Origin of the sequence: Streptomyces goshikiensis, assembly GCF_014650555.1 — a bacterium.
GTDB lineage: Bacteria > Actinomycetota > Actinomycetes > Streptomycetales > Streptomycetaceae > Streptomyces > Streptomyces goshikiensis.
Map to the genome: position 1 here is coordinate 1 of NZ_BMVE01000014.1, position 204,477 is coordinate 204,477.

Annotated in this window: 204 protein-coding genes and 15 pseudogenes; 107 read left to right on the forward strand and 112 right to left on the reverse strand. The window is 69.3% G+C overall.

The genetic code is table 11. From position 1 onward, the window contains the following. Positions 1 to 775: 775 nt before the first annotated feature. Genes IE248_RS30155 through IE248_RS30165 form a run of 3 tightly spaced genes read right to left on the reverse strand, consistent with a single transcriptional unit; the run spans position 776 to position 2,250 of the window. Complete coding sequence (locus tag IE248_RS30155; RefSeq protein ID WP_373301672.1) at positions 776 to 1,522, reverse strand: SPDY domain-containing protein; 747 nt, start codon at positions 1,520 to 1,522, stop codon at positions 776 to 778. Positions 1,523 to 1,538: 16 nt separating this feature from the next. Further along, positions 1,539 to 1,838, reverse strand: coding sequence for a hypothetical protein (locus IE248_RS30160; protein WP_190032234.1), 300 nt, complete (start codon positions 1,836 to 1,838; stop codon positions 1,539 to 1,541). 49 nt (positions 1,839 to 1,887) lie between these two features. Further along, positions 1,888 to 2,250: an SPDY domain-containing protein gene (locus IE248_RS30165; RefSeq protein ID WP_229895618.1), complete on the reverse strand. Its 363-nt coding sequence runs from the start codon at positions 2,248 to 2,250 to the stop codon at positions 1,888 to 1,890. Between the two features lie 327 nt (positions 2,251 to 2,577). On the opposite strand from IE248_RS30165, the gene IE248_RS30170 reads away from it, so the two are divergent. Next, a complete protein-coding gene (locus IE248_RS30170) occupies positions 2,578 to 3,558 on the forward strand; it encodes an HNH endonuclease signature motif containing protein (RefSeq protein ID WP_190032235.1) in 981 nt (326 codons plus the stop codon). Between the two features lie 432 nt (positions 3,559 to 3,990). Here the strand turns inward: IE248_RS30170 and IE248_RS38615 are convergent. The 21 genes and pseudogenes from IE248_RS38615 to IE248_RS30260 all read right to left on the reverse strand — a co-directional run bounded on the left by IE248_RS38615 (position 3,991) and on the right by IE248_RS30260 (position 17,401). Further along, a pseudogene (locus IE248_RS38615) lies at positions 3,991 to 4,309 on the reverse strand (DUF6087 family protein). A gap of 104 nt (positions 4,310 to 4,413) precedes the next feature. Next, the gene (locus IE248_RS30175; RefSeq protein WP_190032236.1) at positions 4,414 to 5,055 is read right to left on the reverse strand and encodes a restriction endonuclease; all 642 of its coding nucleotides are present in this window, start codon (positions 5,053 to 5,055) and stop codon (positions 4,414 to 4,416) included. A 259-nt stretch (positions 5,056 to 5,314) separates the two neighbouring features. After that, the gene (locus tag IE248_RS37720; RefSeq protein ID WP_229895619.1) at positions 5,315 to 5,692 is read right to left on the reverse strand and encodes an LPXTG cell wall anchor domain-containing protein; all 378 of its coding nucleotides are present in this window, start codon (positions 5,690 to 5,692) and stop codon (positions 5,315 to 5,317) included. Between the two features lie 115 nt (positions 5,693 to 5,807). Then, positions 5,808 to 5,939, reverse strand: coding sequence for a hypothetical protein (locus IE248_RS38295; RefSeq protein ID WP_268254109.1), 132 nt, complete (start codon positions 5,937 to 5,939; stop codon positions 5,808 to 5,810). A gap of 140 nt (positions 5,940 to 6,079) precedes the next feature. After that, positions 6,080 to 6,295: a hypothetical protein gene (locus IE248_RS37725; RefSeq protein WP_229895620.1), complete on the reverse strand. Its 216-nt coding sequence runs from the start codon at positions 6,293 to 6,295 to the stop codon at positions 6,080 to 6,082. Positions 6,296 to 6,354: 59 nt separating this feature from the next. Further along, positions 6,355 to 6,606, reverse strand: coding sequence for a hypothetical protein (locus IE248_RS37730; protein WP_229895621.1), 252 nt, complete (start codon positions 6,604 to 6,606; stop codon positions 6,355 to 6,357). A gap of 228 nt (positions 6,607 to 6,834) precedes the next feature. Next, on the reverse strand, positions 6,835 to 7,677 hold the full coding sequence (locus IE248_RS30190) for an SPDY domain-containing protein (RefSeq protein WP_190032237.1): 843 nt from the start codon (positions 7,675 to 7,677) through the stop codon (positions 6,835 to 6,837). Positions 7,678 to 8,180: 503 nt separating this feature from the next. After that, positions 8,181 to 9,455, reverse strand: coding sequence for an MFS transporter (locus tag IE248_RS30195; protein ID WP_190032238.1), 1,275 nt, complete (start codon positions 9,453 to 9,455; stop codon positions 8,181 to 8,183). A 52-nt stretch (positions 9,456 to 9,507) separates the two neighbouring features. Continuing rightward, on the reverse strand, positions 9,508 to 9,966 hold the full coding sequence (locus IE248_RS30200; RefSeq protein WP_190032239.1) for a hypothetical protein: 459 nt from the start codon (positions 9,964 to 9,966) through the stop codon (positions 9,508 to 9,510). Then, positions 9,963 to 10,448: a regulator gene (locus IE248_RS30205; protein WP_190032240.1), complete on the reverse strand. Its 486-nt coding sequence runs from the start codon at positions 10,446 to 10,448 to the stop codon at positions 9,963 to 9,965. Before IE248_RS30205 ends, IE248_RS30200 begins: the two co-directional genes overlap by 4 nt. Further along, positions 10,445 to 11,311 (reverse strand): winged helix-turn-helix transcriptional regulator, encoded by an 867-nt coding sequence (locus tag IE248_RS30210; protein WP_190032241.1) that lies wholly within the window; start codon positions 11,309 to 11,311, stop codon positions 10,445 to 10,447. The genes IE248_RS30205 and IE248_RS30210 overlap by 4 nt, the downstream gene beginning before the upstream one ends. Positions 11,312 to 11,341: 30 nt before the next feature. After that, positions 11,342 to 11,752, reverse strand: coding sequence for a hypothetical protein (locus IE248_RS30215; protein ID WP_190032242.1), 411 nt, complete (start codon positions 11,750 to 11,752; stop codon positions 11,342 to 11,344). Continuing rightward, on the reverse strand, positions 11,753 to 12,202 hold the full coding sequence (locus tag IE248_RS30220; protein ID WP_229895622.1) for a malonyl-ACP O-methyltransferase BioC: 450 nt from the start codon (positions 12,200 to 12,202) through the stop codon (positions 11,753 to 11,755). Then, the gene (locus tag IE248_RS30225; RefSeq protein WP_190032243.1) at positions 12,199 to 12,651 is read right to left on the reverse strand and encodes a hypothetical protein; all 453 of its coding nucleotides are present in this window, start codon (positions 12,649 to 12,651) and stop codon (positions 12,199 to 12,201) included. The genes IE248_RS30220 and IE248_RS30225 overlap by 4 nt, the downstream gene beginning before the upstream one ends. 16 nt (positions 12,652 to 12,667) lie before the next feature. Beyond that, positions 12,668 to 13,453, reverse strand: coding sequence for a hypothetical protein (locus IE248_RS30230; protein ID WP_190032244.1), 786 nt, complete (start codon positions 13,451 to 13,453; stop codon positions 12,668 to 12,670). A gap of 108 nt (positions 13,454 to 13,561) precedes the next feature. Further along, complete coding sequence (locus IE248_RS30235; RefSeq protein WP_229895623.1) at positions 13,562 to 14,194, reverse strand: hypothetical protein; 633 nt, start codon at positions 14,192 to 14,194, stop codon at positions 13,562 to 13,564. 13 nt (positions 14,195 to 14,207) lie between these two features. Further along, positions 14,208 to 14,765 (reverse strand): GNAT family N-acetyltransferase, encoded by a 558-nt coding sequence (locus tag IE248_RS30240; RefSeq protein WP_229895624.1) that lies wholly within the window; start codon positions 14,763 to 14,765, stop codon positions 14,208 to 14,210. Further along, positions 14,750 to 15,373, reverse strand: coding sequence for a DUF3631 domain-containing protein (locus IE248_RS30245; protein WP_190032245.1), 624 nt, complete (start codon positions 15,371 to 15,373; stop codon positions 14,750 to 14,752). Before IE248_RS30245 ends, IE248_RS30240 begins: the two co-directional genes overlap by 16 nt. Further along, positions 15,370 to 15,846 (reverse strand): type II toxin-antitoxin system RelE family toxin, encoded by a 477-nt coding sequence (locus IE248_RS30250; protein WP_190032246.1) that lies wholly within the window; start codon positions 15,844 to 15,846, stop codon positions 15,370 to 15,372. Before IE248_RS30250 ends, IE248_RS30245 begins: the two co-directional genes overlap by 4 nt. Beyond that, positions 15,843 to 16,445, reverse strand: a complete 603-nt coding sequence (locus tag IE248_RS30255) for a DUF4913 domain-containing protein (RefSeq protein ID WP_190032376.1) — start codon at positions 16,443 to 16,445, stop codon at positions 15,843 to 15,845. The genes IE248_RS30250 and IE248_RS30255 overlap by 4 nt, the downstream gene beginning before the upstream one ends. A gap of 200 nt (positions 16,446 to 16,645) precedes the next feature. Beyond that, positions 16,646 to 17,401, reverse strand: coding sequence for a DNA-methyltransferase (locus tag IE248_RS30260; RefSeq protein ID WP_190032247.1), 756 nt, complete (start codon positions 17,399 to 17,401; stop codon positions 16,646 to 16,648). A gap of 530 nt (positions 17,402 to 17,931) precedes the next feature. Between IE248_RS30260 and IE248_RS30265 the strand changes: the two genes are divergently transcribed. The 35 genes and pseudogenes from IE248_RS30265 (at position 17,932) to IE248_RS30430 (ending at position 48,831) form a co-directional block, all read left to right on the forward strand. Beyond that, positions 17,932 to 19,071, forward strand: coding sequence for a C40 family peptidase (locus tag IE248_RS30265; RefSeq protein ID WP_190032248.1), 1,140 nt, complete (start codon positions 17,932 to 17,934; stop codon positions 19,069 to 19,071). A gap of 155 nt (positions 19,072 to 19,226) precedes the next feature. After that, the gene (locus IE248_RS30270; RefSeq protein ID WP_190032377.1) at positions 19,227 to 19,541 is read left to right on the forward strand and encodes a DUF6112 family protein; all 315 of its coding nucleotides are present in this window, start codon (positions 19,227 to 19,229) and stop codon (positions 19,539 to 19,541) included. Continuing rightward, on the forward strand, positions 19,541 to 20,224 hold the full coding sequence (locus IE248_RS30275; RefSeq protein ID WP_190032249.1) for a hypothetical protein: 684 nt from the start codon (positions 19,541 to 19,543) through the stop codon (positions 20,222 to 20,224). Before IE248_RS30270 ends, IE248_RS30275 begins: the two co-directional genes overlap by 1 nt. 32 nt (positions 20,225 to 20,256) lie before the next feature. Further along, a complete protein-coding gene (locus IE248_RS30280) occupies positions 20,257 to 21,603 on the forward strand; it encodes an SCO6881 family protein (protein WP_190032250.1) in 1,347 nt (448 codons plus the stop codon). 90 nt (positions 21,604 to 21,693) lie between these two features. Then, positions 21,694 to 23,157 carry an SCO6880 family protein gene (locus IE248_RS30285; RefSeq protein WP_190032251.1) on the forward strand — a complete coding sequence of 488 codons (1,464 nt, stop codon included), beginning with the start codon at positions 21,694 to 21,696 and terminating at the stop codon, positions 23,155 to 23,157. A 43-nt stretch (positions 23,158 to 23,200) separates the two neighbouring features. Next, positions 23,201 to 23,650 (forward strand): DUF6238 family protein, encoded by a 450-nt coding sequence (locus IE248_RS30290; protein ID WP_190032252.1) that lies wholly within the window; start codon positions 23,201 to 23,203, stop codon positions 23,648 to 23,650. A 30-nt stretch (positions 23,651 to 23,680) separates the two neighbouring features. Next, positions 23,681 to 25,222: a VirB4 family type IV secretion system protein gene (locus IE248_RS30295; protein WP_190032253.1), complete on the forward strand. Its 1,542-nt coding sequence runs from the start codon at positions 23,681 to 23,683 to the stop codon at positions 25,220 to 25,222. Between the two features lie 44 nt (positions 25,223 to 25,266). Beyond that, a complete protein-coding gene (locus IE248_RS30300) occupies positions 25,267 to 25,737 on the forward strand; it encodes a hypothetical protein (protein ID WP_190032254.1) in 471 nt (156 codons plus the stop codon). Positions 25,738 to 25,863: 126 nt separating this feature from the next. Then, on the forward strand, positions 25,864 to 26,331 hold the full coding sequence (locus IE248_RS30305) for a hypothetical protein (RefSeq protein WP_190032255.1): 468 nt from the start codon (positions 25,864 to 25,866) through the stop codon (positions 26,329 to 26,331). Between the two features lie 72 nt (positions 26,332 to 26,403). Further along, a complete protein-coding gene (locus tag IE248_RS30310) occupies positions 26,404 to 26,979 on the forward strand; it encodes a hypothetical protein (RefSeq protein ID WP_190032256.1) in 576 nt (191 codons plus the stop codon). Between the two features lie 151 nt (positions 26,980 to 27,130). Continuing rightward, positions 27,131 to 27,433: a hypothetical protein gene (locus IE248_RS30315; protein ID WP_190032257.1), complete on the forward strand. Its 303-nt coding sequence runs from the start codon at positions 27,131 to 27,133 to the stop codon at positions 27,431 to 27,433. A gap of 23 nt (positions 27,434 to 27,456) precedes the next feature. Then, positions 27,457 to 27,825: a hypothetical protein gene (locus IE248_RS30320; RefSeq protein ID WP_190032258.1), complete on the forward strand. Its 369-nt coding sequence runs from the start codon at positions 27,457 to 27,459 to the stop codon at positions 27,823 to 27,825. Between the two features lie 149 nt (positions 27,826 to 27,974). Beyond that, complete coding sequence (locus IE248_RS30325; protein WP_190032259.1) at positions 27,975 to 28,865, forward strand: hypothetical protein; 891 nt, start codon at positions 27,975 to 27,977, stop codon at positions 28,863 to 28,865. 148 nt (positions 28,866 to 29,013) lie between these two features. Continuing rightward, positions 29,014 to 30,069: a hypothetical protein gene (locus IE248_RS30330; RefSeq protein ID WP_190032260.1), complete on the forward strand. Its 1,056-nt coding sequence runs from the start codon at positions 29,014 to 29,016 to the stop codon at positions 30,067 to 30,069. Positions 30,070 to 30,122: 53 nt separating this feature from the next. Then, positions 30,123 to 31,907, forward strand: coding sequence for an MFS transporter (locus tag IE248_RS38445; RefSeq protein WP_190032261.1), 1,785 nt, complete (start codon positions 30,123 to 30,125; stop codon positions 31,905 to 31,907). 119 nt (positions 31,908 to 32,026) lie between these two features. After that, positions 32,027 to 32,443, forward strand: a complete 417-nt coding sequence (locus IE248_RS30340) for a hypothetical protein (RefSeq protein ID WP_190032262.1) — start codon at positions 32,027 to 32,029, stop codon at positions 32,441 to 32,443. Next, a complete protein-coding gene (locus tag IE248_RS30345) occupies positions 32,440 to 33,339 on the forward strand; it encodes a relaxase/mobilization nuclease (protein ID WP_190032263.1) in 900 nt (299 codons plus the stop codon). Before IE248_RS30340 ends, IE248_RS30345 begins: the two co-directional genes overlap by 4 nt. Before the next feature lie 24 nt (positions 33,340 to 33,363). Beyond that, a complete protein-coding gene (locus tag IE248_RS30350; RefSeq protein ID WP_190032264.1) occupies positions 33,364 to 34,068 on the forward strand; it encodes a hypothetical protein in 705 nt (234 codons plus the stop codon). A gap of 28 nt (positions 34,069 to 34,096) precedes the next feature. Next, positions 34,097 to 34,846: a hypothetical protein gene (locus tag IE248_RS30355; RefSeq protein WP_190032265.1), complete on the forward strand. Its 750-nt coding sequence runs from the start codon at positions 34,097 to 34,099 to the stop codon at positions 34,844 to 34,846. 131 nt (positions 34,847 to 34,977) lie between these two features. Continuing rightward, a complete protein-coding gene (locus tag IE248_RS30360; RefSeq protein ID WP_190032266.1) occupies positions 34,978 to 35,736 on the forward strand; it encodes a hypothetical protein in 759 nt (252 codons plus the stop codon). 30 nt (positions 35,737 to 35,766) lie between these two features. Continuing rightward, complete coding sequence (locus IE248_RS30365) at positions 35,767 to 36,177, forward strand: hypothetical protein (RefSeq protein ID WP_190032267.1); 411 nt, start codon at positions 35,767 to 35,769, stop codon at positions 36,175 to 36,177. 259 nt (positions 36,178 to 36,436) lie between these two features. After that, complete coding sequence (locus tag IE248_RS30370) at positions 36,437 to 36,811, forward strand: hypothetical protein (RefSeq protein ID WP_190032268.1); 375 nt, start codon at positions 36,437 to 36,439, stop codon at positions 36,809 to 36,811. Beyond that, positions 36,808 to 37,602 carry an SPDY domain-containing protein gene (locus IE248_RS30375; RefSeq protein ID WP_190032269.1) on the forward strand — a complete coding sequence of 265 codons (795 nt, stop codon included), beginning with the start codon at positions 36,808 to 36,810 and terminating at the stop codon, positions 37,600 to 37,602. Before IE248_RS30370 ends, IE248_RS30375 begins: the two co-directional genes overlap by 4 nt. Positions 37,603 to 37,782: 180 nt before the next feature. Continuing rightward, entirely contained in the window at positions 37,783 to 38,370 is a 588-nt protein-coding gene (locus IE248_RS30380) for a hypothetical protein (RefSeq protein ID WP_190032270.1), read from the forward strand. 52 nt (positions 38,371 to 38,422) lie between these two features. Beyond that, positions 38,423 to 40,217: pseudogene (locus IE248_RS30385) on the forward strand (type IV secretory system conjugative DNA transfer family protein). Next, a complete protein-coding gene (locus tag IE248_RS30390; protein WP_190032271.1) occupies positions 40,214 to 40,675 on the forward strand; it encodes an XF1762 family protein in 462 nt (153 codons plus the stop codon). The pseudogene IE248_RS30385 and the gene IE248_RS30390 overlap by 4 nt, the downstream one beginning before the upstream one ends. Before the next feature lie 1,028 nt (positions 40,676 to 41,703). Beyond that, positions 41,704 to 41,796 (forward strand): annotated as a pseudogene (locus tag IE248_RS37745) (DUF317 domain-containing protein); the annotation flags it as partial. A 239-nt stretch (positions 41,797 to 42,035) separates the two neighbouring features. Beyond that, on the forward strand, positions 42,036 to 42,281 hold the full coding sequence (locus IE248_RS37750; RefSeq protein ID WP_229895650.1) for an SPDY domain-containing protein: 246 nt from the start codon (positions 42,036 to 42,038) through the stop codon (positions 42,279 to 42,281). A 215-nt stretch (positions 42,282 to 42,496) separates the two neighbouring features. Further along, the gene (locus IE248_RS30400; RefSeq protein ID WP_190032272.1) at positions 42,497 to 43,564 is read left to right on the forward strand and encodes a hypothetical protein; all 1,068 of its coding nucleotides are present in this window, start codon (positions 42,497 to 42,499) and stop codon (positions 43,562 to 43,564) included. A gap of 12 nt (positions 43,565 to 43,576) precedes the next feature. Beyond that, a pseudogene (locus IE248_RS30405) lies at positions 43,577 to 43,807 on the forward strand (hypothetical protein); the annotation flags it as partial. A 58-nt stretch (positions 43,808 to 43,865) separates the two neighbouring features. Beyond that, positions 43,866 to 44,420 carry a hypothetical protein gene (locus tag IE248_RS30410; RefSeq protein ID WP_190032274.1) on the forward strand — a complete coding sequence of 185 codons (555 nt, stop codon included), beginning with the start codon at positions 43,866 to 43,868 and terminating at the stop codon, positions 44,418 to 44,420. A 78-nt stretch (positions 44,421 to 44,498) separates the two neighbouring features. Further along, entirely contained in the window at positions 44,499 to 45,455 is a 957-nt protein-coding gene (locus tag IE248_RS30415) for a hypothetical protein (RefSeq protein WP_190032275.1), read from the forward strand. A gap of 183 nt (positions 45,456 to 45,638) precedes the next feature. Beyond that, positions 45,639 to 46,508 (forward strand): adenine nucleotide alpha hydrolase family protein, encoded by an 870-nt coding sequence (locus IE248_RS30420; protein ID WP_190032378.1) that lies wholly within the window; start codon positions 45,639 to 45,641, stop codon positions 46,506 to 46,508. After that, positions 46,505 to 47,701 carry a DNA cytosine methyltransferase gene (locus IE248_RS30425; protein WP_190032276.1) on the forward strand — a complete coding sequence of 399 codons (1,197 nt, stop codon included), beginning with the start codon at positions 46,505 to 46,507 and terminating at the stop codon, positions 47,699 to 47,701. The genes IE248_RS30420 and IE248_RS30425 overlap by 4 nt, the downstream gene beginning before the upstream one ends. Further along, positions 47,701 to 48,831 (forward strand): DnaB-like helicase N-terminal domain-containing protein, encoded by a 1,131-nt coding sequence (locus tag IE248_RS30430; RefSeq protein ID WP_190032379.1) that lies wholly within the window; start codon positions 47,701 to 47,703, stop codon positions 48,829 to 48,831. Before IE248_RS30425 ends, IE248_RS30430 begins: the two co-directional genes overlap by 1 nt. Before the next feature lie 682 nt (positions 48,832 to 49,513). Here the strand turns inward: IE248_RS30430 and IE248_RS30435 are convergent. After that, a pseudogene (locus IE248_RS30435) lies at positions 49,514 to 49,963 on the reverse strand (SRPBCC family protein). A gap of 185 nt (positions 49,964 to 50,148) precedes the next feature. After that, entirely contained in the window at positions 50,149 to 50,745 is a 597-nt protein-coding gene (locus IE248_RS30440; RefSeq protein ID WP_190032277.1) for a hypothetical protein, read from the reverse strand. 402 nt (positions 50,746 to 51,147) lie between these two features. Between IE248_RS30440 and IE248_RS30445 the strand changes: the two genes are divergently transcribed. From IE248_RS30445 to IE248_RS30455, 4 genes and pseudogenes are all read left to right on the forward strand, one after another. Then, a complete protein-coding gene (locus IE248_RS30445; protein ID WP_190032278.1) occupies positions 51,148 to 51,576 on the forward strand; it encodes a hypothetical protein in 429 nt (142 codons plus the stop codon). A 1,066-nt stretch (positions 51,577 to 52,642) separates the two neighbouring features. After that, positions 52,643 to 52,972, forward strand: a pseudogene (locus tag IE248_RS38450) (DUF4394 domain-containing protein); the annotation flags it as partial. Positions 52,973 to 53,051: 79 nt separating this feature from the next. Further along, positions 53,052 to 53,222 carry a hypothetical protein gene (locus IE248_RS38620; RefSeq protein ID WP_373301673.1) on the forward strand — a complete coding sequence of 57 codons (171 nt, stop codon included), beginning with the start codon at positions 53,052 to 53,054 and terminating at the stop codon, positions 53,220 to 53,222. Positions 53,223 to 53,381: 159 nt separating this feature from the next. Continuing rightward, on the forward strand, positions 53,382 to 53,720 hold the full coding sequence (locus tag IE248_RS30455; protein ID WP_373301674.1) for a PRC-barrel domain-containing protein: 339 nt from the start codon (positions 53,382 to 53,384) through the stop codon (positions 53,718 to 53,720). Between the two features lie 300 nt (positions 53,721 to 54,020). Here IE248_RS30455 and IE248_RS30460 read toward each other — a convergent pair. Continuing rightward, positions 54,021 to 54,813: pseudogene (locus IE248_RS30460) on the reverse strand (DUF5655 domain-containing protein). 1,077 nt (positions 54,814 to 55,890) lie between these two features. Here IE248_RS30460 and IE248_RS30465 point away from each other — a divergent pair. Then, on the forward strand, positions 55,891 to 57,381 hold the full coding sequence (locus IE248_RS30465) for a CDP-glycerol glycerophosphotransferase family protein (RefSeq protein WP_229895625.1): 1,491 nt from the start codon (positions 55,891 to 55,893) through the stop codon (positions 57,379 to 57,381). Here the strand turns inward: IE248_RS30465 and IE248_RS30470 are convergent. After that, positions 57,369 to 59,462 (reverse strand): NB-ARC domain-containing protein, encoded by a 2,094-nt coding sequence (locus IE248_RS30470; RefSeq protein ID WP_190032281.1) that lies wholly within the window; start codon positions 59,460 to 59,462, stop codon positions 57,369 to 57,371. The genes IE248_RS30465 and IE248_RS30470 overlap by 13 nt on opposite strands. A gap of 158 nt (positions 59,463 to 59,620) precedes the next feature. On the opposite strand from IE248_RS30470, the gene IE248_RS30475 reads away from it, so the two are divergent. After that, positions 59,621 to 60,052, forward strand: a complete 432-nt coding sequence (locus IE248_RS30475) for a hypothetical protein (RefSeq protein WP_190032282.1) — start codon at positions 59,621 to 59,623, stop codon at positions 60,050 to 60,052. Positions 60,053 to 60,805: 753 nt separating this feature from the next. Here IE248_RS30475 and IE248_RS30480 read toward each other — a convergent pair. Further along, complete coding sequence (locus IE248_RS30480) at positions 60,806 to 61,159, reverse strand: PRC-barrel domain-containing protein (protein WP_190032283.1); 354 nt, start codon at positions 61,157 to 61,159, stop codon at positions 60,806 to 60,808. A 364-nt stretch (positions 61,160 to 61,523) separates the two neighbouring features. Continuing rightward, positions 61,524 to 61,685 (reverse strand): hydrophobic protein, encoded by a 162-nt coding sequence (locus IE248_RS37755; protein ID WP_229895626.1) that lies wholly within the window; start codon positions 61,683 to 61,685, stop codon positions 61,524 to 61,526. A gap of 464 nt (positions 61,686 to 62,149) precedes the next feature. Between IE248_RS37755 and IE248_RS30485 the strand changes: the two genes are divergently transcribed. Next, complete coding sequence (locus tag IE248_RS30485; protein ID WP_190032284.1) at positions 62,150 to 62,482, forward strand: hypothetical protein; 333 nt, start codon at positions 62,150 to 62,152, stop codon at positions 62,480 to 62,482. A 139-nt stretch (positions 62,483 to 62,621) separates the two neighbouring features. On the opposite strand, the gene IE248_RS30490 is transcribed toward IE248_RS30485, so the two are convergent. Continuing rightward, positions 62,622 to 63,056: a hypothetical protein gene (locus IE248_RS30490; protein ID WP_229895627.1), complete on the reverse strand. Its 435-nt coding sequence runs from the start codon at positions 63,054 to 63,056 to the stop codon at positions 62,622 to 62,624. Between the two features lie 226 nt (positions 63,057 to 63,282). Between IE248_RS30490 and IE248_RS30495 the strand changes: the two genes are divergently transcribed. From IE248_RS30495 to IE248_RS30515, 5 genes are all read left to right on the forward strand, one after another. After that, positions 63,283 to 63,897 carry a flavodoxin family protein gene (locus tag IE248_RS30495; RefSeq protein WP_190032285.1) on the forward strand — a complete coding sequence of 205 codons (615 nt, stop codon included), beginning with the start codon at positions 63,283 to 63,285 and terminating at the stop codon, positions 63,895 to 63,897. Positions 63,898 to 64,115: 218 nt separating this feature from the next. Continuing rightward, positions 64,116 to 65,306: a cytochrome P450 gene (locus IE248_RS30500; protein WP_308438190.1), complete on the forward strand. Its 1,191-nt coding sequence runs from the start codon at positions 64,116 to 64,118 to the stop codon at positions 65,304 to 65,306. Positions 65,307 to 65,444: 138 nt separating this feature from the next. Further along, entirely contained in the window at positions 65,445 to 65,651 is a 207-nt protein-coding gene (locus IE248_RS30505; RefSeq protein WP_190032287.1) for a hypothetical protein, read from the forward strand. Between the two features lie 109 nt (positions 65,652 to 65,760). Continuing rightward, positions 65,761 to 66,717, forward strand: coding sequence for a TIGR03557 family F420-dependent LLM class oxidoreductase (locus tag IE248_RS30510; protein WP_190032288.1), 957 nt, complete (start codon positions 65,761 to 65,763; stop codon positions 66,715 to 66,717). A 370-nt stretch (positions 66,718 to 67,087) separates the two neighbouring features. Next, positions 67,088 to 67,453, forward strand: coding sequence for an STAS domain-containing protein (locus IE248_RS30515; protein ID WP_190032289.1), 366 nt, complete (start codon positions 67,088 to 67,090; stop codon positions 67,451 to 67,453). 112 nt (positions 67,454 to 67,565) lie between these two features. On the opposite strand, the gene IE248_RS30520 is transcribed toward IE248_RS30515, so the two are convergent. The 4 genes from IE248_RS30520 to IE248_RS30535 form a co-directional block, all read right to left on the reverse strand. Next, the gene (locus IE248_RS30520) at positions 67,566 to 67,778 is read right to left on the reverse strand and encodes a hypothetical protein (protein WP_190032290.1); all 213 of its coding nucleotides are present in this window, start codon (positions 67,776 to 67,778) and stop codon (positions 67,566 to 67,568) included. Positions 67,779 to 68,267: 489 nt separating this feature from the next. Continuing rightward, positions 68,268 to 68,492, reverse strand: a complete 225-nt coding sequence (locus IE248_RS30525) for a DUF5133 domain-containing protein (protein WP_373301664.1) — start codon at positions 68,490 to 68,492, stop codon at positions 68,268 to 68,270. A gap of 263 nt (positions 68,493 to 68,755) precedes the next feature. Further along, on the reverse strand, positions 68,756 to 69,466 hold the full coding sequence (locus IE248_RS30530; RefSeq protein WP_190032292.1) for a hypothetical protein: 711 nt from the start codon (positions 69,464 to 69,466) through the stop codon (positions 68,756 to 68,758). A gap of 65 nt (positions 69,467 to 69,531) precedes the next feature. After that, positions 69,532 to 70,340 (reverse strand): IS5 family transposase gene (locus tag IE248_RS30535; RefSeq protein ID WP_229895628.1). Its coding sequence is split into 2 segments (ribosomal slippage): positions 69,532 to 69,990 and positions 69,993 to 70,340, totalling 807 coding nucleotides; the frame shifts between segments, so codons are not numbered across the junction. 169 nt (positions 70,341 to 70,509) lie between these two features. Here IE248_RS30535 and IE248_RS30540 point away from each other — a divergent pair. Continuing rightward, the gene (locus IE248_RS30540; RefSeq protein ID WP_190032294.1) at positions 70,510 to 70,800 is read left to right on the forward strand and encodes a hypothetical protein; all 291 of its coding nucleotides are present in this window, start codon (positions 70,510 to 70,512) and stop codon (positions 70,798 to 70,800) included. A 9-nt stretch (positions 70,801 to 70,809) separates the two neighbouring features. Here IE248_RS30540 and IE248_RS30545 read toward each other — a convergent pair whose 3' ends face one another. Both IE248_RS30545 and IE248_RS30550 read right to left on the reverse strand, forming a co-directional pair. Next, entirely contained in the window at positions 70,810 to 71,580 is a 771-nt protein-coding gene (locus IE248_RS30545; RefSeq protein ID WP_190032295.1) for a transposase, read from the reverse strand. Positions 71,581 to 71,763: 183 nt separating this feature from the next. Next, positions 71,764 to 72,690 carry a GntR family transcriptional regulator gene (locus IE248_RS30550; protein WP_190032296.1) on the reverse strand — a complete coding sequence of 309 codons (927 nt, stop codon included), beginning with the start codon at positions 72,688 to 72,690 and terminating at the stop codon, positions 71,764 to 71,766. A 127-nt stretch (positions 72,691 to 72,817) separates the two neighbouring features. Here IE248_RS30550 and IE248_RS30555 point away from each other — a divergent pair, with 127 nt between their 5' ends. The 4 genes from IE248_RS30555 (at position 72,818) to IE248_RS30570 (ending at position 77,980) form a co-directional block, all read left to right on the forward strand. Then, a complete protein-coding gene (locus IE248_RS30555) occupies positions 72,818 to 74,017 on the forward strand; it encodes an FAD-dependent monooxygenase (protein WP_190032297.1) in 1,200 nt (399 codons plus the stop codon). Positions 74,018 to 74,970: 953 nt separating this feature from the next. Then, positions 74,971 to 75,141 (forward strand): hypothetical protein, encoded by a 171-nt coding sequence (locus tag IE248_RS30560; RefSeq protein ID WP_086025356.1) that lies wholly within the window; start codon positions 74,971 to 74,973, stop codon positions 75,139 to 75,141. A gap of 667 nt (positions 75,142 to 75,808) precedes the next feature. Beyond that, on the forward strand, positions 75,809 to 77,284 hold the full coding sequence (locus IE248_RS30565) for a hypothetical protein (RefSeq protein ID WP_190032298.1): 1,476 nt from the start codon (positions 75,809 to 75,811) through the stop codon (positions 77,282 to 77,284). 249 nt (positions 77,285 to 77,533) lie between these two features. Continuing rightward, on the forward strand, positions 77,534 to 77,980 hold the full coding sequence (locus tag IE248_RS30570; protein ID WP_100583966.1) for a hypothetical protein: 447 nt from the start codon (positions 77,534 to 77,536) through the stop codon (positions 77,978 to 77,980). Between the two features lie 232 nt (positions 77,981 to 78,212). Here IE248_RS30570 and IE248_RS30575 read toward each other — a convergent pair whose 3' ends face one another. After that, positions 78,213 to 78,623 carry a hypothetical protein gene (locus tag IE248_RS30575; protein ID WP_190032299.1) on the reverse strand — a complete coding sequence of 137 codons (411 nt, stop codon included), beginning with the start codon at positions 78,621 to 78,623 and terminating at the stop codon, positions 78,213 to 78,215. Positions 78,624 to 78,790: 167 nt separating this feature from the next. Here IE248_RS30575 and sigJ point away from each other — a divergent pair, with 167 nt between their 5' ends. From sigJ to IE248_RS30590, 3 genes are all read left to right on the forward strand, one after another. Further along, positions 78,791 to 79,753 carry an RNA polymerase sigma factor SigJ gene (gene sigJ, locus IE248_RS30580; protein WP_190032300.1) on the forward strand — a complete coding sequence of 321 codons (963 nt, stop codon included), beginning with the start codon at positions 78,791 to 78,793 and terminating at the stop codon, positions 79,751 to 79,753. Positions 79,754 to 80,103: 350 nt separating this feature from the next. After that, entirely contained in the window at positions 80,104 to 80,664 is a 561-nt protein-coding gene (locus tag IE248_RS30585) for an RNA polymerase sigma factor (protein ID WP_190032301.1), read from the forward strand. Then, entirely contained in the window at positions 80,664 to 81,032 is a 369-nt protein-coding gene (locus IE248_RS30590; protein WP_190032302.1) for a hypothetical protein, read from the forward strand. The genes IE248_RS30585 and IE248_RS30590 overlap by 1 nt, the downstream gene beginning before the upstream one ends. 647 nt (positions 81,033 to 81,679) lie before the next feature. Here the strand turns inward: IE248_RS30590 and IE248_RS30595 are convergent. Then, the gene (locus tag IE248_RS30595; protein ID WP_190032303.1) at positions 81,680 to 82,045 is read right to left on the reverse strand and encodes a DoxX family protein; all 366 of its coding nucleotides are present in this window, start codon (positions 82,043 to 82,045) and stop codon (positions 81,680 to 81,682) included. Between the two features lie 60 nt (positions 82,046 to 82,105). Here IE248_RS30595 and IE248_RS30600 point away from each other — a divergent pair, with 60 nt between their 5' ends. Then, positions 82,106 to 82,987, forward strand: a complete 882-nt coding sequence (locus IE248_RS30600) for a LysR family transcriptional regulator (RefSeq protein WP_190032304.1) — start codon at positions 82,106 to 82,108, stop codon at positions 82,985 to 82,987. A gap of 251 nt (positions 82,988 to 83,238) precedes the next feature. Further along, positions 83,239 to 83,814, forward strand: coding sequence for a hypothetical protein (locus tag IE248_RS30605; RefSeq protein WP_190032305.1), 576 nt, complete (start codon positions 83,239 to 83,241; stop codon positions 83,812 to 83,814). Positions 83,815 to 84,304: 490 nt separating this feature from the next. On the opposite strand, the gene lipP1 is transcribed toward IE248_RS30605, so the two are convergent. Further along, positions 84,305 to 85,246, reverse strand: a complete 942-nt coding sequence (gene lipP1, locus IE248_RS30610) for a LipP1 family hormone-sensitive lipase (RefSeq protein WP_190032306.1) — start codon at positions 85,244 to 85,246, stop codon at positions 84,305 to 84,307. 111 nt (positions 85,247 to 85,357) lie between these two features. On the opposite strand from lipP1, the gene IE248_RS30615 reads away from it, so the two are divergent. Further along, the gene (locus IE248_RS30615) at positions 85,358 to 85,993 is read left to right on the forward strand and encodes a TetR/AcrR family transcriptional regulator (RefSeq protein WP_190032307.1); all 636 of its coding nucleotides are present in this window, start codon (positions 85,358 to 85,360) and stop codon (positions 85,991 to 85,993) included. Between the two features lie 308 nt (positions 85,994 to 86,301). After that, positions 86,302 to 86,673, forward strand: a complete 372-nt coding sequence (locus IE248_RS30620; protein ID WP_229895629.1) for a hypothetical protein — start codon at positions 86,302 to 86,304, stop codon at positions 86,671 to 86,673. A gap of 170 nt (positions 86,674 to 86,843) precedes the next feature. Here IE248_RS30620 and IE248_RS30625 read toward each other — a convergent pair whose 3' ends face one another. The 4 genes and pseudogenes from IE248_RS30625 to IE248_RS37765 all read right to left on the reverse strand — a co-directional run bounded on the left by IE248_RS30625 (position 86,844) and on the right by IE248_RS37765 (position 88,765). Further along, on the reverse strand, positions 86,844 to 87,509 hold the full coding sequence (locus IE248_RS30625; protein WP_373301665.1) for a VOC family protein: 666 nt from the start codon (positions 87,507 to 87,509) through the stop codon (positions 86,844 to 86,846). A 318-nt stretch (positions 87,510 to 87,827) separates the two neighbouring features. Next, positions 87,828 to 87,986, reverse strand: a pseudogene (locus IE248_RS37760) (helix-turn-helix domain-containing protein); the annotation flags it as partial. A gap of 14 nt (positions 87,987 to 88,000) precedes the next feature. After that, complete coding sequence (locus IE248_RS30630; protein WP_190032309.1) at positions 88,001 to 88,528, reverse strand: DUF6879 family protein; 528 nt, start codon at positions 88,526 to 88,528, stop codon at positions 88,001 to 88,003. Next, positions 88,509 to 88,765 (reverse strand): annotated as a pseudogene (locus tag IE248_RS37765) (hypothetical protein). Before IE248_RS37765 ends, IE248_RS30630 begins: the two are co-directional and overlap by 20 nt. A gap of 195 nt (positions 88,766 to 88,960) precedes the next feature. Between IE248_RS37765 and IE248_RS30635 the strand changes: the two are divergent. The 3 genes from IE248_RS30635 (at position 88,961) to IE248_RS30640 (ending at position 90,464) form a co-directional block, all read left to right on the forward strand. Further along, positions 88,961 to 89,188, forward strand: a complete 228-nt coding sequence (locus IE248_RS30635; RefSeq protein WP_190032310.1) for a hypothetical protein — start codon at positions 88,961 to 88,963, stop codon at positions 89,186 to 89,188. Positions 89,189 to 89,460: 272 nt separating this feature from the next. Continuing rightward, positions 89,461 to 89,595 carry a hypothetical protein gene (locus IE248_RS38300; protein ID WP_268254110.1) on the forward strand — a complete coding sequence of 45 codons (135 nt, stop codon included), beginning with the start codon at positions 89,461 to 89,463 and terminating at the stop codon, positions 89,593 to 89,595. Between the two features lie 140 nt (positions 89,596 to 89,735). Continuing rightward, the gene (locus IE248_RS30640) at positions 89,736 to 90,464 is read left to right on the forward strand and encodes a hypothetical protein (protein ID WP_190032311.1); all 729 of its coding nucleotides are present in this window, start codon (positions 89,736 to 89,738) and stop codon (positions 90,462 to 90,464) included. Between the two features lie 38 nt (positions 90,465 to 90,502). On the opposite strand, the gene IE248_RS30645 is transcribed toward IE248_RS30640, so the two are convergent. After that, positions 90,503 to 90,835, reverse strand: coding sequence for an STAS domain-containing protein (locus IE248_RS30645; RefSeq protein ID WP_100584012.1), 333 nt, complete (start codon positions 90,833 to 90,835; stop codon positions 90,503 to 90,505). 959 nt (positions 90,836 to 91,794) lie between these two features. Between IE248_RS30645 and lepB the strand changes: the two genes are divergently transcribed. Beyond that, entirely contained in the window at positions 91,795 to 92,406 is a 612-nt protein-coding gene (gene lepB, locus IE248_RS30650) for a signal peptidase I (RefSeq protein ID WP_159032180.1), read from the forward strand. A gap of 734 nt (positions 92,407 to 93,140) precedes the next feature. Here lepB and IE248_RS30655 read toward each other — a convergent pair. Together IE248_RS30655 and IE248_RS30660 are read right to left on the reverse strand one after the other, a co-directional pair. Further along, positions 93,141 to 93,749: an ester cyclase gene (locus IE248_RS30655; protein WP_073799199.1), complete on the reverse strand. Its 609-nt coding sequence runs from the start codon at positions 93,747 to 93,749 to the stop codon at positions 93,141 to 93,143. Positions 93,750 to 93,796: 47 nt separating this feature from the next. Then, positions 93,797 to 94,171 carry a DoxX family protein gene (locus IE248_RS30660; protein ID WP_190032312.1) on the reverse strand — a complete coding sequence of 125 codons (375 nt, stop codon included), beginning with the start codon at positions 94,169 to 94,171 and terminating at the stop codon, positions 93,797 to 93,799. 117 nt (positions 94,172 to 94,288) lie between these two features. On the opposite strand from IE248_RS30660, the gene IE248_RS30665 reads away from it, so the two are divergent. From IE248_RS30665 to IE248_RS30675, 3 genes and pseudogenes are all read left to right on the forward strand, one after another. Further along, entirely contained in the window at positions 94,289 to 94,768 is a 480-nt protein-coding gene (locus IE248_RS30665) for a MarR family winged helix-turn-helix transcriptional regulator (protein WP_190032313.1), read from the forward strand. A gap of 1,282 nt (positions 94,769 to 96,050) precedes the next feature. Further along, positions 96,051 to 97,076: a hypothetical protein gene (locus IE248_RS30670; RefSeq protein WP_229895630.1), complete on the forward strand. Its 1,026-nt coding sequence runs from the start codon at positions 96,051 to 96,053 to the stop codon at positions 97,074 to 97,076. 164 nt (positions 97,077 to 97,240) lie between these two features. Continuing rightward, a pseudogene (locus IE248_RS30675) lies at positions 97,241 to 97,929 on the forward strand (transposase). 67 nt (positions 97,930 to 97,996) lie between these two features. Here the strand turns inward: IE248_RS30675 and IE248_RS30680 are convergent. After that, positions 97,997 to 98,758, reverse strand: coding sequence for an SMI1/KNR4 family protein (locus IE248_RS30680; protein WP_229895651.1), 762 nt, complete (start codon positions 98,756 to 98,758; stop codon positions 97,997 to 97,999). Between the two features lie 462 nt (positions 98,759 to 99,220). Between IE248_RS30680 and IE248_RS30685 the strand changes: the two genes are divergently transcribed. The 5 genes from IE248_RS30685 to IE248_RS30700 all read left to right on the forward strand — a co-directional run bounded on the left by IE248_RS30685 (position 99,221) and on the right by IE248_RS30700 (position 103,303). Beyond that, positions 99,221 to 99,391, forward strand: coding sequence for a hypothetical protein (locus IE248_RS30685; protein ID WP_190032314.1), 171 nt, complete (start codon positions 99,221 to 99,223; stop codon positions 99,389 to 99,391). 377 nt (positions 99,392 to 99,768) lie between these two features. After that, positions 99,769 to 99,957, forward strand: coding sequence for a zinc finger domain-containing protein (locus IE248_RS38715; protein ID WP_434093870.1), 189 nt, complete (start codon positions 99,769 to 99,771; stop codon positions 99,955 to 99,957). A 280-nt stretch (positions 99,958 to 100,237) separates the two neighbouring features. Continuing rightward, positions 100,238 to 100,489 (forward strand): SpoIIE family protein phosphatase, encoded by a 252-nt coding sequence (locus IE248_RS30690; protein ID WP_229895631.1) that lies wholly within the window; start codon positions 100,238 to 100,240, stop codon positions 100,487 to 100,489. 776 nt (positions 100,490 to 101,265) lie between these two features. After that, positions 101,266 to 102,714 carry a helix-turn-helix domain-containing protein gene (locus IE248_RS38750; RefSeq protein ID WP_506417321.1) on the forward strand — a complete coding sequence of 483 codons (1,449 nt, stop codon included), beginning with the start codon at positions 101,266 to 101,268 and terminating at the stop codon, positions 102,712 to 102,714. Positions 102,715 to 102,856: 142 nt separating this feature from the next. Next, a complete protein-coding gene (locus tag IE248_RS30700) occupies positions 102,857 to 103,303 on the forward strand; it encodes a hypothetical protein (RefSeq protein ID WP_190032316.1) in 447 nt (148 codons plus the stop codon). A gap of 77 nt (positions 103,304 to 103,380) precedes the next feature. On the opposite strand, the gene IE248_RS30705 is transcribed toward IE248_RS30700, so the two are convergent. The 21 genes from IE248_RS30705 to IE248_RS30805 form a co-directional block, all read right to left on the reverse strand. Continuing rightward, on the reverse strand, positions 103,381 to 106,671 hold the full coding sequence (locus tag IE248_RS30705) for a LysM peptidoglycan-binding domain-containing protein (protein WP_190032317.1): 3,291 nt from the start codon (positions 106,669 to 106,671) through the stop codon (positions 103,381 to 103,383). Between the two features lie 23 nt (positions 106,672 to 106,694). Continuing rightward, positions 106,695 to 107,141, reverse strand: a complete 447-nt coding sequence (locus IE248_RS30710; protein ID WP_190032318.1) for a hypothetical protein — start codon at positions 107,139 to 107,141, stop codon at positions 106,695 to 106,697. Positions 107,142 to 107,144: 3 nt separating this feature from the next. After that, a complete protein-coding gene (locus IE248_RS30715) occupies positions 107,145 to 107,588 on the reverse strand; it encodes a TadE/TadG family type IV pilus assembly protein (protein ID WP_190032319.1) in 444 nt (147 codons plus the stop codon). A 17-nt stretch (positions 107,589 to 107,605) separates the two neighbouring features. Then, positions 107,606 to 108,073: a TadE family protein gene (locus tag IE248_RS30720; protein ID WP_308438191.1), complete on the reverse strand. Its 468-nt coding sequence runs from the start codon at positions 108,071 to 108,073 to the stop codon at positions 107,606 to 107,608. Positions 108,074 to 108,112: 39 nt separating this feature from the next. Next, a complete protein-coding gene (locus tag IE248_RS30725; RefSeq protein ID WP_229895632.1) occupies positions 108,113 to 108,328 on the reverse strand; it encodes a hypothetical protein in 216 nt (71 codons plus the stop codon). Between the two features lie 12 nt (positions 108,329 to 108,340). Next, positions 108,341 to 109,222, reverse strand: a complete 882-nt coding sequence (locus IE248_RS30730) for a type II secretion system F family protein (RefSeq protein WP_190032321.1) — start codon at positions 109,220 to 109,222, stop codon at positions 108,341 to 108,343. Further along, entirely contained in the window at positions 109,219 to 110,136 is a 918-nt protein-coding gene (locus IE248_RS30735; RefSeq protein ID WP_190032385.1) for a type II secretion system F family protein, read from the reverse strand. Before IE248_RS30735 ends, IE248_RS30730 begins: the two co-directional genes overlap by 4 nt. 11 nt (positions 110,137 to 110,147) lie before the next feature. Further along, positions 110,148 to 111,701, reverse strand: a complete 1,554-nt coding sequence (locus IE248_RS30740) for a TadA family conjugal transfer-associated ATPase (protein WP_229895633.1) — start codon at positions 111,699 to 111,701, stop codon at positions 110,148 to 110,150. Then, positions 111,691 to 112,512, reverse strand: coding sequence for a CpaE/TadZ family protein (locus IE248_RS30745; protein WP_190032322.1), 822 nt, complete (start codon positions 112,510 to 112,512; stop codon positions 111,691 to 111,693). The genes IE248_RS30740 and IE248_RS30745 overlap by 11 nt, the downstream gene beginning before the upstream one ends. Next, positions 112,512 to 113,228, reverse strand: a complete 717-nt coding sequence (locus tag IE248_RS30750; protein ID WP_229895634.1) for an SAF domain-containing protein — start codon at positions 113,226 to 113,228, stop codon at positions 112,512 to 112,514. Before IE248_RS30750 ends, IE248_RS30745 begins: the two co-directional genes overlap by 1 nt. A 52-nt stretch (positions 113,229 to 113,280) precedes the next feature. Next, positions 113,281 to 114,168 (reverse strand): ATP/GTP-binding protein, encoded by an 888-nt coding sequence (locus IE248_RS30755; RefSeq protein WP_190032323.1) that lies wholly within the window; start codon positions 114,166 to 114,168, stop codon positions 113,281 to 113,283. Beyond that, positions 114,162 to 114,755 (reverse strand): hypothetical protein, encoded by a 594-nt coding sequence (locus IE248_RS30760; protein ID WP_143196386.1) that lies wholly within the window; start codon positions 114,753 to 114,755, stop codon positions 114,162 to 114,164. Before IE248_RS30760 ends, IE248_RS30755 begins: the two co-directional genes overlap by 7 nt. A gap of 611 nt (positions 114,756 to 115,366) precedes the next feature. Then, positions 115,367 to 116,284, reverse strand: coding sequence for a replication-relaxation family protein (locus IE248_RS30765; protein WP_073799217.1), 918 nt, complete (start codon positions 116,282 to 116,284; stop codon positions 115,367 to 115,369). Continuing rightward, a complete protein-coding gene (locus tag IE248_RS30770; protein WP_190032324.1) occupies positions 116,281 to 118,944 on the reverse strand; it encodes an ATP/GTP-binding protein in 2,664 nt (887 codons plus the stop codon). Before IE248_RS30770 ends, IE248_RS30765 begins: the two co-directional genes overlap by 4 nt. Beyond that, on the reverse strand, positions 118,926 to 119,207 hold the full coding sequence (locus tag IE248_RS30775) for a hypothetical protein (protein ID WP_229895635.1): 282 nt from the start codon (positions 119,205 to 119,207) through the stop codon (positions 118,926 to 118,928). Before IE248_RS30775 ends, IE248_RS30770 begins: the two co-directional genes overlap by 19 nt. A 359-nt stretch (positions 119,208 to 119,566) precedes the next feature. Continuing rightward, a complete protein-coding gene (locus IE248_RS30780; protein ID WP_190032325.1) occupies positions 119,567 to 120,664 on the reverse strand; it encodes a C40 family peptidase in 1,098 nt (365 codons plus the stop codon). Positions 120,665 to 120,675: 11 nt separating this feature from the next. Then, positions 120,676 to 123,168: a hypothetical protein gene (locus tag IE248_RS30785; protein ID WP_190032326.1), complete on the reverse strand. Its 2,493-nt coding sequence runs from the start codon at positions 123,166 to 123,168 to the stop codon at positions 120,676 to 120,678. Beyond that, positions 123,165 to 125,738, reverse strand: coding sequence for an ATP-binding protein (locus tag IE248_RS30790; protein ID WP_229895653.1), 2,574 nt, complete (start codon positions 125,736 to 125,738; stop codon positions 123,165 to 123,167). The genes IE248_RS30785 and IE248_RS30790 overlap by 4 nt, the downstream gene beginning before the upstream one ends. Further along, positions 125,738 to 126,274 (reverse strand): hypothetical protein, encoded by a 537-nt coding sequence (locus tag IE248_RS30795; protein ID WP_190032328.1) that lies wholly within the window; start codon positions 126,272 to 126,274, stop codon positions 125,738 to 125,740. Before IE248_RS30795 ends, IE248_RS30790 begins: the two co-directional genes overlap by 1 nt. Then, positions 126,271 to 126,576 (reverse strand): hypothetical protein, encoded by a 306-nt coding sequence (locus IE248_RS30800; RefSeq protein WP_073799222.1) that lies wholly within the window; start codon positions 126,574 to 126,576, stop codon positions 126,271 to 126,273. Before IE248_RS30800 ends, IE248_RS30795 begins: the two co-directional genes overlap by 4 nt. Continuing rightward, a complete protein-coding gene (locus tag IE248_RS30805; protein WP_190032329.1) occupies positions 126,573 to 127,532 on the reverse strand; it encodes a conjugal transfer protein in 960 nt (319 codons plus the stop codon). The genes IE248_RS30800 and IE248_RS30805 overlap by 4 nt, the downstream gene beginning before the upstream one ends. Before the next feature lie 959 nt (positions 127,533 to 128,491). Here IE248_RS30805 and IE248_RS30810 point away from each other — a divergent pair. After that, positions 128,492 to 129,148 (forward strand): hypothetical protein, encoded by a 657-nt coding sequence (locus IE248_RS30810; protein ID WP_190032330.1) that lies wholly within the window; start codon positions 128,492 to 128,494, stop codon positions 129,146 to 129,148. Positions 129,149 to 129,583: 435 nt separating this feature from the next. On the opposite strand, the gene IE248_RS30815 is transcribed toward IE248_RS30810, so the two are convergent. From IE248_RS30815 to IE248_RS30825, 3 genes and pseudogenes are all read right to left on the reverse strand, one after another. Further along, positions 129,584 to 130,393: a hypothetical protein gene (locus tag IE248_RS30815; protein WP_229895636.1), complete on the reverse strand. Its 810-nt coding sequence runs from the start codon at positions 130,391 to 130,393 to the stop codon at positions 129,584 to 129,586. Between the two features lie 134 nt (positions 130,394 to 130,527). Further along, a pseudogene (locus IE248_RS30820) lies at positions 130,528 to 130,794 on the reverse strand (glycosyltransferase); the annotation flags it as partial. A gap of 65 nt (positions 130,795 to 130,859) precedes the next feature. Further along, positions 130,860 to 132,194, reverse strand: coding sequence for a helix-turn-helix domain-containing protein (locus IE248_RS30825; RefSeq protein ID WP_229895637.1), 1,335 nt, complete (start codon positions 132,192 to 132,194; stop codon positions 130,860 to 130,862). A 183-nt stretch (positions 132,195 to 132,377) separates the two neighbouring features. Here IE248_RS30825 and IE248_RS30830 point away from each other — a divergent pair, with 183 nt between their 5' ends. The 8 genes from IE248_RS30830 (at position 132,378) to IE248_RS30865 (ending at position 138,711) form a co-directional block, all read left to right on the forward strand. Then, complete coding sequence (locus IE248_RS30830; RefSeq protein WP_008736253.1) at positions 132,378 to 132,935, forward strand: hypothetical protein; 558 nt, start codon at positions 132,378 to 132,380, stop codon at positions 132,933 to 132,935. Next, complete coding sequence (locus IE248_RS30835; protein WP_190032333.1) at positions 132,932 to 133,486, forward strand: dCTP deaminase; 555 nt, start codon at positions 132,932 to 132,934, stop codon at positions 133,484 to 133,486. The genes IE248_RS30830 and IE248_RS30835 overlap by 4 nt, the downstream gene beginning before the upstream one ends. Beyond that, entirely contained in the window at positions 133,483 to 134,016 is a 534-nt protein-coding gene (locus IE248_RS30840; protein ID WP_073799235.1) for a dCTP deaminase, read from the forward strand. Before IE248_RS30835 ends, IE248_RS30840 begins: the two co-directional genes overlap by 4 nt. Further along, entirely contained in the window at positions 134,013 to 134,489 is a 477-nt protein-coding gene (locus IE248_RS30845) for a cytidine/deoxycytidylate deaminase family protein (protein ID WP_143196388.1), read from the forward strand. The genes IE248_RS30840 and IE248_RS30845 overlap by 4 nt, the downstream gene beginning before the upstream one ends. Positions 134,490 to 134,509: 20 nt before the next feature. Further along, entirely contained in the window at positions 134,510 to 135,421 is a 912-nt protein-coding gene (locus IE248_RS30850) for a class I SAM-dependent methyltransferase (RefSeq protein WP_229895638.1), read from the forward strand. Between the two features lie 114 nt (positions 135,422 to 135,535). Next, positions 135,536 to 136,447 carry a UTP--glucose-1-phosphate uridylyltransferase gene (locus IE248_RS30855; protein ID WP_190032334.1) on the forward strand — a complete coding sequence of 304 codons (912 nt, stop codon included), beginning with the start codon at positions 135,536 to 135,538 and terminating at the stop codon, positions 136,445 to 136,447. A 55-nt stretch (positions 136,448 to 136,502) separates the two neighbouring features. Then, positions 136,503 to 138,065 carry a glycosyltransferase family 4 protein gene (locus tag IE248_RS30860; RefSeq protein ID WP_190032335.1) on the forward strand — a complete coding sequence of 521 codons (1,563 nt, stop codon included), beginning with the start codon at positions 136,503 to 136,505 and terminating at the stop codon, positions 138,063 to 138,065. 31 nt (positions 138,066 to 138,096) lie between these two features. After that, on the forward strand, positions 138,097 to 138,711 hold the full coding sequence (locus tag IE248_RS30865) for an HAD family hydrolase (RefSeq protein ID WP_073799239.1): 615 nt from the start codon (positions 138,097 to 138,099) through the stop codon (positions 138,709 to 138,711). Positions 138,712 to 139,235: 524 nt separating this feature from the next. Here IE248_RS30865 and IE248_RS30875 read toward each other — a convergent pair. The 8 genes and pseudogenes from IE248_RS30875 to IE248_RS30910 all read right to left on the reverse strand — a co-directional run. Beyond that, positions 139,236 to 139,982, reverse strand: a pseudogene (locus IE248_RS30875) (PIG-L deacetylase family protein); the annotation flags it as partial. A 43-nt stretch (positions 139,983 to 140,025) separates the two neighbouring features. Then, entirely contained in the window at positions 140,026 to 140,619 is a 594-nt protein-coding gene (locus tag IE248_RS30880) for an NUDIX domain-containing protein (protein ID WP_079196392.1), read from the reverse strand. Positions 140,620 to 140,820: 201 nt separating this feature from the next. Then, positions 140,821 to 141,981: a bifunctional class I SAM-dependent methyltransferase/NUDIX hydrolase gene (locus IE248_RS38455; protein WP_274536182.1), complete on the reverse strand. Its 1,161-nt coding sequence runs from the start codon at positions 141,979 to 141,981 to the stop codon at positions 140,821 to 140,823. Between the two features lie 30 nt (positions 141,982 to 142,011). Continuing rightward, positions 142,012 to 142,590, reverse strand: a complete 579-nt coding sequence (locus tag IE248_RS30890; protein ID WP_229895639.1) for a class I SAM-dependent methyltransferase — start codon at positions 142,588 to 142,590, stop codon at positions 142,012 to 142,014. Next, the gene (locus IE248_RS30895; RefSeq protein WP_190032337.1) at positions 142,587 to 143,882 is read right to left on the reverse strand and encodes an MFS transporter; all 1,296 of its coding nucleotides are present in this window, start codon (positions 143,880 to 143,882) and stop codon (positions 142,587 to 142,589) included. Before IE248_RS30895 ends, IE248_RS30890 begins: the two co-directional genes overlap by 4 nt. After that, on the reverse strand, positions 143,879 to 144,352 hold the full coding sequence (locus IE248_RS30900) for an NUDIX domain-containing protein (protein WP_229895640.1): 474 nt from the start codon (positions 144,350 to 144,352) through the stop codon (positions 143,879 to 143,881). Before IE248_RS30900 ends, IE248_RS30895 begins: the two co-directional genes overlap by 4 nt. After that, on the reverse strand, positions 144,349 to 145,236 hold the full coding sequence (locus IE248_RS30905; RefSeq protein ID WP_073799243.1) for a phosphotransferase: 888 nt from the start codon (positions 145,234 to 145,236) through the stop codon (positions 144,349 to 144,351). Before IE248_RS30905 ends, IE248_RS30900 begins: the two co-directional genes overlap by 4 nt. A 140-nt stretch (positions 145,237 to 145,376) precedes the next feature. Continuing rightward, entirely contained in the window at positions 145,377 to 147,266 is a 1,890-nt protein-coding gene (locus tag IE248_RS30910; RefSeq protein WP_190032338.1) for an ATP-binding cassette domain-containing protein, read from the reverse strand. Between the two features lie 507 nt (positions 147,267 to 147,773). Between IE248_RS30910 and IE248_RS38460 the strand changes: the two genes are divergently transcribed. Further along, complete coding sequence (locus tag IE248_RS38460) at positions 147,774 to 148,307, forward strand: NUDIX domain-containing protein (RefSeq protein ID WP_308438197.1); 534 nt, start codon at positions 147,774 to 147,776, stop codon at positions 148,305 to 148,307. A 103-nt stretch (positions 148,308 to 148,410) separates the two neighbouring features. Here the strand turns inward: IE248_RS38460 and IE248_RS30920 are convergent, their stop codons facing one another. Further along, the gene (locus IE248_RS30920; RefSeq protein ID WP_073799245.1) at positions 148,411 to 149,538 is read right to left on the reverse strand and encodes a YhaZ family DNA alkylation repair protein; all 1,128 of its coding nucleotides are present in this window, start codon (positions 149,536 to 149,538) and stop codon (positions 148,411 to 148,413) included. Positions 149,539 to 149,618: 80 nt separating this feature from the next. Next, complete coding sequence (locus IE248_RS30925; RefSeq protein WP_229895641.1) at positions 149,619 to 149,918, reverse strand: TauD/TfdA dioxygenase family protein; 300 nt, start codon at positions 149,916 to 149,918, stop codon at positions 149,619 to 149,621. An 11-nt stretch (positions 149,919 to 149,929) separates the two neighbouring features. On the opposite strand from IE248_RS30925, the gene IE248_RS30930 reads away from it, so the two are divergent. Beyond that, positions 149,930 to 150,804, forward strand: a protein-coding gene (locus tag IE248_RS30930; RefSeq protein WP_373301668.1) for an IS5 family transposase whose coding sequence is annotated in 2 segments (ribosomal slippage) — positions 149,930 to 150,317 and positions 150,317 to 150,804 — 876 coding nt in all. Because the reading frame shifts where the segments join, the coding sequence is not laid out codon by codon here. Here IE248_RS30930 and IE248_RS30935 read toward each other — a convergent pair. Beyond that, a complete protein-coding gene (locus IE248_RS30935; protein WP_229895643.1) occupies positions 150,788 to 151,399 on the reverse strand; it encodes a TauD/TfdA dioxygenase family protein in 612 nt (203 codons plus the stop codon). The genes IE248_RS30930 and IE248_RS30935 overlap by 17 nt on opposite strands. 418 nt (positions 151,400 to 151,817) lie before the next feature. After that, entirely contained in the window at positions 151,818 to 152,639 is an 822-nt protein-coding gene (locus IE248_RS30940) for a protein kinase family protein (protein ID WP_373301675.1), read from the reverse strand. Positions 152,640 to 152,968: 329 nt separating this feature from the next. Here IE248_RS30940 and IE248_RS30945 point away from each other — a divergent pair, with 329 nt between their 5' ends. Continuing rightward, positions 152,969 to 153,304, forward strand: coding sequence for a helix-turn-helix domain-containing protein (locus tag IE248_RS30945; RefSeq protein WP_073799248.1), 336 nt, complete (start codon positions 152,969 to 152,971; stop codon positions 153,302 to 153,304). A gap of 208 nt (positions 153,305 to 153,512) precedes the next feature. Here IE248_RS30945 and IE248_RS30950 read toward each other — a convergent pair whose 3' ends face one another. The 3 genes from IE248_RS30950 to IE248_RS38470 all read right to left on the reverse strand — a co-directional run bounded on the left by IE248_RS30950 (position 153,513) and on the right by IE248_RS38470 (position 154,846). After that, entirely contained in the window at positions 153,513 to 153,848 is a 336-nt protein-coding gene (locus IE248_RS30950) for a hypothetical protein (protein ID WP_229895645.1), read from the reverse strand. Between the two features lie 291 nt (positions 153,849 to 154,139). After that, a complete protein-coding gene (locus tag IE248_RS38465) occupies positions 154,140 to 154,433 on the reverse strand; it encodes an Imm21 family immunity protein (RefSeq protein WP_308438194.1) in 294 nt (97 codons plus the stop codon). Next, the gene (locus IE248_RS38470; RefSeq protein ID WP_308438195.1) at positions 154,406 to 154,846 is read right to left on the reverse strand and encodes an Imm21 family immunity protein; all 441 of its coding nucleotides are present in this window, start codon (positions 154,844 to 154,846) and stop codon (positions 154,406 to 154,408) included. Before IE248_RS38470 ends, IE248_RS38465 begins: the two co-directional genes overlap by 28 nt. 304 nt (positions 154,847 to 155,150) lie before the next feature. Here IE248_RS38470 and IE248_RS30960 point away from each other — a divergent pair, with 304 nt between their 5' ends. Further along, positions 155,151 to 155,540, forward strand: coding sequence for a hypothetical protein (locus IE248_RS30960; RefSeq protein ID WP_073797238.1), 390 nt, complete (start codon positions 155,151 to 155,153; stop codon positions 155,538 to 155,540). A gap of 1,615 nt (positions 155,541 to 157,155) precedes the next feature. On the opposite strand, the gene IE248_RS30965 is transcribed toward IE248_RS30960, so the two are convergent. Both IE248_RS30965 and IE248_RS38475 read right to left on the reverse strand, forming a co-directional pair. Then, positions 157,156 to 158,040 carry an SAM-dependent methyltransferase gene (locus IE248_RS30965; protein WP_158074339.1) on the reverse strand — a complete coding sequence of 295 codons (885 nt, stop codon included), beginning with the start codon at positions 158,038 to 158,040 and terminating at the stop codon, positions 157,156 to 157,158. Positions 158,041 to 158,788: 748 nt separating this feature from the next. Further along, positions 158,789 to 159,481 (reverse strand): annotated as a pseudogene (locus IE248_RS38475) (ATP-binding protein); the annotation flags it as partial. Positions 159,482 to 159,538: 57 nt separating this feature from the next. On the opposite strand from IE248_RS38475, the gene IE248_RS30975 reads away from it, so the two are divergent. Continuing rightward, complete coding sequence (locus IE248_RS30975; RefSeq protein ID WP_073799252.1) at positions 159,539 to 160,936, forward strand: helix-turn-helix domain-containing protein; 1,398 nt, start codon at positions 159,539 to 159,541, stop codon at positions 160,934 to 160,936. Between the two features lie 32 nt (positions 160,937 to 160,968). Next, the gene (locus IE248_RS30980; protein ID WP_008736371.1) at positions 160,969 to 161,874 is read left to right on the forward strand and encodes a phosphotransferase family protein; all 906 of its coding nucleotides are present in this window, start codon (positions 160,969 to 160,971) and stop codon (positions 161,872 to 161,874) included. A gap of 1,492 nt (positions 161,875 to 163,366) precedes the next feature. Here the strand turns inward: IE248_RS30980 and IE248_RS30985 are convergent. From IE248_RS30985 to IE248_RS30995, 3 genes are all read right to left on the reverse strand, one after another. Then, positions 163,367 to 164,182: an ExeA family protein gene (locus IE248_RS30985; protein ID WP_190032340.1), complete on the reverse strand. Its 816-nt coding sequence runs from the start codon at positions 164,180 to 164,182 to the stop codon at positions 163,367 to 163,369. After that, the gene (locus IE248_RS30990; protein WP_190032341.1) at positions 164,179 to 165,537 is read right to left on the reverse strand and encodes a DDE-type integrase/transposase/recombinase; all 1,359 of its coding nucleotides are present in this window, start codon (positions 165,535 to 165,537) and stop codon (positions 164,179 to 164,181) included. The genes IE248_RS30985 and IE248_RS30990 overlap by 4 nt, the downstream gene beginning before the upstream one ends. 102 nt (positions 165,538 to 165,639) lie before the next feature. Beyond that, positions 165,640 to 166,278 carry a DUF6431 domain-containing protein gene (locus tag IE248_RS30995; RefSeq protein WP_308438196.1) on the reverse strand — a complete coding sequence of 213 codons (639 nt, stop codon included), beginning with the start codon at positions 166,276 to 166,278 and terminating at the stop codon, positions 165,640 to 165,642. Between the two features lie 179 nt (positions 166,279 to 166,457). Between IE248_RS30995 and IE248_RS31000 the strand changes: the two genes are divergently transcribed. Next, the gene (locus IE248_RS31000; protein WP_229895646.1) at positions 166,458 to 166,877 is read left to right on the forward strand and encodes a hypothetical protein; all 420 of its coding nucleotides are present in this window, start codon (positions 166,458 to 166,460) and stop codon (positions 166,875 to 166,877) included. Positions 166,878 to 167,418: 541 nt separating this feature from the next. Continuing rightward, entirely contained in the window at positions 167,419 to 167,901 is a 483-nt protein-coding gene (locus IE248_RS31005; protein WP_008736377.1) for an NUDIX hydrolase, read from the forward strand. 45 nt (positions 167,902 to 167,946) lie between these two features. Here IE248_RS31005 and IE248_RS31010 read toward each other — a convergent pair whose 3' ends face one another. Then, complete coding sequence (locus IE248_RS31010; protein ID WP_229895647.1) at positions 167,947 to 169,230, reverse strand: helix-turn-helix domain-containing protein; 1,284 nt, start codon at positions 169,228 to 169,230, stop codon at positions 167,947 to 167,949. Positions 169,231 to 169,445: 215 nt separating this feature from the next. Here IE248_RS31010 and IE248_RS31015 point away from each other — a divergent pair, with 215 nt between their 5' ends. The 4 genes and pseudogenes from IE248_RS31015 to IE248_RS31025 all read left to right on the forward strand — a co-directional run bounded on the left by IE248_RS31015 (position 169,446) and on the right by IE248_RS31025 (position 173,622). Next, positions 169,446 to 170,357, forward strand: coding sequence for an NAD-dependent epimerase/dehydratase family protein (locus tag IE248_RS31015; protein ID WP_190032343.1), 912 nt, complete (start codon positions 169,446 to 169,448; stop codon positions 170,355 to 170,357). A gap of 121 nt (positions 170,358 to 170,478) precedes the next feature. Beyond that, positions 170,479 to 171,783, forward strand: coding sequence for a UDP-N-acetylglucosamine 1-carboxyvinyltransferase (locus tag IE248_RS31020; protein ID WP_190032344.1), 1,305 nt, complete (start codon positions 170,479 to 170,481; stop codon positions 171,781 to 171,783). A 178-nt stretch (positions 171,784 to 171,961) separates the two neighbouring features. Beyond that, positions 171,962 to 172,384 (forward strand): annotated as a pseudogene (locus IE248_RS37785) (NAD-dependent epimerase/dehydratase family protein); the annotation flags it as partial. An 863-nt stretch (positions 172,385 to 173,247) separates the two neighbouring features. Further along, on the forward strand, positions 173,248 to 173,622 hold the full coding sequence (locus tag IE248_RS31025) for a hypothetical protein (RefSeq protein WP_073799255.1): 375 nt from the start codon (positions 173,248 to 173,250) through the stop codon (positions 173,620 to 173,622). A 79-nt stretch (positions 173,623 to 173,701) separates the two neighbouring features. On the opposite strand, the gene IE248_RS31030 is transcribed toward IE248_RS31025, so the two are convergent. From IE248_RS31030 to IE248_RS31045, 4 genes are all read right to left on the reverse strand, one after another. Then, complete coding sequence (locus IE248_RS31030) at positions 173,702 to 173,932, reverse strand: hypothetical protein (protein WP_073799256.1); 231 nt, start codon at positions 173,930 to 173,932, stop codon at positions 173,702 to 173,704. A gap of 23 nt (positions 173,933 to 173,955) precedes the next feature. Beyond that, entirely contained in the window at positions 173,956 to 174,312 is a 357-nt protein-coding gene (locus IE248_RS31035; protein WP_190032345.1) for a DUF6233 domain-containing protein, read from the reverse strand. Between the two features lie 526 nt (positions 174,313 to 174,838). Next, positions 174,839 to 175,009 (reverse strand): hypothetical protein, encoded by a 171-nt coding sequence (locus tag IE248_RS31040; RefSeq protein WP_190032346.1) that lies wholly within the window; start codon positions 175,007 to 175,009, stop codon positions 174,839 to 174,841. Between the two features lie 92 nt (positions 175,010 to 175,101). Further along, positions 175,102 to 175,260 carry a hypothetical protein gene (locus IE248_RS31045; protein WP_158512282.1) on the reverse strand — a complete coding sequence of 53 codons (159 nt, stop codon included), beginning with the start codon at positions 175,258 to 175,260 and terminating at the stop codon, positions 175,102 to 175,104. Between the two features lie 165 nt (positions 175,261 to 175,425). On the opposite strand from IE248_RS31045, the gene IE248_RS31050 reads away from it, so the two are divergent. After that, the gene (locus tag IE248_RS31050) at positions 175,426 to 176,091 is read left to right on the forward strand and encodes a helix-turn-helix transcriptional regulator (protein ID WP_190032347.1); all 666 of its coding nucleotides are present in this window, start codon (positions 175,426 to 175,428) and stop codon (positions 176,089 to 176,091) included. A gap of 228 nt (positions 176,092 to 176,319) precedes the next feature. Continuing rightward, positions 176,320 to 176,748 (forward strand): DUF6086 family protein, encoded by a 429-nt coding sequence (locus IE248_RS31055; protein WP_164496392.1) that lies wholly within the window; start codon positions 176,320 to 176,322, stop codon positions 176,746 to 176,748. A gap of 295 nt (positions 176,749 to 177,043) precedes the next feature. Here IE248_RS31055 and IE248_RS31060 read toward each other — a convergent pair whose 3' ends face one another. The 3 genes from IE248_RS31060 to IE248_RS31070 form a co-directional block, all read right to left on the reverse strand. Next, positions 177,044 to 177,493 carry a lamin tail domain-containing protein gene (locus IE248_RS31060; RefSeq protein ID WP_190032348.1) on the reverse strand — a complete coding sequence of 150 codons (450 nt, stop codon included), beginning with the start codon at positions 177,491 to 177,493 and terminating at the stop codon, positions 177,044 to 177,046. A gap of 603 nt (positions 177,494 to 178,096) precedes the next feature. Continuing rightward, positions 178,097 to 179,644, reverse strand: coding sequence for a phosphatidylinositol-specific phospholipase C domain-containing protein (locus tag IE248_RS31065; RefSeq protein ID WP_190032349.1), 1,548 nt, complete (start codon positions 179,642 to 179,644; stop codon positions 178,097 to 178,099). Positions 179,645 to 179,822: 178 nt separating this feature from the next. Further along, positions 179,823 to 180,527: an HNH endonuclease family protein gene (locus IE248_RS31070; RefSeq protein ID WP_190032391.1), complete on the reverse strand. Its 705-nt coding sequence runs from the start codon at positions 180,525 to 180,527 to the stop codon at positions 179,823 to 179,825. Between the two features lie 1,122 nt (positions 180,528 to 181,649). Here IE248_RS31070 and IE248_RS31075 point away from each other — a divergent pair. The 5 genes from IE248_RS31075 to IE248_RS31095 all read left to right on the forward strand — a co-directional run bounded on the left by IE248_RS31075 (position 181,650) and on the right by IE248_RS31095 (position 187,878). Further along, entirely contained in the window at positions 181,650 to 182,024 is a 375-nt protein-coding gene (locus tag IE248_RS31075; RefSeq protein WP_190032350.1) for a hypothetical protein, read from the forward strand. A gap of 320 nt (positions 182,025 to 182,344) precedes the next feature. Further along, positions 182,345 to 183,376 (forward strand): terpene synthase family protein, encoded by a 1,032-nt coding sequence (locus IE248_RS31080; RefSeq protein ID WP_190032351.1) that lies wholly within the window; start codon positions 182,345 to 182,347, stop codon positions 183,374 to 183,376. A gap of 27 nt (positions 183,377 to 183,403) precedes the next feature. After that, entirely contained in the window at positions 183,404 to 183,562 is a 159-nt protein-coding gene (locus IE248_RS31085) for a hypothetical protein (RefSeq protein WP_190032352.1), read from the forward strand. Between the two features lie 275 nt (positions 183,563 to 183,837). Continuing rightward, complete coding sequence (locus tag IE248_RS31090; protein WP_190032353.1) at positions 183,838 to 185,247, forward strand: flagellin N-terminal helical domain-containing protein; 1,410 nt, start codon at positions 183,838 to 183,840, stop codon at positions 185,245 to 185,247. Positions 185,248 to 185,919: 672 nt separating this feature from the next. After that, entirely contained in the window at positions 185,920 to 187,878 is a 1,959-nt protein-coding gene (locus IE248_RS31095; protein WP_190032354.1) for a hypothetical protein, read from the forward strand. A 785-nt stretch (positions 187,879 to 188,663) separates the two neighbouring features. Here IE248_RS31095 and IE248_RS31100 read toward each other — a convergent pair. The 3 genes from IE248_RS31100 to IE248_RS31110 form a co-directional block, all read right to left on the reverse strand. Next, positions 188,664 to 188,972, reverse strand: coding sequence for a hypothetical protein (locus IE248_RS31100; RefSeq protein ID WP_190032355.1), 309 nt, complete (start codon positions 188,970 to 188,972; stop codon positions 188,664 to 188,666). Positions 188,973 to 189,722: 750 nt separating this feature from the next. Beyond that, on the reverse strand, positions 189,723 to 190,070 hold the full coding sequence (locus tag IE248_RS31105; RefSeq protein WP_190032356.1) for a hypothetical protein: 348 nt from the start codon (positions 190,068 to 190,070) through the stop codon (positions 189,723 to 189,725). Positions 190,071 to 190,427: 357 nt separating this feature from the next. Next, a complete protein-coding gene (locus tag IE248_RS31110; protein WP_190032357.1) occupies positions 190,428 to 190,859 on the reverse strand; it encodes a YidB family protein in 432 nt (143 codons plus the stop codon). Positions 190,860 to 191,987: 1,128 nt separating this feature from the next. Between IE248_RS31110 and IE248_RS37790 the strand changes: the two genes are divergently transcribed. After that, on the forward strand, positions 191,988 to 192,680 hold the full coding sequence (locus IE248_RS37790; RefSeq protein ID WP_229895648.1) for a hypothetical protein: 693 nt from the start codon (positions 191,988 to 191,990) through the stop codon (positions 192,678 to 192,680). Here the strand turns inward: IE248_RS37790 and IE248_RS31120 are convergent. From IE248_RS31120 to IE248_RS38480, 5 genes and pseudogenes are all read right to left on the reverse strand, one after another. Continuing rightward, positions 192,658 to 194,424, reverse strand: a complete 1,767-nt coding sequence (locus IE248_RS31120) for an ABC-three component system protein (protein ID WP_190032358.1) — start codon at positions 194,422 to 194,424, stop codon at positions 192,658 to 192,660. The two genes, IE248_RS37790 and IE248_RS31120, sit on opposite strands and share 23 nt — an antisense overlap. After that, positions 194,402 to 194,668 carry an ABC-three component system middle component 6 gene (locus IE248_RS31125; protein ID WP_190032359.1) on the reverse strand — a complete coding sequence of 89 codons (267 nt, stop codon included), beginning with the start codon at positions 194,666 to 194,668 and terminating at the stop codon, positions 194,402 to 194,404. Before IE248_RS31125 ends, IE248_RS31120 begins: the two co-directional genes overlap by 23 nt. After that, a complete protein-coding gene (locus tag IE248_RS31130) occupies positions 194,665 to 195,600 on the reverse strand; it encodes an ABC-three component system protein (protein ID WP_190032360.1) in 936 nt (311 codons plus the stop codon). Before IE248_RS31130 ends, IE248_RS31125 begins: the two co-directional genes overlap by 4 nt. Positions 195,601 to 195,680: 80 nt before the next feature. Further along, positions 195,681 to 196,034 (reverse strand): annotated as a pseudogene (locus IE248_RS31135) (helicase associated domain-containing protein); the annotation flags it as partial. A 25-nt stretch (positions 196,035 to 196,059) separates the two neighbouring features. After that, positions 196,060 to 196,308 (reverse strand): DUF6233 domain-containing protein, encoded by a 249-nt coding sequence (locus IE248_RS38480; RefSeq protein WP_308438198.1) that lies wholly within the window; start codon positions 196,306 to 196,308, stop codon positions 196,060 to 196,062. Positions 196,309 to 196,485: 177 nt separating this feature from the next. On the opposite strand from IE248_RS38480, the gene IE248_RS31140 reads away from it, so the two are divergent. Continuing rightward, positions 196,486 to 196,878, forward strand: coding sequence for a YidB family protein (locus IE248_RS31140; protein WP_190032362.1), 393 nt, complete (start codon positions 196,486 to 196,488; stop codon positions 196,876 to 196,878). A gap of 6 nt (positions 196,879 to 196,884) precedes the next feature. Here the strand turns inward: IE248_RS31140 and IE248_RS31145 are convergent, their stop codons facing one another. Further along, entirely contained in the window at positions 196,885 to 197,196 is a 312-nt protein-coding gene (locus tag IE248_RS31145; RefSeq protein ID WP_190032363.1) for a hypothetical protein, read from the reverse strand. Between the two features lie 277 nt (positions 197,197 to 197,473). Between IE248_RS31145 and IE248_RS31150 the strand changes: the two genes are divergently transcribed. The 3 genes from IE248_RS31150 (at position 197,474) to IE248_RS31160 (ending at position 200,819) form a co-directional block, all read left to right on the forward strand. Next, the gene (locus tag IE248_RS31150; RefSeq protein WP_190032364.1) at positions 197,474 to 197,833 is read left to right on the forward strand and encodes a hypothetical protein; all 360 of its coding nucleotides are present in this window, start codon (positions 197,474 to 197,476) and stop codon (positions 197,831 to 197,833) included. A 36-nt stretch (positions 197,834 to 197,869) separates the two neighbouring features. Continuing rightward, positions 197,870 to 198,115, forward strand: coding sequence for a hypothetical protein (locus IE248_RS31155; RefSeq protein WP_190032365.1), 246 nt, complete (start codon positions 197,870 to 197,872; stop codon positions 198,113 to 198,115). A gap of 667 nt (positions 198,116 to 198,782) precedes the next feature. Continuing rightward, positions 198,783 to 200,819, forward strand: coding sequence for a hypothetical protein (locus tag IE248_RS31160; protein ID WP_190032366.1), 2,037 nt, complete (start codon positions 198,783 to 198,785; stop codon positions 200,817 to 200,819). Between the two features lie 248 nt (positions 200,820 to 201,067). Here the strand turns inward: IE248_RS31160 and IE248_RS31165 are convergent, their stop codons facing one another. From IE248_RS31165 to IE248_RS31175, 3 genes are all read right to left on the reverse strand, one after another. Further along, the gene (locus tag IE248_RS31165) at positions 201,068 to 201,373 is read right to left on the reverse strand and encodes a hypothetical protein (protein WP_190032367.1); all 306 of its coding nucleotides are present in this window, start codon (positions 201,371 to 201,373) and stop codon (positions 201,068 to 201,070) included. Positions 201,374 to 201,982: 609 nt separating this feature from the next. Then, positions 201,983 to 202,177: a hypothetical protein gene (locus IE248_RS31170; protein ID WP_190032368.1), complete on the reverse strand. Its 195-nt coding sequence runs from the start codon at positions 202,175 to 202,177 to the stop codon at positions 201,983 to 201,985. Positions 202,178 to 202,227: 50 nt separating this feature from the next. Next, positions 202,228 to 202,863, reverse strand: coding sequence for a hypothetical protein (locus IE248_RS31175; RefSeq protein ID WP_190032369.1), 636 nt, complete (start codon positions 202,861 to 202,863; stop codon positions 202,228 to 202,230). A gap of 372 nt (positions 202,864 to 203,235) precedes the next feature. Between IE248_RS31175 and IE248_RS31180 the strand changes: the two genes are divergently transcribed. Both IE248_RS31180 and IE248_RS31185 read left to right on the forward strand, forming a co-directional pair. After that, positions 203,236 to 203,649, forward strand: a complete 414-nt coding sequence (locus tag IE248_RS31180) for a hypothetical protein (RefSeq protein WP_190032370.1) — start codon at positions 203,236 to 203,238, stop codon at positions 203,647 to 203,649. Positions 203,650 to 203,993: 344 nt separating this feature from the next. Beyond that, a complete protein-coding gene (locus tag IE248_RS31185; protein WP_190032371.1) occupies positions 203,994 to 204,209 on the forward strand; it encodes a hypothetical protein in 216 nt (71 codons plus the stop codon). Positions 204,210 to 204,477 lie beyond the last annotated feature (268 nt).

A 204,477-nucleotide genomic window follows, 5' to 3' on the forward strand; every position in this document is an offset into this window, starting at 1 on the left:
GGTGCCGAGTGGGAAGTTCGGCCGAGCGGCGTAGCGGCTGTCGAGCCAGGGTGTAACGGTCGTATCGAAGCTGGCAGCCTTCGGAACAGAGGCCGCGGTCAAGGGTGGGACGCACCGCCATCGCAGTGCGACCCCGTCGATCGACTGTTCCTCGGTCGGCCGCTGCGCCCCGAGGACATCGACGGATGTATGGGCCCGACCACACCACGTTCGGGTCACGCCCCTTCACCCAGAGCGGAGCGCCCCTCAAGCATCTCCTCGCCCGTGATCCCCGCGAACGCGCCGCCGACGCCCAGACCAGCTTCATCGCCGCGCACGGGACAAAGGCCAGCGTCCCTGTCCAGGCGGCGCGCTGGACGAACCGCGGTGCATCGGACGGCTCGCGTACGGCAGTCCCGCCGGGCCAGCGCTCGGAGCGGCCCGTGGCCGCGAGCAGGACCCCGCCCAGAGCAGCACCCGTAGCGCTGGCCGCAGCCCCGCACCGGCTGCGGGGCGGTCCTCAGGCTCGCCGGGGTGGGACGAAGTCGTCAGCACTAGGAGGGCCCGCGAACAGCTCTGGCAGGTCTGGTGGGCTGTACCGTCGCCGATCTGCGCGAGGTCGCAGGAGTGTGTGGCGTATACCGTCAAGGGCTCGTCGCTCCCGAGCATCACACCAGAGGGGGCCTCTTGGCGGCCAGAGAAGTGGACATGCCGACGGGAATGCCGTCGGCTGGAGGAGGACAGCCGGCATCCCGTGCGGTGCAGGGTGCAGGGTGCAGGGTGCAGGCCGGCAGATTCAGCCAGAGATACTGAAGGTGAGACGTCCCGCGGCGAGTTCCGGCAGGATGCGGCGCCGCACCGGGGCGGGTGAAGCGACCGAGGCGGCAAAGGCTGCGACCAGGTCGTGAGGGGTGCTGGCGCTGAAGGTCGCACACCAGAGGTAGGGAGCGCCGAGGACCGGTTCGACCCACGCCTGCCAGCCCGTAAGGTCCGGGCGCGGGTCTCCGTCCTGGATCCCCGCCGGCAACGGTCCCCAGGTGAAGCCCGCCGACATCCCCGCGTCCCAGGCGGTGGTCTCCGGGTGGTCGAAGTCGCGGAGCCAACCCAAGGCCGTCAACGCCGACATCACGGCATCGGCGCCGCTGTAGTTGACGGCGGGATCGGTGCGGGCCTCGACGGCAAGGAGGAAGTCCGCGACGGCCTCGTGCGGGGTGCCCGGGGTGAAGTACGCGTTCCACTCGGGCAGAGCGCTGTCGCGGTGGGGGCGGGCGGAGATCTGCCAGGCCATAGGCAGCTCGCCCAGCAGGAAGGCGTGGTCGGTGCGGATCCACTCGGCGCCGCATAGCCCGTTCGGGCTCAGGAAGAGCATCGTGCTGCGGGCGGTCGTCCAGCTCGTCCAGCCCGTCTCGGCGAGCGTGTCGCAGATCCGGTCGGCGAGGACACCGTCATCGCCGGCGAGGTGGCGGGGAGTGACCCAGTAGAACGGGCCGGGGTCGGGGGCGGACGGGTAGCGGGAAGAGCGGGGATTCAGGGGCGCCTCCAGGCAGTACGGGAACGGGTCACTGGTCGCCGGCAGCAGGTTGGCGGCGCCGGAGTGGGGCATCGACCGGCTCTTGCCAGCCCAGGTCAACTGCTACTTGCTTGGGCAGGGGGCCGAGCTGCTCTCCGCGTTCGGCCAGGTAGACCACGGGTCGGCCCTGAGGGTTCACGGTGGCGACGATGACGCCCACCGTGTGCTCCAGAGGGAAGAGCGGGTTGATGGCGAACCGCAGGACGGCGTCGCGGTCGAGAGCAGAGAGACGGTCGACGATTTCGCCGACGGTGAGTTCCGGGTCCAAGGTGTTCTCCTTGATCGTCATCGGGTCGCGTGCGGGGACGACGCGGCGCCCCGGTGCAGGCGGGAAGGGTTCAGGGCGAGCGTACGGGCGCAGAGGTGGCGATGACCTCGGCCACCACGGCGGCTACGAGCTGGGCGGGGGTCTCTGTGTCGAAGGTGATGCGATACCCGGGGGTTGTGGCCGTACCCGTGACGGCCAGCACCCAGCCGTCGTCTTCAGTTCCGGGACGCCCGGTGGGGAACCATCCGAGATAGAAGCGGCCGTCGCGGGAGTTGACGTGCACGTCTGCCCGGTCATCCACGACGAGCTTGAAGTCCTTGTCGGTGAACTGGTCGATAACCCTGGCAGACTGTCCGGGGCCGAGGCACCAGGATCGCAGCCGAAGGGCCTCGACCGTCGTGGAGAATCCGGGTTGCGTTGTGTCCACAGTCAAGGGCAGACACCTCTCTGACCTGGGGTTTCTTGGGAAGGTGTCTACGTTGACATCGGTTTCAGCGTTGCACCAGTCCTTTGGGGTTCTTTCCTGTCTGCCGTGGGCGGACTGTCTCTTCGCGAGGTTGAGGGATCTCAGATCCCGTCCATGGCCTCCGAGGCATCTGCACACCATCAGCACTTGTGCGGTGATGCTGAGACTCGCTGATCAAGTCCTAGCCCCAGGCGGTGCCACCCCAGATCACGTGACGCAGCTTGCCGGATCCGGCGGAGGGGTAGGCGCCATAAAGCTTGATCCCGAAGCAGGAGATTCGTCTAGCCTGTACTCATGGGGCGCAGCTACTCGGAAAAGACGATCAAGTTACTGTTCGGCTCGGCTTCGCGCTGCGCCTACCCTGAGTGCCTCGAACCGCTGGTGTTCAAGGATCGAGGGCGCCTGACCGTGGTTGCGCAAGTCGCTCACATTCGCTCAGAGAAGCTCAACGGGCCCCGACATGAAGCGGATTACGATGAGGCCCTACTAGACAGCTTCGAAAACCTTCTGCTGCTCTGCGGCAAGCATCACCCGCCGGTCGATCAGCACGAATCCGTTTACTCTGTCCAAGAACTAGAGGACTGGAAACTCGCGCAGACTTCGCAAACCGGGCGCCTTTTGCCTGTCGGTGAGGTGACCGAGATCATCGCAGGTCTGGAGAGGGTGGCTCAGGCCCAAGCCCGGCGCGCCAGCCTCCGCTCAACTTGGCAGGCACTCACTGCAGCGGCCCTTCCCTTCTGTGATCACACCCAGGGCGCTAACAGTCGCAATGCTGAGCATCTGTCTGAACAACTAGTCGCGGACCAGCGGATCTTTAAAATGGCTATGGCTGCAGTTCTGCGCGAGGGCCCCGATGACATGATCGAGCACGCCGTCGCCGTCCGTGATGGCTGTGACGCTCTAGCTCGCCACGCCAAAATCTACGGTCCAGGATGGATCGCCTGGCGAGCACTGGATGAGGCCAGAACACAACCCACTCCCGGCTACATCGCTGATCTCCCAGCAAGTTGGGCGCAATACAACCTGGGCGTCCTAGCCCAAGCGGCCACTAGCGGTGGATCTGTTCCCGAGCGGGTCTACGCCGATGCCGCAGCTGCTCTTCGGGCCGTCGCGGGGCTATCCCCGGCCCATATTCGTGACCTTTTGGAAGACGCCAGTAGGCCAGAGTCACGCCGTACGGCAGTGGCCGACCTCACCGCAATACGCGAGAACTTCTACGAGTCTCTCGAGAAATTCGAAAGAGGGGCCATGGCACATCTCGCTGTTGCCCCCTAAGAGGTCGTCTCGTTCGGTGCGCCCGAAATGCCTCTCCGAGTTGAAGGCCATGAGCTGAAGGAACAGGCCTCTAGTTCGAGAAGTCTGGGCCGCTGCCCGCCATCCGATCGTAGCCCGGCCCAACAGACTCCCTAGGTGGGCATGAAATATTGCCGCCCATCCAGAGACAAGAGCGCCTGGCCACCACGTGAGATAGACCGATAAGCAACCGGTCATCGCAAAGATGCCACCGAGTTACGAGACTCGACAGAGGTTCTCCGCGCCCATCCCTGGTCCGCCGAACGCCAACCTCGCTGGCTGACCTGACGATGGCGCCGACGGGTCGCCTACGATCAGCCTTCACGCGGGAGCAGCCAGTCGGTGGGCGCCCGTACTCTCCTCATACTGGAGCTGCCTCTACCCGGGATCGACGGCGGCCGGGAACCGGCGGCTTCAAGGCCTGGGCTTGCGGTTGCGCCCAGCACCCGGAGCCAGAGGGTTACGTCCCACGACCGGGCCGGTCGCCTCGGCCTGGTCGGCGGGCGCGCGTTCGGGTGGCGGATAGAGGACGACGCGGGCCGCAGCATAGTTCTCCACGGTCATGATCGGCTGCCAGGCGAATCCGTCCCAATCCAAGATCATGCGCGGGGTCGGGGCCGACGTGGGAGACGCGGTGCGGGCTGACGCCGAGGGTGATGACCTTCAGTTCGCCGGGCTTGCGCAGGCGCCCTTGACGGCGGGCGGCCCAACGTTCGAGGGGTTCGTCAGTCATTGTCGCACCTCCGTGAAGGGCAGCGCCCTACCGAAGCCGTACAGCACGCCGCCCCCTTCTCCCAGAGGGTGGGAGGAGGGGGCGGAGAGGTGTACGACTCTTGGCTACGGCTGGTAGAGGAATGCCTGGCCAAGCAGGAAGGTCCTGTAGCTCGTGGTGGTGGGCACCGAAGGCTCGTACGGCTCTTCCCGCCCGATCGCTGATTCCCTGACCAGTCGGTCCAGCGAGTCCTCGTACCGGCGTGACTCGAGTCGGGCGTACTCGTGGGCGGTCGGAGGGCGGCGGTCGAAGCGGGGGTCCGGCCCGCAAAAGGGCACCTCGGGCTCAGCACCGTCAGGAACCGGCGGGGCCAGGTGCTCCAGCCCGACCCGCGGGTTCAGAGCACGTTCCGCCCGCCTCACCGCTCCTTCGGTGAAGCCGCCGGCCGCGTAGAGGATGCCCCGCTCTGCGCCCAGATCGAGCAATTTGCCGATGAACTCATCGACCGTTCCGATCGAGACGCGGCGGCCATAGCACTTGGCTTCGAAGACGACGTGGAGCGTCTGGCCGGCGATCGAGCCCACTGCCAGCGCGTCGATCTGGCGGGGGACGCCGCTCAGCTCGCCTATCCGCGACTCGTTGTGTGTGATGGAGGCATTGGCATCCAGGGCCTGGACGAGCGCGGCGACCCGCATCTCATACGCCAGCCAGAAGGCGGCATCAGCGGGCTTTCTCGTCTTGGTTCGCAGGTTTGGAGCAGTGGTCATCGCAGGACTCTAACGGACCCGGCCGCAGCCGGCTGAAGGACGGCCGCAGGGGGGCAGTGTCCCTCCTGAGGACCCCGCCGTGCACGCGAGGGCATTTCACGGAGACGTGGCCTGCCGAAGGTGGGCGCGCATGTCGGTCCTGACTGCGCCGTAAACGCCCCGCCGCCGAACGCCGCGTTGACGCATACAGGCCCCAGGAACCCGTGTTGCTCGGGCTCCTGGGGCCTGCTGGGGTCCAGGTTCGGTTATGGGCTTCCGGTCAGCTGGTGGGCTGGTCGTCCTCGGCCGTGTTTCGGCGCCGGCGTACGGCGAACAGTGCGCAGCCGCCTACGGCGAGGAGTACACCGGCTCTGGCCAGCAGCCATCCGGTGGAATCCGCGCCGGTCTGGGCGAGGGAGCCCGTGGGAGCGGGCGAGGGGGTGCTGGAGGTGATCTGCGCCAGCACCGGGGTGGCGGAAACGGGGAGCTGGGAGGTCTCCGGCGTGCTCGGGGTCGGCGTGCCGCCCGACGGGGTCGCTGGCGTGGTGGGGGTCGTCGGGTTCGGCGTCGGTGTGGTGGGCGGCTGGGTCGGCTGCGCCTTCTTGGTGTTGGTGAAGGCAGCGGTGACCGGGGTGCCGGGCCTGGCGGTGATCTTCACTGGGGTGGAGTCCAGCTGGTAGCCGTCGGGGCCCGGGGCTCGGTGGCGGTGTAGAGGGTGCCTGCGCGGGTGGTGACCGGGAGCTTGACGGTGGCGGTGCCGTCCTTGCCCGTGGTCAGGGTGACGGGCTTGCCGTCGGTGGGGTGATGTTGATGACGGCGCCGGCAAGCGGCTTGCCGCTGGTCTTGTCGGTCTTGGTGACCGTCAGGTCGGCGGGCTTGAAGGGGTCGACGATGGTGAGCTTCACCGTCTGACCGGGCGTGATGAAGACGTCCTGGTCCGGGGCCAGGTCGTGGATCAGGCTGCCGGTGGCGGTCTCCTTGAGCCGCCAGACCCCTGGGGCGACGACTTCGAACCGCAGGATGCCTTCCGCGTTGGTCTTGCCTCTCAGGGCCTTGGTCCCGTTGAGGGTGCGAGCAGGGAGAACTCCGTGCCCGTGAGGAAGGCTCCGCCCGCGTCCTTCTTGGTGATCTCGACCGTTCCGGGCTGGGGATCGAGGGCTTCGGCCCAGGCGGTCGGGGCAGTGAGCAGGATTCCTGCCACGACTGCGGCTGCGACTCCGACGGCTGCGGGCGCGAGCCGGTCGGTGGTGCTGGGGCGCATAGAGAGAGCGGTCTCCTTGATCATGAGGGTGGTGCGGGGGTGGTCTCGCAGGTCGGCCGTCAGTGGGAGCGGCTGGGCTGGGTGAGGGGGCGGCTCGGCAGCGCTCGCCGGGCGGGCATGGGTGGCGGGACTGGGCGCCAGAGCTGGGCGTATTGCTCGATGGCGTGCCGGAGTGCGGTCACGTCGGCGCCGGTCCAGGGCGGGGGTCCGTCGGCGTGCCAGTCGCGGATGCGGCCGTAGCCGTCCCATCCGGGGCCCGTGCCGCGGTCGTTGTCACGGCGGGCGAAGGTGCCGTGGTCGGCAAAGGTCAAGATGGCGGTGTCCACGACTGCCTGATCGCGGTGGCGGGCCGTCAGGCGCAGGCCGTCGTACTCGCGGTGGCGGATCGTCTCCTGGAAGTCGATGCGGATCCGCGCCGGGGAGTCGGCTTCGAACGCTCCGTAGTAGGTGTTCCCGACGACTACGCCGAAGGGGAAGGGCGGCTGGAGCTCGGCGAAGAACTCCGAAGCGTGGAGGGGCAGGGGGGCTCCGGACCGTGGTCAGCGGCGGGCGGGAGCCGGGCGGGAGCTGGTGCTCCAGCGCGGCACGCTGGTGGTGGTGAGCGCCGGACGCGGCCGGGCGCCCACGCGGCGGTGCACGTCGAGCGGAGTGGGGGCGGGCGGCGGGGCTGGGACGACGGGGGTGAGCTGGATGTGCGGGCGCAGGGAGGAGAGGATCCCTTCCTGCCAGCGGGGGACGGGGGTGGGGTCGGCCAGGGCGGTGGTGATCGCGGCGACCAGGTGAAGCGGAGTGCCGGTGGAGGCGGTGGCGTACCAGCGAGGTCCCTTCGGGCCGCCCCACATGTACCAGCGCGCCTCCAGGGTGGTCAGTTCCTTCGTCTCGTCGAGCCGGCCGGTGGCGTACTCCAGGCCGGCCAGGCCATCGGTGCTCCGGAGTTCCACGGCGCCCCAGCGGGGGTGTTGGAGCTTCCAGCCTTCCTTCATGAGCGGGACCACGGCGTCGAAGCGCTCCTGGCCCTCGTCCCCGTGCAGGTAGGCGTCGGGGCCGTGGGTGTACGCGGCGGCAAGGGTGGTGGTGAAGGCGGTGACCAGTTCGGTGGGGGTCATGTCGTTGAAGCACACGCCCCAGGCGGGAGCGGCGAAGGGGTCGCGGTAGGCAGTGATGCGCCAGAGGCCGTCGTCGTCGCCTTCGGGGAGGAATCCGAGTCGGATCTCGCGGTTCGGGGAAGCGACGTAGAGGTTGCCGAGCTCGTCGTGGCGGCGGTCCCAGCCGAGTTCGAACAGTGGCTGGAGGGCGTCGTCGGCCTTCCAGGAGCTGCCGGCCAGGTATCGGGGGGTGACGTAGACGTCGCCCTCGATCGGTTCAGGTGCGGTGTTGGTCAAAGAGCAGTCCAGAGGGCAGGGGTGGGCGGCACGCGGTTGGCGTGGCGTGGGTCAGCGGCGGCGGCCGGTGCCTTCTGCAGGGGCTGTGCGCATGCAGGGAGGTGCGGTGGGGGCAGCTGTCGGGTCTCGCGTGCGGCTGGGCGCGGGGGACGTCATCTCGGTGGCGATGACAGCTAGCGGGGTCAGGGCCGCGGCTGCCTGGCCGAGGGTGTCCTGGAGTTCGAAGGGAAGCTGGCCGTCGTAGAGGGAGGGGCCCGTAGTACCCGCCCACACCGACACGGCGTGCAGCAAGTTCTGGATGTCGGCGGCGAGTCCCGTGCGAGAAGGGCCTGGGCAAGGCCGTTGGTCTCGTCGGCGGACAGCGTGTCAAAGCGTCGGCCAGCAGGCGGACGAGACTTCCCGCTGCCGCCGCCTGGTCGGCGTTCAGCGCCGAGATGGCCGAGGGGCTCACGAACATGTGGGTGTCTCCCGGGTCAGGGTGAGCAGGGTGGGCGCGAGGCTGGTCAGGGAGTTCTGGGTGCGGCGTCGGTGGTGGCGCTGTGACGCATGGCGGGTTCGTGGCGCAGGCGCCAGAAGGCGGCGATGAGGCCTATGGCCTGGAGGGCGGCGCAGCCGGTCAGGACGTGGCCGAGCGCTGTTGCGGGGGTGAGGGCGACGAGGACTCCGGCGAGAGGGAACGGCACGAGCATGAGCAAGATCGTGATGCTGAGGGTGGCGCCGAAGACGCGTTCGGGGATGAGGTGGGAGCGCAGGGTGCGCAGGACGACGGTCATGCCGCCCTCGCCGGCCATCAACACGGCGGCCAGGACGAGGAACTGGGTGTAGGCCCCGACCTGGGAGACGGCGAGGCCGGCCAGCGCGGCGACCACCGCGCTGGCGGCTCCGGCGGGCCACAGGCCGACGCGTTCGATGGCGTAGCGGCAGCAGGCGACCGCGATGAGGGAGGCTGCGGCGGCGGCAGACCAGATCACGCCGACGGCGGCACTGGAGTAGCCGAGGTGCTGGACGATGATGATCGGGGCGGCGGCCTGGAGCATGCCGGTGGCGAGGCTGGAGACGGTGAGTCCGGCGATCAGCCACGCGAGGGCCGGCAGGGAGGCAAGGGTCTGCCATCCAGTGCGCAGTCCGGTGAGCGCGGACCCGGCGGCGGGTACGAGGCGGGTCTCGCGATGCCAGGGGGCGAGGGCGGCGCCCACGAGTGAACAGGCGGCGATGGCGATCAGGGTGCCGGTGACGCCGACCCAGTGCAGAAGGAATCCGGCGGCTGCGGGCCCGGCGAGGGTGGCGGTCTGGTCGATGCCTAGGAGGGCCGACTGCACCCGGTGGGCCCGCTCCCCCGCGTCCTTGCTGGCCGCTGCCCCGGCCGTCTCGGCCGCGATGTAACTGAACTCGGTGGCCACGCCGGTGAGGGCAGCGAGAGTCATCACCGTGATCGTCGCCCCCAGGCCACCGGCCTGGGTGGGCAGGATGACTGCCGCGGCCAGGACCACCAGGGCCCGCAGCACGGAGGCGAGGCGGAAGACCCGCTTGGTGCCGTGCCGGTCGACCGTCGATCCGGCCAGGGAGAACGCCGCGAGGCGGGGGATCCACTCCAACGCGAAGGCCAGTCCGGTGAGGGTGGCGGAGCGGGTGGTGGCGAGCACGATGAGCGGGATGCCGTACGTGGTCATCGCGAAGGCACCGGCGTCGGCGGACCGGGGAAGGTAGATGCGGCGCAGCAGGGACAGCTGCGGGAGGAGGGCGTGCCGGGGGCCGGCGATCACGAGATCGGAGGTCATCGTCGCTTTCACGCAAAGAGGCGCCCACCGTGGCGAGCAGAACAGACGGGGGTCAGCGGCGCGGCGTGCGCGCCTTCGGCGGGGTGTGTGCCGGATCCGTCGGGCTGAGGGCCGTCGACGGTGTGGCTGAGGGGCTCGGCTCGGCGGCGGCCTGGCGGTAGACGGCCAGGTGGGTGTCGAGCTGGCGGAGGAGGTAGCCGCGCTTGATCGCCAGGTGTTCGATGCGAGTGCTGCGGTCACCGAGGAGGCCCTCACTCCAACGGGGGGCGTCCTGGCCGGTCAGAGTCTTGGACAGTTCCTCAATGACACGAGCCGCCTCGGCGAGGAGCTGCCGCTGCATGCGATCGACGTCCAGGGCCGCATTCATCACGGCCACCACCGTTGTCCGCACGTACTCGGGGGCGTTCTGCATCGCGTTGAAGGCCCAGACGTTGGGGTCCATGCCGACGGCACGGGCGACTTCGCTGGTCCCCAGTGCAGGCACGGCGCCCTCGTAGGGTGGAGTGCTCACGCGGCCAGCTCTATCTCGTCCTGGTTCGTGCCGGTCAGCTGCGAGGCCAGGGCCGCCCCGTGGTCGCGAACCCAGGAGGCGAGTGCGGCCCGCGGTGCCGGTGGTACGTCGGTGCTGGGCTTGCCGAGGAGGGCGAGGGTGGCTTGCACGCGGGTGACGAAGTCGCTGACGTCACAGGGGTACTGGTGTGTACGTGCCCAGCGTGCCGCCGTGTCGTAGACATCGGCGAGTTCCCTTCCGGGGGATGTGAGGACGAAAGCCGGGTTCCCGGCGTGCTTCCCTGTCCGCAGGAGTCCCAATGCGCGCCCGGCTGCCGTGGCGTGGCGGAGTTGCTGGCGGGACAGTCCGGTGAGGGTCCGGCTGAGGAGGTGGCGTGGCAGGGGGCCGTGGTCGTCGATGTCGCTGACGATCCGGACGAGACCCGGGTGGGACAGGGCTGCCGCGGCCTGCGCGAGCGCGATGGTGTCGGGGGACGTGTTCATCGGGTACGTCCTGCGGTCGGGGCTGCGCCGGCAGGGCGGGCGGGGGTGGTGTGGGAGAAGAGATCTCCCGGCTTCCACGTCGCCGCACGGACCGGGGTCGTGGACACGGCCGGGGTGCGCGGCTGCGTGGTGGCCCACATGGCGGGGCTGGCCAGCGGCCGGGCGGCCTGCGGGGCCCATACCGGGTGGCGGGTGGCCTGTGTCAGAGGGCGGCCGGCAGCCCAGGCGGACAGGGCCTGGTAGACGGGAGCCAGGTCCCGCCCGGCGGCGGTGAGCTCGGCGTTGCCCTGGCGGTCCTTGGTGACGAGGAAGTCCTCGGCCAGTCGGTTCAGCGGCGGGTAGACGTTGGTCAGGTGCCGCTCGGGCATGGCGGTGGCGGCCAGGGCCTTGGCGCTGGATACTCCGCGGATGCGCAGCGCCCACAGGATTGGGGTGGCCTGTCGAGGCGCGATGAGAGCGATCGTGTCCTCGATGTCCTGGGCACGGGGAACCGCCTTGGGGACGCGGTTGCCGGATACCGGGTCCAGCACCATGTCCTTCTCCAGGTGCTTGCCGCCCCAGGTGGCCATCACGCCCAGGACCGGCAGCAGCTCTCGACCGCGGACGGACAGTCCGTACAGAACGGTCCGCGCCTCGAATTCGGTTCGCTCGACCAGTCCGGCATCGGCGAGCTTGCCGAGCTTGGGATGGAGCTGGCTGTCGGGGAGCCAGGGCAGTGCGCTCCTGATCTCCCGGTAGCGCAGCGGCTTCTCCGCCAGGGTCATCAGCACCCAGGCCGTCCACCGTGGGGCCAGCATCTGCAGGCTCTGGGTGACGCGGGACAGGTCGGACGATATGGATTCGGGCAGGCCGGTGGTAGCCAAAGGGGTGCTCCTGGAACGTGGGGAAGGGGTTCAGCGGGCTGGCGCGGACGAGGCCGTCGAGGCAGCCGGGACCGGCGGGGTGGCCGGGGTGGGTGTGGTCTGCGGTGCGGGGGCGCGGTGCAGGCTCTGAAGCACTGCGGTGATGTGCCGGGCCTGGGTGTCGCGGACGGCGACGGCTTCACCGATGCGGCGGGCGCAGTCGTAGATGTGGCCGGCGTCGTGGCGGCCGACCTCGCGCTCGGGGTGGGTCAGCTGTCGCAGCCGCTGGAGCTGGAAGTCGAGATCACGCTCGGCGAACTCGATGGCGCTATTGGAGGCCAGGAGGGCGGACAGCATGTTCGGGTGGGTCGTGGAGTCGGCGTGCGCTTCGAGGTCGGCGCGCGGTCGGCCGTAGAGGGATTCGATGTGGTCGGTGATCTGCCGGGAGGTGGTGTGGGGCAATCAGCGACCTCTCGCGCTTGGGATCACCGGACCCGCTGTGGCCGGGGGGATCGGCGGGGTGGGGTCGGTGGTGATCCTGGGCTGGTCCAGCTTCGGCGGGCTGGCCCGAGCGGTGCCCGCAGGGGACATGGCGCGCAGGAGTTCGCCCAGGGCCGTGACGTACTGATCACGGGCGGACAGGGCGGCGTCCATCCACTGGGAGTCGAGCTTCAGCTCGGAGGCGGACAGAGATCCTATGTCCGCCCCCGGGGCGGTGTAGCGGTGGACGCGGTCACGAACGCGGGCGACCTGTTCCTCGGCCAGGGCCAGGAACGAGCGCAGCTCCAGGGCACGGTGGACGGCGGGTGTTGCGGCCCCCGCCGCGGCGGCAACGTAGAGCCGGGCCACCGGGGTACCGAAGACCGCTTCGAGGTGCGCGTCCTGGCTGGTCGGCTTCGTCGAGGCGCTCATCGCCCGCCGCCCCTGACCGGGACGGCGGGCAGCGCGGCCGTACGGGCGACGGGCGTGGTCACGATGGCGGGTCCCGTGCGGGCGGCGCCGCGCCAGACCCCCTGCGCGCGACGGCCCGGGGCGTTGTCGTCAAGGAGGTGACGGACGACCATGGCTCGGCCGTCGCGTACGGCGACCAAGGTGTTCACGCGGTCGGCGAGTGCCATCACCGGGTCTTCGAGCTCGCCGGCGGGAGCGCGGTCCAGGGCGGCGAGGAGGTGGTCCTCGGCGGTGGAGAGGGCTTCTTGGGCTTCTTCGAGGAGCCCGTACCACCGGGCCATGGCCGTCGCTTCGGGGTTCGCCTGCGGTGCCGCCGTCACCGCACGGCGCAGCTGGTGCAGAGGCATCTGGAAGCGGGATTCGATCTGCCGGGCGAAGGTGCCCAGCACATCGTCGAGTTCTTCGGGCATGGCGAACTCCTCTCCATTAGGGCATGGGGCAGCCAGGGCGGGAAGGGGGAAGGGGCGGCCCGTTCCTGCGTGGTGGGCCAGTTACCAGGGTCCGGAGAATCCCCGGTTTGGCTGACCGGGGATGTGCTGCTACATTCCCGGCCCTCCGGGAATCAGCGTGTCCGGCCGGGGCCCTCGTCGGGGTACTCGGCAGGGCGGGCGGCACGGGGGTACGCGCCGTGGGCGGTGCGGCAGATGGCAGTGGGGTGGAGCGGTCTTCCATCCAGTCGACGGCGGCCTCGTGGGTCTCGAACGCGCCCTCGCGCAGGGTGTGGATGAAGCTGTCGAGATTGGCCTGCTCCAGCAGGACCCGGAAGGGCTTCGGCACTCGTTCGTCCAAGGCTCGCAGCAGCACCACGGTTTCGGTCTGGTGCGAGCCGTCGTCGGTGTAGCTGTCGAGCAGCGCGTAGTGGTCTCCGTCGCCGATGAGTCGCTGCTGCAGGGCCACGGTGGCCGCGTCGGCGGCGGTGGTTCCCATGCCGGGTAGCAGAGCGATGGCCTCGGCCGGGCAGCCGCGCATGATGAGCCAGCACTGGGCCATAGCCGGAAGCGGCAGCTCGGCATGCTCGAAGCTGTACACCTGGGCCGTGTGATCCCGTTTGATACGCAGGGCGATGAGCTGGGGTTCGCCGGGGATTCCCCAGGTGACGGCGCCGTTGTGGATGACGTGGAAGCTGTATCGGCCGTCGGGGCTGTGGTGGGAGGCCAGCGCGGTCATCGAATCGCGGTCCGAGTCGAGGTGGTGCCAGAACGCCTCTTCCACGGCTTCGTTAATGGGCTCGAAGCCGTCGAGCCGGAAGTCAGGCCTGTTGTCGATTTACGTTGTTCCACTCATTTCGGTGCGGGAAAGGGGATGGGAGGGCTCGTTCGGTCAGCGCGACCGTCCGGAGGCTGTCGGCCAGGAGCCGACCCGGGGTGCGGGCGTTGGTGTCGCCGCGGGAGGGCGGCCTGTGCCGGTCAGCGTCGTACGACCGGCGTCCGTGAGGGAGATGGGCTGTCCGGCGTGAAGCGGGTGGGAGGTGTCGCGTGCGACCAGCCCCGCCTCCTCCAGCCGCTGGAGAACGGAAAGGGTCAGACGCACGCCGGAGGCCGTGACCACGGATGTCCGCCCGGTCTGCAGGTGCTCATGGACCTTGGCACCCCGGCTGATGGCCAGAAGTGCGGCGAACTCGTGCGCGATCAGGTCCTTGCCCTCCGCCATGGCACGCACCGGGGCTGCGGCCTCCAGCGATTCGAGTTCGGCAAGAGCATCGCCTTGGCGGGCATCCCGTGTGCCGACGGCGTCCTTGAGCTGCGACACGGTCCGGTCGATGCGCGCGAACAAATGCTGATCGACTGGCAGATCGCCCGAGGCCAGGCGCTGAAGGAGGACCCGATAGAAGGTCACATCGCGTTCCGCGTTCGAGAGTGCGCGGTGGGCTTCGACGAGGCGGGTGAGAGGCTCGTCGAGCAGCCCACGGTCGTGGTGCGCCCACAATCGGTCGACGCTGTGTCCGACGGCCACCTCGACGCGCTGGTCAAGGCTGGTCAGAGCCTTCCTCGGTGGTGTGGTGGACGGCAGGGAAGCCTCCTGGGCGTGAGGTGCGGGGCAGGATCGTGCCTGCCCCGGACAGGGAAAGACGGACGTCGAGGTGGGTGGCGTCCCGTGATGCGGTGACGTGGCCGAGTCGGCGGACCAGACCGAGCATCGGCAGGTTGGACGCCGTGTACGCGGAGAGGGTGTGCGCCCCGCGGGACCGCGCATGGGCTGCTGCGTGGCGGGCGAGGGCCAGACCGGTGCCTCGGCGCTGATGCGTGTCGGCTACCTGCAGACCGAGGTCGAAGACGCCCGGCTGCCGGCTCGCCGACCCGGCCGAGCCCAGGGCAATAACGCCGTCGGCACCGTGCACGGCGATCCAGCAGTTGGAGTGGCGCAGCAGTCGCTCGATGTCGCGGCGGACAATCCGGGTCCTGCCCCACCGACGGTACAGAGCCTGCTCCGAGCATCTGTGGTGGAAGGCCTCGATGGACGGCCAGTCCGCCAGAGTCGCAGTCTGGATGGGAGTGGGGCCGGTGGTGCTCAGCAGCTGGTGCACACGCCTTGGGCTGCGAGGATGGTGTCGCGCTGGTAGGACTTGCGGCGGCGGCCGTCCGGCAGGGTGATGTCGCGGGTGCGCACGCTGTAGGGCGCCAGGAGTTCGGCGAGGCGGGTCTGGGTGAGTTCGCTGTAGCGCCAGTGGTTTCCGGCGACGCCGGGCAGGCGGCGGAGAGCATCAACGAGGTCGGCGGAGGCCATGGCATGGGGGTCGCCGAGCTGGGCGAACACGTCACCGCAGGCGTCGAGGAGGCTGGCCGGTTCTCCCGCCGGTTCCTGGCAGGTTTCCTCCTTCTGTACCAGACCGCACGTTCCGCAGGGGGCGGGGAAGGCCACGTCGGCCGCACAGCATCCGGTCGACAGGAGCAGGGACAGGTCGTATCCGGCGTCGAGGCGTTCTCTGAGGAGATCGGTGCATGCCTCCATCAGCCCGGAGAGTCCCGTGCCGCCCTCCGGCTCGGTGGTGATCGCGGTCAGCAGACGCTGTTCCAGGTCCTGGACCTTGATGAAGGCGTCCAGGAGGGCGCGGTGATGGGCGTTCTCCTCCAGCGGCTTGGTTCCCAGGAGGGTGGTGGTGACGGTGTCGAGGAAGTTCGGGAAGGTCGTCAACGGGTGGGGCCTTTCGGGGTGAGCGGGAGGGCGGGCTGGGGAAGGCCGGGGAGCCTGTAGGTGGGCTTGGGGGCGGGGCGGGCGGTGTCGAGCTGGGGCGACCGGGCCCGGGCGGCGTGTGTGAGCGCGCTGACCGGCCGGCGCTTGATGCCGAGGCGGGCGGCGGCGGTGTTGTAGACCTCGTGCCGGTCCCGCGGGAGGACAGCGACGACATGGATTTCGGTGCGATAGGCGGAGCCCTCCGGGGCACGCCGCTGGGCGTAGACCATCCGCCAGGCCGCGCGGGAGTCCACGTAGACCTTGCGCAGCCCTTCGAGTTCGGCGGTGAGTTTGCCACCGAACAGCCGGGCGTTGACGACGTCTTGGAGCTGGGCGAGTGCGAGGTCGCGGATGTCGCCGGGGGCCTGGAGGAGGTCGGTCAGGGCGCGGGGATCGAAGGTCAGGCCGAAGGCCGGCTGCTCGCGCCCGCTCACGAGGCCGCCTCGAAGACGCCGCCCGTGTCGCCTTCGGCGGCCGGGCGCGTGGTCCGGCCGGGACCCCGGAGCAGCCGGTGAGCAGGCCGGTCGGGATCGGTCTGGCAGGCTGAGAGCGGCCCGCCGGCCGAGCGCACCGCGGCCATCGCGTGGGTGAGGAAATCGCGGTGCCACACGAACATCCCGGAGGGTCCGGCCTCGGCGTCCTTGTGCTGCTGGTAGGCCATCCACAGGGCGTGCAGCCAGGCCACGACGTCGAGGTGGTCCTGCCACTCGTCACACCACGGCGCGGCGGTGGTGATCTCCGCGCCGTAGACCGGCATGAGGAAGTCCTCCACCCAGTCGGTCAGGGAGTCGAGTTCGTTCTCCCTTTCCTCCCCCTCCAGCTCCAGGATCGGCTTCGGCTCGGGCGGCGACACGGGGGCGGGCATGCCGGGAAGGCCCGGCATCGTGAAGGCAGCGAAGGGCATCGCAATCGGGTCGGGTGCGGTGGCCAGGTTGTCGAGCTGCCTGGCCTGCTCGGCCGACTTCGCCAGGAGCTTGCGGACGCTGGCCTCGATACTCTCCAAGTCAGGTTCCGGCAGGCGGATGGGTTCCATCTCCAGGCCGTCAGGGCCGTCTACGGGTTCGAGCACGACATACCTCTCCTCGCAGCCGCGCACGGCCGTTGGGTTTCGTAAGGGATTACATTTCAACGATCCATGTATTTCCCGGTTTGACTGACCGGGGATCGCGTGCCATTAAGCTCCCAGCCGCAGGGGCAGGAAGGCGAAATGCCCCTGCGGCAGGCGGGCGAGAGTCAGGCGGAGAGGACGAAGTCGTCCTGGGAATAGGCCTGCTGCAGAGACTCCGCAAGCCGTTCGGAGGCGATCTCGGCGTAGTGCTTGGCCTTCTCGACGCCGATGAAGTCGCGGCCCTCCAGCAGGGCCGCGACGCCGGTGGAGCCGGATCCGGCGCAGAAGTCGAGGACGGTGCCGCCCGGAGGGCTGATCTTGACGAGCTCGCGCATCACCTCGACGGGCTTCTGCGTGATGTGCTGCCGCTTCCGGCCGCTCGGCTGCGAGCCGGAGTACAGGCCCGGGAGGTAGACCTCGTTACGGGAGCCGTCCATGTCCCCGTTCGACCCCCAGACGATGAACTCGCAGTTCTGGGTGAACCGTCCCTTCTGCGGCCGGGCGGCGGGCTTGTGCCAGGCCAGGACCCCGCGCCATGTCCAGCCGGCGGCCTGGATCGCGTCGGTGGTGATGGGCAGCTGGCGCCAGTCGGTGAACAGCAGCGCCGTGCCGCCGGGGCGGGTGAGCCGGTGGGCTTCGGTCATGATCTGCGTCAGCCAGAAGCCGTAGCTGCGCTGGTCCATATTCTCGCCGGTGAAGTCCGGCAGAGAGTGGCCGGCATCAGCGGAGGTGTACTTCTGCCGGGCGCTTCGGCTCGTGCGCTCCTTCGCGGTCCGGCCGCCGGAGTTGTACGGGGGGTCGGTGATGACGGAGTCGACACAGTCGTCCGGGAGGGTGGACAGGACGCTGAGGGCGTCACCCTGGTGCAGGGAGAAAGGCAAAGAGGTACCCCAATATCGGTTCGGGAATGGCGAAGGTGGGCTCCTGCTCGCTGCGATGATGCCGCCGACCCGGATGCGGGCATAGATGTGCCATAGGGCCATCAGGCGGTCATGCAAGGGGAGTTCCAAAACTGTAGGGCACGATCCCCGGTTGACCACGGTCACCGCCGAAACCCTTGAAATAGAGCCTTGATCATCTTTTTCTTGGTCAACCGGGGATCCGCACTTACTGTTTTGGAACTGCCCGGCGAATACCGTCGCTGGTGCCATTCCCCCGTCATGCCCACACGGAGGTACCCCCTGCCCTGGCACACCTGACCCGCCTGTGCGTCACCGCGAGCGGGAACTCGCCACGACGCACGAGGCACAGCTCACCCATCACCCGGCCGGACGCGCCCTTCTCACATCTCCACGGCACCGCGCGGCCGGGGCACCACACACCCCAAGGACACCCCCATGCCATCCCTGCGCCCTCCCCTGCCTGAAACCCAGCCTCCGGCCCGGCCCGGCGAGCGGGGAGACACACCGGATTGAAGGCCGCAGCCGCCGCCATCGGTATCCTCTGCCTCTCCCCCCTCCTCCTCGCCACCACCGCCACCATGGCGGCGGCCGGCAGCGGTGCCGCCTCGCGGAACAGTGCCTGCACCCCGGCCGGCACGAGCGTCGATACGTCGGCTGTCGCCAATCAGGTCGCCTCGATCCTCGGCGGCCAGGGCAGCGACAGCAGCCTCCGTGTCGAGGGCCTGGAGCTGCCCGACGAGCAGATCCCTCACGCCAAGACGATCGCCGCCACGGGCATCGCGCTGAAGGTCCCCGAGCGCGGACAGGTCGTCGCGCTCGCCACGGCCATCCAGGAATCCCGGCTGCGGAACCTGAACTTCGGCGACCGGGATTCGCTCGGTTTGTTCCAGCAGCGGCCCTCCATGGGCTGGGGCACACCCGAGCAGATCCGCGACCCCGTCTACGCCTCCACTCGCTTCTACAAGGAGCTCTTGGAGGTCAGGGGGTGGCAGCAGATGACGATCACCCAGGCCGCCCAGGCCGTGCAGCGCTCCGGATACCCGGACGCGTACGCCCAGTGGGAGCCGCTGTCCCGGGCCCTGCAGCAGGCCATCGTCAAAACGCTGCCGAACGGAGGCCAGGACCGGCCCGGCCAGGAGCCCGGCCCAACGCCGGGAGGGGGCGAAGGCTGCAAGCCGGGCGAGAACGGAGCCGACTGGGGCGTCATCCCGGAGGGCACCGTCCCCGCCGGGTACAAGATCCCCGCCGACGCCTCCCCCAAGGCCCGCACCGCGATCGACTGGGCGTTGCACCAGCTCGGCACTCTCTACCAGTGGGCCGGCACCTGCACCGCGCCGCACGGCCCCGACCCCATGGGCCGCTGCGACTGCAGCTCCCTGATGCAGCAGGCCTACGGAAAGGCCCGCGTCCAGCTGACCCGGACCACGTACACCCAGGTCAAGGAGGGCGACGCCGTGCCGGCGAGCGCCCTGAAGCCTGGTGACCTGCTCTTCGCCCGCGGCACCGCTGTCGTGCCCGAGCACGTTGGCATGTACATCGGCGCGGGCCTGGTGATCAACGCCCCGAGGACCACCAAGCCGGTGCGGATCGAGAAGGTTGGCGACTGGCAGATCCTCGCCGTCCGCCGCATCCCCGCGCTGAACAACTAGCCCGCCGGCCGCCCCCACCCGGCCTGATCGGGCCCTCCCGCGCGCTCCGCGCGCCCCTTCCCTTTCCCCGCATACCCGCATACCCGCATACCCGCATACCCGCATACCCGCATACCCGCAGGGCCATTCGGCCTGCGGCCGCAAGGAGCACAGCCATACCCATTTCACTCGCAGACCGCGTCATCTACCTCGCCTACGACCCCGGCATCACCCCGAAGGAGGGCGGCCTCCCGGGACTCGACGTCCTGAAGAAGGTCGTCAGCTCGATCAACATGTTCGGCATCATCGCCGTCGTCGGCGCCCTGGCCATCTCGCTCGGAGTGTGGGCCTGGGGCCACCACTCCGGCGGCCACCAGGCCGAGGCCAACGGAAAAAAGGGCGCCGTCGTCAGCGCCGGTGCCGCTCTCGGCCTCGGCGCGGCCAACGGGATCGTCGCGTTCTTCTCGGCCCTCGGAACGCAGGTCAAGTAATGCCGAAACGTTCTCTCTCACCGCTTCACCGGGCCACCACCCACTGGTCGACCGGCCGCCGCGTCCTCGTCGGCGCCCTCGTGATCACCGTCCTGCTCACGGTTGCCGGATTCGCCGCCTGGTTCACCAACCGTGGCGAACAGCACGCCGGTGGGCAGAGGTCGTCGGCTCCCGCGCCCAGCGCTCCGGCTGACACGGCTGCGAAGCCGAGCACCGGTACGGGCTCTGTCCCGGCTCCGCCCAAGATCTCCGACCCGCTCGCCTACGGCCGGGCGGCGGCGGTGATGCTCTGGTCCTACGACAGCCGCGCCACCACGCGCGACCAGCAGCTCGCCGGCATGAACGCCTGGATGACCAGCGAGACGAAATACACCGACTGGACCGCGGTCTCCCGCCAGGTCCCTGACCCGGTGCTGTGGTCGCGCATGACCGACAGCGCCCAGCACGCCACTGCCGCGGTCGGTGAGGCTCAATTCCCATCGGCGTTCAAGCAGGCCCTGGCCGAGAACCCGTCCGCGCTGACCGAGGCGTACATCTACGCGGTCACCGTCACCGGCAAGCAGACCATCGCTTGGAAGGACGGCGGGGGCGGTGCCGAGGACCGCTCGGTCACCCTCGCCGTCCAGTGCCGGCCCGGCAGCGACTGCGCCCTTGTGTCCATCGCCCCCAGCGTCGCCCCGTAGCACGCCACTGAAGATAGGGAGGTACCTCTCCAGTGGACTTCTGTTCTCTGCCCGTCGCCAGCAAGCTGTGCACCGCGGCCGACGCCATCGACTTCGTCTCCGATCCCGGCAAGGCCATCACCGAGGGGATCGGCAACTGGATCGCGAAATCGTCCGGTGACCTCGCCGCCGCAGCAGCCGATCTCGCCGCCGACGCCGTCAACGTCACCACCAAGGTGGACCTGAACGCGGGCTGGTTCCGCGACAACTATCAGCTGATCCTGCCGATCGGCCTGGTCCTGCTCGTCGGGACCTTCTGCGCCCAGCTGGTGCGCGCCGCGGTCCAGCGCGACGGACGCGCCCTGGCCCAAGCCTTCACCGGCACGGCGGCAGGCACCATCTTCGCCTTCGCGGCCATCGCCGGCACCACCGTCGCCATCGAGGTGGTGGACGCCCTGTCCGACGGCCTGTTCGCCGCGGCAGGATCCTCGATCGAGGACTCCGTGCGCCGCATGGTCAAGGTGTCCCAGGTCGCGTCCATGGTGCCGCTCGGCTGGATGGTGCCCGCCATCGTCGGGATCGGATCCGCCATAGGGGCGATCCTCTACTGGTGCGTGATGATGGTCCGCAAGGTCGGCATTCTCGTCCTCGTCACCCTGGCAGTATTCGCCGCTTCGGGTGGCGGCTGGGAGGTCGCGCGGCGCTGGCGCCGGGGCTGGATCGAAGCCACTGCCACCCTCGTGGTCAGCAAGCTGCTGATGACGATCGTGTTCCTCCTCGGCGTCTCCGCCATGGGCAAGACCGAGGCCAAGGACGGTACCGGCGCGCTGGCCGACTGCCTCGCCGGCATCGTCGTCATGATGCTCGTCCTGCTCTGCCCCTACGCCACGTTCAAGTTCGTGCACTGGGCGGCGGAAAGCGCTGACGGCGAGTCCCTGCACCGCTCCGGCGGAGCCGGTGCGACGATCGCCAAACAGCACGCCGAGAAGGCGACCCGCAAGGCCACCGCGATGGCCACGACCGCCGGCACCGGCGGCGCCGCTGCCGGAGCAGGTGCCGCGCCCCAGGGCCCGGCCAGCGTGCCGGGGCAGTTCCCCGGCGACATCGCCTCCCACTCCTCCGGCGGCGGAGGCCAGGAAGGCGGGAGTGGACTCTCCCCGGCCGCAGGCGCGTTCAAGAGCGGCATGGAGAAGGCCGTGCAGCCCCCGCCGACCAGCGCGGGCCAGGACACCAACGGCCACTTCGGCGGAAACCCGGGCCCGCAGTCCGGATCCGGCGGCGGCACCGGGCCCGTGCCGCGCAGCACCCAGGAGGGCTCGCCACCGAGCGCACCCTCCGCACACGGTCCGGCCGTCGGAAGCAGTCCCTTCACCGCGCCGCCGCCCTCCACCGGTTCCTGACCCGTCCACGCCACCCGGACGGGACACGCCGCACACCACTGCCGTGTCCCGCCCGGGGCCCCACCCCGCGCCCCCGAAAGCGGCCCTGCCTTGTATGACCTCGCTCTGCCCCTCACGATCAAATTCCCCCACCGCTCGAAGCGCGGCATCCTGCTCGGCCTGTCCCTGCCCCAGCTCGTCCTCACCTCCGCTGCCCTGGCCCTGCTCCTGGTGACCGTGGTGTCCACCGGCCTGGTCGGCGCCCTCGCCCTGACACCGCTCTGGGCCGCCGTCGGCGCCCTCGTAGCCGTCCGCCGCAACGGCCGGTCCCTGATCGACTGGGCGCCGATCGTCCTGCGCTACGCACACCGCCGTCGTACCGGCCAGACGCTGTGGCTGGCCCGGGCGGTGTCCCGGCCCCGCACGGACGGCATGCTTCACCTGCCCGGCACCGCCGCCTCGCTGCGCGTGGTCACCCCCTCCGGATCGCAGGCCGCAGCCGTCCACGATCCCCACGCCCAGACCCTGACCGCTGTTGCCCGCGTCTCCAGCAGGGCCTTCGCCCTCCTCGACCCCGCCACCCAGAACAGCAACGTGACCTCGTGGGGCCGGGTCCTGGCCGGCATCGCCCGCACAGGACACATCTCCACCGTGCAGGTGCTGGAGCGCACCGTCCCCGACTCCGGCGACACCCTCACCCGCCACTGGAACACCCACGGCAACCCGCAGACCCCGGTCGCCGGGCAGGTGTATTCCGAGCTCGTCGCCTCCGCCGGTCCCGCCGCAGCTCCGCACGAGACGTACATCGCCGTCTCCCTGAACCTGAAGGCCGCCAAGCGGTTGGTCAGCCAGGCCGGCGGGGGACTGCCCGGCGCCTTCACCGTGCTCGGGCAGTCCACCACCTCCGTCGCCCAGGCCGCCCGGAACGCGGGCCTAGTGGTCACCGGCTGGCTCACCGCCCGCGAGATCGCCGCCGTCGTACGCACCGCCTACGACCCCAAGGCCCTGGCCGGGCTGCAGCAGTGGTCCGAGCATGGCAGGGCCGAGGCCGACCCCGCTGCCGCAGGTCCCGTCGTCCAGGTCGAGGAGTATGACCGGGTCATCACCGACTCTGCCCGCCACGCCACCTACTGGGTGGAGAACTGGCCACGGACGGAGACCGGGGCCGGCTTCCTGCACGGGCTGATGTTCACGGCCGGCGTGCGCCGCTCCTTCTCCCTTATATACGTGCCTCAGGGGCTCGAGTCCGCGCTGCGCGATGTGCAGCGCACGAAGGCCACGATCATCGCCGACGCCGCCGAGCGCCAGCGCCGCGGCCAGGTCGATTCCGAGGCCGACTCCGTCGAGTACGGCGATGTGAAGGAACGCGAGCGCCAGCTGATCGCCGGGCACGGTGACGTCGCCCTCACCGGGGTGCTGACCGTCTCCGCTGAAACCGACGCCGCTCTCGACGCCGCGTGCGCGCAGATCGAGACCGCCGCCGTCAGTGCCCAGGTCGACCTGCGCCGCCTCACCTACCAGCAGCCCGACGCCTTCACCCTCGCCGCGCTCCCCCTGGCCCGCACCGCCCTGTAGCCGCATACCCGCCGCACACCCCGGCGGCAGCAAGGACCCCCACTTGACCGACCCCGCCCACACCCGGGCCGATGACGCGCACCCCTACTTGCGGGCCGCGACCGCCGGCATCCGCCACCACGCCCGCCAGGCAGCGCGGACCCGCATCCCCGCCGACCGCGCACACCTGGACGTCCTGCACGGCCACCTGACCAGCCTCCATCTCTTGCTGGACCGGCTCGCGGGCACCGCGCGGCCCCGGCATTCGGCGGCGGGAAGGCATCTGGCCTCTGCCCACCTCCGTCTGTGGCAGGCCGCGACAAGCATCCACGACGCCTTCCACACCCTCCCCGCCGCCGAACACAGCCGCTCCGGCACGGACTGCCGCCCCGACCGGCTGCCCGAAGGACCGCCGGTCCTCACGATCTGCCAGCGCCAGCTCGCCTCCGGCCACGCCATCCGCCGCAAGACCACCCCCGCCGACCACGGCCCCCGCCCGGCCCGCACCGCCTGAGGGCAGCCCCCGCAGAAACGATCCGCCCACATGTCCCAGCACCGCCCCGGCCGCCGCGCCCGCCGCGCCAGCGCATCCCCCCTGTTCACCCCGCACGGCCTCGACCGCGCCACCCGCAAGGCAGCCCGCCGTCAGCTCGCCGAAGCCCAGGCCAAGGCCCGTGCCGAAGCAACCGCCCACACCGGTGAACACGAGTCCGCCGGGGAGGAGATGCCCCTCCCCCTCTACCCCGCCGCAGGACGGCCTGGCCATGCCTCCGCCCGCGGCACCCGCCTGCGCCTGCCCGCCCACCGCATGACCACCGCGGTCGCCGGCGCCGCGTACCCCTTCCTCGCCGAAGGCGGTCTCGGAGCAGACGGCATCTACATCGGCCGCGACGTTCACGCCGAAGCCGCCTTCACCTTCGACCCGTTCACCCTGTACGGCCGCGTCGAGGGCTTCACCAACCCGAACGTGTTGCTGGCCGGCGTGATCGGCCAGGGCAAGAGCGCGCTCGCGAAGAGCTTCGCCCTGCGGTCGGTGGCCTTCGGATATCGCGTGTATGTCCCCTGCGACCCCAAGGGCGAATGGACTCCAGTAGCCGAAGCCCTCGGCGGCACCTCCATCGCCCTCGGCCCCGGCCTGCCAGGCCGCCTCAATCCCCTGGACGCAGCCCCCAGACCCCCGTCCGTAGCGAAGGCCGACTGGGCGGGGGAAGTCCGCAAGCGGCGTCTGCTGCTCCTCGGATCGCTGGCCCGGACTATCCTCGGCCGGGAGTTGATGCCGATGGAGCACACCGCTCTCGACATCGCCCTCGACGGCGTCGTGACCGCCGCCGCAGCAGCCGGCCGCACGCCGCTACTCGGCGACATCGCCCACACCCTGGCCCAGCCCGCCCTCCTCGACCAGGCCGCCGGCACCGTCTCCGGCCACTTGGGAGACGCGGCCCGCGACCTTTCCCACGCCATGCGCCGCCTGGTCCACGGCGATCTGTCCGGAATGTTCGATTCCCCCTCCACCGTCAGCTTCGACCCCGCCAGCCCGATGCTGTCCATCGACCTGTCCCGTCTCGGCGGATCCGGCGGCGACACCGCGCTCGTTCTTGCCATGACCTGCGCCTCCGCCTGGATGGAGTCCGCCCTCACCGACCCTCGCGGCGGCCGGCGGTGGATCGTCTACGACGAGGCGTGGAGGTTGATGGCCCACCCCGCCCTTCTCCAGCGCATGCAGTCCCAGTGGAAGTTGTCCCGCGGCCTGGGCATCGCCAACTTGATGGTCATCCACCGCCTGTCCGATCTGCTGACCGCGGGAGACGCGGGCTCCCAGGGCCGGGCCCTGGCCGAGGGACTGCTCGCCGACTGCGCCACCCGCATCATCTACCGCCAGGAACCCGACCAGGTCCAGGCGGCCGCAACCCTGCTCGGCCTGACCTCCGTGGAAACCGAGGCGATCTCCCATCTCAACCGCGGACGCGGCCTCTGGAAGGTCGCAGGCAGGTCATTCATCGTTCAACATCTTCTCCATCCAGCCGAGCAGGCCCTGTTCGACACCGACGCCCGCATGCACTGTCCCGATCCCCGGAGCCGTACCTGAAACCCGACTTCGAACTCAACGACAACGTTGGCCGCACCACCGACATGATCCATGCCCACGCCACCGGCACCGCGACCACCGACGACCTCCACCGCTGGGTCCGCCGGGACTCCGAAGCGTTCCTCCGCCGCCACCCAGTGCCCGGTCCCGCACCTCACCAACTTGGCCTGAGGCCCTTCGAGACAGCGCTTGACCACGCTGCGACGCCCGTCGAGGCCAGCGCCGTCGTCCTCGCAGCGCTCGACGCCGCCGAACAGGTCGTCCACGACCTGAGCACCTTCCTGCTGCACGCTGGCTACCGATACCCCCGTCCCGCGCAAAACACCGCGGGTTCGCGTAAGCAGCTGTGGAGTGCCTCCAGCGGGCTGCTCGCCGCCCTCGCCGCTGCGGACGACGGCATCAAGACGGCGCTGCGCGCGGAGTACGACCTCCCGCCCGCCAGGAAGCGGACGGTGTCCGGGAGAACGCTGCCGCCATCGTCGCCTCCTGTCACCCCGCCGGCGCCGCGCCCGTAGTCGCGCCTCCTCCGCCGCCTCCACCCCACTCACCACTTGGAATCTCCCGTGCCAGCCTTTCTTCACCTCGTCGTCGTCGAGGGCTCTCCGTACGGTCCGTACCTTGGTACGTCCGACCGACCCACGATGACCGGATACGACACCCTCACCTTCAGTCGGCAGACGGCCGAGCGGATCGTCACCGACCTGAGCAGGGACACGTGCGGGCTGTCCGGCTTCTGGGACGGCGACGCTCTGACCTTCATCGCCACCCAGGACTACGACGGCGAGGGCTTCACCTACACCGCCACGCCGGATGCACAAGGCCGTTACACCATAGAGGCCTTGTGGCCCTGGGATGTGTGGGACGAAGACCACGTCCCGTCTGAGGTGAGCCGCGCCTACGCGCACGGCGCCCTCACCACTTCAGAACCGATGGATCCCGCGTACTCGGATGCAGCCGCCGCAGCATGGCGAAGCGGCAGAACCGAGGCTGCCCGCCTCCTCCACACCACACCCACGGCGCAAGCCCCTCTTCGAGCAGGCAAGTTGCCGCCCACCCCACATCCCGCCACACCTCCATCCGCCAGGGCCAGTCCCGGCAACGTGCGATGACATGGCACGTACCGCGAGGGGCGGGCTGCGCGGCAGCCCGCCCCTCCTGACACCCGAGTCCGGAGCACCGCAATGTCCATCAGGTCCTTCATCGCCCGCCCCACCGAGGCCGGCTACCAGGGCATCTACGTCCTCCGAGACGGAACGCCCAGCAGCCTTCTCCCCCTCCTGCTGGCCGCCTACCGGTACACCTTCGCCCGGGACCTGGACTCCATGACCCGGCACCTCATCGACGATGTCTCCATCTGCTGGAAAGAGCTGGGCACGGACCTCCTCGACGACGTCCCCGAGGATCTGGTCGTCGCTCTCACCGGGGGTGACAGCTGGCCGAGCACACAGCCCAGCAACCTCACCGCCCCCGACGGCTCACCCCCGCGACGCATCACCGCCGAGGCCGGAGCCACCGGTGACGCGGAGTGGGGATACGTCCTGCATCCGGACGGCATCGAGGTCATCAGTCTCTACGAGCAGTCGCGCGGTCCCGTCGTGGGGTGGGCCACCGACCCACGCACCGCCTTCAGCGACCACCCGGCGATGTGGCCGGTGACCACGGCGGGCCCGAACCAGCCTTCGGGGACCGCGCCGAAGACGTTCACCACCGTGCCCACCCCCTCCGCGCCCGTCACACCGCGGGTGGCGCGCCGCTGATCAGCAAGGAGCCGCTCCCCTGCCCGGCCAGTTCGTCGTCGGCACGCACCCCAAGCACGGGTACGTCGCCTCCGCCCAAGGAATCCCCCACCACATCACCCAGTGGTACCTGACCCGTCTCGGCTTCCAGCCGCTCCACGGCCTGCACGGTGTGTACCTCCTGACTACCCCCGCCCATGACGGTCCCCGGCGCAGCCGCCAGGCCGTCGAGAGCCTGCGCCGCAGCGGCTACCAGGTCCACGCCGACTACTCCCTCGACCCCGCCAACACCACGCCGGCGCGGACCACCCCGGTTCGAGACCCGCGCGAGTGGTACCGCACCGGAGCCTCGCAGGCCGCCGCCACCACCTCGCCTCAGTACGCGACCGCGCGCGCCTGGGGATACGGGCCACCGCAGACCTCACCGGCCACCCCCGCACCAAGCACACCCACCCCCACGAGCCGCAGCCGCTGATTCGCGAAGGACCCGTTCTACGCATGACCCACACCGTCGACAACCGTCCCGGCAGCAGCGAGCTGCGTCTGCGGGCACACCGGGAGGGCGAGGAATCCCTGCGCGGCCTGCCCTTGCCCGCAGACCCCGCCGCCGAACTGGCGGCCGGTGGTGAGGAGGCCGGGCTGATCGCGCTGCGGAACCTGCTGCGCGCCTCCGGTAGCCGCTGCCGGGAACAGGGCCACGGGCAGCTCGCCGCTCGTTACGACCGCACGAGCGACCTCCTCGACATCGCCGACCGCACGCTCTTCCAGCTCGGCATCGACCTGCTGACCGCCACGCACGACACCCTGCCCGACCGGTCCGGGCCCGCTCTGGCGCTCACCGCTGGCACCGAGGGAGGTCCCCGCTGACCTCGTCCAAGATCACCCTGTTCACCAGCCGGTACTACGGCATCGTCGGCCTCGTATCCGGCGACAACTGGCGCTGGGCCCGGACCGCTCTCCAGCTCGCAGCGTTCGAGAAGGACAGCGACGGCAATTACTTCACACCGCTGACGGACATGGCCCGCGCCCGGCAGTCGCTGGCCGCCCTCGGCGGCACCGCTCTGGCGCACGAGGCGCAGGTCGCCGCCAACGGCAGCCGCTACATCGGCGACTTCGCTCGTGAGCTTGGTGAGAACCTGCCCGGCCAGTGGAGCGTGCGGGTCGAGAACTACCCGGCCCCGATAGTGCAAGAGGACCTCTTGTACGACCTGTGGACGCCCCGCTCCGACCCTCTCGCGCACGCGGTCAAGACCGAGCGTCTGCTGGCTGCGGCGATCCTTCGCGGCGAGAGCGGGGTCGAGCTGGCCGTCGTACCGGTCTCCGGCCGCGATCAGTACCGCGTTGGCGCGCTCATCCCGGCGGACATGAACCTGACCCCGGAGGTTGCCGGGCCCTCCAGCATCACCGTGGGGGACGCGCACGCCGCCCACCAGGTCAGCTCCTCCCTCCTCGCCGAGTACCACCATGGCTTCTGGCGAATGCAGTTGATCACCCTCAGGGACGATCTGGACTGGGCCCACGAGGCGTACGAGCCCGGCACGGTCATGGATCCGCCCCAGCATGACCTGGCCGACGCCTTCGCCCGCTTCGCTGACGCCGCGCCGCACATCATCAGCACCGTGCGCGCCAGCAACGCCCGCCTCAACCCACATGAGCAGGCGTTCCTGGAAGGCATGGACGCCGTATTCGGCCAGCCGGCCCTGGCGCAGGAAGCCGCCACGACGCCGCAGAAGGCCTCGGATCCCGATCCGCTGGCGGTGTGGCTTCTCGAAGGCCTGGACCTGGTCGACCTCGCCCGCTCCGTCAGCCGGGCGACTTGGCCCCGGACAGCTCTCGCTCCGCTCCGCACGGCAGCCGCTCTCCCCTCCCCGCCCCTGCAGATCGCCGCCTCCCTCAACCGCAGGTAGCCGCCACCCTGGAGCCTTCATCCCTCACTCCCCAACCCCACCACTGCAAGAAGCAATCGATGCTCTGACCGGCTGGGGCACCCGGTTCTCGGTCACCACGCTCAGCTGCGAGCTTGCCCTGGAGCGCCTCCACAACCGCCACGGCGACATGCTCGACGAGCAGGCTGCCCAGGCCGTCGAGGCGGAGCGCAACCGGCACCTCGCCGAACTCTTCGGCGATCTCCGGCCCTACGTGCCCACGTTACTCGCCCACGCGAGTGCCGGTATCGAGGCCATGCCTCCCGCTCGTCACCACGCCGGCTGGCATCTTCTGGTCTCCGACCTCGCCCACGCCGCGGACGTAGCCGTCCGCATTCTGGAGGAACACCCCACGGGCCAGGACACCGCTGCCTGCGACGCACGGCTGTGGCCCTACCTGCGGACCTGGGGCGAGCACGACGTACTCCTGCGGGACCTGGCCCTCCAGCCGGCCCATCCCCCGCGCCCCGGTCTGCGGCTCACGGGAGAGGAGCAGGAGTGGTGGACCGCCCGGGCCCGTGCGGCCCGCAGCCGTGATCTGCTCCAGCCCCAGGAGTCGCGGTACGACGCCACAGGCCGCCAGCTCACCGTCGCCGTGCTGCCGTACCCGGACGAGGACGAAGAGGTCGCCCTGATCCTCGCCGGGGACATCGACAGCCCGCACGTGCAGGTTCTGGGCTGCTACGACACCGACGACGAAGCCATCCAGGACCTTCCGCCGCCGGTCCCGCCCGGGGTGCTCTTCCCCGGCGGGCATGCGCCGACAACGCACGCGCTCTCCGGGTTCCCCCTCGCTCAGCTGACGCGCGACGTCATCGAAGCACAGCACAGCGCTTCCGTCGCCGAGGCGATCTCCTACGTCACCGACCAGCCGCCCCACGCCCCTGCCGGGCACATCGCCCAGCTCACGGAGTTCCTCGACACCTGTGCCACGTGGGCCGCCGCGATGGACACCCGGGCCGGGCACGAGATCGCCGTCCGCCTGCGGATCCTCGCGGCCCAGACCGGCCACCTGCTCCAAGACCTCACGCACGTCGGAGGGCAGCTGGAGGAAGCCGTGGCCGTCCTGCCACCGCACCGCACCCCCGCGCCGCGGCATCTGGCCGCGCCTCGCCCACCAGCCGTCACCACCACGCCCATGGCGGCAGCACCTCCGGTGAGCACTACCTCCGCGCACCGCCGCTAGCAGCCGGCCCGCGCCCACTCCTCGCACGCCTTCTGACGGAAAGCCCTGCCCTGTTGACCCTGGTCGATCACCCGCTCACCACGCCACCGCCCGCCACGTACGGTGCCGTCCTGGGCAGCCGGCACGTCGTCCGCCTGCTCGGCGGCACCCTGACCGGACGCCTACCCAACGGCATGGTCCCCGTCGGACTCGTCCTGTGGATCACCGCAGATGGAGGGACGCTGGCCTTCGCCGGCCTGCTCGCAGCGCTGTACGGGCTGGCGTCCGGGCTGTCCCAGCCCATCAAGGGCAGGCTGATGGACCGCTTCGGCCAGACCCGCGTGTCGGCTCCGGCCGTGCTGCTGAACTCCGGATGCCTGGCCGTGCTCCCCTGGATCGGGGCGGGCGGGCATCCGACGCTGGTGACCGCGGTGGTGGGGTTCGCGGGTCTGGTGACTCCGCCGCTGGAGGCGGGGCTCAGGGCGTTGTGGCCGGCGGTCCTGCCCGACCTCGGGCGGCGCCGAGTCGTCCAAGCCCTCGACACCGGCTCGCAGGGACTTCTCTACATCGCGGGCCCCCTGCTCGCTTCATGGACGGCCACCACGCACGGGCCCGACGCCGCCCTGACCGCGACCGCCGCCCTCGGGCTCGTGGGCACGGCGGTCGTCCTGACCGCCGCCCCTTCGCGGACCTGGCGGCCCGCCGCCACCAATACCGCGGCCGGCAGTAGCCGGTTGGCCAGCGGCGGTCTGGTCCTGCTGTTCACCGCGCCGGCGGGAACGGGATTCGCTCTCGGGGCGATGAACGTGTGGTCCGCGGGCATGGCCAGCGCGCACGGGCTGGCCATGCTCTCCGGAGTGCTCCCCGCCGCGTTCTCGACCGGCAGCTTCCTGGGCGGCCTGATCTACGCCCGCCGGACCTGGCCCGGCACGACCACCACCCAGCTCATCACCACCGCGGGCCTGTTCCTCATCGGCTGGCTGCTCCTGCTCGCACAGCCCGGCCCCCGCACCGCCATCGCCCTCATCGTGGTCCCCGGGCTCTTCCTCACGCTGATCATCACCAACGGATTTCACACCGTCGACTCGCTCGCCCCCGCCTCGCGCACCACCGAGGCGTACGCCTGGCTGATCCTGTCGGTCGGCACCGGCCAGGCCGCAGGCACCGCCCTCGCCGGAACCCTCGCCGAGCGCCCCCTCGTACTGGCCGCACTGCCTGCCGCTGGCGCCGCCACCTCACTGGCCATCCTCATCCTCGCCCGCCGCAAGCTCGGCCCCGGCCACCGGCTCGGCCGCCACCGCCGCACCGGCCGCGACGAGCCGCAACACGTCAACTCCCCAGCTCTCGAAGGAGACGTCAATATGGCCGTACAGATCGAATGGAAGATCGTCCACAGCTGTGGACACGAGGTCACGCACAACCTGGCGGACCGTCCCGCCGACAAGCGGGCAGGGTTCGCCCGCTGGCTCGGCGGGCGGGACTGCACCGACTGTTGGAAGGCCGCCCGCGACTCCGACAGCGCCGCGAAGGAAGAGTGGCTCGCCGCCAAGCGCGCCGAGGAGCAGCAGGCCGCGCTGGCCTGGGCGGAGCAGTTCGACATGCCGCCGCTTGAGGGCCCCGAGCGGGCTCTGGCGTGGGGTGAGCGCTCCCGATTCCAGCTGGCGACCACCGCGTACACGGCCCTGGTCAGCGAGGGAAGTTGGGACGAGGCGGACTGGGCCGTCCTGGAGGAGAAGATCCGCACGGTCACCCGGGCCGGGTGGTGGATCGACCAGCGGGACGCGGATGGCAGCGACCTCCCGGAGCTGCTGGACGCGGCCACCACGGACGACCGGGGGACGGAGAACCCGTTCCGGTAGCCGCGGGCGGGCGGACACGTATAGCCGACGATCCCCGGTCAGCCAAACCGGGGATTCTCCAGACCATTGAAGTAGTTCACCCGCCGCACCCTGCGGCGGTTTCGTGGAAGGACCAGCCCGTGCCCGACGCCACCCGCGCCTCGTTCATACCCGCTGACACGATCACCTCCGAGCGGGACATCACGCACGGCCACTTCGCCCCCGGCGACCGGATCGTGGTGATCAAGGGCGTGGACGACGGCGTCCTCTGGGGTGACGCCATGACGGTGGTGACACCGTCATGGCACACCCCGACCGACGAGGACGGCTGGCGCCTGCGGAACCCGGAGGGCGGTAACCGCAGCTTCATCACCGGTCACCCCCGCTACCTTGTCCACCTTTCCCGGCACTGCCCTGACTGCCTGATCTACCAGCGGGCTCTGCAGGACTACCTGGTGCCGCGGTTCCCCGGGCCTGCGCCTGTCGATGTGGGCTGGTACTCGATCACCGACCTGAACCAGCTCGTTCACGTGGCCGACGGCCGGAGCAGCCGGTGATCCCCCGTGTGCACCAGCGGGGCAGGTCGACGACTGACGCCCTCGCCGAGGCACTCGGCCGTCCCGTCAGTTCACGGGAGGGCCTGACCGACCACACGGTCGTCGCCCACTGGTCCGGTCTGGAGCTCTACATCCTGGAGGAGCGGACATGGACCGTGCCGGAATGGGCGGCCCACCTGGACGACCCGCTGCACGAGCAGCCGTTCGCGACCAGCCCCGAAGGCGACCACCGGGCGATCTTCCACGCCGAGATCCTTCTCCACCACGCCGACCGGGAGCTGGTCCAGGCGGAGTGGGCCGAGGTCAGCCATCGGCTGGCCCGTGCCGCCGGCATCGCCACGCCAGGGGATGATCACGGGTGTCGGTGGATCGCCGTCCAGGCCCAGCCCGGCCGCCTTGACCTCCTGGCCAACCTCATCCGCGGCGTCGGGGGCTGGCTGGACCAAGGCCCCCAGTTCCTCAAGCGACTGAACGACGAGTCCCGCCGGATCGAAGCCGACCTCGGCCTCCGGTCACCCACCGCCACTCAGGCGCCTGGAAACGGCACTGACCAGGCCGCGGCCGTCGAGACCTCTCCTGCGACGGCCCTCGTCGAACCGGGGAGCGCAGAGTCCCACATCGGGCACCTCGTGCGTCAGCTGAGCAACGAGCAGAACGGGCCGCTGGCCACGGTCAGGAGCTTCATCGAGCACTCGGCCAGCCTCCTGGCTGCCGCGCCCGGGCCGGCCGCCGCAGAAGCCAGGCTCCGGCTGGAGTGGGCTGCCCGGCGTCTGCACCACGTCCAGGAGGACCTCACGGCCACCGCTACCAGCGTCACCAGCTCGGCGGCATCCGTCCCGGCCAGTCCCGCTGGGCCTGCGCATCTCCCGCCAGCGCCGATCCGCCGACCGCGCTGACCACTGCTGAAAGGTTTCCCCTTCTTGGCCCTTGCCGACCGCATCGTGGCTCTGCGCCGCGACCCCCACTCCGATGAGGTCCTCGCCCGCGGAGGAGACCCTGAGGCCCACAGCATCCTGCAGCGAACGGGCTTCGTTCCCGTCGTACGCCTCCATGAGGCATACCACCGCCTGCCCACCGGCCTCGACCGCGACGAAGAGATCCGCATGGCCACCCGCGCGGTCGCCCGCCTGCGCACGGTGCGCTACCACGTCGACTGCGACACAGACTTCGACACCGAGTCGACGGAACCGCACTACATGCCCCTTGGTGCCCAGGTCGCCAGCCTCGCCGCCGGCATCCGCGCATCCACCGCCACCGACGACGTGGCCGAGATCCTCACCGAGCTGACCGCCACCCACGACGGCATCCTGGCCGCTCTCGGCGAAGTCCTCACCGCGAGCGCCGACTTCTATCAGGGCCTGGGCCGGCCCGCCGACATCTACGTCGCCACCCGGCTGCGCTCCCTCGCCGACGACTCCCTCGATCTGGTCCGCTCCAGCCTCCAGGCGACCCGTTCCGACCTGGCCGACCGGCACGATCTGCACCCGCTACGCCGTGAATGCGCGAACGAAGTGGAGCCCGACGAAAGCGAAGCGTCCGCGGTCTGCGCCTGCCCTCCCCCCAGCCCGGTGCCGACCGTCTCGTCCCCGCCCCCTGTCCCGTCCGCTGCCGCCCGCCGCCGCTGACACATCCCGACACCTGCCCGAGGAACCCTTGCCCCACCACGACCCTGACGAGCTCGACTCCTACGCCGTCATCCTCACCCAGCTGCTGCCAGGCGCCTGGACCAGAGAGCTCCGCCAACACGACGTCCACGCCGACCAGCACGTCCTGACCTCGGGCGTCTGGGACATGAACCAGGTCGCCGAAGCCCTCGCCGCCCGCCCCCTGGAACACGACGTCATCCTGACCCGTGACGACGGCCGCCGTCTGTTCCTCATGGACCACCCGCGCTACGAGGACGAGTTCCTTATCGCCGCCATGGCCCCCGTCGGCGTCCACGCCGAGGCCTTCCGCGCGGTCCGGGAACCGGACGGCATCACCATCCCCGGCGATCCCGAGCAGGCCGCCGAAGCCGTCATCACCGACCTTCTGCCCCGCTACGAGACCGCCCTCGCCCAGGTCAACGCCAACGCCGCCCGCCTCACCAGCACCGCCTCCCGGCCGGACACGCTGGTGATGACCTGGACCGAATCCGGCGACCTCTCCGTCAGCACCGACCACGGTGAGGCGGCCGAGATCCTGACCGGCAACGGGTTCGTCCCCGACACCGACCGGCACACCTACCTCCTCTCCGGCGACGACACCGCCCACCAGGCCCAGTGCGTACGGGCAGCCGGCACCGCCCTCGGGGTCATACACGTAGGCGTCACCCTGCAGAGCGCCCCGCACCGGTCCGCCCCGACCACCACCCGCGTCCCCGCGCCGCGCCCGCCCACGCCGAATACCCTGCGGTCCCGATGACGGACGACGGCGGTCCCGACTTCTTGACCGTCGACTACGTCGCGTTCGCCCGCGACGTACCAATCCCCAGCCCCGCAGCACCTCCGCCCGCCCGCGGACGCTGATCCCGCCGCGCTTCCCCGAAGAGCTTCATGCCCACACGACTCCTCCGCGATGACCTCGCTACCTGCGCAGAGGGCATCGCCGCCCGCCTCCCCGGTGCCTGGACCAGTGCCTACACCCGTCACCCCGACTACCACGCTCAGATCGCCACCACATCGCAGCTGTGGGACATCGGAGCCGTCGGATACGCCGCGTCCAACTTCGTCCTCGGCCACCAGGCCATCCTCTCCCGCGCCGACGGGGCCCGACTCCTGGTCTTCGACCGCCCCCGCCACCCCGCCCAGTTCATGATCAGCCCACTGGAACCGGCCGCCCCCCAGGACTCCTTCCACCAGGTCGACGAACCCAACGGAATCACGGTCCCCCGCGACCCGATACGCGCCGCCGCCCAGGTCACACACCGGCTGCTGCCCGGCTACGAGCAAGCCCTGCGGCAGATCCGGCACAACACCGCCCACCCCCACCCGCGCCGGACCGCACCCGCCCTGATCACCGGGACCGTGAGCATGGCCTGGCATCCGGACGGCGTCGTCGGCGCCGTCACCGGAATACGCGAAGCGACCATGGCCCTGTGCGACGCCGGTTTCCAGTACCACCCCTACCACCGGCAATTCCTACTGCCGGCGTCGTACGGCGACCTCGAACAGATCGCCCGGATCCAGGCAGCCTCACAGCGACTCGCCTCCATGGGCGTCGCCGTCGCCATCCGCCCAGCCCGGCCGGCCCCCACACCGGCAACGCTCCCGGCCGGCCCGCCCTCCCTCGCCGTGACAACGCCGGCCCGCTGACCCACCCCCATCCACCGCGAGGAGTTCCTCATGGGCAACCTGGCCGACGACTCCGGCACCGACGTCGAGATCTACCGCCGCGCCCTCACCCCCGACACGATTCACATCGTCACCCGCAGCGATGCGCCCGAGGAACTGCTGGCGCTCCTCGACAGCCTCGGGCTGGAGCGGAAGACCGAGACGACCGCAGGCCCGGTCTACGTCTGGCACGAGACCCCCGCAGGCCTGAGCGAGAAGGACCAGAATCTGCTGGCCACCCGTGCCGTCCTCCCCATGCTCATCGCCGACTACGACGTCAACGTCGACCCGGAGGTGTACGACGTGACCACGTGGGCGCAGGCGATGGCCGAACACCGCGCCCGCCACGCCAAGACCCGCGAAGGCCGGGGGCCGGCCGTTGCTCCGCCGGGGCCGCTCGCCTCCCCTCCCCGAACCCGCTAAGCCCTGTACCGCCGCACCGTCCCCGGCCCCTTTCGGGCCGGGGCGGCATCCCACCGACCCGGAGCATCACGATCCCGCACAGCCCGCCGTCGATCTCTGCCACCCGACGCCCGCGCCTGGCCGTCTTCCTCCTGCGCCGCTACCTCCGCGCCGTAACCGCAGGCGGCGTGGACCGTCACCACCCGCTCGGCCCTGGCCCCTTCGGGGTCCGGGACGAGTCCCGGCGCAGAGACTGCGGCCCCGACCGTCCCGGAGGAGCATGACCGTCCCCGACCCCGACAACCTCACCCGTCACATCGCGCAGCAGATCACGTTGCTCAACGAGTACCTGGCCATCGCGCGGCCCCAGCAGGCCGCCCGAATTCTGGCCCGGGTCCTTGATCCCGAAGACGGCGTCTTCGGCGGTCTGACCGCCTTGATGGCCACCGGGTCCCGCTTCGCCCAGGACCGGGCGAGCGCCGGAGTTCTGCCGCCTGAGGCATGGCTCGCCCTCGGCCGGGCCGCGAACGAGCTGAACGACATCGGCCTCGACCTCGATGACCACGTGGAAGACCTCCACCGCCTCTCCCAGGCCCCGACGGCCGCCCCGGTTCCTCCGGTGGCCTCGGCACTCGTCGCAAGGAAGCACCGATGACCACGACTTGGACAAGCTGGGGTCCCACCGCGGACCAGCCGCAGCAGCACTACCTGGTCGAACCCCGCCACCTGGCCGACGGAGGCGACCTGCGCCACGTCACCGAGTACCTGCGTGCCTGCGGCTGGCAGGACCTTTCCCGCACAGGCGGCCCGATGGTCTTCGACAGCCCCGACCGCCTGGTGCGGATCGGATTCGACCCCACGGCGACGCCCGGCGGATGGACCGTCTCCGGCAAGGCCGCCGGCCAGCAGCCCGCCTGGAACGTCACGTTCACCATGGCCGTGCCGATCGAGGTCGTCGCCGGTTTCACCGACACACTCACCAAGCCCCGCTCCGCCCACGCGCCCAACGTATGGGCGCCTCTGGAGGAACACGGCTGGGAGACCTCCCGGGTGGAGGAGCACTTCACGGCGGTCGCCCCGGACGGCAACGCCTGGCTGCAGTACCACCAGAGCGCCCCTGGTCAGGCGCACTGGTGGGCTGGGGCGCGCACCGAGCACGGCCGAAGCTGGGACGCCGTCTTTACCCCCACCACGCCGATGCACCTCATTCAGGGGTTCTCGGCCGCCCTCGCCGACCCGACCCCGGTGATGCGCCCGCTCGGCCACGTGCCCGCGACGAAGTTCATCCGCACCACCTCCGTGTCCGTTCGCCCCTCCGAGCTCGGGCACTGGCAGCAGGCCCGCATCACCGCCGCCCGCGCCGCCACCTGGGCTCGCAATTCCTGGACCGCCGCCCGCCCTCGCCGACAGACCCCGACGCCTGCCGGAGCCCGGACACGCCGCTGACACTCACCCGCTGGTGTCGCATCGACCACAAGCAGCGTCTGGGCGAAGGCCGCCGTCACCGGCCCAAAGTGCGCCTCAGCACCACCGTCGCGGGTGCGCCCGCGCTCCCGAGCACCGCCTCGCCGGCCAGGCCCTCCCGGTAACCGACGGCCACGAACACCTCCATCCCCGAAGGCCTCCGTGACCAACCCCAACCCCCGTGCCACCCACGAGCTCCTGCTGCGGCAGCTCGCCCTCTACCTGCGCGAGGCTGAAGAGATCCTCGCGGCTTGGGACGCTTACTCCGACGAGCACACCGGCCCCGACGGCTGGCCCCACGACGAGCAGACCTACGGACTGCGCCAGTCGCAGCGCGACGGCGACACCTGGCGGTCCTTCAACCGGATCCGCACCGGCGCGAAGGCTCTGGTCGCCACCGCCGAGGTCCACCTCCAGGCACTCCCCAAGCGCAGCATCCACCCCCACTGGGCCTGGCAGATCTCCTGTCTCAACACCGCCCTGGGCCGGATCAGCGCTTTGCAGAGCGAGTGGCTCGACCGGCGCAGCACCGCGCCTGCGTCCGCACGGCCCGGGACCGGGGAATACGACGGGCCACTCGCCGAGCGGAACGCTGAAGCCTGGCACCACCTGAACGAGTGGGCCCTCCACGGCCAGGCCGTCCTGGATATCCATACGGCCGTGCAACATCACCGACCAGGCCTTACGAGCATCGCTCCCGCTCCCGCCCTCCCCGGCCCAGCCGCCCCGCCGTCCCCAGCCCGCCGGTGACCACCCGCCCCCACTGAGCCGACGGCCCCCGCCTTCACCTGGAACCACCCTCTTGCCCTCCCCCTCCCCGAACTCCAACTCCGACGGCTACGACATAGCCTTCAAGGCCCTCCTCGGCGCCCTCGCCGTCGCCCTTCCCCTGTCCAACCTCGCCTGGCTCGGCGGCAACGCCACCGCGTGGGCCACCGGCGCCGACCCTTGGGCCCCCTATCAGCCGGCCGAGGCACTCCTCCACCCCGAACGCCTCTGGCCCGCGGCAGGAGAAACGTCCCTGCTGTTCGGGGCCCGGATCGTCCCCGCCGCGCTGCTCCTGATCCTCACACTGTGCGGGTACCTATGGTGGTCCCGCCGCCAAGGCGCGGGCGGCAAGAAGAAACCCATTGCCGGGATGGCCAAGCAGAAGGACATCGAGCCTCTGCTCGCCAAGGCCGTCACGGTGAAGGCCCGTTCCCTGCGGCCCAGCCTGCGGGGGTCCAAATTATGTGGAACCGCGTGACACCGGAGTCCTCCTCGGCAACTTGCAGGGCAGTCGTCACGAAGTCCGAATGGGGTTCGAGGACGTAGCGGTCGCCATCATGGCCCCCCGGTCGGGCAAGACCACTTGCCTGGCCATCCCCGCAATCCTTGCTGCCCCCGGCCCCGTACTCATCACCTCGAACAAGGCCGCCGGAGATGCCTACACCGCGAGCGTCGATGCTCGCGGAAAGGTAGGCCGGGCCTGGAGCATGGATCCGCAGCAGATCGCCCACGCAGCGCGCGAGATGTGGTGGAACCCCCTCGCCTCCGCCAAGTCCCTTGACGGGGCTGGTCGGTTGGCCGGGCACTTCCTGGCCGCGAGCGTGGATGCCTCCCAGCAGGGTGACTTCTGGTCGAAGGCCGGATCCAATGTTCTGAGCCAGCTCTTCTTGGCTGCTGCCCTGGACGAGCGGCCCATCACCGACGTCATGCAGTGGCTGGCGTTCCCGGCAGATCGCAGGCCCCTGGACATCCTCCGCGATCACGGATATTCGGCCGTCGCCGCCCAGCTCAAGGGCACCGTCGAAGGGCCGCCAGAAACCCGCGATGGCATCTACGAAACCGCTCGGCAGTACGCGTCGGCCCTGCTGAATTCGGAGATCGCCGCGTGGGTCACCCCACAGGAGGGGATCGCCGAGTTCAAGCCCGCCGACTTCGTGACCAGCCAGGACACCCTGTACCTCCTATCGAAGGACGGGGGTGGCGGAGCCAGTGCGCTCATCGCGGCGTGCGCGGACTCGGTGATGCGGGCCGCGACCGCCCAGGCCGAGCGGGCCGGCGGACGGCTGGACCCACCCATGCTCGCGATCCTCGACGAGGCCGCCAACGTGTGCAAGATCAGCGACCTCCCGGATTTGTACTCCCACCTCGGCTCCCGCGGGATCATCCCGATCACCATCCTGCAGTCCTACCGCCAGGGCCAGAAGGTCTGGGGTGACGCGGGCATGGACGCCATGTGGTCCGCCAGCACCGTGAAGGTGATCGGATCCGGAATCGACGACCCCGACTTCGCCGACAAGCTGAGCAGGCTCATCGGAGACCACGACGTGGAGACGAAGTCCACCTCGGTCTCGGACAGTGGAAAGTCCACCAGCATCAGCATGCGGCAGGAACGGATCCTGCCCGCCGACGCGATCCGCGCACTCCCCAAGGGCACCGCGCTCTGCTTCGCCACCGGCATGCGGGCCGCCATGCTCGACCTGCGGCCATGGTACCTGGAGCCGGGCGCCAGCGAACTCGGCACCGCCTCCAAGGCCGCGTCGGACGCGATCACCGCGCGCGCCGTCGCCAAGGCCGCTGCCATGCAGGCCGACTTCAAGAAGGCCGCATGACGCTACACCTGATACCCGTCCGGTCTCGGGTGGCGAAGGACTTCGTCCGCACCTGGCACCGCCACCACCGGCCGCCGGCCGGGATGGTTTTCGCCGTCGGGGCGGCCGACGAGGCCGGGGTCCTGCGAGCGGTCGCCACCGTCGGCCGGCCCGTGGCCCGAGCCTGGGACGACGGCTCGACCCTTGAGGTCACCCGTACCGCCTCCGACGGCACACGCAACGCCAACTCTCCTCTGTACGGGGCTTCGTGGAGGGCGGCGAAGGCGCTCGGGTACCGGCGTCTGATCACGTACACGCAGGACGGCGAGACAGGCGCCTCCTTGCGCGGAGCCGGGTGGCGCGTCATCGCGCACCGGCCGCCCAGGCGCGGCTGGCATACAGCTTCCCGGCCCCGCGCTCCCCAGGGCACCGATCACATTGCCCGCACCGTCTGGGAAGCGCCCCTCATCACCGATTAGTCCAAGGACGGTGCGGTCGTCAAGCCCGCGCCCCAGCAGCACGACCACGGACCCGCCGCGTAAGAACCTACGGGTCGCCCCGCCTGGCCGGCGCTACCCAGACGGTGCAGGCGACGCGGGTTCGCTCATAGCTCCGGAGGAGACCATCGCTGCAACTATGCCTCTGATCCCGCTCGACACCGAGACCGCACGCGGGGTCGAACTCCTGGCATGCGCATGGGGCGTCAGCCCGGCCGAGGCAATCCGGCGCCTACTCGCCGATCTTGTCTCCGAACAGACCCCCGGCCCAAGCCCCCGCGATCGACCCGTACCCGTATATGCCGTGTACGCCAGGACATGCATCGATGCCGAGTTCCACCCCGCGTCCGGCGCCGTCGCCACCACCTCAGGCCCAGGCCGGGGCTTCTACAGGACGCCCAGCGGCGCCTCCGCGGCCGTCATTCAGGCACTCCATCCCATGGTCAAGCCGAATCGGACCGGCTGGCAGTTCTGGCACGTGGTCCAGACCAATGCGCCCTGGCCAGTCTCCGCGGTTCCACAGCGGGTCCAGTCACAGCGTCAGCGCCCATCGCACCGCCATCGGACTTGGCGTCTCGTAACTCTCAACGTCGATAGCGGATCCCTTCAGCACTTGGTCCCGCCCCCCGTTTCGCCCCACTAGGAAGGTCCGCCTTGGCCCACCCCACACCTCTCGACTGCGCCAAAGAGTTCGGGGCTACTTCCCGCTCCCTCGAACAGCACCACGCCCGCCATTACATCGCCAGCGGCATCGAACTCCACAGCGACCTGGTGGAACGCCAGACCGGGCAGCCCTCCACCCCCCGCAGTCGCTTCGCCGGCCCTCGCATCCGCTTCCAGCACCGTATGCACGAGGTGATGCCGTGAAGCAGCCCGATGAACAGGACCGCGTCCTGGTCTCCCCGCGTCACCTGGCCGGCAGGGGTGACCACCTCTCCGACGTCCTCGGCCCGCTTATCCACCTCTTCGAGTGGAAGCACGAGCACCGGCCCGACAACGGGCAGGTCATCGTGGACAGCCCCGACGGCTCCACGTTCGTCGACTTCACGCCGGGCGGCTTCGACGAGCCGTGGTGGACAATCAGCCACCACGAGCCGTACTGGAAGATCACCGCAAGTCGGCAAACACCCCTGGAAGCACTCGCCGCTGTCACCCAGTCCCTGCCCCAGTTGCTCGGTGACACCCGACACTGCGAGCGGATCCCGCTGGCGACTCGCTCCGTAGCTGAGATCGCCTCGATCAACGGCTGGACGACGGACGGGGCTTCGGTCACATCCGCAGACGGCCACTGCACCCTGCGCCACCGCCCGGACACGGAGCAGCCTGGCTCGTGGAGTCCTCGGTGCACGACGTGTTCGACACACACTGGTCCGTCTCGTTCGAGGGGGACGTGCCCGACGTCCTCGTACGGCAGTTCCTCACACACGTGGCCAGCCCCGACCCGGTGGAACGCACCCTCGCCGACGTTCCCTTCCTCGCCCGGTTCGCGGCCCGGATCACCCCCATGCACGGCTCGGCCCTCGGCCCGCACGTCGCGCACGCCCTCACCGCCCTTCCCTCCCAGCCCGGCCCGCAGCGCAGCCGCTGATGTTCTCGGCCACCCACGGCCAAGGCTCGCGCCTCGCCGTCCAGCGAACTGCACCATCTCGCCTCTGCCTTCGCACCCGCAGGCGCACCCTCGGTGCCGCCCTCGCCCTTCCCCGTGCCGGACCCGCTTCCTGCGGCACCGGCTCGTTCCCGGGCTCTGGCCTACTCCACTCACGCCTCACCGAATCTGCCGCTTCCCGAAAGCCCCGCCTCCCCATGTCTGACGACCTCCTGTTCGACGTTTCCGCACCGCCCACGCCCGTCGAACGTCTACTCGCTCTCGCGGGAGACTTCACCCAGCACAACGACGCCTTCGTCCTCCTGCTGCCCGCCCTGGCGGCCGACGATCTGCAGGTACTCGCCGACTCCGCGAAGCACCTGGCACGCGAGTCTCTCGCAGCCGTCCAGGCCGTAGAGGACCAACGGCTCTACGCAAGCGTCGCCCTGATCGAGGCCACGGTCCGTACCAAGCAGCTCGCCTATCTGAGCAGCGCGGTTGCCCGTCACCTCTCCGAGGCAGGGGCGCAACTCACCGGTACGACACCTACACAGACGGAACCGCCCGCTGCTCTCGAAGGCGTCAGAGACCAGATACAACTGGCCCAAGAGCTGACTCTGCTCGCCCCGGCTGCAGCCGTGGAGGCGGCCTCCGGCGTCGCCCGGGAAGTCCACCGCCGCCAGCCCTCCGGTACCCCGGCGGCGGCCGGCCCTCTGGCCGCCGCCGAACTCACCGCGCTCCACGCCGCCGCCCTCGGACTCGTCGTGATGGCCCGGGGCATGGGCCGAGAGTACGTCCACAGCCGCGACCACGGCGTACGCATCGGCACCTTGCGGTCCCTGGAGAACAAGGAACTGATCGCGATCGCCCCCAACTCGGCGCCGCCCGCCTACGAGGGCGGCCCGCCGCAAGATCGCATCCGCCTCACCTGCGGGGGCACGACAGCGGTGGCGGCCCTCCTCGTGCATTCCCAGTCCAGCACTTTCAGCGCCCGCCATGCCCGCAGCCCGCGTCACAACAGCACCTTCACGACGCCGCTGACCCATACCTCCGGACCACCCACGCCGAACCCGCCCCCGGCCGGCTGCCGATGCGCATCCTGCAGGTCCGGGACTGCCGGACCTCGTAGAGCGCACACCTACTCCGCCGAGGTAACCGCAGGGGTCTCCCTGACCCGAACCGGTATCCGCGCGCTCTCCGCCGCCTATGCGACGCGGCCCACCCGACCATCCGGCCCCGGGTTGCAGCCCCATATCTCCACCCGGATCCTGACCCGCGCCCCTTGACCGCACTGGAGCGCCACCTTGACCGAGGCCGTGCCCGTGCCGCTGGTTGCCCAGTTCTTCTCCCACCTGGCGTCCAGCCTGCCCGTCGAACGCCAGTACCGCGAGATCCCCTACCTCGCCCGCGAGCTGGGAGCCGCGATCATCACGCCCGCCCAGTCCGTCGGCCTCGGCGCCGAGGTACACCACGCACTCGCCCAGATCCCCCAGCCGGCCTCGCCCGGGTCGCGGGCCCGCCGCCCGTGATCGGCCCACCGGAACGGCCGTGGCCTCATTCGCTGACTGCCCGCCCTTTGGAGAACCCTTGGCTCCGCCCTCACCCGATGTTTCCCCCACCGGTGCGCCCACGCGCTTCGACATCGCGCGCGCCCTGGCCACGCATATCTCGACCGCCCCGTCGCCCCCACCGCACGTCGTCACCTACAACCTCGGCTTGGTGCGCAACGCAGCGGCCCGCTACGGAAACCGAAGCTCCGGCGGCTCGGTACTCGGCCTCGCCAACTCCCTGCATGCCCAGCTGTACGGTCTTCCCGTCGAGCGTCCCGCGCTGCCGGGTGCTCTGGACGAGCTGCTCCAGGCGACCGGGATCGACGACGACCACACCATCGTCCTCGAACAGGTCGCCGCGCAGCTGGAGGCCGCCGTCGAACTCATCAAGCGGGCCCGGTACACCCACGGCTGGCAGCTGCCGGAGCACGTGACCATCCGGCTCGGTATGAGTGAAGACGTTGCCCAGCACCTTGCCGGTGAGCTCCGCGAGTTGGCGCCCTCCCTCAAGACCGGAGAGCCCTCCACCCCGGTCCAGGCCGTCCGGCTGCCGCCCCGCCCTGCAGCAGTGCCAAGGCCCGCACGGCGCTGACCCGGACAGCCAAGCCGCGGGCCGCGGCCACGTCCCCACCTCGATTCGGGCCCGCGCCCTCGGAAGGGTCCATCCACCATGACCGACGACGTCCTCTTCTCCCTCCCCGACGCGCCCGAACCGGCGGCACCCGCCACACCGCCACGCTCCGAACGCACGCCACCCGCAGTCTCCGCGCCCGTCCCGCCGACAGGTCCTGATCTCGCGCCGCCCGTGGCCTCCGCGCCCGCCCCGCCTGCGCCCTCTGCGGAGCAGCCGCCCTGCCCGGTCATACGTTTGCTGGCCCTGGCCGACCAGTTCACCCAGCACAACGACGCCCTCGCCCGCCTGTGGCCGGCCTACGGCGCGGCCCACGGGCACACGTCCGCCGAGGTTCTAGTAAACGCCTGCACCGATGCGGTCCAGGCCATCGAGGAACAGCCTCTGCCCGCGACCGTCGCGGTGAAGGAGGCCGCGATCCGAATCAAGCAGCTCGCCTACCTGACTGCGGGATCCGCCCGTCACCTCGCCGCAGCCAAGGACCTCCTCAGTGCCCAGGCCCCGGAAACGGACCAGGGGCGCGGGGGGCAGCACATCGTCCGGCAAATCGAGCTGGCGCAGGAACTGACAGCCCTGGGCCCGGCTTCGGCCCTGCAGGCGGCGACCACCGTCGCCCTGGCGATGAACCACCGCAGCCACCCCGGCACCATGACAGCAGGCCGACTGACCCCCATCGAGCGGTCCACCCTGAACGCCGCCGCCCGCGGGCACCTCGCGACCAGCTGGAGCGCCGGACGGGAGTTCGCCCACAGCCAGACCGGCACCGCGCACATCGAGACCGTGCTCGGCCTGGAGCAGCAGGGCCTGATCGCGCGTGAACCCGCATCCGCGCCGCCGGCCGCCGACGGCGGTCCCGCCCAGGACCGCGTCCGTCTCACCCTCAGAGGCGCCATGATCGTCGCTGCCCAGCTCGGCCGCGGTCTCTACACCCCGGCCCCGGCCACCGCTGCTGTTCCAGCCTCCCGCGTCATCCCGGCACCGGCGCAGGCCCGCTGACACTCCCTCCCCTTCCCCCGCACTCCCTCCGCCTGGGATGTGCCCAGCCCGCAAGGACGCCCCATCCCCACCAGCTCCACGTCCCGCCGCACACCGTCCACCCCCACCTCGACCTTGCGCGCCCCGGACGACGGCCCTGCCAAGCGCATCCTGTCGCTGGGCGCCGGCGTCCAAAGTTCCGTCCTGCTGTGCCTGTCCGCGAAGGGAATCCTGCCGCGCGTCGACGCGGCGATCTTCGCCGACACCGGCTGGGAGCCGAAGAAGGTGTACGAGCACCTCGACCGCCTCGAACGGGAAATCGCCGCCGCGGCCGGAATTCCCATGCTGCGGGTAACCTCAGGAAATATTCGCGCAGATGCCCTCGACCCGGAACACGGATTCGCCTCCATGCCGCTCTACATCCTCAACCAGGACGGCGGAAATGGAATGTCCCGGCGCCAGTGCACCGGGGAACACAAGATAAATCCGATCAAGAAGAAGGTCCGCGGAATACTCGGCCACCCCTACCCGTCCAGGGTACCCAAGGGTGTCTTCGTCGAGCAGTGGGTCGGTATCAGCACCGACGAATTCCACCGGGCCAAGGACGGCGACGTCCAGTACATGCGCAACCGACACCCCCTCATCGAGATGGACTGGTCCAGGGCAGACTGCGTTCGCTACCTGGCCTCACTTGGACTCGCCGACACCCCCAAGTCGAGCTGCCTTGGATGCCCGTTCCACGGAAACGCACAATGGCGCAGCATCAGGGATTCCTCTCCGGAGGAGTGGGCCGATGTTGTCGAATTCGATGCGGCGATCCGGCAGGGAAATGCCCGCGCGAACGCGGCCGGTAACCGGCTTCTCGGTCAGGCTTATCTGCACCGCTCGCGCGTGCCGCTTTCCGAGGCTCCGATCGACCATGTCACCGCGGCGGAGTGGGCGGCTCGCCAGCAGGGAGCTGACGCTCCGGACGCCACGGAGATGGAATCCGGGGTCGTGGACGGCTGCTCGCCCTGGGCCTGCCGGGGCGAGCAGCCCGAGCCGGTCCGCGACGACTTCGGCCTGACGGCATGAGGGACCTCGTCGTCGACCTGTTCGCCGGCCCGGGCGGCTGGAGCCACGCCCTGGACGTCCTCGGCGTACGGGACGTGGGCCTGGAGTGGGACGAGTGGGCCTGCAAGACGCGCGCGGCCGCTGGCCAGTTGACGATCCGCACCGACGTCGCGATGTATCCGGCGTGGATCTTCGCGGGGCGGGTGAAGGGGTTCATCGCGTCCCCTCCCTGCCAGGCGTGGTCGATGGCCGGCAAGCGCCTGGGCCTGGTGGACCAGCCGCTCGTCCACCAGGCCGTCGCCGACCTCGCCGTGGGCCGTGACACCCGCGAGCGGCTCTTGGCCGCCTGCCGGGACCCGCGCTCTCTTCTGGCCGCCGAGCCGATGCGTTACCTCCACGCCCTGCACCAGGCCGGCGAACCGGAGTGGATCGCGATGGAGGAGGTCCCGGACGTCCTTCCCCTGTGGCAGCAGTACGCGGCGATCCTTCGTTCCTGGGGCTTCAGCGTGTGGACCGGCATCATCAACTCCGCCGACTTCGGCGTCCCGCAGACCAGGAGGCGGGCGATCCTGCTCGCCTCCCGGGTCCGGACCGCCTCTCCGCCGGAGCCCACCCACGCACGCCTACCAGAGCCCGAGAGCCTGTTCGGACCCGGCCGCGGCCGGTGGGTGTCCATGGCCGAGGCACTCGGCTGGGGCGCCACTGACAGGCCTGTACCGACCGTGTGCGCCGGAGGCGGCCCCGGCGGCGGGCCCGAGCCTTTCCCCTCGGGGGCTCGCAAGACACTCACCGACGCCCGCGACCGCGGCGCCTGGAAGCACCACCCCGCCAGCCGCCAGGCACTCGCCGACCCGGTCGCGCGACAGCGGTGGGCCTGGTCCTTGCGCAGCAACAACCAGGCCCACGCCACCGTCAGGCGTGCCGACGAACCGGCCGGGACGCTGTTCTTCGGCCACCGCGCCAACGAGTGCATGTGGGTCGCTGGGCCCGCCGACGCCACCGACCCGGGCAACGCGGTACCGGAGCCGATCCGGATCACCGCGACCGAGGCCGGGGTTCTGCAGTCCTTTCCTGCCGACTACCCCTGGCAGGGCAATAAGGGACAGACGTTCTCGCAGATAGGCAACGCCGTCCCACCCCGCTTGGCCGCCCACCTCCTCGCCCCCCACCTCGGCAAGACCCTCAGCCGCGACGACTTCACCCTGGCGGCGTGATGCCCGACGCCATCCGAATCGCAACGGACGAGGAACTCCTGCCCGATCCGACACCGCCGCCGGCGGTGCACTACGCCGAGCAGGCCCTGCTCGGCGCGCTGCTCCTGGCTCCCGAACACCTCAAGGCCATCTGGCCGATCCGGCCCGAGGAATTCGGCAACCCCGCGCACAGCGCGCTGTTCGCGGCTATGTGCACGCTCTCCCCGCCCGCGCCCGAGGTCCACCGCACCAGTCCGCTGTGGCTCAACCAGCTCCTCGACGCGGCCCAGCCCCACGCCCGCGCCCTGACCGCCTCGTATCTGCACGCCCTCATCAGCGCCTGTCCCGCCGACGGCCACGCCCCCGCCTACGCGCAGATGGTGCGCGCCGGGCACGCGCGGCGTCTCCTGCAGCGGCACGCCGGCCTCCTCGCACAGGCCGCGACCGCAGCCGGGCCCGACCCGGCCGCCGTCGTACTCACCCGCGCAGACCAGCTAGCCGTCTACCTCGACGAGCTGGCCGCGTCCTTCCCCTCCCACCCGGGCTCGTTGCCCCGCACCCAAACGGTTGTTCAGCAGGCGGGCCAGCCGTCCGCCCAGGCCCAGGAGGAGGAGCAGCTGCTGCTCGGAGCAGTCACCGCCCACCCCGAGGGCCTACCGCGCATGCGGTGGCTACATGAAGGCGACCTCACCGTTCCTGTGCACGCCGCCCTCTTTGCCTGCCTCACCGCCCTAAGCCGCCGCGGAACGCCGGTGGACCCGGTCACCCTGCTGTGGGAGGCACAGCACCGCGGTCTGCTGCACGCAGGGTTCGGCCCGCAGGACGTACTCGCCCTCGTAGCTCACCCCGTCGGCGGGCCGGAGCACTGGGGGCAGAGGGTCCTACAGCGTGCCCTCCTGAACCGAGCCGAGGAGGTTGCCGCACGGATCACAGCGCTCACCGAGGACGAAGCCACCTCCGTCCACCAGCTGGCCACCGGCAGCCGGCGGGCCCTGGCTGCCTTGTCCTCTGTCCGGTCCCGCTGGCACCAGGCCGTCAACGGCCCCACTCCCGGCACCCCGGCCGCTTCCCCACCCCGCACGCCTGCGGTAGGGAGTCCGGGCGCACGGGCCGGACCCGGCCCACTCTTGCCCGCACGACCCGCCCGATGAGCCCCTGTCCACCAGTCCGAGCCTCTTCCCGTCCCTTCCCCGAGCCGAAAGGCACCCATGCACGCTCCTGCCAACGCACACGTCTTCTTCGATCTCCACCCCGATCACTACCCGGGGGTTGTCGCCACAGCCTCCGGTCCCACCATCGACGCCGCCTGCTCGCATCTGCATGCCTCGGGTTCCGAAGCACGGCCCCGGACACCACGCTGCTCGCCCGGATTGACCGGGAGGCACCCTACTAAGCTGGCCGGGCCGCCAAGGAGCCCTCCAGAAGGAGATCGACACCGAGTGGACCTGGGCGGACTCACCCACGCCATGGTGCCCCCGGGAAGAGATCCAGAAGGTGAGCGCTGATACCCAGCGCATCCACGACAACATCGCCACCGGCCGGCTGACCATACATCTCCACCCACCTGCACGGCGAAGACCACATCCGCCAGGTCGCCCTCACCTTCGACGAAGAGGCGCAGGCCATCACCGCTCTTCGCAGCCAGTACGCCGCCGCTGTCCGCCCTGGCCCGGCTCCGCCGATCGAAGTCGAGCAGAGCGTCCTTCACGCTCTCCGTGGCAAGACGGCGCCCGCGACCTTGGCGGCCTCACCGCAGGTCGCCGGTCCCGGAGCGCACGGAGAGTTCCTCGCATGCGAGCTCCTCAAGAGTGGGCGGCACTGCCGGATCCGTGCTCACGGCCCCATGGTCCAAGAGCAGCCGCAACTTTGAGCCGTTTCCGTGAACTTCTTGAACCGCTGGAGGTCTCCGGTGACCTGGCGGTCGATGAACCCGAACTTGTCGGCGATGCTCTCCGTCATCCCGGCGGGGCCGAAGTCCAGCCGCAACGTGACCTCGGTGTGAGTGGGGTCGATGGGGTGGAAGGTGACGACGCGCGAGGGCTCGGTCTCCCGGCCGACGGTAACCCAGGGCACTCGCTCGTCGGGGATCTGTTCGGTGACCTCGGCATCGAATTCGCGCTCCACCCCACCCATCTTGGTCACCCAGCGGGTGAGGGTCTAGTCGACCTGCTCGATGCGCTTCACGCCATCCATGAACAGTGGGAACGTCTCGAACTGGGTCCACTGGTTGCAGGCGGTACGGACGGGGACATCGACCCTGATGGATTCCCTGACCTGGGACACGGCAGAGGGGTTCCTTCCGTGGGAGCCGCGGCGCGGCCCGATCAGCTGGGTCGGGTGAATACCTGCCCGTCAGCCGCATCCACCTGTCGGTCGGACTCGTGAACCCCTCGGACGGCCGCTCAAAGCGAGACCTGGGCGGCCCGCACGGCTCCGCCGCCGGGCGTCCCCGCGGCGTCTCGCAGAGCTCAGTGCGGGAGATGCCAGTGGTGGGCGCGCATGACATACGGGGCCAGGGTGCGGGCGCGCCGCACCATTCCGTAGAGCTGCTGGGCGGGGCGCTGCTGCTCGCCGTGGATGGCGTTGACGATGATCAGCCCGCAGGTTAGCGCCGGTACAGACCACTGGGCGTAGGACAGGCGGCGTTCGGCCTGACCGGTGTCTCCCGGGAGACGATCGGCCTTTTCGGCGTCCTGGGGAGTGCCTGAGGAGACAAGCTCAATCTTCTTGCCGAGGACACGGGTGTAGACGGTGGCAGCCAGGGCTGCGCCGGTCAGGACGGTCTTGGCTAGGGCGGAGGCGGCGACCCCCTGCTGCGTGACCACGCGCGTGGCGTTGACGGCGAGCAGACCGGTGGACCCGACCAGGTGCACACCGATCGCGGCAGCGCCCACCGGCGCCCACAACGCCCACCCCGTGCTCGCGATCCTCGCACCCTCCTCCCAGCTCCTGCCCTGGACCCTCGCAGCGCCGTTCAGCCCGACAGCGCCCATGAGGGAGCCTCCGAACCAGGCGGCCAGGCCCACGTCGTGCAGGCTGCGCAGGACGGTATTGCGTTGCGCCATGGGGGTGGCTCCTCTCGCGCGGGAGCGCCGACACCTCGCCGGCACTCCCGCCACCGTCACCCCCCGCTCCGGCCGGTGCCAGGGCGGTTGGTCCGAACGGCCCGCGAGTACCAAGCTCGGTAGCGGCCGGATGCCCCGTGGGTGAGGAGGAACAGCTCGTAGCGGGCGTCCGCCGGGGGGCTGAGCATCGGGTTCTGCAGACCGCTGAACGCAGCGTCATACGCCCGAGTACCAAGCCCCAGCCGCAGCGCGACGGGGCCCACACAGCCGGCTCCTTCAGGCCGCCGCCCCCTCCAGAGCTGCTTGGCACTCCCCTCTCCGGGTAGGGGCTTTATGGGCCGACGGTCTGTCCGTCGGCCCAGCTCAAACGCGTGAGCGGGGGGACGGAGCAGGGAGTGCTTCATGATCCTCATTCTCGGACTCATCATTTTGGTTGCCGCGCTGGTCGTCGCGGTGGCCGGCGTCATGTCCAACCTGGGCAGCGCCCACGAGCTCACCAACGACTTTTCCGTCTTTGGCTATCACGTCACCAGTTCCACCGGCGCGCTGTTCCTGTACGGGATCGTCGTCGGCGCGCTTGCCCTCGTAGGCCTGTACCTCGTCCTCGCGGCGGCTCGTCGTGCCTCACGGCGCAGTAGGCTCGCGCGTCAGGGCGTCGGCGTATCGAGGCGGGAGAGCGAGGTGGTGGACCGCGAACGCGACGACCTCATCGAGCAGCGCGACGCCGCCCGCGCCCGGGCCGACCAACCCCTCGGAGACAATCCACCCGTCGCCCCCACTGGCGGGCATCGTCGCCCAAAGTGGTTCGGCGGCAGGACAAACCCCCACTAGGAGCCAGCTCGGCAGTACATTGTGGCGGTCCTGACCCCCCAAGTCGGCACCGCCAGGCTCAGCGGTGGAGAGCCGCGGCGGCGGAGCAGTCTGATGTCGGGACCGGGGGCCCCGAAGGCACGGAACAGACTTCCACGGCGGTGTTGGCCCCGCTCCACCCATTCAACGAGCGGGCCCCCGTGGCGGGTGCGCACAACGCGCCGTCGCCCTCCCCAGCGCCGGACAACCGGCTCGGCCCACGAAACCCGACGGGTATGTCAGACCGCCGCGTCCCAGCCCCTGTACGGAAGCGGCCAGGGCGCGGCGTTGATGTTCTTCGCGCCACGCCCTGGCGCCGTCCACTGGACGGCTGCATTCCCGCGGCCTGTGCTTCTCGCGCCGAACCGGCGCTACGTTGAGGTCGGCCCGGTGTTCCCCCAGAGCGTTGGGATCCGGGCCTGGCCCACGCACGCCATATCGGCGTGGGCTGGGAAAGACCCTAGCTGCGGTCGACCCGCGACGCCGACAAATCCCGCAACCCGTGCGCATGGTCTCGATATCTGACGCTGACAGCAGCGAAACCGTCCCTGGCAGGGATCCAGGAGGACGGAACTCGTCAGATGTCAGGACCCGGGGCCGCTCCCGGAAAGGCCCGGGTGGATGGTGGGGCTCCCGGGGCGGTGCGCACCGCATCCACCAACGAGAGAGACCCCGATCCGTCTCGCGTCTGCAGCGGTCACCAAGCGGGGGGGGGAGGACAGCCCGGGCCGGAAGCCCCATCTGCACCCCGTAGTCCGGCCAGCCGGCCTACGGCAGGACAGACAACCCTGGCCGTATCGGCACACACATCTCACAGGGGCGCTGCTGCCCTGGCCGCAAGAGCACGCGCCTATGCCCGAGCGGTGCAGCCGTGCCCCTCGTCGCCGTGCCGGGTGAATGCGCCTCCATCTGGCAGTGCTCGAAGGGCCGGACCTGGATGTGACTGGTTGTGTCTGCCTGGTGATGCCCGGCTGTGTGGGCGGTTCGGTTCAGTGGAGCACTCATGGCCAAGGCAGTCCTCGTGATGGCGTTCGCCGCCGCCCTGCCTATGACGGAACCGGGGGTGGCCGCGGACAGTGACCAGCACGACCACGGCCGGGGCGGTCTGAAGGTGACCGGCCTGACGGGCACCGCCTTCGGTGTCGACTTCAACCCGACCGCCGACCGGCTGCGGATCATCAGCGACACGTGCCAAAACCTGCGCCACAACGTGAACGTCGCCACCGGCGGAACCCTCGCCGACACCCCCCGTCACCACACCCCGGCCACCACCCCCACAGCCGGCGTCAGCGGCGCCGCGTACACGGACAACGACCTGGACGCGGCGACGGCCACCAGCCTGTTCGACATCGATACCGCAAGCTACCGCGTGGCGCTGCAGTCCCCGGCCAACTCCGGCACCCTCGCCCCCATCGGCAACCTCGGCGTCGACGCGAAGAACCAGCGCTGGCTTCGACATCTACTTCTCGCCCAAGGACGGAAGCAACCAGGGCTTCGCCGCGCTCTCCACCGACGGCTCCTTCCGCTTCTACATGGTCAACCCGCTCACCGGGGCGGCCCGAGACGCCGGCGCCTGCCCCGACGGCCGGCAGGTCTTCGATGTCGCCCTGCCCCTGGACCAGGAGTAGCCGCTTCACCGACCCCGCACCGTCGTCTTCGCGGGCCCGGTTTGGGCTGTCCGGGTGGCAGCAAGGGCGGCTGGCCTAGTCACAGGCCGGCGATCACGTTACGGCGGGCAGGGTTCCCAAGAACGCCCCTACCCAGTGAAGGAGACACCCGTGACTGACATGTGGAGCTACAACCCCGAGTCGCACTACACCCCTGGCACCAGCCTGGTCGGCTTCAAGGTCGAGGCCAGCGACGGCCACATCGGCAAAGTCGACGAAGCCACCGAGGAGGTCGGCTCCTCCTACATCGTCGTCGACACCGGCCCGTGGATCTTCGGCAAGGAAGTCCTCCTGCCCGCCGGGACCGTCGTGCGTGTCGACGTGAAGGAGGAGACGATCAACGTCAACCTCACCAAGGACCAGATCAAGGACTCCCCGGAGTACGACAAGGACAAGCACCGCGGCGATGCCGCCTACCGCGACCAGCTTGGCCAGTACTACGACCGCGGCAACGTCTGAGTTGTGCGCTGCTGCGGCTCCTCGCGTCGTGGGAGCCGCAGCCCCTGCGCACCTGAGTGCGCGAGGAAACAGCGGAAAGGAGCAGGCGAGTCGGCGCTCCAGGCGCCGTTGATCTTGGTGAAGCTCTTCCAGGCACCTTTGAACGTCGTCCAATGCAGATCTTGGTCGCTGGCGGTTGTGCCCTGCCCGCCGCGCACGGAGCAGTGGAGCAGGCCGTTGTATGCGGCCAGGGTGGGGCCGGGGGCGCTGCCGCCGGAGACACCCGTCCGGACCCCCGGTGCGGCCCCGGACGCGGGGCCCTCACGCCAGCGCGTAGCTCTGCCGGAAGTAGTCGGCTGCACGCTCCAGGTCCCGCTCGGTCTGCAGCGTCAGCTCCAGGTCGCCGGTGCCGTGGTGACCGAGCCCCGTCACGTCCCGTGCGAAGCTGGGCACGAGGTCGACCTTCGCCGGGTCGGCCTTCAGATTGACCAGCAGCTTGGCCTTCTTCGGTGGGACCAGGCAGGCGTAGTTCTGTATGCGCCGGTAGGCAGTGTAAGTCTGGTTCGAGACCTTGATGACGTCCTCGCCAAGCCCGATCAGGGACTCGTCTACCGCTGCGGCCAGCTCGGCCATGGCCCCAGTCTCCGCCGCGGCCCGCTGCGCCTTCGCCGTGTCCTGGGTCCGGCTCCCAGCCTTTCGACGCCGCGGCACGGCCGGCGAAGGACGCCACCGTCTCAAGGCCTATGTGCTCGCTGCCGAAGTACCGATAGCGGACCAAGTCGATCGCGTGCCGGTGCTCACGGACAGCGTGGATGTCGTAGCGGGTGAAGTCACCCGCCACACAGATCAACCTCGGTGCGTTCCAGAGCACCTGGGCCGCGGCGTGAACCCCGAGCTGGTCGCGGACCAGGCGCCGGAAGGCATCCCGGTGGAGGACCAGCCACGCCATATAGAACAGGCCCTGGTTGATGACGCCCGCATCCGTGCCGCGCTTGTACTCGGCGATCACCGGTGCGCCGTTCTCGTCGATGCCCAGCGAATCGATCCGACCGCCGTGCACCGGTCCGGTGCTGTACTCGCTCGCCAGTAACCGGACGCCGAGCATCGTCTCCATGTGCGCCTCGACGAGATCCTGCACATCCGCCTCGGCCTCGGCCAGACGCGGCGTGACCTCGGTCACGCCGTCATTCTTGTTGAACAGCTTTAGGCCTGACACCTCCCCCTTCTCGCCCCTGCCCCACTGCAACAGCGGACAGGTCAAGATTTGTTTCCGGAAGGGTTTTCGGCCTCGCAGGGGCAGTGTGAGGGGCTGCGTCCAGCGCCTGGGACGGTCCCCGTCCCAGATCCCACATGCGTCCCACACTTCCCCTGATCAAGCGTCAGGCGCTTGCATTTCGCAGGTCAGCCCACGTTGCTCAGTGGATAGAGCACGCGTCTTCTAAGCGCCTGCTCTGTGGTGCGGTTTCTACGCGGTGGGGAGTGGGCCGACCCGCCCACTGCGGACTACCACGATGGGCGTCCGCAAGGGCTGAGGTAGACCTGAGATTACATCGACAGGGTTGCGCGAGCTCCCCGTCCCGGGCACCAGCCCACCGGCCTGAGACGTCATGGCCGTATTCACGGAGAATCGTCGCTCGCGGATAGGTATCGCTTGGGAGTGAGCGCGGTTTGCTCTCCACCGCCGACGACGGTTGTGAGGGTGAACCAGAAAAATGGTCCTGCTCCGGCTCCGGGCGTTTCGCCCTATCCTGCGCGCTCACGACTCACCGCGTCACGGGATCTGCGTCCCACGATCACCGCACGGAACCCGGCGCGAGGAAGGATATGTGCCGAGCCCGCTACGATCAGGAGATGCCGTACGAGGCCCCCGACGACGCCCCCGAGCCACTGTTGCGATCTGCGCCCTCCCGGTCGCTCGAAACCGGTAGACTTGACAATTTGTCGGGCAGCGGGCAGCGGGCAGCGGGCAGCGGGCAGCGGGCAGCGGGCAGCGGGCAGCGGGCAGCGGGCAGCGGGCAGCGGGCAGCGGGCAGCGGGCAGCGGGCAGCGGGCAGTACTCGTCGCGGTTCGCTCGGCGGGTGCCTTGCACCGCCTCCTCGACGTCCTGCCGGCCTTCACTGGAGACCGCCGGATCACCACACGGTTCACGCTGGCCCCGGGCTCAGATTTCGACATCGACGCCCTCGCGGCCTTGGAGCGCGCCGATGTGCGCACACTGCTCTGGGATGAGGCTCTTCGGGTCAAGCATGACCTGATCTTGGCCGCGAGCCCGAAAGGCGCGCTCCGGCTGCTGCCAGGACCTCGGGTGCTGTTGCCGCACGGAGCCGGATTCAACAAGACGGTCACCAACGACGGCTCGACGAGTATCCCGTCCGGCCTCGACCCCTACTACCTGATGGCTGAGGGCGAGCCCCTGGCCGACCTGCATGCCTTGGCACACGAGGAACAGGTGAACCGTCTGGCACGGCACAGTCCTGTGACCGCCTGCCGTTCCGCCGTGATCGGTGATCCCACCCTGGACCGGATCCTCGTCTCAGTCCCCCACCGGGCGCAATACCGTGCAGCCCTCGGCACGGGGCCGCGCAGGCTCGTTGTTCTCGCCTCTACGTGGGGCCCCGAGTCCCTTCTGTCCCGCCGCCCCGAGCTGCCGGCCGACCTCAGCCGGACCCTGCCTCACGACTCCTTCCAAGTCGCCCTGGTTCTCCACCCCAACGTGTACAGCAGTACGGGAAGGTTCGACCTGGCCCGATGGCTCGACCCAGCCCTTGAGGCGGGCCTCGTCCTCTCCCGCCCCTACGAGGAGTGGGCCACGCTCATGGTCGCCGCTGATGCCGTGGTTACCGACCATGGTTCCACCGCCCTGTACGCCGCGGCCCTTGGCCACCCGATCATCAACGCGTACGACGGCGGCGTCGAGTTGATCCCCGACAGCCCGATGGCCCGTCTGCTGGCCGCCACCCCCCGGCTTCCGACACCCGCGGACCTTCCGGACGTCCTGCACACAGCCCTCACGGTGGACATCCGCAGCCACGCTACTGCCGCGTTCGCCGAGCATGGCCAAGCCCTCACGTTGCTGCGGCAGCACCTTTACCGGTTGCTCCGCCTCCGCCCGCCCTCAGGCCCGCTTGAGGCGCGGGCGTTCTCCCCGTCGTCCACGACGCCCAGGCAGCCGCGGGCCTTCACCGTACGGGCCGAGGTGTCGGGGGAGAGCATCTCCGTGGCGCGCTTCCCCGTACTTACGCAGGAACCTGTGCACCATTTGGCGGCCGAGTATCCGTCAGCCGGGCCCCGTGCCGTGCAGAGCGCGGCCGTCCTATGGTCCCCGACGGGTAAGCAGTCCTTCCACCGCCCGCATGCAACCGTCTGGACGGCCGCCGGGTGGACAGCCCACGTCATGGAGGAGGCACCGCGCTGCCGGACGGCGGTCGCCGTGCTGACGCGCCGTCGATGCCTGCTCAGGCACCGTACGGCCGGCCTGCTCAGCATGCACCTGGAACCCCACCAGCAGGCCGGGACAGTCTCCTACGCGGACCCCGGGGCCGTGGCGTCTGCCGTGCACGCTTGGCTCGGCGGCCATCCCATGCCCGCCCTGCCTGTGTCGCTGCTCTGCGACACAGGCCCGGTGACCGTCCGCGTGGGTCTCGCCCCGGCGACGAGCGACGATCTCGACTACGAGCTCTGAGCGTCGCCGGTCGCTGCCCCACACTCGGCCGCGATGCGCCGTGCGGCCGTGCGGTGTGTCTCGGCCGTGTCCGCTTCACCGGACATGTCCGCCAGTTCGGCCAGCTCTTCCAGGATCCGGACCTCATCCGTCTGGGAACCTCGCCTGCGCGCACCCTCAAGTGCGGCCATCACCAGGAGGTGAGCTTCCTCCGGGCATCCGGTCAGCCTCAGCGCCCGGCCGAGCTCGAAACCCGTCCGTGCCATCATGCGCTCCCGCTCCTGGCCCTTGGCCGCCTGGTGAGCTTCACGTAGCAATTCGACCGCTTCCTGGTGCTGCCCGCCGCGCAGCGCGGTCCGGCCCAGGAGGTAGGTCTGCAGCAGCACCCCGTACGCGTTGCCGATCTCCGTGTGGATCGCCTTCGACGCCTCGAAGTCCACCGCCGCACCGGCCACGTCCCCAGTCTCGGCCTTCAGAAGCCCCTGGAACTCGGTCACCGAGGCCTTCAGCTTCCGTTCCGCAACCGACTCGCCCAGCGACGCGGAGGTGGCCAGGGCGTGCCGCAGGCATTCGGCTGCTTCCTCGTACTGCCCCTGCTCCCACAATGGGCGGGCCAGCTGGCACCTCATCCGTACCATCGCCGGCAGATTCTCCGTGCGGTCGGCGGCATCGACACCCGTACGGAACGCGTCCGTGATGTCCGCATAGTGGGGGTGGTCAAGGAAGTGGGTCCACAGCGGCTCACACAACGCCCACGCGTCCTCGTACAAGCCGTCCTCGAACGCCAGCCGGACACAGCGGTACAGGGCGTGCCGTTGGGCTTCCAGCCACCGGAGCGCTCCCTGCTTGCCGTCGAACTCGATGTCCGCAACGCCGGTGCCCGCAGGTTCCGGGATTTCCGCGAACGTCATACGCGAACCGGCTGCCAGCAGATCCGCGCGGGCCGCCTGACGCCTGGTCCAGATGATCAGTGCCCGCCGCGCCCCCGCCCGCTCCGCCCCGTCCGGATCCTCCCCCCGTGCCCGACGTTCGGCATGGCCACGCAGAAGTCCATGCATACGCCAGCCCTTCGCCTGGCCTTCAAGCAGGCCAGCACGCTCCAGCTCCTCCAGCGCATCGCCCGCAGCAGCAAGATCGCAGCCCAGCATGGCGGCAACGGCCGGTTCCTCGATGCGCGGCCCCGGAAACTGGGACAGCAGGCGGTAGAGGCGTCCGGCCTCCGGGTCCAGAGCGGCGTATGCGGCGTCCCACACGGCTTCAACCATGGGAATACCCTTCCCGTGCAACTCAGCCGTCAGTTCCGCGACCAGCCGGGACAAGCTTCGTCTGCGGTACTTGCGCACCCACTGCCCGGCGACCTGAAGCGCCGCCGGCAGTCCCCCACAGCCCTGGGCCAGATCGCGGGCCGCGTCCGGCTCTGCCACTAGCCGGGGATCGTCCACCAGGCGGCCCAGCAGCCGCACAGCGTCGTCCGGCGCGAGGGGGCCCAGCAGTACCTCAACGGTGGCGGTGCCCTCAAGGTCGTACAGAGCTCCCTGGCTGGTGACAATCACCAGGCTGCGATCCGACGCCGGGAGGAGAGACATCACCTCGGTTCCGAAGCGTGCGTTGTCGACGACCACGATCATCTGCTTGTCCCTGGTCCGGGACCACAGTTGCTTCGTCCGACCGCTGAGGGACTTCTCCAGCCACTCGGGCGACATGCCCATGCCCGTCAAGAGTTCCCCGACAGCATCGGCGACTTCCACCACACCGTCTCGGCGCAGATCGTCAAGGTCGACGCAGAGCACGCCGTCGGGGTACCTATCGGCAAGCCCGCGAGCCACCCGATACCCGAGCGCCGTCTTCCCGATGCCACCGATACCGGTCAGTGCGACAACCAAGGGCCCACAGCGCACCGGATGCCCCTGAACCGCACGGGAGATGATGTCCTGTTCTCGGTGCCTGTTCTCGAACCAAGCCGACTCAGGAGGGAGTTGGAAGGGGGCGGACTGGACCCTGGCTTCCGCACCATGCCAGTGCTGGTGAAGCTCCCCAATGCGTCCGGCCTGAACAACAGCCTCCGCACGTCCGTCAAGCCTGTTCCACGTCTCCTCAGCCATGCGGCAACAGTATTGGGTCACGAGCTACCTGACGATGCATCGACATCAGCCAACAGAGCGTGACGGATGTCCGGATCTCGGCTCCCGGAACCGCTTCCAGGAGGTCAAACCCCCACCTAAGGTTAAGCGGACCCGTCACCGACCGAGGGAGTCTCCACATGGATCCGATCACCGCAGCCGCCCTCGCCGCGCTGGCCGGCAGCCTCGGCAGCGAAGCCGGACGCCAGACATGGCAAGCGCTCACCACCCTGGTACGCCGCCCGTTCGCTCGCGCCACCGCACAGGACGGCACGATGCCCCAGATCAGCTCCGGCGAACTGGAAGCCGCCTCCCTCGCGGGGGACCCGGCCGACCCGATGCGCGCCCAAGCACTCGCCACCGCCCTCGGCGTACGAGCCGCCCTGGACGGAGAGTTCCGCGAGCTCCTGGACCAGTGGTGGCAGCAGGCGCAGTCCGCCCCCTCCGCGGGCAACGTGTACAACAACATCGGCGGCAACGTCGAAAGTGGCGCCAACGTGGTCCAGAGCCGAGACGTCTCCAGCCTCACCTTCAACATGACACGACCCTCGGCAGCCCCCGACAGGAACTGACCTGCAAGGTCGCCAGGACGCGAAATAGCCGGCGCCGCTCCCGCTGTCGGGCAAGGCGATCCGCATACAGGACCTGACGCGGGGAGAGGAAGTGGCCACGCCCTTCCCCGAGGAGGCGCGAGCGGCGGAAGAACCAGGTAATTGAGCACCATGACAGTACCCAAAGCGTCGTAGGGCCTCGTATATCGCAGGTAGCAGCAACATTTGACGACTGAGGCCCATACGCACCCGTCGTGTCAAGGCGTGTCGGCGCGACGCCGAACACGTCCGTGGGGCTCGTGACCTTGATTGGCTCCTCAGCACCGGCCTGGGGAGGGCTGGTGGCGGGTGCGCTACGACTGCCTCGCCACCCGGGTCTACAGGTGCCTGCGGCATCGATGCCATCTGCGGTGGGAAAGAGGTCTCGGGCCTGGGTGAGGTCCAGGACCCGCCCCAGCCGGGGCGGCACGGGGCCGGCCAAGGCCAGGCGGCAGGCGCGCAGCAGAATTAGCATCAGGTTGAGCATGGTCGAGTCGGCGAAGGTCAACCGGCTGCCGTCGAGTACGATCCGCCGTATACCGGCACAGGTTGACCCCTGTCGCCTTCGCCAAACCCCCAGATCCGGTGATACGAGCTGTCACCATGACGCTCGCCTCGCCGTTCCCATGACGGCCTTCCCGCTGCCGAGGTGAACGATGGACCGGGATGCCGCAGAGGCGGGGGCGGCAACCAGTGGGTTGCCGCCCCCGCCTCGCACGTCCGTCCCCGCTCGGGTCACAGAGGATGCGGCCCGTCGTAGTAGCCGCCGACCTGGCGGTGGTAGTCCGCGTTGCCGAGGTGCTTGTCCTTGTCGAACTCGGGAGCGTTCTTGATCTGCTCCTTCGTCCGGTCCACGAAGACCTTCTCGTCGCTCGCGTCGATCCGGCTAATCGTGCCCGCGGGGAGCAGGACTTCCTTGCCGAAGATCCACGGACCGGTGTCGACCACGATGTAGGAAGACCCGACCTCGTCGGAGTGCTTGTCGACCTTGCCGATAGAACCGTCCGTCGCCTCGACCTTGTATCCCGTCAGATCGGCGCCGGCCAGACGGCCGGACGTCTCACGGTAACCCCATACATTCTCAGTCATGCGAAAACTACTCCTCAGGTCAACAGGAGGGCAGAAGGAAATGAACTCCCCGCCGGTCCTCCCTTTGCGTACGGCACACACGACAGAATCCCGTTCCATCGCGACCATCACATGCCTCGGATTTTCTACCGCACACCCTCGGTCACAGTCGGACCGAGACGGCCGTCGATCTTTGGAGGTCAGCAGATCCCCTACTGCGTCACGACGACCGCCCCGGCACTATCACCTTTACCCTCGATATCCGTTTTCATCCAGTAACGCAAAATCGCAGTCCACGCACGCCGACATGGCGGTGGCCCGCCTCCCCGACCAGGGGAGGCGGGCCACCGACACACCACATCTGAACTGCGCCGCTACGGAGCGACTACCAGCGGTACCATCGGCCGCTCCCACTCTTCGGGCGAGCGACGAATCCGATCAGCCACAGCACGAGGACCGCGATCGCGACCCACCAGAGAATCTTCACCGCGAAACCCGCACCGAAGAGGATCAGAACCAGCAGAAGAACAAGAAGCAGGGGAACCATGTTTATCAACCTCCGAAACATCGCGTGCCCGACAAGTGCCCGGCCATGCGTGCGAACTTCAACCCCTACGTCCGCCGGTGATCTGAGAGCCCCATCACGACTGCGGCCGGTGACTCTGACCTTTCGAGGCAGAAGCGTTGGCGACATCTTCAAGAAAGGAAGCTTGTGGTGAGCAGCCACCGATCAACCGATGCGAAAGTCAACCCCATACCCAGGGACCGGCCCGACCAGCAGGCGGCCGGACCGGACCAGTTGGACATCGAGACGATGGTCGCCCACGCACACGGCAGGTCCGACGAACGAAGGCCGACGCACAGCTCCGCCAGGAAAGACCCCGCCTGATCACCTGACGTGTGCGTGCTCTCAGCCTGGAGGCAGTCAGGCCGGCGGCTGGCCGGGATCGGAAGCAAACCTGCGGGGCTGAGCGAAGCGGACTGGACTGGTCCTGCCTCTACAGTTCGGCCGTGGACGATCAAGACGAATTCCTGGCAGCGGTACGCGGCGTGCTCCATCAGGCCGGCTTCGACGAGAGCGCCGTGGGAACGGAAGGCGTCCATGTGATCCAGCACGCCCGCGGTGTCATGGTCGGCTGGATGCCCGAAGATCTCAGGACGCTTCCCTCCCGACGGCGCGGAGCGCGCCGTAACCGTTCCAGCGAGCACCCTGGCCTGCCCGGCCTGCGCCGCGCCTTCGGGCTCGCACTCGCAGCAGCATTCCGGGCCGCCGAATTCACCGTTGAAACCCGCGGAGACGAGTGGCTGCTCGTGATCAACCCAACGCACAAGCCCAGCCTCTGACGGAACCCGATCGCTCGAAGGCACGCGACCGACGCGACCGACGTAGCGCCCATTCACCCGCCCGGCCGGAGGCGGGCTCACCCCGGCCGGGAACACCGCGGCCTGCGGTCCCTGCTTCCCCCCTGCGGTCAGGGGACGGTCAAGCCTGGACGCGTAGGTGGTGGCACACCTCATTGCCGTCGAGGATGCGCGATCGGCGCAGGAGGTCGCGGGAGCCGCGCAGGTTCAGGGGGCTGTGCCAGGTGAGGCCCGGGTGCCATGCCCTCAGGTGGGACAGGGCTCGGGTGTCCAGGCCTGTACCGAGGAAGCGCGGGTCGATGTCGACTGCAGCGATCACGGCCTCGGCGCAGGTGAGGCACATCCGATAGTGGATCTCCCCGACGACCTTACGGACGTGGACGAGGAGCAGGACCTCATCGCCGGTGCCAGTGTCCCCGGGGATACGCGAGGAAAGCAGCTCGACGTGCTGGTAGGCGAGGATCCGGCGGCGCAGGCGGCGGAGTATCCCTCCCCCGCCCGCGTGCCGGCCCGCGCTCGCCGGGGGCGCCTCGCGGGGCTGAGTGGGACGGAACAAGGTGCTCGTGGAACGTGCATGATGTCCGTGCATGCCGCACGCGTACCCCCGCGCCGACGGCACATGCTCCTGTCCGGGCGCCTCCCGCCCTCGCAAGGGCCTGGTCATGCTTCCCCGCCACCCTTCTCAGGCCGGTGGGTAGCGCCCGGACCTGGCGACACGTCTGAAAGGACCAATTCAGAGCTGGGCTGATATCAGACTTGGGGGACGGGGTAGCCGGGCGTACATGAACAACACACCCCTGCGGGCTGTCGCCCTCGTCTGCACCCTGTCCCCGTCCCCGGAGCCGTCCAGCTCTCAGCTACTGGCCGAACAGACGATGGCCGCGCTCGCCGAACACGGAGTCACGGGCAAGACCATCCGGATCGCCGACCACGACGTGAAGACCGGAATCAGCACCGACCTGGGCGACGGCGACGCCTGGCCCGAGATCCGTGACACGATCCTCGGCGCCGACATCCTCATCCTGTCGACACCGATCTGGCTCGGACACCCCTCCAGCATCGCCCAGAAGGTCCTGGAGCGGCTCAACGCGGAGATCTCCGAAACAGACGACGAAGGCCGCATGCTCACCTACGGCAAGGTCGCCGCGGTCTGCGTCGTCGGCAACGAGGACGGCGCCCACAAGGTCAGCGCCGATCTCTACCAGGGCCTCAACGACGCCGGGTTCTCCCTCGCCCCCAACGCCGTCACCTACTGGGTCGGCGAAGCAATGCAGCACACCGACTACCAGGACCTCGACAAAACCCCCGAGAAGACCGCCACCACCACCAAGACCCTCGCCGCCACCACCGCCCACCTCGCCCGCCAGCTCAAGGCCAGCCCCTACCCGCCTAGCTGACCGACCAGCACAGTATGGGGCGGACGTCAGTCGGGGTCCGGCGTGCCCCTCCCGCCTCCTCCCCCGCGCCGCCACCCGGGACTCGGAAGCGAACCCGGAACCCCTGAGAGTGAATGTCGGGGGCGCCGCGGGTGACGGCGAACGAGCGGGCGCGTGTCCCGGGCAGCGCAGGGTACCCGCACGCCATGCCCCCCTTCCATGACAGCACGCTCAGTCTCTTGACCCACGGCTACGCCTGGCTGCCGAACCGGATGCGTACCTCGCCCGACGGCACGGTCAAGACCCGTTTGCTCGGACGGCCGACGGTCGCCATGCGCGGCCCGGAGGCCGTTGGCTTCTTCTACGACGAAGGCCACGTTCTGCGGGCCGCGGCCCTCCCCGACCCCGTTCTCGACACCCTCTTCGGCCAGGGCGCCCTGCACACGCTCGACGGCGACGCGCACCTGGCCCGCAAAGAGATGTTCCTCGCCCTCCTCAAGGACGAGACGGGCATCGCCGCGCTCGGTGAGCATGTCGGACGGCGCTGGCGCGAGGCCGCGGCCGGTTGGAAGCAGGACCGGGTGGTGCTCTTCGACGAGACCGGCCAGGTTCTGGCCCGGGCCGTCTGCGGCTGGGTCGGTCTCCAGCTCTCCGACGCCGAGAGCACCGAGATGGCACGCGACTGCACCGCCATGGTTGACGGGTTCGCCACTCCCGGCCCCAGGCACCTGCGGGCTCGCCGCGCCCGCGCCCGCCAGGAGAAGGCCCTCGCCGCCGTCATCTCCGGGATCCGCGAGAAACCGGGGTCAGACACCGAGCGGTCCGCTCTGGAGGCGGTGGCCCGGCACCGGGACGCGGACGGCAACCTGCTGGACGCAAACACCGCTGCCGTGGAACTCCTGAACATCATCCGACCCACCGTCGCGATCGCCTGGTTCGCCACGTTCGCCGCCCACGCACTGCACCGCTGGCCCCAGCACCGCGAGCTGCTGCGCGCAGACCCCGAGAAGACCTACGCCCGGGCGTTCGCCCACGAGGTACGCCGTTTCTATCCCTTCGCCCCCTTCGTGGGCGGCCTCGCAGCGAACGACCTGACCTGGCGAGGCCAGGACATCGCGAAAGGCTCGCTGATCCTGCTCGACCTGTACGGGCAGAACCACGACCCCGCCGTGTGGGAACACCCCTACCGCTTCTACCCCCACCGGTTCACCCGCGCCGGCCGGCTACCCGACAACCTGGTCCCCCAGGGCGGCGGCGATCCGGCCCGCGGCCACCGCTGCCCGGGCGAGGACATCACCATCGCCACGCTGGCTACCCTCGCCACCGAACTCGCCCACCTCGACTACGAAGTCCCCGACCAGGACCTGACCATCCCCCTGTCCCGCATGCCGACGGCTCCCCGCAGCGGCTTCGTACTCACCTGCCCGTAATACCCCGGCCGCCCCGCGGGGCAGACATCAGAAAAGCCGCGATAGGGGCAAAATCGGCTCTCGCGGGTAAGAGCCCCTGGACAGGCATTCACGCGGGCCACACGAGGGATGGACATGACAGGCAAGAACACAGAGGGCATGAGCCAAGCCGTATACCGGAAGGCCGCGCTCATCACCGATCAGTTGACCGGCACGGCCACCCCGACCAGTGAGGCCACCAACGGGGTAACGCCGACACGCGCCGCCCTGGCGCAACTGATGCTCCGCCGCAGTGCTCCACTCCTCGCGGCCACCGCGCTGGCCGCCCTGATGTGGCGGACCAATAGACAACGGACAGCCCGGTAGGACCACCTCTTCATACCCGCTCGGCACGCCGGCTACGGGACTCGGGACCCGGCCCCCGGGCACTCGCCGGCCGGGGCCTTTGATCGTCGTTCTTGGAGGCACGAAACACATGACGTCGTTCGGATACTTCCTGTCCTGCGAGGAATTCACCCCAGCCGAGCTCCTGGAGCAAGCGCGCAAAGCCTCCGACGCAGGCTTCACCCGGCTGGCCATCTCCGACCACTTCCACCCCTGGAACGACGAACAGGGCAACAGCCCCCTGGTCTGGTCGATGATCGGGGCCTTGTCCCAGACCGTGGACCTGCCGGTTACCACCCTGGTCACCTGCCCCACCATGCGTCTGCACCCGGCCGTCACCGCCCAGGCCGCTGCCACATCGAGCGAGCTTCTGGCGGGCCGCTTCGCCCTCGGAGTGGGAACCGGCGAAGCCCTGAACGAGCACATCCTCGGGGACCGGTGGCCCTCATTCGACGAACGCGCTGACATGCTGGAGGAAGCCGTCGAGGTGATGAGGAAGCTCTTCACCGGGGGTCAGGTCAGCCACCACGGCCCGCACTACACGGTGGACAACGCCCGCCTGTACACCACACCGCACGGCCGGCTCCCCGTTCACGTCTCCGGCTTCGGGCCGAAATCCGCGGAACTCGCGGGCCGCATCGGCGACGGCTTCATCACCATGGGCCCCGACCAGGACGCCATCAGCCGCTTCCGGGACGCCGGCGGCGAGGGAAAGCCGGTGATCGGCGGCCTGAAGGTGTGCTGGGACAACGACCGGGAGAAGGCCGTCGAGACCGTGCACCGGCTGTGGCCCAACGAGCAGCTGCCCGGCGAACTGGCCCAGACCCTTCCGACCCCGGCCCACTTCGAACAGGCCAGCCAGCTCGTCACTCGCGAACAGGTGTCCGCCAACGTGCCGTGCGGCGACGATATCGAGGAACACATGACGGCCGTACGTGCCTACCTGGACGCAGGCTTCGACGAGGTCTACATCGGCCAGATCGGCCCCGGCCAGGACGCCTTCTTCACCGCCTGCCGCGACAAGCTCCTCCCCGCCCTCAGTGGATGAGACCGACCATTCCCACAACCCCGAACAGGCAGGCCCGATGGGGAGAAACGCACTCGCAGCACGCCATCGCCCGCTCTGCTGTACTCCCTGACAGTAACGCCGGCGCCTGGCCGCTTCGGGGTGGTGTGGGGCGCCGGCGGCCGGGCCGGGGATCTGACGGGAAGACGCCGCACAAGGTTGGTGCGACACGCCCTTCTTCGCCTCCCAGTATGGTCTCGTCGGAACGGCAACCCGGGGGCGGGGTTGATCACCCGTTGCTCCCCGCTCCCGTCGGCGTCCCGACTGACCGTCAAGGAACACGCATGCCGGCCCGGGCCTCGGGCATCCGCACGATACCCAGCCGATGTGCTCGTGAAGACAAGGAGTGTCCGTGCTGCCCTTCAACGTGACCGAGAACGGTGTCCTGATCATCCGCTTGCGAGCCGACCTGGACATCGCAGGCCGGGCCGCGGCCGCCTGGGCGATCGACGGCTACCTCGCCGCCCACCGGTCCGCACCCGTCATGCTGGAACTCTCGGACGCGCCGCTGAGTACGGCCGCGGTGAGCACCGTCGTACGGACCCACCGCATGTGCCGCACCGCAGGTGGGCAGCTGGCCGTCGTCGCGAGGGGCGCCGAAACGCGCCGGACGCTGGAGGCGCAGACGGAGGCCGAAGGGCTGGTCATCCAGCCCACCCGCTCCCTGGCCGCCACCGCGCTCTCGGATGCCTCGGCCCCGGTCGCCACCGCAGCGTAAAGGCCGCCACGCCGCCCCGTCGGGGCCTATCGCCGCCCAACGGCCCGCGCGCCCGCAAGCGCTCGCCGCAAATGGCAGAGCCCCTCAGGGGCTCTGCCATTGCGTGGTTCGGCTACGTGGACGGCTTCTTGCCCTTCCCGCTCCCCTTGCCCCGCTGGACGGTGCGGCGCTGGGCATCGGGGCTGGGGCTCAGGGCATCACCGGCCTCGCCGTCCTTCGTGCCGGAAGCGATGGCCTCCTCGGCTTCCCGCCGGGCAGCGCGATCGCCACTCTCGCCCGGCGCCTCGGAAGGCGGAGTCGGCTTGCGGGATTGCTTCTCTGTCATCGTCGTGCCTTTCGTTCAGTGGACTGGTGGCGCATAGAGCGTTCTGGCCACGGGGCCCGCATCAGACGCCGACCGCACGCGTACCCCGCCACCGATGCCCGCACACGATGGAGCCGCCGACTGATCGGCGTTTCCCCACCCCCACGCCACTCGGACGGTGCACTCAGCCCGGTCCGCAACCGCGTTGCACCAGAAGCATTCTGAGCTAGCTCAAGAAAATCCTCGCGCGGGCGTTTGCGGGGTCACACGGGTGAACAGCGGAGTCCGCAGCTCTTACGGGAGGGTCTCCGCCCGGAGCCTGGGCCGCATGCCCCCGAGGTGTGGACCAGGCCACCCGGCGCACCTCTGCCGTACGGGATCCACACGGCACCCCGGGCACCACCGCCCCGGCCTCCTCCCCGGCCGGGCACCTACCGGAACCCGGGCAGGCCCCCGGCCACAGCGCTCAGACCGCTGCCGCCGGGCAGACAGATCCCTACGGCAGCGCGATCAGTGGGAGTCGAGTACAGAGTCGTCGAGAGCGCCCGTGCCGGGTAGGTGGTGCCGGGCGGCCATCAGCGCGGCGTGCACGTCCGCCGTACCCGTGGCCACGCATAGAGCATGCGCGACGTCCCGGATCTCCTTGCGTACGGGCGAGGCCTCGTCTGCGGCGTCAAGTACGGACAGGGCCCAGTAGCGGTCGACAAGGCCGGGGAGCACAGCCGGGTGAGCCATCAACATGGGAATTGCCTTCCGCCAACCGATCCGTCAAGTGGACGCCGCCTACCCCGCCGATCACAGTTGAATCCGATCACGACCGAGATCTGGGGGCACCGCATGGGAGCGCCGCGAGCCGGGCTCCCGGGCACAGGCCCTTAGACGTCGTTTCTTATGGCGTGATTGATCGCTGAGCCGCGCATGGCCAGCAGGCTGGTCTGCAAGTAATCGTCTGCACCTCTGGGAGTGGGTGAAGCCTGCCGCTCACCCACAGTGCCGAGCTACGCCCGCCTGTCCAGCACGGAGAGCTCCGTGCCGCAGTCGGTGCAGACGGCCTGTCCCAACATGTATGGCAGCCCGTGTGCCACGACTCTCTGGCCATCTGCCAGGGCCCGGCGGTACAGCTGCTGTACCGCACCGCCCGCTTGGGCGGGGTCGATCGGACGCAAGGGCGACCTCTGCGCTTTCGGGTTCGCATAGTCCTCGCTGGACGCGAAGTGGCCTTCCTCTCCGAAGACGATGGTCAGCATCACTCCGCAGTAGGGGCAGTCGACTTCATGCTCACCCTCCGCAAGGTTCTCCAGATTCCGGTCCCAGACCTCGGCGCCCTGGAACGCCATCCATGACTGGAGCAGGAAGACGTAGTCCACTGCGGTCATGGGTGTGGTGAGTGTTTCCTCTGTCAGACGGCAGAACGCGGCCGCTTCCCGGGTTCTCATCTGAGCTGCCTCGGGTGAAGAACGGGCGCACCGCGTGATCGCTCCCGCCAGGTAGAGCACGTCCAGTCGTTCGCCGGCCGCTCGTCCGGCTGCGATCCCAAGAAGGCGGGGCAGGGCGGCGAAGCTTGCGGAGAAGGCCGTGTCGTACATCGGGCAGAGCCGGTCAACCAGCTCCGTTGAGACAGATTCGGGGTCCGCCTCGTACCGGTCAAGCACGTCGGGCACCCCTTCCGCTGAACCGTATGCGTCGCTGAGCCTGGGCCAATCCGTCATGCCCGGCATTCAAGCATCGCCCGTCCAGTCCGAGGCAGCAGGGGCCTATAACAGCAGGTTTCGCTCTACTTGGTGAGGCGGCGGTGACAGATCAGGGTCGCGGCTATGCCGACGAAGGCAAGGAAGTGCTCAGGTTTGCGCTCGTAGCGGCGGTGGAGTCGGCGACAGCCGGCGAGCCAGGACACGGTCCTCTCGACGACCCATCGGTGGCGGCCAAGCCGCTGCGAGGACTCGAGCCCCTTGCGGGCGATGCGGTGGCGGATGCCGCGCTTGCGGAGCCATCGGCGCAGATGGTCGTAGTCGTAGCCCTTGTCGGCGTGCAGTTTCCCTGGGCGACGACGGCGAGGTCCGCGGCGGGAACGAATGGGCGGGATGCCCCGCACAAGCGGCTCAAGGCCCTGACTGTCGTGCATGTTGGCGCCGGAGATGCCGAGCGACAGCGGCAGTCCGTTCCGGTCCGTGATCAGGTGGATCTTTGAGCCCATTTTGCCGCGGTCGGTCGGATTCGGTCCCGTCAGTGGCCCCCTTTTGCAGCCCGCAGACTGACCGAGTCGATCGCGCACCGCGACCAGTCCAGCTCGCCGTAGGCTCCGAGCTCGTCGAGGACGACACGGTGGAGCCTCGCCCAGACGCGGGCCCGGCTCCACTGGGCGAAGCGTCGGTAGACCGTCTGCCAGCTCGGGCCGAACACGGGCGGAAGCTGCCGCCACGTGCAGCCCGAGGTCGCCACGAAGATGATCGCCGCCAAGGCCTCGCGGTCACCGGCCCGTCGCCGACCCCCGCCCTGAGGACGTATCACCTCGGTCGGCGGGACTACCCGCCGGAACAACACCCACAACTCGTCCGGCACCAGTCGCTCAACCAGATTCGCCATGCACTGATCAACGAAGGATCAAGCCATAAGAAACGAAGTCTAAGAGCTGTCCCGCAATCGGCCTGCAGGGCGTGGGCTGTGAAGGTGGCGGTGGCAGCGTGGGCGGATACTGTGGACCGGTCATCGGGGTAACGGTCTTGGGGGACGAGTGGGACGCAGCAGGCTGCCTGTGGAGAATGCAGGCAAGGGCGACTTCTGTCTCTTCATCGAGCCGTACGGTGAGGACTTCTATCTGCGGCCCGGGGAGGTCTTCACGGTCACGCCTGAAGCCGAGGGGATCGATGTCTGGTTCTCTACCCTCGTCTGGGAGGGAGGCATGACGGTGTGGCCTTATGAGGACGGCGACCCGACCAAGATTGTCCTGGAGTACACAGTGACTGACGCCAACGGAACGCGGCTGGAGTGCGGTCATCAGAGGCCCCCGAAGCCTGCTGACCCTGACGTGGCCGAGCTGGGTTGACCCGCTCGGTCACTGGGTTAGGGCAATATTCTGCAGCTGGGCGATACCCAGCACGGCAAGGTGGACGCCGTCACCTCTGAGTCGGCAGTCACGGAGGATCTTCCACGTTTTCATACGTGCGAAGACGTGGTCCACGCGGGCTCGGACCTGCTTGTGAGACCTGTTGTGCTCTTCCTTCCAGGGCGTGAGTTCAGCCTGGCCGCGCTCGCGGCGATGGGGGATCACGAGGCCAGTCCCTGGATAGCCGCCATCGGCAATCGTGACTGTGTCACCGACGGCGGCCTTGGCGCCAGACTCCTCCCAGGCCTTGCAGTCGTTGCGGTTTCCAGGCAGCGGCTGGCCGACAATCACAACCCGGCGGGTGTCCGCGTCGATGACCACCTGGTGGTTGGTGGAGTAGCGGTAGTTCTTGGATCGCTGGGCGAGGGTGTGATCGCGAGTGGGCACGAGCGTGCCATCCACGATGAGAACAGTGCCCTTGCGGAAGCGTTGCCGCTGGATCAATGCCAGGCGCGGCCCCAGGTCATCGACTACGCGGTCGACCGTGGACTTCGAAACGCCGAACGAGGGCGCCAGCTGTCGCATCGTCAGGTTGGTCCGCCAGTACGCAACGACCAGCAGCACGCGGTCCTCGAAGCAAAGCGTCCAAGGGCGTCCCGGGCGCGCTTCATGCGCACCTCGACGGCGTAGAGCAGTGACCAGCTTGCTGAACTGCCGAGGGGTGAGACCGCTGAACGGACGTATCCAGGACAGCTCAGACGCAGTGATCACAACAGTCACGGGGTGATCGTCCCACCCATGAACACCGTTACGGGACAGCCCTTAGGCAGGGCGTTTATCCGTTGGACCTTCTGGACGGCCTTCAGCTTCTCGACGAAAGCCGTGGAGAGGCGTCCCGTTGAACGGCAGGGCGTTTCGGCGGGCGTGCTGCCAGGGCTGGCAGAGGTCGGATCGTCGTAGCGGTCAGTTCGGCGGTGTGGTGATGCGGAGGGCAAGTCCGTCCAGCAGGGCTGTGAGGCCGTACTGGAGGAGGGATTCGGGGGTGAGAGCGGAATCCGCTCTCGCCTCGGCGAATGCCGGGAAGGCTCCGCCGTCCACCAGCGCCGCCAGCCGCGTCTCCTGGGCACGCATCCACTCCTGACCGCTGACCCCGCTGGTGCGCGCCGCGTCGGACTCCGGCTCCAGATCGACGGCGTGGCCGCGGACGTATCCGAACAGGGTGACGGCGGCGTGCATCCGGGTGTCGTCGTCCAGGCCGAGTCCTGCCAGGGCGGCGAGGGCCCAGTCGATGTGGCGGATGCCGTTGGGGATCAGCAGCGGCCGGCTGAGGTTCATGGCCCCGGCCAGCCAGGGGTGGGCCCGGTAGAGCCGCCATTGCAGGGCCGCCGAGAGTTCCAGCCGTTCCCGCCAGTGCGGCGGCGGCCGCTCGGGCAGGGCATGTTCCCCGAAGGCCGCGTCGGCCATCAGCGCGACGAGCTGTTCCTTGGTGGTGACGTGCCGGTACAGGGACATCGCCGAGACCCCCAGTTCCGCGGCGAGCCGGCGCATGGTCAGGGCCGTCAGCCCTTCCGCGTCCGCGATCGCCACGGCAGCGCGGACGATCCGCCCTCGCTGCGCGCTGTCGTCCTCGGCGGCGGTGGCGGGGCGGCGGCCCCGGCTGGTGGCTGGCCGGGCCGCGACCAGTGTCCCGACTCCCGGTACGGCCCGTACGAGGCCCTCCTGCCCGAGTGTGGCCAGAGCCTTGCTCGCGGTCGCCATGGCGACCCCCCACCGCTGAGTGATGGCCCGTGTCGAGGGCACCCGGTCCCCGGGCCGCAGTTCCCCGCGCTCGATGCGCCCGCGCAGCTCGGCCGCAATCCGCGCGTACGGCGCCTGCGTCCGCTCCGTCATCCCACCCTCCCCAGTGCACTAGTACGGACGAACCGTAGTGCACTAGCTCGGTTTGCTCAACTCGCCTGTTCCATCGGGCATTTCCCGTCTGTACGTTGTACACATCACCCCGAGAGAGGCAGGGAAAATGAACGAGAACAAGACCCAGACCAAGACCCAGACCAAGAACCAGACCAAGAACCAGACCGTGCTGATCTCCGGCGGCAGCGTCGCGGGCCCCGCCCTCGCGTACTGGCTGCACCGCCACGGCTTCACCCCCACCATCGTCGAGCGGGCACCGCAGCTGCGCGACGGCGGCTACGCGGTCGACTTCCGCGGTGAAGCCCTGGACGTCCTCGACCGCATGGGCCTGCTGGAGGAAATCCGCGCGCTGGACACCGAGATGGGCGATGCGGCCCTGGTGGATGCCGACGGCCGCCAGTACGCCACCCTGCCGGCCGCGGTGTTCGCCGGGGACCTGGAAGTCCTCAAGGGCGACCTGACCCGGATGCTGTACGAGGCCACCCGCGAGGACGTCGAGTACGTCTTCGGCGACTCCATCACCCACCTCCAGCAGGACGCGGACGGCGTGCTCGTCACCTTCGAGCACGCAGCACCCCGCCGCTTCGACCTGGTGGTCGGCGCCGACGGCCTCCACTCCAAGACCCGCGCGCTCGCCTTCGGCCCGGAGGAGGAGTTCGTCCGCCACCTCGGCATCTACACGGCGATCTTCAACCTCGGCAACTACCTGGGCCTGGAGAACACCGGCCGTCTGTACACCGCCCCCGGCAAGGCCGCCAACATCTTCACGGCCCGCGCGAACACCGAGGCCCGGGCGGCCTTCCACTTCGCAGCCGAGCACCTGGAGAACGACCGGCGCGACACGGCGGCGCAGAAGCGGATCGTCGCCGAGCGGTTCGCGGGCGAGGGCTGGGAGGTGCCGCGCCTGCTGGAGGAGATGGACGCCGCGCAGGAGTTCTTCTTCGACTCCAACGCCCAGGTCGAGATGGACACCTGGTCCGCCGGCCGCGTCGTCCTCCTCGGCGATGCGGGCTACTGCGCCGGCCCCACCTCCGGCCGGGGCACCTCGCAGGCGCTGATCGGCGCGTACCTGCTGGCCGGGGAGCTCGCTGCCCGCGGCGGCGACCACAAGGCGGCCTTCGCGGTGTACGAGGAGCAGATGCGGCCTTACGTGGCCGAACACCAGGTGCTGGGCCGCGAGGGCGCCGAGCGGTTCTTCCTGCCCGCGCCCACCCAGGAGTTCCTCGACATGCTGGCCGCGAACGCCCCCGAGAACACCCGCACCGAACCGGTCCGCCTACCCGACTACACCCCCGCCGCCGCCTGACCGCGGTGCAGCGTCCCAACCAGTCCGAACTCCAGCCGAGTCCGTTGTGCAACAGCCGTCCTGTCGGCGGTCAGTACGACTGGGCAGTCGTCACGCTTGTGACCTCGGGCTGTGCAGGTTGGCTTCGTCACCCACGGCCGTTGCCGCGCAGGACGCAGCCCGCGCGGAGCTGCCCGCGGCCCTGCCGCGGTTCGGGCCCCGCCTGGAGACGTGCCGTGGGCTGATGCTCACCCGCTCCGGCGACACCGCCGCCGGCACCACCCCGGCCCGCGCTGGACGCCCTCCCGCCGGAAAAGTACTCGCTGACCCTGCGGCTACTCATGGCAGAAGTCGAGCAGTCCGGAGCCTCTGCTCCGAGCCGGGCGGCTCCTGCCCAACCCGAACCAGGTAGCACCCCGATCGCTGCGGCCGCCATTGGCGCCCTGGGGATCGGCGGGTGGATCGCTGATTTGGTCGGCAGATGAGCCTTGGCCGCACTGCGGCGTCCCGGACCGGGAGTCCACTTCCGGGATCCCAGCGTCGGCGATGCTGGCGGTGGTGCAGGTGCACCGGGACGCACCGGGTGGCTGGTGGCCCGAGGGCAAGGACGTGTTTCAGCTCCTGTGGTGCCCCAACGTGCACTGGGATCCTCCGGCTCCGCAGGCCGATGTCAGCTCGGTCGCCGAAATCTGCTGGCGGAACAGCGCCGACGGGCACACGAATACTTGGTTCGCCCCGTTGCCCGTCCGCCAGGAGGACGCCGGCCACGGCTACACCCCGGTACCGTGCACGCTCACCCCGGCAGGTCGTGCCGTCTGGTGCAGGTTGTTGTTCCACGTGACACCGACGCCCGACTGCCGGCGGCTGCCCTTTCTGGCCTGGCCGCCGAGGGGGTGGCCGCGGCCAGTCTTTCTGCGGGCTTGCGACGGTGTTGCGGGGGCATACGGGCAGCATCCTTCGAGAGGAGCTTGTCCATGCTTGGTATAGGTGCCGCGGTACTCTTCTTCATCGCGTTCTTGATCAACGCGGCGGAGATCGGGACTAACGATGTGTTCTCCTCCACGAACGTGACGCTGCTCGGCCTGATGGTCCTGGCCTTGCACGTTGCAGGTATCGGGGCCAGCCGGGTCTCCAGGCGACGCTGAACCCTAGTGCCGGGTGGTGCGGGTGATCGATGTACCGTCACTGCCCGGCACGCATGTCCACCCGGCCACCATCGTCTCTGGCCGGCTTGGCCCGCGTCAGCGTGCCGTAGGACTGGGGGCGAAGCCGGAGTTACCCATGGGGGAGCGCAGCGAAGCCATTATCACCGGCCTGAAGCCCTGACAGCTGGCGTTGTGCTCTGCACGGCAGGTTTTTCCGGTGTCCGAGGGTTGGTCTGAGTCGGACGTATGCGATTCGCCCACGGCTGCGGTGGGGGCTCTTGCTCCTCGGCGTGCTCATCGCCTCAGGCGGGTTCACTGCCGGCACTCTCTAGTAACCGCGATCCGTCGCGAACACGGCGTTCTGGATCATGATGGGCGGCGGCCGCCTCGTGAGCCATTCCTTCTTCGTCCTCATGACGCCGCTCGTCCGAAAGCCGTTCCTCGGCCCGAACAGTCCGGAGCGAAGCGCAGGACCCCCCTGCCCGAAGGGCGGGCTCTGGCTCGGCAAAGCCGAGCCCCGCCGACCGCTGATCTGCTGAAGGGCCGGGCCCCTCAGCGGCCCGGCCGACGCCCGTGCCTCTCCTCGCGGTTTCCGCCACCTCCCGGAGATCAGTCGAACGCAGCAGCACGGCGTGCAGACGGTGGGCGGGACGCCGAGGGTGGTGCCATGGGCATACGGGCATGGGTGGTCGTCGAGCCGCCTGACCGGCGCGGTCTGCGCAGGATCACCATCCACGGCAAGGTGGTGGGCAGCGCCTGGTCCCTCCGTGAGTTGCGCAAGGTACTCGGCCGCCTCGGCTACCCCGAGGACATGGACCTCGACGACCGCTCGCGCGTCTACTGGCGCGGCGGCGACAGCAGCGTCTGGCCCGACGACAGAGGCTGGAGACGTCGTGTGGTCATCGCCCTCATGCTGGCGGGGCTGCTCGGCTCGATGGCTCTGCACGTCGGTATCGGATGGGCGGACGCCATCGGAGCGCTGACCTTCGCACAACGTCTGGTCGGTGTTCTGTTCCTGCTGGCAGGCGCGGTTCAGGGCGCCGCGTTGCCCGCGGTCGTTGACTACTGGGGCCGTCGGCAGGTGAGGTTGTCCGGAGCGCTGGTCCTCCTCGGTGTGCTCATGACGCTGGCCACCACCACCCTTCTCCTCTTCCTGTGGCTGCGGGAACGCGAACTCATAGCCGCTGTCCTGCTTTTTCTCGCTTTGTGGTGCTGGTCGCTGTGGGCCCTGCGCAACCTGATCCGCGAAAAGGTGTGGAGAGGTATACCGCACCCCAGAAAGTTCGCGGCAGGGGTTACCGTCACGGCGCTCATGACGGCTATCAGCCTAGGATATTCGAGTATCTACAAGCCCATTGCCGCGCCCTATCACTTCATCCTGAAAGCAGAATTCGGTATACCGTGGACGGATGCCGATTCTCCCTATGTTCACGTCCCCCTCAAGTTGTACGCGAAGAACGACGGAGGCATTCCGGTCTACATCGTTGTCGATGATTACACGGTCTGGGGGCATGTGTCCGAGTTCTCTGCGTCAGGCGAGGGGATGAAGGAATGGAACGGTGAGGGGAGCGACTCGGGGAGTTCGCAGGCAGAGGCCTTCAAGAGCAAGGAAATGCTGGAGAATATCGCATCCGGGCAGTTCCAAGGACCTGGGTCGACACTGGACTCCGGCGAAGAATTCTCGATGGAGAAAGTCGTCACCATCCCCAAGGGCACCAGGTATGAGACGCTGGACGCCGTTCTTCAGTTCGCCATCCTGAGGCAGGACCGCGGGAAGCTTGACGACAAATTCTACAGCAGCAGACGCTCCTGGGTTCAGTCCGAAGGGAGGTACTACTGCCAGCCCGACGTCTGCGGTAAGCACGTCATATATCACGGCAGAGTGCGCTACAACAACAACCTGATCAACGTGACCCGCAAGCCGCGGTATGTGGCGACTTTCTGGTCGCCGGAAGAGGAGCCGCAGGTCTTCATCTCGTCATTCAACTTCAAGAAAAAGAAGACCAGCGAGCCGATCTACGGCATATATGAAGCCCTGGACGAGAACGAAGTGGAGAAAGAGGCACACAGGTACGGCCTCAGCTGGGTCTCCGTCAACTCGGAAGTGTCCGTCAAGGGACTGCTGAAGCAGGCGCAACACTGAGTCGCGCAACCCGCGCGCGAAGACAGGCACTCTAGCCCGCCCGCCGAACCAGCCGCTCCGGCTCCTGCCGTCCGCCCGGCGCCCTACGGCCCGGCCGCCGTCCTTGACAGCGGCGGCCCCGGGGGCGGGCGACGGCTGCGTGAAGGGATGCGGCCGGCGGCCGGGCCGCTCGGGCGACCCGGCGCCTTCCGGGGGACACCGCAGGGAATTCGGCTTGCCCGCGGGAGCCAGACCCTGTCACATACAGCCATGAGCAGAATGGCGCAGGTCCTCGTGCTGGCCCGGTATGAGGACGACGTGATGGAGCCGCTGACGCGGTACGACGAGTCGCGCACGTGGCGCGGCCGGTTCGAGCGGATCCCCGGCTGGTTCGTCGGCGGGTGGTACATCGAGTTCTTCCGGGAGAGGCAACGCGTCGGGATTCTGAAGGACCTGGAGGCGCTGCCGTGGAATCAGCCGGAGTGTGTGCAGGTCATGCTCCACGACGAGGACGACGACTGCTTCGGGCTGTGGATGTTCCGTGAGGGGAAGCTGGTGGAGCTGCCGCTACAGGGCACCGAGCGCTTCCACCAGCCGGCCCCGCCCACCCAGGAGTACGCGCCGAGCCCAGGTTCCCTGTTCCGCACGGACGTCGGGCACACGTGGCTGCCCGAACACACCCCGGAGGAACTCCGGGACCCGCGCCCGGCCTGGTAAGGCACCTGCACCGGCGTTCGTCTGCGCGGGCGCGTCCACGGCGTGCCGGCCGAGCTGCTCACCGACAACGGCGGGCAGTTCACCCGGCAAGGTTCACCAAGCCCCGGCCCGGCGAGGTGTTCTCCTACGGGTCTGCCGTGGGAACGGCATCACAGCCAAGCCGGGCAAGCCCGGCCTCGGCCGCCTGCCGGAGGCCGGCCAGGTCCGGGCATGATCACACGGGAGTCCGGCGTCACGCCGCGCGCTGCTGCCGGCCGCTGCCGATGACGGCGGTGAACAGGACACGGCCCAGGTCCAGCACGCTGAGGCCGAACATCAGCACGCCCAGCGGGACGTGAAGGGCCGGTTGGTGCGCTATGCCCAGCACCACCTGCACCGAGGCGAGGACGAGGAATCCCGACGCGTACAGGATCGGGCGGGGCGAGCCGCCGCCCCGCCGCCACGCCAGGATCGCGGCGAGCACGTACAGCATCGTCGCGCCGTACATCACGCGCGCTCCGACACCGTGCACCGTCTCGCCGTAGGACGTGGACAGCAGCAGTCCGGCACTGACCGCCTGGGCGAAGAGGGTCAGGGTCTGCAGGGCGATCGCGACCTGCGTGAAGGTGGTGGTACGGGGCGCTGCCGTCGTCTGCGTGGCCATGATGGGGTCCCCTCTTCCGCCTCGTGGCGGTGGATCAGTAGTGTCTCGCCAGTCCGACGACGCAGGCCGGCGAAATGTGAGGTCATGCGCCGTCCCACAGTTCGCGGCCGTGTTTCGTCGAGGGGGCGGGAGCGACGGCGGGCGAGAACGACCAGGGGGTCCCGATCATGAACAGCCTGTCCGAGTCAGGGAACGAGGGCGTCCGGTCCGGTCCGGAGCTGAGCGTGGTCGTGGGGGAGCGGCGCCAGCTGATCAACCTCGCCTACCGGCTGCTCGGTTCGCTCGCCGATGCCGAGGACGCCGTGCAGGAGACGTACTCCCGCTGGTACGCGATGTCGCGCAAGCAGCAGGAGGCCATCGAGTCGCCCGGCGCGTGGCTGACGACGGTGGCCAGCCGTGTCTGCCTGGACGTGCTCGGCTCGGCGCGGGCGCGGCGCGAGCGCTACGTCGGTACGTGGATACCCGAGCCGCTGCCTGACCGTTCGGAGCGGGTCGTCGGGCGGGCGGACGACGACGGAACCGGGTCGGCCGACTCGGCTGACCCGGCCGACCGGATCACCCTGGACGAGTCGGTGAGCATGGCCTTCCTCGTCGTCCTGGAGTCCATGACGCCTGCCGAGCGCGTGGCGTTCATCCTCCACGACGTCTTCCGCTACCCCTTCGCCGAGGTCGCCGAGATCGTCGGCCGGAGCCCCGCCGCGTGCCGGCAGTTGGCATCGTCGGGCCGCCGGCGCATCCGAGCCGAGCGCGCCACGGCGGCTCCGGCGGGAGGCCCCGCCGGACAGGCGGGCCTGGTGCGGAACTTCAAAGAGGCGTGGGAGAACAAGGACATCGAGGCCCTCGTCGGTCTCCTCGACCCCGGGGCCATCATGACGGCCGACGGCGGTGGCATGGTCGGCACCGTCCTGCACCCGGTCGAAGGCGCCGAGGACATCGCTGCGTACCTGATCCACATCGCCGGCAAGGCGCCGGGGCTGACGCTCGCGGAGCGGACGGTCAACGGCCGCCCCGGCTTGGTCGCCCTGTACGGGGGCGCCGCCGTGACCGTGGCCGCGATCGACCTCACGGACGGCCGGGTCAGCCGCATCTGGGCGGTCCGCAACCCGGAGAAGCTCGGTGCGTGGACCTAGGCCGGACAGAACCGGGTAGCGCTTCGTGAGCCGGGAAGTTCGCTTCCCGTACCTGCGACCGTAACTCTTCACAGTGCAGCGCGCGGCTCTCCTCCCGCTTCCCGACTGCTTCATCTGCCCCAACCGGGAAGGCTGGTGAGGGATGTCCGGTACGCACCTTGGCGCCGGTATCAGTCGTCCGAAACCCCGTGTTCGTGAATCCTTTCGGGCGGCTGGCGCCTCTTATGACCGTCCGGCAGAGTGCCGGGGCGGAAGGGGAGAAGCCATGGTCGTTGGAATCGCGGTCGCCGTCGGGGCGGTTTTGCTCTGTGCCTGCACGGTCGTCGTACTGCGGAAGTGGGGTCGCGGGCGTGGCTGATCTGAGGTGGCCCGGCGATCAGCTCGTCTTGGCGGCGCAGCGCGGTGACATCGACTCGCTCGCCGCGCTCGTCGCCGGCTCGTACCCGAATGTGCAGCGGTTCGCGCACTCTCTCTGTGCCACACCGCAGGACGCCGAGGACGCGGCGCAGGAAGCGCTGATCATCCTCTACCGGAAGATCGGGATGCTGCGGGCGTCCGGCGCCTTGGCGTCATGGATGTTCCGCATCGTCCGCAACGAGTGTCTCCGGCGCGCGCGAACGATGCTCCGCAATCCCCCTCCGCCGCGGGACACCACCGCCGTGGAGTCTGCCGAGGAGGAGGTGTTGCGGCGGCTGGAGGCGGAGCGGGTGGCCGCCGCCGTCGCCGCGCTGCCCGAGGACCAGCGGCGTGTGCTCGTCATGCGGGACCTCCAGGGGTACAGCGGCCGGATGACGGCCGACGCGCTGGGCCTCAGTACGGCGGCGATGAAGTCACGACTGCACCGGGCCCGGGCGACGGTCCGCTCCCTGCTGTCCGCAACGGTCCCCGTGGGCTCCGGACTGGAGGGCTGATGAGTGGGAAGGACGGGGGAACGGGGCCCGACTTCTCCAGCTCCTCGCTGCCCCGCCACCTCGCTCGCGGTGCGGTGGGGTTCGGTGGCCTGATCGCCTCGATCGCGCTGGTTCCGAGCCTCGGACCGCTGGCCCTGTTGTTGCCGATCGGCGTGCTTGCGCTGCGGGGCTGCCCGATGTGCTGGACGATCGGACTGTTGCAGACGCTCTCCCGTGGCCGCCTGCGACGTTCCTGCGAGGGCGGGACCTGCGAGCTGTCGGTCGCGCCCCGACCGACGGGTCGTCACCCGGCGGCGCGGTCCCGGCCGGCCGCCGGCCCGGTCAGCTGGCTGGGTGCGAAGGGCCAGTCGTCGAGGGTGGGGGAGTAGAGGGCGGAATCGCGTGGACACCCCCAGAGCTCGGTTTTCGAACGCCGGGAGCCGGGCCCTGCGCGCTGGGGAGAAATCCCCCAGCCTTTGTGCCGCGCCGCGCCTACCTAGCCCGCGCTGGGCGGGCTTCCTACGAAGCCCCGCGTTGCTCCCTCGCTCGGCGGACCGGGCCCCGGGCGTGGGAGGTCCGCGTAGGCCCGGGCCCGTACGCCTGGAATACGACGCAGCGCAATGCGGTGCCGACCGTCGGCTAGCGGGTCGAGCCGAGAAGGCCGGACTCACCCGCCCTCCCGCGCCAGGCCACGGCAGCCGCGCCCGAGCCCCTGGACTGCATCGCCTGAACAGCGCGGCCCAGGTCCCGAGCCGTCCGACGCACCTGCGGCCGGCCGTACAAATGTGTCGGGTGGCTGTCGGAGTTCGCGGGGGAGGCCCGTGCCAGGCGCGGACCTCCCCGCGGGCATCTCAGCCCTCTTCGATACCGGCGCGGCCGAGTCCGTCGTCAAGGGTGATGCAGAACGCGACGAGAAGAACCATCATCGAGACGAGGCCCTGTGATCACCAACTGCCGCCCGAACCGGCAGACATACGCTGCCGCTGAACGTGAACGAAGCCCTGAGTGTTCTCTCGGACATTGGGTGGTGTCGCCATCAGGAAGACACGGTCAATGCCAGCGAGGCGACGGCGGTGGCGAAGTAGAAACCGGGAAACGCGAGGTTGTAGAGCACGCGGGCGCGCAGATGGAAGGCGAGCGCGCCCAGGTAGAGGAGGACGAGACCGCAGGCCGCGGCGGCGCCGAGGAAGCGCGGTGCGGCGTCGAAGAGGCTGAGGAGGAGGCCCGCCGCACCGGCCAGCTTGAGGGCGGCCAGCCAGGGCAGCCAGGATCGGGGGACGCCCACCTCCGCTGAGTTGGCCACCACGAAGCGTGCCCCGGTGAGGTCGGCGGTCGCGATACCGACGTTGAGGGCTGCGGTGAGCAGGGTGACGACGAGGAGCGCGAGCTGGGTGCCGGTCATGCATTCAGGGTCCGCGGGGACGTCGTCACCGTCCAATACCTGCTTCTATAACCTGGTGGCATGGACCTGGATACGCGTCTGCTCCGGTACTTCGCTGTGGTGGCGGAGGAGGGCAGCCTGACCGGTGCGGCGGAGAGGCTGTTCGTCTCGCAGCCTGCGCTGACCAAGCAGATCCGGCGCCTGGAGGATGGTCTCGGGGTGCGGCTCTTCACGCGTTCGCGGTCGGGGATGACGCTGACCGAGGCTGGTCGGGAGCTTGCCTCGCGGGTGCCCGCACTGCTGGAGGGCTGGGACGAGGCGGTGCGGGCAACCGGGCGGGCGGCGCGGGTGTTGCGCCTGGGCTTTCTGGACGCGGGCGCGGTGGGGGTCGTACCTGAGGTCATCGCCGAGTTCCGCCGGGCGCGGCCGGAGTGGCGGGTGGAACTCCGGCAGTGCGCCTGGTCGGACCCGAGCGCGGGCCTGGCCCGGGGTGAGGTGGATGCGGCAGTGGTGCGTCTGCCGTTTCCGGGGCAGGAGCGTTTGACGGTGCGGGAGTTGTTCGTTGAGGAGCGTGGGGTGCTGCTACCGGCTCGGCATCCGCTCGCGAACAGCGAGACGGTGGAGTTCCGGGAGCTGTTGGACGAGCCGTTCGTCGCGGCCGGAGCCGAGACCGGAGCCTGGAGGGAGCACTGGCTGGCCACGGAGGAGCGGGACGGGCACCCCGTCCGGGTGGGGGCGGTCACCAGCCGTCCCGACGAGTGGCTCGGGGCGGTGGCCGGCGGCTGCGTGGCCCTGGCCCCGGCGTCGGCGGCCCGTTTCTACTGCCATCCGGACGTGGTGTTCCGTCCAGTCTCCGGGGTCTCACCCAGCCGGGTGGGGCTGGCCCGGCCTCGGGGGCGGATGCACGAGGCGGCACTGGATGAGCTGCTGGAGGCCATCGCGCGGCGGCTGAGCCGGAGCTGACGTCGGGTCCGACAGACCGCCGACGCGCGACCGCCAAGGACCTCGACGCGGGGTTGGGCGGCCCCACCAAGTGGTGGGAGGAAGTGCTGCCGTTCGGCACGGTGTGGGGGTCGAACATGTCTTCGGACGGGGATTTCGGAGTCAATATCATGGCGAATGACGCCGACAGCCACACTGACTACTGGAGAGATCACTCCTTGAGCATCGAGAACCAGGCAGAAGTGGTCGGCGGCCGTTTTGACAAGTCAAGCGTGGCTGACACGAGGGCGACCGGCCGCCGCATCCGCCGGACCACGAAGACGATCAGAGGCACCGCACTCGCCGTCGCTCTCACCGGCCTGCTGTCCCCACCGTCTGTGGGGTGTTCCACCGTGAAGGAGCTCGACTACACGCCGGTGCGGATGGATCTCGAACCGGCCCGTACGAAGACCAAGCAGGTCTCCAGCAGCCTCCTGGAGATGACCGGCGTCGAGGGCAAGGTGAGCGAACCCGGTCCGAGCGTCACCCGCTGCCGCGAGTACGGCGACGACCTGTTCTCCATGTCCCACCCCTGGTCGGTCTACGAGATCACCGACGAGCAGGTCGAGGCAGGTCTCATCAACCTGCGTAAGGCGCTCAACGGGAACGGCTGGAAGATCACCAAAGACGGCAAGGCCAACAGCCAGGCACAGGACCCGGAGATCTACGCCGAGAACGATGCCGAGCAGTTCGCGCTGCACGTGACCGGCAACAAGAAGTCCGCCACCGGGAACGCCATGATCCTCTTCAAGGTCGTCTCGAAGTGCTTCAAGGCGGAGTCCGCGAAGTCCCTCGACGGCGAGTACTGAGCGGCACCCGGGGGTGCCTCAGGGGGCACCGGTACGTCCCGGCCAGGCCGGCGGAAGCCTAGGTCCGAGGCGGCGGTTCCTCGGGTTCGCGACGGGAGCGGCCACTGCCGCAGGGCTCGGCACCGTGGGCGGCTGCGCGAACGACGGCGGGGCGGGGCAGCGGCCCGGTCCGGCCGGGCGTCGCCGCCCGCCGGGCCGGACGACAAGACGCCCGCGAGAGGGGCACGGGGCGTCGGCGTGAAGGCCGAGAACTCCCGTCCGGGCCAAGCCGACTTGGCCGTGACCAAGGCGGGCCCGGCGCGTGGGATCGAGGGGTACCCCATCGCACCGAACCGGCTGTCCGTCTCCGCACCACGCAGGCCGGCTGCGTAGTCGCCGAGCTCGGCCCGCTCCGTCCGCATCCCGGCGCGGTCCTGTCGCGGCCAGGTGGCTCCGGTCCCGGGCCCCGCCGTGCGGATGCGCGGCGGGACCCGGTGACGGCTGGGAGGCGTCAGTCGTTGAACGCCGTGGCGACGGCTTCTCCAAGCTGGTTCAGGACGTCCCGTGAGAGCTGCACCGACCCGGTGAACGAGAAGAAGGCGTGGATGGCGCCCCTCACCGGGAGGTGCTGGACCGGCACGCCGGCCGCGGCGAGCCTTTGCGCGTACCGGTCACCCTGGTCCCGCAGCGGATCGTGCTCAGCGGTGACGATGACGGCCGGCGGCAGGCCGGCCAGGTCGTCGGCGCGCGCCGGCGAGACGCGCGGGTCGGCCCCTTCGTCGGGCGTGGCGAGGTAGAGGCCCCAGAACCATTCGAGCCAGGCACGGGTCAGCAGAGGTCCGGCCATGTTCTCGTGCATCGAGGGGCTGTCGTCGAACCGGTCGACCGCTGGATACGCCAGGACCTGCAGGGCGATTCGCGGCCCCCCGCGGCGCCGGGCTTCCTGCGCGAGGGCGGCGGCGAGGTTGCCGCCGGCGCTCTCGCCGAACACCGCGATGTTCTGCCCGTCGCCGCCGAAGCTGTCGGCGTTGGCCGCGACCCAGCTGAGGGCGGCGTAGGCGTCTTCTATCGCGGCTGGGAAGCGGTGTTCCGGGGCGAGTCGGTAGTCGACGGAGACCACGATCGTGCCGGAGCGGTTGGCCATGGTGCGGGCGATGTGGTCCTGGCTGTCCAGGTCCCCGAGGACCCACCCGCCGCCGTGGAAGAAGACCGTCACGGGCAACTGCCCGGAGCTTGAGGCGCCGGCGGGGGTGTAGACGCGGACGGGGACCTCGATGCCTTCAGCGGCGGCCACGGTGTCGTGAACGCTGCTGACCGTCTCGGGGTCACCTGCGAGGGTGGCGAGGCTGCTCGCGAGGGCGCGGTTCTCCCCGACCGTCTGGCTCTCTGGTGCGGGGTCTCCGCCTTCGGCCAACTCTTTGAGCAGGGCGTCGATCTGAGGGTCAAGAGACATGGCGGTCACCGTCCTGAAGGCTGCCGGAGCACGGCAGATTGGAATCACTGCTCCAGTTCCTACGCCCTTCAGAGTTGGAATGGCAATTCCAACTCTTGGTACGGTGGACGCATGAACTCGCCAGCGGACGTCGAAGAGCCGGAACGGCGCCGACTCACCAAACCCGGCCGGAAGACCCGTGACCGCATCATCGAGGCCGCCGCTGAGTTGATGTTCCACCACGGTGTCGGGGGCACGAGCATCCCGGACATCCAGGCAGCCGCCGGAGTCAGCGCCTCGCAGATCTACCACTACTTCGGCGACAAGCGGGGCTTGGTCCTCGCCGTGGTCAACTTCCAGACCGACACCAAGCTCGACCAGCAGCGCCCGCTGCTGGACAAGCTGGACAGCATCGACGCACTGCGGGCCTGGTGCGACACGGCGGCTGACCGGCAGGACGCCATGGGGTGCGTGGGTGGCTGCGAGATCGGTTCGCTCGCCAGCGAACTCGCCGAGAGAGACCCCTCGGCCCGTACCGACCTCTCCGCCTCCTTCGACCGGTGGGAACTCCCCATCAGGTCGGGGCTCGTCCGCATGCAGACCCGCGGCGAGCTGAGCGAGCGCGCCGATGTCGCCGCACTGGCCACCGCCCTGATGGCCGCCATCCAGGGCGGCATGCTGCTGGCACAAGTCCGCCGGTCGAGCACCCCGTACCGGCACGCCGTGTCCGCGGTGATCGACCACATCGAGAGCTACGTCGTTCAGTGACCGCTCAGTCCCGACCGAGACGATCGAGGGCCTGGTCGACGACGTCCGGCAGTGGAACGTCGAGTTCAGGGTGGAAGCCGCCGAGCGGGACCTGCTGCGCTCACTGCAAGGAGCGGTGAAGGACGTCGTCCAACGCCGGGCGGGGTGAGCCGGCCGCCGAGAACGGTTGTCGGTGGGTTCTGAGAACGACCGCAGGTCGCAGCCCTGGAACTGTCGGTGAGAAGTAGGGACGGGCTGGTGCCCTTGTCTCGCGGTTCCGGTGCCGAAATTTCAGGACCGCAGGGTTCACCATGAGTGATGATCCCGTCATGAACAGGATGGTTGATCTCGATGAGGTGGCTGCGGTCTTGGCCAGTAGGGTGCCGGGGTGGAGGTCGGCCGGCCTCGAAGCGGGCCAGGTGACGTGGAGGGATGCCGAGGCGTCGTGGCCCCAGTCTCTGGAGACCGACAGGGCTCGGGTCCTCGACCCCGACTCGGTTGGCGTGGCCATCTCGGGTCCGGGAGGGGCCGAGCTGTCGGTCGTACTGTTCCGGGGCGGCTGGGCCGACGTGGACTTCATCGCCGGCCTCGACGACGCAGGCTGCCTCCCGGCCTCGGACGTCGCCTCAGCATCCGACTTCGAGGTCCGGATGGACAAGTGGGTCGCCCGTGTCTTCGGGGTCCGCAGAGGCGCTCAGTGAGCGCTGGTCCGTCTCGGTTCAGCTGGCAGGACGGTGTGCGGCCCGGGCCCGGCCCCGGAGTTCTGGCCCGGACACCATCCGCAACGTAACCGGCGGGTAGCTCTCGCCTCGTCGGACGTCTCGATTCCCGACATCGGGCCTGCCGTTGGGCGGGAGTGCGGGGCCGGAAGTCAGCGTTGCGTGCAGGTGAGCGACGTGGCAGCCTCCCAGGCAAACCCGTCCGGGTCGGTGAAAGCGTCGGCGGTGCCGCCGAGGACGATGCGGTGCGAGCCGGTGCCGTCGGCGGGAACACCGAGGTCCTTGGCCAGGGCGCGGCGCTTGTACAGCGCCAGCTTGACGGGGCTGGACTGACCGGAGGCGAACTCGACGTACTTGCTGCCGACGCTCTTGGCCACGGTCAGGCCCCGGGCGGCGTAGAACTGCTTGGTGGCCTTCACGGCCTCGACGCCGATCAGCAGAACGACCTCGTCGATCTCGCGGGTGGCGGGGCCGGTGTCCTTCTTCGCCGAGGTCGCGATCTTCCAGATCGTCCCGTCGGGGGCCTGCACGACGCCGCTGTAGCCCCACAGCGACTTCGCGGCGGGCTTCAGGACCGTGGCGCCGGCGTCCACGGCGGCGCCGACGAAGCCGTCGACGGTGGCCGGGTTGGACACCGTGAGCGCCAGGGTGAAGCCGCGGAAGCCCGTGGAGTGCGCCTCGGATGCCCGCAGTCGCAGGTACGCGTCCACGCCGAAGGCGCTGTAGAAGCGGCGAGCAGCCTCCGGGTCACCCACCTCAAGGGTGACGGACGTGAGGGACGTGTTTGCTGTGGTGGAAGCGGTGGTTGCCATGACCATCACGCTAGGGGCCGCACGGCGGCCGCGGCTTCTCGATTCCTGACCGGTTACTTTGCGGCTGGTGTCTGAGCCAAGTCTCCGCAGCCGGCCCGGGTCATGGCGAAGCGGTAGGTGTCAGTGCCGGTCTCATAGACCTTGGGCTCTGACAGAACCCGGGCCCCTTCATCGAGCAATGCACAACGCCATGACCGTGGCGCGCCGGGCGAGGGCCAAGCTGCAGCTCGACGGACACGAGGGTGTCGTCGTACATGTGGAACGTCTCCAGGGCCACTGTGCGCGTTCCCGGGTGGCCATGGGGATGATGCCGAGGCTCGCGAGGGTCCATGCATTCTCGATGCGCGAGGACTTCGAGTGCGTCCAGCCGCAGCCCAGGCCCAGCTCACTGCCGCTGAGCCCCGCCTCCGCGCGCAGTTCACGCAGGCGGTGAGCCACGCTGCGGCGGGCGGCCTGTGCCGCGGATGACGGGGAAACGGTCATGATCTGGGCTTCGCCTACCTGATCTCGAAACTGGCGTGCGGGATCGCCTGGGCCCAGACTGCTTCGAAGGCGTCCGCGCACAGCTTCGCCGCGGCAGGATCCTCGCTCATCTCGCCGCCCGCAGACGCGCCCTCACCGGAGAAGTGATTCCAGCGGATGAGGCGGCCGTCGATGAGCCAGAAGTCGTTGCCGGGGAGCGCGATGTCACTGGCCAGCCGCCGCGGCAACCATCGGACGTCCTCGCCGGCGGCCACGTTGGTGAACGTGCCGTCGTAAAGGAACCGCGTGTACTCGCTGACCGGCTCCGAGACGATACGGGCCCGGCGCACGGTCACGCCGCGGGCGACGGTGGTGGCGATGAGGTCGAGCCAGGGACGCCACCACGCGGCTCGGTCTGCGGGGTCGTGACGGTGCCCAGCACGCCAGTCCGCGAACGGGCCGGTCTCGTAGTCCACGGCGTAGGCGTCGCGCATCTCCAGGTGGACCACCGAGTGTTCGGCGGTGCCGAGGAGATCGGGCCAGCTAGGTGCGGTCAAGGGCATCGCAGGCCTCCCTGATCATGTGCACCATGCGCGCGGGGATCCGGATCACGGCCTCTCCCTCCGGGATGCCGACGCCGTGCCCGGGCAGTTCCAGGGCCGCGCACTGCGCCTCCAGGTCGGTCGTGGCTGGGCTTCCACCCCCTGGAGTACGAGTTCCTGGCGTTCCTCGTCAACCCACACGGTGGGGCCCTCGCCGTCGCTGCTGTCCGGGTCGATGCCGACGAAACGTAGCGCCATGGTGTCCTCCGTTCGCTCTGGTTGTGCACGGATGAACACCACAGTCGTGCGCGCAGGTTGGTGGGCCAAGAGTGCGCTTCCAGGTCGTCCGGATAGAGCCTCACCGTGAACATTGGTGCACATTCGTGGCGCCAAATCGGGGTTCCTCGTCACACTCGCAGCATCACCCACGGACGAAGGTAGGGAGAGCCACCGATGACGAGATGCAGATCCGCGTTCGGCGAGGTTCCGCACCGATTGCAGGGCAAGCAGGTCCGAGACGCGGCAACCGGGCGCGAAGGCCGGCTGATGGCCGTCCTGGAAGAGCCCCTCGCGGTTGTCGACGGCCGCCAGAGGTACGCCGAAACCGCCTACGTCCGGGGTGTCGATGCCCGTGAGTTCACCGCCTCACCCACGACGTTGATCGAGGGGGAAGGCCCGTGACGGAGCCGACCAGGCACCAGCTGCCCTACCCCTTCGCCCCCGTTCCCCAGTGCGCCTGAACCGGGATGCCGACGCCGCGGCGTACCGAAAACAGCCGGCTCCCGAAGCGGAGTGAGGAACGCGTGATCTCAAAGGCGTTCAACCCCACGATCACTGACGCGGTGACGTGTAAAGCCTGCTGGCGTGAGCCCGTCGAAGCCGTCCGCGTGGGGCAGGGCGTTCGTGACCTGCCGTGCCTGGACTGCGCCGAGGGGGGCTACCCAGCGCGCGTCTTGCAGTTCCCGCCGCTCGGCGTGTACGGGCTCAGCGCGGCGAAGGCGGAGCTGGGCAAGCACGCGGGCGGCCCGCCGCAGTTGCGGCCGCACCCCCGGCCCGCACCTGCCGTCGCTGCCTACCCCGACACCTAGGGTCCGTCTTCAAACTGATCTTGCCCGTGATGCGAGTGTGACCGCTGCTTCGTGGGAGGTGGCGGTCGCCGCACAGCTGCCTCCGGTGTCCTATGTACGGCATCTGGTCAGTGACCTGGTGTCAGATCTATCGTGAGGCAATGACGGCAGGCTGCGCGGGGGCGCCCGGCGGGGTGGAGCGGGGCGAGGCGGGGACGACGGACGTGGTGCTGCGGGCGGGCGGCGGCTCCTGGCGTACCGTGCCGCGCTCGCTGGGGAACGCCGCGCTGACCGCGCTCGGTACGGGCCCTCTCGGGCTCGCCCTCGTCCTGCCGGTGGCGGTGATCATGCTCTTCTCCGGCGCCGGCTGGGCCATGGTGGGAGTGGTGGCCCTCTGGATGGTGTCGGCTGCCGTCGCGGCTGGCTTCGCGGGCGCACTGGCCGCGGCCTGCTTCCGGGTGTACCGGATCAGGTTCTCCGCCGCCGGCGATCCTCCTGCCGTGCGACTGGTGCGCGGCCTGGGGAGCGGTCCGTGGCGGCCGGCGGAGGAGCCGGACCGTCTGCGCCTGGAACTGGAGATCGAGGAGCCGTACGCCGGGGACCCCCTCCCCGCCACCCGCGTCCTCACGCTGCGCCTGATCCGGGACGACTCCGACGTCTGCCGGGCCGTACTCCCACCGGACATCGATGCCCGACAGTTCCTCGCGACCTTGGAACAGGCCATGGGACCGGCCGTCTTGCTCGAACTTCACGTCAAGCGGATCACCCGTCCCGCGCCCCGGCTGCGCCCCCGCCGGGGTGGGCCTTCCGGCATCGGTATCAGCGGCGCCGGGGGCTACAGCTGCGGCGGCGGCAGCGGATGCGGCGGGGGCGGGGGCGGGGGCGGCTGAGCGGGCCGCTCCGTGGGAAAGCGGGCTGTGTAGCACCCTTAGTAGGTTTCCTGGGCGGGCCCGGGACTGAGGGCGAACAGGGAACGCGTGCCGCTGACGTCCAGGACCTGCAGGGTCTGGTCGGAGGCGCCGCACAGTTTGAGGGTCCCGCCTTCGGCGTGGGCGCGGTGGCGAAGCCTGAGGAGCATGTTGAGGGCGGCGGAGTCCATGAACGTCACGGCCGACAGGTCTACCAGAAGGGTCTGGCCCTGCAGGGGGAGCGCGTCGGTGGTCTCGGTGACGCGCGGGCAGGTGTTGATATCGAGTTCACCGGTCACGAACACGACGAACCGGCCGGTTTGCCGCGTGACGCCCACGTCGAAGGAGCGCATGGTTGGATCCGCCGTTCGCGATCAAAGCCCATGACGGCCGGTTCCCCGAAATGTGGGGCGGACAAGGCCGTCAAGCGCCGGCTCAGGGGCCGGGCACAGCCGAGCGGGGCCACCCGCACCACCCGCCAGTCACCTTCGGTGACCACACCGGAGCCCGGGGTCTCCCACCAGACCAGGCTGGGTTGCCCCTTGAGCCTGTCACGCCGGCGCCCGAATCACCACAGAGCCCCGGGAACCGTGTTGACCACGGCCTTGGACTGGTATGAAACCGCGGCTCGCTCCAGATCACCCACAGCGACGCTTGGTCCGTGCCTTTGGCGACGCCACCAGCCCTAGCCGTTCAGGCCGCGCCTCTCTCGACGAAGTGATCTTGAAAGAGTCGGGATGGGGATGGCCCAGAACCAGACCTCGCGGCCATCCGTATCTGGGCCGCGAGATGATCGCTAAGGCGGCGATGGCTGCGCCCGGAGACGCCGAAGAGGCCTATAGCACTCTCCGTCACGAATCGTGGGCCACAAGACGCTGATGCGTCGGCCTGCGAGGGGGAGGAGAGCTTGCGTGTCGCGATTCGATCGTGCGTGCGTGTCCTGACCGTGGCCACGGTCCCGATGCCGTGGCAGGCCCGCCCAAACTCCAGCAATCGAGGGACAACAGGACAATCCGGGAGCGGAGCCAGGGCCTGTGCGCGGGCCGGGGGCGGAACACGGTTCCTGGGGTACGTCGGTGTAGGCGAGTGCGCACCACACCGCCCGCCAGTTCGACCGTCGCCTTACTGCAGCCATGACCGCGCCACAGTTCGCTGTGCCGCCCCCTGCCGGAGCGTCAGACCCCCGGAAGGCGCCGCACCTGGTTACTGCCGCCCCAACCCAGCCGGTCCCATAGCCTTCCCGAACACATCGTCGATCTTGGGGGACTTGATGGGGCACAGGCCGGGGCACAGACGGGGATTTTGGGGAATCGTGCTGGTGGTGTTGGGTGTGGCGATGGCGTTCGCCGCGCTGGTGGCCATCGGCCGGCTGATGCCTCAGGGCGGGTACGACGGCCTGCGCATGGGGGACGACTCCATGGCGCCGTTCTCTCCTCGCGGCGCGGCGGTCTGGTACGAGCCGTGCGGTGCTGAGCGGGTCCACCGCGGTGATGTCGTCGTACTCTCCACTGGCAAGCCGGCCGGCGCCGTGGGTGTGGGAGGGCGGGTTGTGGCGGTTGGCGGGGACCGGCTCTCGTACCAGGTAGGCGACCGGACGCTGATGCTCAATGGGAACCCGCTCGCCGAACCGTACCTGCCAGCCGGGAGCCAGCCATCGGTCGTGGCCTTCGACGTCCAGGTCCCAGAGGGTCGGGTCGTGGCCCTCGGCGACAACCGAGCTGTCGCATATGGCCATGACTTCCCCAACGGCCGCCCCGGCACGTTCAACACGGCGGACATCCGGGGCAGAGCCGTCCCCAAACCGGACTGGCTTCTGGTGGCAGCCGGTGCGATCTCATTGGGCGTGCTACTCACCCTCGTGGGCGGCGGCCTGGGCCTGTCGGCACTGATCACCAGACGTCGCGCCCGCACCACACCAGCGTGACCACCGCACCGCGAGGGCTTGCCCGCGACGGGCGGAGGCGGGTGGCCTAAGCCGACGCGAGGCTGGGGCTGGACGGACCGTTCGTACGGATCCGCGCCCTGCGCTCCGGAGGGTCGGACCAACATCACGATCAGTCCGCGCCGACATGGGTGCGCGGATCAGGACCGGTGCGCAGAGCGCTCTGGGGCAGTACGACCGGGCCCGCCCTCGGCTCCGGCACATCCGTGACGATGTACCGGGGCCGCATTCGTGTGCGAGCGGACCGGCCGGGAGTCTGAGACGGGCCCGGCCGACTGATGTCCTCGAAGAGGGAGGCTACGAGGCCGCGACGGCAGAAGAGGGGACTTACGGACCCGGGCTCCGCCGCACTCGCACGCTACGCCCGCTGGCACTGCGCCCCGCGTCTACACCTGAGCGGGAGCTCACTGCCAGCTCTGGCTGGACGGCGGCGTACCTCCGCACGGCCGTTTCCCTCGACGGTGGGGCCGGCGGGCTGGACGCCGGCCTGAGCTGCCGGGGGCGAGCCGAGCATCGCGCTGGTGAGATGGGTGACGCTGTATCTGGTGTCGGTGAGGACGGAGGAGGTTCACACGTCGTGGTTGAACCATTGGTGATGTCGGGCTTCATCGCCGTGATGGTGTCCATCCGGGCCTGCCAGTCGGTGCTGGTGGTCCGCGTGTCCGTCCCTGCACGACCTGAAGGCGGGGCACCCCGCCTCCGGGCCACGCAACGGCTCAGGCGAGGCCGAGCTGCTTGTAGAAGGTCTGGTTGTCCCAGAAGAGGAACTCCTCGTCCATGACTCCGGCCTTGTTCCAGATGCCGACCGTGACCATGTTGATGGAGAATTTCTTGCCGGTCGGCTGGATGAAGCCGCCCTTGCCGTCCGGCATGGGACGGGTGAAGGTGCCCTGCATGACGCCGGTCACCGAGGTCAGGTTGCCCTTGGCGATGCGGTTCGGGTGCTCGGTGATGCGAGTGTCCGGCGCCCAGACGAACTGGCTCTTCATGTCGGCGATGTGCTGGTCGAGGCCGTCTGTGTAGTGGCCGTCGGGCCAGTGGACGCGGATGTTCTTCGCGTGGCTCTCATCGATCCGGTCCCACTGCTGACCGGAGTAGACGTTGAAGTCCAGGTCGTCGAAGACCTTCAGGTTCTTGCGCTCCCCGTGGGTCAGGTTGGTCGGCCAGGACGATTCGGCCTGCGAGGTGGAGGCAGGGTCTCCGAGCGGTTCCGGACTGCTCGCGGCCGAGGCTGCCAGGCCGGTCCCGGTGGCTGCCGCGGTGAGGACGAGGGCGCCCAGGACGGCGGCGCCCGCGCCCTTCAGGACGTTGCGACGGTTGATCATTTCGAACTCCTTGACTACGAGATCACACTGGGGTGAGGGGACGGGGGTCAGAAGGTGTAAGGGCCGAAGCGGCCCCAGGCCACGACGGCGGCCAGGACGAGCAGCAGCAGTGCGACCGGGAGGGCTGTCGCCTCCTTGCGGCGCAGGTGCAGCACGGTGGCGCCGAGCATGATCGCCACAAGGCCGGAGGCGGCCCAGGCGGCCAGGGCCGGCGCGATGCCGAGCGCGGCCGGGACGATCAGTCCCACGGCACCGAGCACCTCGACGGCGCCGACCGATTTGACGGCCCCGGGGGAGACGTCCGCGGTCCAGGCCATTCCGGAGGCGGCCAGTTTTTCTCGCGGCTGGCTGATCTTCATCAGTCCGGCCGCCAGGAATGTGAGCGCGAGCACACTGGCAATGACCCACAGGGCGGTGTTCATCAGGGGATTCCTCGTTCATTGACTTTAACCTTCAAGTTAGACGCTAGCCCCGATTGACTTGAAGCGTCAAGCGTCGACGAGTGGATTTGGCTTGAAGGGTCAAGTTAGGATGAGGTCATGGATACGCATGAGCCCCGCTGGCTGGACGCCGAGGAGAGGCAGACCTGGCTCTCCCTGGCCGCCATGGTGATCAACCTTTCAAACGCGCTGGACGCCCAGTTGCAGCGCGACGCGGGAATCAGCCACTTCGAGTACCAGGTCCTCGCCACCCTGTCCGAGGCCAACGAACGCACCATGCGCATGAGCGACCTGGCGGCCGTCACCAACGGCTCGCTCTCGCGCCTGTCCCACGTGGTCAAGCGCCTGGAGAAGCAGGGCTGGGTGCGCCGCACCCCCGACCCGGACAACGGCCGGTACACCCTGGCCGTCCTCACCGAAACCGGCTGGGAGAAAGTCGTCGCCACCGCCCCCGGCCATGTCGAGGAGGTCCGCCGACTCGTCCTGGACCCGCTCACCCAGGCCCATCAGCGCACCCTGCGCACCATCGGTCACCGCGTCAACCAGGCCATCGACCCCACCAGCACCTGCCAGGAATAACGATTGCCCCCACCTATCCACCCATTGGTCCGGCCCGCCCCGCGGGCGCTCACCGTGCGCTCGACAATCGATCCCACCGTGCCCGGCGCCGAGCCCCCACTCAGCACAACTGGACCCCAGTCGACGGCCTCCAACTGCTCGCGGCGGGCGGGGGCCGGTCGGACCGGCACGATCTAGCGAGACAAGTCTGGCCATCGGGGAGCCCAGGTCCTGAACGTCCCCTGGCCTGGGCTGGTGAGACTCCTGGTGGCGTCACCACCGGGGCCGCGACGCCGCCGGGCAAGCCGTGCTGGACCGGTGCCCGGGGAGCGTTGCACCCGCAGGGGGGCTGCCTCGTACGGTGGGCGGCCCGACGGAGCCAGGCTCTTGATCGGCAGTGGTCGGAGCGGCACACCGCGCCTTGGCGGCGCGGCGGCCATCGCCGGCGAGCGTGATCCTGCCGCACTCCGGGCGTCAGGATGCTGATCATGCCGGTGTGGCCGTTCCACCCCGCCTCGGCCTGCACCAGCCCGAGCGCTAAACCGCGGTCGACTCTGCGTCCGTCCCGGTATGCCCGGGCAGCGCAGCCCCGGCTCTTTTCCCGTACACGGCATGCGAGCACCCTGAAACGCCGCGGTACGGCTCCTGTGCCCGGGAGGCCCGGGGTCGCGCGCCGGTCAGGTGTGGACGTGGGCTGTTGGGGCCGTCCTGGTCGTCGGCGGTGTCGTTGAACCCGGCGCTGTTTCTCGGATCTCCGGACAGGGGTGGAGTGTTGAGGACAGGCTCGTCGTGTGGGGCGTGGGGATCTGACGCATGCGGAGTGGGAACGGGTGGAGTCGTTCCCTGCCTCGCGGTGGCGCACGTGGCGGCCGGTGAAGCGATCACCGCAGGGTGATCAATGGGGTGCTCTACCGGGTGCGGGCCGGTGTCCAGTGACGTGGTCTGCCCGGGCGGATCGGCCCCTGGGAGGGCTGAGCGGGGTCAGCCGCCGGGGTGCCTTCCGCCTGGCGGGCCGAAGTTCGACGAACTGCTCGCGTACCCGCGGCCGAGCGGCGCTGTGCACATCTCCGAGATGTTCCGCCCGGTGCCGCGGCACCGGGCACATCCTCGACGTGCACGATGTCCTGCACCGCGACCGTCTCGCTCTGCGCATCAATGATGGCGCGTTCTCCCCGATGGACCTCACTGCGAGAGCCGCCATTTCATGACGAGCTGTCAGATTCGGTGTCGGTGAGCGCCGGCACCGAGAGTGGCGACGGGCGCTCTTATATTTCACTTAGAACGTCCCCTTAGCGTCTCGTTCATGATGATGCAACGTGGTGCAGTCGGATCTGTTGTCCTCACGGCCGTAGCCTTGACGGCCATCGTCGGGGTGGCCGCCGCGGCTCCCGCCCCAGACAAGGCCGCCTCTGTGTCCCACGGCGAGGTGACGGACAATCTGTACATGTCGCTCGGCGCATTCGAGGATGCCACGTCCGGCGAGGACCCTAAGGTCAAGGCCATGATTGACCGTGCGGACATCAGCGGCGTACAGCTGGTGGTGCCCTGGAAGGCCCTCGAAGGGGAGAAGGGGGAGTACAAGTGGTCGCGACTGGACAATGCCCTGAAGTATCTCCAGGAACGCCACAAGAAACTGTTCGTCCAGGTTCAGGATCGGTTCTTCGATGCAGCCATGAAGGACGCCAACCTTCCCCAATATGTAAAGGACGAGGGCGGGGTTGCGCCGACGGTCGATGAGAACCCTGACAACCCCACCACCCATGGGGCCATGGCCGCGCAGTGGGACAAAAAGGTGCGAGCAGACTTCCAGGCCATGCTGAAGGCGATGGCGGGGAAGTACGACGGCAAGCTCGCCGGGGTAAACCTTCCGGAGACCGCAGTCGAGGTGGACACCAAGACAGATCAGACCAAGTACACCTCGAAGTCCTACATCGATGCCGAGATCGACAACATGCGTTACGGCAAGAAGGTCTTCACCAAGACGCAGTTCATCCAGTACATCAACTTCCTGCCGGATGACGACGACCACAAGCGCATGAAGGAGATGTTCGACCTCGCCAGGGAAATTAAGATCGGCATCGGAGGACCGGACACCCTGCCGGACCGGAAGTACCAGATGGAGAACTCCTACAAGTTCCTCCACGAATACAAGGATGCCCTTCCCCTCGTCGCCATGGCCGTCCAGGAACCCGACATCAACGCCAAGGACCCCAAGACCGGTAAGCCGTACACCCGCGAACGGTTCACGGACTTCGCTCACGACTACCTCGGTGCGCGCCAAATGTTCTGGACCACCGAAGCGGACTGGCTGCAGAAGCCCACGGCATGACACGTGCACGAGTACGGCCACTCAGACCCGTGTGAGTGAGCTCTTTCAGATTGGCCACTGATCGAGTGACCCTGGCCGAGTCAGGATGGGGACCGCAACGCACAGGGCTCCCGTGCCGTGGAGGGAGGTGTTCGAAGTCTCAACCCATGGGCACAGGAGCCCTGTTGGTTCCCCATCCTGCCGCACTCGACCTGCCTCATGCCCTGGTCGAGTGGGGTCTCCCTGCTCATCGTTACCCGTAAGGGTGACCGGCGCTGCAAGCTGCCGCCCCACCAGCGTGCCCTGGTCGGCCTGGTCCGTCTTCGCCGGCACGGCACGCTCGCACCGATCGCCGCCGGCTTCGGTATTTCCGTCGGCACCGCCCACGCTTGCGTCAAGGCCGTGGTCCAGCACGTGTCCGGCCGGGCGGCGGGCCTCCTGCGGGTCCTGCGCGAGACCGACCCGGATTGCGTCCTGCTCGACGGGACACTCGCCGGGTGCGACCGGGTCGCCGATCCCGCGGGCAACCTGCTGTGGATCTCACCCGCGCTGCCCGGCCAGCACTCACGACCTGACCGCGGCCCGCACCCACCGCATCATCCGGATCTGCGAACGCCAGGGCGTCCCCGTCCTCGCCGACCGCGCCTACATCGGCGCCGGCCACTGGGTGACCACACCGATCAGACGGCTTCCGAACCAGGACCTCACCACGAGCCGGCAGACGATCACCGGAGCCCTGTCGGCGGCGCGAGCACCGGTCGAACGAAGCGTCGCGCGACTCAAGTCCTGGCGCATCTTCAGTAAAGCCCGCTGCAGCCCCAACCGCATGACCACCATCGCCGCAGCCGTCCTCACCCTGGAACGTCAACGCTGACGAGGCTCGTTGCCGTTCCAGGGCGAGGACGGCTGTGGCGATGGCCTTGATCCGGCTGAGACCCGTTTCACGACCAGACAAGTCGACCTTCGGTGAACCGGCAGACCGGGAAGCTTCCACCGGCGATTTTCGTCAGCGTCTCTGCCACGGAGTCGAAATACTGGGCCATCGACTCGTACTCGCCCGTGACCGTGATCTCACCCACGAACCAGCTGCCGACGCGCCCGTCCCGCACGTCGATGAACTTTCCCCTCCAGCCGTCCTGGTCCGACAGGAACGGGATCCACTCGTTACGCCAGAACGGGTAGTCCGGCTGGTCCGGAGGGTCGAATCCGCAGGACGTGGAACGGTTCGCGTAAAGCCTCTCCATCGCCCGGATACCCAGAAAGAAGCTTCCCTCATCGGGGAACCCATCGAAGCCGCAACACATCACGTCGTCGTCGAAATCTTCTTCCGGCAGGTCCAGATTGTTTCGCAACAGCCACGTCCGCAGGTCCCCATGCAGGGAGATCCCCATCCGCTCTTCGGCTGCCGCGAGCATCTGCTCCGTAGCGGGCCCCGGCAGATCCGCGTGATCGACCGGCGCGTGCTCCCGAAGGAGACTCATCACGCACGACCAACTCTCAGCCACACTCATCGCCCTCTGCCCTCTGTCCTCTCTGTAGGGATGTCTCCGTCCGACTACGCCACTGCTCAGGTTGAGAAGTACAGGCCGGAGAACCTTGCAGGGATGGTACTTCGAGCGTGTGTTCCATTCCTCCCCACGTTCGTCTTCCGTCCCGAAGCGCAGGGTCGGCCCCTCAGTGAAGTGCCCGCCCGCGACTTTCACAGACAAGCCACTGTGCCTGGCGGGCCCAGCCGAAGAGTTTCCAGGACTCAAGCGAGGGCCGCGGCGTCACCCTGGGGGGCCCGAAGCTGAAAATGCTCAGTGACCGACCGCTCCCGGGGGCACTTCGCGATGGGGACTTGACCCCGGATTTTGGACATGTCTGTGCGGCTCGGGTCAGGGCGGTGTCTGTTGCTTGAAGTCGTTCTCGTAGGCGATCGAAGACTGTTGCCTGAGGCGGGAGTGCCGGCGTCGGGTGTTGTATCGGTCAGTCAGCGGAAGGCGTCGAGTCGCGCTTCACGCTCGCTCGACCAGCCTGCGAGGTTCCCGGAAGTGAGCGGTTGGGGGACGGTGCTCCTAGCGGGGCCCGCCCGGGGTGGCCTGTTCGACCGGCCGGGCCCCGCGCGTGGACCTCTCGCCTCGCGGCCGTTCCCGGCCTCGACCTTCCAGAGATCGGAGTTTCCGATGTCGGTGAATGAGACGACGGGCGCGGAGTTCGCCGCGAAGCTGCTGCAGGATGTGGAGTATGAGCACCTGCGCGCGGCCACCTGGCTCCTGGGCTCTCACCGGGACGGCTTCTGGCTGCGGGGCTTCGCCGAGGATCAGGAGCTCGCGCAAATGGCGGGCCATCCCTGATCGGAGTAAGCGACGGGATTGACTGGGAAGCGTTCACCCGGCTGATGCGCACCAAGCGGTCAAGCCTCACTTAGCAGAGGGCATTCTGGCCGTGCCGCTCGCCATGTCTGCCGCAGGGTGCTGCTCAGTGGGTCTGGGTGGCTGGTGACCGGGTCGCGGTCGGGCTGCTCGCGGTCCTTGGTGGCGGGCGTTGGGTGGCGGCGGGACGGTTGGCGGCATTCCACCCCGTTGAACTGCGATAACGGGGGAAGTTGGAAGGGGAACCGCTTGTCCGATGTGGAGGGTGTGGGCTAGAACCGCCGCGCCCCTGTACGAGGAGATGTCCCTCCGTGAACAGTGCCCCAGCTCTGATATCGGGTTCCGTTTTCGATGCCGCCATGGACATCGCGTACGAGACGCACCGGCAGTTTCGGCATGGTGCGTTCGCGGAAGCCTGTCCGACCTGCCACGTTCCCGCCGGCGAGCTCTGCCTGGCCCGGCGGAGTGTGCACGCCGCGCGCCGCCGAGCCCACCGCGCCCGCTCAGAGCCCACCACGGTGCCACTGATGCCGGCGTTGGGCCGGTGAGCGCATTCGCTGGTGGGCCCCGATCCAGCCCTACTGTGTCGGCCGGTCGTCCCACCGGCGGGGCGCGTCAGGGGGCCGTTACTTCGCCGAGGGCGGGCTTGTAAGCCCGCCAGGTTCACCGAGCCCTCCTCGGCCACGGCAACCACCGCCTCCGGTCGTCTGCTGCGCATCGCCCTCAACGGCGCCAGCGCTCAACTCGTCAACGTCGGCCACCCTGACCCCTGCTCGACGGCACGGTCGCCGAACTGCACCTCGCCGTGAACCTGCCTCCGGCGTTTCGATGCAGGACACCTGCCAGATCCAGGACCTCGACCTGTGCTCCGGCGACCGCCTCCTGCTCGCCACGGACGGCATGCAGGAACGCGACGCCGAAATCGTCGATCTGTCAGGCCTCCTACGCAAGACGGCTGTCGAGCATCCGCGCGCGTTCGTACGCACCTGGTCGGCGCAGTTGTCGACGCACACGGCGCCCACCCGCCCGGAAGACGACGCGACCGTCCTGTGCTTGGACTGGCACAGCCTGACCACTTGAACCCCAGGCAGGCGGCTGCGCATGATCGTGCCGCTCTTCAGAGGGCCGCTCGGAGCGTGACTCGGCAGGGTTCGACGGCCACCGCGATCCTGTTCACCCCCGCCAGTTCGGGCGGGCGGCTGCTCCTGCAGACCCGACGCGCTCCCTGGTCCAGGACTGGTTCCCCGACGTGGTCGCGGCCGCCGAACAGCTGCTGGACGGCCTCTCGTATGGGCCGAAGGCGGCTACACCGGTTCCCTCGTCGGCTGGTGCTGGGATCAACTCGCCCTGACCTTGGAGACGGTTCTATGCGTCGAGCGTGTGGTGTGCGGCGGTGGCGGACGCGTCCTTGAAGCGCTGCGCGTGGTGGGTGCCGCCGATCGGGTTGAGCTTCACTACGACGAACTGCCCCTGACAGGGGGCGTGGTGTGGCCGCCGGGGGAACTCACCGGTGAGTCACCGCTACTGCTGTCACCTGGTCGTGATCCCGGTAGGGGCGCCGTGGTGATCGGTTCGGTGACGTCCACCCTGTTGTGTCGGGCATGACCTTGCCCGAAACCCTAAACGGGCCCCGCCACGAGTGGCGGGGCCCGCGAGTCCTCGACCCAGGCCTGGTCCGCCTGGGTCGAGGAAGAGCACCTAGTCGCAAGAACTGGAGGTGCGCTGAATGATGAGCGTACGCGGAATCCCCCTGGGCGTGCCACATCGTGCCCCTCACAGCGCACACGCGTTGACCACAGCGGCGGTGGTGCGTTGTGGCGCTTGAACCCATTCTGTGGGCTCTGCATGACAGTCCCGTGGCCAGTACGACCGATCGGATGCTGCTGGCCGGCCTGGCGGAGAAAGCGGACTCCGACGGCTGCAACGCGTTCCCCTCACGCCGCACCCTCGCCAGGATCGCCCTCTGCGACGTCAAGACGGTCCAGCGGCGCCTGGCCGCCCTCGTGGAGCAGGGTGTGATCGCGCTGGGGGACCAGGACACCGCCCGGTACATTCCCAAGCAGGCCCGCCCCAAGGTGTACGACCTGCAGATCCCGGCAACCTGGTACGGCCCGGAGCGCCTGGCCCGGGTGAACCAGGACCGGGCAAACCGAGGCTTGCAGCCCTTGACGAACGAGAATCGCGCCCCACTTTCGCCGGCCCCGCCCCGCGTTCCGCGCAGCGACAGGGGAAAGCCGCGCACTGGGGGAGGGGACTGCCAGTCCCCTCCCGTGGAGCACCCTGAATCCGGCGGGAGGGGGGACTGCCAGTCCCCGGGCAGGGGGGACTCTGTGTCCCGGCAGGGGGGACTGACAGTCCCCCAACCCTCTCCATCAACCCTCCCCGTGACTGAAACCCCCGTAGCGCCTGCGGCGCGTAGCGCCGATGACGCCCGCAGGGCAGGTGCAGGTAGTAGCGTGCGCGAGGCCGGCGGCTCCGCCGCGCCCGCAAACGCCAACGCGCCCGCCCTGAGATCCGGTCGGGCGGCGCAGGCCTCCCACCGCATCCCCCCAGCGCTGGCAGATGCCGTCCGCGCGGTGGAAGCGGGATGGCCCAGGGAACTGGCGGCTCTGCTGCCAGACCACCGTCCGGCGGTGCTGAGGGAGGCGATCCTGCAAGCCCTGGACGGCGGGCGCACAGCACACCAGCTGGTGGAACGGATCCAGCGACGATGGTGGACCCACGGCTACGCCCGAGCCCTGGCCGAGGGACAGCTCACCTCCGCGGTGGGCGTCGCGGTCGCTCTGGTGCGCCCGTCCGTGGACTGTCCTGATCCGATGTGCGAGGACGGCGTGACTCTGCACCTGGGTGACGGATGCCCGAAGTGCGATCAGCGTCGCACGGACCGCCGCCGGGGCCAGGTGCCCGCACTTCGGGAGAAGCGCCCCGCGCCTCAGTGGTGGGAGTGCGAAGGCCAGGGCTGCACGGCTGCCGGCAAGGGGCACCGGCCGGCTGGCGGCTTGTGCTGGCAGTGCCAAGAGCGGGTCGAGGAGGCCGCCGCGCAGACCGCCGTGCAGCGAGTGAGCGCAACCCTGGCAGCCGAGGCTGAGGCGGCCGAGGCGGCGGCCCGCCTGCGGAAGACGATCCGCTGGGCGCGCATGCTCGACGAGGCCTACACAGAGCACGCGGAGCGCGGCAGGACGGCGCAGGAGCTGGCCGAGGCGCAGCGGCAGGCCGAAGCCGATGCAGAACAGGTACGCATCCTGCGGGAGCAACTCCTGCGCGAGCACCCCGAACTGGCGGCATACGCACAGGAGCAGACGTGAACGCCTGTCCGGCTCCATTGGATGAGTCTGAGAGAGGCAGCTCCTTGCAGGCGCCCGGGTGTCGTCCCGCTGGCCACAGGTCCGTCAACTGCCCACGATTTCCGCGAGTTTGTTCAGTTACGCCAAACAAGGAGGTTGCGAGATGAGTTTGGTGCTGCGAATCGATACGGACGGTCGGACGGCCCTGATGCCGTGTCCGGCTGATGCACTGGAGAGCGCCTTGCTGATCCGGGCAGGGGTGGGGGGCTCTGCAGATACGGCGGTCTACCACCGCCGGGCCGTGCTGCATGTCCACGGCAACGGGCAGGCCGAGCGTCTCCCGCTGAACCTGTCGGCATGGGTGCTGGCTTCGGTGTGGCGGGGATTCGAGATGCCCTACGGGCTTCACGGCACGGTGATGGTGACCGGACCGCAGTCCGAGGCGCTTGATGCTGATCTTGTGGCAGAGATCCAGGCCGTGTGTGCGGCGGTGGCCGAGGTACGGGCTGAGTGGCAGGACCGCCCGCCGGTCGGCGAGAACGCCGCCCGCGCCGAACTCCTTGCGGCGGGCCGGCACGCCAGGTATGCGCTGCGCGCTCCGATGTCCTGAGCCTTCATATATCGAGTGTGCTGGACGGCTGCGGGGAGCGGTGTTCCCCACAGCCGTCCAGCGTGTGCGATGTCGTGTCAGACCGGCACGGTGTTCGTCTCGGAGGGCGCTGGCTTGCCGGAGAGGACCAGGGTGATGGTGTCCTCGGTGGTGTCTTCGAGGGTGATGTCGTACGTCCGTGCCATCTGCTGGATGCGGGCGACGGTTCGGCGGATCGCGGCGTCGTTCCCGGCGGCCCGTTCGATGGTGAGCAGGTCGCGGTAGAGGGTTTCGGAGGTTTCCTCGACTTCGAGGGCTTTGTGGACGGTGTGGCGGGCGGCGTCCAGGTCGGGCCGGGTGCTGTCGGTCTGCCAGCGGGCGAGGGTGTGGGCGGTGTCGGTGATCCTCGACAGCATGTCCTGGACGACCGGGTCCGCCCATGGGAGCGTCCGGCCGCCGAAGGGCTTGCCCCGCACGAGCGCCATCGCCGCCTCCAGGTCTTCGATGCCGGCGCTCGGGCCTGCTGCGAGTCCCTGGCGGGCGAGGGTCTGGAACTGTGTCCAGTCGGAGGTTACGGCCGGGTGGAAGACGTATCCGGCGCCCGTTTTGGGGCGGGGCAGCAGCGGCTGGCCGTCCGTGTGGAGACCGACGACGCCGCGTAGTTCGGACAGGCGTGAGTGCAGGGTCCGGGTGGACCAGGGGCTGGCCGGGTCCATCGCCTGGCACAGGGCATCAGCGGTGCGGCCGGGCCGCAGGTGGATGAGGGCAGCGATGGCCGCGGTGCGCGGGCTGTGCGCGGTGCTGTCGCGGCCGGTGATCCGCAGCGGCCCCAGCACCTCGATCCGCACCTCGGTATCCCCGCCTTCACCCGCACCGGCGGCTGTTTGGCGGGGAAGCTGCGTGGACACCGCCGAGGGATCCAGCGTGATGACCGCCGCGCCATCTGCTGTCTGGGCCGCCTCTGCGGCCCCTTCGGACTCCGTGCCGCTGTCGTTCGTGATGCCTGCTTCGGCGGTGCCGTCGCTCTCGGTGGGCTCCGTGGGGGCGGGGATACGTCCGGGGGATCCGGCGATGAAGAGGGCGGGGAAGGGGTTGCCGGGGTCCAGGGATTCATCGCCGACGGCGTGCACTGTCAGCGGGGCCCCGCCGGCGGCCGTCTGGCCGTGGTCCTCGGCGTTCGCCCACGGCCCGGCCGCGGCCTGCGGCTCCCGGATGGATACCTGGAGGGCGTGGACATACTGCCGGTACTGCTCATCGGTGATCCGCTGGAGATCCACCGACGTCTCCAGCACGGCGACGGTGGTGTCCTGGCCGCGGGTGACGTTGAGGACTTCGGCGTGGGGGAAGCATCGGCGGGCCGCCGCGCTGGCGGGCAGGACGACTGCGGTGTCCAGGGTCCGGCCGGCGGCGAGGGCGTCGGCGAGCTGCACCAGATGTTCGTCGTCCACGTCCCCGGCGCCGACCGCCAGCCACGGAAGCACCTGCTCCCCGCTCTGGTGCGCTTCCAGCATGAGCTCGCCGAGGTCGGCGGCGACGGCGGGAAGGTGCGGCATCGTCCGGATCCGGCCCTGCGGAAGGAGCCCGGCGAGGCGGGCGCCGAGCCCGGTGGTGAGGATCTCGCTGTAGTCGGTCCACGCGCAGCTACCCAGCTCCAGCGCGACGGCGCGCGCCACCTCCAGCACCTCTTCGTCGGGGCCGTCCAGGAGCAGGATCCGGCAGGTCATCAGGTCGATGAGGACAAGGCCGTCGGTGTCGGCGCCGAGGGTGACCAGGCCGGGGTAGGGGGCTTGGACATCGGCGAGCTCCTCGGCGGTCAGGAGTTCCGCCGCAGGGTCGAGCGTCCAGGTGCGGGTATTGGAGCCCGCGGTGAACGGGGCTACGGGCGGCGCGGGTTCGTCCAGCAGCAGGGTGACCCCGGCAGCGTCGAGGCGGGCACCGCGCAGCGCGGGCAGGTCGCGGCTGTCGGTCACTGCGTGGTGGGCGAGGGTGCGCAGCACGCGGTCCAGGAGATTGATCCCGGCCGGCTCTGATGTCGCGGCCAGGAGTTGCTCCAGCTCGGTCGGCTCCTCGTCCTTGGCGATGGTCTGTCCGGCCTTGCGTTCGCGCTGTTGCAGGATCCGGCGGACACCGAGCGCCCCGGCGAGGGAGGCGGCCAACAGCGTCCCGATACCGGCGATCAACGCGAAGTTGACGTGGCTGCCCGCCGTCTCGTCGGCCCGGAGCGCAGTGGCCGACGGAGCCGGCTGCGCGGCCTCGGCCGTCGCCGAGGGCGAAGCGGTCGCGGAAGCGGACAGCGAGGGTGCGGGTTTCGTGGCGGAGGCGGATGGCGCCGGCGTGGGTGGTGCGGGTTTTGTGGTGGGCGGCGGGGTGGCACTGTCGTCGGTTCCGGGATCCGGTTTGGCCTCCTGCGGCGGGGCCGGGTTGGAGGCGCTGCCGGGCAGGGTGAGGTGCTGGCCGGGTTGGATCAGGTCGGGGTTCGTGAACGCCCCGCCGCCGGGGAGGGGGCCGCCCTTGTTCAGGTCGAAGATCTCCCCGTACCGGCCAGCGCTGCCCAACTGGCTTTCGGCGATTGCGGTGAGGCTGTCGCCGTTCTTGACGGTGTACGTCGTGGGGGTGGCCGTGCCGGCCTGCTCAGGCGCGGGTCGGGTGTCTGTCGGTGCGGACCGCGCGTCGGCCAGTGGGGGACGGGCGTCGGCGGGGAGGTGCAGGATCCATCCGGGCTGGATGGGCTGGTCGGTGTGGAAGGTGTTGCCGTCGGTCATGGTGTTGCCGTCGTTGAGGGCGGCGATGTCTCCCCAGCGTCCGCCGTCGCCCAGGCGCGCCTCGGCGATGGACCACAGGCTCTCGGCCGGCTTGGTATCCCGCACGGTGTGCGTCGCCGTGGAGGCCTGGCCGGGGTCGGCGGCAGCGACGCTTCGCGCGCCGTCGATGCCAGGGGTCGCGGCCACAGCTGCGGTGGTGGTGTGGGTGGCGGCCTGGGCGGGGGAGGGGGCCGCGGCAAGGGCGGTCCCGGCGGGCAGCGCGAGGAGGACGGCGCTGACCAGGGCCGCGGCGGCGCGCTGTCCGACCAGGCCGCGGATCTGCGGGGCGGATCGGCCCCGGAGCTGCGCGGGAACCTCCAGCAGCACCGAGACGGCGAACAGCGCCCAGCCCGCCCAGCCTGCGACGGCGAGGGCGAGGAGGAACACCTGCCCGGAGTCGTCAGTGGACAGCAGGCTGGACAGGGCCGCGAGTCCGGGAGGCCCGACGACGGAGGCGGCCCACCACAGCAGCACAGGCAAACCGGCCAGCACAGCGGCCAGGACAGTGAGGCTGACCAGGCCCCGCAGAACGGCGGCTGCCGTCTGAGCACTGCTGCGCGCCGGCGGGACCGGGTTGCTGTTCGGCATGAGGGTCCTTCTCGGTTCGGGGGTTACTCGGGCTGGGTGACGCCGTGCAGTAGGCGGGCGCTGCCGTGGCCGGACACGCTCATGGAGCTGATCCCGGCGGCGGACAGGAACTTCGTGGCGTAGGTGTCGGACACGGTGACGGTCAGTTGGGTGCCGTCCGGGGACAGGGAGACGCTGCCGTGGGTGCCGGCGCGGGCGAGGTAGGCGCGGGCCGCGGCCGCCGCCGCTTCCGGGTCGGCGCGCAAGGTTTCGCCGGCGACTGCGGCGGCTGGGTCGATGGCCTGGCCGGCTGCGCGGGCGGCTTCCATCGCGACGGCGTCCGCCCGCTCTGTCGCGCGGAGCTTGCCCGCGCCGTCGATGGCCAGCCCGATGATGCTCAGCAGGGCGATGGTGACGATCGCGGTGTAGACGGCGATCCCGCCCCTGTCCTCGCCTCGCCGGCTGCGCCACCAGGCCTCTACTGCCCGCATCGCTCAGCCCTCCCGGGAACGGAACGCGTCTACTACCGACGTGAACCGGCTTGTCATGGTCTTGCTGCCAGGCATTCCGGGGAGCAGAAGATCGGACATCGCCACCGTGCAGGAGATCGTGACGGTGACGGTGCCGACCTCGCCGAGGGGCACGGCTAGTCCGGAGGCGTCGACGTTCGTGGATGACGACGCGCAGCGGATGCCCTGGTCGTCGAGGGAGCGGGCGGCCGCGGCGGCGGCCTCGGCCTGGGCGCCGCTGTAGGTGCGGGAGATCGACGCGGCCCGGGCGGCGTCCTCCGCGGCGGCATCGATCTTCGCCCCCGAGGTGACGATCCGGCCCCCGGCGATCGCCAGGCAGAGCAGCATCAGCAGCAGCGGGGTGACGACCGCGGCCGCGATCGTCTCACTGCCCCGGTCGCCGCCTACCCGCCGACGAAGCCACGTCACATAGGGATTGGGCGTGATCACGGGGTGGTCCACCGTTCACGCGGTGCGGACGCCGACTGCGAGACACTCAGTCCGGACAGTCCCGGGATGAGGGACAGGGCTCGGCCGGTGACGGTCACCCGGACCTCGGTCGCCGAACTTCCCGTAGTACTCACACTCCTGCCGGCGAGGCTGTCACCCGCGATCCGGCCGAGAGTCTCGGTAGCCTGGGCCGCGCCCGCTCCTTCGGGAGCCTGGTAGACGCGGGCGGCCGCGACGCCTTCACGAGCCGCGGTGAGAGCGATGTTGCGGGCATAGACCCACATCGACGCCTGCACGACAGCCACGGTCACGAGCAGGATGAACGGGAAGACGATCGCCATCTGGATGGACGACTCCCCGCGCTCCCCGCCTCCGTCGCCTTGCACGGTTTCGCCGGCACTGCGGACGCGCGTCAGCCACCAGCGCCTAGCCCTTCCGGGCTTTCGGCCGCCGTCGTGGTTCACCTCGTCTCCTTCCCGTCTCTGCGCGTGCATCCGGTCCTCTCAGATACCGGAGAGGCTGGTGTTGTATTTGGCGATCACGACGGCGATGGTCCCGGCGATCGCGAGGGCGCCGGCGGTCGCGGCCACCCAGATGATGATGGTCGTGATCGAGATGTCGCCCCGGTCATCGGCCTTGCCCTGCTCGATACGGGACTTGAACCACGCGGCGGTGGCGGTGGCGGCGGTCGTGGCGCGGACGGCGAGCTTGGTCATCATGACGGTGTCTCCTCAGGTGTTGAGCATGCGGATGATGGCGGGGAAGGCGATCAGGAGCATCACCAGGACAGCGAGGAGCGCGCCGGGCGCGGTCATCTTCTCGCTGTCCGAGTTCGCGTCGGCTGCCTGCGCGGCCAGCAGCTCAGTGCGCAGGTTCTTCGCGCGGGAGCGCAGGGTCGCGTAGACGGAGGCGCCGTCGTCGGCGGACTGCCGCATGATCGCCGCGAGGTCGTCCAGGACGGGCAGGTCCAGCTCGGCGGTCAGACGGGCCAGGGATTCCCAGTGCTGGACCTTGTCGACGCGGGAGCGCGCCAGTGCAGTCTGGATCCGTAGGAACGCCCATCCGCAGCCGACTTGGGCGGCCTGCTCCATGGCCTGCTCGGCTGAGACGTTCCCGGCCCGGCGCAGCGCGACCAGGTCCAGGTAAGCGGCCATGGCGTGCGCGAACTCGGCCCGGGCGCGTTTGGCGTTGTCGCGCAGGGCGAGGTCGGGGGCGAACCACAGGACGGTGGCGGCGAGTATGCCGACGATGGCGGGCAGGTAGAGGGGCAGGCCCAGGAGCAGCAGCGGGATCGTGGACAGCGGCGGCAGCAGCAGACCACCCACCGCGAGTGCGACCTTCGTCAGCAGGAACCGGGCCGGGGTGGAGCCGGTCAGGGCCAGGTCCTTGTGCGGGATCCGTACCCCGGGGACGTCGGTGAGGTGGTCCAGCAGCCACTGCCCCCACAGCTCGTCACGGGACGCCGGCCCGCCTGTGGGGGAGGCGGGGACGGGCTGGTTCAGGCGGCGCAGCGCCGGCCCGAGCGCCGGGGCGGGCCGTAGCACCTCTCGGATCAGCAGCGCGGCACCAGCACCGATCGCGGCCCCGGAAACGATCGCAGCGACGGGCATCATGCGATCGCCTCCGTAATCTGCGCGCCCTCTTCAACCGGAACGGGTGCCGGGGTGACGGCGCTACGCGGGTCGGCGATCAGGAACCGGGGGACTGGTTTGACGTAGGCGATCTGCCGCATCAGTGCGAGCACACCCACGAACCCCGCGGCCAGGACGCCGAGGACCAGCTGCCCCAGGAGCGTTCCATACGGAGCGGTGTAGGAGGGGATGAGGAATCCGGCCCCGGCGACACCGAGCGTGATGATGGTCATCCACCGCATCGTGGTGCGGGGTTTGGCGCGGTCGGCCTCGATCGCCCGGCGCCGGGCCACTTCCTCGTGGACGGACTCGGCGAGGTCATCCAGGGCCTGGGCGAGCCCGGGGCCACGGTCGGCGGCCGACAGCACCAGCGCTGCGACCACTTTGTCGGCGGTCACGTCATCCAGCGCGTCACCAAAGTGCCGCAGCGCGTCCGTCGGGCGCCACCCGACATGAAGGCGGTCGACCAGGTCCCCGACCTCCCCGGCGATGTCCTCGGGGCAGCCCTTCCGGGAGATCTGCAAGGCCTCGTCCAGCCCGCGGCCCAGTCTGAGCACGTTGGCCAGGCGCTGCGTCCAGTCGCCGAGAGCCTCCAGCTTCCCGATCCTCGCGGCCGCCGACTTCGTGGGCGCCAGCAGCCACGGCACCCCAACGACCGCCAGGAACACGAGCGCCCCGGCGACGAACATGCCCGTGACCAGCCATAACACAACGCCAGCCAGAGCTCCGGCAGCAATCCGCGTACGGCGGGCCATCGCCGCGTCGCGTGAGACCATGCTGCGCCCGGCCCGCAGGCGGGCGGTCAGCGACGGCCCGGCCGGCGCAGTCGTGCCGATGATCCCGACGGCAAGGCCGACCAGGCCGCCCGCGACGGCTAGCCCGCACAGCACCCACATCAGCAGTGCGGTCACAGCGCCCCGCCCCTTTCGGTGAGCAGCAGGAGCGGCAGCGCCGCGGTCCATGCCCCGCTGGGCTTGCCGAGGAGGGAGGAGTCGAATCCGGCGCGGCGCAGGTCGTTGATGCAGCGGGGGTGCATGAGCGGTACGGCCCGGTGCTCGTTCCACTCCGGGCGTGGTCCGAAGATGGCGTTCGTCTCCGGGCGTCCGCCTTCCCCGATGCCGGTGACTTCCAGGACGTGGGAGACGAACCGGTGACGGTGTCCGCCGATCTTCGTTTCATCGATGGAGGAGACGAACACGATGAAGTGCAGGCCGTTCGCGGCCTGCCGGTAGGCGAGCGCCTCGGACATGTTGGCTTGGGCGAGGAGGTACAGCTCGGCGATCCGGTCGAATACGACGGAGGGGTGGATGGAGTGCAGGGTGCACAGGTTGCCGCCGGCGCCGTTCGTCATTGCCTGGAGCATCGCCACGATCTCCGGGCCGCGGACCTCGCCGACCACGATCCGGGTGAGCGTCATCCGCAGCGCCCGGTACATCAGATCCATCAGCGTGATCTCGCCGGCCGCGACCCCGCCGACCCTCTCGCCGTTGGACTCTCGGGCCTCCATCGGTACGACCTGCCGGTGGTGGCCGTTCTCGTGGGCGAAGAGTTCGTACTCGGTCTCCAGGGTCGCGAACCGCTCGTCCGGATCGATCTCCTTGAGCAGCGCGCGCAGCAGGGTTGTCTTGCCCGCCGCCTGACCGCCGACGATCATCACGTTCTTCTCCGCGCGCACGCAGGCACGCAGGAACTGCTCAAGGGTGGTGTCGAGCATCCCGCGGTCGACTAGCTCGGGCAGGTCAGCGTGGCGCATGCTGTGCCGGCGGATCGTCACATAGGTACCGGGGGTCACGTCGATGACGGCCTGGAGGCGGGATCCGTCCGACAACCGCAGTGCCAGGAACGGGTCCGCTGTCGACAGACTGCGCTCGCTTTGGCCCGTCGTCCTGCGGGCCAGGTCCCGCAGCAGCTCGCGCAGCTCGTCGTCGGAGTCGGCGACCGGCGCCACCTGCACACGCCGCCCGTCAGTGAAGTCCAGCCACACGTCCGTGTACGTGTTAATGAAGATGTTCTCCACCAGCGTGTTGTCCAGGTGCTGTTGCAGACGGCCCGCCCGGAACTGGAGGTCGAACACGGCCTGCGCGGTGACGGCGTCCTCGGCGGTCGACGTCGCACTCCCGCGCTTGACGGCCTCGGCGTCCGACCACACCGCCACCTGCTCATTGATCAGGTGCCGGCCCTGCTGCTCCTGCGCGGCCGCACTCAGCCCCGGGCGGGAGCGGAGCAGCTCCGTGAGCCGGTCCCCGACCTCCTTCTTGATCAGGCGTACGGCGGTGTAGTCGATGGTGATCGGATCGCCCGACGGCGTCGCCGCAGCTGGTACGGGCAGGGTCCGGCGGGGATCGACCGGCACCGTACCTCCGGCTGCACCGGTGCCGATGACGGGGTGAGGTACGGCGAGGCGGTCCTGAAGCGAGGTGTCCGCCACTACGGGGTTGTTGTGCAGGGGGCTAGCGCGCACCGTTCACACCCCCTGCCGTCACGGTGCCGGGCGGGGGCGGGGCGAGACGCGAGCGGCGGATTGCCACCAGCTCCTGCACCCGCACCGCAGCCGACCGTGCCGCCCTCATCAGCTCCCCCGATTCGAACCGTCGCGGGGGCTCCGCCCCGTCCGACAGCACCTTGGCGTCCTTGGGCCGCCACGGCAGGACAGCCGTCACCGGCACCTCCAACCGCTTGCGAACCTCATCCTTGGAGTACGGGCCCTCGTCCACGAGCAGCACGCCGACCTCTCCGGCGCCGCCCACCACTTCTCGCAGTGCTTTCAGGCGTAAATCGGCGCTCTGCAGTCCGCGCAGCGTGTTGCGGGCGACCACGACCACGGCGTCGGCGCGCTGTGCCAGCACGGCGGAGCTGCCGACGGCGCCACGGCGGCCGAGGTCCACCAAGACGTCGTGCCCGTGCTCCTCGATCCCTGAGAACAGCGAGGCCAGGGGCTTCCACACGTGTTCCATCGCGGAGGCGTGCGTGGGGTCGTAGAGACCGGGCAGGACCAGCCGGTCGCGGGTCCCGGCATCGGTGATGTCCACCAGCTGCCGCCAGAAGGCCTCACCCAACTGCCCTTGACGGCCTGCGACGGCGAGATGCCGCAATCCGTGCGTGTTGCCGAGCGTGCCCTGGAGGGCTCCCGGGAGGATCGCCCCGCCGTCCGGGTCCGCCTCGGCAAGCACCACACGATGCCCCTCCGGCAGCGGCCACGTCATCAGCAGCGCCATCGCCACAGTGGTGGCCCCCGGCGCACCCAGCCCGCCCGCGATCGCGACGACAGCCATCAGCCCTCCCGCGCGGCGAGAATCAACGCCACCGCACCCGTCGCCACCCGCGAGGCAAGCGCCGGGCCGTCACTCGCAGGCACGGCCACATCCACGACCACAACCCCGGTGGCGGGAGCCGGCAGCCCCACCGCAACCACGGTGGCCGCGAGTGTCTTGGGCGCTGCCCCCGCAGCCCCCTCGACAGGCTTCCCGCCCCCGGCCTGGGCCGCGTCCGGGGTGGATACGATCAATACCTGCTGACCGGAAGTCAGCCGGCTCGCCGGAAGCTGCGACGGCTTGAGCGCCACCCCCACCAACTGCTCACCCGGCTTGACCAGGGACACAGCAGTGACCTGCGAGGGGGACAGCAGCGTCCCCGCCTTCAAAGCCACTGCGGCCCGCTGCCCGACCGTGCCCGATTTCTTCCCCACCGGCAGCGCCTTGACCGCCGGATCCAGAGCGAGGGAAGCCGTGGTCAGGTCCGCCTCGGTGATCGGCGCGCCGACCTGCACGTCCCGGGCCACCACCAGCACGGCCGTCCGCTGCCCCGACGCGGTGAACAACAGGGCTCCCGATAAGCCTCCGGCAGCGATCAGGGCGACGGACAGGGCGATCAGCCCCGGACGGCGCCGGCGCTGCCGCAGGACCCGCGGCGCGGCCGCCGACCCCTCGGCAGGACCGGCGGGCGGCGGGACGGAAGCCTGACCCGGCACGGCCGGGGTGGTGGTGCTCACGTGCTGTGCCTCCTGAAAGAGGAAAAGGAAGTTTGTACGGTCGCTTGGGTCGTTACTGGCCGACGACCTGGAGTTCTCCGACTGACACGGTGAAGGGGGACTGGCGGACCTCGGTCAGTTGCCCGGTCTGTCCGCCGCCGGTAACCGCCCAGTTGACCGTCCACGTGGTCGTCGCGGTGCCCTGGTACTTATTGGCTGGTTGGTGGGCCGACGGTGTGCGGTAGACGTGGCCACAATCCGGAGAGGGCGACATGCCCCGAGCGGCCGAGTAGGCGGTGCCTGGACCAGTGCAGGTCACGGTGGAGCCGTCGCCCATGCGCCAACTGATGGACGACACCTGGGCCGTGGCGCTGACGGTGATACCGCCTGCCGAAGCGGAAGCCGTGTTCGGGCCCCACGTTGTCGGGCTCGGAGTCACCCACAGCCACATGGGTACCCCTACCGTGTACGTGCCCTCAGGTCTCGGGCTGGCGACCGCAGGGCCCGTCAAGAGCATGCTGTCCACGGCCTGCTGCGCCAGCACTGCCGGGGCGATGGTCACTTCGTCGGGGGTGGCGGCCCATACGGTCGTGACAACGAAGTAGCCTGCCTCCTTCTCGTCGACCCATTCGCATTCCTGGAGGTAGACAGCGCCGTCGCCGGGCTCATGGCCCTCCCACTCTGGACTGCCCGCCGGCGGCTGAGGGTTCTTGAGGGCTTTGGTGCAGCGCCAGTGATCGCGCTCGTTCTCGGCCCCGGATCCCGGCTTGGGCGCAGGCGGCTGCGACGACCTTTTATCTTGGTCACCGCCTCCCGATTCCTCCCCAGGCTTCTTCACGCACAAGGTGATGTATTTGGTGCGTCCTTTGCAGACGCCGTCGTCTGCCGCAGCGGGGCTTGCGAAGCCGAGTGATGCAGTGACGGACAGGAAGACGGCCCAAGCCGTGGTTTGTCTCAGCATGTACGGTCACCGTTCGGCGTCATCGCGACCACCATCCACCGCCCAGACCACTGTTCCACCTCGGCCACTGCCACATAGCGCATGGGCTGCCCGGACGGTGAGAGCTCCTCCTTCCCAGACGATCGGTTGACTGTCCGCCAGGTTGAGATGTCCAGACAGTCGGTGACCGTAGCCCCAGGATGCTCGCCGGACATCTGCAACGACGTCACTTCCGCTCGGTGGCCGGGTGCACCCTGCATGGCGAGTCCGGCCTTTTGCAGATTGGTGACATCAGTGAGGGCTTCGTCCAACGCCTTGTTGGCCGCGTACTTCACCAGTTGGGTGCCCTTGTCCGAACCGGCCGCGTATGCCTTTACAGACTCGGCCCAGAAGCCGGTGTAGGCGGCCAGAATCTCGGCCTTCTCGGCTGCCCGAGGGTCGGCGGAGAGGGCGGTGGAAGCGCTCGGACTCGGGGGTGCAGGTGCGGGGTTTACCGTCTTTCCCTCTTTGGAGCAGCCGGTGAGCAGGGCTGTGGCCGTGAGCACTGCAGCGGTGGTGGCGGTGAGGATCCGGCGGTGTACGGCGGATCCAGTACGGCGTGTGCTCACGTTGGTCTCCCCGGTTGTCGCCTGGCCGCGGTGGTCACGGGTTACCTCACCCCGGCGCGTGAAATCGCTGCTGCAACGGGTTGAGTCGCAGCGGCGTGTGTATTGGGCACCCTACGACGTCACTCCGATACGTCCTATGGGGTTTCGTGGGGTGCAACTGTGCGGTCGTCGTGGTTTAGAAGTAAATACCTTCAACGTCAGCGCAGTTAATCCCCTTTCGATTGGCGTGTCGCCCCAGCGCATGGGACGGTTTCGGTGTCTTTTAGCCCGCCGGTGACTGCTGGCTCAAAGTGGATGTCGTGGCTCATTCTTTGCGTATGTGATGGCGTGGATTGTTGTCGGAGGAACGGGTGACGATGTCTTCCATCCTTGACGCCGACTGTCACCGGTTCACTCACCGGTGACAGTCGCGGAGGTCACGGTCAAGCCCCGCAACACGCGGGGGTGCGGGTACGTTGAGGTGATCGGGATGTGATCGCAGGTGCCGGTGAGGCCGGCTTTGCTGAAATCCCAGTCGGCGATCTACTCCATGCCCTTGACGTGCTCGTCCTGGCACCTGCGGCCAGTCGGCGGCAGTCCTCTTCGGAGAGGTCGGGCGCGTCGCCGCGGGCTTACAGCTGCGTCCACGGCTTGGGGTCGGCGGGGCCGGCGAGTGGTGTCCAGACGGGTGCTGAGGGGTTGGCTGTCTCGATGTCTTCCAGGACGGCGGCGCCGAGGGGGACATGGGTCGCGAAGCGGGCGACGAGTTCGTGGTCCGCTGTCATGTGGCGCAGGTCCTGGATCCGCCGGGTCAGGGAGGGGCGTGAGTCTCCGGTGAGGATGAACAGGATGCGGGGGAAGCGGGGGTAGAACCGCTGCCAGGCGAGCATGGCGCCTTGGTCGGCGACGGTGTTGCGGCGTCCGGCCGGCTGGGGGGTGTAGTCGTGGAAGCGGGCGTAGGAGATCAGTTTCCGGGCCAGTCGTTCGCTGCTCATGGTGGCCCGGTCGACCTCGACGAACGCTCGGTACTGGCGGCGGCGAGGGCTGGTGGCGGTGTAGTGGAACACGGCGTCGGCGATCACCTGTTCCTCGCCCCCGGTGTCGGGCAGGCGGTGGGCGGTCTCCGGCACCCAGTCCAGCGCCCCGTATTCGTCACCGCGGGTGCGTGCGTCGGTGAGGAACGCGAGGTGGGCGCGGACGCCGGTCAGGGTGTGGGCGGCGCGCATGGATGCTGCGGCGTTGGTGAGGACGGCGGGGGCGCGGCCGCGGAGCTCGGGCCAGTCCCGGACGGTTTGCGCGCCGGCGGGGGTGAGGAAGTGCGCCTGGAGGAATTTGCCCCCTCCGAGTACGGTGTGGGCGATCAGCCCTTCGGCCCGCAGCGGCGCCAGCACTTTGTAGATCTTCCGTGGGGGGATGTCGGGGGCGAGCATCTGGTGGAGCTGGGTGCTGGTGACCAAGCGGTGCTGCGCGATGAGGGCGAGGGCCTGGTGGGCGCGGGTATCACCGGTCGGCGGGTGGCCGACGGTATCGGTGGCGGTAGCGGTGGTCATGCGTACTGCTCCTGGGTGTCGTCGGTGCCGCCAGCGGTTGCTGCTGCGGTGGGGAGGGTGGTGAGGAAGGCGCGGACGGTCTCGGTCTGGGCGAGGGCCTGGGTGGTGAGTTCGTTCAGGGGGCGGGCACCGGTGTTGGCGTGGGCGGCGTGCAGCAGGGCCCCGGTACGACGGGGACGGGCGAGGCGTCTGAAGACTTCGGCGAGGGCGGGGCCGCGTACCAGCAGCGGCCCGATCCGTTTGCCGGCCACGGTGAAAGAGGCGTAGTGCCACCACCGTTCCAGTTCGGCAGCGTCGGCGACGGTGACTTTGCCGCCCCACTCACCGGTGATCTGCGCGATGGCATCCGCGGACCCGGCCGTGGTGGACAGACAGGATGCGTTCTGCAGGAGCGCGGTGCGGGTGCTGCCGGAGAGGCGGTGCAGGAGCTGCGTCATCCCGTGGAGTCGGCACCCGAACTTCCGCAGTTGTTCGGTGATCTCGGCCAGCACCGTGGACGCGGCTCCGTCCAGGGAGATCAGCTCGTCCAGGTAGAAGCGGAAAGAACTGCGGTCACGCGCGGGCAGGTCCCTGCGGGACAGGCCCGCGCGCAGGAAGTCCCGGACCATGAGAGACACCAGCAGCCGGCCCGTGGGCCCGGTCCCGGGCGGGCAGATCCACACCACGTGCCTCTCGTCCATCGCCCGCCGGATGTCGTAGCCGCTGAGCGGGCACCCCAGGAAGGCCCGGATTACGGGGGAAGCGGCGAGGCGGTCGAGCGGATTGAGGACGGTCAGCAAGGCGTCCTTGGGGATGTCGGGGAAGCTGGTGGCCCACCAGCGGCGCGCCTCGTCATCCATCGCCCTCAGGACCAGCTGCCGGAATGACGGTTCAGTCAGCAGCGGCCGGATCTGGAACAGCGTCGCCTGCCGCTCGCCGGCCCCCGCCCGGGCGCCCGTCCTGGCTCCGACCCGGGCTCCCGTCCTGGCCCCGGTCGAGGCCGTGGTGTTGACGGCGGAGGTGTTGACGGCGATGAGCGCTTCGACGGCTTTGGTGAGGATGGTCAGTGCACGTGGTGCGGTGACATCGCCCCAGCCGAGGGCGGCAGCGATCGCGTCGACGACGGCTGCGGTTACCTCGTACGGCCGCTGCCCGCCGGTCATGTCGAGTGGGTTCCAGCAGGCCAGCATCGCGTTCGTGTCGCGAATGGTGAGGTCGAACAGGTGGATCCGGTCCATGATTTCGTCGTGGGCGAGGTAGGGAGCCACCTCGGTGAAGGAGTCGCCGTGCGGGTCGACGAAAGCGAGGCCGCGCCCGTTGTGGGCGCTGGCCACGGCCTGGACCTGAGCCCGCATGGTCTTGCCCCATCCGGCCTTGCCGGACTGGACCTCGAACAGGGTGTCGTCCTCGTGGGTGGCGAGCAGCCGCTCGCGACCGTCGGGCCCCTGGTACCAGCCCTGCGGCAGCAGGTCCTTGCCCGGCTCGTACGTGGGCATCTGCGCCTCGATCACCGGCACCCGCGCCGCCGCCGTCGGAGGTTTCAGCAGGCCGGCCAGCTCATCGATGCGGGCCCAGTCCCCGACGGCGGGCCGCATCAGGCCTGTCGCCCACCGGGCGTCGAACCGCGGCCGCCACGGCCACCGGTCGGGCCCGATCCGCCACGGCCCGATCGACACGCCCTGCGCCCCGATCCGGGAGACACCCGCGTATACGTCCATGCTGGCGTTGAGGAGCGCGAGGAGCTGTTCGGCGCGGCCTTCGGTGTCGGAGGCGCAGCGCACCAGAATCTGCACGCGCATCAGGCCCGCGCTCTCGGCGAGCTTGCCCAGCACACGGTCACGGTTGACCTGCCTTGGGCGCGGCGGCATCACGATGGGGGAGCGGCCGGTCCCCTTCCACGTCGCCGGGTCCAGCAGCCGGCCAACGGCCGCGGGCAGGCTGCTCGTGGACTGGGTGCCAAGCCACCGCGCCTCGCGGACGGCTTCGCGGCGGGCTTCGGTACGGGCCTGTGCCACGACCTGCTGGCGGCGCAGGGCCAGCTGCCAGCGCGGGGCGGGGGAGAGGTCGACGCACACCTCGGCGAGGTCGCCGAGGTCGGCGCGGATCCCGGCGACGGCGTCGACCAGCGGCTGCAAAGGATCGGGCTCCAAAGGCACCTCGCGCAGCTTCGAGCCGGGCTTCCCGCGCAGGGTCAGAACGGCCCGCACCACGTGGGTGCGCTTCTTGTCCGCAACCGGGGTGGCCCGGCTGACGGTGACGCGAGGACCGAAGGGGGACCGGTGCAGGAGCGCGCGGGCGGAGGCGGGAGCCTCGATCCGGTAGGCGAGGGGCCGACTGCCGTCGGCGCGCAGCCGCACCCGCAGCGTGCGGGCTCGCCGAGGTGTCCACCACGGTCCCGACCCGGCGGCGCGAATCAGCTGCATGCCGTGGCGCCAGATCTCCTCGTCCCCCGGCGAGAACTGGCCGGACGGCACCAGCTCGACACAGGTGCGCTCGGCGAGGGCCTTCGCGGCGAGGCGCTGCTGCAGCATCTGCCACCCAGCGGCGAGAGCGGCCGCGATGATCGCCAGCCACCACAGGTTCGCCCATGTCCATAGGCCCGCCGCCCACAGGGCGGCGAGGACGTCACCGACCGCGCCGAGAGTTCCGGCCGCGGACATCGTCAGAGCGTCTGCTTCCATGATCCGTCTCCGTTCTGGGTGAAGTGGACAGTGCCGGGGCGGCCATCCAGGAAGGTCCCGGCCGGGTCGGCCCCTGCCCACACCAGCCGCACCACCGCACGGCCAGGCCCGCCGTCGTCAGCGGTGGTGTCACGGCGGGCGGTCACCGCCTGGATCCGCACCCGCGTATACCGGGCCGTCTCGGCCAGCCACGCGGCACGCCCCTGCCGCAACAGCAGCGCCTCGTCAGCAGGGGGCAGGTCTGACGGGCTGGCTTTGTCCATGACCTGCTGGATAAGGGGGTCGGCGGCCTCGCCGGATCCCGGGTGCGGCAACTCCGAAGGGCCGGCCGCCATATTGGCCGGCGAAGACATCACCGAGGGTGCGGCCGCTGTGGCGGTGGTACTCGCCGAGGTGCTCCTGGCCCGGCCGGGTGGCGATACCGACGCCGGGGTGCCGGTGGCGTCCGGTGCCGCCCGGGCGCCAGCCATGACCGGAGCGCTGGTTGTCCGTACGGCCGCCGGGGCCGGCCGGGCCGTCGGCTTCTTATCCTGCGGCTGTGTGCTGAGGTGCAGTAGTAAGGTCCCGGCGCAGGCCAGGGCGGTGGCGGCGGCGAGCAGGCCGCCTCCGCTCCTCGGGGTGCTCACAGCGGCCTCGCTCCTCCGGCGTAGTCGGACATCGCGGTGACGGGGTCGATCCGCACGGGCAAGCCCGGCCGGGGGGCGTTGATCATCTGTCCGTCGCCGAGGTAGATCCCGACGTGGTGGATGCTGGCGTCCGATGTCGGGCTGTAGCCGTAGAACACCAGGTCACCGGGTTGCAGCGCGCCGTATCCGGCGGAGGCGGGGATCCGCTTGCCCACGCCTGCCTGTGCGGCGGCCGTCCGGGGCAGGGTGATCCCGACTTTGGCGTAGGCGTATTGGGTGAGTCCCGAGCAGTCGAAGCCGGTGACGGTGCGGCCGTCCTGGCCGCCGGGGGAGCAGCAGATCCCGGTGGTGGCTCCGCTGGGCCCGCCACCGCCCCACGAGTAGGGGATGCCCTGCTGGGCAAGGGCGGCCGCCACGACCACACCGGCATTCCCCGAGGGGACGTCCGGGCTGGCGCCCAGGGCGTCGTAGCGGTCGATGCCCGATATGACGTCGTCCACGTACGCCTGGGAGTGGTTGTATACGTAGATGGCCGCGCGCAGCTCTTCCTGGTTGTTTAGGTCGCGGCCGGCTCCGCACAGGTAGACGGCTGCCGAGACCGCGGCGTCGTCGGCGTTGTGGGGTGAGATGGTCCCGTCGCCGTTGCCGTCCTTTCCGTATGCGCGGAACGTCTCGGGGAGGAACTGGAAGGGGCCGACGGCTCGTTCGTAGGTGCTGTCGCCGTCCCAGCGGCCGCCGTCGGTGTCAGGGAAGGCGCTGGTGTTGCCGCCAGCACCGGATCCGTCGAGTCGGGGCCCGGTGATGGGCGGAGAGATGTCTCCGGCCGGGCTGATCTGCTTGCCTGCGGCGTGGTCGGACTCCACGCGGGCGATGCCCGCAAGGACCTGCCAGCGCATGCCCTTGCAGTCAGGGACGTACTCGGTGACCTGGGCGGCGCCGCTGGTGTAGGCGGTGAGCATCCGCTCCGGGATACCGGCCGCCTTCGCGTCCACCGGTCCACCGGTGCTGCCGCTTTGCCCTGCCGTGGCGGACATCAGCACCGGGGCGGTACAGCATGCCGTCATCGCCAGCAGCAGTACCAGCAGGCACCCCATCTTCCTCTTCCTCACTGCGTGCCCCCGTTGCCCTGGTCGTCCCGCGCCGCTTGGCGGCGTGCACGCATCACCGCGATCAGCCGCGCCCGGTCGGCCGCGGCCTGGCCCGCCGCAGGGTCCGAAGCGGGAGACCGTGGGCTCGAAGGCAGGGATCCGCTCCCGCTCGCAGCACCGGAACGGATGCTTCGGCTGGGCGCTCCGCTGCCGCTGCCCGGCGTGGCTCCCTGGCTGCCCGCACCTGGGGTGCCGATACGGCTGCCGTTGCCGTTGGCGGTGCGGACCACGGGCCTGCTCACCGCATGGGCACCGGGGCGTCGGGTGCCGGACGTGGCTGCGGCGGGGTTGTCCGGGTGGCTGATGCCGTGGGGGCCGGGTGTGCGTCCGCCGGCGGTCGGGGCCGTGTAGATGGCGGCGCTGATCGCGGTGTCGCGGGCGAGCCGGCCGGTGTTGACCGCGCTCCTGCCCACGGCCCGTCCGACGCCCTTCCACGCATAGGCGTCGTCGCCGACGTAGTTGGCGGCCACCCGCAGCTGGGTGCGGGCGTCGTCGGTGAACTCGCTCGCTTTCCTCTTCGCCGTGTGGACGGTGCGTGGCAGACCGATGGTGGCGCCGTAGGCGGTGCGTCCGGCGCGGTGGGCGATGCGGTATCCGCGCAGCCGTGAAGCGTGCTTGTGGAAACGGGAGCCGAGCAGCGGCCGGTCAGTGGCGGGATCGTGAAGGACTTCGCCGGTCCACTTGTCCACCTGCATCTGGCCCTTGGGGCGCGGTTGTCCGCCGCCGATACCGGCGTCCCTGAGCGCGGCGGTCAGAGCACGGGCGACCGGGTGCCGGTTCGCCGGCTTGGGTCCGATCAGCGCCGCGTGGGCACCGCGCATCGCCAGGGTGAACGGCGCCGCCCCCATCCGGGCCGCGGTGCGCGCCTCGAACACGGCCCGCCCCAGCGAGAACGGCGCCCCACTACGGCCGCCGCCCCCGGCCATCCCCATGGCAAGGCCGCGGGGGAAGCCGCCACCGCTGAGGTTCGCGTACCGCATACGGATCGCCATGCGCTGGCCCACCGATGTCGCGGCGGCTGCCACCCGTTTGTGCATGACGAGGAAGGCGATGGCGAGGGCGTCCAGCAGGAGCAGTCGTTCCACCATCAGGTCAGGTCCGCTGTCAGAGAGCAGCACGTTGGCGGCGATCCCGAACAAGGGGATGGCCATGGCGGTGGCGAAGGTGACCAGCGCGGAGGTGACGAACACTCCCGCCCACCGCCACAGCAGCGTCCGGGTCGGGCCGGGCAGCATCGCCAGTACCCACACGACCGGTCCCGCGCCGGCCGCGGCCGCGTCCGCCCCTTGGGCTCCGAGCATCACGAGGGACATGGAGACGACCATGGCCGTGACGACGGCGACGGCGATCAGTAGCGCGAGTGCCGCGAAGACACGGTCCCAGCTGGGTTCTTTGGCATACGAGGCGGCGGCTTTGCCCGCGGGCCCCGCTTTGTCCAGGGCTTTCAGGACGTTGTTGAAATCGGCGCGTCTGGGGGCGGTGGAGCTTTCGCAGTACTCCCGGGAAACCCGGTCAAGCAACTCACACGGGTTCTCACGTTCGGGTTCCTCCTCGACCGGCTCGCCGCTCTTGATCCACTTGAGGTGTGTCTCGTAGGCTGCTTTGTCGGTCTTGGGGTCCAGGATCCGCCCGTACTGCAGCAGCATGTACGGCTTGACGACGAGAGCGTCGGTCAGTGAGTCCTGGATGGGTTTGACCACGGCCTGCGCCCACATTCCCGAGCTCTCGCACGTGCTCTGCGCGGGCCCGTGGATCAAGTCGCAGGGGTCGGATGACGTCTTGGTGCCGAAGTAGCTGGACGTCGTGATCGACGCGACTTCGATGGCGGCCTTGTGGGTCTGGTCGAGGGGCCCGCCACGTCCGAGGAGGTAGTCGGGGCGGATGAGAACGCTCGCGGCCAGCGCCGCGATGACGAGGGTCGCGCCGATCTGCCCGAGCCCGGTGCCGACCTTGCCCCGGGCGAAGAGGATCAGCCCGAACACGAACGCCCACGCGAGCATCAGCCCCTTCAGACCGAGCGCGTCCACGATGTGGGCCTGGTAGGAGTCGGCGAGATGCTGGGCGGGACCGGTTAGCAACGTGAGCAGCGGGAAGCGGAAGACGAAACCGATGAGCCAGCAGCACAGGCCGACCAGCAGCCGGGCGAGGGTGAACAGACCGGACATCATCATGACCTGCGCCTGGCCGACGACATCTGGCATGGCCGGCTCCGGGCGGTACGCAGCCGGGCTGCTCTCCAGTTGGTAGCCCTCCAGCAGCCCCCCTTCGGCGGTGCGCACGTTCAGCGGAGCCAGGAGCCCGCTGCCCCCGTCTGCGGTGCCGTCCGCGGCCGCGGCCACCGCCGTGTTCGTCACGAGGAACACCACCGTGAGCAGCGCGACGAACCCGGCGGCACGAAGGGTGCCGCGGTCGAAGCGGCGCAGCCTGGGCGGACGCAGTCCTATGGTCACTGGGCCCCCTCGGCTCGGGCGGGTGCCGTGGTGGGGGTGCGGCCGGGTGTGGTGAAGATCGATTTCCGCAGGCGGGGCACGGACGGGACGACGATCTGGATTCGGCCGACTTGCATGCGCGGGTCGCGCAGCAGCATCTCGCCCTCGCGGCCTTTCTGACCGACAGGGGAGAGCCCGGTGGTGACGAGTTGCAGGAGGTGCTTGTCGTCGCCGTCCAGCCCGAGGAACTTCAGCCCCTTCGCCGCACGCCTCTCGTCGGTGGTGCGGGCCAGGAACCGGTAAGCGATCAGCCCGGCGTCCTTGCCCAGTTCCTCGGCGTCGGGGGCCCCAAGGAACACGCCGGCACCATGCTTACGGCCGTCGTGGAGGATCTCGTGGACCAGCGCCGAGCCCTCCGCGGAGGAGGTCAGCCAGTAGACCTCGTCCAGGGCAACCAGGCAGAACCGTCCTGGATCGGTGAACGCGGCCTGCCGGGCGATCGCGGCGATCAGATACAGCACCGCCCGTCCGATCAAAGCCTCCAACGGCTGCTGCCGCAGGACTTCGGCGTCCGCGAAAGCCTCCTTCGGCGGCAGCGTCAGACCGGTGGTGGTCACCACCACCATGTCCGCGCCCAGATCACCGGCCAGCGTCACCACCGGCAGACCCGGATCGAACACCATCGCGGCGAGCGGATTGCTCTGCACGATGCCCAGCAAGTCGGCCATGGTCTCGGCCGCATCGGCCCGGGTTGTGCCGCCATGCGCGGCAAGGGACCGGAGAACGTCCAGCACCTTTCCCATCGACGGGTTGGGGCCGATGCTGACTTCTTCGACGGCGTGGTGGAGCACCGCGCCGGCCGCCGTCATCGCGCCGACTCCCAGCTGCAAGGTCAGATACGACAGGGCGTAGTGTGCGCCCACCGCTCCGCCGAACACCCGCAGGGGATCGATGGACATCTGGGCCTGGGCGGCGTCGATGACCTGGCAGTGCTCACCCACCGACGCTTGTGCGTAGCCGGCCCATTCGCGCATCGGGGTGCGGTCGATGACGATCGCCCGCCCGCCCCGGTCCACCACCGCCGCGGTGACCAGCTTCTCCAGTACCGACTTCCCCGCCCCCAGGTCACCGATCACCGCACTCGAAGCGCTCGCGTTGACCTGCGGGGCGTCTGCGGGGTTGAGCAGGACGGGGCGCAGGGTGCCACAGTCCAGATCGCGGCCGATCAGGATCCCCGTCGGGTCCCCGACCCGCGACAGTGTCAGGGCGCCACAGGCAGCCCAGTCCTCGGAAAGCTGATGCTGGGTGAACTGGTGCAGTTTCGGGGCCCGCACCGCCCCGGGGAGCCCGAGGGCGAACAGTTCTTCCTGCATGCCGATCGGCCGCACCGCCCGGTAGTCACCGCCCGACAGGGCCGCCGACAGCTCCCGCGCCCGCGCATCGCACGTCGCGGAATCCGGGCCCCACACGCTCAGCACGGTCACCGCCTGGACCTCGACCTCCACCGACGTCCGCGCCATCCGCGCGTCCTGCTCCTCCAGATCCCCGGCCGCATCCCCCAGCGAATGCGGCATCCCCGTCGGCTGCGCCCCGTACTGATCGGCCTGATCCAGCAGCTCACGCTTCTTGCTCTGCACCTGCGCACGGGCCTTCTTCGCGGGCACCACCCTTAAGTCCACCGTCACATCGACGGGGAACGGCAGGCCTTCCAACTGCGCGAGAACGTCAGCACTCTCCACCGTGACCGCCGGCGGCAGCTCCGCGAGCACGAGATGGGATTGGTAGCCGGTCCCGGCCTCCGACTCGACTTGCAGCCACAACCGGCCGACCGGCGATGCCACTCCGGCCTTGCGCCACCACGACCCCGCGCCGGCCTTCGTACGGTCGGCGAGCTGCTCGCGGCCGCCGTCGGCGAGGCGGACCTGGCCGAGGTCTGCGTAGGAGGGGGAGAGTAACTGTCCGCCGTGGATCCGGCTCCCGTAGAGGGGACTGTCGGTGGCGTCGGACAGCAGCGGCTCCTCCAGCAGGCCGCGGTGCACGGCGTGCTGCACCATCCACACGATCTCCGCCGGCGACGCCGGACGCAGGCCGAGGCCGCCGCCCAGCGAAGTCTGAATACGCTCCGCGCTCTCCCGCGCGGCCTGAACCTCAGCCTGGGCGACGGGCACTGGTGCGATGCCGAGCGTCGCCGACACCTCCGCGTAGATCACCCCGAGCGAAGCCGTGAGCGCGCCGCCCTTCCCCGGCAGCGGCACGGCAAGCCATACGGTCCGCTCGTGCATCTCACCGCCGGCCAGCATGTCGACACCGGCCGCACAGGTCTCCGCCCACCCAGGCAGACGCTGCCAGTCCAGCCCCTCCACCATCCGCTCGGCCACCTCACCGGGATCCGTACGCGCCGCCAGAACGAACAGCCGCGGCTCCATCGACGGCAGGGACCGCACCAGAGAGGTCACCCGGCCCAGCAATTCCTGGCGCACACGGGCCGGGAGGTAGCCGCCGGCGAGCGGCTCCACCCGCCACACGGCCCACACCACGCCCGAGGACGACCACAGAAGATGCCCGGCGATGTGCCGGAAGGGTGTCCGCATCACGCGTCCGCCCTCCCCGCCCCGGCGAGCAGCCGGTCCAGCCCCGAACCCGCCGCCCGCACACCCGACGCCTGAGCACCGCTCGTCACCACGCCCGTCGCCGGCCCGGCCGCCGCCACTCCCGCAGGGGCCGCCGCTGCGGGAGTGGCGGCGCGCGCGGGCTCGATGATGAACTGGCCCCCGAAGTAGCTGGGCTGCTTGTCACGGGCGGTCCGGCCGCCGATCCGACCGGCAGGATGACGCGTCAGCACCACCAGGACACCCAAGATGGCTGTGAACGGGTTCTGACCGGCGATCTGCGCCCCGCGCACCGCCCACACCGACACCAGCCACGCCACGACCGGCACCGGCCCCGCCCACGACCACCAGCTGAACGTCTGAATCAGCACAAACGCGCCGCCGCCCAGCACCACCAGCTGCGCCGGGGTGTACGGACCGAACGGCATCGTCCAGTCGCCGAGCTTCCCCAGCACCCACGGATGCCGGCGCGCACTCGTGTACGACCGCGCGACACCCGGCCGCGTCTCCTCACTCACAGGACACCGCCCGCACCCTCGGCCCGCGGGTCGACAATGACCACGGCAGCGGCATTGGCCGGGTGGTTGATCTCGTCGGACACCATGTCCGACAACGCGTCACGTGACTTGTAGATACCCAGCGCGATGACCATGGCGATCAGCGCACCGATCGCCGCCTTCATGGACCACTTGGAGCCAATGGTCACCAGCACGAGGATGATCAGCGCGGCCGTGAGCCCGGAGCTGCCCCAGTCGGTCAGCGTCTTGATGAAGGAATCGCCGAACGCGTCGAACTTGCCCGCCAGGATTACCGAGTTCATCGAGCACCCCCGGAAACAACCGGAGCGGGCGAGGCCACGGTCGCCGAGGCCGACGGCGAGGACTTCGGCGACGTCGGCGGGGGAGCCGCGGTGGCGGCGCCCAGCGCACTGATCTCCCAACGGCCCGCCCGGGCGGTTACCTCCAGCCGATAAACCAGCGGCCAGCGCACCCCGGCACGATCCACGCCCGTCACCCGCAGACGCACCCGAGCCCGCGCCCCATCCGCCGGGGCACCGTCGGCGAGTGCGCCCCGGCTGTCGGCGGCGACATCCTCGACGTCCACCCGCTCATAGGCGGCCGCCCGCGGCGCCGCGATGCGCACCCCGGGAGACAGGTACCGCTCGACCCCTGCACCCTGACCGCCGCCGAGGTAGGCGCGGACGAACTCGCCCAGCGACCCCGCCAGTACCCCGGTGGAGGGCACCGGTTGGTTGAATGTCTCCTCCTCGGCCGGGGCGGTCTCGGGGGCGGCGACCTCGCCCGGCGCCCCAGTCACACGCAGCGCACCGCCGTCCTTGCCACCGGTTCCGGCCACGGCGAAGTACCGCACCAGCGGCGCCCCCTCGACGGACTGCTCGCTGATCGCGGCAACGACGACCGTCCACCCAGCCGGAGTGCGCGAGGTCCGGACGGCCGTGACCCGAGAAGCAGCCGGTGCCTGCTTCTCAGCACGGGGCCGCTGGGGCAGGTCGGCATCCGCAACCAGCGCCCGCACCGCGGCCGCCGCAGGACTGTCGGGCATGGACGCGTCCGCGCGCAGCCACAGGTCCACGAACATCTCCGCCATACCCGCCGGGTCGGCGACGGCCGCCTGCTGAGCGGCCGCAGCCTTCGGGGTGGGAGCGGCCTGGGCGACGGTCGTCCGCGGCACGGCAACCGCGACGGCCAGGGCCAGCGGACCAGCCGCCAGCGCCGCCCACACCCCGACCCGGGTGAACCGCGGCCCGCGCGCCACAGGCTGGCGGACCGCAACGGTCTCGGGCCGGGAGCTACGCAGCGTCGCCGTGGCGGGCCGGGAATCCGGGGCTGGTACCGGCCTGCGGCGACGGCGTGGTGAAGGGGGAGCATGTGTCATGACGGCGTCCTTTCGTGGGAAGGAGCAAGCGCTCTGCCCCACGAAACGGCGCCGACCTCACCAGTCCGATCACCGCGGCCACCCCTGCGCAATCACGGATCGAGCACAGCCTCAGCGGTGACTCACCGGCGACTCACCGGTGACTCTGCAAACCTCCCCACCGCAGGTCAGAACGCCACCCGCCCACAGACTCACCGGTCGCCGGTGAACTCACCGGCACCCCTGCGGACACCGGTGACTTGCTTGGTGACCTCACCAGCGCCGGTGCAAACTCGCCGAGAAGTACCTGTCTGGCTCTGCGTACGTCGAAGAGCAGCGGTTCGGGAGTCACCTTGGCCATCGGAGCCAAGTCGTTGTTCATGACTTTGGGCTCTGGCTCAGGTTCGGTGGAGTGTCACTCCCCGTGTCGCAGGACCCTTGACGGCCGGTCGGCTGGGAGCCGTTCTCTTGACTGGCACACCTGCGGGCGGACCACCCGCACGGCCCGCCCCGCCAGCCAGACCCGGACGTCCTCGACCGGCTAGGTCGAGGACGTCATGAACTCCAGGGGTACCGAGACGCCATGGAGATGGAGCCGCGAGGTGCGCTACACCTTCACAGAGGCGGCGTGGGCGTGCCACGAAGGCGATGGGTGGCACCCATGGGAAGCCGGATACCCCCTCGGCCGCACGGACGCCCGCAGTACCTTCCTGGCCGGCGTCTGCACACGCGGCGCCGAGGTGCTGGAGCTGCTCTGACCGGAAACCCGTAACTCCAGCCAGAGCTGCTGTGCGGCCCCGTGAGGGTGATCGTGGCCGGATCGCCGCGCCTTGCTCGCCGGGGGCTGATACTCACTCGCTATGGCAAAGAGGAAGAAGCAGCGCCCCGCCTGCGACGTGGTCGTGTCTGACGTGCTGGAGATCCGTATGGACTTCGGCATGGTGTGCTTGCGGAGCCGTGACCGCAGAGGCGGAGTTGCCTGCATCGCGATTCCCGCAGAGATGCACGCGGACGTCCACCGCACCCTGCATCAGGCGGCTATGGAGGCGGAGGAAGACTTCTGGAAGCTCTCGGCGAAGCACTTCAGCTCGGAGGACCGGTATCCGGCGTACGAGGCCTGGCTGCTGGATCAGGGGTGGCTGGCCCTGGCGGCTCGGGTACCGGACCCGAGCGGGGTATTCATGATCACGCATTCCGGCCACGTCGGCCTCTTCGCCGATCCCCCGTACGCGCCCCGGAAGACCTGCCTGGTGCTGTCGCCGGCCCAGCTTCACCGCACCCGCGCCGGGCGAGCTCAGGCGGGGATGCAGGCCATGATTCAGGCCGGTGACCCCGAAGTCCGGTCCCTGGGGCAGCGACGGGCCGAGCTCGCGATCCGGATGATGCGCACCACTCCCTGGCCCGGGGGCGGCGTGGGAGTTCCGGAGCCGCAGCACGCGAGGCGCGTTATGGAGGGGCTGTATGAGGGCTTTCTGCGCCGGGATGTGCGGGAGGTGCGTGATCCGCTCCCCGATTGATGCCATCCGTCGGCGCCCCTCTGGGCTCCCAACCTTCACCTAGAGCGTCTCCGGTACTCAAGACGGAGGGGCGCTCACACAGTCGCGGAGATACCGAGCCACATCAAACTTGTGCGCCTCCAGACGTCGCCTCGCCGTGTCCCGTTCCGCATCGGTGAACAGGTTCTCGTACCGTGGCAAGAGAACAAACGCCTCAACACTCACATCCAGTCGGCGAGCGCTCCACAGAGTCGTGAACCCGTCCGAGGCGTACCGCCCTTGCAGCAGCTGCTTGGCCGTCGCGACGCCTCCAGTCTCCCCCGAGCATTTGCGTAAAACGCACCGGGTTGTAGCCGATCTCTCGTTTGAGGCGCTGAGCGCCAGCCACTATGTCCAGATGGAACTGGCGCTCCGCTGCTGTAGGCATCCTTCTCCTCCCCTTACTGTGGCGGCTGATCAACCAGATTCGCGAAGTCGTCGCAGGAAACGCTTGAGCGAAGCCATCAGCTCTTCCGGGTCGTCCACCGCCTCAACCGTGATGCGGTCCACGAAGGCGAACCCTGCGTCCCTGAACAGGTGGTCGCGGGATGTGTCCACGGCCCGGCGCACTCGGTGGTGCGGGCTGTCGATCTCCAACACGCCAGCTCGGCCCTTGTAGGCGACGACGACGTCGGGCTCGCACGTACGACCGGGGACCCTTCCGAAGGGCAGAGGAAAGATGGAGATGGTCTCCTCGGGAGGCAGCTCCTTCTCCTGCAAGTGCTTCAAGGCCCGGTATACCCGCATCTCCCCGGCGTTCGTGAAGGCCAGGCAGTCCTCAAGGAACTTGGGCGTCTCCGGCATGGCCCGCCGAGCCTGGTTCGTCGGCTGGTTGCCGTTCAACATGCCGTCCAGCTGCTCCCGCCAGTCGGGCCCGACGTTCGGCATCGTCTCGCGAAACCCGATCCAGTCGATGCCATAGGCCAGCCGGCGGGACACCCGTTCAAAGACTTCTCGGAGATCATCCTGAGCGCTCTCGGACAGGCCTGCGAAATCCGCAGGGTCGAAGTCCAACCAGAGGTCCAGGGTCTGGTCCTGCGGGTCATATTCGATCCCTGCTGCGCGGACCTGCCGGAGCTGCTGCACCAGCTGGAGGTGTCCGCGCTGGAAGAGCAGGGCGGCCATGTGTCCAAGCAGCGAGTCGGCCTTCGCCCGCCGCTTGTCTTGCTCCGGTGCCCGATCGTCGTTGATGATCTCGTTGTACGTTCGTGCCGCTGACGCGTTCACGCTGCCTCGCTCCTCCGCCACTGCCCCTCCCGACGCTCGCCCTTGAGGCGGATACCCGCGACCACTGACAAGTCAGGCCGATCGGGGAGCTTGCCTACCTTCGTCCCCGTACGAACCGATCAAGTGGTCCCGACTCAGACTGAGAACCGGGGAGGGGGCGGGACCCCTGCTACAACCCGAGCTACGGCGCGTGGGGCCGCTGGTGATGACGTAGCCGAGGGGCCGCCGCTGGCGGAGGCGACGACGGGGGTGCCTGAGGCCATCGCTTCGAGGTGGATCAGGCCGAAGGGTTCGTCGATGGAGGGGTCGGTGAGGGGGGTGGAGCAGCGCAGGCCGTCGATGAGGTCATCGTGGGGGCGCCAGTCGGCGAAAGAGACGTCGCTGGTGATGCCGAGGTCGCGCGCGAGGGTGTGGGGCGAAGCTGGCGTGTTACTGGCCTGGTGGGCTGGCTACCGGGGGCACTCTGCTATTCCGTCGGTCGCCGCGCCGCGGCCTCCTGGAGCTCTGGAACACCAGGTGTGGCCTCGTACGGGGTGAAGCTCGGGAGGAGGTCTTGTACGAGGCGCTCGCAGCGAGGGGCGTCGATACGCCGGGCCAGTTGTAGGGCTTGGCCAGCGGCCTGGGCTGCGAGTTCGGGTTCGCGGAGCCGGAGGTGGCTGGCTGCCTGGTAGGCGAGGAAGACACCCTTGGTCTTCTCGCGCGAGGTCGGCAGGAGCGCCTGGCCTTGGGTGATGAGGTGGAGTGCGCGGGACGCGTCTCCGAGGTCCAGGAGCGCTTGGCCGGAGTCGACGGCGAGGTCTGCTTCGGACATCCACGCGCACCAGGTGGGTCGGGGTATACCGGAGGACACGCCGAGGTGGTGCTCGGCGGCGGTGAGGGCCCGTAGCGCGGCGCGCTTCTCACCTTGCGCGGCGAGGGTGCGGGCGAGACGGAGGTGGAGGAGGGAGCGTGCCGCCGGGTGCTCGGTTCGGACGAGGGCGTGTTGGAGGAGGCTTGCCGCTATGGCGTGGTCCCGGCGCCAGGCTGCCTGGTAGGCGAGGTCACCGAGCATGGCGGCGCCGAGGTCAGTGTCGTTGGTGGCATGGGCGCTGTGGAGGGCCGCGATCCACAGCTGGCCGGCGGCGGTATGCCGGCCGTGGTCGAAGCGGTGCCAGGCAACCGTCTGCGCGAGTGTCGAGGCGAGGAGGTGGAGCCGTAAGCCGGTGGTGCGGTCGTAGCGGCCGTGCCCGATCAGGTTGGTGACAGTCGTGAGGTGGGCGTCCATCAAGGCGGCGAAATGCTGGCGTTGGTCGGTGGCCAGCGCGTTGAGCCGGCGGACTGAGTCTTCGAGCATGGTGACGGTGTCGTCGCCCACCAGCGTGCCGTCGGACAGGTGGGTGACGAGGGTGGCTGGCTGGGCTCCGCCGGCCCAAGAGCCTGCCAGGGCGGTGAGTGCACTTCCTGAGAGTGCGAGAACGGCTCGACGTTGTGGGTCCATGGCAGTTTTGAGTGCCTCTCTCAGGGCGGTGACGGAGCTGGAAGACCCGAAGGGGACGACCCCGCCGTCGCTGAGGGGAAGCCAGTGGGGCCAGGTGCCCGGCTCGACCAGCTCGATCGGAAGGTCCAGTGCCTCGGCGATGTAGATCTGATTGGCGGCGTCAGGCATGACGCCAAGGACTTCCCACTTGCGGATCCGCTGCTTGTCGACGCCCGATCGCAGGCCACGACGTCGAGCGGCTGCGCGGATGAGGTCCGCGAGGTCGACCCGGGTCAGGCCTCTGAGGTCACGCTGGTAGGTCAGAGGGTGTGTGGACTCGCTCACCCCTTCAGTCAAGCAGTCGGGGACGTGCGCCGGGGAGGGATTCGCACGCGGGACTCCCGCGGGACTCCCGGCGAGCTCTGGCACCCCGAGGGTGAGGGGCCGAGACTCGACCTCCAAGCAGCCGGTTGGGGTTCTCCTGCCGGCCGACGGCTACTTACCTGCCATTCAGGAAGGGGGACATCCGTGTCGAAGATCGCTCTGTACGGCAAGCCCGGTGCGGGCAAGAGCACCTTCGCCTCACTCCTCGCCGACGAACTCGTGAAGGCCGGCGGGGAGGTGGCGACCGTGAAGGTGGCCGCGCCGCTGTACCAGCTCCAGTTGATCGTCTACGAGATGGCCGGCGTACCGCTTGTCGATCCGACCCGCCAGGACGGGCGCCTGCTGAATTTCCTGGGGACGGAGATGCGGCGTATCAACCCGCGGTCTCTGACGGATGTGTTCGCGGCGAGGGTGCAAGAGCTGGAGCGCACCAGACCCGAGGCGCTGCTGGTCTGCGACGACCTTCGTGGGCCCGACGTGGACGCGGTCACTGCCCTGGGGTTCCGCTTGGTGGAGATCAGCGCCCCGGCCGAGGTCCGGGCGCTCCGCAAGGCGGGGCGCGGTGATCTCACGGCCGGTGACGAGCAGCACCCCACTGAGGCCCAGCCCTTGGTGGATGCCTGGCGTCGTGTGCGGAATGCGGGGAGCCTGGAAGACCTTCGGGGTGAGGCGGCTCTGCTGGCCGGTCAGGTACTGCGGTGATCCTGACCGGCCCGGAGATCGTGCGGCAGCGTGAGTTGGGCGCCCTGACGATCGAGCCTTTCGCCCCGCGGCAGCTGAATCCGGTCTCCTACAACTATCGGCTCGGACCGGTGCTTCGTACACATCGTGCGAGGGAGGCGGATACCCGCGGGGGGCACGAACTCGACGAGGTCCCGATCCCCGACGGTGGCCTGGTGCTGCATCCCGGCCTGGTGTACCTGGGCACGACGGTGGAGACGATCGGCAGCGACAGTTTCGTGCCGTCTTTGATCGGCCGGTCCTCGCTGGGCCGGCTCGGCCTGTTTCTGCAGATCAGTGCCGACCTGGGCCAGTTGGGTGCCTGCCACCGGTGGACTCTGGAGATCGAGGCCGTCGAGAAGATCCGCGTGTACCCGGGGATGCTCGCCGGTCAGATTTCCTTCTGGACGGCCACCGAGGGCCGCCACCCCTACACGGGCCGCTTCGGGCGCATCGACGAGGCGACCATACCCCCGCCCGGCCTGTTGGCCCCCCTCACCACATCACCCCTGCTTCGAGGAGCGGCATCGTGATTCTGACCGGACCCGACATCGCTTTTGAGCAGGCACGAGGCCGCCTCACGCTGCAGCCGTTCAGCGGCGACCGGGTGCAGCCAAACTCCTACGACCTGACCCTCGGGCCGACTCTGGCCTACTACACGGGGGACGTGCTCGATACCCGCGCGGAGAATCCGCACCGCGAGATCGAGATCCCCGCCGAGGGGTTCGTGCTACGCCCCGACCGCATCTACCTCGGGTCCAGTGTCGAGGAGATCGGCAGTAACCACTACGTGCCGATCATCCGGGCCCGGTCGGGTGCGGCCCGGCTCGGGGTGTTCGTTCATGTGACCGCCGATCTGATCGACATCGGGTCCGTCGGCCAGTGCACGTTCCAGCTACGGGCCGTCGAACCCGTGCGGGTGTACGCGGGGGATCGTCTGGCGCAGGTCACGTTCTGGGGGGTGCAGGGCGACATCGTCCTGTACGACGGCAAGTACCAGGGCAGCCGTGGCCCGCAGCCGTCCCGGATCCACCAGGACGCGGCTGCCCAGGTGACGGCGTGAGCGGCCGGGTTGTGCCCGATCCGGCACACACCTGTGCGGACCGGGTCGCCAAGGATCTGGTGACGGCCGCCTTCCGGGCGATCCGTGGGCGCTATGTCCAAGATCGCCACCAGATCGCGGCAGCGGTCCTGGACGCCGACGGACGCGTCCACCTCGGCCTGCACCTGGACGCCATGGTGGGACGCGCCGCCGTCTGCGCGGAAGCCGGCGCCGTCTCGGCGGCCCGCCTGGTCACCGACGCCGAGCTGATCGCTGTCGCGGCGGTCCGCTACCCCAAGCCCACCGAACCGCCGCTCGCCAGGGTCGTACCGCCGTGCGGACTGTGCCGCGAGCTCCTTCTCGACCACGCCCCGCGCCTCGCCGTCGTTCTGCCCGGCGCCACATCCGGACTGACGCCGCTTGCCGGCCTGCTGCCCCACAAGTACGTCGGCACCAAGTGGCCGACACCTCAACCCTCAGCTGACCAGCCATAGCCCCCAAGGAGAGACCAGCCATGGACCAGACCGACTTCCGCACCCCCGCCCTGGACGCCCTCGCGAAGGAGATCATCCCCGAACAGCACTTCGTGTTCTCCGCAGACACAGCCCGAGAGCGCTTCTTCAATGACACCCGGATGCTGGACGTCAAGCAGGACGTACACAATCGCTTCCGTACCAACCCGACCTCCATGGTCGGCTACATGATCAACAACCTGGCCCTCGCCGGCACCGAGGACCTCCTCGACCTCGGCTGCGGCAACGCCTTCGTCCTGGAACACCTGCGCCCCCACCTTGCCGACGGCACCATCACCGGCCTCGACAACGCCCCGGCCGTCCTGGACGCTGCTCGCGCCCGGATGCACGGCACCTCCACCCCGTGCACCTGGATCGAGGGGAGTGCGGACGATCTGTCCATGCTCGGCGACGACACCTTCGACCGCGTCATGGCCAACTACATGATCCACTACGTGCCCGACCTCGACCGGTGCTTCACCGAGGTCCGCCGCGTCCTGCGCCCGGGCGGGCTCTTCCAGCTCACCACCGACCGCCCCGACAGCATGCTGGAGATGTACCAGGTCCACTTCAACGCCCTCAAGGCCATGAACGCCCCCACCCACCTGTTCAAGGCCACACCCAAGGGCCGTCTCTCCCTGGAGAACGGCGCACCCCAGCTGCAGAAGTACTTCGACCGTGTGAAGACGGTCACCTGGCAGGACCAGCTCCGCTTCAGCGACCCCGACCCCTTCATGCGCTTCTACGAGGTCGGACACAACCACTGCTGCGCCTCCTCCGAGCCCGACGAGCGCCTGGACGAGGCCTTCTTCCAGGAGTTGCGCCGCCTGGTCCGCGCACAGGTCGTCGAGGTGATCGACGCCCACGGCCACTTCTCCGTGACGAAATACACCGGCTCCTTCCTCTGCTCCTGAGGCTGCCCGTGCAACGCCTTGACTGGCGGACCACGACCGGCCGAAGCGGTTGGTAGCGTCGGGGCGCGGCCCGCCGACCGGAGCGGCCGCGCCCCGACCGAAAGAGCGACTTTGATGCCCCCGACGATCCGCAGGGCCGTGATCCCCGCCGCCGGACTTGGCTCGCGTCTCCTCCCTCTGACCAAGGCGACACCCAAGGAAATGCTGCCGGTCGGGGACCGGCCCGTGATCGAGCACACCGTCCGGGAGCTTGTCGCTTCCGGGATCACGGACATCACCATCGTCGTGTCCGGCGGGAAGTCCCTCATCCAGGACCATTTCCGCCCCAACCCGGCCCTGGTCGAGCAGCTGCGTGCCGACGGCAAGCAGGCATACGCGGACGCGGTGGAGGAAGTCGGTGAGCTGACCCGCGAGGGCCACATCACCTACCTCGACCAGAGCGGCCCGTACGGCAACGGCACCCCCGTGCTCAATGCAGCCCGCGCCTTCGGCGACGAGCCCGTCCTCGTGCTCTGGCCCGACGATGTTTTCGTCGCCGAAGTCCCCCGCGCCCAGCAGCTCATCCGCGCCTACGAGACCACCAACTGCCCGGTCCTGGCCTTGATGCCAATGGAGCCGGCCCACTCCCAGCGCTACGGCGTGCCGGTCGTCAAGGAAGACCTCGGGGATGGGCTGATGCGCATCACCGGCCTGGTCGAGAAGCCCAAACCGGCCGACGCCCCGTCCTCCTACGCGGCGATCGGCGGCTACGTCGTCACCCCGGCCATCATTGACGAGCTGCGTGAGCAGACCCGCCGCTGGTACGAGCACCGCCAGGGCGAGGTCTACCTGACCGACGCCATCAACGCATACGCCGCCCACCGGGCCGTCTACGGCCAGGTCATCTCCGGGCGCTGGTACGACACCGGCAATCCCGCCGACTACCTCGTGGCCCAGATGGCCACCGCCCTCGCCCACCCCGAGTACGGGCCCATCCTGCGCAAGCTCGCCCGCGAACTCGACGACCACACCCCGACCGCCACCTGATCCGCCGCTCTCTTCGGGCCGCCGCCCACCGCGAGCGGCTCGAAGGGAGCAATCCGTGTCACCGAGCCCGAGCCCCACCGTCCTCGACACCGCCATCCAGTTCTGGCCTCGCGGGGGCAGCGCACAGGTCGTCCGCTACCTGCTGCGCGAACTGCAGACCCGAGGAGTCACCACCCGCCTGCACGCCGGATCACTTGGCATGCCCGGCGACCCCTCCCACGGCCCGACGTTCTACGAGGGCCTCGACCTGCACGCCTACGACCACAACGCGGCCATGGCCGCGTTCCGCCGAGGCGAGAACCCCCAGGCCGGCACCTGGCCCTTCCACCCCTCATACGAGGACCGAGGCCACTGCCCCGACCCCCTCTACAGCGCCGTGGCACCCGCCGGCGCCGACCGGCTCACCCAGGCCTGGACCCGACACCTGACAGCCCACCGCAGCCCCGACGCGACCCTGCTGCACCTGCACCACCTCAGCCACCTCCAGACAGCCGCGCACGCGGCATACCCCGGCCTGCCCCGAGTCACCACCCTCCACGGCACCGAGCTCAAGCACCTGGCGATGATGAAGGAGCGCCTCGGCCTCGCCCAGCGGGTGCGAGCCTCACCGGTGGACCTCGCCCGGCTCCTGCACGGCGACAACCCGGGCAGGGTGTCCGAAGCCGTGCGCCTGGCCAGGGCAGCCTCACTCGACGACGCCGACATGACCCTCCTGACCGCCACCGCGTGGCAGAAGTGGGCCCACTGCGATCACTGGGTCGACCGACTGCACCAGGCCGCCGCCCACGCGGGACTCATCGGCGTCGTCTCCGAGCACGACCGCGACCTCGCCGGCCGACTTCTCCACCTGGACACCCCGCCACCGGTCATCCCCAACGGCGTGGACACTCGCGCCTTCCGTCCTCAGTACCTCGACCAGGCGCAGCGGCTCAAGCTCCTGCGCCACTGGCTCGTCACCGACCCGCGCGGATGGGCCCCGGGCCAGGCGGCAGGCAGCATCCGCTATACGGACACCGACCTGCTGCGGCTGACCGACCGCCATGGGCGCCTACGCCCTTTGCTGCTGTGGGTCGGCCGGTACCTGGACTTCAAACGCGTCCCTGTGCTCCTGGAGGCATTCGCCGCCGCCCGTGCCCACCTGGAGACCCCGCCGGTCCTCCTCATGTGGGGCGGCTACCCCGGCGAGTACGAAGGCACCCACCCCGCCACCCTCGCCGCGGACCTCGGCATCAGCGAAGACGTGTTCTTCGTCGGTTGGCGTGGCCACGACGAACTCCCCGCCGGGCTGAACTGCGCCGATCTCATGGTCGCCCCGGCGGTCGACGAACCCTTCGGCATGGTCTACCTCGAAGCCATGGCCTGCGGCACCCCGCCCATCGCCACCGTGACCGGCGGCCCCTCCCGCACCATTATCGCCGCTGGCCCGGCCGCCACCGGCTGGCTCGTCCACCCCGACGACCCCGACGACCTCGCCACCACCCTCGCCGTCGCCCTGCGCAACCACGAAGAGCGCCGCCGCCGCAGTACCAACGCACGCGCTCACATCGAGACCACGTACAGCTGGGCCCGCACGGCCGACCACTACCGCGACCTCTACACCGCCGCCGCCCACCCGTAACCGCGGGCCACACTCACCCCGAAGGAGCACCATGCGCATCGACGGCCTGCTCGTCGACATGAACGGACTGTTCCGCCACTGGGACAACACCGGCGCCCGCGAAAGCGAGGCACTCGCCGGTCTGCCCCCGGGCACCATCGCCCACTACGCCTACGACCACCCCACCTACCGCGCGGCCCGCGTCGGCCTGCTCACCGATCAGCAATGGGCCGACGACGTCGCCGACCGCCTGGCCGCCGACCACGGCCCCACCGTCCGTGCCGCGCTCGGCCCCTGGCGTGAGGACCGGGGCCGCCCCGACACGGTCATGATCGGACTGCTGAACCAGATCCGGCGCCACATGCCCGTGGGAGTCCTGTCGAATTGCACCGACGCGCTGACCGCGGACCTCGACCACCACGGCATCCGCTTCGACCACGTGTTTCCCTCCGCCCTCCTGCGCGTCGACAAGCCCGCCCTTCCCGCCTACCGACTCGCTGCCCGGCGCATGGGCATTCCCACCGGACGGCTCGCCTACTTCGACGACGAACCCACGTTCGTCCTCGGCGCCCGCGAAGCAGGCCTCCAGGCGCACCGATTCACCGACGCCACCGCCTTCGCCAACCACCTCCGCGCGCTCGGCCTACCCCTCGACGAGCCTGCCTGACCCCCTCACAAAGCCCCATACCCGGTGAAAATCGCCTCCGGGGTCGGCGACCGAGCCAGCGAGGCTCGGTCGCCGTGGGCAGCCGAAACAGGTCGGCCGCTGTGACGGGCCACCTGGGAAGCCCCCTCCGGGTATGACGCCGCTCACCGGCCCTCTCTGGTGCCGGCCGGGGGGAGGAAGTTCGCGGACTTCCGGGCGAGCATGTCGGTCAGGAAGCTCGATGCCTGGTCGCCGAGCATCCGGTGCAGGGTGACCAGGCTCGTGATCGCGGTATCGGCGACCTCTTCCTGAACGTCCGACCAGGTGCCCCGCTCTTTCCGCGGGTTCGCGCCCAAGGCGCCGATGACGGCCTGCGCGGACTCGCCGACCTCCTCCGTGAGTTTCAGGACCTGGAGCGTCCACTGCTGCTCCAGGGCCAGTCCGCGCGCGGTGTCCAGGCCGGTGAACAGGTCGCCGAGCCGGCCGATCGTGCCCCACAGGGCGGCCGGTTCCGGCACGTTCGGGGTGAGGCTGTCCCGGACGGGGCCGGGTACGGGGCCTGTGTCCAGGCGGGTGTACCACTCTGTGGCCAGAATCCGGTGCCGGGCGTCTTCCGTGAGGCCGGACAGCAGGGCGGGCAGGGCACGGCGGCCTTCGACTTGGCTCCGGTGCGCGAGGATGGCCCTCCACTTCGTCGCCGCCACGGGTCCCACGTTGACGCTCGCGGTGACCTGGTCGTCGGGGAGACTCCGGACCGTCTTGCCGACGCGCGCGAGAAGCGGGCCGAGGTCGCTGACGCCCGACTGCGGGTGCGTTGCCAGGTACAGGGCACTTGGAGTCCAGGGTTCGCTTGCCTCGGGGTAGAGGTGGGGGAGACCGGCGGCGTGAACGGCGAGCTGGGTGACGCGGTGGGTGTGCAGGTGGTCTAGGTGGCCGGTCAGCTGGCCGAACTGGTCGTGGGTGATCACGATGTCCGGCCGCAGCTCACGGATGTGGCCGACGATCTGCCCGACCACCTCATCGAGGGGTGCTTCGCACAGGCGGGTCCGGCCGGGCGCGGACTCGGGAACGCGGGCGTCGGCGTAGCCGAGCATCCGGGGTTTCCCGGCCCCCAGGATCGCGAGGGCATCGGCGAGTTCGGCGGCTCGGTACGTGTCGGCGGCCCAGGTGGCGGTGACCACGGCGGTCGCCGCGCCTGCGGCGGCGTGCTGTGCGAGGACGCCGCCGGCGAGGAGCGCTTCGTCGTCGGGGTGTGCGAAGACTGCGAGGAGGGAGGGCTTTGGTGGTGCCACGGGTGTCTCCAGAGTCGGTGTGCGGGGACGGGGTGGTTGGCGGTTACGGGCTGGCTGCCGGGCCCTTGCCGGGGGCTGCGGCGGGCGGGGCAGCGGACCCGGCGGTGGTGCGCTGTGCGGTCAGCAAGATCGCTGCGAGGGTGCCGGCCTCGGTGATCCGGCCGTCGCCGCACATCGCCACCGCTTCGTCCAAGGTGACCCAGCGCAGCTCCATGTCGGCCTCGCTCGGATCCCGGTGGTGCTCGCCGATGCTCAGGCCCCGGGCGAGGTACAGGTGCTCGCGGGTACGCGCGCCGGCAGGCATCCGCCACATCATCGTCAGCGGCTCGACCTCGGAGGCGCGGATCCCGGCTTCCTCAGCGAGTTCTCGCCGTGCGGCCGACAGGGGATCTTCGCCGGGCTGGCATCCGCCGCCGGGGCACATCAGCAGCCGCTGTCCGCAGACGTAGACGTTCTCCTCGACGAGGGCGACCCGGCCCCGGACGTCGAGGGCCACGACGCGAACGCCGTCGGCTGAGTCGGTGTACTCGTACGTCCCCATGCTCTGGTCGGTGCGCCGGACGGAGTCCTGGCGCACCACCACGTGGGCTCCCGTGTATTGGACGGTCGACGAGACCGTGGTCCAGCCATCGATCATGCCGACTCCTTCGTCTGGGGCCGCCTTACGGGCTGGAGGGCGAAGGCTGCTCGGCGGGCGACCTGCCTGTCTGGCGAAGCACGGTGACGCGGTGAACCGGTGTGGAGCGTGTATGAGGGCATGGCACTCCCAAGGTGGTGAGGGTGGTCTTGCGGGTCCCGAAGGCCCCAGGCTCACGCGGGCCCGTGTGGCGCGGTCGGGTTAGGGCTGGCGGGGCCGTTCGTAGGGCTGGAAGCGGGCGGGCGGGTGGTCGAGGGGGAGGGCAGGGTCCCAGGCCGTCAGGCACTGGGCGCTCGGCACGAAGAGCGGCTGGGGCAGTGCGTCGGCGGGCCAGAACCTCCAGGACCCCAGGGCTTCCTCACGCTGGTGGGGGGTGCCCGTCCAGCGGGTGACGAGGACGGGGACCGTGATCCGGACGACGTCGCCCACCCGGTCCAGGAGTGTGCCGAGCACCTGCACGGCATCGGGGTCGGCCACGATCCCGGCCTCCTCGTGGAGTTCACGGACAGCGGCCTCGGCAAGGCTCTCGCCTGGCTCCACAGTTCCGCCGGCGAGCTCCCAGGCTCCGCGGCGGTGCAGCCCAAGCAGGACGCCCTTCGGGCTGGGGACGATCACGCCGACGCCCAGCGCGGCCGTCGGTGCCGGTGGAGCGCTGCTGCGTGGGCGGCTCGGTACCCGCTCGGGGCGACGGGCAGAGTAGAGCCGGTAGGAGACAGGGCTGTCCGGCTGCGGGGAGTCGATCGCGGTGACCGACTCCATGATGAGGCCGCGCTCGCCGAGGAGGTCCTCCCACAGCTGCGGAGTCAGCGTCCACATGTTCACACGATGGTCCTCGATGGTGCCGGGCAGCCGCAGGATCTCGGGCCGAGCAGCTACCTGGGTAGCGGGGCCGACCCCGGCGGAGTTCGTGTGCAGCGCGGAGAAGAGCAGGCGCCCGCCGGGCCGAAGAGCGTTCGTGAGGGCGGGCAGGAGCCGGGCCGGGTCCAGGTACGGGACCGAGCAGACGGAGTAGATCAGGTCGTACGGATCTGAGTCCCGCAGGTGGTCCACGGCGTCCGCGCACACCAGGCGCAGGCCCGGAGTCTGCGGGTATCGGGCCAGAGCACGCTCGTGCTGCGTGGGGGAGGCGTCCACGGCGGTGACGTCGGCGCCCGCGGCGGCCAGTCGGGCGGCATGCCGTCCCAGACCGCTGCCGAGGTCGAGGACCCGCAGTCCCGATACCTCGCCGAGGACCTCGATTCCGGGCCCGGCGCCCTCGATTCCCCAGTTCCACTGCTCCAGTTCGGGCGGCTCGATCCCGCGGGCCATTTGGTGTCTCCCGTAGGTGTTCCACATTGCGACGGTGTCCCTCTCGGTGGTCAACACGTCCTCCTTCAGCAAGCGGGGCGGGGGTCAGGGGCGCAGGGCGAAGCAGCGGAGCACGTCGAGGTCGGCGGTCTGGACGCTGAACCAGCCGGAGGTGAGGAGCTCGGTCTCGGCGGGGCTGATCCCGAGGCTGTGGAGGGGGTCGGTGTCCTCGCGGCGGCCTGCGATTTCGGTGACTACCCAGAAGATCCCTCCGGGCGCGAGGAGGTGGCGGACGCGGCTGAGGAAGGCCCCCTTGTCGTCCATCCACCGGTAAACCAGACGGCAGGTGATGACCGCGTACGCGGGATCCGGCAGGGCCGTGAGGTCGCCGGTGGTGATATCGGCGCACCGCCATGCCGGCTCTGAGCCGGGCCGTGCGTCATGGGACGCGGCGAGGTCTACGGCTGTGGGGGAGATGTCGATGCCGGTGGTGCGGTATCCACGCTCGTGGTGAAGGTGGCGGGCCAGGGAGCCGTCACCGAAGCCGACGTCGAGGGCCGGACGCCCGCGGCCGGCGCCGAGGCGCTCGTCCATCAGGCGTGCCTCGGCACCGTCGAGGTGCCGGTACCGGCGGCCCCCGGACCACAGCGCCTCCCAGTAGTCGGCATTCACGATCGTCGTCACGATGCTCCTTCACGGGCGGGCGGCACGGCGGTCCGCGCGAGCGGGGAAGGCATCTCCCGCAGCGCGCGGACGGGGGAAAGGATGAGGAGGACCACGGGGACGGTCTGGAGGACCGCGCCGACGGCGAGGGTGCCGCGTACGCCCAGGAGGAGAACCAGAGCGCCGGCGACCGCCGCCGCGACGGGTCGGACTCCGGCGGTCAGTGTGGTGCTCGCGGCCTGCATGCGGCCCTGGAAGCGTGGCTCGCACAAGGTCTGCCTCAGGGACCTCTGGCTCGTCCCGGAGGCCGTCGCCCAGAACAACTGCGCTGCCAGCGCCGCTGCGAGGACGATCTGCCAGATGAGGCCGGGTCCGGCCAGCAGCAGGGGGATCTGGGTTAGCGGGCTGACAGCGAAGCCAATGATGATCGTCGGTCCGATGCCGATACGGTAGGCGACGCGCGGGGCGAGGAGCGCCCCGGCCAGACTGCCGGCCCCACCCACCCCCATCATCACGCCGAACGAGCTCGGGGACATGAGCAAGCTGGTCAGCAGGTAGTACGCCCAGTACGTGTTCATGATCGCGAGGCCGAAGCTCAGCGTGGACAGGGCAGCGATCACCGTACGGATGGTGGGCTGCCCGGCCACGTAGCGCAGGCCCTCACCGATGTCCCGCGCGAGGCTGCGGCGGCCCCCGGCCGGTGCGGCGGCCGGCTCGGGCGTGCGGATGCGCCACACGAGAAACGCGGAGACGAGGTAGGACAGGACGTCGGCGAGGATCGAGCGGGCGGCGCCGACGGCGCCGACCAGCGCGGCGCCCACGTTGCTGCCCGCGCTGTCTGCCACCGACGAAGCGGCGCCCAGCCGCGAGTTCGCGTGCTGCAGCAGGTCAGCCTCGACGAGGACAGGCAGATAGCTGATGGACGCCGAACTGTGCACGATCTTGGCGATGCCGAGTACGACGGCCACCGCGTAGAGCTGGCCAACGCCGAGCACCCCGGCGAAGGCCGCGGCCGGAATCGTCGCGAGGACTGTGGCAGCGGCGAGGTCCGCGGTGATCATCAGAGGGCGCTTGGCATGCCGGTCCGAGAACGCGCCGGCCGGGAGCGCCACGATGGCGTTCGGAAGCTGGCCAAGGAAGGCGAGCAGCGCGATCTGGGTGGTGGAGGCATCGAGATCGAGCACGGCCAGGGTGGGGAGGGCGACGGTGCTGACCGCCGAGCCTGTCAGGCTCGCGCACTCGCTGCCGACGAGACGCCGCAGGTCCGGGGAGACGCGCTTCCGGACCTTGGCCGGCTGGGTGGAGGTCGTCACCCGGTCTCACCACCCGGCAGCTGTGGGGCGATGACGTTCGCGTAGAGCTGGCCGGTGGCGAAATGGGTCAGGACCTGGTGCGTGAACGGATGGCAGTCGGGCGGCGGCGCAGCAGGATCCACCCACACGAGTTTGCTGTGCGTCTGCGGCTCGCGGTTGTACGGGGTGCCCTCCCACTCCCGCACCGTGAAGACGGCGCCGATCACCCGTTCACCGTCCGCCGCGTGGAAGTGGGTCAGCTGGCAAAACCGCAGCCGGTCCGGGGCGAGGCGGATGCCGACTTCCTCGGCGAGCTCGCGCGCCGCACCCTCGTCAAGGAACTCGCCTTCCTCCAGGCGACCCCCGACCACGGTCAGCATCCCGGGGGAGTGCCACGACGTCTCCCGGTGCCGCACGGTCAGGACCCAGCCGTCGCCGGGGCGCTGGAGCAGGACCATGACGTTGCCGATACTTCGGTGTACGGCGCTCACGGCCGTTCCTCCCTCATGAGGCGGTCCAGGGTCCGCCGGCCCCGGGCCGTGACGAGCTCGTCTCCGTTGTCCGGACCCCAGGCCATGCAGTTGACCGCGTCCAGCGCGGTCAGACAGCGCAGGGCTTGACGCTCGGCGTCGGTGAGAGACCGCCCGTAGCCCCGGAAGAACGCCTTCTCGCGGTCCGGATGGTCGGCCCACTGGGTGGCTGTGAGGATGACGAAGTCCTGCACACGGGCCGCCGGCCTGGCCCGCTCGAAATCGATGGGCGCGAGCACGCCCTCGGACACCATCCAGTTCCTGGGCTGGTTGTCGCCATGGATGTAGCCGACGGGAACGGGGCCGACGCGGCGAAGCCGGGCAGCGTGGTCCCGGATCAGCTGCCGCTCGTCCTCGGTCAGCCGGCCCCCGGCGCGAGCGAGATACCTCTCTGCTCCGTCTGCAGCGGCGTCCGGGGAGGCTTCGGCCTCGACCCGATCGGAGCGGCCGAGTTCCCCGGCCTCGTGAAGCCGGGCACACAGCACTCCTGCCTGCTGGTGCACCGCCCGCCACTCGACGGTGTCCAGGCCGAGCTCCTTCGCCGGGGCGCCGGGGACCGCGGTGAGCAGCATGACCAGGTCCCGGGCCTGGCTGTCGACGAGCTGCGGTGCCCGGCTGTGCCCCAGGACAGGAACGACATGACGGTACGCCCGGCTCTCCCGCATGTAGAACTTCTCGCTGGGCGAGACCTTCAGGTACCAGGAGACCCCGCCGATTCCCTCCAGCTCCCACACCCGGGAGCGGTCCCAGTCGTGCGAGGCGTCACGTACCGCCGCGACGGCCCCGATCCGTTCCTCAGCCCAGCGCAGCAGCAACGCGGGCAGAGTCTCCGGCGTCTGCTTCACGCTGCGCTTCCCTCCATGGACGAGGCGAGTGCACGCCGGCCGAGCACCTCGGCCGCGTTGTGGAAATCAGGCACGGGCTTCTCCCTCGGTGAGGTGCGGCCCGCCGCTTCGCGCGCGGGCCGCAGGGGCAGGCGAGGTGGTCAGCGGTCCTCGGAGAGCGCGAGGAGCTCCGCGAAGGTCCCACCGCCGTGGACAAGATCGTCAAAGCGGCCCTGCTCAGAGATGCGGCCGTCTTCCATCACGACGATGTGGTCCGCGATCTTCGTGTTCTCCAGGCGGTGGGTGACCATGATGGTGATCCGGTCGGCGGCGATCGCTTTGATCTGTTCGAAGATCAGGTGCTCACCGCGAGGGTCCATCTGGGAGGTCGGCTCGTCCAGGATCAGCAGCTCGGGCTGGCGGTACAGGGCGCGGGCGCATGCCTCGCGCTGCCACTGGCCGCCGGAGAACTCGACACCTCCCCAGATGTCGCGGGCCTGGAGGCTGTCCAGGCCGTTGGGCAGTTCTTCGATGGCTTCGCGCAGGCCGACCGCGTCGATGGCCTCCCACACGGGGCCGTCGTCGTGGGTGCGGGGCTGGCCGAGGGTGATGTTCTCACGCACCCGCAGCGGCCACCTGGCGAAGTCCTGCGGGACCAGGCCGGTGCGGCGCCAGACGCTGACCGGGTCGGTGGCGGCAAGGTCGCTCCCATTCCAGGTGACCCGGCCTTTGTCGCTCAGGTAGATCCCCGTGAGCAGTCGCAACAGGGTCGACTTCCCCGAGCCGTTCGCTCCGACGACTGCGAGGATCTGCCCGCGCTCCAGGGTGAGGGAGACGCCGTCCACCGCGGGGCGGTCCTTGCCTGGGTACTGGTAGACGACCTCTTCGAGCCGGATTTCCTCGACCGGGCCGGTGATCTCGTGCGGTCCGCGCTGGGGTGTACGGGCGGCGGCTTCGTCGAGGAAGGACTGCATGTCGCTGAGGTAGAGGCTGGTGTGGAAGATCGCGGCGCCGTTGATGACGACCTGGGAGAGGGCGGCGAGTGCGGTCTGGACGGCGATGACGGCCGTGGCAGCGATCGCGGGTTCGATCCTGCCGGTCACGGCAAGCCAGGCGAGCGCACCCCAGGTCGCCAGGAGGAACACGCCGCCGGCCAGCGCGGAAAGCAGGGAGATCCTCAGGGTCCGGGGCGCGGCGGCCAGGTTCCTGCGGTCGCACCGGTCGGACAGGGCCCGGTACCAGTAGACGAGGTAGTCGGTCATCGAGTTCGCGCGGACCTCGTCGCCGTACTGGGAGGCCGTGGCCCACCAGCGCATCATTCCGCGCACGTTCCTGTCGGAGATGTTGGAGTAGTGGATCTCGTAGTCGACGCGGGCGGTCAGGACGGCGCCGATACCGGCCGGGAGCACGGCGAGGAGCAACAGAGGCAGCATCATCACGTTCAGCAGGGACAGGACGCTGCCGGCGGTGACCAGGCGGATCAGGGAGGACATGAAGCGCTGGGCGTCGGTGACCATCACGTGGGTGCGGACCACCCCCATCTCGGCCGCTTCCTGACGGTCGGAGAAGCCGTCCCCGGCATAAGCGGCGGCCTCGACCCGGCAGACCGCCTCGACCAGGGCACTGTCCGTCTCCGAGGTCAGCCGGGGAGTGATACGCCGCTCGGCGTAGGTGGCCACGGCCCCCGAGACACGGTTCATCGTGGCGGCGAGCGCGACCACGAGCAGCGCGGGCAGCGCCCCGTGAAGACGGTCCCTGGCGCTTCCAGCGCCGAGTACGGGCCCCATCGCGCGGGCGGTGGCGGCCAGCAGCACCGCGGCGGATACGCCCGTGATGACCTGGCACCCGATCAGGAGCCGGACGGCCTGCCGGTCGGTCCGCCACGACAGGCGGCCGATCCGGGCCAGGACGGAAGGGAGCGTGGCGCACATCTTCCGGAAGGAGACCTCAGCGAGCGGATTGACGGAGTACTGCCCGCTGTAGGTGATTTCCGCCGGCGGCGGCGGGGGCGGTGTGTCGGCCGGTTTGCCGTGCAGTCCGGATGTGGTCATCGGGTCCCCCTGGATTGCCGTTCGGATGCTGTCGCAAGCTCAACGACAGCCGATGATTTTTCGAACACATGTGTTTCGGTCGGCCATGAAACCCCGGAATGAAGCGCCTCTTGGATCGTGGGAGCTACACCGACCCGTGCCCTGCAACGCCTGTGTCACTATGGGCGGTTGGCCGAATCGCCGAGGGTTTCAGGCGTCGCAAGGGCGCGGGCGGGTTGGGGCCGATCGGGCTGGGCGGGCTTGTAGAGTTCGAGGCTTCTCGTACTCCACGGACCTCTGTGGAGCAGACTGTGCACGTGCCCGTTGGCCGCCTTCGAACGGCCGGTCTCGGCGGAATCCCCCTTCGTGGCGACATGGGGGTGAGCAGCTGTGGCGATCACTGCTTCCGACATCGCGGGCGTGCTCGCCGCGTACCTGGAGCGCTTCCCTCAGGACGCCGGTCAGCTGACGGAGTCGCTGCGTCTCCTGACCGAAGGTCAAGGGCTCGCCTGCCGCCGAACCTTCCCGATGCACGTGACCGCCGGAGCCCTGCTGGTACGGGACGGCGGCGAGGTCTTGCTGATCGAACACCGCGCGTACGGGATCACTTTGCAGCCAGGTGGGCATCTCGAAGCGGCCGATACCACGCTGCTCGGAGCCGCCCTGCGAAAGCTCTCCGAGGAGACCGGAATCGACCCCGAGCTGGTCGTCCGGGCCCGGCCTGGCGCTCTGCCTGCTCCAACGGGTACCAGGCGGCCCCCGTCACCTCGGACTCCTGGATGCGTCCAACCTCCGCTGCGGCCGTCGCGAAGGCATAGCCGGTGTCCAGGTGGTAGTGGGCTGGCTCATCCTTCGCGGACCTGGCCGCACCTACCCGAACTCGACATATGCGGGGTGCGCCGGGAGGGGGCGCGCGGGCTACGACGCGCACGCCTTCGGCGGAGTCGACGTACTCGTAGGTCACCTCGCTCTGGTCGCTGCGCCGGACGCTGTCGCGGCACACCACCCGGACGCCGCTGTACTGGGCGGTCGACGAGATCGGGCTCCAACCATCAATCATGATCGGTTCCTCCTTCGAGGGGGTTGCGGACAGCACGGACCGGCCGCGGGCGCGACGGCGGCGGCCTAAGACGCGTGGTCGGGGCTGGAAGGGCGGGAGCGCGAGTCAGGTGTCGAGGAAGGTGAAGGCGACCGCCGGGAAGCGGCGGCCGTTGACCTGGAGGGCGAGGGAGTAGGAGCCGGGGGCGACCTTCCAGCGTGCGGTCGAGCGCAGCGGGTACGACTTGGCGAGCCGCAGCTCCTGGCCCGGCTCGGCGGTGGCGCGGCGCACGAAGGCCACCTTCTCCCGCGGCCGGTCGCTCGGCCCCGTGGTGACGATCACGATCATTACGTGGACGGGGGCGGTCGCGGTGGCGGTGAGAACGGCGGAGAATTCCAGGGTGTCGCCGTCGCGGAGTTCGGTGCGTTCCAGGACGAGCGGGGTGAGGGCGATGGGTGCGTCGTGGGCATAGCCGAGGAGGGCGTAGGCCGGAGACCAGCCCTCCTTCAGCCGGTTGCTCAGGGCGTTGCGGGCGAGGAAGGCGAACCGCTCGCCGGTGACCCGGCCCGAGGTCTTCCACCGCTGGAGGGTGGCCAGCACGAGGTCGGGCCGGGTCGCGGCGATGTCCCCCAGGTGGTTGGCCACGGAAGTCCGGACGTAGAGGTGCGGATCGTCGTAGAGGGTTTCGAGGAAGGGCAGGCCCGCGTCGGCGGGGAGCGCGACTCGTGGGGCCCAGGGAAGCAGGGGTCGGGTGGCCTCGCTCGCCAGCCGGCGTACCCGGAAGTCCTCGTCGCGACTCCACGCGTCGACGGCCTTCATCGTCTCGTCAGGGAACTCGGCGAGAAAGTGCCGCACCGGGAGCTCGGAGGAGAAGTGCCCCGTCATGCGGGCGAGCGCAGCAAGTGACCGCTCCAGGTGCTCCGCGGTGCGCAGGTACCGGGAGACGTAGTCGGAGTGGGGGCTGTAGAGGTGCAGCCCGAAGTCGTTGCTCACCCCGGCGGCCGCAGGCGTCGGCGGCAGCGAGCGCAGCAGGATGTCGAGCGCGTCGGGCCCGGTGACCGGGAGGTGGTCGTGCAGGCCCTGGCTGGTTCGGGCGATCCGGGCGCTCAGCTCCAGTCGGGGAAGGTCCGCCATCACCGACGCCACGAAGTCGTCGGCCTCGAACTCGGGGCACACGGCGTGGACTTCGCAGCCGATGCGGGCGATGCGCTCGGCGTTGAGAGCGATCTCTTTCAGGGGAACCTTCGCGGTCATGGGCACACCCTAGGGCCGGCTACGGGCGCCCCTCGTGTTCTCGGCGCGGGTCATCCGCCGGTGTGAACGCGGGGGCTCGGCTATCGGACGGCGGCGCGGTACAGCAGGCGACGGTGGCGGGAGCTGTCGCAGGGGGAGGCGCTGTGGAGTGTGGCGAGGTTGTCCCACACGACCAGGTCGCCCTGCTCCCAGCGGTGGGTGTAGACGTACGGCACGCTGGTCGTGTGAGCCAGCAGCTTCTTCAGCAGCGCACGGCTCTCCTGTTCGGCGAGCGTGGTGATGCCTCTGATCACCATGGGGCCGAGCAGCAGGGAGCGGGCGCCGGTGGCGGGGTGGACGGGGGCTAGGGTCCGTTGCGAAAGTGGATCTTGTTCGTTCATGATCACGTCTCGTGGGACGAGGAGATCTGACGAACGGCCAGTGGGCCCGGCTTGAGCCTTTGCTGCCGCAGGGCATCAAGCCGGGCCGGCCGCAGGTGTGGACGCGACGCCAGCTGATAGACGGCATACGGTGGCGGACCCGGACCGGTGCTCCGTGGCGTGACGTGCCCGAACGCTACGGGCCGTGGGACCGGGTCTACGACCTGTTCCGGCGCTGGCAGCGGGACGGAACCTGGGCCCGGATCCTCACCCGGCTCCAGGCCGAGGCCGACGCCCAGGGCCTGATCACCTGGGAGGTCAACGTCGACTCCACCGTCTGCCGAGCCCACCAGCACGCGGCCGGGGCGGCGAAAAGGGGGATCTCCAAAAGGAGCCGCCCGGTGGTGTCTTCGTCGAGCCGGCCGACCACGCCCTCGGACGGTCCCGAGGCGGCCTGACCAGCAAGATCCACCTCGCCGTCGAGCAGGGCCAAAAGCCCCTGTCCGTCGTGATCACGGCCGGGCAGCGAGGTGACTCGCCGCAGTTCGAGCCCGTGCTGGATGCGATCCGGGTGCCCCGGCTCGGCCTCGGCAGGCCGCGCAAGCGGCCGGACCGGGTACGGGCCGACAAGGCCTACGACTCCCGCGCCAACCGCTCCTACCTGCGCAGACGCGGAATCAAGGCCACGATCCCCGTGCCTGCGGACCGGGTCCGCAACCGGCTGGGCCGCGGTTCACGCGGCGGGCGGCCACCGGTGTTCGACCGGGAGGACTACAAGCAGCGGCACGCGGTTGAGTGCGGGATCAACCGCCTCAAGCGCCACCGTGCCGTCGCCACCAGGTACGACAAACTCGCCGTCCGCTACGAAGCGACCGTGCTGGTCGCAGCCATCAACGAATGGCTGTGACCAGCACTTTCGCAACAGGCCCTAGCGGGTGGGTGACCTCGGGCAGGTGTGCGAGGGTGCCGGCCTGGGTGGAGGAGCGGCCGTCGGCGGCGTCGGCCTGCCGGGTGGCGAGGTGCTGGACGCTGTGGACGGCGCTCAGGTCGTCCACGCGGGCCGGTAGGCCGGAGGGCAGGTCGTCGTAGGCTCGGGTGGCGTCGGCGGAGCGGGTCTCACCGCCCTCGCCGACGGTGATGACCGAGTACAGCAGAGTGGCGGCGGTCAGTTCGGGCTTGAAAGAGTTGTCGGCGTGCCATTCCTCCTCCTGGTCACCGTCGTAGATGCCGATCGGCGTGCCGCCTTGGTGGATGTTGGAGACGACGGTGAGGCCGGGGACGGTGTAGCGCCGGTCGGTGGCGGTGTCGAAGGTGCCGACCAGGGATGCGACGGCGAGCAGGTCTGCATGGTTGAGGTGCTGGCCCGGCAGGACCAGCACGCGGTGGCGGTGCAGTGCCTCGGTGAGCGCGTACGCCGCCGCGGCGGCATCGGTCGTGCGGGCGAAGTCGGTTTCGACGCGGGCGCCGAAGCCACAGGGCAGCGGGGTGATCGCAAGGTCCATCGTGCCTCCGCGGCGGGTTCCGGGTGTCAGAACTGGGGGGACTGGAGGAACGGGGTGATGTCGCGCAGTCCGGCGGAGGCGGCGCACAGCCGCTCGATGCCGATACCGAGGCCGCGGCCGAGCCGCCTCTTCAGGTGAGGTTCTCGGCGTGGAGGTTCGCCGTCACGGTGACGAGTGCGTCGAGCTTGCCCCTGGGCCACTGCGGCCTGTTCCCACGCCTTGCTCAGCCTCTTGCAGACCTTGTCGACGCTCTCGTCGCGCTGGACCTCGCCGGGCGTGCCAGTGGGCCCAGTTCGAATCTGACTGTCTACCGCGAGGCGGGCGACGGATTCGACCGCCCGTTTCGTCCGAGCGATCAAGTCTCGGACCAGCCACTCATTGTCAAATGTCATAACACGGAGTAGTTGGGGTGAGGCTCTCAGGCGCGGGAGGCGATGGCGTCGGCCCAGGCGCTGGCGGCTTCAGCGATCGCGGCGGCGGTGGGAACCTGCTCGGCGGCGAGGTCGTGCCAGCGCCGCGCTTCGGCCCGGATGAAGGCAGCCACGCGCTTTGGGTCGATGTCGTCCCACCCGGGTACCCGGGTGGCCCAGTCCCACGCCTGCTCGGGGGTGTGGCCGCCGGTGGACACGAGCCGCATGCCGCACAGGGCCGGGTCGACCCAGGGCGGGCCGACCGCAGGCCAGGACCAGTCCACGAGGTGGGCGCGCCCGTCGCTCACCAAGACGTTGGTGGAGGCGGGATCGGTGTGCAGAAGGGTCGTCCCGGTGAGGTACTCCTGGGCGTCGACGGTGCAGTAGTAGCCCCAGCGGTCCCAGGCGGTGGGTAGCCGGATGTCCGGCGCGGGAACCGCCGCCAGTTCGGCCAGGGCGTTGGTGACGAGCGCGAGGTCAGGTGAGCCGGGCGTGTACTCGGCATCGCGCCCCGGCAGGCCCTCGAACGCCAAGAGGTGCCAGCCGTGAGTGTCCAGACGCCACAGGACACGGGGGGCACTGGCCGGCAGGTACGGGTTGACGGCCTCTTCGAGGTCCAGTTCATCGACGGGCGACCAGTTGGGTCCCCACCACGACGCCGCAGCTTCAGCCTCGGAGACTGTGCGTACGGGGCCGCGCTCGCGCTGCCCCTTCACAAAGACCAGCCGAGCGTCGGGCAGGGTCAGCAGCGCGGCGGCGCCGGAGGCCGCCGCGTTCTGGGCGTCGGTCGCCGTGTAGGGCGCGGCGAGCTGCTGCCCGACGGCCTGCACCACTTCGTCGGGCAGCTGTGACCACCTGATGCGCCCGGCCTCCACCGTCAGGCGCCCGGCGGGGCGAGAAGGTTCCTGCCCGACATGCCCAGCCCCGGCGGTCGGCTGGGCGGGGTCGGAGTTCTCGGGCCCGGCGGTGGAGTGGCTTCCTGGAGAGTCATGACGCGCAGCGTAGGCACCGGTCCTCCCCGGTGAGCCGCGTTTCCCGGCTTTGTCCGGTTTGCACGTCGCGGTGGCCAGATTCTCCGGGTCCGCCTGCGAGCGTACACGGCGAGCACCGGCGTGAAGACGCCTGGTGAGCGGCCGGACAGCTCCTCCGGCAGCAATGCATGTCCACCGGCCTGCCGTACGACGACTCGATCGCCTTCGACTACGACCCGGAGGCGCCCGGCGCTCCCACGCTGCAGCGGCGAAGCCTGCTGGGCCCGGACGAGATCGGCCACGCCCGGGAGCTCCTCGCCGAGCGCGGCGCAACCGTCACAGGAGTGGCCAAGGCCCTCGACGTCATCACCCAGACGATCTACCAGCACCTCCTCGGCCTCCCAGCGGACGGCCTGACCGGCAGACCGCCAGTCCGAGAGCGGAGGCGTCCGCCGCAGCAGCGGCGAAGGCCCCCGCCCTCGGCCCGGGCGGGAGAGGTCGGTGGGCGCGCGGTACGCCAGTAAATCCCAAGGCCCGCGAGCCCCTGCGCGGGAATGGCGGCCGCACCGCCCACCCACCTCGCACGACCTGCCACGCACCGGGCCAGCGGACCGGCGTCGGCTGCTGTGGCGGGGGCGCTTCGTTCGGCGGAGGTGAGCCAGGCCGGCGCCCATGCCGTGATTCGGCGACGACCGGACGGGCGCCGATGCCGGCCCGATGCCAGGTCGTCGTCTACAGGCCAAGGGCCAGCAGGATCGTGACCGTCGGCGGGACCGTCGCGACCCGTCCCGCCCAGCGGCCCGCCCTGGCCAGGGCTGGGTGACTCCGGAACAGCCAGAAGGCCACCACGAGCAGAGGCGTGGCCGTCCAGGACCCGAACCAGCCGACCGTGACAACCGCCACGGTCTGAGGGTGGACCTCCGCGGCCATCCCGGCGAAGGCCCCGAAGACGAACGCCACCGGAATCAGGGCTACCACCGTCAAGACCGTGACCCACCGCAGCACCACATCCGTCGCGCGGGCTTCGGTGGCGGGGGCGGTGACCAGGGAGGGCGTTGTCTCGTGCATGAGCGCAGCCAAGCGGCTCCGGCGCCGGTCCGCGTCCGCGCGTGTACTCAGGGCCCGCAGTCCTTCGTACTCAACATGCCCAGACGCGCGGCCGCGACGAGTATGCGACTTCCGCGCCACGGAAGCTCCGCTCTCCACCCTCGCTCTTGTCCTGCGCCATCGAACTCTGACCGATTGCCGTCGAAGTCGGAGTGGCAGGAGTGCCGAGCGTCAGAGGCGAGCGTCCTCGGCGATGAGCTGCACGAAGCCGACCCATGGGAACTCGCCGCTCTTATGAACCGCACGCACCCTCTACCGGCCTGCCGGGAGCTGCACTGGAGCCTGGTCCGGCTGGCCCCCGTCTGGATAGTCCGCTCCCAGATCGGCGCCTGCTTCGGCCGAATCCATCAACACCGCCGAGCCATCGGTGACCCACAGTCCACCGTCCTCCCAAGCCGTGTCGGGGTCGGCCAGGACCGCTTCGGCCGTCGTGAACAGCTCGGCCTCGGAATCTGCAGCCAGCCACCGCACGAGCAGTGACTCCTTCGGAAGGGAAGCCCGTTTGGCCGGCTCGTCGGTCAGGTCGAGCGCGGTGGCTGCGGCCACGCCGACCGCGATCGCACCGGCCCAGCCCCCACCCCGCAGGCGCGGTCGTAGTCATCGCGGCCGTCGGCATCACCGAGGACGGAACCGTCCTCCGTGCATCCACCCCAGGCGTTCACCGACGACTCCGGAACGACGATCAAGGGGCCGCCCATCGACCGGACCCCACACCAGCATGCAGCTTCGCGGTTGGCGAGTACCAGAACATCGACAACTACTGCGTGTGGCTGCGCACCAGCCCGCTCGCCGAGGAGGCCGGCCTGCATGACAGATCTGCGGCGTTCGAGAACAAGCTGAACAACTCGCCCGAGGGCCTCAAGGCGAAGCTCGCCGCGCTGATCCCCCGAGGAGCTCCGGGCGATCCCCGACGGCACGGACGACGCCGAGGCACGGGTCCTGGCCCGGTGGACCGGCATCGGCCTGATGGCCCTGAGCGACCACGACGACGCACGCGTGTTCCTGCAGCAGGCGCTCTACCTGGCCACAGCCAGCGGCAATACCCGGGCCGTCATCGCCACCGAATTCAACCTCGGTGACGCGTACCGGTACGCCGGTTCCTCGACCCGACCTGGAGCCGATCTTCGCCGAGCTCGCCGCCCGGTGTGCCAGCGCCTCCACCTGGACAGTGGTCGGAGCCGGCCCGGCTCCCGCCTCGGATACCGTGTTCCTCTACGGGGTGCCATAACGGATGTGACGCCCCCTACCGGAGGTAGTCGGCGTATGAGTTCAAAGCGCAGCAAGAATCCAGCCCTGCCCGTACTTGACGACGCATTCCGACTCGCGTCGGTCAAGGACGCCGAAGAGTCCACCCGTGACTTGGCCGCGCGGCTGGCCACCACCGAGCTGCGCCGCGTTTCCCACCCGGGCCGGGTCACCTGGGAGCCCACCGATCAGGCCGAGCCCGTACCGGTCCCGCCGACTGTGGTCGACGGTGACGGGGACCTGTGGCTGCGGGACCGGGGCACTGGCACCTGGACCATGCCCGAGTTCAATCCGAAGGAGTTCCCGGCCCGCTGTGGCGAGGTTCTGACGTGGAACCAGCTTGCCTGCGAGTTCGGCCCGCTGACCGCACTGGCCGACGACCGCCGCATCGGCGGCGGCCGGCGCTGACCGCGCAGCCTTCTGGGATGACCGCGCCCCTGAGGCGCCCGTTACGGGTAGCTGGGAGCGCCAGCTCACCGCCGAGTTCGACGATGGCGGCGAGCAGGTGAGCGTGGTGGTGGCGTGCGACGGAGCCCCCGCCACCGTTCAAGATCAATCCTTAGCGCTAACGGCTGTACCGACGGTCCACCCCCCCCGCCAACTGCATCTGATGCGCGGAGAGACAATGCTACCGGCTGAGGTCGGCCTCATGACGCCCGTCGTCCAGGCGCACGTAGTGCCCGGCCGCGGGTAGTCCGCGTTCAGGGTGAGGTGCGACCGGCTGGTCTCCGAGTCGACTGTCCAGTCCCCGAAGCCGCCGGTCACGGCCCAGAACCAGGCACCAGGACTTGTGCGGGCGATCTATCGGCCGACAGGTACCCAACGCCTCGGAATCTCGCTGTCGAGGTCTTGCCGAGGCAGTCAGCCGGCGGCCCGCTGGGGTCTGCCCACACCACCTCGCTGCACTCGCGGGGTACTGTGTTGCGGGGCTCTCCGGACCAACGCTGCTTGGCGAAGACGGCGGACAGGCGGCCCGTGCCCCGCTCGCTGCGGTAGTGCAGGAGGCCACTGAGTTTGAGGTCCTGGACGCCCACCCCGCTACCCAGCGTCTGGGATGGCCGCGGCAGGGCGCCTCGTCGAGCCACTCCGCCGGCTCCAGCCGCCGGCCCACCAAGGCGAACTGGTCCCGGTCGGGGTGTCGGGCCCTGCGGACCAGTACCACCCGCCCGAGCGCAGCGCGAGCAGCACCACCTTCAGGGTCTTGCGTGACAGATGTGCGACCTCCTCCAAGAGCGGGGCGCGAGAGGCGTGCTTTCCGGTGGTGCTGATCCGTGGAGGCTGCGTGCGAGGGGCGAGGGGGCTTGTGGCATCGTCCGAACTCCTGGGTTGTCCATCGAGGCCACAGCCTCTCCATCCTTCACTCGTTCGGCAATGGCACCGGCCAATCCCGATGTCAGGGTTGTCTGGTGTACGCGTACGCAGGCGAACATCCGGTCCGTCTCGGGCAGCCGAAGCCGGTCGTTGCACTGGCTACCGGCCTGACTGCCGAGTCCGGCGAGCGGGTCCCAGAGCGGCTACCGTGTCGCGGGAACGGGCAACCAAGTCGTGGAGCCTTGCGCAGTCCACGAACTCGCGGCGGCGGGTGGGGAGCGACAGCCACGACCACGGATCCGGTGCGGAGTCGAGTGCAGGTACCTCCACCAGTTCCGATCTTTCGGCTCCGCAGTGGAGGGCGCCCCGCGGCCATGTGAACTGGTCTACGCTGCTCGGCGGGGTGACGAAGTAGACGGCCCCTGAGCCGGACGCTCGCTGGTAGATCCCGCCAGGGTGGCAGTCGAAGAGTTGGATGAGCCTGTCGGCAATCTGCTTTCCAAGCTCACTTCGGATGGTCACGACATCGAAGTAGATGCCCGTGCGGAGAGGGATGTGTCCGCCAGCGGGAACCCAGTCGGGATGGAACGGCCTGATTCTGGTGAGGGGGGCGGCTCGGTGGATGAGGTGTGCGGTGTTCATTGACCGTCTCTACTTGGTGAGGGGCGCGGCGGGAACGGTGCGTGCTGCTGGGACGGATGCAAGCGGTCCGTCAGAGGGCGTCGACGCTGCAGCCAGCCGGGCCGTCGGCGGGCTTGATTGCGATGCCCGCATACCCGGACGAATAGCCCTTCGGCAGGGTCGCCCGCCGGGAGTGCCAGGAGTGGGTCTCGCTGAGGCCCGGCGCTAGATGGGTGAAGCCGTCGAACAGGTCGGCGATTTCCTCGCGGCTCCGGGGCCGGAAGCCAAGGCCGGCAGCGGCGAGGGTGGCGACGAGCTGCGCAGTCTGTTCCGGTTGGGCATCGGCCGTGGCGTGGACGATGGACAGTGCACTTCCGGCGGGCAGCCATTCCCGGATCTTGGCCAGGAGGCTCGCGACGGCCTTGTCGTCCGGGATCCATTCGAGGACCTGGTGTAGCAGTACGGCAACCGGCCGCCCGTCGAACACCTGCAAAGTGTCCAGCAGCGCGTTGGCGTTGGTGATGTCGAGCAACACGGCCGCGTCCCCCGACGTTTCCGCGGCCCAACATTTCACGTGTGCGATGACCATCGGGTCGTGGTCCACCGCCACATAACGGTACTGCGGGGACCGACCTGGGCCGGGTTGGGTGGTCTTACTGACCAGCTCGACGAGGGGTCGGCCGTCCGCGGCTGGCAGCCCACAGCCCAGGTCGAGGAACTGGCGGATGTCGGTGTCGTCCAGGATCCGGGAAACCGCAGTGTGGGCGTACTCGCGTGCGGTGTGGGCGCTCCAGGAGAGCCAGGGAGCGACGGCCGTCGCCCTGGCGGCGAGGTCCCGATCGATAGCGTAGGCTTCGCAGCCGCCCGCGAAATGGTCGTAGAGGCGAGCCGATGTCGCGGCTTGCATCGAAATGTCGTGGATATGCATGGCGTTCTCGGGTCTCCGTTCCCGGATGTTGTCGGCCGCGGTGGTCATACTTGCCTCCCGATGAGTGGCAGCGCCCTGGTCGTCCAGGCGACTGAAGGCGACCACGTGCTCGGTGGGGGAGCGGTCTGCGATCACCCTGACGGTGATGCCGGCTCCAACGAGGCTGCAGAGCAGTTTCCGCAGTTGGTGCGGTTCCAGGCTGTGGCAGTTCCGTCGTGACCTGGTCCGGGACATCACTCCACTGCTCGGCCAGGTAGCGCCGTAACGCGCGATCCTTCGGGCTGGCCGTGCTCATGTCGGGGTTCCTTTCGGGGGGCGTCACTGCGTCGCCGTGGCAGACGGCTGCGGGTGGCGGTGAGGGTGGTATCGCGGTCAGCTGCCGGGCACGGCGACGCGTGGTTACACATGGGGGTTCTCGCTGGTCGCGTAGGGAGTGGGGGACAGCTGCCTGCGGGTGCTGAGGGCGGCACCAGGCGGAGGGCGCGGCGAGCACCGGCGGGGGCGGGCTTCTGGTGGCCGCGAAAATGCTGGGGGTGGGGCTGGGGGGGGGGCCGTGGCACTGGCCCCTTGGCAGGGCTGCTCTTCGGCTCGTGGTCCATCCGGAACGGTGTCGACTGGCTAGGTGGCCAGGGTGATCGTGCCCGCGGCGGTTGTCGTCAGCATCAATGCGACGAGGCCCAGCCATTGACGGAGGCCTCGGGTCACGTTGGCTGTGCGCAATGGAAGAAGGCCCACACGGCCTTCCCCGGGCAATCCCCTCCTTGCGTGGTGCTGAGGTCCAGCAGTCGGAATGGGCGTTGACAAGAACCAGACCCCGTCCCCGGATGGCACCCGCAGACGGGCGGATCGTCGGGATCGGGTAGCTGCTGGAGTTGTCGGTCACCATGAGCCCGAAGGCGAAGTTCGGCTTGAAGGCGAGCGCGACGCCAACGGCCTCGCTCTCATTCGACGGCCGAGTTCGTCCGTGGACAACGGCGTTGGTGACCAACTCGCTCAGGACGAGGACAACTCGGTCAATGAGAGCGTCGTCTTCATCCAGCCCCCAAGCCACGAGCCGCTGTCGGACGAAACGGCGAGCCTCACCCACGTTACTGCGCTGGCTCTCGAACTCGACGGCGACTCGGTCGACGCCGTCACCGTGTACCAGTACTGCCAGGAACTGCCGACTCGACAACCGTGTCAACGTGTCCTCCTCCCTGTCTGGGTGGCGACAGACATCGCCCCTCCTGGGCACCGAAGCCGTCTGGTGGGGTGGCGTCCGCCGCGAGCCCGCCAGTCGGGGTGTCAGGTTCGCCGGCTGTCGGGCAGCTTGTTGGGCTTCCGAGATAGGAAGGATTCGCCTGAAGACGGTGCCGAGCAACAGTGACGGTTCACTGATCCGCAACCTCACATCGTTGGGGTGAGTGATCCGTTTACTGAACCGCAACTTCACATCGTGGGGGTCAGTGACCTGTTCACTGACCCCCACGGAAGTCACTGTTCTTGACACAGAGTCGACGAGTTGTCACTACGATTTTGATGAGCGAGCCCGGTTGAGGAGGTACTGGTGGACCGCACACCACACGGCCCATCCTGTGCGAAGCGGTTACGTCAGGAGGCCACCACACATGGCGAGTCGTGCAGCCAGATTGCCTTTACGATTCACGCCCACTGCTCTGTGTCCCTCCTGCGCGCCCACCGCCTCGCACGTGGGCTGACGCTGAAGGAAGCAGCGGAAGGACTGAACGCACTCACCGCGGGGCACAAGGGTGCTCCTCGGGTTGACGCCGATCAGCTGGGGCACTGGGAGACAGACAGGCAACCACGACCGGCCACGCTTGTGCTGTTGTGCCACTACTACGGCGGTCTGCGCCCCGAGGACCTGGGCTTCGAGAGCGCAGAGGCGGCCGTACCTGCCTCGGTACCTTCCACCATGGTCCTTGCGGAACGCGCTCTGCCCTGGCCTGCTGCTCCGCGTGCTGAGATCGTCGACGAATCCCTGGAGCGGCAGGTCGATGCTGTGCGGCGCTCGGTCGACCGCACACTCGCGGCTGGAACCGTGAATTCGAATCAGCTCGACCTGCTCGACGAACAGGTGATGTGGGCACGAGAGCAGTACGTCTACACACCTCCAGCGCCCATGGTCAAGGTGCTCCTCGACCAACTTGAGGAAGTTGAGAGCCTCGCCGCAGACAGGCAGCCGGCGGCCGTACAGGTTCGCCTGTCCGAGCTGACCGCAATACTGGCGACCCTTGTCGCTGACGCCTTGATGAAGCTCGGGTACCTTCCCCGGTCCCGGTCGTGGTACGCCACAGCAAGGCACGCTGCGGACGACAGCGGCAACACGGAGCTCCGCGCCCGAGTACGGGCACAGGCTGCCATGCTTCCCTTCTACTACGGCCCCCTGGAAGCGGCGGTTGCCCTTGCCCGGGAAGCCAGGATCATCAGCCGCGGCCGTCCCAGCGCCACAGCGGCACTCGCTTCGGCAGCCGAAGCACGCGCTCTGGCCAAGCTCGGAGACGCAGAGGGAGCCGAGTCCGCACTCCGATACGCAACTGTCGCGTTCGAACAGAGCGGAGCGGGTGGCTCTGGCGACAACGAAGCCTTTGGGTTCCCTGAGCGCCGATTCAGACTCTACGAGAGCGGCACCTTGACCGCCCTCGGCCACACGAGCTGGGCACGTCGTGTCCAGGAGGAGGCCATCCGCCTATACCCGTCAAGAACCGGCATCGACCCCGCTCTGCTCAATCTTGAGACAGCACTCTGCCTGGCTCAGGAGCACAGCTTCAGGGAAGCCTGTCAGCTAGCTGGTGACACCCTCCTGCGGGTCGCTACCGAGCACCGCACTCCGATCGTGGAAGAGCGGGCCCGCGAAGTCATCGGGGCACTTCCCCCGGGTGCGGAGGCCAGCCGCGCGGTGCACGAATTGCGCGAGATCCTTGCGCTTCCTTCCGGACACATGTGACAGCGGACCGGATCGTCGGCGAGCCTTGACCCATGACACAAGCTGCGCTGGCCCCTGGCGGGTTCGACGAATTCGAGATGCACCAGGTCCTGAAGCGCGGGTGTGCGGCCGTCGGCCTCGATTCCTCCGAGGCTCGCCTGCTCCGCGGCCACACCAACGCGGTTATCCACCTTGTAAAAGAGCATGTCGTCGTCAAGATCGCCCGAAAGGGATCACGCATAGACGACGTAGCTCGTACCGTCCGGTTCGTTCGCTGGCTGATGGATGCTGGCTTTCCCACCGTCTCCCTCCACCCGGTCGACCAGCCAGTGGGCGTCGGCCAGCACGCTCTCACGTTCTGGGAGTATCTGCCTCAGCCGTCCGACCCAGTGCCGGCGGCCCAGCTGGCCAAGCCGCTGTACTCGCTCCACACGCTGCCGGCTTCGCCTGAGGCCCTGCCGGCGCATGACAACCTCGCGGCAATCCGACGGTCCCTCAAGTCGATCACATGCCTGTCCGACGAAGCGCTCGCGTTCCTGAACGGCAGCACCGAGCAACTTGAGTCAGCGCTCCATGTCGTGCAGTTCGAGCTGCCGGAGGGTGTTATCCAGGGAGATCCACAACACCGCAACGCTCTGCACACCGCCAGCGGCGGAGCCGTCCTCTGCGACTGGGACACAGTTGCAATCGGACAGCCGGAGTGGGATCTCGTCACGGTGGAGGTCCACTGCAGGCGTTTCGGCCACGGGTCGCAGCACTACGAAGCCTTCGCAAACACGTACGGGTGGGATGTCACGCGGTGGTCCGGGTACCAGACGTTGGCCGCGATCCGGGAACTACGCATGATCACGACAAACGCTCGGAAGGTTTCAGACGCTCCCACCAGCCTTCAGGAGGTCGAGCGGCGGGTAGAAGGACTCCGTTGCCATGATCGCGCCCTGCGGTGGAACATCCTCTGACGTTCTCGGCCAGTTCCATATCAGCCAAACCTAAAAGACGTTCAGGGGCCCGAGGCCAGCGAAGGGGTAGTTGCGGGGGAGAGGGCCCTGGCGCGAGGTTCAGCAGACGGTGATGGTGGTGTTCACGCAGGAACTCGGGCTTTGGGCCTTGGCGTGCTGCAGCCGATGGTGGTTCCGTCCAGGGCAATGCAGTTGCAGCTCAGTGGTCTGGCTGTCATGGCGGGGATCACGAGAAACTAACTGAATGAGAACAGCCGCCTTGCCGGTAGAGTCCTAGCTCAGGAAGTGCGGACCCCGCGCCCGCGGGGATGGTCCGAGCAGCCAGGGATCGTCCGTCAGGGAGAAACCGTGGACCCCGCGCCTGCGGGGGTGTTCCGGCCTCGGTCGCAACCCTGTCTCGGGCGGCGGGCTGTTCGCGGGCGGTGGCGGCCTCGCTCTATCCTGCGGCGGCGAGGGCCTGTCCCCGTGCGGCTGAGTTCGCCGCGCAGGTAGGTCACCAGAGTCTGCAGCCGGGGGAAATCCGGCGGCAGGACGGACGCTCAGCCCCTTTACCGCGCCTGACGCGCGGCCCTGCACGACGCGCAAGGGCGATGCCGGAGCGCCTTCCCATACGCGAGGAGATCCGCACCTGGCACACGGGCCGCTCCGGCTGGGCACCCAAGTGCAGGCGCTCGGCCTGGCTCGCGCGAAGCGGACCCCGGCGAACCCGGTGGGACGGGAGAACTCCTGCTGCCGGTGAGCGTGATCGAGGAAGAAGGCTGCCCACCGGTCCCTCAGAGCCGCACGGTACCCGCCGTCGAGGCGTGACCGGACCAAGCCGCAGTGGGATGTGGGACAGGACGCTGGGGCTGTAATGCGGGCGGGAAGGGCTATGACACGCGGTGGCTTGGCCGGCCACGGACTCGCCGCGCTTCTGGCGGTCCCCAATGCGGCCAGGCTCGTATAGCCCGAGTGGTGACTCGCCGGTGACTCTGCAAACCTTCCGCCCCAGGCCAGAGCGCCCATCTGCCAAGGAACTCACCGGCCGCTGGTGAACTGACCGATACTCCTGCGGCTGCCAGTGACTTGCCTGGTGACCTCACCAGCGCCTGTGCGAACTCACCGGTGACCCGCCCGGGTGCCTCGTATGAACTCACCGGTGAGTCCCGAGAGGATTTGGGCGCGGCCGGGGCTTGGGAGCGGACGGCGAAGGCCGTCAGAGTGCCGGGCTGGCCCACGACGCTGGGACGGATGGCCCGGGACAGACGGGCCTCCGGCTGCTGGCCGTCGGGGCCGTACTCCTGATGATGTACTACGTTGGGTCCGCCAGCCGTAGCGGACGAGCGAGCTGGCGTATGGCGCCGTAGACCTGCCCGGTGTCGTACGAACGGTGTTGAGCGACGCTGGAGATGAGCATGAGGGCGACGTGCTGGTTGTCGATGGAATGGGATGAAACGACCCCGGCGGCCGTCAGGCCGCCGGGGTCGTCGTGAACATGGTGTCGGCTTCGTGCTCACTCTGTCGCGTGTGTCTCGGTGATGGCGGTCCGGGTGGAGGACTCGTCGACGATTCCCTTCTCCTCGGTGAAGGCTGCGATGAGGGACTGCCAGGCGATGTTGTTGACCGAGCGGGGCAGCCCGCGGCTGGTGAGATGGATCAGTTCGACGGCGTCGTCGGAGAACAGCGTGTCCTCTCGCCCGGCGATCGTGAGGTGGTGCTTGATGTAGCTGGAGGTCTCCTCCCTCGTCATCGTGGGCATCTGATAGCTGATCGAGATCCGCTGGTCCAGGGCCGCCAGGACGCCGTGCTTCATCCTCTTGCGCAGGGTGGGCTGGCCGATCAGCAACACCGCGAACGGCGTGGTGGAGTCCATGTCGTAGTTGGTGAGCATGCGGATCGCGTCCAGCTCCTGGTGGTCGAGCAGGTGCGACTCGTCGATCACCACGGCCGGCGTCCTGCCCCGTTCGTCGACCTCCGCGGCCAGCGCGGCGGACGCCTGGGTGGCGAGAGCGGCCAGGTGGAACTTGGGGGTCCCGCCCAGGCTGGTGACGATCCGGTCATAGAGCCCGCGCATGCCGACCTCGGGATTGGGCTGGTAGATCACCGTGAACCGGGCCGGATCCAGCGAGGCGACGGCACCCTTGAGGGCGACGGTCTTTCCGGATCCGACCTCGCCGGTGACCACGCCGATCGCCCGGTTGTTGATGCACCACGCGATGCGGGCCGCGGCCTCCCGGTGGGAATGGTGCTGATGAAGCATCGAGGGGGCCAGGTTCCGGCCGAAGGGGACACGGGTGAACCCGAAGTACCCCTGAACGCGGTCGATCATCGCGGTCCCCGCCCGTCGTCCATCAGGGACGAGTAGTTGATGCCCTTGGCGGTGTTCGCCGTGTGCTTCTCGTCGAGGATCTTCAGGTAGTCGATTCCAGTCGGCGGGGCCGGCTCCGACGGTGTCTCCGGCCTCGCCTTCGGATGGGTATGCCGGCCCACCCGGTGCGGGACCGCCTTGCCCGCGCTCTTGCCCGAGGTCCTCACCTCGATCTCGGTCAGGTCGAACGGGTCGAAGACCAGCTCGACCTTCATCCCGACCAGCATCGGGTCGACCTCGTAGGTGTTGCCGTGCAGGCTGACCGTCGCGGTCTTCGTCACGGTCCGGAACTCCGACCACAGAAACGCCTCCCGAAGATCAGCGGGGCTGGGCAGCGGAAGAGGCCGGGGAATCGAACCCAGCCAACGTTCGATCGGAGGCTGCCCCGTCTCCGAATGCACCGTGCGGTGATAGACCGTCTCCACCCACGCCGTGAAAAGCCTGTTCAGCTCGGTGAGATGCTCAATCTGACCAACGCGTTCGTCATCGAGCTCGACCAGGAACTGGTCACGGACCGTGCGGAAGAACCGTTCGATCTTCCCCCTGCCCTGAGGCCGTCCCGGCTTGGAGTGCGTGAGCCGAACGGCCAGAGACGCGCACGCCCGCAAGAGCCACGTATCCACGAACGCCGACCCGTTGTCGACGTAGATCGACTCGGGGACCCCGCGGGCAGAAAGCGCCGGCCGCAGGGCGGCGGCAAGCCGGACGGTGTCCTCGGCGAACCCGAACCGATGGCCCACGATCGCCCGGCTGTGGTCGTCGATGAACGCGAACAAGTACGTCTTGCGACCGCCGATCTTCGGCCCGTGCAAGGCGTCCCCGGTCCACAGCTCGTTGCCCCGGGTGGCCTCGAACCGGCCGAACACACTCTTCTCACCGCCGCCGGCGCCGGTCAGGCCGGCACCGGCGAAGTGCCGCTGCAGTGTCCGGTCGGTCGGCGACCAGCCCTGCGTGGTCCGCAGGATCCGCTGAATCTGGGCCGCGGTGCGGGCGGGGTTCTCCTTCTTCAGCGCGGCCGCCAGGTCCAGCACCTCCACCGGTGTCCGCGGGGTGACCTGCCGCGGGGCCGGCACCAGCGCGGGAAACCCGCCCGCGCGGTAGTGGCGGGCCCAGCGGTCCAGCGTGCCGCGGGCGACCCGCACCTGCCGGCCGAATGGGTCGGTGTGCTCCTTCGCGGCCAGTTCGCGGGCGAGTTTCCCGCGCTGGCGTGTCGTGAGCTTCGTGTCGATCAGATCCTGGATCAGGCCGTAGCGGAACAGGCCCACCTGCCGGGCCCGCTCCGCCCGCCGACGGTCCTCGTCCTCACTCGGTGACATAGGCAACCCACCTCACGTCTCGAACAGAGCCCGCCGCATCCCGGCGGACACGATCAAGACTTCCGGCACCCTCCGATCCCGCCCAGGGGCGACCCGTGTTGATCAAATAGCGATAGAAGACGAGGTCAGCAGCCTCCCGCCTATCGCCCTCCCAGCGAACTCCCACCGCGACACCGTGAGCATGTGCGGCCACCTCGTTGCGGCCGCCCGATGGGCGGCCGCAACCGCCGAAACGGCGTCGGCGAACGTCGAAGCCGCTGCATCCGGCATCACCGGGTCGTCCGCGAGCGCGACCAGAGCGACGGTGAAGTGCCGGCGTACTGCCTCCGACCGTCCGGCGAACGCCCGCAGCCACCCACGGACCGTGCCCTCGGCCAGGCCCAAGTGGGCGGCGATCTGGCGGTGGCCCATGCCCAGAGCGGCTATCTCCAGTCCGGCCCCGATTACAACGGCCGCATCTGCCCGCCGCGGCCAGAGTGCCTCCGCCAGTAGCACGTGCGTGACCTTGCAACCCGAGCAGCGCGTACGGCGTGGCCGCAGAAACAGCCGGGCCCCCAGGTCGCCCCGGATCTCCCGGGCCCGGCCATGACCCCACGGGGCCAGAACCGCCCCACAGCCCGGACAAGACAGCTGACCTCGCCGAAGCTGACGCTCCACCAACAGCCCGTCCGAGTCGACAACCAGCACCGACACCTCCACCTGACCTGCAACGATCAGCTGGAACCTCTCCAAACGGACCACCAGTCATGCTCGCCCGAGCACCTGTCTGCCCTGTTTCGCCTGCTGTGCTCCCACGGACCAGGTCGATGCATAATCCGCTTCGTCTGGATGGTGCGAGCTCGGACAATGGAAGAGCTGGAAGTAGCGATTCTCCGAGATCGAAGCAGGTTGCTGAGCCAATGACTCAAACGCCATCCACCATGCAGATGGTCACCTTTGCGGCCTGGCGGGACGACGCTCTTCACCCGGGCCGCCCGGCTGACCGCCGGTACGTCACCCTGGCCGAGCTTCTGGTCCGACTGGGAAGTTACGGACTCGGGCTGACATGGAAGGCCGAGATGATCGACGAGGATCCACACCCGGCGTTCGCCCGGATGATGGAGGCATCAGCGGGCACCGGAGTACCCACCCTTGAGCTGCTGGCCATGGACGTCCATCTGCAGGCGGTCGATGGCGACTTCGAGGGCTACTCGGGCAACGACCTCGTGCTGACCCTGAGGGAGTTCGACAGTTCCAGCTGGGATGTCCGCACAGCCGACGCGTGGGTGCTGAGTGAGATCCAACGGTGTTACCCAGACGCCAGGCCAATGACCTCAGACGAATGGGACTCCACAAACTGATTCTCTGAGGATGGAGCCACGTGGCCAGTGGCCCCCTGCCGACTATGCGGGGCTCTTCGTGCTCACGGTGTCGTCGCACACGAAGCAATCATCAGAACCCAGACACCGACACGGCCTGTGCACAACAAGAGTGTCGCCGTCACCCCGCTTCATCACCATGCTGAGTGTCGTCTAACACCCAGCCCCGCCGGCTCACGTGCTGGTCACACGAGGCCCAGCAGCCGCTCCAGCTCGCCGACCCCAGCGGCGGCCGTCCGCCGTACGACCACGTCACCGCTCTGCGGGACCTCCAGCGGGTATTCAAACCAGGAGCCATCCGGACGGGGCCGGAGGCCAGGGTGGTCGAGCTCGCCGCATATTGCCAGGCACGGATACAGCACGGCGGAGCCCCCGCGGGTCCGGTGATGCTGGGGAGAACCGCTGTTCAGGCGCGTTCCGTGCGCGGTGGAGGCCGGGCGGTGTGAGCGTCGGGGCGCGGGCGCCGGGGGAGAAGTGTTCTGAAAGCCCGCCGGCAGTCCGCTCCTCGCCCTAGGGTGAGGGCATGATTCCTGATTTTGTGTCAGATCTACGGAAAGCGGTCGGTCCCGACTGCCTGCTGTGGCTCCCGGGGGTGGTCGGGGTGGTCCTCGACGAGCACGGGCAGGTGCTCCTGCAGCGCCGGTCCGCTGCTGGTCTGTGGACGCCGTTGAGCGGGATCCTGGAACCCGGAGAGGCTCCGGCCGCCGGGGTAGCGCGGGAGGTGGCGGAGGAGACCGGGGTCCGGGTGGTGGTGGAACGCCTTGCGGCGGTGACGTCTTCCCCGCCGGTTAGGCACGGCAACGGGGACCGGGCGCAGTACCTGGAACTCGTGTTCGCCTGCCGCCCAGCGGACCCGGGTCAGGAGCCCCGGGTCTGTGACGACGAGTCGGTGGAGGTCGGCTGGTTCGCGCTGGACGCCCTGCCGCCGATGAGTGAGCGGATGCGGGAGCTCATCGGGCTGGTCGAGAAAGACGAGCCTCAGGCGTGGTTTGCCCCGTCGCCGTGACCGGGCACCGGACCAGCTCCCCGGCGCCGGGGCGGAGCCAGGCCGCTATGCGGGCACGGCTCCCGTGCGGACAGCGAATTCCCGCAGGCCCTGCACGCGCGCCGGGCTGTAGAGCAGGCTTGATGTCAGGGCCCGCAGTGCCGGCCGGCGCACCTCTTGGGCCGCCTCCTGCTCGACATGGGACAGCGCGGCGAAGGCCTGCTGGCTGTTGCCGAGCGTGTGCCACATACGGGCCGTGTCGGTCCAGGCCCGGGCGCGGCGTTCGGCGGTAGGCATGAGGCCGATGTTCAGGCTCCGTGCGATCTCCACGCCCTCGTCCGGGGTGCCGAGGGTGTTGTGAACGCCGATGCGGTAAACGGCGGCCTGGGTCTTGGTGGCGTCGACGGTGAACAGCCCGCCGGGTGCCTGCGGGCGGCGCTCGACGGTCTCATCAGCTTCGTCGAGCAAAGTGAGCGCGGTTGCCCGGTCGCCGCCGGCAGCCGCCGAGTACGCCGCCGTGAGCAACAGCGTGGTCCGCACGGCTCCCGTGCGCTCATGGGCGGGGTCGAGCGCGGCCGCCTCGGTGGCGAGGAAGCGGACGGCTGAGGAGCAGTTCCCGGACCGCCGCATGGTGATGGCCAGTACGCGGGCGGCTTCTCCGACGGGGATGGGCATCCCGCTGGCCCGTGCGGCGGCCAGAGCGCGGTCGGCAGCGACCCACGCGGCGTCGGAGTGCTGCTTCGCGGCGAGTTCGGAGGCCAGGACATAGGCGCGGGCGAGGACGGCATTGGCCTGCTGGCGGGCTCGTCCGGCGGCCGATTCCCTGGTCGCCTCGGCGGCGGCCAGCAGGCCGGGCAGCGAGTTTCCGAGGTCGTTGTAGCGGGCGGCGGTGAACGCCTGGCGCGCGGAGGCTGTCTTGGCGGCCAGTGCCTGGAGCGGCGCGGGGTCGGCGCTCGGGAGCCGGAACAGCACGTCGTCGAGGTCCACGGCCGCAGCGGGCGAGGCCGCAGCCGTGCCCGTGCCGACGACAGCCGACGCCCCGGCAGCGAGCGCCCCCAGCAGTGTCCTGCGACGCATCGCGTCCTCCTCGTTCGGCATCGGTACGTTCACCACGGTATCGATCACCGGGCCCGCAGGGACAGGGAACCCGCTGACCCGCTCAGGGGGGATGCGGAGCACCTGGGCCAGGCGCAGGCGGGTGTCGAGGTCCACGCGCATCCGGTTGCCCTCGATCCGCGAGATCGCAGACGGGGAGTAGCCGACAGCTCGGGCGACATCAACCTGCTTCAGCCGTAAAGCATGGCGTGCACTGCGGAAGATCGCGCCTAAGTCGCTCGTCTCCTGGCCCACGGGTACCTCCTGCGCACCGACGGGGAAGCACGACAGTACTGCCTGTCGCCAAACGGCAACAGGGCGTACAGGCGCACACCGTGTGCCGCTCCCGCACACCACGTGCGAGCGCGCCGATACCAGCTCCCGGACGGGTGCGTCAGGCACCACGGTTGCGGCAGCAGACGCCCGGCACACCAGCCCGGTTCGCTGCTCCCACCTTTGCGGAGGCACCCTTGAACGTCCTGATCACCGGCGGCGCCGGCTTCCTCGGTTCGGCCCTCACCCAGGCGTTGCGCATCGCAGGGCACTCGGTCACCCCGCTGGACAACCTGTCGGTCACTTCCCGCCGTCCGAGCCCAACGGGCCTGATGGTCCGCGACGTCCGGTCGCTGACCGCACAGGATCTGGGCCGAGTGGACACGGTTGTGCACCTGGCCGCGCTCAAGTCCGTCCCGGAAAGCTTCGAGGTCGGCGGGTTCGAGCACAACGTCGAAGTCGACCGGCACATGCTCCACATCTTCACCGACTCGACCGCGAGGCGGCTGTTGCTGGCCTCCTCGTGCGAGGTCTACGGCCAGCAGAGCGGACCGCTCTCCGAGAACACGCCGCACGCCCCCCGCTCCCCGTACGCGGCGGGCAAGGTCGCCACCGAGCTGCTGGCCGACATCTACCGCCCGCGCCTGGAGGACGGCCGCCAGCTCGGCATCGTCAGGTTCTTCAACACCTTCGGCCCCCACGAGGACCCCGACGCCGTCGTCCCCGCCTTCCTCGACGCAGTCGCCGAGAACCGCCCGCTGACCATCGAGGGCGACGGCACCCAAGCCCGGGACCTGACGTACATCGAGGACGCGGTCACCATGCTCACCCGCATCCTGGACGCCCCCGCGCTGCTGCCCGTCGTCAACTGCGGCTCCGGCCACGCGGTTTCCATCAGCGACCTCGCCCGTGCGGTCATCCGCACCGCCGGCCGCGGCACCATCACCCACACCGCCCCCCGGATCAACGAGATCTCCTCCTTCACCGCCGACCAGACCCTGTTCGCCCGCATGTACGGGCCCATCGACCGCATGCCCCTGGACAAAGCGCTGGCTCTCAGCGTCCAGACCCGCGCGCGCACCCTGGCAGCGGCCGTACCCGGCCGCTGAACGCCACCCCCACCCGCGCGGACAGGCAGTCCGTGCTGCTAGCGGTCCCGGCCCGGCACCCATGCCGGGCCGGGACCATGAGCCCCCTCCAACACGCCCCACGCCCACGGGGAAGGAATCCGTGAACGATCAGACCTTCTTACTGCCCCTCACTGACACCCGCGCCATCCGCATCACCGGCGGCCACCGTCTGCAGGGCACGACATCGGTCCAGGGCAGCAAGAACATCGCCCTCCACCTGTACGCCGGCGCCCTGCTGGCCGACGAACCGCTGACCCTGACCGGCATCCCGCACATCCTGGACACCCAGGTCTGCTCGGAGATCCTCACCCGCACTGGCACCCCGACCAGGATCGTCGGCGACCGCTTCGAGACCGCGCCGGCCACTGCCTGGCACCCCGCCGTCCCGGACGAGCTGGGCGGGCGTATCCGCACCACCGCCGTCCTGGCCGCCGGCCTGCTCGCCCGAGCCGGCCGGGTCCGCTTCCCCCTGCCAGGCGGCGACGCCTTCTGCCACCGGCTCATCGACCGGCACCTGGCCGCCATGGAGGCCGCCGGCGCCACCCTGGACATCACCGGCACCCACGTCGAGGCCCACCTGACCGGCCGGGGCCCCCAGCCGTTCACCACCAATGTGACGACTCAGAAGTGGGGACCGAGCCTCGGAGCCACGGTCACCGCGATGCTGCTGGCCGCCCGTGCCCGCGGCACCTCCACCATCCTCCACCCCAACGCCGAACCCGAGGTGCTGGCGACCGCCTCGATGTTCGCGGCAGGCGGAGTCGGCATCGCCTGGGAGGGAACCACCGCCCTCCAGGTCACCGGCACCGACCACATCACCGGCGGCTCCTTCCCCGTCCCGCCAGACCGGCTGGAGGCCACCACGCTGCTCCTGGCCGCCGCCATCACCGGCGGAACCGTCCACCTCGACAACTTCCCCGTCTCCGGATTCACAGCCGCGCTGGTGGCCACACTCGCCGACGCCGGAATCGAACTGGCCCCCGCCAACGGCGGCACGCTCGCCCAATGCCCAGCCGGCCCCCGCTGCGTACAGACAGCCACCACCTCCGCCACCTGCACCGACATCCAGCCCCAGCTGACAGCCTTCCTCACCCAGGCCCCCGGCACCTCCCGCATCGAAGAACGGATCTACACCTCACGCGCCACCCACGTCGACCCCCTGCGCGCCCTCGGCGCCGACGTCACAGCCGATGGCCCGACCATCACCGTGCACGGCCCGTCCCCCCTCACCGCGGCCCACGTGGCGAGCCAGGACATCCGCGCCGTCGCCGCCCTGGTGACCGCTGCCCTCGCAGCCGAGGGCACCACCACCATCCAAGGCATCTACCACCTGCAACGCGGCTACGGCAGCCTGCTGCCCAAACTCGCCTCACTCGGGGCCGAGCTGACAGTCACACAGAAGTAGGAACCCAAGGCACGCAAGAACGCGACCGCTCCCTGCGGTCGCGTCGCAGGTGATCAACCCCAGCAAGCTGCCCGGCCCGAGCTCGGCGGCCACCATCGGCGCACCCGTCCGGCGACCTGCGCCCGCCGAACACGATGCACCCCGCTTCGTCGGCGACGCCTGGGGCCCATGGGCATGGATTCCGTCGTCCTCGCCACCCACCACGGCGAGCGCCTGGTCCAGCCAGCTCCTGTCCGAGGATCCGGCCGCGGATTCGGTGCTGTGCCTGGCACGGAGGGGCCGTCGTGGCGGCCTGCGACGACCACCTGGCAGGCAGCTGACGTCGAGCCGGGCGGAGCCGACCTGATGCGGCTGTTCCACGGTGCCGACGCCGTGATCCACCTCGCCTGGAAGTCCAGCCCACCCATCACCCGGCCGCAACATGGCGCATCAACGTCCTCGGCAGCATGCGCGTCTTCGACGCCGTCGCCGCTGCGGGCGTCCCGCCCTGATCCACGCTTACTCGGTCGGCGCGTACTCACCCGGACCCAAGGACTGGGCGGTTGACGAATCGTGGCCCACGCACGGCTGGCCACAGGCTGCCTACACCCGCGAGAAGGCTGGCGCACCCTGCGCGCCCTGGCCCAAACCGACAGCCGTCTCCACGCCGACGACCTCGACGTCCTGCTGGACTGCGGCGAGCGGCAGAGCAACACGCTAGAGGAGGTTCGCTCCGCCGCGGCAGCCCGAACGCTGGGATGCGCGCCGCAGGCCGCGCGGTGAACGCGTAGCCGCAGGGCTCGCCGGTCAGCTCCAGCACCCAGTCGAAGCCCGGGGAGCCGCACCAGGAACTTCAGGTGCACGCACCTGTGGACAGATGCTGTCCGCAATGTGGCATCGGCGCCGGTCAGTTCCAGCAGACGCCGGAACTGCGGCTGCGGTGCGCGCAGGCTCATGCGTTTACCACATTCGGCCGCGGTGTGCCGGGTGCGCTCGTGCTGCGCGACCTCCTCGTAGCCGTGCCGAGCTATCGGGAGATGTGGGCGGCCGTGTGGGCCCATCACGCGGCCGGGGACCTGCCCGCAGCTGTCACCGCCGCCTGCGAGCTAGAGACGGCCCTGAGTGGCTGGTCCGGGGAGTCAGATGCCACCATCCCGGTGCTCATCGCCCGCGCGTGGCTCACCCTCTGCCGGCGCGCCGACTGGCACGGAACCAGGGAATTGTTCATCGCGACCGCCTTGCGCTGCCGGGCCGCGCAACACCGCCCTGAGGCCGACACGGTGCGCACGGCCCGTAACGTGCATGCTGTCTGGCACCTGCTCGGGGAGGAGGGCCCGGAGGCCGCCGCTGACCTCGCCGGCCCCCCTGGCGGACATGCTCGCTACCCTCGGCGAGGACGACCGCCGGGCCGATGTCCTCGCACGGGAACAGGTCGCCGCGGCCTCCGCGGGGTGACCTTGCCGTCCCGCACCCGGTTGAACCGGCATGAGAAAGACGATCTACGCAGTGACGGTGGCGGCCGTCGTATTCGCCGCCGCTCCCGCGCACGCCAACGCGAAAGCCAAGGACGGCCAGGTTGGCCTGTCCGTGTACGGCAAGGGCCTGCGGGTCGAGGAGGTGGGAGCGCACATGCAAGGCCACGGTACCGGTGTACGCGCCCGCCTGATCACCTACGACCCGGACGGGTACCGGTCGGCGTTCACCGGGTGGAAGGACGCCACCCCCGTGAGTGCGGCCCTGACCAAGCTCTCCACGGTGGGCTGGAAGTGGAAGGGCGGGAAGAAGTTCGCCCACGGCACAAGGCTGTGCGTGGAGTTCAACGTCGTGCAGGGGGAGCCGTGCGCGGTGATCCACCGGTAGCCGGTCCCTGCGGCAACAACCGCTGACCGGCGCAGCGCAGGCCGCCGCCCTTACGGAGTGGCGGCCCGCACTGCTGCGCTCACTCCTCGCTGGTGTCCGGGCTCCAGGCGGCTGGCCCGCCCCCGCGCCAATCGATCAACAGCGGGTCGTCGAGGCGGACGCTATCCGGGTCCAGGCCTGCCCGTCGCAGGAACTCCAGGAGGTCGCGGGGGTTCAGGGCGCGGCCGAGGATTTCCCCGTCCGCGCGGACGCGTCGCCCGCCCTGGGCGTCGGGTGGGTAGACGACCACTTTTGGTTGGCTTTCGGTCATGTTTCCACCTTGAGGTCGGTGATTCACTCCAGCACCCCGAGGGCGGTGTCGGGCCGGCAGTGAGGGCATGCGGGGATGCCCTGGGCGAGCAGGGCGCGTATCTGGTCGGCGCTGGCCGGGGCGCAGCGGCTGCGGGTGTCCCAGCAGTCCCCGGCGTGAGCGCGGACCGGGAGGCGGCCGACACCGATCCCGCGCTCGACCAGCCATGCTGGGGGCTCGGGCTCGGGCTCGGGCTCGGGCGCAGGCTGCGCCTGCTTCCGTACGGTGGCGGCCTTGCACCCCTCGGCGGCGGCGAGGGCCTGTTCCATGCGGCTGAGTTCGCCGCGCAGGTAGGTGACCAGAGTCCGGAGGCGGGGGAGGTCTGGCGGCAGGACGGACATGCTCAGCCCCCGTACCGCGCCTGACGCGCGGCCTTGCATGACGCGCACAAGGGCGAGGCGCCGCCCCCGTATCGGCATGTGGGGGCGTGGCATTTCGAGCAGGGGCCGGTTTGGCTCGGTGCCCAGGAGGCGGCCTGCGGTCTGGCTGGGGTTTCGGGGGTGGTCATTGTGTGCTCCTGGGCGGTGCGGAAGACGTCACTCCTATTAGATCTCATGTTCGATTGTCTGGGCGAGTCTGTGCAGGTCACCGTCTGGTGACGCAGGGTGGGATCTTGTTCGGCAGGTCGGGATCCTTCAGGACCATGGCTCGCAACGACCAGCGGAGCATGCGCTCGGTCAGCTCGTCGGAAAGGCGGTTCAGGTGCTCGACGGACAACGGCTTGATCCGGAAGCCGGTGGGCTCTTTGTCGTAAGCCTCCTCTGTGATCAGCGGCCCGGAGAAAGGGCAGGTCCGCGGCGGAAGGCCCTGATGCCCTGACGGGGGCAGGGCCGTGGGCGACGCCCCGTAGGGGCGTCGCCGGGGCCCTCACAGCTGTCCGAACTTCTCCAGGACGTTCTGCACCAGGTAGTAGGCGCCGATGAACGTGCCGCCGGCCCAGCCAAGTGAGACGAGCGGCTCCGCTCCGAGGTGACGGGCGAGGGAGAAGGCGATCACCCCGGTGAGGCCCGCGCAGACCATGCAGAACAGAATCGCCATGATCTTCGTGCCGGCGGTGGGCCCATTGGGCGGGGTACTGGCCGGCGGTCCCGGGGTCGGGGGGTTGGGCGGGGTCGGCGGGGCGGGGGTGGTCACGCGGCACCTGCCATCTGCTTGTCGCGGATCACCCATTTCGTGCCGGCACGAGAGGCGCCGGAGAACACTCCCTGGATCGCTGCCGCCAGCAACTGCACCCGAGTCTTGGTCTCGGCGGACTGCACGGGCTTCCGCCCACGCGTACGGTTGAGCACTGGGTCTCCCCTTTCGCAGGTGTGGATCCGACGCGGCCCGCCGGTGTGGTTGGACGCCTTTCGGCGGGCCGCTTCCATCTACGCACGGGGGATGCCCTCTGTTCCGAATCTGGTATCACGTGGTATCACATGGGACTTGACGGGACTTCATATGTGGGGGAATGAGTGCCCAACCGACGCCGTGCCATCGACCCATCTCACCCGCTGGGCAGGTTTGCCCGGCAACTGCGTGAGCTGCAGGCGAGCGCGAGAGCCCGTGCGGGGAGCAGCGACCGTGCCAGAGAGATCAGCATCGACAAGGTCGCCGTGAACGGCACGCCATGGTCCACCAGCAGAACAGCTATCTACGCAGCCCTCAACGGCACCCGGCTAGCCTCACCGGACACGCTGTGCGCCATCGTTACGGCCTGGGACCACCGGGGAGGTGACGGCATCACCGAGTGGCTGAGAATCCGAGATCAGGTCGAGGAAGACCTCATCAAGTTGCGGTCGTCCACCACGCCCATGGCCACGCCTTCCGGCCGCAGCGAGTCCGATCTTGTTCTTCTCGGGACACCGACTCCTCATCGGGCTCTCGCGCCCTCTCGGGGCCGGCCTCACAACGCGGCGGCGCTCAAAGAGCTTAAGAGGCGCCTGCAGGATGCCCGGGCCAAAGGCGGCCTGAGCATGACGCAGGTTGCAGCTCGTGGCGGACTGGCGCGCACCACTGTCCATATGGCGTTCAACGGGGACGGCGTACCGTCTGCCGCAACGGTGGCCTCCCTCGCGAGGGTGCTGAAACTCGACCAGGAGGACCTCCTGCGGATGCGCGCGGCGGTGCTGGCTGAGTAGACGGTCTCGTAGTCGTGCATCCGGGGCGTTCGTTCCTGTTCAGTTGAACGAAGATGAACGGTGGGGTACCTGCAGCAGCGGCACAGCTGCCCCGGTGTCGGGTGACTCTCCGGTTCGGTCCGGCGCCTCTCTTTCTCGGGTTCTGTCTCGCTTTCCGTGGACGGCTGACTGATCGTAATGTCATGTGCTCGCGATGCTGGCCGGTATGACCAGCAGGGAGGGGCCGAATTGAGCCAGTACTACGACATTGGTGACCAGACCCTGTGGAACCCGTCCAACGGGGCCTCCCGTCTGTTCATGAGCCAGGTGAGCGTCTACCAGGCGGAACTGGGTCTGCCGTCCGGCATCGGACTCATGCGGGCTGACGAGTGCCAGATCGACCCCCTCGTGTTCAAAGCGTTCGTCGACGCTCTGCTCGCGTGGCACCGGGGAACGAGTCACGCCGTCATGGCTGCCCTGTCCGAGGGGTTCGTTGCCACGGTGCTGGTCCTGGCGGAGCGAGCAGGCATCGAGGTGAAATGGCAGCCAACGAGCTTCCCCGGTGTCGGCGGCCTCAAGGATGTTCAGGTCCCGACGACCCGATCCTCCTCTGAGGCGGCTTGGGCAGCCGCCCTTCAGCAGAAGTCACGCGACCTGAGCCGCTTCATGGCGGTGTAAGCCCGCCGCCGACGCCCGCGAAGGACTCGGAACCTCACCGCACAGTCCCCGACCGCCGCGCTCAAGGCCGCCCGCCCACTGGCCCGCGCGCAACAGCCCGAGGCGGTAGCGGCAGCCCCCGGACTGAACATCGAACAGACCCGCGCGCTGCTCGTCCGGTTCGGTGGCTGGAGCCCATGTAGCTGACCGCCGTCTACGGAAGGACGGCCATCGCGTGTGTCAGCCGGGCCAGGGCGCTCTGCCCGGCTGAACGACGACCCGTCCGCCAGCCGTCCCTTGCGGCGGGCTGTCGGGTTTAGCAGGTTTTGTAGTCGTGGCGGGTGGAGTTGTAGGCGCAGGTGTGGTGGAGGGCACCGTTGGTGCGGCGGAGGGTGGCGGTGTCCTTGTCGTTGTTCCAGACGTAGGCGCCGCGCTGCTGGTAGAGCGTGGTGGTGGTGTTCGTGCCGCGTCCGGTCTTGATAGTGACGGTCTTGCCTGGCTTGAGGGTGAAGGCGGGGAAGGTGTAGGCGTGGCGGGAGGCGTCGGTGAGGGTCCAGCCCTTGAGGCTGACCGCGGTGCCGGTGCTGTTGGTGATCTGGACCCACTCGCCGTTGAGCGAGGCGTTGGTGCGGGTGTCGCTGCCGGGGGAGTCGTACCAGATCTTCGAGATCCGCAGCGCTCCGGCGGCATGCGCCTGCCCGGGAAGGAGAAGCACGGTTGCGGTGGTGATGGCGGCGCCGGCGGTGAGGCGGCGTGTACGGGGCATGAGCAAGAGAGGGCACATCCTGTCTGACGGGACCGCCGTATGGCTGGCGGTGCAGACCCCGGACGCTAAGGGTCCCCGCCCTCCTGCGGAGCGCCTGTGGCCATCCTGTGACAGAACGTCACCCTGTGGTGTTGATGCGCCTCGCTCGGCCCTCAGCGCCCAACCGCCCGCCCACGCGGTGCTGGGCCGGCGCCGAGGGAATCGACGACATCCGGCCTCTGCCTTCCCGACGGGAGTCGTCGCGGGTGAGTGCCCATCGACACCGGACCGGCACAGGCACAGCAGCAAGCCGCTCGGCCATCCGCCCGCTGCGCCCGCTCGCGCCACCCGTCACGATCACTTGTGAATCGGTCAGGATCGCGTGTCAGAGGACACTCCGTACGGGTGGGGCCCAAGCCCTGCGTCTGCGCGTCACGCGGAGGATCTGCCGGGAAGAGCAGTGGAATAGTGGTTGCGGGGAGCCGTATCTGAAGGGCCGAACGCCTGCCGGGGTCCCGCCACGGACTGTGGTCCGTGGCGGGACAGCCTGGCTTTGCCCTGGCGGTGAGAGAGCCGCCCGGACCGTGTGGCTGACCGTTGTGTGTAGCGCGCAGGCTTGTTTGATCAGGCGCCGAGCCAGTAGTACTTGCTGCGGATACCTGTCGAACCGTCGCCTTGGGTGAAGAGGTTGAAGCTCTGGTTGGTGTTGCCGGCGTAGGCACGGCCTGTCACGGTGCCCGCGCTGGACATGTCGAGGACGAGGCCGTTGTGGGCGCCGCGGATGCCGACGGAGCCGTCTGCCTGGTTGACGATCGAGAAGTGTTGGTCGTTCGAGGTGCTGGCGGGCTGGACGGTCACCGAGCCGTTGGTGTTCATGCTCAGGACCATGCCGCTGTACACATTCTCGATCCGGTACGTGATTCCGCCGGGCCCCAGGCCTGCCAGCCTGAAGTGGAAACTCTGGTTCTGAACGCCCTGGTACGCAGGTCCCGTCACCGCAGCGCCCTGCGTGGTCCCAGAGCTGATGGCGCGGGGGCCGGTCGGCGTCGGGGCGAACTGGTTCAGTTTGAGGACGGCAAGGGGGAGATCGTTCTTCCCGCCGTTTGTGTTGCCGGCGGGGCGGTCGATGTAGTCCATCGCGATCACGCCCGTGGTCTTTCCCGCGGCGACGCCGTTGAGCAGCCCGAGTGTGTAGGGATTCAACTGCTGGGCGTATCCCCAGGGAGTCAGTCCGATGACCGGCGTGCCGTACGCGCTGGTGTGGTTGACAAACATCTTCTGCTTCGACGCGGTGTTCACGGCCCGGCTGAGATGGTTGCGGACCGCATCCTTCTTGGCGGGGGGCATCGGGCTGCTGGCCATGTCCTGGAGGTCGAACACGTTCTCATTGCTGAAGTGCAGTCCGTAGCCCAGGTAGGGCCACCCGGACATCAGAACGATCTTTCCACGGGCTTGCCCGAGGGCCGGGAAGCTGGAGCTGATGTGGAAGTCGCTCCGCATCCCTGAACCGCCCCAGTATGTGTCGAGGTAGTGGTTGAAAGTCTGCGTGAAGTCGGCGGCCGACGCGTTGGACTTGGTCTGCGAGATCCGCATCAGGATGGTTTCCGAGCGGTGGTTCGACAGGAAGCTCCGGCAGGACTGCAGAACATCGCCGAACATCTGCTTGAGGTAGTAGTCGCCGTGGTGGACGGAGAAGACCTTGGAGTCCATTCGGCGGAGCCGGACATCCAGGTACCGGACGCCGTTGTTCAGCTGCCAGTCCAGATCCCTGCTCTGGCACAGCGCGTACCCCGCCGACCCCACGTTCTCCTGGTAGGCGGCAGATTCGTGCGTGCCCGGGATGGACATGTCCCGAATATTGACATGGTCGGGGATGCCCGCCATCCAGTCCGAGGACACCGGCACCCAGCCGGTCCTGGGAGCGGCCGCGAAATCGTCCACCGGTGTGGTGGCGAGATCGGTCCGGTCCCCCACTCCCTCTCCGCCCGGTGAGGAGGATGCCAGAGCCTGGGCACCGTAGCGGACCTCACCGTCGCCGTATTCCGGACATGGACCCCCTCCCGCGTACGCGGCGAGTTCGAGTTCGGCCTCTTCCCCGGACCGCCCATCCTGCGGCTCCACAGCTGCTTCGGGGACATCGTCATTCGTGGGCTGAGCAGTCGATACGGCCATGAAGAACTCCTAACAGCGCGTCCCGTGGCGCGGAGGGACACGCGATCGAGTGTCGGCTGGTTGTGCACGCCGGGCGTCGCCCGAGCGGCCGATGGCTACCCTGCGTTGTCGCAGCAAACCCAAAGCGCCCGACGAGGGCTGATAATCGGCGGATAGCGGCCTGCGGCCGGCCGGCGGGTTACACGGCGGGCTCGTAGACCACGGTGGTAGTGGGGCAGTCCTCGGCGAGTCCGAGAAGGGCCCGGCGCTCGTTCTCGTCGACAGCCAAGTCCCAGCGGAGCTTGGTGCCGACCCAGGTCGCGGCGTACGTGCAGTGGTAAGAGCCGTCAGAGGGCAGCCACTCGGCCGGGTCCTTGTCGGCCTTGGACCGGTTGGAGGCTGCGGAGACCGCGATCAGGGTGTCGGGGCTCGCCTGGTCGTTCGCGTACGCCTCCCGCCTCGCCGCCGACCACGGCGCCTGCTCGGAGTCGTAGACCTCCGCGAGCGGGACGAAGTGGTCGACATCGAGCCGGCCCGCGTCCGTCACCACGACGTCGTCGTAGGCAGAGCGCCAGGATCCGCCGGTCAGTTTGCAGCCGGCCGCGACCTGCGGCGCCTCGACGGCTTCGGCGAGGATGACCTCCTTGCGGGTGTCACAACCATCCCCGGCGTTCAACCCGCGGTTCCAGTGCTTGTACAGGTCCCGCTTGTAGCCCTCGCGGTGCTCGACGGCCACGGGGAGCCGGTCGATCGCCTCGAACAAGGGCAGCGGGGCACGTACCCCTGCCGGGCCGGCCATACCGGTGGCCGCCAGTCCTGTAGTCGCGGCGGGGGCGGAGTGCGCGGTTGGTGCCGCGAGGAGGGGGATGGCGCAGAGGGCGAGCGCGGGCAGACCGCGCAGCATCAGGTTCTTGATCACACAGGTGGGTGTAGCGACCCCGACAGCCGCCCAGACAGGCCCGCGAAGGACAACTCACCCGTGTGGGCGTCCGGATTCACCGCAGAAACGAGTCTGCGCCTTCCGCCTCTTCAGGGTCGAGGTAGCCGCCCTCACCGACACCCCCTGCCAACGTCCACGTGGACGAGAACCTCTACCTCATCCTCGCCGGGCGTGCGCCGCAGCCGGCACGGCCCGCTCGACAAGAACAGGGCCGAGATCCGGTGTGCCGCTTCGAGCGCGGCGGCCGTGTCCTCGACGCCATGGGGGCGCCCGGCAGAGAGTCCGGATCTGGGGCGCCTCGGCAGGGCAGGGGTAACTTTCGGCCATTCTGGCCGTACTTAAACCTTGCCAATCCTTGCCAATCCTTGCGGATCTTAGTCAAAGTTAGCTGATCCTTGCTTGCTATTCCCTGGGTGACCTGGGCTTTTCTGTTTCCAGTCACAGGGCCAAGTGCAATCTCCGGCCTGTTCGTCCGGCCTGTCATAGTGGCGAGGAAAGGGGTTGAGGACGCATTGTCGAAATTGATCGCTAAGCCGGTGGGAGAGTGACACGAATCACGGCGATGCATTGTGGCTACGGAACGACGCGCTATCGCTACGGTATCGCGCTGTTTGGCTACGTCCAGATGCACTTCAACGCGCTTCCGGTTGGTCCATGTCATCTCAAGTCCCATGGTGGACACGGTCGTTGTAGCGCTGCACCGATACACTCCTGACAACGCAAAAGGAGCCCTCGGCCCCGACAACGGTTACCAGGCCACTGGTCGGGAGGGTTCCTTGCGAGGCGACCCCAACAGTCAGAAAAGGATACCTGTGGAAGAGAGTAGCAGTGGCGCTTTGGATACGTGGAGGGGGAGGGTGAAGGCCCACCTGCGTAAATTGCGTCGTCGGCATGGACACATTGTCCAGCGTCAGTTCATCCGAGGAGCTTCGCATAGTCTCGGAAGCGGTGCCGTAAGCCTGCTCCTTATGTGGTTCGCCGCGAGGAGATGATTCGCAGCGCATCCCTCGCATGAACACGCGTGCCAGAGGCACCCGACGCCATGGATACCGGTGACCTTTCCGGAGGGCGGCTGGTTGAGCTGTCATGAGAAAGACGATCTACGCGCTGACGGCGGCGGCCGTCGTGTTCACCGCCGCGCCCGCGCACGCCAACGCGAAAGCCAAGGACGGCCAGGTGGGCTTGTCCGTGTACGGCGAGGGCCTGCGGGTCGACCAGGTGGGCGCGCACATGGAAGGCCACGGCACTGGCGTACGCGCCCGCCTGATCACTTACACCCCGAAGGGCTACCGGTCGGAGCTCACCGGATGGAAGGACGCCACCCCGGTGAGCGCGGCCCTGACCAGGCTCTCCACGGTGGGCTGGAAGTGGAAGGGCGGGAAGAAGTTCGCCCACGGCACGCGGCTGTGCGTGGAGTTCAACGTTGTGCAGGGAGAGCCGTGCGCGGTGATCCACCGGTAGCCGGTCCCTGCGGCAGCAACCGCTGACCGGCGCAGTGCGGGCCGCCGCCCTTACGGGTTGGCGGCCCGCCGCCGTGCTCACTCCTCGCCGGTGTCCGGGCTCCAGACGGCTGGCCCGCCGCCGCGCCACTCGATCAGTTTCCCGCCATACGGCCACTGGAACTCGCCAATCGCCGTCGGGGTTGTTGGGGTGGTCCGGGCTCTCGCGGATGATCTCCCCGATGAGTCGCGGTAGCGGCGCTGACCAGAGGTGGTCTACGGGGACTGGGGTGACGCTCAGCGTTCGAGATCTCGGCGAAAGGGTGCAGAATGCCCCGGCAAGTGGACTTCACCATCCCCATCAGCTCCTGGACGACGCCGGAGCTGGCGGCAGCCCGCGAACGCAACCTTCGCTGGGCCCGCCGGATGGGCTTGGTGAGCAGTGACGAGGCCGAGCGCCGCTACCTGTTCTCCCAGGTGGCCGATATCGCCGCCTACTCCTACCCCGACGCGGAAGGCGAGGACCTTGATCTCGCCTTCGACGTCAACGGCTGGTTCTTCCTCTTCGACGACCAGTTCGACGTGCCCCGGGGGCAGTGGCCGCAGGCCGCGACCGTCTGCGAGGAACTGATCGATCTGCTGCACCGCCCGCCAGGCACCCCGCCCCCTGTTTCCTCGCCGCTCGCCGACGCGTTCGCCGACGTGTGGCAGCGCATGGCTCACGGCATGTCACGCCGCTGGCAGGAGCGCACCGCGCATCACTGGATGGAGTATCTGGCCGCGAATCTCACCGAGGCGGTCGACCGGCGGGCTGGCATGGTCCCCGACAGCGAGGAGTGGATGCGCCTGCGCCGCAAGGTGATAGGGGTCAGGCCCTCGATCGACGTGTGCGAGCGGGTCGGACATTTCGAAGTCCCCGCCCCCCTCGTCTACAGCACGGCCATGGAGTCCGCGCGCGAGATCGTCACCGACGTGATCATCCTGATCAACGAGGTCTACTCCCTGGAGAACGACGAGGCACGCGACGCCCCCAATCTGGTCCGCTGCCTCATGCACGAGCAGGGCCGCACGAGACCGGAGGCAATCGACGAACTCCGCAAGCGTGCCGATGCCCAAATAGAGCGATTGGCATACGTGCGACGCCAGATCACGCCTCTGGGCCAAAGACTCGGACTTCCTCACCCCGCGCAGGAAGCCGCCGATCGATATATCCACGCGATCTCCGCCTACATGCGCGGCATCTACGACTGGCACCGGCTTGCCGGGCGCTACACAGCCCAGGTTGCGCAACTGGCATCCCCCGCCACGACGGGCTACCTCAACGTCGAGAACCTCGCCACCAGCGCCGACCGACCAGCACCAGGCCGACCATAAGCCGCGGATCAGGATCCGTCGGAGTGGGTGCCGCCGTCGGCGGACGCGTTGTGCCGGTACGGGGCGGAGTGGACGGCGACGAAGCTGCGGTGGGGTCTGGCGGTGGACGAGCTGGAGCGGGACCGCCTGCTGGACATCGCGGCCGGCTGTGGCGGCACGGAGGTGGAGTTCACCCCGGCCCCGTAGCCGGCCGGCACGACTGAGGCCGCCACCCCGCGGGGGTGGCGGCTCTCAGCCGTTGGGCCGTGCGCGTGATGCGCTGCGCGGTGTTCCGGCTGCCGGGGTCCGTTGCGGGTATCTCCGTCTCGGCCGGGCGCAGGCTGTCGTATGAGCGGCGCGGCAGCAGTCCATATCGGCCTGGTGCTGGCCGGTTCTCTGTGAGTGGATCAAGGGCTGTGCCGGGACTGCACTCTCGGCCATAGGGTGACTACAACCTGTCAGGTCAAGCTGAAGAGGTACCGATGGCCAGCAACGAAACAGAGTTCCCGCGTGTCGCCGTCCACGACGGCATGGAACAGGGCCCGGGTCAGGGCGCCGTGACCCAGGCGCCTGCCGTGACTGCAGCCCGGGCCGGTCTGCTCGCGGCCATCGGCACCGAGGCCCGACATGTGGCGGAGCAGTCCGAGGGGCAGGCGTCTGTTCAGCTGGGGGAACTCGCCCGCGCCTACGCCCTGGTGACTGCCGACACCGAGGCCATCGCCGGGCCTGCCGTGCACGCGCGCGCAGGGGAAGGGGCCCACAGCATCAGTCTCGTGTCCCATGTCCCGACCAACGGGTTCTACGTCGTACCAACTGACCCTGACCTTGTCAGCAAGGACCAGGACTTCAGGGTGCTGGCCGCCAGCATGAGCCGGTCCTACGGCGGGAGGGCCACTGCTCTCGGGCTCGGCTCGGAGCGCCTCTCGGCCAGCATGCGGATCAGCCGGGCCCAGGACGACGCGGCCGGCCTGGCGGTCTCGGAGAAGCTGCGCACTCAGTCGCGGGGGACACTGCACATCGCCCACGCGATCGGCTTCGTCCGGGGAGCGGAGGCGTCCCTGAGAGAGGTGACCGAGCTTTTGCAGCGGGTGCGGGTGCTGGCGGTCCAGTCGGCGAAGTACGCCCACGGCGAGTACAGCCTCCCCCACGAGGCTGAGCCCGATCTCGACGATCTGCTCAACGATCTGGAAGCCGCCCAGGACCACATGCTTGGCAGCATGCGAGAGCTCCTCGTCCCCTATACCGCGGCTGACGTCACCGACGTGGACACTGGCACTGCGGTGCCGCTGGAGAGTACCGGGGCGCCGTGGGCCCTGCGGGCCCGTGTCGGGGCGAATACCGGCGAGGCGCTGGCGGTGAACGTCTTCGCTCCCGACATCAGGCACTACTTCGCCGGCGAGACCGCTCCGGCCGGCCAGCAGGCGCCCGCGGCATCCCCGTTGGTGGACATCAGGACCCAGACCGGCGCGCTCCGCGCCATCGTGAACATCGACGCCGCCGTACTGGACCTCAACCACCAGCGAGCCCACCTGAGCGCCTTCTCCAACCGCCTGGAGAACGCCCTGCACACCTCACCCGACCTCACGGCAGACATCGAAGTCTTCACCCCCAGCCCGGCGCAGGCCACCATCCCACCCCGGGAACCTGCTGCCGCCGACGCCCAGGGCAAACTGCTGGGGGCCATCGGCCAGGAAGCCCGGAACCTGGCGGAGCAGTTCCCCGGCCAGGCATCCGCCAGGCTCGCGGAACTCGCCCGCGCCTACGCCCTGGTGACCTCTTCGGGCGCCGGGCATCTTGTGGAGAACGCCCTGGCTGTGGAGGCCGAAGGCTATCCGGCCTTCCTGAACAAGCCCTCTGTCGTTGATCTCAGCAGTGAAAACAAGTGGGCCTAGGAGGCCCTGTTCTGACGGTCCCCGCGCCCGCGTACGGTCCGGTCCCGCCGAGGTTCTGCCCGGCCTGCTGCGCGCCGCCGGGGATGGGCTCCTACTCGCGCAGCGGTCCGCGTGCGTCGAGCTCGGTGCGGAGGGCGGGGCCCGCCAGCGGGGGGACCTGGTGAGCGCCGGCCTTCCGCAGCCGCTCCCGCTCACCGTGGATCCGCGCACGGGCCGCGCGTGGGGCCGGACCATGTCAGCGCGGCCCGCCGGGCCCGTGTCATCGCTGTTCCCGTTCCGCGATGACACGCGGCGCTTGGGCAGGGGTATGGGCATCCTGGCTTTGGCGTGGTGCGCACGGCTGTTGTCGGGCCGGGCCGCCCGTCGTACGGCTGGACCAGCGATCCCGCGGCTCTGTTCACGAGTTCTCGTGAACAGAGCCGCGGCTGGAAGGGTTTGGCTTAGAACCCCATTTTGTATCGCATAAACCTACTCGCCCTATAGTGAGCATCAAGTCACAGTGTGTCACTGTCTGGTGTTGTCGGGTCTATGTTGTGGGCACGGCGTCCGCCTCTTCCCGGGGGCGCCGGTGGGGGGATGCACGTCATCGCGCGGTTGGTGGACAGCACTCTTGTCCCCGGGTTTCCCCCTGCGTTCTTCTCCCGACCCCGCAGAGTCCCGCAGGAGGCCCTCTTGTCCGACGTCCTTTCTTCCGCCGAGCGTGCCGAGTTGCTCCGTGACCAGTTGTCCGGTTCGGGTGCCCGTTCGGGTTCGCGTTCGGCGCGTCGGCTGCGGCAGAGTCCGGCGGCGAATGTCCTGATCGGTGTCGCCCTGCATGGTGCGGCGCGTCGTGAGCAGGGGCTGGAGCTGACGGGTCTGGAGCAGCGGCTGACTGATCAGCTGGTGTTCTTGTTCGGTGAGGAGATGGTGGCTGAGTTCGGCCGGATCTATCAGGAGCCCGTCTCGCGGGCGGGTGCCGGCTCCCTGTTCCCGGCGCTGGTGGCCGGCCGTCCGGTGAAGGAGGGTGTGGGGGTTGAGGATGTGCGGGCGCTGATGCCGTGGGTGCAGGCGGAGGTCGCCGGGCTGCCCTCGGTGCGGCAGGTGACGGTCGAGGAGCTGGGGCAGGGGGTGCTGTCCGGTGAGGAGGAGGTGGTGGTGGTCACCGGGGCGCCGACCGCGGGGACCGAGTTCGAGGTCGATGAGCTGTATGAGGTGCGGGTGCGGTTCGCGCAGTTCCGCTGTGACCGGGCGTCGGGTGAGGTGGGTACGGACGAGATCTACTGGGCGTCGGGGGCGGCGAGTGAGTCGAAGCCGCAGATCGTGATGCTGACGCCCGAGTTCGGGTCGGTCTCCACGGGGACGGTGAAGCAGTTCGGGCAGAACGCGTACTGGTTCAAGGGGCCGGCGGAGAAGTTCGTCGGCGGCAGCATCCAGGTGTGGGAGGCGGACCCCGGCGGGGCCAACTACAACAAGATCCGCCAGGCCCTGGCCGATATCGCCCGCACGTTCGCCGAGGCCGGCCTGGAGGACGGGCCCACCTGGGATGCGGTGTTCCAGGGGCTGGTCGCGGCCGCCGCGGCCCTGGTCAACTGGATCCTGGGCTTCAACAAGGACGACTTCGTCGCGGAGAAGTCACTCGCCTTCACCCGTGACGCCCTGAACCGCATGGCGGGAACCAACGGCGGCCGGTCCGATGTGGTCTTCGACGGTGGCGCCGGCGGCAAGCACACCCTGACCCTCCACGTGTCCTTCGGCCCGGTGATCGCCGCGGGACTCAGCCACGCCATCTTCTACAACGGCGAATGGTCCAAGGGGGTGCATGTGCCTCATCTGGTGGCCGCGACCCGCCCGAGCATGGCTGTCGGCCCCGACGGCAAGCTGCACGCGTCCTACCTGGACGTCGCGGGCTACATCAAGCTCACCAGCTACGACGGCGAGTCCTGGAGCGACCCTGTCACCGCCTACTCGGCGCCGGGCGATCTCCCACGGGCCGCCCAGGAGGGGGCCGTGACCCTCGTTCTCCACAACGGCGAGCTGCTGATGACGTACAGGATTCTCGGCTCCGGCTGGGGGATACTCGCCGGCGTCAACCCGCAGACCGGTGCGCTGACCCACCGGTTGACCGAGGGCATGGATCTCCCCCAGCCGGCGCTCCTGTCGTGGAACGGGGACCTGCTCCGATTCCAGGAAAGCTTCAACAACAACACCTACCTGGTCCGAGTTGACGTCCTCACAGGCTCCGGCTGGAAATACAGCGGTGGCGCCCCCGCCCAGCACGCCAGGAAGGGCGTGGCGGTGGTGGAGTACAACGGATGGGTCTATCTCTCCTACCTGAATTGGAACACAGGAAAGGCCCACACCGTGATGGCCCTTGACCCGCTCCGATCCGACTGGAGGGACGCGCCCTCCCTAACCCTGGACACGGTCATCGCACCCTCTGCGGCGGTCGCCACCTTTGGGCTGTACAGCTCCCCGGTCGAGGGGATGTTCACGCTTGGCTACCAGCCATTTGGCCTCGTCGCCCGCACGGGGCTTCGAACCAGGTTCGTCTCTTCAGGGATCAACCAGGAGTTCGCCACGCGGGAGGAAGGAATCCGCCACGGGGCGGACATCATCCAGCACCAGGGCACCCTCCACGCCCTCTACTGGTGACCCCCTGTGTCCGGCCCCGCCTTCGGGGCCGGACAGCCATGGTGCGGAGGGTTCCACTCCGATTGGAATGCATGCTCGGATTTGGAGTCGAGCGGGCCGCGGGTTGTCCCAGTGCCTCGTGTGGCTGAGGGCGCTGCTTGGCCTCTGTGGCCAAGCAGCGCGGTTCCTGTGGGGTGGCGGCGTCCCGTAGCCGCGGGCGGCTGTCTGGGCCTGGGGTGGGGCCGGTTGGGGTGCGGGTAGCCCGTTCCCATGTGGCGTGGCGGGTGAGGCCCGGTGCCCAGCGTGTTGGGGGCAGTACCACCGGGCCGCCTCACCCTCGTCGGCGGTCTCAGTGGCCGTTGAGGGCGTGTGTGAGGGCGGTGCGGATGATGTCGCCGGTGGTGGTGATGTGTGCGGCGATCCGTTCGCGTTGGGTGAGTGCGTCGGGTGTCGCGGCTGTCCGTCCGGTGGCGGGTCCGGGGCCCCGTCGGTCTTTCCAGAGTTCGAGTGCTTGGACGTGGGGCAGGTTGGTCCCGTAGATGCCCCGGTGGAGGGGCGTCCAGAGGCCCTGACCGGAGGGGAGTGGGGCGTAGCGGGGCGGGCACGAACGGGAGCGTCCAACTGCTCTGCCGTCCGTGCCACCGACTTAAGGCGCGTGAGTAGTTCGGGGCTGAGACTTCGGCTTCTGAAGCCGTCCGTTCCCCTCGCTGTCTCCCGTTGACCTCATGCTGCTCCCTACTTGCCCGGCGGATTATCAAACCGAGGCAGGAGGGAGGAGGACCAGCCGCCGCTGGCCTGTGGGGTTATTACTTCGGGTACCTAGGCCCGACGTAGGGGTTCGATACGCTGATCCAGAAATTCGACGTTCCGTCAGTTGAACGCGGACGCGCGGAGTAGGCAGTCTGGGCCTCTCCGAGGTCGGTGAAAACTGGGATGTCAGCGGGGGCCCATTCCCCTCCGCTGACGATGATCACGGGCCGGCCTTCTCGGTACTCGATGGACAGTGTGCCCTTGTCCTGAGGCTTGACCTGGTCGGCCGGGATGAGTACGGGTGTGGTTTGCTCGGGAGTGATCTGGACCGGGGCCGGTCCCTTGCCGTTGGGCGTGTCGGGCATGGCTGTCTCCTTGCTGGCTGGCTCCCTGCCTGCCTGGTCAGAGCGTGGCAGTACGGAGCGTCACCAGTTAACAACTCTCGATGGAACGGCCAGTAATCAACACGGTGGCGCAAAGACAGGCTCCCTCGAAAGTCCTGCCCCGGGAAGGTGGAGGCAATGCAGCGTGCAAGTCCTGTCCATCGACGGCATTGGGCGGCGCGTGCGCAAGCCCGGTGCCCAGCGTGTTGGGGGCAGTACCGCCAGGCCGCCTCGCCCTCGTCGGCGGTTTCAGTGGCTGTTGAGGGTGAGGGTGGTGCGGATGATGTCGCCGGTGGTGGTGACGCGTTCGCGTTCGTTGAGCGCGTCGGGTGTCGAGGCCGTCTGTCCGGTGGCGGGTCCGGGGCCCCATCGGTGTTCCAGGGCTTGGACGTGGGGCAGGTTGGTCCAGTAGGTGCCCCGGTGGAGGGGTGTCCAGAGGTCGTCTGTGAGGCTGATGACGAGTCTGGCGGTGAGTCCGCTACCCCGGTTGGGTCCGGTGCCTCCGAGGGTCTGTCCGGCCCGTTGAGCGCCGTCGGGGATGGGGTCCCAGTCTTGTAGCAGGCCGCGGTGGTCGAGTTCGGTGCGGAGGGCGGGGGCGAGTGCGCGGAGCCGGCTGACCCGGTGGGTTCCGTTCTCGCGGAGCCGGTCCCGCTCGGCACGGATGGCTGCGCGGGCCGCGCGCAGCTCGGGCCCCCGCAGCCTCAGGACGTCCTCGGCGCTGGCCTGCCACCGCTATTCCAGAGAGGCGCTGGCCTCGTCAAGCAGATCTGTCGCTACTTCATAAATCCAAAAGTCGCCGGTCAGGGCTCCGTCTTCTCCATAGAAATCCGTGAACAGGGCTTTCGCACCAGCCGTGTACGACGCAACGGCAGTCCCGGACGAGCCAACAACTTTCAGCCCTGCCGGAATGACCGTCCCGCCGCTGACGACGATGACGGGCTGACCATCGCGGTACTCAATGGACAGTGTGCCGATGTCTTCGGGCTTGACCTGGTCCGCCGGGATGAGCGCGGGTTGGGGTGTTTCTGGCGTGAGCTGGATCGGGGCTGGTCGCTTTGAGTTGGGTGGGGTCTCGGACATGACGGCCTCCCTTGCTGGTCGGCTCGTTGCCGACCTGGTCAGAGCGTCGCAGTACGGAGCGTGACCAGCCCACAGCTCTGGGCACAACGGCCGGGAATCGCCGCGATGGCGCAAAGGGACCCGCCCCTTGGAGGTGTTCGTGGCTGCCCCGCCCACCCCCTTGTGAATGGGTGCGGCGGTGGCACTGGGTGGGCGTCAGCCAGGACGGGGTCGGTGTTTCCAGCTCATGCCGGGCAGCCGCAGTGATCATGGCTGTCGTGAGGTGACCAAGCTGCTGCCGTCAGGTGCCAATCGGGAGGATGGCCGGCTGCCATGGGCGCGCCTGTTCACACCCTCCCGCGGCTCGTGCTGCTGCCTCTACGCCTGGCCTACCTCCTGCGTGAACTGCAGGATGATGAACTCGGCGGGTCGCACCGCGGCCAGCCCGATCCGGGCGGTGGGCACGGTGAACGGGGCCTTGTTCTCGAAGTCGGTGAACGCCTGGTCGAGTACCGCGGGGTCGGTGGTGATCTGCCCGTCCGGGGAGATCCGGTCGATCAGCACCGGCAGCTGCTCTGCCACGAAGTCCGCCAGTGCTCCGCTGTCGGCCCCGGTCTTCCCGGCGACCTCGGCAAGCTGCTCCTCTCCGAGGACCGTCACCACCTCATCCGAGGTGAGCGGCTCGTTGGCGTCTGTGCCGACCCAGGACCGCACGTTGGCCGCGCGAATCCTCTGGAGGTTGTTCGTGACCTCCTTCAGCGCGCCCTCGGTGGTCTGGGCAAGGGAGATCGCGTCGTTCGAGTTGGACATCAATGGCTCCTGGTCAGTTCCGACATTCGGGCACGCCCGGCCTGTGATCGGATCGTAGCGGTACGTGATCTTCGTTGGAGAGTCTTCGAACCAACCCATCCCGTACGCCACGAAATCTCAACACGTCGACCTGACAGGGAATCGGCGCAGGACCTGGCGCTGCCGCCGGTCATCCGCCCCTTGGTGGACTGGCGGGCCGTGCGCACCATCTGGGCGGGCACGCCTACCGCAACGCCCCGGCGTCCGGCCGCGGCAATGCCGCCCGTGCCCGGCGCAGCCAGTGGCAGGAGACCTACGCCGGCCCGTCCCGGGAGCGGCCGTTCCCGCCGGTGCTGTTCGTCTTCGCCCCGGCCTCACGCCGCGCGGCGCCGACTACGAGGGAGGCCGTCTTCCACGAGCGGGCGGCGGCTCAGGCACGCCACAGGCCCGGCCTCCACCCGTTCAGTGCACCTGGGCAAGCCTCCCCGGCAGGGAGGGCCGCCGGGCGCACCCCCACCCGCAGGAGGTTGCACCGGAAGGGGGCTGGAGAGGTGTCTGCACGGTTGTCCTAGGCGGGGGACCGCAGGTGTGACCGTGAGTGGGACCCCCCGAATCTGGTGATCTTCCATTCGTGCAGGTCAGAGCCCGTGGGCAAGCCCCCTCCGGAAAACGACACCTCTTTGTCCGCGATAGCCGGACGAAGAGGTCTGTCCCGTGTCCGGGAGCCAGCGGCGGCGTGCAGGGGTACATGTACCGGTATGGCGCGTGAACGGATCCGGTGGCCCCTCGTCGTGGAACGAGCAAGGGAGATCGTGGACGGGTACGCGCCGCTCAAGGTCACGTTGCGACAGGTGATGTACCGGCTCGCGGCCGAGGGCGTGCTGCCGCACACGCCGCCGATGTACCGGCGGCTGTCCGCGCGGCTGGCCCAGGCCCGGCGGGGAGGGCCGCTTCCCCGACCTGATCGACACCGTCCGCGAAGTCCACGTTCCGCCGGCCTGGCCGGACGCGGACGCGTTCGTTGCCGAGCTGCCCGCCTGGTTCCGTCTGGACCGCACGGCGGGCCAGGAGCACGCCCTGTACGTCGAGGCGCAGAAGGACACCCTGCGGCAGCAGCTGACCGGCTGGCTTGAGTTCGCGGGCATCCCCGTGCTCGTCGTCCGAGGCTGCAGCTCCCAGTCCTACGCCGACGTCGTCCGCGACCGTGTCGCCCACGAGCAACGCGAAGCCCACCTTGCCGTGGTCGGTGATTTCGACTGCTCGGGTGAGGACATCGAGCGGGACTGGGTGGAGCGGACGGGCTGCTGGAGCTCGGTGACCCAGGTGCTGCTCACCTGCGAGCAGGTGCGCGCGTACGGGCTCCCGGCGACGGAGGGCAAGCGCGGCGATCCGAGGTGGCCGGCCTTCGCCCGCCGCTACGGCTTCGACATCGAGCGCCCGGTCCAGTGGGAGGTGGAGGCGCTGGAGCCGGACGAGCTCCGGCGCCTGGTGCTCGCCGCCGTCGCCCCGTACATCGACCGCGACGTCCTCGCGCAGCAGATCGCACGCGAGGAACAGCAGCGCCGCGTCCTCGGCGGGTTCTTGGATGGTTGGCGCGGCTGGCGGGGGCGGCCCGGTCTAGCGTTGCAACAGCGCGGTGCAACCCCGAGACGCATTGCGCTCCTGACCTGGTGCTTTAGGTCGACTGGAGTTTCCAGACCGCTGTTGCATCCCGTGTTGCACCGACACGCGCGAGGTCCCGGTGGCTGTCACGGGTCCCCGGGTCGTTGCGCGAAGAAGCTCGACTCGCTGGCAGCAGCGTCTTCGTGCAGTGAGACGCTCATGGCCTTGCAGCGGTCTTGAACCGGAAGCCGAAGAGTCCGCCGGTCTCGTGTTCGTCTGTGAGACGGGGGCTGCGAATGAAGGGTTCGGGGTCGAATCCGCGCTGTGAGGCGACGCTGAGGCTGTCGGTGTTGATGGTGACGATGTACTGCATCTCTTCCTCCGCGGTCACCGCTGCGGCGAGGGCCAGCGCCTTGGCGATCTGGCGTTCATCCACTCCGTCGTAGAGGTGGCTGTCGTGGATGAGGAAGTCTGGGCCGCGTCCGTGGCGGTGAGCGAGAACGGCGAGGGTGAGGTCGAAGCAGAAGATGACCATGCTGGCTATACCGCGGCTGTCATCGCTGTCAATCCTGGGAGTGATGGTGAGGCTGCTGCGGCCTGCCTGGATGGCGAGGTATGCCTCGCGGCCTTCCCCGTACAGCCGTTGCGCGTACTGGGAGAAGAGCAGGATTGCTTCGTCAGTCTGCCGACGACGTTCCTCGAGGTCCATGTCCACCGCTTGCTGCAGTTCCACGCTCTTCGCGGTGATCTGCCGGGCACTCGCCTCCAGCGTCTGGGCTGCCTCGAAACGGTGACGCAGGGCGCCCAGAGCAGCCTCTTCACGCCCCAGAGCCGTCTGGAGGGCGGTCAGAGCCCCCAGCGCGCCTCCGTCCGCGAGTTCCCGCAGCAGCCGCGCCTGATCCTCCCCCAGGCGGGCGCGCTCCTCCCGGCGCACGGCGAGCCGCTCGGTGAGTTCTCTGATCTCCTCCTCCAGGAACCGCCGGCGGTTGCGGACGACGGAGTGGTGAAATGCCTTGACGTCCTCGAACCGGCGCCGGACCTGGTCGTTGAGGATGACCCCCAGTTCGCGGTACGCCGGCTCCAGATATTCGACGTCCGCGTCGGTGGTCTCGGTCACGGCAGCCTGGAGCTCTTCCAGGTTGTGCTGGTCGAGCACATCCTCCTGGGCCAGCTGCTTGATCCGGCGGCTTACCTGGTCCGCACGGTCTTTGAGACGCTCGTACTGGGGGACGACTTGGAACGCGCTGACCTGGCCGCGAAGTCGTTCCACCTGCGCCTCTGCGAGGGTGATCTGTCCTCGTAGATCGGCGGTAGACCCGACAATGCGTCCCCAGACGGGGTCATTGACGGCCTTCTGCAACTGCGAGCGGGTCGCTTTGCGGGCCGCGAGCTCCCGGTAGCCATTGACGAGCTGCCAGTCCAGTCCCAGCAGATAGGCCAAGTTGGTGGATGCTTCTGCAGCAGACTGCTGAGCGAATGTGCGAGTGGGCTCGTTGAAGGCGTGTGAGGATGCGCGTCGTGCCAGGAACGACAGCAAGGTGCGACCGCTGACACCGGAGTGGTCGCCGCGTAGACCGAACAGATCCCGTTCGATGGCACGGTTCCACTGATCGACGGAGAGCTCGACACCGCTGGCGTCGGGGAAGAGGCGGTCCGAGGTCAGCTCGAACAGGTCCTGGCTCAGCGCCACGACTTTGTTCCGGCCCCCGCTCCTACGAACTTCCAAGGGCTGCTCCAGGCCAGGCCAGTCCATGTCGAGACCGAAGGTGATGCCGCGCAACGCCTTGTTCATCGCCAACGACTTCGTTGAGGCCCGAGACCCGAGCAGGAAGTGGATGAGCTCGATGACACTGGATTTGCCCGCGCTGTTACGGCTGTCGGTATCGGATGACGCCGCCGTCTTGTCGGCCACCAGCAGATTTAGCCCCCTGGTGAAAGTCACGGTCTTGAACCTGGGGTCGTCAGCGCTCAGACGGCGCAGCATCCGTACTCCTAGCAACGAGGACGTCCTGGACCAGCTCCACCGCACCCATGGTGTAGAGCACATCCAGAGCCAGGACGAACCAGCCGAACGATACCGGTGAGATATGGGCGTGCTCGGCCCGCCAGCCCTTCAGGCGAGACCACGCCTGGCTGATGGTCCGCGGCTCATCCAGTTGCAGGAGAATCTGCGCGCCGATGGCCAGCAGACAGCGGTCGGGAGAGATGCCCTTGGTCGGGGTGATCACGCGGACATGTCCAACCCGGGCTGCCAGCCGACCGGAGGTGCCTCGAAGATGTCGCAACGCTCGAAGAAGTGGGCGAGGACTACCAGCGCCGCACGCAGCACCTTGGGCCGCGGCTGAACATTACCCAGGATGTACATACGGAGCTGCCACAGCACGTCTTCCGGGTCCGGCCATTCACTGCGCATCTGCTGGTAGTGGACACGGAAGCCCTCCGCTACCTCGTCATGTTCCAGCTCGCGCATCGTGCCTTCGTAGAAGGCGTCGACGAGATGGCTTTGACGCATACCGCGCAGAAGGTCCTCCCGCTCCTCGCCCTCGATCCGGTTGAAATCCAGCTTCTCGATCGGCACGTCAGGCAACGGCATGAGCGGATCGGGTTCCCGGCGGCGCTCTTGAAGATGTTTCAGGAGTGGTTCCAGATCGTCCATGCCGATACCGAAGGCTAGTTCCTTGATCGGGATTTCACATCGCAGTACGTCCTCAGCGGTCAGCAGGTCGAGCCGCGTGCACTCCTGCCACAGCCGCCTTACCCCCATCTGCTCGAACTGCAGGGAGGGCGTGTCGGAGGCGGCCTTGGACAGCAAGCCTGACACCTCTGGATGGACCCCACGGCGATCGTTGTGAACGAAGACGAAGGTGTCGAACTGCCCGCTGCGCTTCGCGATGGCTCCGGCGAGGTCATCCTTGAACTTCTCACGGATCTTGTAGGGCTTCACCGTCTGTGGTGCGTAGCAGGCGTAGAGCCGCCGCGAGTGCAGCATGAGCCCGTCGGCCGACATGTCGCCCTTGTTCCCAGCCGTGCGCACATCGAGAAAGTCCGGGTACCTGGAGACCATCAACCGGTGAAAGAAGTCCTCGAACTCGTTCTCGTATAGCTCCGCCATCAGCTCAAGGAATTTCACATGAGCGTAGGCACGCTGTTCGTATCGCATGCACCCCCCTGACCCACAGAGGGGAAGAGTAGCTTCTGCGCGATCACCCTCGGTAGCCCACAGGCTCCTTGCACGCCACTTCATACCCAGTCCACGCCGAGCTTCGCGAGGGCGGCGAGCTGGTCGGCGGTGAGCTTGTCCCGCCGGCTCTTGGTGTTGGAGACCCACACACCCAGCTTCACGACCATCGGCTGCGCCTGACCCTCGACTGCGATCTCCTCCCCGTGGACCCTCGGGACCGGCCGGTGGGCGCCTTCCCGCTCGACCCACTGTGTGAGGGCTTCCAAGCCCAGCTGGAACGCCTGCTGCGCCTTGCTCGGCCCCTTCGCCGCACGGCTGGCCGCCGGAGCCGGATGCGGCGCCTGGGCGGGTTCCACGCCCAGCGCGGTCAGCCGCTCCTGCTGCTCGGGCAGCAGTCGCGCCCAGGTGGTCGGCTTCCTCCACCGTGCCGCCAGGCGCTCACTCCGGCATCCCGAGGGCGGTGTCGGGCCGGCAGTGCGGGCAGGCCGGTATCCCCTCGGCCAGCGCACGGCGCGCCTGGTCGGTACTGATGGGGGCGCAGCGCTTTCGGGTGTCCCAGCAGGTCCCGGCGTGGACGCGGATCGGCAGCCGGCCCGCCCCGATACCGTGCTCGATCAGCCATGCGGGCGGCTCGGCCGGCGGGCGGCGCCGCGCGGCGAGGGCCTCGCGCTCTTCCGCCGTGTTCAGTGCCCGGCAGGTGTGGTGCTATCGCTCGGTTGGGTGAGTTGTCCATGGGTTGGGATTGGTTGATCGGAGTGAGTTTTCCGCCTTGTCCTGGCTGGAACTGAAGCCGGAGGGATTTCGTAGGGTCCCATCCGCCAGGATGGCGGTCGCTTGTCCCCCCGAACAGGAACGGTTGGTCTTGTGACTGCAGAAGACGCAAAACTCCACTCCACGTCTCGCGCCTGGGACACGCCGAGCTCGGGCCAGATCTGGCTTGCGGGTGGCCTCGACTTCACTTCGTTCGAGTTCGTTCGCGCCGGGCAGATGACCGTTACGGTGGAGCGGCTGGCAGAGAGCCTGCCGCAGGTTTCGTCCTGGCTAGCCGAGGGCCCTAATGAGCCGGTCAGCCCAGATGAGCTCACCAATGCCATCGGTGAGGAAGCCCTGGCGGAGTTCGCCGAGGCGCAAGGTCGAGACAAGCAGGACGTCGCCCGGGAACTCAGCGAGACGCTTCCCGGGCTCATCGACTCCATCTCCAGCGACGGCCGGGTCGACGAGCAACTCGTCACGGCCGTGCTCGAGGACAAGTCCTGAAACGAGTTATGAGTGGCTGTTGGGCTGGTTGAGCGCCCGGGTCAGTTCTCGGTTTGCGGCCCGTGCCGCCTCCAGCTCCTCCGTTCGCTCGTCGAGTTCGCCCTGCTTCTCGGCGAGGTCCTGTTCGAGCGGGGCGATTTGCCGTTGGAGCTGGTCGATGGCGACTGGGGCTCCGAGCCCGGATTCCGCCCAGACGCTTTCGCCGAGCCGGGATGACAGGCGCTTCTCCAGTTGCCGGATGCGGGCGGTGAGGCGCTTGTTGGCTTCCAGCGCGTTCGCGAGGTCGCTCTGGAGGGAAGCCCGGCTGACCGCGGCCATTCGTCCGTTCTCGACGGGTGCCTGGCGGGCGGGCGGTCGTCCTCGGGGGCGGTGTGGGTGCCTCGGGCAGGCGGGAGAGGAGGCGCCCCGGCCCGCTTTCGGCCTTGTGCGCGCCAGGGGCTGGCGGGCCCTGAGGGCCGGGCCCGACGGTGCGTGACGGGGCGGCGCGTTTCCTCGTTGCACCGTACGGCGGGGCTGTTGAGGGCCCCGTTGCGTTGCAGACCGGGATAGAGGAGATGTGGCATGGCCGAAGGGTTCTTAGGGCGAGTTCCTGATCGTGCACGAGGCGTCGGGCCTGTGTCTGTCGGCCGAGGCCGGTGATGTCAGTGTGCTGGCCTCGCACACCAACAGGGCGGGGGACGAGATCGTCTACACCGAGACGCAGCGCCCGCGCCTGCGTCTGGAGAAGCCGACCGCCGATGCGGGCGCCGGTTTCCAGATGTGGTACTTCGACACCTCGAAGGACTCCTGGGGCAAGCCGGTGAACGTCCTGACCCACCGGGTCAAGTTCGACCCCTACGGCCGGTTCGCCCTGCGCATCGGGGTCGGCGGCAGGGACAGGGATGAGCGGGACGCCGCTCTGCTGACGTCCACGGACAAGTTCGCCGATGCCGGGCAGAAGAAGCCGTCCGGCTAGGCAGACGGGCCGGATCCCCTCGACCCGTTCAATGGCATGGAGGATCTCGGCGGGTTGGACATGCTGGCCCCGACCGGCCGCTCGGGCAGTTCCCTGCCCGCCGAGCTGCAGGGCACCGGCGTCGACGGCAAGACGAGCTGGCGCATGACCCCGCAGGGGTTCCTGATCTGCCACGACAAGGGCCAGGATCAGCGAGAGTACTACCTCCACGCCTCGGTCGAGGGCATGCCCTCGGACATCGACGCACGCAAGTGGAAGCTGGTCCCCGCCTCGCGCTCCTGACCCTCATCCCGACCCGGAACAGCTGCTCCATCTTCTCCGGGGAGCGTGCGGCGGTCCTGCCGTGCTGTGAAGCTGCTATGCCCGGACCTGGTGCGGAGGTCAGCGTGCGGGGCGGCCGTGAGGATCACAGGAGGTCTCCTCGGGGTGTGGGGCGTATGGCCGGGGCGGGCGGCCGGACGGGGAACGGTCGGCGCGGCTGCTGAAGGCGATAGCCGTGGTCGCCGGGGCCCGTACCGGGGGAGTGGGCGGGCTCTCGGAGTTCGAGCGGATCGTGTTCCACGGCGTCGCCGGGGTTGCGGGCCGGGAGTACCCGCCGCCGGGCCACGGTTACCCGCGCCGGTGAACGCAATCGCGGATTTCAGTCCCGTCAGTCCCGTTGGCCGTGCTGTGGAGGGTGATTGCCTGGCCGTTCGGCGGGCGGCTGTGCGTGTGCGGGGCGGTGTCGGGCGTGGGTGCGGCCCCGGACGGGTGGTGCCCTGGGCCAGGAGTGCGTTGGTCGTCCGGTAGCTCGTGCTGGTTCATAAATGTGGGTGTTCGGGCAAGGAGGCGTTTCTGGCCCTCTTTGTGGCTGGATGGTCGTTTCCGTCGTCTTCGGTTGGGTTGATGGGCCTAGCGTCTGGAGTCCTCGGGGCTGTTGGCCGCGGGATGGGCGTCGGGAGGAGTGAGGGTGTCTGACCGGGTGAAGACGACGGAGCCGGAGCGGCTGGAGCGGTTGCGGGCGCTGTTGTCGGGGGCGCGTTCGAAGGACCGTGTGGGGCGGGCACTGGGAGGCATCGAGTACGGCAATGTGCTGTTGGGGGCGATGCTGCACGGTGCGGACCGGGTGCGGCAGGGGCATGCGCCCACCGATCTGGAGCAGTTGCTGCTGGGTGCCTTGCGGACGGTGGTCCCCGATGCGGAGGCACAGCAGTGGGGCAGGGTGTACCGGGAGGCGGTGACCGGCCAGGGCGGCCGGCTGCCGGTGGTGCCGGAGACGATCACCCGCCGCCCGGTGGCCCAGGGCTACACGCTGGCGAACCTGCGCCAGGACGTGAACAACGTCGTCGCCGAGGCTCTGGCCGCTCCGAACGTGCAGATTGTGGATCCGCGGGTGGCCGCGGCGGGGCAGGGGGAGGACCCGGTCTTCGTCGAGGCGATGCGGGAGACCGGTTTCGCGGTCACCGCGTTCGCCCGCCCCTCCGCGTCCCAGGCCGCCGCCGCTAACGCGGAAGACGGCGGGCAGGCGCAGGAGGAGCCGGCCGAGGCGGGCGCCGATGGGGGCGGCAGCCCCCAGGCGGCGTCGTTCCGGCTGCGCCTGGAGATGGAGAGCTTCTACGTGCGCCGCGCTGTCGGGGACGCGGGTGCGAGCAAGGACGAGATCTACTGGACCGCCGCCGCGGCTGCCGGCGGCGGCACGGGCCGTCCGTTCATCTCGGAGGAGTTCGGAGGGGTCAAGGCGGGCCAGACCCGCTCCTTCTCCTCCTCCAAGAAGGTTCTCTTCGACGGGCAGTCCAGCGGGTACCTCGGGCTGTCGATCCACTGCTGGGAAGCCGACCAGAGCAGCGACGACTGGTGGGACGCACTGGTCAAGGCCCTCAACGACGCGGCCGCCGCCATCGACCGCTTCATGATGATCGACAACTTCCTCGGCTTCGTCCCCCTGTGGGTCGGGATGGCCTTCGAGGTCGGCAAGATGTTCCTCTTCATCATGGAGGCCTTCCGCAACTACGACGACCTCTCCTGCCAGCGCACCATCGGGCTGGATCAGCAGGATCTGGCCGTCCTGGCGCACTACGGCCAGACCACGTGGCACTTCAATGGTGACGGCCACCACGAGCTGAAGGTGAAGTACGCCGGTGACCCGGTGCCCTTCCCCGTCGGCACCCTGCGCTACGCGGTGTGGAACGGCGGTACCTGGGGCGCACCGATCGCCCTGGACTTCGAGTCCATGACGCCCCCCGCCCTGGCCTCCTACAACGGTGTGCTGCACGCCCTGTTCGTGCGCCCGGCCGACAAGGTGGTCATGTGGACCCGTCTGGAGGCTCCCGTGGGCGTCGGTGGCGGCAGCCCCGTCTGGAGCAAACCCGAACGGCTCGGCGGCGACGCCACCCTGTACGCCCCGGCCCTGGCCGTGGGCCACGGCAAGCTGTACTACGCCGTCACCGGACAGGACAAAGGACTGTACTGGCGGACCTACACCAAGGCGGGCGGCTGGGTCCCGGCCTCGAAGCTCTCGGGCTACGGCTCGAATTACGGGCCCACCCTGGCCACCGTCCGGGACCAGGTGTGGATGGTCCACGTCAGCGGCGACCAGAGCCTCTTCCTCAACACCCACAACGGCACCAGCTGGAGCTCGCCCCACGATGACGTCCTCGAATGGCATGTAGGTGCCGCCGTCGCGATGGCCACCTACAACGCCGACACCTGGAAAATCGCCTCCGGAATGGACAGCAAGCTGCACGCCGGCACCTCACAGGGACACCCTCGCCAGTGGCAGCGCCGGGGCAACGTCGCCTCCGACCCCACCAACTGGTCCCCGGCGCTCACCGTGCATGACGGCAAGATGTGGCTCTTCATCCGCAGCACCGACGGCGCCCTGCAGGCCAGCACTTTCAACGGCGCCTGGAGCGGCTTCCAGAAGGTGAACCCGGGAGCAGCCAAGCCGATGGACGCACCGGCCGCCGCCTCGCACGACAGCAAGCTGTACGTGATGTACCGCCACTGACCCCTGCCGCAGACGCAAGCCCTCCCTGCCGGCGGCAGCCGCCGGCAGGGAGGCCTCCCGTCCGCATCGGCACGCCGGATACCGGAGCGAGTCCCGCGGCCTGCGTCTCAGCGGCGCGCACCATCATCCCGAACTGAACGCCCGTGCACCTTGGCCGCTTGTCGAGCGATGGGCCTCTGTTGCGGGGCCTCGCCCGGGGTGTCTTGGCTGCTGGCGGTCAGGTGCGGGTCATCGTGCCGGGGATCGGCTCACTCGTCGTGTTGGTGGAGGTAGTAGCCTTCGAGTGCGTGGTAGAGGCGTGTGGTGGTGGGGGTTGTGGTGCCTGCGGTGTAGGCGGCCGCGGGGTTTCCTTCGCCGTCGACGACCTCGATGTGGGCGGGGATGCGGGCCCCGCTGGCGGCGACGAGGACGGGCACTCCGTCCCGGTATTCGAGCGAGAGCGCGGCAATGTCTTCGGGCTTGACCTCGGATGCCGGGGTCGGTGCGGGTTCGTGTGTGCCGGTCGGCAGCTTGACCGGTACCGGGCCCTTGGCCGCAGGCGTGATCTCGGGCATGTCCTTCTCCTTGCCGATCGGCTAGCTGCCGACCTGGCCAGAGCGTGGCATGACGCACTGTCACCGGACAACGACACTTTTCGGCGCGGCGGCTGATACCGGATGGCCTGCGATGCGCCGGAGGTGTCGATGGCATAGCCCGGCAGCCGGAGACGGACCGGTGGGGAGGTGCTGGTCCGCCGCAGGTGAGCGTGGCGGGGTGGCTTTCCTCCAACCGGGCGGGCTCTCGGAGTTCGAGCGGATCGTGGGCCACGGCGTCGCTGAGGTCCCGGGCCCCCCCGTATCCGCCTGCCGGCCGCGGCCACCCGCGCCGGTGAACGCAATCGCGGTTTTCAGTCCCGTCAGTCCCGCCGGGAACGAGGATGGCCGCCTGGCGAGACACTGCTGTCCCTGTCCTTGTAGGGCTGCTTGAACCGTTCTCAGAGCGCGGTGTGCGGTCTCTGGTCGGGGAAGGGGCCGGGGGCCAGGGGGCCGCGTCGGGCTAGGGTCGACGGTAGCCCGTGCCGATATGGCGTGCGTGGGTGAGGCCCGGTGCCCAGAGCGCTCTGGGGGCAGCAGTAGCACCGGGCCGCTTCAGACAGGCGACGCTCCGGCGCTGGTGGCGGAAGGTCAGCGCGTGGCGGTGTCGGTGCCGGTTCCGAGCTGGCGTCGGCCGGACGGGCGGAGTACCGCAGGAGGTGCCTCCGCGGGCGTACGGGGTGCCTCGGCCGTCTCGGCGGCGAGGCGGGTCCGGCGGCTGCCCTCGGGCTGGACGGCGGGTGTTGTGGGGCGGGGGCCGGCGCCCAGGGCGCGACGTTCGGTCATACGGTCATTGTCCTGGCAGTGGCTTTTCACCGGGATGACAGTGGAATCTCTCATTCCGATGACAGTGGCGGCCCGTCAGGTACCGGCTGTTGGTTGATGGTGTGGTGGAGGGCGGCGCGGAGGACCGTCCCGGTGGTGGTGATCTGTGCGGCGGCCTGGGCGCGTTCGTCGAGGGCTTCGGTCGGGGCTGTCCGCCGGCTGGCCGCGTCTGTTCCCCATCGGTCGGCCCATGCTTCGAGGGCTTGGACGTGGGGGAGGTTGGTCCAGTACACCCCGCGTAGCAGCGGGACGGCGAGGGTGTCGGGCAGGGTGACGCACAGGCGCGCGGTGTATCCGGCGCCTGCGTGCGGGCCGGTGCCGCCAAGGTTCTGGCCGGCCTGCTGCGCTCTCTCGGGGATGGGCTCCCACTTCCGCAGGAGCCCGCGGGTCTTGAGTTCCGTACGGAGCGCGGATGCCAGGGCCCGTGCCCGGGTGACTCGGTGCGTGCCGGTCTCCCGCAGCCGCTCCCGCTCAGCGCGGATCCGCGCGCGGGCCTCTCGCAGGGCTGCGCCCCGCAGTTCGAGCACTCCCGCGTGCTGCTCGGCGGCGGCCTGCCATCGGGTTTCGGCGGTTTTCTGTGCGGTGACGAGGGCGTCGAGGCGGTCGAGGTCGGCGGGGGGTACAGCGATGACCATGGTGTGTCCCATGTCCTCCATCATTCCTCGTATTGGGGGCGGTTCGGGCCGGATTTCAGCAGGTCAGGGCCGTGTGGGGCCAGTTGGTACGGGTTCTGTACCGGCTTTCTGGAAGCCGGTCTATCAATCTATATAGATACTGTGCGGGCCTTTTGGTAGGCGGCGCGTGTTCCATTCTCTAGCTGGACTCTATTTTGATGCATGGATTTGGCGGTGGGGGTGTGGCGGGGTGAGGGCGCCGATCTGTGGGACTGGTCTCTGGTGGGGACATGCCGGGGTTTCCTTGTCGGCCCGGATTCACTCGGAGTCGCAGTTTGATGACGGGGTGTCATGGGCAGGTCCCGGTCCGGGTCGGCAGTGAGCCGACCGAATTGGAGGTTTGGCATGCCCCTCATCGAAGGTGCCGCCCAACTGTTCGAGCGGCGGGACTTCGGCGGTAGCACCGCAGTCCTGACCGAAGGCGCATACAACCTGGACTACTCGGATAACGTCGTCGGCAACGACACGGTCATGTCCCTTCGTATCAACCCTGATTACGTGGTCACTGTCTACACTGCCGCCAACGGCGGCGGCGACAGCAAAGTGTTCACCGCTGACACTCCCTTCGTCGGAGAATCCCTCATCGGCAAGATTTCCTCCGTCAGGGTCGCCAAGCTCATCCAGGCAAGGGCCCAAGGGGATTACCCGTACACGCTCTATAAGCTGTATCCCATGAACCCCGGGGTAGCTGAGGCCCTTCTCAATAGGGACCCGTCTGCACCTCGCCCCGTCTACGATCCAAAGGCGCCACGTGTGTAGAGCGGTGATGACGCTTCATCAGTCCACCCCTGTCCGGAGCTAACCGCAGGACCCGGTCGAAGGCCGGCGTTGGCTCGGCGAAGCCGAGCCAACGCCGAGCCGGAGGGGGCCCGCCCAACAGACCGAAAGGCCTGGGACCCCGTGAAACGGGGGTCTATGGCGTCTTTCGAGTGCTCTGGGGGTGTCGTTAGGATCCGCCATTGGTACATGCTGCATCAAATCGATGAGGCCATGCCGTTCGTGCCCGGTTGGCCTACGGTGTCGGCCCAGGTGTGCGACTCGCGTACGCACCTTCCGATGCTGAGAGTCGGGTGACCCCTGTGGGTTGAGATCGTTGGCAATGCATGAACAAGATCAAGCGTGTCTGTACGACTCTCGCCCTTGCTGGGGCTGCGTTGACGATGACCGGAACAGCGCACGCAGTCGAGGAGCTGCTCGGGGAGTGGACTGCGATCGGGCACGAGACCGCGTATGACATGGTGCGGGACGACGAGGATAAGCCGGTCAAGACCGCCGGGGTCGAGGGGCTCCAGGTTGTAGGGAGCATGGGCACGGAATGAGATCGTTCGCGGCGTGATTTACGGGGAGGGGCCTCGGCCGGTGTAATGGGCCGTAGGCTCTGACCCCGTGAAACGGGGTCACCCAGGCCTGCGCAGCCGGCCGTTCGGGTGGTGGAGCGAAGCGGAACCACCGAACCAGTCCGGAGCGAAGCGCAGGACCCCGGCTCGAAGGGCCGGCCCCGAGGGCGCGAAGCGCCCTCCCGCTGAGCACAGCGAAGCGGTCCATTGCCCTGGAGCGAAGCGGAGGGGCAAGGCGCCGAAGGCGCCG

Excerpts from the sequence above, each read along its gene's own strand:
- IE248_RS30990 (WP_190032341.1), bottom strand. The coding sequence starts at position 165,537 with ATGTCACCGAGTGAGGACGAGGACCGTCGGCGGGCGGAGCGGGCCCGG.
- IE248_RS30175 (WP_190032236.1), bottom strand. The coding sequence starts at position 5,055 with ATGACCACTGCTCCAAACCTGCGAACCAAGACGAGAAAGCCCGCTGAT.
- IE248_RS30920 (WP_073799245.1), bottom strand. The coding sequence starts at position 149,538 with ATGACCGCGAAGGTTCCCCTGAAAGAGATCGCTCTCAACGCCGAGCGC.
- IE248_RS30445 (WP_190032278.1), top strand. The coding sequence starts at position 51,148 with ATGATCCTCATTCTCGGACTCATCATTTTGGTTGCCGCGCTGGTCGTC.
- IE248_RS30480 (WP_190032283.1), bottom strand. The coding sequence starts at position 61,159 with ATGACTGAGAATGTATGGGGTTACCGTGAGACGTCCGGCCGTCTGGCC.
- IE248_RS30780 (WP_190032325.1), bottom strand. The coding sequence starts at position 120,664 with ATGGGGTGCCTGCTGGTACTGCTGCTGGCGATGACGGCATGCTGTACC.
- IE248_RS30555 (WP_190032297.1), top strand. The coding sequence starts at position 72,818 with ATGAACGAGAACAAGACCCAGACCAAGACCCAGACCAAGAACCAGACC.
- IE248_RS30220 (WP_229895622.1), bottom strand. The coding sequence starts at position 12,202 with ATGAGCGCCTCGACGAAGCCGACCAGCCAGGACGCGCACCTCGAAGCG.
- IE248_RS30300 (WP_190032254.1), top strand. The coding sequence starts at position 25,267 with ATGATCCATGCCCACGCCACCGGCACCGCGACCACCGACGACCTCCAC.
- IE248_RS30505 (WP_190032287.1), top strand. The coding sequence starts at position 65,445 with ATGAGCCAAGCCGTATACCGGAAGGCCGCGCTCATCACCGATCAGTTG.
- IE248_RS30765 (WP_073799217.1), bottom strand. The coding sequence starts at position 116,284 with ATGACCACCGCTACCGCCACCGATACCGTCGGCCACCCGCCGACCGGT.
- IE248_RS30635 (WP_190032310.1), top strand. The coding sequence starts at position 88,961 with ATGACGAGATGCAGATCCGCGTTCGGCGAGGTTCCGCACCGATTGCAG.
- IE248_RS30910 (WP_190032338.1), bottom strand. The coding sequence starts at position 147,266 with ATGACCACATCCGGACTGCACGGCAAACCGGCCGACACACCGCCCCCG.
- IE248_RS30275 (WP_190032249.1), top strand. The coding sequence starts at position 19,541 with ATGCCGAAACGTTCTCTCTCACCGCTTCACCGGGCCACCACCCACTGG.
- IE248_RS30655 (WP_073799199.1), bottom strand. The coding sequence starts at position 93,749 with ATGATCAACCGTCGCAACGTCCTGAAGGGCGCGGGCGCCGCCGTCCTG.
- IE248_RS31120 (WP_190032358.1), bottom strand. The coding sequence starts at position 194,424 with ATGCTGCGCCGTCTGAGCGCTGACGACCCCAGGTTCAAGACCGTGACT.
- IE248_RS30700 (WP_190032316.1), top strand. The coding sequence starts at position 102,857 with ATGAGTTTGGTGCTGCGAATCGATACGGACGGTCGGACGGCCCTGATG.
- IE248_RS30595 (WP_190032303.1), bottom strand. The coding sequence starts at position 82,045 with ATGACCGGCACCCAGCTCGCGCTCCTCGTCGTCACCCTGCTCACCGCA.
- IE248_RS38715 (WP_434093870.1), top strand. The coding sequence starts at position 99,769 with ATGGACATCGCGTACGAGACGCACCGGCAGTTTCGGCATGGTGCGTTC.
- IE248_RS30415 (WP_190032275.1), top strand. The coding sequence starts at position 44,499 with ATGACCGACGACGTCCTCTTCTCCCTCCCCGACGCGCCCGAACCGGCG.
- IE248_RS30690 (WP_229895631.1), top strand. The coding sequence starts at position 100,238 with ATGCAGGACACCTGCCAGATCCAGGACCTCGACCTGTGCTCCGGCGAC.
- IE248_RS31170 (WP_190032368.1), bottom strand. The coding sequence starts at position 202,177 with ATGACCGAACGTCGCGCCCTGGGCGCCGGCCCCCGCCCCACAACACCC.
- IE248_RS30440 (WP_190032277.1), bottom strand. The coding sequence starts at position 50,745 with ATGGCGCAACGCAATACCGTCCTGCGCAGCCTGCACGACGTGGGCCTG.
- IE248_RS31175 (WP_190032369.1), bottom strand. The coding sequence starts at position 202,863 with ATGGGACACACCATGGTCATCGCTGTACCCCCCGCCGACCTCGACCGC.
- IE248_RS31030 (WP_073799256.1), bottom strand. The coding sequence starts at position 173,932 with ATGACCGAAAGCCAACCAAAAGTGGTCGTCTACCCACCCGACGCCCAG.
- IE248_RS30880 (WP_079196392.1), bottom strand. The coding sequence starts at position 140,619 with ATGATCGATGGCTGGACCACGGTCTCGTCGACCGTCCAATACACGGGA.
- IE248_RS30330 (WP_190032260.1), top strand. The coding sequence starts at position 29,014 with ATGCTCGACGAGCAGGCTGCCCAGGCCGTCGAGGCGGAGCGCAACCGG.
- IE248_RS30255 (WP_190032376.1), bottom strand. The coding sequence starts at position 16,445 with ATGGAACCCATCCGCCTGCCGGAACCTGACTTGGAGAGTATCGAGGCC.
- IE248_RS31105 (WP_190032356.1), bottom strand. The coding sequence starts at position 190,070 with ATGTCCGAGACCCCACCCAACTCAAAGCGACCAGCCCCGATCCAGCTC.
- IE248_RS38460 (WP_308438197.1), top strand. The coding sequence starts at position 147,774 with ATGCACGTGACCGCCGGAGCCCTGCTGGTACGGGACGGCGGCGAGGTC.
- IE248_RS31165 (WP_190032367.1), bottom strand. The coding sequence starts at position 201,373 with ATGCCCGAGATCACGCCTGCGGCCAAGGGCCCGGTACCGGTCAAGCTG.
- IE248_RS31060 (WP_190032348.1), bottom strand. The coding sequence starts at position 177,493 with ATGCCCCGTACACGCCGCCTCACCGCCGGCGCCGCCATCACCACCGCA.
- IE248_RS30980 (WP_008736371.1), top strand. The coding sequence starts at position 160,969 with ATGACACAAGCTGCGCTGGCCCCTGGCGGGTTCGACGAATTCGAGATG.
- IE248_RS30160 (WP_190032234.1), bottom strand. The coding sequence starts at position 1,838 with ATGACGATCAAGGAGAACACCTTGGACCCGGAACTCACCGTCGGCGAA.
- IE248_RS31155 (WP_190032365.1), top strand. The coding sequence starts at position 197,870 with ATGGAGGATCTCGGCGGGTTGGACATGCTGGCCCCGACCGGCCGCTCG.
- IE248_RS31040 (WP_190032346.1), bottom strand. The coding sequence starts at position 175,009 with ATGGCGATTCTGTTCTGCATGGTCTGCGCGGGCCTCACCGGGGTGATC.
- IE248_RS31070 (WP_190032391.1), bottom strand. The coding sequence starts at position 180,527 with ATGCTGCGCGGTCTGCCCGCGCTCGCCCTCTGCGCCATCCCCCTCCTC.
- IE248_RS30360 (WP_190032266.1), top strand. The coding sequence starts at position 34,978 with ATGCCCACACGACTCCTCCGCGATGACCTCGCTACCTGCGCAGAGGGC.
- IE248_RS30790 (WP_229895653.1), bottom strand. The coding sequence starts at position 125,738 with ATGCGGACACCCTTCCGGCACATCGCCGGGCATCTTCTGTGGTCGTCC.
- IE248_RS30730 (WP_190032321.1), bottom strand. The coding sequence starts at position 109,222 with ATGATGCCCGTCGCTGCGATCGTTTCCGGGGCCGCGATCGGTGCTGGT.
- IE248_RS30625 (WP_373301665.1), bottom strand. The coding sequence starts at position 87,509 with ATGGTCATGGCAACCACCGCTTCCACCACAGCAAACACGTCCCTCACG.
- IE248_RS30945 (WP_073799248.1), top strand. The coding sequence starts at position 152,969 with ATGTCCACCGGCCTGCCGTACGACGACTCGATCGCCTTCGACTACGAC.
- IE248_RS30665 (WP_190032313.1), top strand. The coding sequence starts at position 94,289 with ATGGATACGCATGAGCCCCGCTGGCTGGACGCCGAGGAGAGGCAGACC.
- IE248_RS30600 (WP_190032304.1), top strand. The coding sequence starts at position 82,106 with ATGGACCTGGATACGCGTCTGCTCCGGTACTTCGCTGTGGTGGCGGAG.
- IE248_RS30725 (WP_229895632.1), bottom strand. The coding sequence starts at position 108,328 with ATGATGACCAAGCTCGCCGTCCGCGCCACGACCGCCGCCACCGCCACC.
- IE248_RS30985 (WP_190032340.1), bottom strand. The coding sequence starts at position 164,182 with ATGATCGACCGCGTTCAGGGGTACTTCGGGTTCACCCGTGTCCCCTTC.
- IE248_RS30320 (WP_190032258.1), top strand. The coding sequence starts at position 27,457 with ATGACCCACACCGTCGACAACCGTCCCGGCAGCAGCGAGCTGCGTCTG.
- IE248_RS30195 (WP_190032238.1), bottom strand. The coding sequence starts at position 9,455 with ATGACCTCCGATCTCGTGATCGCCGGCCCCCGGCACGCCCTCCTCCCG.
- IE248_RS30475 (WP_190032282.1), top strand. The coding sequence starts at position 59,621 with ATGGATCCGATCACCGCAGCCGCCCTCGCCGCGCTGGCCGGCAGCCTC.
- IE248_RS30430 (WP_190032379.1), top strand. The coding sequence starts at position 47,701 with ATGCCCGACGCCATCCGAATCGCAACGGACGAGGAACTCCTGCCCGAT.
- IE248_RS30645 (WP_100584012.1), bottom strand. The coding sequence starts at position 90,835 with ATGCGCTCCTTCGACGTGGGCGTCACGCGGCAAACCGGCCGGTTCGTC.
- IE248_RS31145 (WP_190032363.1), bottom strand. The coding sequence starts at position 197,196 with ATGGCCGCGGTCAGCCGGGCTTCCCTCCAGAGCGACCTCGCGAACGCG.
- IE248_RS30850 (WP_229895638.1), top strand. The coding sequence starts at position 134,510 with ATGGACCAGACCGACTTCCGCACCCCCGCCCTGGACGCCCTCGCGAAG.
- IE248_RS30375 (WP_190032269.1), top strand. The coding sequence starts at position 36,808 with ATGACCACGACTTGGACAAGCTGGGGTCCCACCGCGGACCAGCCGCAG.
- IE248_RS30510 (WP_190032288.1), top strand. The coding sequence starts at position 65,761 with ATGACGTCGTTCGGATACTTCCTGTCCTGCGAGGAATTCACCCCAGCC.
- IE248_RS31110 (WP_190032357.1), bottom strand. The coding sequence starts at position 190,859 with ATGTCCAACTCGAACGACGCGATCTCCCTTGCCCAGACCACCGAGGGC.
- IE248_RS30670 (WP_229895630.1), top strand. The coding sequence starts at position 96,051 with ATGATGATGCAACGTGGTGCAGTCGGATCTGTTGTCCTCACGGCCGTA.
- IE248_RS31025 (WP_073799255.1), top strand. The coding sequence starts at position 173,248 with ATGAGAAAGACGATCTACGCAGTGACGGTGGCGGCCGTCGTATTCGCC.
- IE248_RS30570 (WP_100583966.1), top strand. The coding sequence starts at position 77,534 with ATGAGCAGAATGGCGCAGGTCCTCGTGCTGGCCCGGTATGAGGACGAC.
- IE248_RS30310 (WP_190032256.1), top strand. The coding sequence starts at position 26,404 with ATGTCCATCAGGTCCTTCATCGCCCGCCCCACCGAGGCCGGCTACCAG.
- lipP1 (WP_190032306.1), bottom strand. The coding sequence starts at position 85,246 with ATGTCTCTTGACCCTCAGATCGACGCCCTGCTCAAAGAGTTGGCCGAA.
- IE248_RS30705 (WP_190032317.1), bottom strand. The coding sequence starts at position 106,671 with ATGCCGAACAGCAACCCGGTCCCGCCGGCGCGCAGCAGTGCTCAGACG.
- IE248_RS31100 (WP_190032355.1), bottom strand. The coding sequence starts at position 188,972 with ATGCCCGACACGCCCAACGGCAAGGGACCGGCCCCGGTCCAGATCACT.
- IE248_RS30755 (WP_190032323.1), bottom strand. The coding sequence starts at position 114,168 with ATGCTGAGACAAACCACGGCTTGGGCCGTCTTCCTGTCCGTCACTGCA.
- IE248_RS30925 (WP_229895641.1), bottom strand. The coding sequence starts at position 149,918 with ATGAACGAACAAGATCCACTTTCGCAACGGACCCTAGCCCCCGTCCAC.
- IE248_RS30660 (WP_190032312.1), bottom strand. The coding sequence starts at position 94,171 with ATGAACACCGCCCTGTGGGTCATTGCCAGTGTGCTCGCGCTCACATTC.
- IE248_RS31075 (WP_190032350.1), top strand. The coding sequence starts at position 181,650 with ATGAGAAAGACGATCTACGCGCTGACGGCGGCGGCCGTCGTGTTCACC.
- IE248_RS30400 (WP_190032272.1), top strand. The coding sequence starts at position 42,497 with ATGTCTGACGACCTCCTGTTCGACGTTTCCGCACCGCCCACGCCCGTC.
- IE248_RS30170 (WP_190032235.1), top strand. The coding sequence starts at position 2,578 with ATGGGGCGCAGCTACTCGGAAAAGACGATCAAGTTACTGTTCGGCTCG.
- IE248_RS37725 (WP_229895620.1), bottom strand. The coding sequence starts at position 6,295 with ATGCGCCCCAGCACCACCGACCGGCTCGCGCCCGCAGCCGTCGGAGTC.
- IE248_RS31130 (WP_190032360.1), bottom strand. The coding sequence starts at position 195,600 with ATGCGATACGAACAGCGTGCCTACGCTCATGTGAAATTCCTTGAGCTG.
- IE248_RS30615 (WP_190032307.1), top strand. The coding sequence starts at position 85,358 with ATGAACTCGCCAGCGGACGTCGAAGAGCCGGAACGGCGCCGACTCACC.
- IE248_RS30205 (WP_190032240.1), bottom strand. The coding sequence starts at position 10,448 with ATGAACACGTCCCCCGACACCATCGCGCTCGCGCAGGCCGCGGCAGCC.
- IE248_RS31090 (WP_190032353.1), top strand. The coding sequence starts at position 183,838 with ATGGCCAGCAACGAAACAGAGTTCCCGCGTGTCGCCGTCCACGACGGC.
- IE248_RS30550 (WP_190032296.1), bottom strand. The coding sequence starts at position 72,690 with ATGACGGAGCGGACGCAGGCGCCGTACGCGCGGATTGCGGCCGAGCTG.
- IE248_RS31180 (WP_190032370.1), top strand. The coding sequence starts at position 203,236 with ATGCCCCTCATCGAAGGTGCCGCCCAACTGTTCGAGCGGCGGGACTTC.
- IE248_RS38470 (WP_308438195.1), bottom strand. The coding sequence starts at position 154,846 with ATGCCGGTCCACCGGGCCAGGACCCGTGCCTCGGCGTCGTCCGTGCCG.
- IE248_RS30590 (WP_190032302.1), top strand. The coding sequence starts at position 80,664 with ATGAGTGGGAAGGACGGGGGAACGGGGCCCGACTTCTCCAGCTCCTCG.
- IE248_RS30640 (WP_190032311.1), top strand. The coding sequence starts at position 89,736 with ATGACGGCAGGCTGCGCGGGGGCGCCCGGCGGGGTGGAGCGGGGCGAG.
- IE248_RS31005 (WP_008736377.1), top strand. The coding sequence starts at position 167,419 with ATGATTCCTGATTTTGTGTCAGATCTACGGAAAGCGGTCGGTCCCGAC.
- IE248_RS30630 (WP_190032309.1), bottom strand. The coding sequence starts at position 88,528 with ATGCCCTTGACCGCACCTAGCTGGCCCGATCTCCTCGGCACCGCCGAA.
- IE248_RS30305 (WP_190032255.1), top strand. The coding sequence starts at position 25,864 with ATGACCGGATACGACACCCTCACCTTCAGTCGGCAGACGGCCGAGCGG.
- IE248_RS30530 (WP_190032292.1), bottom strand. The coding sequence starts at position 69,466 with ATGACGGATTGGCCCAGGCTCAGCGACGCATACGGTTCAGCGGAAGGG.
- IE248_RS31035 (WP_190032345.1), bottom strand. The coding sequence starts at position 174,312 with ATGTCCGTCCTGCCGCCAGACCTCCCCCGCCTCCGGACTCTGGTCACC.
- IE248_RS30560 (WP_086025356.1), top strand. The coding sequence starts at position 74,971 with ATGCTTGGTATAGGTGCCGCGGTACTCTTCTTCATCGCGTTCTTGATC.
- IE248_RS30855 (WP_190032334.1), top strand. The coding sequence starts at position 135,536 with ATGCCCCCGACGATCCGCAGGGCCGTGATCCCCGCCGCCGGACTTGGC.
- IE248_RS31000 (WP_229895646.1), top strand. The coding sequence starts at position 166,458 with ATGCAGATGGTCACCTTTGCGGCCTGGCGGGACGACGCTCTTCACCCG.
- IE248_RS31065 (WP_190032349.1), bottom strand. The coding sequence starts at position 179,644 with ATGGCCGTATCGACTGCTCAGCCCACGAATGACGATGTCCCCGAAGCA.
- IE248_RS30575 (WP_190032299.1), bottom strand. The coding sequence starts at position 78,623 with ATGGCCACGCAGACGACGGCAGCGCCCCGTACCACCACCTTCACGCAG.
- IE248_RS30775 (WP_229895635.1), bottom strand. The coding sequence starts at position 119,207 with ATGGACAAAGCCAGCCCGTCAGACCTGCCCCCTGCTGACGAGGCGCTG.
- IE248_RS30770 (WP_190032324.1), bottom strand. The coding sequence starts at position 118,944 with ATGGAAGCAGACGCTCTGACGATGTCCGCGGCCGGAACTCTCGGCGCG.
- IE248_RS30710 (WP_190032318.1), bottom strand. The coding sequence starts at position 107,141 with ATGCGGGCAGTAGAGGCCTGGTGGCGCAGCCGGCGAGGCGAGGACAGG.
- IE248_RS30425 (WP_190032276.1), top strand. The coding sequence starts at position 46,505 with ATGAGGGACCTCGTCGTCGACCTGTTCGCCGGCCCGGGCGGCTGGAGC.
- IE248_RS30325 (WP_190032259.1), top strand. The coding sequence starts at position 27,975 with ATGGCCCGCGCCCGGCAGTCGCTGGCCGCCCTCGGCGGCACCGCTCTG.
- IE248_RS30390 (WP_190032271.1), top strand. The coding sequence starts at position 40,214 with ATGACGCTACACCTGATACCCGTCCGGTCTCGGGTGGCGAAGGACTTC.
- IE248_RS30370 (WP_190032268.1), top strand. The coding sequence starts at position 36,437 with ATGACCGTCCCCGACCCCGACAACCTCACCCGTCACATCGCGCAGCAG.
- IE248_RS30295 (WP_190032253.1), top strand. The coding sequence starts at position 23,681 with ATGTCCCAGCACCGCCCCGGCCGCCGCGCCCGCCGCGCCAGCGCATCC.
- IE248_RS30225 (WP_190032243.1), bottom strand. The coding sequence starts at position 12,651 with ATGCCCGAAGAACTCGACGATGTGCTGGGCACCTTCGCCCGGCAGATC.
- IE248_RS30800 (WP_073799222.1), bottom strand. The coding sequence starts at position 126,576 with ATGAACTCGGTAATCCTGGCGGGCAAGTTCGACGCGTTCGGCGATTCC.
- sigJ (WP_190032300.1), top strand. The coding sequence starts at position 78,791 with ATGAACAGCCTGTCCGAGTCAGGGAACGAGGGCGTCCGGTCCGGTCCG.
- IE248_RS30960 (WP_073797238.1), top strand. The coding sequence starts at position 155,151 with ATGAGTTCAAAGCGCAGCAAGAATCCAGCCCTGCCCGTACTTGACGAC.
- IE248_RS37755 (WP_229895626.1), bottom strand. The coding sequence starts at position 61,685 with ATGGTTCCCCTGCTTCTTGTTCTTCTGCTGGTTCTGATCCTCTTCGGT.
- IE248_RS30950 (WP_229895645.1), bottom strand. The coding sequence starts at position 153,848 with ATGCACGAGACAACGCCCTCCCTGGTCACCGCCCCCGCCACCGAAGCC.
- IE248_RS30735 (WP_190032385.1), bottom strand. The coding sequence starts at position 110,136 with ATGTGGGTGCTGTGCGGGCTAGCCGTCGCGGGCGGCCTGGTCGGCCTT.
- IE248_RS30810 (WP_190032330.1), top strand. The coding sequence starts at position 128,492 with ATGGCAAAGAGGAAGAAGCAGCGCCCCGCCTGCGACGTGGTCGTGTCT.
- IE248_RS30865 (WP_073799239.1), top strand. The coding sequence starts at position 138,097 with ATGCGCATCGACGGCCTGCTCGTCGACATGAACGGACTGTTCCGCCAC.
- IE248_RS30470 (WP_190032281.1), bottom strand. The coding sequence starts at position 59,462 with ATGGCTGAGGAGACGTGGAACAGGCTTGACGGACGTGCGGAGGCTGTT.
- IE248_RS30745 (WP_190032322.1), bottom strand. The coding sequence starts at position 112,512 with ATGGCTGTCGTCGCGATCGCGGGCGGGCTGGGTGCGCCGGGGGCCACC.
- IE248_RS30620 (WP_229895629.1), top strand. The coding sequence starts at position 86,302 with ATGAACAGGATGGTTGATCTCGATGAGGTGGCTGCGGTCTTGGCCAGT.
- IE248_RS31185 (WP_190032371.1), top strand. The coding sequence starts at position 203,994 with ATGAACAAGATCAAGCGTGTCTGTACGACTCTCGCCCTTGCTGGGGCT.
- IE248_RS30520 (WP_190032290.1), bottom strand. The coding sequence starts at position 67,778 with ATGACAGAGAAGCAATCCCGCAAGCCGACTCCGCCTTCCGAGGCGCCG.
- IE248_RS30455 (WP_373301674.1), top strand. The coding sequence starts at position 53,382 with ATGTGGAGCTACAACCCCGAGTCGCACTACACCCCTGGCACCAGCCTG.
- IE248_RS30935 (WP_229895643.1), bottom strand. The coding sequence starts at position 151,399 with ATGGACCTTGCGATCACCCCGCTGCCCTGTGGCTTCGGCGCCCGCGTC.
- IE248_RS30525 (WP_373301664.1), bottom strand. The coding sequence starts at position 68,492 with ATGGCTCACCCGGCTGTGCTCCCCGGCCTTGTCGACCGCTACTGGGCC.
- IE248_RS30495 (WP_190032285.1), top strand. The coding sequence starts at position 63,283 with ATGAACAACACACCCCTGCGGGCTGTCGCCCTCGTCTGCACCCTGTCC.
- IE248_RS30965 (WP_158074339.1), bottom strand. The coding sequence starts at position 158,040 with ATGACCACCGCGGCCGACAACATCCGGGAACGGAGACCCGAGAACGCC.
- IE248_RS30565 (WP_190032298.1), top strand. The coding sequence starts at position 75,809 with ATGGGCATACGGGCATGGGTGGTCGTCGAGCCGCCTGACCGGCGCGGT.
- IE248_RS30365 (WP_190032267.1), top strand. The coding sequence starts at position 35,767 with ATGGGCAACCTGGCCGACGACTCCGGCACCGACGTCGAGATCTACCGC.
- IE248_RS30685 (WP_190032314.1), top strand. The coding sequence starts at position 99,221 with ATGTCGGTGAATGAGACGACGGGCGCGGAGTTCGCCGCGAAGCTGCTG.